This window comes from Pseudomonadota bacterium, from assembly GCA_039193195.1.
Classification (GTDB): Bacteria; Pseudomonadota; Gammaproteobacteria; order Steroidobacterales; family JBCBZW01; genus JBCBZW01.
The window spans coordinates 1-176,703 of the sequence record JBCCWS010000008.1 but is presented as its reverse complement, the minus strand read 5'-3'; the positions used below and the strand labels follow the sequence as shown (position 1 = coordinate 176,703).

154 protein-coding genes are annotated in these 176,703 nt (G+C 64.6%); 94 read left to right on the top strand and 60 right to left on the bottom strand.

Annotation, left to right across the window (positions count from 1 at the left end; all coding sequences use genetic code 11):
• Nucleotides 1–337: 337 nt before the first annotated feature.
• Nucleotides 338–1,492, top strand: a complete 1,155-nt coding sequence (locus AAGA68_10135) for an alpha-hydroxy acid oxidase (GenBank protein MEM9385408.1) — start codon at nt 338–340, stop codon at nt 1,490–1,492.
• Between the two features lie 62 nt (nt 1,493–1,554).
• Nucleotides 1,555–2,016, top strand: a complete 462-nt coding sequence (locus tag AAGA68_10130) for a cytochrome c (protein MEM9385407.1) — start codon at nt 1,555–1,557, stop codon at nt 2,014–2,016.
• Between the two features lie 33 nt (nt 2,017–2,049).
• On the opposite strand, the gene AAGA68_10125 is transcribed toward AAGA68_10130, so the two are convergent.
• From AAGA68_10125 to cysK, 4 genes are all read right to left on the bottom strand, one after another.
• Complete coding sequence (locus AAGA68_10125; GenBank protein ID MEM9385406.1) at nt 2,050–2,772, bottom strand: cytochrome b/b6 domain-containing protein; 723 nt, start codon at nt 2,770–2,772, stop codon at nt 2,050–2,052.
• 12 nt (nt 2,773–2,784) lie between these two features.
• Nucleotides 2,785–3,903 carry an alanine dehydrogenase gene (ald, locus tag AAGA68_10120; protein MEM9385405.1) on the bottom strand — a complete coding sequence of 373 codons (1,119 nt, stop codon included), beginning with the start codon at nt 3,901–3,903 and terminating at the stop codon, nt 2,785–2,787.
• A gap of 20 nt (nt 3,904–3,923) precedes the next feature.
• Nucleotides 3,924–4,334: a heme-binding protein gene (locus AAGA68_10115; protein MEM9385404.1), complete on the bottom strand. Its 411-nt coding sequence runs from the start codon at nt 4,332–4,334 to the stop codon at nt 3,924–3,926.
• Between the two features lie 114 nt (nt 4,335–4,448).
• A complete protein-coding gene (cysK, locus tag AAGA68_10110; GenBank protein ID MEM9385403.1) occupies nt 4,449–5,411 on the bottom strand; it encodes a cysteine synthase A in 963 nt (320 codons plus the stop codon).
• Nucleotides 5,412–5,709: 298 nt separating this feature from the next.
• Here cysK and AAGA68_10105 point away from each other — a divergent pair, with 298 nt between their 5' ends.
• Complete coding sequence (locus AAGA68_10105; protein ID MEM9385402.1) at nt 5,710–7,197, top strand: wax ester/triacylglycerol synthase family O-acyltransferase; 1,488 nt, start codon at nt 5,710–5,712, stop codon at nt 7,195–7,197.
• Nucleotides 7,197–8,000: an alpha/beta hydrolase gene (locus tag AAGA68_10100; GenBank protein MEM9385401.1), complete on the top strand. Its 804-nt coding sequence runs from the start codon at nt 7,197–7,199 to the stop codon at nt 7,998–8,000. The genes AAGA68_10105 and AAGA68_10100 overlap by 1 nt, the downstream gene beginning before the upstream one ends.
• Here the strand turns inward: AAGA68_10100 and AAGA68_10095 are convergent.
• The 5 genes from AAGA68_10095 to AAGA68_10075 form a co-directional block, all read right to left on the bottom strand.
• Nucleotides 7,997–9,850, bottom strand: a complete 1,854-nt coding sequence (locus AAGA68_10095; protein ID MEM9385400.1) for a methyl-accepting chemotaxis protein — start codon at nt 9,848–9,850, stop codon at nt 7,997–7,999. The genes AAGA68_10100 and AAGA68_10095 overlap by 4 nt on opposite strands.
• 106 nt (nt 9,851–9,956) lie before the next feature.
• The gene (locus AAGA68_10090; GenBank protein ID MEM9385399.1) at nt 9,957–10,307 is read right to left on the bottom strand and encodes a hypothetical protein; all 351 of its coding nucleotides are present in this window, start codon (nt 10,305–10,307) and stop codon (nt 9,957–9,959) included.
• Nucleotides 10,308–10,355: 48 nt separating this feature from the next.
• Nucleotides 10,356–11,006, bottom strand: coding sequence for a peptide-methionine (S)-S-oxide reductase MsrA (gene msrA / locus AAGA68_10085; GenBank protein MEM9385398.1), 651 nt, complete (start codon nt 11,004–11,006; stop codon nt 10,356–10,358).
• A 118-nt stretch (nt 11,007–11,124) separates the two neighbouring features.
• Nucleotides 11,125–11,736: an inorganic pyrophosphatase gene (locus AAGA68_10080; protein MEM9385397.1), complete on the bottom strand. Its 612-nt coding sequence runs from the start codon at nt 11,734–11,736 to the stop codon at nt 11,125–11,127.
• 144 nt (nt 11,737–11,880) lie between these two features.
• Nucleotides 11,881–13,521, bottom strand: coding sequence for a long-chain-fatty-acid--CoA ligase (locus tag AAGA68_10075; protein ID MEM9385396.1), 1,641 nt, complete (start codon nt 13,519–13,521; stop codon nt 11,881–11,883).
• 150 nt (nt 13,522–13,671) lie between these two features.
• Between AAGA68_10075 and AAGA68_10070 the strand changes: the two genes are divergently transcribed.
• The 6 genes from AAGA68_10070 (at nt 13,672) to AAGA68_10045 (ending at nt 18,953) form a co-directional block, all read left to right on the top strand.
• Nucleotides 13,672–14,361 carry a haloacid dehalogenase type II gene (locus AAGA68_10070; GenBank protein ID MEM9385395.1) on the top strand — a complete coding sequence of 230 codons (690 nt, stop codon included), beginning with the start codon at nt 13,672–13,674 and terminating at the stop codon, nt 14,359–14,361.
• Between the two features lie 175 nt (nt 14,362–14,536).
• Nucleotides 14,537–14,989, top strand: a complete 453-nt coding sequence (locus AAGA68_10065) for a PAS domain S-box protein (GenBank protein ID MEM9385394.1) — start codon at nt 14,537–14,539, stop codon at nt 14,987–14,989.
• A 254-nt stretch (nt 14,990–15,243) separates the two neighbouring features.
• Nucleotides 15,244–16,104 (top strand): response regulator, encoded by an 861-nt coding sequence (locus tag AAGA68_10060; protein MEM9385393.1) that lies wholly within the window; start codon nt 15,244–15,246, stop codon nt 16,102–16,104.
• Complete coding sequence (locus AAGA68_10055) at nt 16,101–16,406, top strand: circadian clock KaiB family protein (GenBank protein MEM9385392.1); 306 nt, start codon at nt 16,101–16,103, stop codon at nt 16,404–16,406. The genes AAGA68_10060 and AAGA68_10055 overlap by 4 nt, the downstream gene beginning before the upstream one ends.
• Nucleotides 16,399–17,913, top strand: coding sequence for a circadian clock protein KaiC (kaiC, locus tag AAGA68_10050; protein ID MEM9385391.1), 1,515 nt, complete (start codon nt 16,399–16,401; stop codon nt 17,911–17,913). The genes AAGA68_10055 and kaiC overlap by 8 nt, the downstream gene beginning before the upstream one ends.
• Nucleotides 17,914–17,921: 8 nt before the next feature.
• Nucleotides 17,922–18,953 (top strand): ATP-binding protein, encoded by a 1,032-nt coding sequence (locus tag AAGA68_10045; GenBank protein MEM9385390.1) that lies wholly within the window; start codon nt 17,922–17,924, stop codon nt 18,951–18,953.
• 20 nt (nt 18,954–18,973) lie between these two features.
• Here the strand turns inward: AAGA68_10045 and glnK are convergent, their stop codons facing one another.
• On the bottom strand, nt 18,974–19,312 hold the full coding sequence (gene glnK / locus AAGA68_10040) for a P-II family nitrogen regulator (protein MEM9385389.1): 339 nt from the start codon (nt 19,310–19,312) through the stop codon (nt 18,974–18,976).
• 308 nt (nt 19,313–19,620) lie between these two features.
• Between glnK and AAGA68_10035 the strand changes: the two genes are divergently transcribed.
• A complete protein-coding gene (locus AAGA68_10035) occupies nt 19,621–20,310 on the top strand; it encodes a peroxiredoxin-like family protein (protein MEM9385388.1) in 690 nt (229 codons plus the stop codon).
• A gap of 19 nt (nt 20,311–20,329) precedes the next feature.
• Here the strand turns inward: AAGA68_10035 and AAGA68_10030 are convergent, their stop codons facing one another.
• Entirely contained in the window at nt 20,330–21,484 is a 1,155-nt protein-coding gene (locus AAGA68_10030) for an alpha/beta hydrolase-fold protein (protein ID MEM9385387.1), read from the bottom strand.
• A 416-nt stretch (nt 21,485–21,900) separates the two neighbouring features.
• Between AAGA68_10030 and AAGA68_10025 the strand changes: the two genes are divergently transcribed.
• The 7 genes from AAGA68_10025 (at nt 21,901) to AAGA68_09995 (ending at nt 29,235) form a co-directional block, all read left to right on the top strand.
• Entirely contained in the window at nt 21,901–22,467 is a 567-nt protein-coding gene (locus tag AAGA68_10025) for a zf-TFIIB domain-containing protein (GenBank protein MEM9385386.1), read from the top strand.
• Between the two features lie 144 nt (nt 22,468–22,611).
• Nucleotides 22,612–23,124, top strand: coding sequence for a hypothetical protein (locus AAGA68_10020; protein MEM9385385.1), 513 nt, complete (start codon nt 22,612–22,614; stop codon nt 23,122–23,124).
• Complete coding sequence (locus AAGA68_10015) at nt 23,124–24,788, top strand: DUF885 family protein (protein MEM9385384.1); 1,665 nt, start codon at nt 23,124–23,126, stop codon at nt 24,786–24,788. Before AAGA68_10020 ends, AAGA68_10015 begins: the two co-directional genes overlap by 1 nt.
• Before the next feature lie 7 nt (nt 24,789–24,795).
• Nucleotides 24,796–25,758, top strand: a complete 963-nt coding sequence (gene speB / locus AAGA68_10010; protein MEM9385383.1) for an agmatinase — start codon at nt 24,796–24,798, stop codon at nt 25,756–25,758.
• A gap of 29 nt (nt 25,759–25,787) precedes the next feature.
• Nucleotides 25,788–27,704, top strand: coding sequence for a sulfotransferase (locus tag AAGA68_10005; protein ID MEM9385382.1), 1,917 nt, complete (start codon nt 25,788–25,790; stop codon nt 27,702–27,704).
• Nucleotides 27,705–27,889: 185 nt separating this feature from the next.
• On the top strand, nt 27,890–28,348 hold the full coding sequence (locus AAGA68_10000; protein MEM9385381.1) for a hypothetical protein: 459 nt from the start codon (nt 27,890–27,892) through the stop codon (nt 28,346–28,348).
• A complete protein-coding gene (locus tag AAGA68_09995) occupies nt 28,345–29,235 on the top strand; it encodes a hypothetical protein (GenBank protein ID MEM9385380.1) in 891 nt (296 codons plus the stop codon). Before AAGA68_10000 ends, AAGA68_09995 begins: the two co-directional genes overlap by 4 nt.
• A gap of 108 nt (nt 29,236–29,343) precedes the next feature.
• Here the strand turns inward: AAGA68_09995 and AAGA68_09990 are convergent, their stop codons facing one another.
• On the bottom strand, nt 29,344–29,877 hold the full coding sequence (locus AAGA68_09990) for a hypothetical protein (protein MEM9385379.1): 534 nt from the start codon (nt 29,875–29,877) through the stop codon (nt 29,344–29,346).
• A gap of 19 nt (nt 29,878–29,896) precedes the next feature.
• Nucleotides 29,897–31,642, bottom strand: a complete 1,746-nt coding sequence (locus AAGA68_09985) for an oligopeptide transporter, OPT family (protein MEM9385378.1) — start codon at nt 31,640–31,642, stop codon at nt 29,897–29,899.
• A gap of 131 nt (nt 31,643–31,773) precedes the next feature.
• On the opposite strand from AAGA68_09985, the gene AAGA68_09980 reads away from it, so the two are divergent.
• Nucleotides 31,774–32,163, top strand: coding sequence for a DUF2007 domain-containing protein (locus AAGA68_09980; protein ID MEM9385377.1), 390 nt, complete (start codon nt 31,774–31,776; stop codon nt 32,161–32,163).
• 225 nt (nt 32,164–32,388) lie between these two features.
• On the opposite strand, the gene AAGA68_09975 is transcribed toward AAGA68_09980, so the two are convergent.
• The 7 genes from AAGA68_09975 to AAGA68_09945 form a co-directional block, all read right to left on the bottom strand.
• Nucleotides 32,389–34,518: a molybdopterin oxidoreductase family protein gene (locus AAGA68_09975; GenBank protein MEM9385376.1), complete on the bottom strand. Its 2,130-nt coding sequence runs from the start codon at nt 34,516–34,518 to the stop codon at nt 32,389–32,391.
• A gap of 175 nt (nt 34,519–34,693) precedes the next feature.
• Nucleotides 34,694–35,548 carry a universal stress protein gene (locus tag AAGA68_09970; protein MEM9385375.1) on the bottom strand — a complete coding sequence of 285 codons (855 nt, stop codon included), beginning with the start codon at nt 35,546–35,548 and terminating at the stop codon, nt 34,694–34,696.
• Nucleotides 35,549–35,561: 13 nt separating this feature from the next.
• Nucleotides 35,562–37,046: a SulP family inorganic anion transporter gene (locus tag AAGA68_09965; GenBank protein ID MEM9385374.1), complete on the bottom strand. Its 1,485-nt coding sequence runs from the start codon at nt 37,044–37,046 to the stop codon at nt 35,562–35,564.
• A gap of 212 nt (nt 37,047–37,258) precedes the next feature.
• Nucleotides 37,259–38,254, bottom strand: coding sequence for an alpha/beta fold hydrolase (locus tag AAGA68_09960; GenBank protein ID MEM9385373.1), 996 nt, complete (start codon nt 38,252–38,254; stop codon nt 37,259–37,261).
• Nucleotides 38,251–38,577 (bottom strand): DUF1330 domain-containing protein, encoded by a 327-nt coding sequence (locus AAGA68_09955; GenBank protein MEM9385372.1) that lies wholly within the window; start codon nt 38,575–38,577, stop codon nt 38,251–38,253. Before AAGA68_09955 ends, AAGA68_09960 begins: the two co-directional genes overlap by 4 nt.
• A 47-nt stretch (nt 38,578–38,624) precedes the next feature.
• Nucleotides 38,625–39,206 carry a TetR/AcrR family transcriptional regulator gene (locus tag AAGA68_09950; protein MEM9385371.1) on the bottom strand — a complete coding sequence of 194 codons (582 nt, stop codon included), beginning with the start codon at nt 39,204–39,206 and terminating at the stop codon, nt 38,625–38,627.
• Nucleotides 39,207–39,423: 217 nt separating this feature from the next.
• Complete coding sequence (locus tag AAGA68_09945) at nt 39,424–39,900, bottom strand: MarR family transcriptional regulator (GenBank protein ID MEM9385370.1); 477 nt, start codon at nt 39,898–39,900, stop codon at nt 39,424–39,426.
• A gap of 165 nt (nt 39,901–40,065) precedes the next feature.
• On the opposite strand from AAGA68_09945, the gene AAGA68_09940 reads away from it, so the two are divergent.
• Together AAGA68_09940 and AAGA68_09935 are read left to right on the top strand one after the other, a co-directional pair.
• Entirely contained in the window at nt 40,066–40,554 is a 489-nt protein-coding gene (locus AAGA68_09940) for a MipA/OmpV family protein (GenBank protein ID MEM9385369.1), read from the top strand.
• Nucleotides 40,536–40,886 carry a MipA/OmpV family protein gene (locus AAGA68_09935; GenBank protein ID MEM9385368.1) on the top strand — a complete coding sequence of 117 codons (351 nt, stop codon included), beginning with the start codon at nt 40,536–40,538 and terminating at the stop codon, nt 40,884–40,886. The genes AAGA68_09940 and AAGA68_09935 overlap by 19 nt, the downstream gene beginning before the upstream one ends.
• A gap of 56 nt (nt 40,887–40,942) precedes the next feature.
• Here the strand turns inward: AAGA68_09935 and AAGA68_09930 are convergent, their stop codons facing one another.
• The 4 genes from AAGA68_09930 to AAGA68_09915 form a co-directional block, all read right to left on the bottom strand.
• The gene (locus tag AAGA68_09930; GenBank protein ID MEM9385367.1) at nt 40,943–42,118 is read right to left on the bottom strand and encodes a diguanylate cyclase; all 1,176 of its coding nucleotides are present in this window, start codon (nt 42,116–42,118) and stop codon (nt 40,943–40,945) included.
• A gap of 207 nt (nt 42,119–42,325) precedes the next feature.
• Nucleotides 42,326–42,748, bottom strand: a complete 423-nt coding sequence (locus tag AAGA68_09925; GenBank protein MEM9385366.1) for a DUF6524 family protein — start codon at nt 42,746–42,748, stop codon at nt 42,326–42,328.
• 132 nt (nt 42,749–42,880) lie between these two features.
• Entirely contained in the window at nt 42,881–44,272 is a 1,392-nt protein-coding gene (locus AAGA68_09920; GenBank protein ID MEM9385365.1) for a wax ester/triacylglycerol synthase family O-acyltransferase, read from the bottom strand.
• A 186-nt stretch (nt 44,273–44,458) separates the two neighbouring features.
• On the bottom strand, nt 44,459–46,591 hold the full coding sequence (locus AAGA68_09915; GenBank protein MEM9385364.1) for a hypothetical protein: 2,133 nt from the start codon (nt 46,589–46,591) through the stop codon (nt 44,459–44,461).
• Between the two features lie 358 nt (nt 46,592–46,949).
• Here AAGA68_09915 and AAGA68_09910 point away from each other — a divergent pair, with 358 nt between their 5' ends.
• The 11 genes from AAGA68_09910 (at nt 46,950) to AAGA68_09860 (ending at nt 60,889) form a co-directional block, all read left to right on the top strand.
• Complete coding sequence (locus AAGA68_09910; GenBank protein MEM9385363.1) at nt 46,950–48,809, top strand: DUF1302 domain-containing protein; 1,860 nt, start codon at nt 46,950–46,952, stop codon at nt 48,807–48,809.
• A gap of 38 nt (nt 48,810–48,847) precedes the next feature.
• Nucleotides 48,848–50,209: a DUF1329 domain-containing protein gene (locus AAGA68_09905; protein MEM9385362.1), complete on the top strand. Its 1,362-nt coding sequence runs from the start codon at nt 48,848–48,850 to the stop codon at nt 50,207–50,209.
• 36 nt (nt 50,210–50,245) lie between these two features.
• Nucleotides 50,246–51,403, top strand: coding sequence for a YCF48-related protein (locus AAGA68_09900; protein MEM9385361.1), 1,158 nt, complete (start codon nt 50,246–50,248; stop codon nt 51,401–51,403).
• A 70-nt stretch (nt 51,404–51,473) separates the two neighbouring features.
• Nucleotides 51,474–53,840, top strand: a complete 2,367-nt coding sequence (locus AAGA68_09895; GenBank protein MEM9385360.1) for an MMPL family transporter — start codon at nt 51,474–51,476, stop codon at nt 53,838–53,840.
• Between the two features lie 16 nt (nt 53,841–53,856).
• Nucleotides 53,857–54,717, top strand: coding sequence for a hypothetical protein (locus AAGA68_09890; GenBank protein ID MEM9385359.1), 861 nt, complete (start codon nt 53,857–53,859; stop codon nt 54,715–54,717).
• Between the two features lie 89 nt (nt 54,718–54,806).
• Nucleotides 54,807–55,250 (top strand): nuclear transport factor 2 family protein, encoded by a 444-nt coding sequence (locus AAGA68_09885; GenBank protein MEM9385358.1) that lies wholly within the window; start codon nt 54,807–54,809, stop codon nt 55,248–55,250.
• 516 nt (nt 55,251–55,766) lie between these two features.
• Nucleotides 55,767–56,252: a hypothetical protein gene (locus AAGA68_09880; protein MEM9385357.1), complete on the top strand. Its 486-nt coding sequence runs from the start codon at nt 55,767–55,769 to the stop codon at nt 56,250–56,252.
• Between the two features lie 281 nt (nt 56,253–56,533).
• A complete protein-coding gene (locus AAGA68_09875; protein MEM9385356.1) occupies nt 56,534–57,238 on the top strand; it encodes a HupE/UreJ family protein in 705 nt (234 codons plus the stop codon).
• A 14-nt stretch (nt 57,239–57,252) separates the two neighbouring features.
• Nucleotides 57,253–57,789 (top strand): hypothetical protein, encoded by a 537-nt coding sequence (locus AAGA68_09870; protein ID MEM9385355.1) that lies wholly within the window; start codon nt 57,253–57,255, stop codon nt 57,787–57,789.
• 59 nt (nt 57,790–57,848) lie between these two features.
• Nucleotides 57,849–58,805, top strand: a complete 957-nt coding sequence (locus AAGA68_09865; protein MEM9385354.1) for a sulfotransferase — start codon at nt 57,849–57,851, stop codon at nt 58,803–58,805.
• Between the two features lie 227 nt (nt 58,806–59,032).
• A complete protein-coding gene (locus AAGA68_09860; GenBank protein ID MEM9385353.1) occupies nt 59,033–60,889 on the top strand; it encodes a vanadium-dependent haloperoxidase in 1,857 nt (618 codons plus the stop codon).
• A gap of 67 nt (nt 60,890–60,956) precedes the next feature.
• Here the strand turns inward: AAGA68_09860 and AAGA68_09855 are convergent, their stop codons facing one another.
• Nucleotides 60,957–61,775, bottom strand: coding sequence for a DUF4198 domain-containing protein (locus AAGA68_09855; protein MEM9385352.1), 819 nt, complete (start codon nt 61,773–61,775; stop codon nt 60,957–60,959).
• A gap of 115 nt (nt 61,776–61,890) precedes the next feature.
• Nucleotides 61,891–63,198: an MFS transporter gene (locus AAGA68_09850; protein MEM9385351.1), complete on the bottom strand. Its 1,308-nt coding sequence runs from the start codon at nt 63,196–63,198 to the stop codon at nt 61,891–61,893.
• A gap of 163 nt (nt 63,199–63,361) precedes the next feature.
• Here AAGA68_09850 and AAGA68_09845 point away from each other — a divergent pair, with 163 nt between their 5' ends.
• Entirely contained in the window at nt 63,362–64,555 is a 1,194-nt protein-coding gene (locus AAGA68_09845) for a glycerophosphodiester phosphodiesterase family protein (GenBank protein MEM9385350.1), read from the top strand.
• 25 nt (nt 64,556–64,580) lie between these two features.
• Here the strand turns inward: AAGA68_09845 and AAGA68_09840 are convergent, their stop codons facing one another.
• Entirely contained in the window at nt 64,581–65,813 is a 1,233-nt protein-coding gene (locus AAGA68_09840; protein ID MEM9385349.1) for a hypothetical protein, read from the bottom strand.
• Between the two features lie 183 nt (nt 65,814–65,996).
• Between AAGA68_09840 and AAGA68_09835 the strand changes: the two genes are divergently transcribed.
• The 6 genes from AAGA68_09835 to AAGA68_09810 all read left to right on the top strand — a co-directional run bounded on the left by AAGA68_09835 (nt 65,997) and on the right by AAGA68_09810 (nt 72,166).
• A complete protein-coding gene (locus AAGA68_09835; protein ID MEM9385348.1) occupies nt 65,997–67,229 on the top strand; it encodes an AAA family ATPase in 1,233 nt (410 codons plus the stop codon).
• A 217-nt stretch (nt 67,230–67,446) separates the two neighbouring features.
• On the top strand, nt 67,447–68,055 hold the full coding sequence (locus AAGA68_09830) for a hypothetical protein (protein ID MEM9385347.1): 609 nt from the start codon (nt 67,447–67,449) through the stop codon (nt 68,053–68,055).
• Complete coding sequence (locus AAGA68_09825; GenBank protein ID MEM9385346.1) at nt 68,048–68,452, top strand: transcriptional regulator; 405 nt, start codon at nt 68,048–68,050, stop codon at nt 68,450–68,452. Before AAGA68_09830 ends, AAGA68_09825 begins: the two co-directional genes overlap by 8 nt.
• A 38-nt stretch (nt 68,453–68,490) precedes the next feature.
• Nucleotides 68,491–69,261, top strand: coding sequence for a polyprenyl diphosphate synthase (gene uppS / locus AAGA68_09820; GenBank protein ID MEM9385345.1), 771 nt, complete (start codon nt 68,491–68,493; stop codon nt 69,259–69,261).
• On the top strand, nt 69,251–70,753 hold the full coding sequence (locus tag AAGA68_09815) for a radical SAM protein (GenBank protein MEM9385344.1): 1,503 nt from the start codon (nt 69,251–69,253) through the stop codon (nt 70,751–70,753). Before uppS ends, AAGA68_09815 begins: the two co-directional genes overlap by 11 nt.
• Nucleotides 70,754–71,137: 384 nt before the next feature.
• Nucleotides 71,138–72,166, top strand: coding sequence for an SH3 domain-containing protein (locus tag AAGA68_09810; GenBank protein ID MEM9385343.1), 1,029 nt, complete (start codon nt 71,138–71,140; stop codon nt 72,164–72,166).
• A gap of 102 nt (nt 72,167–72,268) precedes the next feature.
• On the opposite strand, the gene AAGA68_09805 is transcribed toward AAGA68_09810, so the two are convergent.
• Nucleotides 72,269–75,349, bottom strand: coding sequence for a S8 family serine peptidase (locus AAGA68_09805; protein MEM9385342.1), 3,081 nt, complete (start codon nt 75,347–75,349; stop codon nt 72,269–72,271).
• 288 nt (nt 75,350–75,637) lie between these two features.
• Between AAGA68_09805 and AAGA68_09800 the strand changes: the two genes are divergently transcribed.
• Entirely contained in the window at nt 75,638–77,602 is a 1,965-nt protein-coding gene (locus tag AAGA68_09800) for a S9 family peptidase (protein MEM9385341.1), read from the top strand.
• 174 nt (nt 77,603–77,776) lie between these two features.
• On the opposite strand, the gene AAGA68_09795 is transcribed toward AAGA68_09800, so the two are convergent.
• The 4 genes from AAGA68_09795 to AAGA68_09780 all read right to left on the bottom strand — a co-directional run bounded on the left by AAGA68_09795 (nt 77,777) and on the right by AAGA68_09780 (nt 83,782).
• Entirely contained in the window at nt 77,777–80,521 is a 2,745-nt protein-coding gene (locus AAGA68_09795; protein MEM9385340.1) for a pitrilysin family protein, read from the bottom strand.
• A 398-nt stretch (nt 80,522–80,919) separates the two neighbouring features.
• On the bottom strand, nt 80,920–82,143 hold the full coding sequence (locus AAGA68_09790; protein MEM9385339.1) for a molybdopterin molybdotransferase MoeA: 1,224 nt from the start codon (nt 82,141–82,143) through the stop codon (nt 80,920–80,922).
• Between the two features lie 397 nt (nt 82,144–82,540).
• Nucleotides 82,541–83,035 (bottom strand): EF-hand domain-containing protein, encoded by a 495-nt coding sequence (locus tag AAGA68_09785; protein MEM9385338.1) that lies wholly within the window; start codon nt 83,033–83,035, stop codon nt 82,541–82,543.
• 249 nt (nt 83,036–83,284) lie between these two features.
• On the bottom strand, nt 83,285–83,782 hold the full coding sequence (locus AAGA68_09780; protein MEM9385337.1) for a plastocyanin/azurin family copper-binding protein: 498 nt from the start codon (nt 83,780–83,782) through the stop codon (nt 83,285–83,287).
• A gap of 404 nt (nt 83,783–84,186) precedes the next feature.
• On the opposite strand from AAGA68_09780, the gene AAGA68_09775 reads away from it, so the two are divergent.
• Together AAGA68_09775 and AAGA68_09770 are read left to right on the top strand one after the other, a co-directional pair.
• Nucleotides 84,187–84,939, top strand: a complete 753-nt coding sequence (locus tag AAGA68_09775; protein ID MEM9385336.1) for a response regulator — start codon at nt 84,187–84,189, stop codon at nt 84,937–84,939.
• Nucleotides 84,940–84,977: 38 nt separating this feature from the next.
• Complete coding sequence (locus tag AAGA68_09770) at nt 84,978–86,414, top strand: ATP-binding protein (protein MEM9385335.1); 1,437 nt, start codon at nt 84,978–84,980, stop codon at nt 86,412–86,414.
• 7 nt (nt 86,415–86,421) lie between these two features.
• On the opposite strand, the gene AAGA68_09765 is transcribed toward AAGA68_09770, so the two are convergent.
• On the bottom strand, nt 86,422–87,075 hold the full coding sequence (locus AAGA68_09765; protein MEM9385334.1) for a nucleotidyltransferase family protein: 654 nt from the start codon (nt 87,073–87,075) through the stop codon (nt 86,422–86,424).
• Between AAGA68_09765 and AAGA68_09760 the strand changes: the two genes are divergently transcribed.
• Nucleotides 87,074–88,222: a VWA domain-containing protein gene (locus AAGA68_09760; protein MEM9385333.1), complete on the top strand. Its 1,149-nt coding sequence runs from the start codon at nt 87,074–87,076 to the stop codon at nt 88,220–88,222. The genes AAGA68_09765 and AAGA68_09760 overlap by 2 nt on opposite strands.
• 6 nt (nt 88,223–88,228) lie before the next feature.
• Here the strand turns inward: AAGA68_09760 and AAGA68_09755 are convergent, their stop codons facing one another.
• Nucleotides 88,229–89,371 (bottom strand): XdhC family protein, encoded by a 1,143-nt coding sequence (locus AAGA68_09755; protein MEM9385332.1) that lies wholly within the window; start codon nt 89,369–89,371, stop codon nt 88,229–88,231.
• Nucleotides 89,372–89,577: 206 nt separating this feature from the next.
• Here AAGA68_09755 and AAGA68_09750 point away from each other — a divergent pair, with 206 nt between their 5' ends.
• The 7 genes from AAGA68_09750 to AAGA68_09720 all read left to right on the top strand — a co-directional run bounded on the left by AAGA68_09750 (nt 89,578) and on the right by AAGA68_09720 (nt 96,367).
• Complete coding sequence (locus AAGA68_09750; GenBank protein MEM9385331.1) at nt 89,578–90,144, top strand: carbon monoxide dehydrogenase subunit G; 567 nt, start codon at nt 89,578–89,580, stop codon at nt 90,142–90,144.
• A gap of 90 nt (nt 90,145–90,234) precedes the next feature.
• Complete coding sequence (locus AAGA68_09745; protein ID MEM9385330.1) at nt 90,235–90,696, top strand: (2Fe-2S)-binding protein; 462 nt, start codon at nt 90,235–90,237, stop codon at nt 90,694–90,696.
• 15 nt (nt 90,697–90,711) lie between these two features.
• On the top strand, nt 90,712–91,512 hold the full coding sequence (locus tag AAGA68_09740) for a xanthine dehydrogenase family protein subunit M (GenBank protein ID MEM9385329.1): 801 nt from the start codon (nt 90,712–90,714) through the stop codon (nt 91,510–91,512).
• Complete coding sequence (locus tag AAGA68_09735) at nt 91,505–92,434, top strand: MoxR family ATPase (GenBank protein ID MEM9385328.1); 930 nt, start codon at nt 91,505–91,507, stop codon at nt 92,432–92,434. Before AAGA68_09740 ends, AAGA68_09735 begins: the two co-directional genes overlap by 8 nt.
• A 14-nt stretch (nt 92,435–92,448) precedes the next feature.
• On the top strand, nt 92,449–93,576 hold the full coding sequence (moaA, locus tag AAGA68_09730; GenBank protein MEM9385327.1) for a GTP 3',8-cyclase MoaA: 1,128 nt from the start codon (nt 92,449–92,451) through the stop codon (nt 93,574–93,576).
• A gap of 64 nt (nt 93,577–93,640) precedes the next feature.
• Nucleotides 93,641–95,182 carry a DUF1800 domain-containing protein gene (locus AAGA68_09725; protein MEM9385326.1) on the top strand — a complete coding sequence of 514 codons (1,542 nt, stop codon included), beginning with the start codon at nt 93,641–93,643 and terminating at the stop codon, nt 95,180–95,182.
• A 3-nt stretch (nt 95,183–95,185) separates the two neighbouring features.
• Nucleotides 95,186–96,367 (top strand): DUF1501 domain-containing protein, encoded by a 1,182-nt coding sequence (locus AAGA68_09720; protein MEM9385325.1) that lies wholly within the window; start codon nt 95,186–95,188, stop codon nt 96,365–96,367.
• Between the two features lie 14 nt (nt 96,368–96,381).
• On the opposite strand, the gene AAGA68_09715 is transcribed toward AAGA68_09720, so the two are convergent.
• The 3 genes from AAGA68_09715 to AAGA68_09705 are packed head-to-tail and all read right to left on the bottom strand — an operon-like array spanning nt 96,382 to nt 98,882.
• On the bottom strand, nt 96,382–96,927 hold the full coding sequence (locus tag AAGA68_09715) for a hypothetical protein (GenBank protein ID MEM9385324.1): 546 nt from the start codon (nt 96,925–96,927) through the stop codon (nt 96,382–96,384).
• Nucleotides 96,924–97,436, bottom strand: coding sequence for a hypothetical protein (locus AAGA68_09710; protein ID MEM9385323.1), 513 nt, complete (start codon nt 97,434–97,436; stop codon nt 96,924–96,926). The genes AAGA68_09715 and AAGA68_09710 overlap by 4 nt, the downstream gene beginning before the upstream one ends.
• A 30-nt stretch (nt 97,437–97,466) precedes the next feature.
• Nucleotides 97,467–98,882 carry a methyl-accepting chemotaxis protein gene (locus AAGA68_09705; GenBank protein MEM9385322.1) on the bottom strand — a complete coding sequence of 472 codons (1,416 nt, stop codon included), beginning with the start codon at nt 98,880–98,882 and terminating at the stop codon, nt 97,467–97,469.
• Between the two features lie 135 nt (nt 98,883–99,017).
• Here AAGA68_09705 and AAGA68_09700 point away from each other — a divergent pair, with 135 nt between their 5' ends.
• Nucleotides 99,018–99,974: a hypothetical protein gene (locus tag AAGA68_09700; GenBank protein MEM9385321.1), complete on the top strand. Its 957-nt coding sequence runs from the start codon at nt 99,018–99,020 to the stop codon at nt 99,972–99,974.
• Between the two features lie 6 nt (nt 99,975–99,980).
• Here AAGA68_09700 and AAGA68_09695 read toward each other — a convergent pair whose 3' ends face one another.
• A complete protein-coding gene (locus tag AAGA68_09695; GenBank protein ID MEM9385320.1) occupies nt 99,981–100,481 on the bottom strand; it encodes a DUF6702 family protein in 501 nt (166 codons plus the stop codon).
• 2 nt (nt 100,482–100,483) lie between these two features.
• Nucleotides 100,484–102,982: a M1 family metallopeptidase gene (locus AAGA68_09690; GenBank protein ID MEM9385319.1), complete on the bottom strand. Its 2,499-nt coding sequence runs from the start codon at nt 102,980–102,982 to the stop codon at nt 100,484–100,486.
• Between the two features lie 267 nt (nt 102,983–103,249).
• On the opposite strand from AAGA68_09690, the gene AAGA68_09685 reads away from it, so the two are divergent.
• The gene (locus AAGA68_09685) at nt 103,250–104,497 is read left to right on the top strand and encodes an SPOR domain-containing protein (GenBank protein ID MEM9385318.1); all 1,248 of its coding nucleotides are present in this window, start codon (nt 103,250–103,252) and stop codon (nt 104,495–104,497) included.
• Nucleotides 104,498–104,668: 171 nt separating this feature from the next.
• Nucleotides 104,669–106,288, top strand: coding sequence for an amidase (locus tag AAGA68_09680; protein ID MEM9385317.1), 1,620 nt, complete (start codon nt 104,669–104,671; stop codon nt 106,286–106,288).
• Nucleotides 106,289–106,310: 22 nt separating this feature from the next.
• On the opposite strand, the gene glcF is transcribed toward AAGA68_09680, so the two are convergent.
• Genes glcF through AAGA68_09665 form a run of 3 tightly spaced genes read right to left on the bottom strand, consistent with a single transcriptional unit; the run spans nt 106,311 to nt 110,205 of the window.
• Nucleotides 106,311–107,564, bottom strand: a complete 1,254-nt coding sequence (gene glcF, locus AAGA68_09675) for a glycolate oxidase subunit GlcF (GenBank protein ID MEM9385316.1) — start codon at nt 107,562–107,564, stop codon at nt 106,311–106,313.
• Between the two features lie 5 nt (nt 107,565–107,569).
• Complete coding sequence (gene glcE / locus AAGA68_09670; GenBank protein MEM9385315.1) at nt 107,570–108,691, bottom strand: glycolate oxidase subunit GlcE; 1,122 nt, start codon at nt 108,689–108,691, stop codon at nt 107,570–107,572.
• A gap of 2 nt (nt 108,692–108,693) precedes the next feature.
• Nucleotides 108,694–110,205 (bottom strand): FAD-linked oxidase C-terminal domain-containing protein, encoded by a 1,512-nt coding sequence (locus AAGA68_09665; protein MEM9385314.1) that lies wholly within the window; start codon nt 110,203–110,205, stop codon nt 108,694–108,696.
• 145 nt (nt 110,206–110,350) lie between these two features.
• Here AAGA68_09665 and moaC point away from each other — a divergent pair, with 145 nt between their 5' ends.
• Genes moaC through AAGA68_09640 form a run of 5 tightly spaced genes read left to right on the top strand, consistent with a single transcriptional unit; the run spans nt 110,351 to nt 112,857 of the window.
• Nucleotides 110,351–110,857 carry a cyclic pyranopterin monophosphate synthase MoaC gene (gene moaC / locus AAGA68_09660; protein ID MEM9385313.1) on the top strand — a complete coding sequence of 169 codons (507 nt, stop codon included), beginning with the start codon at nt 110,351–110,353 and terminating at the stop codon, nt 110,855–110,857.
• Nucleotides 110,854–111,495, top strand: a complete 642-nt coding sequence (locus tag AAGA68_09655) for an NTP transferase domain-containing protein (GenBank protein ID MEM9385312.1) — start codon at nt 110,854–110,856, stop codon at nt 111,493–111,495. Before moaC ends, AAGA68_09655 begins: the two co-directional genes overlap by 4 nt.
• The gene (locus AAGA68_09650) at nt 111,492–111,734 is read left to right on the top strand and encodes a MoaD/ThiS family protein (protein MEM9385311.1); all 243 of its coding nucleotides are present in this window, start codon (nt 111,492–111,494) and stop codon (nt 111,732–111,734) included. The genes AAGA68_09655 and AAGA68_09650 overlap by 4 nt, the downstream gene beginning before the upstream one ends.
• Nucleotides 111,735–111,738: 4 nt before the next feature.
• Nucleotides 111,739–112,212 (top strand): molybdenum cofactor biosynthesis protein MoaE, encoded by a 474-nt coding sequence (locus AAGA68_09645; protein ID MEM9385310.1) that lies wholly within the window; start codon nt 111,739–111,741, stop codon nt 112,210–112,212.
• 15 nt (nt 112,213–112,227) lie between these two features.
• Nucleotides 112,228–112,857 (top strand): phosphatase PAP2 family protein, encoded by a 630-nt coding sequence (locus AAGA68_09640; GenBank protein MEM9385309.1) that lies wholly within the window; start codon nt 112,228–112,230, stop codon nt 112,855–112,857.
• 50 nt (nt 112,858–112,907) lie between these two features.
• On the opposite strand, the gene AAGA68_09635 is transcribed toward AAGA68_09640, so the two are convergent.
• The 6 genes from AAGA68_09635 to AAGA68_09610 form a co-directional block, all read right to left on the bottom strand.
• A complete protein-coding gene (locus AAGA68_09635; protein ID MEM9385308.1) occupies nt 112,908–113,951 on the bottom strand; it encodes a hypothetical protein in 1,044 nt (347 codons plus the stop codon).
• Nucleotides 113,935–114,417 (bottom strand): hypothetical protein, encoded by a 483-nt coding sequence (locus tag AAGA68_09630; protein ID MEM9385307.1) that lies wholly within the window; start codon nt 114,415–114,417, stop codon nt 113,935–113,937. Before AAGA68_09630 ends, AAGA68_09635 begins: the two co-directional genes overlap by 17 nt.
• A gap of 32 nt (nt 114,418–114,449) precedes the next feature.
• A complete protein-coding gene (locus AAGA68_09625; GenBank protein MEM9385306.1) occupies nt 114,450–116,162 on the bottom strand; it encodes an OFA family MFS transporter in 1,713 nt (570 codons plus the stop codon).
• 117 nt (nt 116,163–116,279) lie between these two features.
• Entirely contained in the window at nt 116,280–117,173 is an 894-nt protein-coding gene (locus AAGA68_09620; protein ID MEM9385305.1) for a quinoprotein dehydrogenase-associated putative ABC transporter substrate-binding protein, read from the bottom strand.
• A 358-nt stretch (nt 117,174–117,531) separates the two neighbouring features.
• Entirely contained in the window at nt 117,532–119,334 is a 1,803-nt protein-coding gene (locus AAGA68_09615; GenBank protein ID MEM9385304.1) for a methanol/ethanol family PQQ-dependent dehydrogenase, read from the bottom strand.
• A gap of 216 nt (nt 119,335–119,550) precedes the next feature.
• Nucleotides 119,551–119,928 (bottom strand): hypothetical protein, encoded by a 378-nt coding sequence (locus AAGA68_09610; GenBank protein MEM9385303.1) that lies wholly within the window; start codon nt 119,926–119,928, stop codon nt 119,551–119,553.
• A 195-nt stretch (nt 119,929–120,123) separates the two neighbouring features.
• On the opposite strand from AAGA68_09610, the gene AAGA68_09605 reads away from it, so the two are divergent.
• The 7 genes from AAGA68_09605 to AAGA68_09575 all read left to right on the top strand — a co-directional run bounded on the left by AAGA68_09605 (nt 120,124) and on the right by AAGA68_09575 (nt 126,248).
• On the top strand, nt 120,124–121,146 hold the full coding sequence (locus AAGA68_09605; protein MEM9385302.1) for a MoxR family ATPase: 1,023 nt from the start codon (nt 120,124–120,126) through the stop codon (nt 121,144–121,146).
• A gap of 35 nt (nt 121,147–121,181) precedes the next feature.
• Entirely contained in the window at nt 121,182–122,048 is an 867-nt protein-coding gene (locus AAGA68_09600; GenBank protein MEM9385301.1) for a hypothetical protein, read from the top strand.
• Entirely contained in the window at nt 122,041–123,024 is a 984-nt protein-coding gene (locus tag AAGA68_09595) for a hypothetical protein (protein ID MEM9385300.1), read from the top strand. Before AAGA68_09600 ends, AAGA68_09595 begins: the two co-directional genes overlap by 8 nt.
• Nucleotides 123,021–124,037 (top strand): vWA domain-containing protein, encoded by a 1,017-nt coding sequence (locus AAGA68_09590; protein ID MEM9385299.1) that lies wholly within the window; start codon nt 123,021–123,023, stop codon nt 124,035–124,037. Before AAGA68_09595 ends, AAGA68_09590 begins: the two co-directional genes overlap by 4 nt.
• A complete protein-coding gene (locus AAGA68_09585) occupies nt 124,022–124,573 on the top strand; it encodes an MxaK protein (GenBank protein ID MEM9385298.1) in 552 nt (183 codons plus the stop codon). Before AAGA68_09590 ends, AAGA68_09585 begins: the two co-directional genes overlap by 16 nt.
• Entirely contained in the window at nt 124,570–125,568 is a 999-nt protein-coding gene (locus tag AAGA68_09580) for a hypothetical protein (protein ID MEM9385297.1), read from the top strand. Before AAGA68_09585 ends, AAGA68_09580 begins: the two co-directional genes overlap by 4 nt.
• Before the next feature lie 221 nt (nt 125,569–125,789).
• Nucleotides 125,790–126,248 carry a hypothetical protein gene (locus AAGA68_09575; GenBank protein MEM9385296.1) on the top strand — a complete coding sequence of 153 codons (459 nt, stop codon included), beginning with the start codon at nt 125,790–125,792 and terminating at the stop codon, nt 126,246–126,248.
• 8 nt (nt 126,249–126,256) lie between these two features.
• Here AAGA68_09575 and AAGA68_09570 read toward each other — a convergent pair whose 3' ends face one another.
• Together AAGA68_09570 and AAGA68_09565 are read right to left on the bottom strand one after the other, a co-directional pair.
• The gene (locus AAGA68_09570; GenBank protein MEM9385295.1) at nt 126,257–127,234 is read right to left on the bottom strand and encodes an alpha/beta hydrolase; all 978 of its coding nucleotides are present in this window, start codon (nt 127,232–127,234) and stop codon (nt 126,257–126,259) included.
• A gap of 285 nt (nt 127,235–127,519) precedes the next feature.
• The gene (locus tag AAGA68_09565) at nt 127,520–128,908 is read right to left on the bottom strand and encodes a right-handed parallel beta-helix repeat-containing protein (protein MEM9385294.1); all 1,389 of its coding nucleotides are present in this window, start codon (nt 128,906–128,908) and stop codon (nt 127,520–127,522) included.
• A gap of 108 nt (nt 128,909–129,016) precedes the next feature.
• Here AAGA68_09565 and AAGA68_09560 point away from each other — a divergent pair, with 108 nt between their 5' ends.
• Entirely contained in the window at nt 129,017–132,130 is a 3,114-nt protein-coding gene (locus AAGA68_09560; GenBank protein ID MEM9385293.1) for a glycoside hydrolase, read from the top strand.
• On the top strand, nt 132,127–132,786 hold the full coding sequence (gene maiA / locus AAGA68_09555) for a maleylacetoacetate isomerase (protein MEM9385292.1): 660 nt from the start codon (nt 132,127–132,129) through the stop codon (nt 132,784–132,786). Before AAGA68_09560 ends, maiA begins: the two co-directional genes overlap by 4 nt.
• 50 nt (nt 132,787–132,836) lie before the next feature.
• Here maiA and AAGA68_09550 read toward each other — a convergent pair whose 3' ends face one another.
• Genes AAGA68_09550 through AAGA68_09540 form a run of 3 tightly spaced genes read right to left on the bottom strand, consistent with a single transcriptional unit; the run spans nt 132,837 to nt 135,123 of the window.
• Complete coding sequence (locus tag AAGA68_09550; GenBank protein ID MEM9385291.1) at nt 132,837–133,670, bottom strand: quinoprotein dehydrogenase-associated SoxYZ-like carrier; 834 nt, start codon at nt 133,668–133,670, stop codon at nt 132,837–132,839.
• Nucleotides 133,671–133,693: 23 nt separating this feature from the next.
• Nucleotides 133,694–134,623, bottom strand: coding sequence for a quinoprotein relay system zinc metallohydrolase 2 (locus AAGA68_09545; protein ID MEM9385290.1), 930 nt, complete (start codon nt 134,621–134,623; stop codon nt 133,694–133,696).
• On the bottom strand, nt 134,620–135,123 hold the full coding sequence (locus AAGA68_09540; GenBank protein ID MEM9385289.1) for a cytochrome b: 504 nt from the start codon (nt 135,121–135,123) through the stop codon (nt 134,620–134,622). The genes AAGA68_09545 and AAGA68_09540 overlap by 4 nt, the downstream gene beginning before the upstream one ends.
• 197 nt (nt 135,124–135,320) lie before the next feature.
• Here AAGA68_09540 and fdhD point away from each other — a divergent pair, with 197 nt between their 5' ends.
• From fdhD to fdhF, 4 genes are all read left to right on the top strand, one after another.
• Entirely contained in the window at nt 135,321–136,304 is a 984-nt protein-coding gene (gene fdhD / locus AAGA68_09535; GenBank protein MEM9385288.1) for a formate dehydrogenase accessory sulfurtransferase FdhD, read from the top strand.
• The gene (locus tag AAGA68_09530) at nt 136,301–136,681 is read left to right on the top strand and encodes a hypothetical protein (GenBank protein ID MEM9385287.1); all 381 of its coding nucleotides are present in this window, start codon (nt 136,301–136,303) and stop codon (nt 136,679–136,681) included. The genes fdhD and AAGA68_09530 overlap by 4 nt, the downstream gene beginning before the upstream one ends.
• An 83-nt stretch (nt 136,682–136,764) precedes the next feature.
• On the top strand, nt 136,765–138,552 hold the full coding sequence (locus AAGA68_09525; protein ID MEM9385286.1) for an NADH-ubiquinone oxidoreductase-F iron-sulfur binding region domain-containing protein: 1,788 nt from the start codon (nt 136,765–136,767) through the stop codon (nt 138,550–138,552).
• 104 nt (nt 138,553–138,656) lie between these two features.
• Complete coding sequence (gene fdhF / locus AAGA68_09520) at nt 138,657–141,548, top strand: formate dehydrogenase subunit alpha (GenBank protein ID MEM9385285.1); 2,892 nt, start codon at nt 138,657–138,659, stop codon at nt 141,546–141,548.
• A 21-nt stretch (nt 141,549–141,569) separates the two neighbouring features.
• On the opposite strand, the gene gph is transcribed toward fdhF, so the two are convergent.
• A complete protein-coding gene (gph, locus tag AAGA68_09515) occupies nt 141,570–142,271 on the bottom strand; it encodes a phosphoglycolate phosphatase (protein ID MEM9385284.1) in 702 nt (233 codons plus the stop codon).
• 113 nt (nt 142,272–142,384) lie between these two features.
• Here gph and AAGA68_09510 point away from each other — a divergent pair, with 113 nt between their 5' ends.
• The 10 genes from AAGA68_09510 to AAGA68_09465 all read left to right on the top strand — a co-directional run bounded on the left by AAGA68_09510 (nt 142,385) and on the right by AAGA68_09465 (nt 152,485).
• Entirely contained in the window at nt 142,385–142,942 is a 558-nt protein-coding gene (locus tag AAGA68_09510; GenBank protein MEM9385283.1) for a hypothetical protein, read from the top strand.
• A 200-nt stretch (nt 142,943–143,142) separates the two neighbouring features.
• Nucleotides 143,143–143,376, top strand: a complete 234-nt coding sequence (locus AAGA68_09505; GenBank protein MEM9385282.1) for a hypothetical protein — start codon at nt 143,143–143,145, stop codon at nt 143,374–143,376.
• A gap of 11 nt (nt 143,377–143,387) precedes the next feature.
• Entirely contained in the window at nt 143,388–144,773 is a 1,386-nt protein-coding gene (locus AAGA68_09500; GenBank protein ID MEM9385281.1) for an HlyD family efflux transporter periplasmic adaptor subunit, read from the top strand.
• A 94-nt stretch (nt 144,774–144,867) separates the two neighbouring features.
• Entirely contained in the window at nt 144,868–145,566 is a 699-nt protein-coding gene (locus AAGA68_09495; GenBank protein ID MEM9385280.1) for an ABC transporter ATP-binding protein, read from the top strand.
• A gap of 10 nt (nt 145,567–145,576) precedes the next feature.
• A complete protein-coding gene (locus tag AAGA68_09490; GenBank protein ID MEM9385279.1) occupies nt 145,577–146,890 on the top strand; it encodes an ABC transporter permease in 1,314 nt (437 codons plus the stop codon).
• Between the two features lie 22 nt (nt 146,891–146,912).
• A complete protein-coding gene (locus AAGA68_09485) occupies nt 146,913–148,130 on the top strand; it encodes an FtsX-like permease family protein (GenBank protein MEM9385278.1) in 1,218 nt (405 codons plus the stop codon).
• An 82-nt stretch (nt 148,131–148,212) separates the two neighbouring features.
• Complete coding sequence (locus AAGA68_09480) at nt 148,213–149,571, top strand: sigma-54 dependent transcriptional regulator (protein ID MEM9385277.1); 1,359 nt, start codon at nt 148,213–148,215, stop codon at nt 149,569–149,571.
• Nucleotides 149,572–149,624: 53 nt separating this feature from the next.
• On the top strand, nt 149,625–150,962 hold the full coding sequence (locus AAGA68_09475; GenBank protein MEM9385276.1) for an ATP-binding protein: 1,338 nt from the start codon (nt 149,625–149,627) through the stop codon (nt 150,960–150,962).
• Between the two features lie 177 nt (nt 150,963–151,139).
• On the top strand, nt 151,140–151,490 hold the full coding sequence (locus AAGA68_09470) for a winged helix-turn-helix domain-containing protein (GenBank protein ID MEM9385275.1): 351 nt from the start codon (nt 151,140–151,142) through the stop codon (nt 151,488–151,490).
• 173 nt (nt 151,491–151,663) lie between these two features.
• Nucleotides 151,664–152,485 (top strand): enoyl-CoA hydratase/isomerase family protein, encoded by an 822-nt coding sequence (locus AAGA68_09465; protein ID MEM9385274.1) that lies wholly within the window; start codon nt 151,664–151,666, stop codon nt 152,483–152,485.
• A gap of 68 nt (nt 152,486–152,553) precedes the next feature.
• Here AAGA68_09465 and AAGA68_09460 read toward each other — a convergent pair whose 3' ends face one another.
• Nucleotides 152,554–153,597: a glycosyltransferase family 1 protein gene (locus tag AAGA68_09460; GenBank protein ID MEM9385273.1), complete on the bottom strand. Its 1,044-nt coding sequence runs from the start codon at nt 153,595–153,597 to the stop codon at nt 152,554–152,556.
• A 182-nt stretch (nt 153,598–153,779) separates the two neighbouring features.
• Nucleotides 153,780–155,330 (bottom strand): ATP-dependent DNA ligase, encoded by a 1,551-nt coding sequence (locus tag AAGA68_09455; GenBank protein MEM9385272.1) that lies wholly within the window; start codon nt 155,328–155,330, stop codon nt 153,780–153,782.
• A gap of 41 nt (nt 155,331–155,371) precedes the next feature.
• Between AAGA68_09455 and AAGA68_09450 the strand changes: the two genes are divergently transcribed.
• Complete coding sequence (locus tag AAGA68_09450; protein ID MEM9385271.1) at nt 155,372–156,259, top strand: DNA-formamidopyrimidine glycosylase family protein; 888 nt, start codon at nt 155,372–155,374, stop codon at nt 156,257–156,259.
• Nucleotides 156,260–156,266: 7 nt separating this feature from the next.
• Here the strand turns inward: AAGA68_09450 and AAGA68_09445 are convergent, their stop codons facing one another.
• Entirely contained in the window at nt 156,267–157,199 is a 933-nt protein-coding gene (locus tag AAGA68_09445) for a rhomboid family intramembrane serine protease (GenBank protein MEM9385270.1), read from the bottom strand.
• Nucleotides 157,200–157,320: 121 nt separating this feature from the next.
• Here AAGA68_09445 and AAGA68_09440 point away from each other — a divergent pair, with 121 nt between their 5' ends.
• Both AAGA68_09440 and AAGA68_09435 read left to right on the top strand, forming a co-directional pair.
• Nucleotides 157,321–158,769 carry a M48 family metalloprotease gene (locus AAGA68_09440; GenBank protein ID MEM9385269.1) on the top strand — a complete coding sequence of 483 codons (1,449 nt, stop codon included), beginning with the start codon at nt 157,321–157,323 and terminating at the stop codon, nt 158,767–158,769.
• Between the two features lie 64 nt (nt 158,770–158,833).
• Complete coding sequence (locus AAGA68_09435) at nt 158,834–160,207, top strand: TonB family protein (protein MEM9385268.1); 1,374 nt, start codon at nt 158,834–158,836, stop codon at nt 160,205–160,207.
• A gap of 1 nt (nt 160,208) precedes the next feature.
• Here AAGA68_09435 and AAGA68_09430 read toward each other — a convergent pair whose 3' ends face one another.
• From AAGA68_09430 to AAGA68_09420, 3 genes are all read right to left on the bottom strand, one after another.
• A complete protein-coding gene (locus AAGA68_09430; GenBank protein MEM9385267.1) occupies nt 160,209–160,904 on the bottom strand; it encodes a hypothetical protein in 696 nt (231 codons plus the stop codon).
• Entirely contained in the window at nt 160,901–161,512 is a 612-nt protein-coding gene (locus AAGA68_09425; GenBank protein MEM9385266.1) for a hypothetical protein, read from the bottom strand. The genes AAGA68_09430 and AAGA68_09425 overlap by 4 nt, the downstream gene beginning before the upstream one ends.
• Nucleotides 161,513–161,859: 347 nt before the next feature.
• Nucleotides 161,860–162,120, bottom strand: a complete 261-nt coding sequence (locus AAGA68_09420; protein MEM9385265.1) for a hypothetical protein — start codon at nt 162,118–162,120, stop codon at nt 161,860–161,862.
• Here AAGA68_09420 and AAGA68_09415 point away from each other — a divergent pair.
• The 10 genes from AAGA68_09415 to AAGA68_09370 all read left to right on the top strand — a co-directional run bounded on the left by AAGA68_09415 (nt 162,113) and on the right by AAGA68_09370 (nt 176,556).
• The gene (locus tag AAGA68_09415; protein MEM9385264.1) at nt 162,113–164,239 is read left to right on the top strand and encodes a hypothetical protein; all 2,127 of its coding nucleotides are present in this window, start codon (nt 162,113–162,115) and stop codon (nt 164,237–164,239) included. The two genes, AAGA68_09420 and AAGA68_09415, sit on opposite strands and share 8 nt — an antisense overlap.
• 81 nt (nt 164,240–164,320) lie before the next feature.
• Nucleotides 164,321–165,613, top strand: a complete 1,293-nt coding sequence (locus tag AAGA68_09410) for a hypothetical protein (protein ID MEM9385263.1) — start codon at nt 164,321–164,323, stop codon at nt 165,611–165,613.
• 46 nt (nt 165,614–165,659) lie between these two features.
• A complete protein-coding gene (locus tag AAGA68_09405; protein MEM9385262.1) occupies nt 165,660–168,032 on the top strand; it encodes a protein kinase in 2,373 nt (790 codons plus the stop codon).
• Between the two features lie 3 nt (nt 168,033–168,035).
• Nucleotides 168,036–170,558, top strand: a complete 2,523-nt coding sequence (locus tag AAGA68_09400) for a PEGA domain-containing protein (GenBank protein ID MEM9385261.1) — start codon at nt 168,036–168,038, stop codon at nt 170,556–170,558.
• A gap of 14 nt (nt 170,559–170,572) precedes the next feature.
• Nucleotides 170,573–170,968: a hypothetical protein gene (locus AAGA68_09395; GenBank protein MEM9385260.1), complete on the top strand. Its 396-nt coding sequence runs from the start codon at nt 170,573–170,575 to the stop codon at nt 170,966–170,968.
• A gap of 17 nt (nt 170,969–170,985) precedes the next feature.
• Nucleotides 170,986–171,798 carry a MotA/TolQ/ExbB proton channel family protein gene (locus tag AAGA68_09390; protein MEM9385259.1) on the top strand — a complete coding sequence of 271 codons (813 nt, stop codon included), beginning with the start codon at nt 170,986–170,988 and terminating at the stop codon, nt 171,796–171,798.
• On the top strand, nt 171,795–173,189 hold the full coding sequence (locus AAGA68_09385; GenBank protein ID MEM9385258.1) for an FHA domain-containing protein: 1,395 nt from the start codon (nt 171,795–171,797) through the stop codon (nt 173,187–173,189). The genes AAGA68_09390 and AAGA68_09385 overlap by 4 nt, the downstream gene beginning before the upstream one ends.
• Before the next feature lie 5 nt (nt 173,190–173,194).
• Nucleotides 173,195–174,286: a VWA domain-containing protein gene (locus tag AAGA68_09380; GenBank protein MEM9385257.1), complete on the top strand. Its 1,092-nt coding sequence runs from the start codon at nt 173,195–173,197 to the stop codon at nt 174,284–174,286.
• Complete coding sequence (locus AAGA68_09375; GenBank protein ID MEM9385256.1) at nt 174,283–175,302, top strand: VWA domain-containing protein; 1,020 nt, start codon at nt 174,283–174,285, stop codon at nt 175,300–175,302. Before AAGA68_09380 ends, AAGA68_09375 begins: the two co-directional genes overlap by 4 nt.
• 396 nt (nt 175,303–175,698) lie before the next feature.
• The gene (locus tag AAGA68_09370) at nt 175,699–176,556 is read left to right on the top strand and encodes an OmpA family protein (protein MEM9385255.1); all 858 of its coding nucleotides are present in this window, start codon (nt 175,699–175,701) and stop codon (nt 176,554–176,556) included.
• Nucleotides 176,557–176,703: the final 147 nt, after the last annotated feature.

The following is a 176,703-nucleotide window of genomic DNA, read 5'->3' as shown; positions in this document are numbered from 1 at the left end:
TGGTGGCGCTAGTGGGCCGCTTGGTAAATGAGGTAACGCTCAGTCTGCGTAGGGGCAGCGTCAGCAAGGCGCGTCGCGCGGCCAATGGCATCGCCATTGGCTGCATTCGACCGCCTTGCCCTGGCGCCCGTGCTACTCGCTGAGCGTCACCTTAGTTACCAAGCGGCCCACTAGGCCAGGCGGTTTGCGCCGGGCGCTTCAATTCCCGCCGAGGGGGGCATTCTGCCGGGCGCATCCGCCGCATTCAAATAGGCGCCATGGCGGCAGGCTCGCCATCGGAAAGTTCCGCCCGGGCTAGAGGAGCGCGCTGCCGGCGCCGGTCCGCTACGATGGACCGATGTCGATCAAACGCTGCCACAACATCGCTGACCTGCGCCGAGTCGCTCAGCGTCGGATTCCCGCGCCCATGTTTCATTACATCGACGGGGGCGCCGACGACGAGGGCACCATGAGGCGCAACACCGCCGCCTTCGACGACTTCACCCTGGTGCCGCGCTACCTGGTGGACGTATCTGAGATCGACACTCGCTGTCGTGTACTCGGTGCCGACCTAGCTCTGCCTCTCGTGCTTGCCCCGACCGGCATGTCATGCCTGTTCCATCACGAGGGAGAGCTCGCCGTGGCCCGCGCGGCTGAGCGCGCGGGGATCTACTACTCGCTATCTACCGTGGCGACCAAGTCGATCGAAGCGGTAGCGCAAGTCAATGACGGGCCAAAAATGTACCAGCTCTACATCCTACGCGATCGGGGTCTTAACCGAGAGTTCATGGCACGGGCACGCGAAGCGGGCTACACCGCCCTATGCCTGACGGTCGATGTGCCAGTGGCAGGCAATCGTGAGCGCGACCTACGCACGGGGATGGCCCTGCCGCCTAGCCTTGGCGTGAGGGGCATCATCGATATTCTCACCTCGCCCTCATGGCTGTGGGGCTACCTTCGCTCGCCGGGCTTCGAGCTTGCCAACGTGGCCCATCGCGAAGAGTTCAAGGAGCAAGAGGGCTCTTCGGTGGCCCAATACATCAATGATCAGTTCGATGCCACAGTCACCTGGGAGGATGCCGAACAGATGATCGCCGAGTGGGGTGGCCCCTTCGCCATCAAGGGCATCCTTAGCGCCGATGACGCCAAGCGCGCCGTGCAGATCGGCGCTAGCGCCGTCATTGTCTCCAACCACGGCGGGCGCCAACTGGACGGTGCGCCGGGGGCCTTGGATGCCTTGCGCGAGGTGGTCGACGCCGTCGGCGATCGGGCTGAGGTGATTCTCGATGGTGGTGTTCGACGCGGCACCCACATACTCAAAGCCTTGGCCTGTGGTGCCACCGCATGCATGGCTGGGCGGGCCTACCTTTACGGGCTTGCCGCCGGCGGCGAGGCGGGCGTGAATCGCGCGTTGGATCTGATGGCGGCGGAACTTCAGCGTGACATGGCGTTGCTTGGGGCCTGTACGCTGCGAGACGTGGATGCGAGCTGCCTGCGCCGATCCGTGTGCTAGCCTGACCCTCGCGCTCATGTCGGGCGCACATCTACAACGACTCAATCGAAAGGGGGTTCCTCGTGCGAATCGTTAAGGGCTCGTTTGTGTTCGCCGTGCTCGCCTGCGTGGGGGTGCTGTCCACCGCGGCAAGTGCAAAGGAGGCAGATGAGAAGGCGGTGGAGTACCGCCAGGCGGTGTTGCGGGTGATCGGCGTGAACTTACGCCCGATGGTGTTCATGGCGCGCGGCATGTCTGACTACGATGCTGAAGAGGTGGCCTTGCGCGCGACCCGCATCAATCAGTTGTCGCAGATGGTGGAGGAGGCGTTCACGCGCGACACCTCCGGTGTCGACGGCTTGAGCACCGAAGCACTCGATAAGATCTGGAGTAACTGGGACGACTTCGGTACCAAGGTCTCGGCTCTGCAGGAGGCCAGTTTGGCGCTCTCCGACGCGCCTGCGGATCTGGCCGGATTCAAGGCTGCCTTCAGTAAGCTTGGCCAGGCTTGCAAGGGTTGCCACGACAACTACAAGGCGGAGTAGGCGCTACGGGAGCTCGCCTTCTGGAGGGGTTCCCTAAAACAGGCCGTCCGGCATGGGCGGGGGCGGTGCCAGGGCCACGACGGCCCACACGCCCCCGGCCACCAGCGCTGCGATGACTAGGGCCAGGAAGGTGCGATCGCTACGGATCGCATCTGCCTGCGAGATGCGATCGCCTCCTTTGCGCCCGGTGATCATCGGGCCGATTAGGTTCTGTCCCTTGAGGGCGGCGTACCAGCTGATGGCGAGCAGGTGCAGGACGATCACCCATGGGATCAGTTGACCGTTGATCTTGTGAATGGTGTTGACGGTCTCGGCCCACTCGGTCGAGATTGCGCCGTTCCATGGGCCGAAGTAGGCCAGCTCGTCGCTCGCGAACAACCCGGTCGTGGCTTGCACGGTCAACATCGTGAGCATCAGCAGGACGGCCACTGCGCCCAGGGGGTTATGACCGGCGCTCGGCACGCTGTCGCGCTGTGCGAGGGTCTTGGCGTAGCGCATGGTCTGCGCCGGCCCCTTCAGGAAGCTCGTGAAGCGCGCGTGGCGCGATCCGACGAGCCCCCACAGCACCCGGAAGACCACCAGGCCAAGGGTGATGTAGCCGAGGGCCATGTGTGCGGCCAGCAGATCGAAGGCATTGGCGGTGATCCAGGAGCTTGGCACCAGCAGGGCGATCGACCAGTGCACCACTCGCGTCGGCCAGTCCCAGACCCTTACTGGGCCTGGCCGAGGCGGTGAGAACGGCGTTGTGTCAGACAAGAAGCGCTCGTCTTAAGCGGTGAGCGCCGCCGCCGGGGCCACGTAGGGGTGACCTAGCGACTCGGCCACGGGTTGGCAGGTCACCTTGCCCGCATGGACGTTGAGGCCGTTGCGCAGATCCGCGTCGGTGGTGATCGCCTTGGCGAGCCCCATGTTGGCGAGCTTCACCACGTAGGGAAGGGTGGCGTTGTTGAGGGCGAAGGTGGAAGTGCGGGGCACGGCGCCCGGCATGTTGGCCACGCAGTAGTGCACCACCTCATCGATCACGTAGGTGGGATCTTCATGGGTGGTTGCCCTAGAGGTTTCAAAGCAGCCACCCTGGTCAATTGCCACATCCACCACCACCGAGCCCGGCTTCATGCGGGAGATGATGTCGCGCGTGAGGAGCTTCGGCGCCGCCGCCCCGGGCAGCAGGACCGCGCCGACCACCAGATCAGCCTCTAGCGCGTAGTGTTCGATGGCTTCGCGTGTGGAGTACACGCAGGAGATTCGTCCAGAGTAGTCGATGTCGAGCTGGCGCAGGCGAGCGATGGAGCGATCGAGGATGGTGACCTCCGCGCCCATGCCCTTGGCGATGTAGGCGGCGTTGTCGCCCACGATGCCGCCGCCGATGATCAACACCTTCGCCGGCGCCACGCCGGGCACGCCGCCGAGCAAGGTGCCGCTGCCGCCCTGAGCGCGCTCCAGCGCGTGGGCACCGGCCTGAATCGATAGGCGACCTGCGACTTCGCTCATCGGCGCCAAGAGCGGGAGGGATCCGCCGGGGCCGGTGATGGTCTCGTAGGCGACCGAGCTGCTGCCGCTGCGGATCAGCGCTTCGGTGATCTCGGCCGCTGCCGCTAGATGCAGGTAGGTGAACAGCAGCTGGCCCTCGCGCAGCATGGCGCACTCGGGCAGCTGCGGCTCCTTTACCTTCACGACCATATCGGCTTGAGCAAACACCTCGGCGGCCGTTTCCGCCACGGTGGCGCCCGCGTGACGATAGTCCTCGTCGGTCAGGCGAATGCCCGCGCCAAGCTGTGTCTCTACCACCACCTGATGGCCGTGCATGACGATCTCACGCACGCTGGCGGGCGTGAGGCCGGCACGAAACTCTCGGTTCTTGATTTCCTTAGGCACCCCGATGAGCATATTCTGTATTCCCCCTGGTGTTATTGCTTGCTGGCGAGGACGGCAGCCCCAGCTCTGGCGATTTGACCGTCCTGCTGGGAGCGCACGCCGCTGATGCCGATGGCGCCTACCACGGTGCCGTCCACCTCGAGGGGTACGCCCCCTTCCACCGCCACAACGCCGGGCATGGCGAGGTAGCCTTGGCGGCCGGAGCCGACTAACTCCTCGAAGGCGGCTGTTGGGCGCTTGAACAGCACCGCGCTGCGTGCCTTGGCGATGGCCACATCGACGCTGCCGAGCTGCACGCGATCGTCGCGCTGCAGGTAGATGATGTGTCCACCATCGTCCAACACAGCGATGACCACCGGCCAGTCGTTGGCGACGGCTTCCTCTTCGGCGGCTTCGGCCACGCGGCGGGCCGCCGCCAGGCCGATAGAGGTCTTACTTGTCATGCTGGTCTGCCCCTGGTGGCCACGGGAAAGCCGGGCCTGCCTGGCGGCGGGCCCGGGATCGGGGGACAAGTCTAGCGGAGTCGCGGCGGCGGCAGGTGGCGAAGTGGGCCGGACTTAGATCGTGGGCTGGTCCGCGAGCCACTCGTCGTCCGAGTCCTCACTGATGTCGCCGAATAGCGGCGTGGTGTAGTAGCGCTCGGCGGTGTCCGGCAGCATGGCCAGGATAACGCTGCCCGGGCTAGCCTTGGCCGCCACCTTCAGGGCTGCCGCCAGCGTGCCACCGCCGGAGACGCCAGTGAAGATGCCCTCCTTGGCTGCAAGCGCCCGGGAGGTCTCCATGGACTCTACGTCGGAGACGGGCACGTTCTCGTCGAAGACTTCGCGGTTGAGCACGTCCGGCACGAAGTCTGGCGTCCAGCCCTGAATCTTGTGCGGCTGCCACTCCTGGCCGGCGAGCAGGCGCGCGTTGTCCGGCTCGGTGGTGACGATGGTCACCTCCGGGCGCGCCAGCTTGATCATCTCGCCCGCGCCCGACATCGTGCCGCCCGTGCCCCAGCCCGTGACCCAGTAGTCGAGGCGTCGGCCAGCGAAGTCGCTCAGGATCTCCGGCCCTGTAGTGCTGCGGTGGAAGGCAGGGTTGGCGCCGTTGGTGAACTGACTGGCCCAGAACCATCCGTGCCTTTCGGACAGCTCCTGGGCCTTTTTCACCATGCCCGTGCCGCGCTCCGCCGCGGGCGTCAGGATCACCTTGGCACCGAGTAGCTTCATTAGCTTACGGCGCTCCTTGGAGAAGCTGTCTGCCATGACGGCGACGAAGGGATAGCCGCGGGCCGCGCACACCATGGCCAGGGCCACGCCCGTGTTGCCCGAGGTGGCTTCGACGACGGTCTGTCCGGGGGAGAGGGCGCCGCTACGTTCGGCGTCCTGCACGATGCCCCAGGCCAAGCGGTCCTTTACCGAGGCGCCCGGGTTGAAGGCCTCTACCTTCACGTAGAGATCGACGTGTTCCGGGGCGATGTGGTTGAGCCTCACCACCGGCGTGGAGCCGATCGTGTCGATGATGCTGTCGTAGATCATGCGCGCGTTCCCTTTCCTTCGGGCGAGCCGTTGTTGGACGATGGTCGCGTTTTCGGCGCGATATGCCGGCGTTCGTTGCCGTCGGGGTCGTCCGATTCGTCATTTGTGCCGCAATGCGGCAAAATAGACCCACATCAAACGAGGCCTCGCAGCTAGCCTGGAAGAATAAACGGCGAAGGAGGGCGAGCAGAACGACTTTATGTCGTCGGCCTTATAGCGCAATCGAATATGCTGGACGCCGCGGCCGTCTCGACGCTGCGAGACGCCCGGCAGCGGGGCTCAGCCCCGAGGACATCGAATGGATCAACTGAGCGGTATCGACGCCACTTTCCTCTACCTGGAAACCCCCAAGGCCCCCATGCACATCGGCGGTGTGCTGTTCTGCGCCCCCGCCAATCCTGGCGACCGCGGTCTCGACTTTCAAAGCTTCCGCGCTCTGGTGGAATCGCGCTTGCACGTGAGCCCAGTGTTCCGCCGGCGCGTGGTGCACGTGCCGCTGGACTTGGACAACCCCTTCTGGGTGGAAGATCCGCACTTCAACCTGGACGCACACGTGAGCTACATGGCCCTGCCGGGTAAGCGCAGCTGGACCGAGATGCGCCACCTCCTCGAGCACCTGTTCTCCGTGCCATTGGACACGCGCCGCCCCCTGTGGTCATTGACCTTCGTAGAGGGTCTCGACGGCATCCAGGGGCTGCCGCCGGGTTCCTTTGCGGTGGTCCACAAGATCCACCACGCTGCCGCCGACGGCATGAGCGGTCGCGACCTGCTGACGTGCCTGCTCGATCCCACCCCTGAGGTGCGTGAGTTCCCGGGGCATGCGCGCTGGATGCCGGACATGCAGCCCTCACTGGCGCAGCTGCTCACGAGCACAGGGCTGGGCTTGCTAAAGCGCCCCTTCGGGGTCGCGCGCACCGTAGGCTCGGTGCTCGGCGGCGTGCTCAACCTGGGCCGAGACCTGCTGCTGGAGGGCAGCAAGGAACGGGACGTCAACCTCACGGGGCCACGCACGCGCCTCAACGTGCCCGTAGAGCCGCAGCGCGTCTTCGGCGCCGTGCGCTTGCAGCTCGCGTCTCTGCGCGCCGCGCGGGGGCTCGTGTCCGGGGCGAGCCTCAACGACGTCGTGCTCACCGTTTGCGCAGGTGCCCTGCGTCGCTACTTGCAGGCCAATGCGGAATTGCCTGCCCAGTCCCTAACGGCCCTCGTGCCGATCTCCGTGCGTCGCTCCGTGCTGGAGGCCAACAACAATCGCTTGAGTGCGATGATCGTCTCCCTGGCCACCTTGGAGGCAGACCCCGTGGCGCGACTCGAGGCTGTCCACGGCAGCGTGCGACTCAACAAGGACTACGCCGAGGCTATTGGCGCTCGCACGCTGTCCGACGTCGCGCAGGTGGTGCCCTTCACCCTCGGCATCGCTGCCTCCCGGTTCTACTCGCGGATGCAGATGGCCCTGTACCATCCGCCGCTCTTCAACCTGGTGATCACCAACGTGCCGGGTCCGCGCCGCCCGCTCTACTTCAACGGCGCGCGTGTGCTGAGCACTCTCGGCACGGCGCCGATCATCGATGGCTTGGGCATGATCATCGTGGTCACGAGCTACCTCGAAGAGCTTTCGATCAGCGTTACGGCCTGTCCCTCCGTGCTGCCGGACGTGGAGTTCTTCGAACAGTGCCTGCGCGAATCGATGGAGGAGATCGACGCCGCGGTAGAGGAGCGGGCATCCGCTGCGCGGCCGGCGGCGCCAACTCCCTTGCGTGCGGTGCCGGGCGGGAGCCAGGGCGCGTAATGGAGATGGCGGATGAGAAGATCTCAAGCCCGTCGCTGCTGAACCAGGCCCTCGAGGCTCGGGTGGGCATGGAGATCGCCGCGACGCTCGGCACCTACCCCCTGCTGCGCCAGGCGCCGCGAGGGGATGGCCACCCTGTCCTGGTATTGCCTGGATTCCTGACCAACAGCCTGTCTACCAGCTTGCTGCGCAATTTCCTCAAGGACCTAGGTTACCGCGCCCATCGCTGGAAGCTGGGGTGGAACACAGGACCGATCGGGGAGATCGAGCACTCGATTCTGGTGCGCATTCAGGAGCTGCGGCGGCGTTACCGGCGCAAGGTGAGTCTGGTTGGGTGGAGCCTCGGCGGCGTGTACGCCCGTGAGCTGGCCTGGATGGCGCCTGACGACATCCGCCAAGTGATCACCTTAGGCAGTCCCGTGCGTGAACACGCGAAGAGTTCCGTGGCCTGGCTCTACTCCTTGGTGGCCAGCCAGCATCCGGAGTCCATCGATGCGGCGGATCTGGAGCGCGCCAGCCTGCCGCCACCGGTACCCACCACCTGCATCTACAGCCGCACGGACGGCATCGTGCCGTGGCAGTGCTCGATCGAGCAGACCTCGCCCTTCAGCGAGAACATCCGGGTGGAGAGCAGCCACTTCGGCCTCGGCAGCCACCCCCTGTCCTTCTGGGCGGTGGCCGATCGCCTCGCGCAAGCAGAAGGGGAGTGGGCGCCCTTCGAGCGCGAGGGCTTGAAACGCTGGTTCTTCGGGCGCTCGGACGAGCGGCCTAGTAACGGAGATGCGCTCGGTCCTAGGGCCTAGAACTCGGTCCAGTCCCCATCGTCCGCAGCGCCGCCGCCAGCGGCAACCTTGAGCGGTGCGCTCGCCGCCGGGGCTGCGGCGGGCGCCGGAGCTGCCTTCGGCGCGGCGCTCGCTTTCGACCACGGTCGATTGGGACCGCGCCGTTCGGGAATCGCCGCCGCCGAGGCGTGGCCGCTACTCGTGCTGAAACGGGCGATGATCGCCTCGAGCGACTTACTTTGCTCTACGATCGACTCGCTCGCCGCCGCCGCCTCTTCCACCAGGGCGGCATTCTGCTGCGTCACGTCGTCCATCTGACTAACTGCACCGTTGACCTGCTCGATGCCGGCGCTCTGCTCGGCGCTGGCATTGGCGATTTGCTCGACGATTTCCGTGACCTTGTTGACTGCATCCACGATCTCCTGCAGCGTCGTACCGGACTGATCGACCAGTGACGACCCTTCCTTGACCCGCTGCACGCTATCTTGGATGAGACTCTTGATCTCCTTCGCTGCGGTGGCGCTTCGGCTGGCGAGGTTGCGCACCTCTGAGGCGACAACGGCAAAGCCACGTCCCTGCTCACCCGCGCGAGCGGCTTCGACCGCTGCGTTCAGGGCGAGGAGGTTGGTCTGGAAGGCAATTTCGTCGATCACGCCGATGATGTCCGCGATACGCGCCGAGGCATCGTTGATGCCGTTCATGGCAGTTACCGCCTTGCCCACGATATCCCCGCCGCGGCTGGCTTCTTCGCGCGCCTCGATAGCGAGTTCGCTCGCCTGCGAGGCGTTGTCCGCTGTTTGCTTTACGGTGGCGGTCATCTGCTCCATGCTGGACGCGGTCGACGCCAGGCTCGATGCCTGCTCCTCCGTCCGCTGGGCCAGGTTGACGTTGCCCTTGGAGATCTCCTCCGCCGAGGATGACACCTCGTGGGCAGCGGAGCTGATCTGCTCGATGACGTCCGAGTAGGTGTCGAGCAGGGAGTTCACCCCGTCGCCGAGGGTCTTGAAGAAGCCCGATTTCCCCGCGATGTCGATGCGCTGCGAGAGATCCCCGCTAGCAGCTGCATTAACGATCTTGCTTACGCCCGATTCCATCGCGAGCTCGCTGGTGCGGTCGAGCCACTCGACCACGGTGCCAAGGCGATTGCCCTTCTCATCGATGATCGGGTTGGCAGTGAAGCCGAAGGTGCGCGAACCCACGCTCAACTGACTTTGCACCGCCTCGGTCATGCCCGCCAGCATGCCGCCTTGGTGTGCCGGATCGCGGTGAAAGTCATCGATATTCTGACCGATGAGGCGGTTCGCATCGAAGTTGGGCAAGCTCTGTCGGATATCGTCGGCGGCGTCGCGGAACAAGTCGCAGGCACGGTCGTTCATGTAGGTAATCTTGTGCGATTCGTCGGCCACCATCACGTTGGTGCTGGTCGTCTGCAGCGCCTGCAGCAGCCTTTCGTTGCGGTTGCGCTCGGTCAGGATGCTGTCGGTCACGTAGGTGGCGATCTCAATGACTCGGGCGACTTTGCCCGTTGCGTCACAGACCGGCAGGTAGGTGGCGTGGATCCACACCTCTTCACCCGTCTTCGATAGCCGCATGTAGCGACCCGAATCCTGTTCGCCAGCGCCGAGCTTCGCCCAGAATTGGCGGTACTCATCGGAGGCGCTGTAGCTCGGCTCGACGAACATACGGTGATGTTGCCCTTGGACCTCGTGCAGTGCGTAGCCGACCGCGTTCAGGAAGTTCTGGTTAGCACCGATGATGGTGCCGTCGGGTTCGAACTCGATCACGGCCTGGCTCGTGTCTAACGCGCGCAGTACGTCGACTCCCGTCTCGGGGCTGTTGCACCAGGCACGCTCGTCAGTCGGATTGGACACCGTCACGGAACTCCCTCGTTGCTCACACGATCTCACCGCCTGTATCGGGAGCTGCTGAGACGACCTTGAGGTCTCGACCTATTGGTGCCGAGAACTGAGAACTGGTCTACGAGCTGGCGGGTGTGTCGTCGCCCGGTGCTGGCGTTGCGTCTGCACGCGTGTCCTGGAGGAGAGGGTCGGTCTTGCGAATTGGCGCTTGGAGCCAGCCGGGAATCTTGGGCTCCGTGCGGCGCAGGGTAGCGTCGAAGCGCGGGTAGCGTCGGCGCACCTTAGTCATCAGCTCAGCACTGGCGTCGCTCGAGGAGATGAGCAACGCCAGGCCGATGACCATCAGAGGCAAGCCAAGGGGGATGGGGAAAGGAAATAGGATGAGTCCCGCCACCAGCAGCACGATCGCGACGATGGTGATGGACCAGGCCTTGACCGCACCGCGCAGCCGTGCGAAGAGCTCCCTCACAACGCCGCTTCAACGTCGCGCTTGGAGCCTTCGGGCGGGAGGGTCGCCTCAGGCGCTAGCGGTGGGGAGCGGACAGCTGACACCGGTTCCTGCAAGCCCGCAGTAACCGTTCGGGTTCTTCGCCAGGTATTGCTGGTGGTACTGCTCGGCGTAGTAAAACGTGGGCGCGGGCCCCAATTCCGAGGTGATGGCCGGAAAGCCCTTGGCGGCAAGCTGCGCTGCGTAGGTCTCGCGTGATGCGCGCGCGATGGCAGCCTGCTCCTCGCTCGTCGTGTAGACGGCGGAGCGGTACTGTGTGCCCACGTCGTTACCCTGGCGCATGCCCTGCGTAGGGTCGTGGGCTTCCCAGAAGGTCTGCAGGAGCTGCTCGTAACGAATCACCTGCGGGTCGTAGATCACGAGCACAACTTCCGTATGGCCCGTGCGACCGCTGCACACCTCTTCGTAGGTGGGGTTGGGCGTGAGGCCGCCCGCGTAGCCGACGGCTGTGGAGTGCACGCCGTCGAGCTGCCAGAACAGGCGCTCGGCGCCCCAAAAGCAGCCGAGTCCGAATACGGCCGTCTCCAGACCCTCCGGAAAGGGCCCGCGCAGCGCGTTGCCGTTGATGAAATGGCGATTGTCCAGGGGAATCGACTGCTCGCGACCGGGCAGTGCGTCCTGGGCCGTTGGGAGTGTGGTCTTCTTGCCCATTCCGAACATCGTGCGCTCCTGCGTTTCTCCGGATGCCCTGAGATCGGGCTGACGAGCTGGAATTTCAACATCCCCATCCGCGCTGATCTACCCGCCGCGCGGGTCGGGCAACGCGTTGCGCTAAGGGTCAGTCGGCTTCGACGATCTCCGTCTGGTAGTCGGCGAGCGCCGCCTCGATCACGCGGTAGGCCTGCTCTCGGCCGTAGGGCTCGCGGATCTCTACCTTCTTCTCACCGCCCGGGATCCACTTGTAGGTCTCGAAGTAGTGCACGAGACGCTCGACGAGCACTCCCGGGAGCTCGGAGAGGGTCTGCACGCTGCCGTACATGTTGTCCTTAACGAAGACCCCCACGATCTTATCGTCCACCTCACCGCCGTCGATCATCGTTAGGCCGCCGATCACCTTCACGTCGAGGATGATGTTGGCGCGCTCGATCGGGCGCTCAGAGATGATGCAGATATCAAGGGGATCGTTGTCGCCGGGGAGGTTCAGGCCCGTCACCTTCGACACTTGGTTCGCGCACAGGGTGCGCGGAATGAAGCCGTAGAGGGCCGGCGGGATCGATGCGCTGCGCTGGGGGCGGTCGACGCGGATGTAGCCGTACTTCTTGTCAATCTCGTACTTCACCAAGTCGTAAGGCGTCATTTCCACATACGCCGTGACCACTTCCGGGCAGTTGTCGCCGGGCTCGATGCCGTGCCAGGGGTGCGGACGCCAGGCCAGATAGTCTTTGCTCATCTTCTCGTTCCTCGCCTGGGGGCAGCCCGACGCACGGGGCCGGGTGCCGCCGATGGCACTTGCGGCGGACCAAAGGGAGACTTGGGGTCGGGAAGTATCAAGACCTTAGGTGCGCTGCGTCAACCGACTGACCGGCACTTTTACTCAGCCACCGTCCGCCGGGAGCTTGTAGTCAGCGAACCGCTCGCGAAGCTGGCGTTTGGAGATCTTGCCCGTGCTCGTGTGGGGGATGTCCTGCACGAAGGCCACGGCGTCGGGAATCCACCAGCTCGCTACCTGCCCCTTGTAGCTCGCGAGCAAGGCATCAGGGTCGATCTCGGCGCCCTCCTCGGGCCGCACGATCAGGAGCGGGCGTTCGAACCACTTCGGATGGGCGACGCCGATCACCGCCGCTTCGGCGACGCCGTCGAAGCCCACGGCGAGGTTCTCGAGCTCGATCGAGCTGATCCACTCGCCGCCGGACTTGATCACGTCTTTGGTGCGATCGGTGATCTGCATGTAGCCGTACTCGTCGACGGTGGCCACATCGCCCGTGTCGAACCAGCCGTCGGCGGTGTGCGATTGCTGACCCTCGGACTGTCGGTAGTAGGCCGAGCACACCCAGGGGCCGCGCACCTGCAGCGGGCCGAAGGCTTCGCCGTCCCAGGGCAGCTGCTCACCCTTGTCATCCACGATGCGCATCTCGATGCCGAAGGTGCCGCGGCCCTGCTTAAGGGCCAGGGCGTAGCGCGTGTCCTCTGCCAGCTCGGCGACGCGACGGCTCTCCGTGTTGATCGTGCCCATGGGGCTGGTCTCGGTCATGCCCCAGGCGTGGCCCACGCGCACGTCGTGCACGTCGCGGAACTCGTCCATGATCGCCTTCGGGCAAGCGGAGCCGCCCACCACCGTTCGGTCGAGGCTGGCCAACTTGCCGCCTGCCTTGCGCGCGTACTCGAGGAGCGCTAGCCACACGGTCGGCACGCCGAGGGCGCAGGTGACTTGGTGTCCTTCGATCAGCTCGAAGAGCGCCTGCCCGTCGCCCATCTTCGGACCCGGCAGTACCAGATCCGCGCCCGCCATTGGCGCCGCGTAGGGCACTCCCCAGGCGTTCACATGGAACATCGGGACGACTGGCAGCAGGCGGTCCTTGCTGCTTACGCCCATCGCATCGGTCATGCAGCAGCCCATGGCGTGCAGCACCGTGGAGCGATGGCTGTAGAGCACGCCCTTCGGGTTTCCGGTGGTGCCTGAGGTGTAGCACATGGAGCTCGCGGTATCTTCGTCGAGATTAGGCCAGTCGAACGCGGTGGGGTGGCCGGCGATGAAGGACTCGTAGCTCTGCGCGCCCGGTAGCGGCGTTTGCGGCATGTGGGCATCGTCGGTGAGCACCACGTAGCGCTGCACCGTGGGCAGCTTGTCGGCGAGCTTCTCAAGCAGCGGCAGGAACAACGGATCGATGAAGAGTATGCGATCCTCCGCGTGGTTGATCACGTACACCACCTGCTCGGGGAACAGGCGCGGGTTCATCATGTGCAGCACGTAACCGCTGCAGGAGACGCCGTAGTACAGTTCGAAGTGGCGGTGGTCGTTCCACGCCAGGGTGGCGACCCGGTCCGTGGCGTTGAGGCCGCAGCCGGCGAGGGCGTGGGCCAGCTGCGCCGTGCGTTCGAAGGCCTCGCGGTAGGTGTAGCGATGGGTAGGGTTGTCCATCGTGATGTCCGCGATCGTGGCATGCGGATGGTTGATCTGCGCGTGCCGCATGATGGAAGTGATCGTGAGCGGCGTGCGCATCATCAGTCCGTGCATGGCGCTAGCTCCTTCGGCGGTGGCGTAGGCGATGACCTACCCGGGGCCACCACCGTTGATGAAACATCCGCGAACTCAACACCAACGGCGTCGTGGCCGCAAGCGTTCCTTCGCTTGTGGCGCAGTGCCGCAAAGTAGAACGGAGTCCTCGTGAGAAAACCGGAAGACACGCGCGTCTGCGTTTTCGATGCTTACGGCACGCTGTTTGATCTTACGAGCGCGACCCGCGAACACCTCGCGCTCCTGGGTGAACATGCGAATCAGGTGGCGTCTGTCTGGAGGGCCAAGCAGCTCGAGTACAGCTGGTTACGAAGTTTGATGGGTGCGTGGGCGCCCTTCGCGCAGGTGGTCGAGGAGGCTCTCGACTATGCGCTGGACAGCGCCGGGCTTGCCGCCCGTCGCGCGGAAATCGCGCCGCCCCTGCTATCGTCCTTCGCGAGCCTCGATACTTTTCCCGAAGTGCCTGAGGTGCTGCGCAGGTTGCGCGCTGTGGGCGTACAGACCGCGGTGCTCTCGAACGGGTCGCGCGATATGCTCGACCAAGCCGTGCAGGCGGCGGGCATCACCGAGCTCTTGGACGCCGTCATCAGTGTGGATGAGGTGCGGGTGTTCAAGCCTGACCCACGGGTCTACCAGTTGGCCTTGGACCGGTTCTCTGTCGAAGCCTGTCGGGTTAGCTTTCAGTCGTCGAACAGTTGGGACGTAGCGGGCGCCGCGCACTTTGGCATGTTCGTTGTTTGGTGCAACCGTTCGGCCGCGCCGACGGAGCGCTTGCCCTCCGGTGCGCACGCGGAGGTGAGTGCGCTGGATACGCTGCCGGACGTACTCGGCATGAGGTAAGCACGCTCGAGTCTCGTCCGCCTCAAGAGCTCATTGTGTTGCCAATGAACGCTTGGCGCACCAGTTTCAGACAAATATCTGACTGGCGGGAGATGCGTTTCGGATCCAAAGCGCTGACACTTGAGGCTTGAGGAACTCGCGCGTCGGAAGCTGCGTCCGCAGCAAGGATCTTGGGATGGGCAAGCCAGTCACCCTAGCGGAGCGCTACGCGGATCTGTTTGCGCTGGCGTCGGTGCCCCTGGTGCTCGTCTCTGCGGACGGCATCATTCGCATGACCAACGCGCAGTTCGATCACATCTTCGAGTACGCGCAGGACGAGCTGGTCGGCCAATCGGTAGAGCGCTTACTGCCAATCGATGATCGTGATCAGCATCCCAGGTTGCGTGCCGCCTATCATCGCGTGCCCATCAAGCGTGCCATGGGACAGGGGCGTGAGCTGCGCGGTTTGAGCCGATCCGGTCGTACGATCCCCCTGGAGCTCGCGTTGAATCCGGTCGAATGGGACGGCGAGCGTTGGGCGCTGGTTACCGCGATCGAGATCAGCGCTCGTAGGGCTAACGAGTCCTTGGCGCAAACCGCCCTCGAGGCGGCGGCGACAGCCACGCTAGTGGTGCGCCCGGACGGATGAAGGCAGCTTGCCGGCCACGCTCGTGGTGATGATGTTTACGTCTTTTGGATGATTCCGCCGTCGCTGAGATTCTTCGGCTCTACGGAATCCATTGACCGAGCGAAACGACCAGGCGTACCTCGCCAGCGCCGGCGGATTTTTGGCAATCGCAATTGGTGCCGCCAATTCCGGCGCTTTCCGCAAGATTTGTCCACAATGATGCTGGAGATTTCATTGACGCGCGGCACGCTTCGAATCCGCCCGGGGAGGCAGTCTTGGCCAAGATCGCCGTGCTCGCCATCGACGACGATGACGTTCAACACATGTTGTTGTCGCGTCTGCTGCGTGATGGCTCTGATGGGTACGCCTACGAGCTGGAGTGTTGCCATACGCTAGAGTCAGCCTTCTATCGCCTCGATTCGGGCAGATCGATCAGTGTGGTGCTGCTCGACCTGGGCCTGTCGGGCAGCCAGGGCGTTGAGACCGTCACGCGCTTCGGGAGTCGGGTGAAGGACTACCCCCTCATCATTCTGACCGGTAACTCTGATCAAGATGTCGCGCGCCGTGCCTTGCACATGGGGGCAGAGGACTACCTCGATAAGACCGACCTCACGGATGCAATCCTGCAGCGCGCCATTCGCTATTCGTTAGAGCGCTTCAACCTCAAACGAGATCTCGAAACTGCTCGCTACGAGCGGGAGATCGCGTTCACCGAGGAGATCGGTTCCGATACCGACAGCCCGGTGGCCTCGCACCTGTGCGGGCAGCGGAATCTGCGACTAGCGGCACCTAGTACCTTCACCCAACTAGTCGGTGCCTACGCCGAGGCCGTCGGCGATGCGATAGAGCAGCGCGCCTTCCACGTCGATCATCGGCTGAGTGATCGACTGCAAAGCATGGCCGATACGCTGGGGCGGCTCATGGCAAAGCCTCGAGATGTTGTTGATATTCACACCGAGGCGTTGCGCATGCACGGCGACGGTGGCGGTGGCGCCCCCGCGAAGATGCGGGCGCGCGTCGAAGAATCCCGCTACCTGCTGCTAGAGCTGGTGGGGAACCTGTGCTCGTACTACCGCCGACAGTCTGTAGGTTTTGGGTCGAGTGAATCCAACGACAAGAGGTCCGAGAGCCGATGAGTGAGTTCCGCCTAAAGCTCTTCATTACCGGACATACCTACCGTGGCGAAACGGCGGCACGGAACGTCCGCCGGTTGTTTGGGGAGACCCTCGGTCAGCCCTATCACCTGACCGTCGTGGATGTGCTGGAGACGCCGGAGGTCGCAGAGGAGTCTCGGGTGATGGCTACGCCCACGCTTATCAAGGAATCGCCAGGTCCGGTCCGTCGGGTGATCGGTGACTTATCCGATCACACGGCCGTACTGAGAGCCATCGGCGTCGAGCCGAGAACGAATGAAGAGGGAGGGCTCTTAGGTGAGTAATGCTACTGCAGTCGCTGTAACCAAGTTGAAGACGGGGATCGACAGCTTTGACTCGATTTCCAATGGCGGTTTGCCAGTGGGACGCACCACCTTGGTATCTGGTACGGCGGGCAGCTCGAAGACCGTATTCGCCGTTCAGTTCCTCGCCCGAGGCTTGCTGGACTACGCGGAAGCAGGAGTCTTCGTCACCTTCGAAGAGACCCCGGCGGACATCCGCAAGAACATGCTTAGCTTCGGTTGGAATCTTCAGGCGTGGGAGCGGGAAGGCAAGCTCGCCATCGTCGATGCCTCCCCGGTGGTCGATGAGGAGTCGGTGATCACCGGCGATTTCGACTTTGGTGCGCTGATGGCGCGCTTGGAGAGTGCCGTGCGCCGAGTCGGCGCGAAGCGCGTGTCCCTGGACTCCCTCGGCGCGGTGTTCACCAAGTTCGACAACCATATCATCGTGCGCTCGGAGCTACTGAAGATCGCTGCCTCCCTTCGGCGCATCGGGGTGACGGCCGTGATGACGGCGGAGCGGACAGAGGAGTACGGTGAGATCGCGCGCCACGGCGTGGAAGAGTTCGTTGCTGACAACGTGGTGGTGTTGCGCAATGTGCTCGAGAATGAGAAGCGACGCCGCACGATGGAGATCCTGAAGTTTCGCGGCACCGATCACCAAAAGGGAGAATACCCGTTCTCGGTGATCGCGGACGAGGGTATCGTGGGAGTGCCCCTGTCGGCGGAGATGCTCAATCAGAAGACCTCCAACATCCGCACCACGTCGGGCAACGACGAGCTCAACAGCATGTGCGGCGGGGGCTTCTTCCGAGACTCGATCGTGCTGGTATCCGGCGCCACCGGGACGGGCAAAACGCTCATGGCATCGCAGTTCCTGGCCGGCGCAGGTGCCGATGATCGCTGCCTACTGTTTGCCTACGAGGAAAGCCGCGATCAGCTGATTCGCAACGCCGAGGGCTGGGGCTTCGATTTCGCGACCATGGAGCGCGAAGGTCGCCTAAAGGTGGTGTGCGATTACCCCGAGGTCATGGGGCTCGAGGAACACCTGGTCCGGATGCGTGCGCTCATCGAGGAGTTCAAGCCGACGCGTATCGCAGTGGACAGCTTGTCCGCCTTAGAGCGCGGCGCTTCTCCAAAGAGCTTCCGGGAGTTCGTTCTCGGACTCACCGCAGCGATCAAGCGCGAGCAGATCGTTGGCCTATTCACCTCCGTAACCCCGTCCCTGATGGGCGGGGCCTCGATCACGGAGGCGCATATCTCGACAATTACCGACTCTATTGTTCTGCTGCGCTACGTAGAGGTGTTCGGCGAGGTCAGCCGCAGCATCGCCGTGCTCAAGATGCGTGGCTCCCGCCACGACCGAGACATTCGGGAGTTCGCGATCGACAACATGGGGATGCAGATTGGCAAGACCTTCCGCACCGTTACGGGCATCATGTCAGGCAATCCCACCCATGTGGCAGTCAGCGAGCAGGAACGCATCGCGGATCTGTTCAGAGACCCGTAGCACCTCCGATGGACCCTGACAGCAGTCCAAGGTTGGGCGCAGCGCCAGCGCATGTACTCGTCGCGCAGATGGCGGACGGCGTGGTGGTCATCGATCCGGCCGGTGTGGTCTGCTTTGCCAACGGGGCTGCCCATCGCCTGTTCGGTCACGCCCACGACGAGGGAATGGTCGGTAGCCTCTTCGGTGTGCCCGTGGTCGCCTCGGGGGTGGCGGAAATCGAGCTGGTGAGCGGTACGTCCGTACGGCTAGCGGAACTCAATGTCACCCAGATCAGCTGGGGCAACACACCGGCGTGGTTGGTGGTGCTGCGCGATGTCACTGCTCGCCGCGAACGCGAGCGCGGTGTGTTCCGCAAGGCGCAGGAGTTCGAGGAGTTTGCGTACACGGTGTCGCACGACCTCCAGGAGCCCTTACGCACGATCGAGCAGCTCGCCCTCGCTTACGTGGAGGATTTCGCCAAGGCGGAACCCGACGAAGCGGACAGGCTGGTGAATATGATGCGAGACATCGCCACTCGGGGTCGCGCAATGGTCAGCTCGTTGATCGAGTACGCGGCGCTGGGCGCCGATGCGGATACGCACGTGCCCTGCGACTTGGGCCGAGTGCTCAAAGACGTATATGCCAATCTAGGCGCAGAGATGGAGGCCTCCGGCGCGGTGGTGGTGGTTGAGACGCCCCTACCTACGGTGGTGGCAAACCCTACGCACATGCTGCAGCTGATGCAGAACCTCGTAGCGAACTCGCTGAAGTTTCGGTCTTCCGCTGCTCCGGAGGTGACCATCAATGCGACCGAGCGCCAAGTCGATTGGCGCATCGACGTCTGCGACAACGGCGTTGGGGTCCCCGAGGAGCAGCGCGACTACGTGTTCGGTGTGTTCGCGCAGCTAGCGAGATCTGAGGCTGCCCTCGGCAGCAAGGGCTTGGGGCTCTCGGTGTGTAAGAAGATTGTGGATTGCCACGGTGGATCGATCTGGATCGACCCCGCTTACCGGGATGGGTGCAAGGTGTCGTTCACTATCCCGCGCCTAGGATGCGAGTAGGCCAGACCCCTGGCTTGGCTTCACAGTGCGGTCGCGCCGGTCTCGCCCGTGCGGATGCGGATGACCTGCTCCAGCGTGGAGACGAAGATCTTGCCGTCGCCGATCTTGCCGGTCTTGGCTGCCCCCTGTATTACCTCCAAGGCCTGTTCGACGAGGCCGTCATCCACGGCGATCTCCAGCTTGACCTTGGGCAGGAAGTCGACCACGTACTCGGCGCCGCGGTAGAGCTCTGCGTGGCCCTTTTGCCGGCCGAAGCCCTTCACCTCGGTCACGGTCATCCCCTGGATGCCGACATCGGACAGGGCGTTGCGTACGTCGTCGAGCTTGAAGGGCTTGATGATGGCAGTGATGAGCTTCATGGATCCTCCGGACTGTGCTCCGCCGCCGGCGTCGGCCAGTGCCGAGGCCGCTGGCTACCAGTGTGCAGTTTCCATGCCACGGAACGCTAGGCGCAAGGGTGCAGCGTAGGGAGCTGCGCACGCAGCTCCGCACGAATTCGGTGCACCCTGTGCACCACTATGGGGCGTTGTCGATGCCTCGCTGCCCTAGAAGAGCGCGTAACCGAATGGTGGTTCACGCAACGTGCTCTCGTTGGTGCCATCCATCGCAGCGCTACTCTGCCTAATGCCGCGCATCCCCTACCCCTGACCACGATCGGAGTTCAGCCATGAATATCGTCTCCCTCGCCCGGCCACTGCTCGCCGTGCTGATCCTCGCCCTTTGCACCTCGGCCCATGCGGTGGTGGCCGACCGGGCCGAGGGCGTGTCGCCGGTGTTGGTCGGTAGCCAGGCGCCAGCGTTCTCCCTGCGAACGGCGGAAGGCGAATCGTACGAATTCAACCCCGAGGCGCTCGAACGCCCCGTGCTCCTTGCCTTCTACAGAGGCGGCTGGTGCCCCTATTGCAACGCTCAACTGATGGGGATGCGCGCGATCGAGGACGACCTGCAGGCGCTTGGCTATGATCTGCTCTTCGCCAGCGCCGATAGTGTCAAGACCTTGGCAGCTGCCGTCGCCGAGATGGCGATCGAGGGTGAAGACGATGCGCCAGCGCCTGCCTACGCCCTACTATCTGATGCAAGCATGAAGGTTGCTGAAGATTTCGGTGTAGCTTTCCGCATGGCAGACGAGACGGTGGAGAAGTACAAGGGCTACGGCATCGACTTAGAGGCCGCTTCCGGCTACGACCACCACACCCTGCCTGTGCCCGCCGTGTTCCTGATCGACGCCGAAGGTGTCATTCGCTTCAGCTACGTGAACCCAAATTTCCGCTATCGGGTCGATCCGCGTTTGCTCCTCACGGCGGCGGAAGTGGTGCTTACGCAGAAGCCACTCGCGCCACTGCGAAACAGTCGCTAAATGAAACATTAGGCTTGGCCTAGGGGGCTAGCGCCTTGTAGAGATAGGGCAGGCTGCGATCGAGGCGGTAGTCGATGCCCGAGTGAGTGCCGTCGAACTCCTCGTAGGCGTGTTCGATCGTGGCGTCGCTCAGCTTTGCTGAGAGTTGGCGGGCGCCGAAGTGAATGTGGTACTGATCGCGCCAACCGCAGTCTATCCATAGGCCATGAAGGCTCTGCAGACCCTTTCGATAGCGGCCCACCATGTTCACCGGATCGTGCGTGAGCCACTGGCGCCAGCGGGCCTTGAGCAGCTCGCCGGTGTCTAGGTGGAAGGGCAGGCGAAAGCCATTCGGGGCGGACGGGTCCGGATCGTAGGTGGCCGCCATGCAGAGGTTCATGAGCGTGTGAATCTCGTGACCCTGTAGGCGCGGCTGCTGCCAGGCGTACTCCAAGAACCGCGCGACGCGACCGTCGTCGAAGCCCTCCGCGAGGGCCTTGCTTCGTGCGCTCGCGCGCTTGGCGCTTTCCGTCGGCTCTTTTTTGCCGCGCGCGGGGCTCTTCAGCTCCAAGGTTGCCGCTGGTGCCTGTTCTCGGTAGCGTGCCAGCAGCGTGAGCGTTTCCGGCCATCCGCTGCGGTACACGAAGTCGAAGTAGGCGTCGCCCGCGTGGCTGGCGACGGCGCCCCAGGTGCGCCAGTACTTCATGCCTTGCACGAGTGCTCCGTAGCCGCCGGAGGACTTGCCGAAGCAGCCACGATGCTTGCGATCGTCAAGCGTGCGCAGCTCCCCGTCGACAAAGGGCACGATCTCCCGATTCAAATAGTCGGCGTAGGGGCCGATCGCGCTCGAGTTGACGTACTGGTTGCCGCCGAGGCCTGTGAAACAGTCGGGGAACACCAAGATGCAGGGGCCGATCTTCTTCTCGTAGAGCAAGCGCGCCACCCGCTCGGGGATGGTCTCCTCGAAGCCGCGCCAGCTGACGTGAGCCGGGCCGGCCGAGGTGTAGGCAGCGAGGTCGTAGAGCACGGGCAGGGGGCGGGGGCGGGCGCGTCCGGTGTCACGGTCGTACTGGGGCGGGAGCCACACGTGCACCTTTCGGGTGGTGGGGTCGCCTAGGGGGTTGTCAGCGAGTAGCGTCGAGGTGTGCTCGAGCGTTAGCAGGCGGCCCTCGAGCCAGTTGGGGCGTTTCAGCAAGTGGCGCTCTCCTTCTTCGGATCGTCTTGGCGTGACCGTGTGCACAGTCGCCCGCCCGGGGTGGCGTGCTAGATTTCTTGGTGTCGCCAGTGCTTTTAGCGTTCTTCGTTCAGCCTTTCATGATAATTCAGTGTCCGGCCTGCAGCCTGCGTTACGACGTCAGCAATCGTGCTCCCGGAACGCGCGCGCGCTGCCGATGCGGGTGCACCTTCGAGATTCCCGCCGCAAACGAGCAGTCCTCCCAGGGCGTGCGTTGCGCAGGCTGTGGCGCGCAAAACAGCTCATCTGCGCGCCAGTGCGCCTACTGCGGCGCAGCACTATCGACGGTCAGCTGTCCTGCGTGCCTTACGCTCAACCCTGCCCACTACAAGCACTGCTCCGCGTGCGGGACGGACCTGCAGGCGCCTGCCCGCGCCATGGAGGATGAGCGCGAGAAGCCGCTGGAGTGTCCGCGTTGCGAGATGCCCTTAGAAGCCCGTCTGCTCGCCGATACGTTAGTCGACCAGTGCACCGACTGCGGGGGCGTGTTCTTGGATCACGACGTGCTGGGTGCGCTGCTGAACGATCGCAAGCGTCAAGCCCCTCTGCGCGAGCGCTTGCTCAAGCTGCCCAAGGCAGGCCCGGCACCGAATCCGCGCGAGGTGGTCTACCTGCGCTGCCCAGAATGCTCGACGCTGATGACTCGCCGTAACCCCGCTCACCGTTCTGGCATCATCGTGGACGTGTGCACCGCGCATGGGGTGTGGTTTGACGATCGAGAGCTGGCCATTTTGATGCAGCTGGCCAGCGCCGGAGCCGAGCTCAATGTGCTCCCAAAGCCGAACCCCCTCGCCGGAGTGTCGTCCAAGGACGCGGCGGCGAAGCGCAGCTCGCTGCCGCGTATGCCCGACAAGGCCATGGGAGCGCCGCAAGGGCCGATCGACATCGACGTCAATATCGGCGATCTCGGCGACTTGCTGCGCGTAATCGATCGACTGTTCTGAACTCACGCAGGGCGGTGGCGCGCGGTTTCGCCGGTGCCCCAATCCGCGTTATCGTCAGGCTTTAGGCCGTGAGCCCTCGCGCCTGGCGAGGTGAGACACGCAGCGCTCCGCGGCCGGCCCATCACCATTCGGAGGGTGATACGCATGATTGGCAATTCACGTGCAGCGGCGCTGGTCAGTGCCCTGGTCATAGGGCTCGCTGCCACACCCTTGTCCGCGCAGCTGGCGGATAGCGAGGAGGCGCCTGCCGCCGACCTTTCCCTGCCGTCGAGCAGCGAGCTCGCCGGTGCCCCCGCCCCTCCGACGCGACCGCAGGTGCCCTTCGCCGCGGCTGTGGAGGACGAGGTGGTGGTGTACGGGCGTCGCGATCCCCTGGGCCTTCCGGACAGCGTTCGTACGGATATCTGGCGTTCCCAGCGCCGCGAGATGCAGGCAATGATGCTGGAGCGCGAACGCATGTCGAACAAGGTCGCCCTCGAGGGCTTCGATGCGCTGCTGGGTACGAGCCTGCGCATTCTGCCTACCTACGATCCAGCGAACGAGCGACGCATTGAGTACGGCGTAAATGACAGCGCACCGGTTGGCCTAATTAATATATTCGGCGGTGGCTTCGGCAAGAAGAACAACAAGGCATCGGATAGTCAGCGAGACTACTGATGCCCCATGCCGCGCGACTGACTGGCGCGCCCGCACTGCTGCTTATACTCACGCTTGGCGTATGGCCTGCTCTGCCACATGCGGCGGCGCTACCGGATTCTACGGATGACGCCTACGCCGAGCTGATCGCGGTGCACTCGGCCACACGTGCTCTCATGAAGCCGGTGCAGGACGCTGCGGGTGTCGCCGATTGGTCGGCGGTGACGATCGCCTCCACGCTGGCTTCCCTGCGCGCGCTGCGCCAGCGCCACGCAGCGCTGGCGCAGGTGCACTGGGATCGCAGCCAGCGGGTCGACTGGCTGCTGGTGCGCAGCCTCCTCGATGGGCTCGAGTACCGCCTTCGGGTCTCGCGCCCATGGGCGCGAGACCCTGGCCACTACGTCGATCAGCTCCAACGCATCCCCTTCGTGCAGATCCCTGCGAGCGGCGAGGATCTGGAGCGACTGCGCGAAGGCCTCGAGCGCGTGCCCGCGCTGCTCTCAAGTGCGCGATCGCAGCTGGATGATCCTGCTGCGGACTACGTAACCTTGGCCCTGCACAACCTCACCAACCACGATGGCGTTGGTCACGGACAGGCCTATCGAGCGCAGCCACCGGCAGGGGTCATCGGCTGGTATGAGGACCTGCTTGCACGCGTGCGGAGCGATCAGCCGGAGCTCGTGGAGCAGGTCAGCGAGGCCCTCGACGCGGTGGTCACCTTTCGCGGTTGGCTCGAGACGAATCGACCCGATTGGCGGGCCGCGGCTGGCGTCGGGCGAGCGCAGTTTGATTGGTACGTGCGCCAGGTGAAGCTAATACCCCTGAGCACTGACGCGCTCCTAACGCTGGGCGAGCGCGAGTACGAACGCCTGGTGGCTTACCTCACCCTGGAGCGTCACCGCAATCGCCACCTGCCCGCCCTGCAGCCCGCGCAGAGCGCGGAAGAATACGAGGCACGGATCCGCGCTGCGGACGAGCAGATTCGTGCCTTTCTCGTGGAGCGTAACATCATCACGATCCCTCCCTTCGTGGGAGATCTGGCCACCAACGTGCCCTGGATGGTTCGCGCCGGGGGGCGCAACTTTTGGGAGGAAGTTCAGTTTCGCGACCCTCGACCCGACCACGTGCACGCCGTAATCCCCGGCCACCGCTTCGATTGGCTGGTGGCCGCCAATCAGCACCACCCCATTCGCACGCCGTACTGGGAGGGTGCCCGGGTGGAGGGGTGGGCCGTGTACCTGGAGGAGATGATGCTAAACGCTGGCCTGCTCGATGAGTTGCCGCGTACGCGTGAGCTGTTTCACATCTTCGGGATCAAGCGCGCCGTCCGCGTACGCGCTGACATCGAAATGCAGCAGAACCGCATGAGCGTGTCGGGGGCCACTAGCTACATGGTCGATCGCGTGCCCTTCCTTGACGAGAACGTGGCGAGGGTCGATGCGGAGATCTATCTGCGCCGTCCGCCGGGCTATGGTATGGGCTATCTCATCGGTATGACGCAGATGGAAGCGCTGCTCGCCGATCGTGCTCGCCAGCTGGGCGAGGACTTCGAGCTACAAGCCTTTCACGATGAGTTTCTGGCTGCCGGGCGCATACCCATCGCGCTCACTCGCTACGAGATGACGGGGAACGATGACGAGCTTCGCCAGCTGTTGCCGTACGAGCCGCTGCTGGCCGTTCACTGAGTCGACGATGACCAAACGGGAGATCGATCACGCCATCAGCGGCGGTCCGCTGCGCGGCGAGCGGGTAGAGCCAACCTACTCGGGGGTGCAGAGCTTCCTGCGCCGCAAGTACACGCGCGACCTCACGGGCGCCGAGCTCGCCGTGGTGGGTGTGCCCTTCGACCTTGCCACCACCAATCGCTCTGGCGCCCGCGGTGGCCCAGCGGCGGTACGTGCCGCCTCCGCGGTGATGGCCTGGGAGCGCCCCTACGGCATGGCATTCGATCCTAGAACCGAATTGGCCGTCATCGACTACGGCGACGTCTTGTTCGACTTCGGGCACCCAGAGCAGATCGAAGCGCGCATCACGGAGCAGTTCGCGCACATCATCGATGCCGACGTCGCAACCCTCGCCTTGGGTGGTGATCATTACGTCACCTACCCTATCCTTAAGGCTATGCACGCTAGGCACGGCTCCCTCGCTTTGTTGCATTTCGACGCTCATAGCGATACCTGGGAGGACGAGCCTGGTCGCGTGCACGATCACGGTACGATGTTCCGCCACGCTGCCAACGAGGGCTTGGTAGACCCAGCTCACTCGGTGCAGATCGGAATTCGCACCCATAACCCGGACACCATGGGCTTTACGATCCTCGATGCTCCTTTCGTGCACCGCGAGGGCGTCGCCGCCACGGTCGAGCGGGCCCGCGAGCGTCTTCACGGGCAGAAGGTTTACCTGAGCTTTGACATCGACTGCCTCGATCCCGCCTATGCCCCCGGTACGGGCACGCCGGTGAGCGGTGGCCTCAGCAGCGCTCAAGCGCTGGCGATCTTGAGGGCCATGATGGGTCTCGACTTCATTGGCGCCGACGTGGTCGAGGTGGCACCCGCCTACGATCATGCGCAAATGACGGCGTTGGCCGCAGCGCATATCGCCTATGAGTTCATGGGGTTGTATTCGGCCCGCCCCGGTGGCCCGGCGGCGCAATGACTCGGTTAGTCTCGTGCGGGTAGCTCGCGGTGGAGAGTGAGCACGATACGGCGACGCTGCTTGCCCAAGCGCAGGCGGCGCACCGATCGGGGCAGTTAGCGGCCGCCGAGCGGGCCTATGTGCAGCTGAGCGAGCTGCCGTCGGCCACGCCAACCCAACGCGCCGACGCTCACTACGGACTCGGCACCGTTCGCTTTCAGCGAGGTCAGCTAGGCGGTGCATTGGCTGCTCTGGACGCCGCCCTCGCCATCGATTCGCAGGTGGCTGAGTACCACTTCAACCGCGCGCTGGTGCTCGAACGTCTCGTGCGGCGTGGAGAGGCGATCGAGGCTTTCGTACACGCCGCCCGCGTGGCCGGCGGCGACGCCGCCGTGGTGCGCCCGGCAGCCGAGCGGTTGCTGCGCTTGAAGGCCTTTCGCGAGGCGTCCGCTTTGCTCGCATCGGCGCCACAGGACAGCACCCTAGACGGGCTGCGTGCGCAGGCTTTGGCCGGCGCTGGCGACTGGGTTGGGGGCTGTGCACTGGCGCGTCGTATGACCGACGCGCAGCCGCAAGACCCGGATCGCTGGCGCTGGCGCAGCCAAGCCGCCGCCGCGCTGCGTGACTACGATGATGCAGTGAGCGCCCACGAGCGCTATCTCGCCCTGCTCGCGCCGGCGCGCGGCGAAGACCACCTCGCGCACGCTGACCTGCTGCTGTCGGCGCGCCGACCGCATGACGCACGACAGGCGCTCGAGGCGGCGAAGCAACGGGGCGCTGCTGGCATCGAGTGCGACTTGCTGGAAGCGCGCATCTCACGCTTGGAGGATTCGCTGCCTGCGGCCGTAGAGAGCCTGAGAAGGGTACTGGCATCGCGCCCGGACGACGGTCGTGCCTGGCAGCTACTAGCAGAGCTGGCGCCGGCAGGCGAGGTGGCCGCCGCGGTTGCCGACCTGAGCACAATCCTCGATGGCGAGCCGTCCTTGCGCCCTGGCCACGAGGTGCTGCTGCGCTTTGCCTGTGCACGCCTGCACGAGCGCCGGGGAGCATTGGCGCTCGCCTGGCAAACCCTAGTGGCAGCGAATGATGCGCAACACGCACAGTTGCGCGCGCGTGGCGCCGCCTACGACGCCCTGGAGGAGGTGCGAATCAACGAGCACCGACTTGAGCGCTACGGTGCGCTTGGTGCCAGCGCTATATCGCAAGCGCCGGCCTCAGGGCCCACCGTGGCCTTCATTCTCGGAATGCCGCGCAGCGGCACCACCTTGATGGAGCGAATCATCGGGGGCTTGAAGGGCGTGCATACGGGCGGCGAGAACGAAGCCATGGCTTTTATCGCGGCAGGGTATGAGCACGCCTTGGCCCGTGGCGTGCTCCCGGCACCGCAGGCGATGAGCGCGGCCCACTGGGCGGCCTTGGCCGCTGACTACGATGTGCGCAGCGTGCCTCGCGATCGCTCCCAGACCCCAGTCGCACTCACGGACAAGATGCCCCACAACCTCCAGCAAGTGGGTCTCATCGCTGCCATCTTCGGCTCCCGTGCACGCGTGATCTGGATGCGTCGCCATCCAGTCGACGTGTGCCTGTCGATCTACTCCCGACGGTTTCCTGACGGTCACCGCTACGCCTGCCGGTTGGAGGATCTTGCGCACTTCTACGCGCAGAGCGAACGTCTCATGCGTGGCTGGCAAGAGGCCTATCCTGCCCTAGTACATGAGGTTCGCTACGAGACCCTGGCGGCGGATCCCGCGCCTCACGCACAGGCAGCGATCGAGCATGTCGGCCTGCCGTGGGATCCCGCCTGCCTAAACATATCTGCCCGGCGCGAAGCAGCCTTCACCTTCAGTGAGCTACAGGTGCGCGAGGCGATCAGCGCGCGCCACGTCCATCGCCATCGCGCTTGGGGGGCGCTGGTCGAGCCCTTGCGCGTCGCGCTACGCGAGGCCGGCGTCGAGTGCGAGGATTGAGCAGGGCATCGCAGGCGAGGCGGCGATCCGCGTGGGTGGCTCTCGGGGCTAGCCTCTTACCAATGTTTTCATTAGGTTCATCCGCTTCCTGTACGTGCGAATGGGAGCAGGCGCTGACTGCGCTGCGTGATGCGCGCGTGATCGTCGAGGGGAAGATCCACTCGGCGCAGCGTCGGGAGGGAGGGGTGATCGCATTCACACTGGTCGTAGAGCGAGTCCTGCGCGGGGAGGTCACAGAGTCCTTGCCGTTGACCACCTGGGCGCCCGAGGACTGCGGCCTGAGCGTGCGCTTAGCGTACGGCGATGTCTACTTCTTCAGCGATGCGGCGACACCGCTGCACGCATGCCAGTCCCTGAGGCCTATCCAAGCGCGCGAGGAGGCGCGGGCGTATGCGCTGGCGCAGGTGCTGCAGCTGGTCGCCTCACCGTCGCCGGCTGGCGATGAGGCGCTGAAGGGGCGTTTGACGCGTACGTTGCGTGGCTTGGATGCAGCGCAGCTCCACGGTTTCTTCCAGACCGTTGCCCGCATCGATCCGATCCACCAGCTTCAGTCGGATCGTAGCGATGCGTTGATCTACCGTGACTTGCGTGTGCGCCTAGCCCCCGACGGCACCTACCTTGCTCTCGAGCCAGCCGCACCGTGAGTGCGACGCCGCCTCCGATGCACTTGCTGCTGCCCCTGCTGCTGTGGGCGTGCAGCGCGCCGGCATGGAGCTGTTCGTGTGCCCCGACATCACTCGCGCGGCTCTACGCGCAAACGGACAATGTGTTTCGCGCGCGCATCACCGGGGGGGAGGTGCTGCCGCGGACTGAGCTCGGCGGCGATGCCGTGCGGATGCGCTTCGAGCTATTGGACCATTTCAAAGGCAAGCTGCCCTTCGACGCCTTGAATAGCACCGGGTTGGGGGGTGCCTGCGGCGTATCCCTGCAGGTCGGTATGGAGTACTTGGTCTTCGTCGCCAACGATGGTCGCGTGAGCACGTGCTCCGGAACGCAAGCTATCGGCGGCGAAGGCGGGCGCTTCGGACGGGCGAGCTTGGCGCTGCTGGAGCGTCACCGGCGCGGGGAACTCACCCAGCTCGTAGACCCGTGGGTGTTCTCAACCTACGCCGATCGCTGCCTATTGCGAACGCAGGTGGATTTTGCCTACCGTTCCTCACCAGCAACCTTAGAAGTGGGCTTTCAGGGTCCGGAGTCGATGTCGCGGGCACGCCTAACGCTCTCCCTTCCAGGTCAGCGACTGGATCCGGCGGCGGCCCCACTCACGCTGCAAGTGGGAAGCGCTCGATGGCAGGTGCCCTGGTCCGGGTCCGTTTCGAGGGGCGCGGGCAGCTTCGCCCTCGAGGGCGAGCGCGTGCTGTCGTTCATGTCGTCCCTGCTTGAGACAACAACAGTCCGTCTGCACTTTGCAGATCCGGAACGTGGTGTGGTTGCTCGCGAGCTGTGGACGGGGCATGCGCGCGAGCCACTGGAGAGGTTCCGCGCCTGCGTACTCGCCGCACGTCGAGGTGGAGCGCGGGCGGGCGATTGACTATCCGCGGACGTGCGCGGCGGGGCGGATTGCGTCAACGGGGCTTAGCCTGAATGCAGTGTCCACGATGGAGCGCTTGCGCGGTGCCGCGTCCGCGTGATGGCAACCCTAGTGCGCCTGCACCGCTTCCAGCCGGCGCAGGGCGTGCTCGAACTGCACCTGTGCCTTGTCGAGGTAGGTCGACACCTCATCCAAATAGCCGTCCGCAGAGGCTGACCACACGCGGTTGATGTAGCGCTCGCCTGCGGCGAACTCGCTCACGATGTCGGCGTAGGCCTGCAGGCCGTAGAGCTGCGCAAGCGTGTCACGAGCGTCCGCAAAGCGCATGAGATCGCCGCGAAATAGACGATCTATCTCGAAGCGCATCTCGAACGGCGGTACCGTATCGCCAGCGCCGCGCAGCTCCGTGAGATTTTTCACGATGTTCGAGAGCGCTTGTTCGAGGTCCTCGCGGTCGGTCGTAAGTCGCGTCGAGTTGCGCGCCGCGCTCGCCTGCGCCTGCTTGATCTGCTGTACACCGATGGCAGCGATGACCACCGCCGGTACAAACCAGCGCCAGTTGGTGCTGTCGGGATCGAGCGCTGCCACGAAAGTGCCGGCGAGGAATCCGATGATCAGCAGTGCGTATCCGCGTCCACTCATGGCTCACACCCTCGCTTGGTTAGCTGCCGAGCACGGCTTGCACGGCGAAGCCAACGCCCACCAGAGCCTCGCCCACGATGAGTCCCGCGGCGATCGGAATGCCGACCGATTCGCTCCATTCGGCGCCCATCTGGCGATCGGCCACGATGCGCGTCAGCGTGCCCAGGGAGTAGGTGAGCACGATGTTGAAGGGCAGGTAGAAGCCCAGGCCAACGGTGACGCCGAGCCCGCCCTGCACCGCCGAGAGCAGGGCGCCGAGAAAGGCGCCGGCGACATACTTCGCCACCGGCACGTCACCGCCGAGGATGCCCTCGATGGTGGCCGCCAAGGCTTGGCCCTGCGGCGCCGGCAGTTCTGGGCTGCCCAGGCCGTAGGCCTCGTGCAACACGAACACCAACATGATCACGACCAGCGGGCCGAGCCAAGCGCCCAAGAACTGTCCGAGCTGTTGTTTGCGCGGCGTCGCGCCCACGAGGTAGCCAGTCTTGAGGTCCAGCATCAGGTCCGTGGCCTGAGACATGGCCACGCAGGTGGCCGCGCCCACCACCACGGCAGCGACGATGCGATCCACTGACGACTCGAGGCCGGAGGTGACCAGGATGAGCAGGGTGATGCCGATCAGCGTCATGCCCGAGAGCGGCGACCAGTTAGTGCGTCCGATCGCCTCGGAGAGGATGATGCCGGACATCCAGATCCAGAGGGTGCCGAGGACGGCCATAGCAAGGCCGCGCAGGAGCCCCACCGACTCCACCGACAGGACGGCGATCACGCACAGCACCACGGCCGCGCCCGCAATGGCGAAGTACAGCAGCTTGATCGGCATCTCGTCGCGAGAGATTGCCGCTTCGAGCTTGGCCGCGCTCTGCATCGAGCGAATGGCGCTGATGATCAGGGGTAGGGCGAGGACGACGCCGGTCATGGCGCCGCCGATCAACATGCCGATGCCGATCGGGCGGAACAGCAGACCCCGGAGCTGCTCCGGATCGCGGATGATCTCGCCCGCCTCCGTGGTCGGCAACATGCCGGTGGCGGCGAGCAAGGGCGCGATCAGGAAGTACACGACGAAGCCGCCGATGATGAAGGCCACGCCGCCGCGGCCGGCAATAAAGGCGACACCTACGGTGAGCAGCGAGAGGTACCAGGTGATGTTGGTGTACTCGGGCAGGCCGAGCATGGCGCCCATGCCCCAGTTACTCACGCCGTTGGCCTGGCTGAAGTAGTGCACCAGGCCGCTCACGAGCGCGGCCCCGATCAGCAGCTGCGCCTTGCGAACCCCCGCGCCCGGTGACTTCAGGATCGTGGCTACGGCGACACCGCCAGGGTAGGTGAGGCGTTCGAAATCGATCATCTGCTTGCGCAGAGGGATGATGAAGGCGATGCCGAGGAAGGCGCCGGCGATGCAGCCGAAGGTGAGCAGCACCGGGTTGAACTCGTTTCCGTAACCTAAGATGAAGATCGCAGGCACGGAGAACATCATCCCGGAGGAAGCGCCGTTCACGGCGGACGCGACGGTTTGCGCCACGTTGTTCTCGACGATCGAGCGGCGCCGCAGCATGCCGCGCAGGATGCCGAAGCCGAGGATGGCGGCGAGCTCCGAGCCCTCGATGGAGAAGCCGAGCTTGAGCGAGGCGTAGCCGATGGAGACGGCGATGATGGCGCCTAAGAACCAGCCGACGATAACGGCATGCCAGGAAAGCTCCGGGTAGGGCCCACTACGCAGGCGATCGTCCATGAGGGGACTCGCCGCTGACACAGTCTCGGCCACGCGCTGCTCTCCTTCGCTTTGCAGTCGTCCTGAACAGTTCGCCTGCGGGCGTGGCGGCAGGCGTAGATGGTGGCTGATGGAACCACAACCGCTCGGGTCTGTCATCCATCGACGGCGGCTAGCCCTACGCGGTGGCGCCGTCGGCGCGGGCTTATGGCAGACTAGGGTACGTGGCGCGCAAACTTCATACCGCAGACAACCTGATGACCATCGTCCACCTCAAGAACATCCTCGAGGGCGAAGGCATCCGCTGCACCATCCGCAACCAGTTCCTGTCCGGCGCCCTGGGCGAAATTCCGGCTTTCGAGTGCTGGCCTCAGCTGTGGGTCACCCAGCCCTCAGACTGGTTGCGCGCGAGGGGCTTGCTGAGCGAGTTCCTCGCCCAGCCGGACGGTGAAGAGGCGTCGTGGCAGTGCGCCCAGTGCGGTGAGCATATCGACGGCCAGTTCGCTGAGTGCTGGCAGTGCGGCGCGGCTTGTCCCAGCGAGCCCTTGGAAACGGCTTTGCGCCCCGCCCGCTGAGTTCGCTGGCAGACGATCCTCAAGGGTTCAATGCGGCATATGTCCGGCCAGCCGTAGCCGGCGGTCCCGTGCGCTGAGCGCATTTGCTGACGGGAAGCTCGCGCTGGCGACGCGCGTGGCCGGGTCACGGCACGCTTAGGTATTGCCTACGGGGGGTAAATTAGGCGCGGATCGCGCGGGTGATCCGCGCCTCATGGTATCGAAGCTACTCGCCGGAGGTGCTGACTAGCCTGCGGCCACCTCCACCAAGTTATCGGAGAAGGTAGGTGCGTGGCCCATGTTGACAAACTCGGCCGAGCTAATCGAGTTTACGGTCCCTGGCCGGTTGAGCTGGCGCCAGTAGCCGAGTGTGGCGACCACCACCCCCGCGTTCACATCGTCGCTGACCTTCGCCACGCCCTCGAACGCGCCGCGATCGTTGAACACTCGCACCGTGGCGCCATCCGCGATGCCACGTTGGGTGGCGTCGGTGGGGTTGATGATCACGAACTGCTCGCCCTGGCCCTTGATCTTCCACTCGAGGTTGGCGTAGCACGAGTTCAGGAACCCGTGGCTCTTCGGCGAGACGATGTTCAAAGGGTACTTGGCCGCCAGTTCGGGATTGGTGGCCGGGCTCTCGCGCGGCGGCACGTAGTCGGGCAGGGGATCGATCTCGGTGCCCGGCTGCTTGTGGTCGTACATCTGGCGGAAGGGGCCAGCGACGAAGTCACCGCCAGCCGCGCCTGAGGCCTTGAGCTCCGCCTTGCCCGAGGGCGTGGGGAAGTTGCCCTGCGCGTGGGGGGCGCGATCGTCGCGGCCGCCGATGCTCAGGTGGGCGAAGCCCTGCTCGCGTAGCAGATCGAGCGTGATGCCCTCGCAGGCCGGCGAGTCCCAATCGATGTAGTGCTCCAGGCATTCGCTGTCGGACCACTTGAAGTTCTCTTCCTCGTAGCCCATGCGCGCCGCCAGGCGTCTGAAGATCTCCTGGTTGGGAATGGCCTCCCCCGGCGGCTCGGTGCACTTCGCGTTGTAGGTGAGGTAGTTGTGGCCCCAGGAGAGGATGATGTCCTCCATCTCGGCGCCCATCGCGGCGGGCAAGAGGATGTCCGCGTAGGCCGCCGTGTCCGAGATGAAGTGCTCGGCGGACACCACGAACATGTCATCGCGCTTCAATCCCTCGATGATCTTGTTCGTCTCCGGCGCCTGGGTGACCGGGTTGGCGTTCCAGCACATAAAGGATTTGATCGGTGGGTTCAGGGGCATCTCGCCCACCAGGGCGCGGCCTAGCTGCAGGGCGTTGACCACGCGGGTGCCCTCGGGGATCAGATCCGGTCGGCAGATCACGTCGAAGGCGTAGGGATGCTCCCAGACGGGCATCTGGTAGATGCCGCCGCCCACCTTGCGCCAGGCGCCGGTGATCGCCGCCAGGCAGCAAACGGCGCGGATGGTCTGGCCGCCGCCGGCGTGACGCTCCAGGGCGACGCCGATGCGAATGGCGGAAGGTTGAGTCTTCGCATACTCGCGGGCGAGTTGGCGGATCGTGTCGGCGTCGATACCGGTGATCTCCGCTGCCCACTCCGGCGTGCGAGTGCGGGCGCGTTCGGCCAGCTCGTCGAAGCCTTCGGTGTAGTTGGCCACGTAGTCCTCATCGATCAGATCTTCTTCGATGATGACGTTGAGCATGGCCATGGCCAGGGCGCCGTCCGTGCCCGGCTTCGGCGCGATGTGCCAATCGGCTTCCTTCGCTGTGCGCGAGCGATAGGCGTCGATCACCACCACCTTGGAGCCGGCCTTCTGCGCATCTTTCACCACGTGCCAGTGATGCAGGTTGGTGCTGACGGAGTTGCAGGCCCAGATCACGATGAATTTCGAGTGGATGAAGCTCTCCGGGTCCATGCCCCCGCTTGGGCCGTGGGTGAGGAGCCAGGCAGTGGCGGAGCCCTCGCCGCAGAAGGTGCGCTCGCACACGGTGGCGCCCATGCGGTTGAAGAAGGCGTCGGCGCCGTTCAGGCCGTGCACGAGGCCCTGATGGCCGAGATAGCTGTAGGGCAGGATCGCCTCGGGACCGTGTTCCACGATGATCGCCTTCCAGCGCTCGGTGATCTCATCGAGGGCGGCATCCCAGGTGATGCGCTCGAACTGGCCCTCGCCCTTGGCACCCACGCGGCGCATCGGATAGAGCACGCGATCGGGATGGTAGTGGCGCTTCTCGTAATCCTTGAGCTTCACGCAGAGCCCGCCGCGCGTGAGCGGATGCTCTGGGTTACCGCGTACGCCCGTGAGCTTGCCGTCTTCCACCTCGAACAGCATGGAACAGGTGTCCGGGCAATCGTGCGGACAACCCCCGAAATGCGTCTCTTTCTTAACTGCTAACACGTTCGACCCCCATCGATTGTGTTGACGATGCAACTCACCGTACAGGAGTTTCAGGAAGGGGGGAACGCGCCTAGCTGCTGTGCCGCGTTGGTCGGCTGATCGTGCCCGATACTGCCTGAGCCACGCCCAGGGTGAACGGTCGGGGACAGACACTCAGCAGCGTTAGGGGGAATTCCTAGCGGAACAGCAGCACCGGTACGCGACACAGGCGCATCATCGTGGTGGTGGTCGAGCCGATGATCAGCGTGCGAATGTGGGAGTGGCCGTAAGCCCCCATCACCAGCAGGTTGGCCCCGCCCTCCTCGACGGCGCTCGCGATCGCCTGCTCAGGCTGACCGCTGCGGATGGCCGTGGTGACTTCGCGCCCCGCCGCCTGCAGGCGGCTCACGGTGGACTGCAGGCGCTCGCGCATCGCCTCGTTGGGTTCGCCCACGTGTAGCAGCTCGCACGCCACGCCCTCGAAGATCGGGCTGTGCTCGATGTAGGCGATCGCCTTCATTACGCTCTCGCCGCCGTCGAACGCCACCACCGCGCGGTCCATCGGCGTGAACGCCCGCGCCGCGACCATCACCGGCTTGTGGCATGAACGCACGATACGCTCGAGATTGGAGCCGAGGTGGGTGGACGCGAAGTCCGCATCCTCGCCGCGCTTGCCGATGAGCACCATGTCGGCTGTGGTCTCGTCGTCGCTGACCGTCTCCACGATGTCCCCGAAGCGCAGGCGCGTGGTGATCTCGTCGACGCCAGCGTCGCTCAGGATCTGACGTGCGTCGTCGAGGATGGCGCGGCCGCGCTTCTGTTGCAGCTTGGCCATCTCGCCGTCGAGTTCGATAAGCTCGTTCAGCAGGCTGGACTTGGCGCCGAGGCTGATGTTGCCGCTCAGGTTTCCTCGGCTACCCTCGCTGCGCCGTCGCGCTAGCACGTGCAATAGGTCGACGGCGTAGCCTGTGCGCTGGGCGATCCAGACCGCGTGTTCGCAGACGCTGCGCGAGTAGATCGAGCCGTCCACCAGGGCGAGTAGCTTTGACATGGGTGAGGCTCTCCTAGGTATCCATCAGCGCGTCTATGCCGCCCGGCTTGTCGTGCAGTGCGAGCTTGTCCACGATCGTCTCCGAGGCCGCGTTCAGCCCCACCAGCTCCACCTCGGCGCCTTCGCGACGAAACTTCATCACGATCAGATCGAGGGCGGCGACGCTCGACACGTCCCAGATATGCGCGCGGCTCACATCGATCACCACCTTCTCCAACGCCTCGCGCAGATCGAACGCTCGCGTAAAAGCCTCGGAGGACGCGAAGAATAGCTGGCCCTCCACCTGGTATACGCGCTTTGTGCCGTCTGCCGAGAGCGTCGAAGTGACGCGGAAAATCTGCGCGATCTTGCCGGCGAAAAAGATCCCGGAGAGCAGCACACCCAGAAGCACGCCGATGGCAAGGTTGTGGGTGAGCACCACCCCCGCCACCGTGGCGACCATCACCGTGGACGCGCTGCGCGGATGGCTGCGCAAGTTTCGCAGGGATGACCAGCTAAAGGTGCCGACGGACACCATGATCATGATCGCCACCAACGCGGCCATGGGAATGCGTGCCACCCATTCACCCAGTACCACGATCATGAACAGCAGGAACACACCTGCGCAGAAGGTCGAGAGGCGCCCCCTACCGCCAGACTTCACGTTGATCACCGACTGGCCGATCATCGCGCACCCCGCCATGCCGCCGATAAAGCCCGTAGCCGTGTTCGCGAGGCCTTGGCCTATGCACTCCTGGTTGCGATCGCTGCGCGTGTCCGTGAGGTCGTCGACGATGGTGGCGGTCATTAAGGATTCGAGCAGGCCGACGGCGGCGACCGATGCAGAGTAGGGCAGGATGATCTGGAGCGTCTCGAGCGTGAACGGGATATCGGGGATCAGAAACACCGGTAGGGTGGAGGGCAGTTCCCCCATGTCGCCTACAGTGCGTAGATCGAGTCCCAGGCCGATGGTGATGGCCGTCAGCACCAGGATGCACACGAGCGGGGACGGCACTGCGCGCGTGAGCCGCGGGAATAGGTAGATGATCGCGAGACCCACGGCCACCATGAGGTAGGTGAGCGGCGGCACACCGATCAGTTCCGGTAGCTGCGCCATGAAGATGAGGATGGCGAGGGCGTTGACGAAGCCCGTGATCACCGAGCGCGAGACGAAGCGCATGAGCGTGCCCACCTTGAGCAGTCCGGCGCCGATCTGGATAAGGCCTGCGAGGACCGTCGCGGCGAGCAGGTACTGCAGGCCGTGCGCCTTCACCAAGGTCACCATCAGCACAGCCGTCGCCGCGGTGGCTGCTGAGATCATCCCCGGGCGCCCGCCGGTGATGGCGACGATGACGGCGATGGAGAAGCTGGCGTAGAGGCCGATCTTCGGGTCGACGCCCGCGATGATGGAAAAGGCGATGGCCTCAGGGATCAGGGCGAGGGCGACGACGAGGCCTGCGAGCACATCGGCGCGCACGTTGCCGAACCACTGATCGCGATAGCGGTAAGGGGAGATCATTGGTGTGCCAGGTGGGGAGGGCGGCGTAGTGTGCCACAGGTCACGCGGCGCCAAGTGTCGACCAGGGCGTGGGTGCCATGCCCGTGCCCCTGCTGAGGCCCTTGCAAGGTAGCGCAGGAGGCGGACCCTTGGCTCCAGCGTGTGTGTGGAAAGCTCCGGTGCGGGCTGGGACGTGCCCCGGCCCGCAACGAGCGGCAGGTGCGGCAGCGAGACTACCTTGCGAGAAATGGCAGGAGCTTCGGAATGACGATTTCGTGAGCGTCCTCTTGAATGTAGTGACCGGCATCTTTGACGCGATGCACTTGCGCGTCAGGGAAGTCGCGCAGCCAATAGTCATCCAGCATGTCCGGCGTAAAGGCCACATCCTTCATCGGCCAGGCGATGAACACCGGCTTATGCCTGAACGCGCGCACCAATTGCCCGTGGATGTCGTCGAGATAGTCGCTCACCCGCCCCTTGGGGCCGCTCGGTATCTCCCGCGGAAAGACGAGCATCGATGTGCGCGAGGACCAGTCCGGATGGGGCGCTAGGTAGGCTGCCTTGTCCTGTGGGCTCAGGCGCTGTGGCTGCGCCAAGCCTGCGTTGAAGAGAAACACTTTCACGAAAGCGTTCATGCCCTTGACCATGAACTCGCCCACCCCAGGCGTGCGGAACAGGGTGAGCGGCAGGGGGAGCGAAGCGCGCATGCGCGGGCGGTGGCAGAAGGTGTTGAGGATGGCGAGGCTGCGCACGCGTTCAGGATGACGCGCGGCCCAGGTCAGACCGATCGGACCCCCCCAATCCTGCACCACGACCGTAGCATCGCGCAGATCCAGTTCCTCGATCAGCGCCTCGGCACGCGTGCCGTGTTCCGGGATCTCGTACAGCGACGGGTGATCGGGCTTGTCCGAACGCCCGAAGCCGAGGTGGTCGAAGGCGATGGCGCGGTAGCCCTGCGCGACCAGCGCCTCGATGAAGCGCCGATACAGGTAGCTCCAGGTGGGGTTGCCGTGCACCAAGACGACGGGGCGACCATCGCGCGGACCTTCATCGATGTAATGCATGCGCCCATCACCGCTCTCGAACCATTTTGGCGCGTATGGCCAGCTGCCGCCGAAGGTCCAGTCTTGCTGTTGCGATTGCCGGGCGTCATCGCGCGTGCGCAGATGAGATGGAGTCGCCGGCGAGGTCGGTGTCCGCATGTTCTTGACCACCACCAGGCGATTCACGAGGATGCTCCGGGTACGGTGGGCACGACGATCAATGAGGAGTTAGCGGAATTCGTAAGTTCCTGACGCCGATTGATCAGTGGCTGGTAAGCAGGGTCTTCGTACCACGCTTTCTGAGCGGCAGCGGAGGGGAACTTGAGCACCACCGTGAGGTTTCCCTGGTACTCGCCCTCGAGCACTTGCACCTGCGCTGAGGCGGCCACCACGCTCACCCCGTGCTTCTCATTCAACGGTTGCAGGGGTGCCGCGTAGTCCCGCATCAGGGCGTCGCGATCCGTCACCTCGAGTTGGGCGATCAAATACACTTCGTCGTCGTTCGTCATATCACTCTCCAATTTTCACCGTTCAGTGAAGAATAGACCAAAAAAAATCAGCCGAGTTTGGCGAGCGCTTCGACGGTGATGTCGCGAAGGACCGCCTTGGATGCGCCGGCGCGGCCCAGTACGCACACGCTCACGTGAATGCCCAGAAAAAACCTCGCCAGTGTGCGCTTGTTGGTTTGTTCGGACAGTTCCCGCCGTTCGATCGCGCGGCCGATTGCCTGGCGGTAAGCGCCATCGACGCGGCGGAAGAACGTGTCGATCTGCTCGCCCACCTGCGGGTCGCCCGCGATGGGTTCGCGCGAGGTGTTGCACATCAGGCAGCCCAAGCGCCCTTGGGGGGTATCTGCGCCGTTGACCATTCCCAGGAGCGTCTCCCGAATCACCTCGACCCCCCGCTCGGATTGCTCGAGGGGCTGGAGGATGGGGCCGACCACCTCGGTCTTGAAGTCCTGGATGGCTTGCAGGAGCTGGCTTCGCTTGTCACCGAAGTCGTTGTAGAGCTGGCGCCGGTTGAGGCCTGACCCCGCCTCCAGGTCAGCCAGCGATGCCTCGGCATAGCCCTTGGCGAGGAACGTAGCCAAAAGGCCTGCGCGCGCTCTTGCCTCATCGTACTGTTTGGGTCGTGCCATGGTGGCTACACGATATTCACTGATCAGTGAATATGCAACCGCCCCCACGAGGCCTGCCAGTGTCCTGTCCCGTAAGTTCGTCGAAGAAGTCGCACGGGGCTTTTTGTCCCTAGGCGCGGCGGGAGGACGAGCGTGGCAGGCCCCACGGGAGGAGAAGCAACGTGCCTAGGGGCAAAAAGTAGCCGCGAATTCTTCAACGAACTTGCGGGACAGGACACTAGTACCCGGGGGCCTCTCGCTCGCTCGGGTCCATCGATTGGTGCAAGACACGGAGCAAGCGCAGCAGCTCTTCGAGCGCATCATTGCCAAGACTGCTGGCGTAGTGCTCTAGGGCAGGCGCGACTCTGGCGATGGCCCCATCGCGAGCCTTGCGTCCCTCGGCCGTGAGGAACACCAACTTGCTGCGTTTGTCGCTCGGGTTGTCCAGCACATTAATGAGCCCCTTCTCGGTCAGTCGGGCGAGGCTGTTGGTCATCGTCGCCCGCGACACACGCATCTTGTCGGCAAGTTGCTGGGGCGTCTGCGCATCGCCGTATCGATGGAGCCGGTTGAGCACGGCGAAGTGCGCCATGTGCAGCGTGTGATCTTGCTCCTTGTTGAACTCGCTGGTACTGAGGTGATGGAGCATGTGCACCTCCGTGAGCACGGCAAACACCAGCTCTGGGTCGGTCGAGTTCGCCTTCGAGGTACTCATTGATTCGATATCTTACGGAAATTCTTCGTGAAATTGTTGGTTCAAACGAAATGCCACCAATAACTAGTTCGAAATAAAACTACTTGTAGTTTGATATCGAACTTTAGTGGATCGATCAACTGGACGACGACCGAACCCACTCTTCGCTCAGAGGTATTTCCGACCATGTCTGCATCCCGACCCGCCCTTCCTCTCGCCACCGCCGCCATCGCCTTGCTCGGCCCGCTTGCAGTGACCGCCCAGGTCCCTGAGGAGCAAGGGCCCCGGTACGATGACTTCCTTGCCCTTGGCGCCGTCAGCGTGCCCGACTACGAGGGGGCCGCCGACCAACAGCTCGTGCCGTTGCTCTTCGGCCAGATTCGATTCGCCGGCAATCGCCATCTCGCCGTGCAGGGCACGGGCTTGCGCCTGAACGTGCTGGACAGCCGCCAGTGGGCTGCCGGTCCCGCCTTGAACTTCGGCTTCGGTCGTGACGACGGCGTGGCCAACGAGGCGATCGCGCGCTTGCGGGAGGTGGATACCGCGATCGAGGCGGGGGCGTTTATCGACCGGACTTGGAGCCAAGTAGGCCACCCAACGGCCACCTTGAGCGTGGGTGTCGCCTTCGGGCAGGATCTCGCCAATGCCCACGAGGGGTGGCACAAGCGCAGCTAGGGGCGGGTTACGGACGTAACATCGGCGAACGCTTGCGCCTGAACACCAACGTAGGCCTTACCGTGGTTGACGATCAGTTCGCTGATACCTATTTCAGCGTCTCGCAGGATGATGCGTTCGCGAGCGGCCTGGCGCGGTTCGCCGCCGACGGCGGCATCAAGGACTACGGCGCGAACCTCACGGCGACCTACCGACTGAGTGAACGTTGGTCTGCAGTGGGCTTCGCTTCCTATCGCCGTCTCGTGGGCGATGCGGTGGAAAGCCCCATCGTCGACCGAGAAGGTGATCCGAATCAGGTGATCTTCGCCCTTGGGGTCGGGTACGCGTTCTAGCGTCCTACCGATCGACTGCGAAGGATGTGGCGGTGGCTGTAGGCCACTGCCAGTCGTTATGCGGATTGTGTTCGTGCCGCTGGAGAAGCACTGGACGACAGGCTTTCTGCCGACATCACGACCCGATCTCGGCCGGCAGCTTTCGCCGCGTAGAGCGCCCTATCGGCGGCGCCCATCAGTCCGTCCGGGTCGTTCACGGGGCTTGGTCGCGCCGCGGCGACTCCGATGCTGACGGTTACGTACTGCTGGGTCTGCGAGCAAGGGTGAGGGAGTTGCAAGGTGGCGACGGCGTGGCGCACGCGCTCGGCGTATGCCTTGGCATCGTCCGCAGAGGCGTCGCGTAGCAGGAAGAGAAACTCCTCTCCGCCGAGCCGGCACGCGAGCGCGTCGCTGCCGTGCGTGAGTCCTTCGAAGAGCTCGGCTAGGCGGCGTAGGCACTCATCCCCCGCCTGATGGCCGAGGGCATCGTTGTACTGCTTGAAGAAGTCGATGTCGCAGAGGAGCACGGCGGCCTGGTGGTTGCCACGGCTCGTCCACACCTCTTCGAAGGCCTCTGCCAGGGCTCGCCGGTTGGCGAGCCCGGTGAGGGGGTCACGATCCACGAGCTTCCCCAACTCGCCGACGAGACGGGAGTCTTCCAGCTGTGATCGCTCGGCGGCCACCAGCGCCGCGTGCACCCCGCGGCTGCTCTTCAGTAGCGTTGCGAAATAGGCATACCAGAGCATTAGGTAGCACCATTCATCGAAGCTGGACGGCCTGATGGCGAAGGGTATCGACAGCATGAATGGTAGCGCGAAGGAGAGAAATCCCAGGCGCGACCCCGCGAGCGAGGCGACGGCAGCCCCGACCAGGCCCGCCACGGAGAGGTTGGCGAAGTGGTTTCCAGCCAGTCCCAACTGCGTGGTGGTGGCGATCGTCAGGAAGCACCAGCCGATGGCGGCGACGAAGGTGCAGGTGGCGTAGAGCCGCTCCCAGGCTTGGGTGGAGAGGCGATGGCGAGCGCGGCGGCGGGCGAGGAAGAGCGAGTATCGAAAGCCCAGCCCCGCGCCGATCAGGGCTAGCCAGATGGCGAGCGTGGTGGCGGGTAAGCGTGACTCGTAATAGGCAAGGTCGATCGCTGCCAGCACCACTGAGCCGACGATCGCGGGCACGCTTTGCGAATACAGGACGGCGACCAGTCGCTCGTGAAGCTGGCCATCAATGGGGGCGGCATCTTTTGTGTAGTCGGGCATGGCTGGTCTTTCGCCGTAACCCGAGCAGTGTCTATGCGGTGGCGCCTTCGTTCCGGAACACTGGCACAGTTTTGGGTACGGGCGACCGTGCCCGAGCTGGGGTCGCGGGGCGATGCGAGACGGGGATCGCGTGCTGGAGAGAACGAGACCTCAGCCCGACCGAGCAGAAAGCAGGCGTGTTGCCGAGCCTTGCGGACGAGCGAAAACTCAGTTGTCCGCGTCGTCCGTATCCACCTGGCCGGTGATACGGCGCCGCACGTGAGACCAAGACAACCCCGTGGCAAGCAGCGCCGCCAGCGACAGCTCGGCGGTCCAGATCATCTGACCGCGCCCCGACGGCATCACGAAACCGCGATCGACCAACAGCCAGACGAAGGTGCCGAAGAAGCCGGCCGTGAGCAGCACGCCCAGGGGGCCCAAGGAACGCCAAGTGGCGCGGAAGAAGATCACCCAACCGATCAGCAGCACCACCAGAACGAACCAGTGCTCAGGGCCTGTCGTGCCGGCTGAGAGGTTCGCGCGCAGCCACTCGATGTAGTTGTAGGGCGTGGGGTTGTAGGTCGCGACCACGAGGCCGAAGGCGGCGACGAACCGGAGCAGAACGCCTTGCAGCGTGAATGAGTTTGCCATGGAGAGCTCTTCCGTTGAGTGGGCTGGCCGGGTCAGGCGGTCGCCGACGCTGGCGCGATGATGGCGGGCCCCGGCACGGGGGGTCAAGCACTCTCGGTGCCCACGCCCCGCGTGCGTTGCAGCAGGTGTGGCTTAGCCGGCTAGGCGGCCTCGCAGGCGAGTGAATTCCTCGGCAAAGCGCGTCGTGATCGTCTGCGGGTCGGGCACGAGGCCCGCGTCGGTGATCACGCCCAGGCGCACCTCGCCCGCATAGCTCATGATCGATACGCCCATCCCGAGGCGACCAGACTGCGGCACCCAGAAGGTCATGTCCTTCACTGCTCGCCCGGCGAAGTGCAAAGGCTCCGGTGGGCCCTTCACGTTGGTCATCACCAGCGTGGCTTTGCTGCCGAACAGGTTGACGATCTGCGTCTCCATCACGTCCGGTGCCATACCGAACACATTCAATAAGCTGAAGAAAACGTATGGTTCCGGCGATGCCTTGAGCTTGTCCATCCCGTGCTTGATGGCGTAGAGGCGCTGCAGCGGATTATCGATGCCGATGGGAAGCTCGAGGAACACGACGCCGAACTCGTTACCCAGCTTGGTGCTCGGCTGGCGCCGCAGGTCGACGGGCACCACTGCACGAATGCTCACTTGCGCCACATCGACGCCCCTTTCCTCGGCCAGGTAATGACCGAGGGCGCCCGCCATGGCGCTCAGGAGTACATCGTTGACCTTGGTGCCCGTCGCCGCGCCGATGTCCTTGACGGCTTGCAGCGCGACGGGAGCGGACATCGCGACGTGCTTGCGCTTGCCGAGTTGTCCCTTGAAGGGCGTGTCGTGATCCGGCGCCATCGCCAGGGCATTGCCTAGCACAGCGGCGCCCTGGCCCAGGGTTTGCCCGAGCTCGAAGGCTCTGGTGGGCCTTCGCAGGCTCTCGCGAAGTTCTCGCGAGAGAATGTTCGATACCTGGCCGCCCATCTTCAATGCCTGTCGGGCGGGCTCTAACAATCGGTGCCCTGGGAAGGCGGAGTGCTTGCGTTGCGCGAGGTCGGGCCGATCATTCGAGGGTGACGCGTCGGACGACGGATCCATCAGGTCGTACATCACCCGCACCATCGCCGAGCCGTCGGCGATGGCGTGATGAAAGCGCATCACCGCGAGGCTGTCGCCGCGGAAGTCCTCGATGAGATGCACCTCCCAGAGCGGACGATCGAAGTCGAGGCCGGTGCTTGCCAGCTCGCCGATGAGGCGCATCAGCTCGTCGTGGTCTTGGCGGTCATCGAGAGCGATCGCATGCACGTGAGCGTCTACGGCAAGGCTCGGATCGGTGCGCCAGTGGGGCCGTTGAAGTGGGGTGGGGCCGTGTACCACGCGTTGGCGGAAGCGCTCGTAGCGCAGCAGGCGTTCGCTGAAGGTGCGCTTGAAGGTGGGGAGGTCGATCTTGCCGGTGAAGGTGAGCACGCCCGTCACCATCATCAGGTTGCTCGGATCCTCCATGTGCAACCAGGCCGTGTCGATCGGTGTCAGCGTCTCACGCATCTTGCCTGTCCTAGCGAGAGGATGGAGGCGGATCAGCCGTAGCTTGGGCCAGAGGGGCGGTAGCCGGCCTCGCAGGTCGTGAGGGTGGTCGGGGACTGCTGACGTCCGGCTAGGCGCCAGGGCTGGCCCGCCTCGCCTAGCGGATGCCCGCCGCGCGGCGGGCCGCAAAGGGGGATCGGCAGTCGCCTACTGTACGCAGTCGCAGCCCGTGCCAGTGTCCGGATCCACCGGCAGCGTCGTGCCGTTGGTCACTGCGAAGGTCACCGCCTGGGTCTGCAGCTCGACCGTGACCAGAGGATTCGGCCCTTGAATCACCTCGCCCGTATCGAGGTCGGTGATGAGGCTGTTCGGGTCGAGGTAGGACACGTGGCCGCCGTCGGTCATCCGCACGATGCCGCGCACGCCTGCCGCATCCACAGCCGTCATCGACACATCCAGTAATCCAGCCACCTCAGCGAAGCGATCGGTGGAGTTATCCGGCACCGTGTTGTCGTTGAGGATCTCGATCACGTGCAGGGGATGGAGCTCGGCGGCGGCGATGGCGCCGTTCAGGGCATCGACCACGTCGAGGCCGTGCTGCCAGTCGCGCACGTAGTAGTCGAAGCTCACGGTGCCTTCGATGATGCCGGAGGCGGCGAGGCCCGCCACCAGGCCGCGGCCGAAGAAGCTGTCATCGTCGGTCAGGAACAGGGTGAAGTTACCGCCGGGGCTGCTCAGCGTGGAGGTGGTGATCTCGTCGTTGACGGCAAGCAGAGTGGCGCTCTCGATCGCCCCGAGGGAGACGGACGTGTGATGAATCCTCGAGGTGTCCAGATCGGGCTGCTCGTCCCCATCCAGGTCGATCGTCGGCAGCGTGCGGATCAGGGTGGTGAAGTCGGCGGTGGTCTGTCGCACGTAGTCGCGGGCCGTGAGCGGATCCGTCAAGCTGATCGTGAACACCTGCCCACCCGTGTCCGTGATGCCGTCGGGGCCGGGGACGAAGGTGGTGTTGCTGAACAGGTCGAGGAAGAAGTGGCGCTCATTATCGCCGAACGGGTTGAGCGGGTTCCCGGGACCCTGGAACAGGGGGTTGGCCGGATCGATGATGCCCTGCAAGGGCAGATCGATGCCGATCACGAAGTAGCCGGCTGCGGCGAAGGAGTCGGACAGCGCCAGCATGGATGAGCGATCGCTGTTCACACCCGATAGATACACCAGCACGGGCCAGCCCGTGTCCGGCTTGGTCTGACCACTGAAGGCATTAGGCGCGGTGGCGAGCACGGGAATGGTCAAGGTGGTGCGGGGCACCGGCACGGGGTTGAAGCGATTGAGGTCCGTGCCGCCGGCCCCTTGCCAGGTGGAGCCGTAAGGGTCCGCCGGATCGAGGTAGTAGGGCACCTCCAGCGTGCCCACGAAGATGTCAGCCACGCCGGGTACGCCAGGGATCACATCGGCGGTGGTAAAGCCGGAAGGTGCGAGCACTGCCGTGCTGGGACCCTGCGTCTCGTCGATCACTTCCAGCGTGTTGCGCAGGGACATGGTCGACATGCTGAAGGCCACGGCGATCGCCTCGCCGGGGATGCCGAGCAGCGCGGACTGGTCCAGCAGCGGCCCGATGGCGGCGGCGCGCAGGCCTTCAAGGATCGCGTTCTCCACCGCCTCACCGGCGAAGTGAGCGTCGCGGATGGTGGCGAACTCCACATCTGCTGAGAGTGCGGAGCCGTTGACGTCCGTAATGCTCGAGAGCAGGTAGATGGCGTAGGTGGTGTCCGGCAGGAACGGCTTCAGGGGCACGATCTCGAGGATGTTGCTCGGTTGGCCTGAGGCGTCCACGGACGGCGACACGCGCACGGTGTAGTCGGCGATCGCATCGGTGATGCCCGGCACCAGCGGGATGGCTGCAGAGCCACCGGGGAAGTCGGCGTTGGCGAAGGTGATGAACAGATTCGGGTTAGGAATGCTCGGCAAGCCCGTGTTGGGATCCGGCAGGAACGGCACGATGCTGGTGAGGTCCGTCTGCGTCGTCATCGGGATGCTGAGGTTGGCGGTGAGCGGATAGCCGTCGAGGCGGTTGACCTGCGGGATCAGCGCGCCCTGCGTGGTCAGCGGGGAGAGCGGCAGGTTTAAGGTGCCGTCCTCGCTGCCGGCGAAGTAGATGTCGTTTGGGTACGGGGCCTGCAGGCGGTCAGCGTCGGTGAGCGCCTCCGTCGCCACGTATTTGGCAGCGAAGACTGGCCGTGTGACCTGCACCGGCTCGATGCCGATGTCCCCGTCCGTCTCACAACCCCCGAGCGCGGCGACGGCTGCTAGGCCCAAGACTGCACGGCAACGACTTCCCATACGAACGTTCCTTAACCACTGGTTGGATTGAGGGCAGCTGTCCACCCTCGGGATAGAATACCGCGGAGCGTACGCTGCTTGTTCAAAGCATGGCAAGGCGATCGCCGAGCCGGGACGGCGCGCGCGACCCCAAGTCACCTAATGTTGCATCGCCGGAAGAGCGATCGATGCTTTTAGCGTGTTCTGGGCGTTCTCACGCTATGGGTCAAGTGCTAGCATTCGCATGGGTTTTAGTCGTTCGGTCGATAGCTGGGGAAGCGTCGTCAGGATGTTGGGAGATGGATGCTGTGTCCACGACCGCGTTCGCGATGGCGTCCGGGCTGCGCCCGCCACCGTCCTTCGGGGATTCCATATGCTCATGAACCAGCGCCTGCGCCATCCGCTTTCGGCGTGCCTTCTTTCCACGCCGCTACTGCTAGCTCTGCCCGCGACCGCCGGGGAGTTTCGCATCGGGGAGATCGAGGGCACGTTCACCTCGAATATCTCCATCGGCTCGAGCTGGCGGACGGAGGGGGTCGATCCCGCGCTGGTCTTCTCCGGCAACTTCGAGGGCGGCCGCGCGTCCACCTCAGTGACGGACGATGGCAACCTCAACTTCGAGAGCGGTGAGCAGACGTCTTTCATCGTGAAGGGCCTGCACCAGCTGGAACTGCGCACCGACAACATCGGCGTGTTCACCCGCTTCAAGTACTGGTATGACATCGAGCTGACCGAGGGCGATAGGCCCTTCGGCAACTCCCTTAACGGCTACACGCCGAACCAGCCCTTGGAGGACGGAGGCTTCAACGACTTTGCGCGGACTCGGGGCGCGCAGCTGCTCGATGCCTACGTCTACGGCGACTTCAATCTGGGCTCGATGCCCGGCAGCCTGCGCATTGGTGAGCAGGTGGTGAGTTGGGGTGAGAGCACCTTCATCCAGAACGGCATCAACATCATCAACCCGGTGGACGTGACGGCCTTCCGCCGGCCCGGTGTAGAGATTAAGGAAGGTTTGCTGCCCGTCGGCATGGTGTACACCTCCTTAGGTCTATCCGAGACCCTCAACGTCGAGGCGTTCTACCAGTGGGAGTGGCAGAAGAGCCCGATCGATGGTTGTGGCACCTTCTTCTCCACCGTGGACGTGGCGGCCGACGGTTGTAACTTCGTGACCGTGCAGCCGGTGGATGTGTCCGACCAGGCGGCCCTGGCGAACGGCTTGTTCATCACCCGTACGGACGACCGCGAACCAGACAACCAGGGCCAGTTCGGTATCTCCCTGAAGTACTTCGCCGAGGAACTGAACTTCACCGAGTTCGGCCTGTACTTCGTGAACTACCACAGCCGCCTACCGCTGCTCGGCGGCACCACGTCGAGCAACGTGCTGCTCGGCGGCGAGGCCGGCACGGGCGGCTTCTTCATCCCCGGCGATCCGTTTGGCGGCAACCCGCAGTACTTCGCCGAGTTCCCGGATGACATCAAGCTCTACGGCTTTAGCTTCAACACCAACCTCGGCGGCTTCGCCCTGTCCGGTGAGGCGAGCTACCGACAGGATCTGCCGGCGCAGATCAACACGACCGAGTTGCTCCAAGCCGGTGTCGCCGGCGCCCCCTGGAGCACCCTGACGCCGACCGTCCTCACGACCGCGCCAGGCCAGGACTTTGCTGGCTTCGAGCGCTTCGACATGCTTCAGCTGCAGGCCACCGTTGTGAAGTTTTTTGAACGCGTCATGGGCGCGGATCGCCTCAGCGTGGTGGCTGAAGTGGGCTTTGCGTCCGTGCAGGACGTGCCGGATCAGTCCGAACTGCGCTTCGGCCGCTCGGCGACCTTCGGCATTGGCGACTTTGGCGATCTGGAACTCGCGCCGGGCGTCTCGGTCAATTGTGAAGGCAATGAGGCGCTCGGGTTGATCCCGAACCCATCGCCGGAAAACTGCACCCGCGATGGTTTCCTCACCGATACCTCTTGGGGCTATCGCCTGCGTTTGGAGTGGCAGTACCTGAATGCCTTCCGGGGCATCAACCTGCGCCCGAGCATCGCCTGGTCTCACGACGTGGACGGCTACTATCCAGAGCCTGCGCCTATCTTCGTCGAGGGTCGCCAGGTGCTGGGGCTGCGCCTCGCCGGTGACTACAACAACCGTTACTTCGGCGACATTGCCTACACCCGCTTCTCGGGCGGAGACTACAACGTCTCGCGCGACCGAGATTTCTTCTCGCTCAGCTTCGGCGTGAGCTTCTGAGCTAACTACGCCGATCACTTCGAGGGGGTTCCCTAACAATGCTGAACGTTAAACTCACCACCACCGCGGCCGCTGCCGTGCTGAGCGTGCTCGCGCAACCGCTGGCCGCCGCCGTCTCGGCTGACGAAGCTGCCCGCCTTGGCAGCGACCAGCTCACGCCAATCGGCGCGGAACGCGCCGGCAACGCCGATGGTTCGATCCCCGCCTGGGAGCCTCTCGCGAGCCCTCCGGCGGGCTTTGTTGCGGGCAAACCTCTGGTCGATCCCTACGCCGATGAGGAGCCGCTGTTCACCATCACTGCGGCCAACCACGAGCAGTACAAGGATAAGCTCTCGGCGGGCCAGATCGGTATGCTAAAGCGCTATCCGGACACCTATCGCTTGCCCGTATACCCGAGCCATCGCATCGCCGAGTACCCGCCTGAGGTCTACGAGAAGATCAAGGCAAACGCCACCGTGGTGGAGACCGTGGAGGGCGGCAACGGCATCACCAATAACGAGTCCGATTGCCCCTTCCCAATACCGGCCAACGGCACCGAGGTGATCTGGAATCACATCCTGCGCTTCCGCGGCGGCAGCGTGAAGCGCACCTACACGCAGATACCGGTGCAGAAGAATGCCAGCTTCAGCCCGATCGTCTTCGAGGACCAGGTCAGCTGGGCCAATCAGCTCGATGGCGACATCGACGCCAACCGCCTGTTCTTCTACAAGCAGCGCATCGACGCGCCGGCGCGCCTCGAGGGCAACGTGCTGCTGGTGCATGAGAACCTCAACCAGGTGGCTGAACCCCGCGCCGCATGGCTCTACAACGCCGGTCAACGCCGGGTTCGTCGCGCACCGGATGTGGCCTACGATGGTCCAGGTACCGCCGCCGATGGGCTGCGTACCTCCGATGATCTCGATCTGTTCAACGGTGCCCTCGATCGCTACGACTGGGAGCTGATCGGCAAGCGCGAGATGTACATCGGCGGCAACAATTACAAGCTGCTCAATAAGGACGTGCGCTACAAGGACATGCTCGGCAAGGGCCACATCAACCCCGATTACCTGCGCTACGAGCTACGCCGCGTCTGGGTGGTCGATGCCAAGCTCAAGGACGGCAAGCGCCACGTGTACTCCCGCCGTACCTTCTACATCGACGAGGACACCTGGCAGATCGTCGCCGTCGATCAGTACGATGGGCGCGGCCAGCTGTGGCGAGTGAAGGAAGCCCACAGCATGACCCACTATCACGTGAAGGTGCCCTGGTACGCGGTCGAGGTGCAGTACGACCTGGTGAACGGTCGCTACCTGCCGATCGGCCTTGAGAACGAGCTCTCCGGTTACACCTACGAGTGGAACTACAAGACCAACGCTTCAGAGTACACGCCGTCGGCCCTGCGCCGCGCTGGGCGTGGCTAAGCACTCCGCTCGGTAAGGGAGCGAGTTTTGTACTGCATGTCTCTAGAAGCGGGCGCTCAACGCCCGCTTCGCCTTTCACCCTCTGCGGCCTTGCTGGCCGCCCTGGTCGCCATCATGCCTGCGAAGGCGCAGGAGGCGGTCGACTTCACCCACCTACCCGCGCTTGAGAATCCAGCGGTAACTGAGGCATTGATGCTAGCGGTGACGCGGGCCGGCAAGCGCTTGGTGGCAGTCGGCGAGCGGGGCTTGATCGCGTACTCGGACGACGGTGGCGGGTCCTGGCAGCAGGCCGCGGTGCCCCTCTCGGTCAATCTCGCGAGCGTCGCGTTTATCGACGCCCAGCGTGGCGCCGCTGGGGGGCACGAGGGCATGGTGCTCACCACTGTCGATGGCGGTGTCACCTGGGCCCAGAGCTTCGACGGGGTGAGCGCTACCGATCAGGAGATCGCCTTCGCCGAAGAGAAGATCGCCAGCGCTCAGGCGACGCTCGAGGCCCTCGAGGAGGGTGCGGACGACATGGACGCAACGCTCGCCGTGGAAGATGCTCAGTGGGCGCTCGAAGACCTGCAGACTGCGCTGCAGGAGGGGCCATCCAATCCGTTCCTAACCCTGTGGTTCGACGGCGATGGCAAGGGCGTAGCGGCGGGCGCTTACGGCACGTTGTTCGCCACGGGCAACGGTGGCGAGGCGTGGACGCTCGCCGCTCGCACCATCGAAAACCCAGACAAGTACCATTACTACGGTATCGATCAGGCGCGGGACGGCACCTTGTACCTGGTCGGCGAGGCCGGCTTGCTCTATCGCTCCGACGATGGCGGCGCCAACTGGATCACCCTGGACAGCCCTTACGAGGGGTCTTACTTCAGCGTCCTCACCGGTGTTGACGGCGATGAAGCCTACGTTCTCGCCTTTGGTCTGCGCGGCAATATCTATCGCTCTACGGATCGCGGCGAGCAATGGCAGCGCATCGACGCAGACAATCAGGCATCGCTCACCGCCGGCACGCACCTGGCAGACGGCCGTCTGGTCCTGGTCGGCAACTCGGGCGCCATCCTCACCAGCGGTGATCACGGGCGCACCTTCAGCGTGCGCTATCGACAAGATCGCCTGTCCTTGAGCGGCGTGGCAGCGGCGGACGCGTCGCACGTGGTGGTGGTCGGCGCAGCCGGCATTCACCGAGTGGAAATTCCCTAAGGAAGGAAGGCTGTTGGCTACGCAAGACGACCAGGCCACTGAATTGCCTGAGCAGCCCACGGGCGCCCTCGTGAGCTTCTTCGAGAGGCTCTTCTTCGGCAACCGCCCCCTGTGGCTGATCGCCTTCGTCATCGCCACCCTGACACTTGGCTATCAAGCCTCTCAGCTGCGTGCGGATGCCAGTTTCCTGAAGATGATCCCCACGGGGCATCCCTTCATCGAAAACTACATCGAGAACCGCGCCGCCCTCGCGGCCCTTGGCAACACGATTCGCATCGTCGTCGCCGCGCAGGAGGGCGACATCTTCAGTGCCGAGTATCAGGAGGCGCTGAAGCAGATCACCGACGAGGTGTTCTTGAATGTGGAGGGTGTCGATAAGGGAGGCCTCGAGTCCCTGTGGACGCCGAACGTGCGCTGGAGCGAGGTCACGGAGGAAGGCTTCGTCGGCGGCACGGTGGTGCCCGATTCCTACGACGGCTCACCGGAGAGCCTGGAGGAGCTGCGCGCGAACGTGCTGCGCTCAGGTACCGTCGGCCGGCTCGTCGCCAACGACTTCAAGTCCTCGATCATCCTGGCGCCAATCGTCGATGAGAACCCGACCACGGGCGAGCGCCTCGACTATCGCCAACTCTCGCGGGAGCTGGAGACTCGGGTTCGCGACGTGTACCAAACCGACAGCATCCGTATCCACATGGTGGGCTTCGCCAAGGTGGTCGGCGATCTCATCGAGGGCTCGAGTCAGGTGGCGACCTTCTTCGGCATCGCCTTCTTGATCACCATGGTGCTGCTCTACGCCTACTCGCGCTGCCACTACGCCACGGGTATCACACTGCTCTGTTCCACGGTCGCGGTGGTCTGGCAACTGGGCCTGCTGCGTGCGCTTGGGTTCGGCCTGGATCCGTACTCGATGCTTGTGCCGTTTCTGGTGTTTGCGATCGGCATCAGTCACGGCGTGCAGATGGTCAATACCATCGCGATCCAATCCACCTTTGGCGCGCCCTGCGAGAAGGCCTGTCGCGAGACGTTCCGCCGTCTGTGCACGCCCGGCATCATCGCGCTGGTGAGCGACGGCATCGGTTTCTTCACCCTGCGGGTGATTGACATTCCCGTGATCAAAGAGCTCGCGGTGACGGCTAGCCTCGGTATCGCCGTGCTGATCCTGACCAACCTCGTGCTTCTGCCCCTGCTGATGTCCTTCTCCGGTGTCTCCAAGGGCTGCATCGACTTCTACGCTTCGCGCAGCGGCAAGCCACAGCCCTTGTGGCGCTTCGTCTCCAATTTCTCCCATCCGACCACGGCGCGGATTACCGTAGGCGTCGCGGCCCTGCTGTTCGTGGTGGGCCTGGTCGGCGGCCGCGGGCTGCAGATCGGCGACCTCGATCCCGGCGCGCCAGAGCTGCGCCCGGACTCGCGCTACAACCAGGACAACGCTTATCTCACGGCGCACTACTCCACCAGCACGGATGTGTTCGTGGTGATGGTGCAGACTGAGAGTCAGCAGTGCGGCAGCTACGAGGCCGTGACCGCCATGGACCGCCTGCAGTCCGAGCTGGCGACGGTGGCGGGCGTACAGTCTGCGCTCTCGCTGGTGAACGTGGCCAAGTTGGTCAACGCAGGCATGAACGAGGGCAATCTCAAGTGGGCCGTGCTCAGCCGCAATCGGCTGGTCCTGAACAACAGCACCAGCCGCGCGCCCAGCACGCTCATGAATACGGACTGCAGCATGGCGCCCGTGCTCGTGTTCCTCGATGATCACAAGGCCGCTACGCTGGAGCGGGTGGTGGCCGCCACCTCGGACTTTGCCGAACGCTACGACAGCGAGTCCGTGCGGTTTGAGCTTGCGGCGGGCAATGCCGGGGTGGAGGCGGCCACCAACATGGTGATCGCGCGCGCCCAGTACGAGATGCTCGCCTGGGTGTACGCAGTGGTGGCGGTGCTGTGCCTGATCACCTTCCGCTCCGTCCGCGTCGTCCTTTGCATCATCCTCCCACTGGCGCTAACGTCCGTTTTGGCTCAGGCGCTGATGGCGTGGCTTGGTATCGGCGTGAAGGTGGCAACGCTGCCGGTGATTGCCCTCGGCGTCGGCATCGGCGTGGACTACGGGATCTACATCTACAGTCGCTTGGAACGCTACCTCGAGCGGGGTATCCGCCTGCGCGAGGCCTACTACAAGACCCTGAAGACGACGGGGACGGCGGTGGCCTTTACGGGCTTTACGCTCGCCGTGGGCGTGGGCACCTGGATCTTCTCGCCGATCAAGTTCCAAGCGGATATGGGCGTGATGCTCACCTTCATGTTCCTGTGGAACATGCTCGGCGCGCTGGTGTTGTTGCCGGCGCTGGCACGTATGCTGATCAAGCTCGATAAGTACTACGACAGGGGTGAGCGAGACAGCAGCGCGCCGGCAGATGCTCTACCGTCGGGATCGATCGCATAGGAGAGGTTTACGGCCCATGATCATCTCGACGGGGTTGGTCGTGCTGGCGGCGGCCGCGGCTTCGGCTGCGTCGGCCGCGATGCCAGCGCCTACGCTCGTCGAGCCGGTGTGGATTGCCGAGGGCCAATTCTGTGAACCCGAGACCGTGCTGCCAATGCCTGACGGTCACCTGCTGGTCTCCAACGTTTGCGACTACCGCACCGATGGCACGGGTTACCTGACGGAGCTATCGGCTTTAGGCGAGGTGTTGACACCCAAGCGCATCGAGGGCCTTGATGCACCGCTCGGAATGGCCCGGCGTGGCCAGCGACTGTACGTCGTCGATCGCAACTCCGTGCGAGTGTACGTTGGGGTCGATCTGTCAGCCGAACGTGTAATCCCCTTGCCCTCGCGCGTGGCCAACGACATCGCCGTGGGCGCGGATGGCTCGCTATTCGTCACCGACACGGCTGCCGGTCACGTCTACCTGGTGCGCCCTTCAGAGGAGGTCTCGACGCTGACGCCGCAACCTGTCTTCCCTGGCGCAAACGGCATCGCCATTGATGGCGATGTGCTGTGGGTAGGGGGCGAACGCTTGTGGCGTATCGAGTTGGCGTCTTTGGAGATCTCGGTGGTGGGTCCGAGTTGGCTCGAGGACATCGACGGCATCGAGGTAGTCGATGGGCAGGTGTTGCAGGTAACTCCTGTCGGTGGCCCGTTGGTGCAGTTGGTCAACGGGGCGGTCTCATCCGTCACCGCTGTCGAGGGTGTTGGCAGTGCAAATCACGGCTATCAGCCGAGTACGGGACTCGTGTTGATCCCGACGGGATACGACAACCAGGTCGTCGCCTTCCGCAGCCCTGATCTCGCAAAGCATCCGGTAAAAGGCTCTCGGTAAGCTCATGCGGAACTTGAGTACCTGCGGAGGGTCTTCACCAATGCATACGACCCGTGTGCAATGAGACAAGAAAGCGAGGTACAACACGAATGCATGCCAAACTGCTCACGGTACTCATCTTCTTCGGCCTTGTACCCGTTAGCGCTGCGACTGTTGACCACGCCGCGGAACACAAGGCCGCGATCGAGGCTGCAGTATTCGATTACTTTCACGGCCAGGGCGAAGCCAGCGCGGAACGCTTGAATCGCGCGTTCGCCGCAGAGTTCGCCACCATGGTTGGAGTCACGCGCGACGCTCAAGGTAACGAGAGTATCCGCGCATGGAAAGACATGACCGAGGTGCTCGCCAACTGGTCGGCAAACGAGAACCCGCCGGGCACTGAACGTGACGGCGAGATCCTATCCATGGACATTGTCGACGATCGCATCGCCGTGGTGCTGTTCCGCTCGGCGGATCGCTTCTACGATGCGCTGACGCTCGTCCACATCGAGGATGAGTGGAGGATTGTCCAGAAGGCATTCGTGCTGCAGTAACGCTCTGTCGGGCGAGCGGTGGCTCGGTCAACATGCTTGTAACAGCTGAATCCACACTCGGTATTGGGTTGCCATCGACCTCACCGATCTTGCATGCGTCGCTGTCCACGGCTTTGAAATCCCTCTAGTCAAGCACACGATCGGCACATGTAACGCCGACCTCGCACGATTGCTCACGACTGGAGACTGAGATGGATATCAGCTGTGACCTAAGACGACGACTCCGCGCTCAGCGTCTGCAGAGCGCAAAACGGTTTCGAACCCTTCGCGGCGCCGACGACGACGCTGTGCAAACCGCCGCAAAGGACACTGCTGATCAGTACGAGGCGCTACTTGCCGCCCTCCGAGGAGAACTCGAGGCTGACCAGGGTAGTGTCATCGCCCAACACGATCGAGAGGTATTTGCGAACAAGCGGCACGGAACGCCAGCTATTCATAAGGGCCTTCCGCGCAGCGCCAAGACCGCCGCAGTGCTATTGCTGGGCGACCCTCGAGGAGACCGAGGCCCTCATCAGCGTGCACACAGACAACGATGGTGACGTCGTCGAGAATGCTGCCAACATCAGCGTAGACGCCAATACGGCGCGGCCGCGACTGGAGGTCAACGGGCCTGGTCCCGGCGCTCAGAACGTCGCCAAGATGTCGATCTCCTTCGCCTTTGGCTTCGATCCTGGCCTCGAGGGTGAGTACTGCATCGTCCCCGTCTGCCAGCTGAGCGGTTACCGGCTCGCGTGGACGTGGGGGAACTGCGAGGTGTCGGCGGACGAGTTGGCTGTCGAGCTGTGCGTGGAGAAGCGTATTGAGGTGAAGCAGCCGTTTGACGACATTGGCGTGGCCTTGGCCCTCTCTCTGCCGGCGGTCAGGCGCTGCACGAGGCGACCGAGACTATCGTCGACCACGTCGAATCGGGCGGCTCTGCCGCCCAGGCGGGATTCAGCTTCAGTGACTTTCCCGCGTTCCGGGGCAGTTTGCGTGGCAACGATCCCGCCACGGTTCGTCTGACAGCGACCCTGTGCGCTCCGTGCGCGGGCTACGGAAAAGCGTTGATCGACATGAACACCTCTCCGGACTTCCACCTGCGAGCACCGGAGATGCGCTGGGGAGCGGTGAGTTGCTTCGGCTGACGACCTTTGGCGACCGCTGCCCCCTTCGCAGCGGTCGCCGGGACCGGCCGTGCCGACTGACACCGCGGGTGCGATCATCGCGCTCAGGTGCGTCTCATCTGCCAGCCCCAGTCAGATGCTCTACACTCGGACGCCGCACGTTTTCGATTCGCCGGACCTATGTCATCGATCCAACCTCGCGGGGCGCGCCTGTGCGCTCTGATGATATTGCTGATAGCGCTCGGTGCGGCCGCACCCACCCTGGGGCACGGCGTGGACGACGGTACGCGCGACTTCCTGAGTCAAGCCAGCGGCCTGCTCATCGGGCCGTTCCTGTACATTGGTGCCAAGCACATGGTGACCGGCTACGACCATCTGCTGTTCCTATTCGGCGTGATGTTCCTCCTGGTCCGCGGGCGAGACGTGTTGACCTACGTTACCCTGTTTACCCTCGGGCACAGCGCGACCCTGCTCCTTGGCGTACTCACCGGGCTGTCGCTAAACGCCTACCTTGTCGACGCCGTCATCGGCCTCTCCGTGCTCTACAAGGGCTTCGACAACCTAGGGGGCTTCCCTGCGCTCGGCCTCCCGCGACCGGAACCGAAGCTCATGGTGGCCTTGTTCGGACTCGTGCACGGCTTCGGTCTCGCCACCAAGCTGCAGGACTTCGAGCTGCCGCGAGAGCACCTATTCGGTAACCTGGTGGCCTTCAATGTTGGCGTCGAGATTGGCCAGCTGCTGGCCCTCGGCCTGATCCTCGCCATTCTCAACCTATGGCGCCGTCACCGCTCCTTCACGGGCGCCGCGCTGCTCACGAACACCCTGTTGATGAGCGCGGGTGTCGTATTGATCGGCTTGCAGCTTGGTGGCTACTTCTTCTCCTAGGGGGGACTCGCTTCATGGCATCACCTGAATACGGCCCTCGCAGCGTCTTGGGCGCGCTCGCCGCGGCGCTTGCGCTCGGACTCACAATCATCGTCGCGGCGGTGTTGCCTGCGGAGTACGGGGTTGATCCTACGGGCATCGGTCAGCGTCTGGGCCTGCTACAGCTGGCGCCGCAGAGCCCTGACCCGGCCGAGCAGGCGCCATCGCTGCCGGCACCGGCCGCTAGTGTGCCGGGCCATCACCTCGTCACCCTCGAGGCCGGCGACGGTGTCGAGTACAAGCTGGTGATGACCTTGGGGCAGCGCCTCGAGTACCGCTGGATCGCCAGCGACACCGTTCATGTGGATCTCCACGGAGAGCCCCAAGGTGACACCACTGGCTACTACGAGAGCTACGCGGTGAGCAACGCCCGGGAGATGCAGGGGAAGTTCACAGCGCTCTTCGACGGTACCCACGGCTGGTACTGGCGCAACGACGGTGATGAGGACGTAACGATCGACCTCACCTTCGCTGGTCAATACGTGCGGGTCAAAGACATGAGCGACGAATGAGGAGCGCTCCGGCAGTCGCTCCTTTCTGCTTGCGAGTCTGCTAGGCAAGTGGCAGTCGAATGCCCTCCTTGCGGCTGACCGCCAAGGCGCTGGTCAAGGAGGCGGTCGGTGCGCTCACGCGCCACCGGCCCGCAGATCTGCCCAACATTTGTCTCTACGCCACCCGTCGCGGCGGTAGCACCTGGCTGATGGAGCTTATCGCCGCCAACCCTGGCATCACCTATAGTGATCAGCCGTTTTCGATCTACTCGGCCTCCGCGCGGCAGCGGAACCGCATTCCCACCGGTCCGTCGGGGAAGTTGATCACGGTGGACGATGAGGCTTGGGCGCGTGTCAGCGCCTACCTCGAGGACTTGTTCAGCGGACGCTTGCGGGTGAACGGCCCCTGGCGCGTTTGGGATCCACAGTTCGATTGGGTCAGTTCGCGCGTGGTGCTGAAGATCGTCGACGCGAAGGCGTTAATCGATCGCATCGACCAGCACTTTGCTGTGAAGACCGTGTATTCCACGCGCCACCCCATCCCGACCGCACTCTCGATCATCCGCAACGGCTGGGGCTTGACCACGCAGGCCTTCCTGGAGAATCCGGATTTCGTGCATGATCACTTGAGCGACCGTCAGCAGGCGTACGTCCACGACGTCATGGAAGGCGACTCGCTGCTGCTCAAGCACGTGGTGAACTGGATCCTCGAGAACCTCGTGCCCCTGCGTCTGCTGCCCGAACGGCCACACTGGTTGCACGTGCGCTATGAGGACTTGGTGATCGAGCCGGAGTCGACCGTGCGGTCGCTAGCGACCCACCTGGGCCTGCCCTGCGCCGAGCCGATGCTGGCGCGTCTGACACTGCCTTCCAGATCCACCAAGCAGTCGAGCACGGCGCGCACGAGAGCGCGGATCGCCGCGGGCGATTCCGCCTGGGTGCACTCGCGTTGGCGTGAGCGGATCTCGCAAGCGGACCACCTCGCCGTGCGGGATGCGTTGGCTAGGTTCGATATCAACCTTTATGCGGATGATTGAATTGCGAAGCGGCCCACTAGGCTCGCCCCTTTGCCAACGTGCACGAACTCAACACTGAGCGTTGTCGACAAGCTCTCGCATAGCTTCGCCAGCTATCGGTTATCTCGCGCGTGGCAGTGCTCGCCCGACACCTCCTGTCTGACCTTGTGAGAGAAACCGAGCGAGGAGGGCACTACTGCGGTAGGACCGGCATACCTACCCGAGTGCACAGCAAGAGAGATTGAAAAATGGACAGAAGGCAAACGGCCAAATCCGTGAGGCTCGCTGCGGCGGAGCTCGCCAGCGCGCGCCCTCACCCCACCCATGAGGCGAATGGAGATGAGCAGCGTTTCGCGTCTGATCGCTACTTCATGTCGTTCACCAAGGGCTTACCCCACCACCCGCAGACCGGCCTCCTGGCGCAGGAAGCGGACTACCGCCGGTTCCGCCAGGCGATCGACCGGGGGGGCATCGATCCCTTCACGGACGGCGCCCGCCATGGTGCCGCGTTCAGCGTAAAGGCCGATGGCACTGTGACTGCCGCGAGCGAGATCCCCCAGGACTTTCGCCAGTGGGAGGCGCCCACTGCGGGGCTCGTCTTCGATCTGCAAGGCCCCGACGCGCAGGCCGTCACCATGCCCCCCGCGCCGCCGTTGCTGCTCACTAGCGGTGAGGTGAATCCGGAACTCGTCTTCGAAATGGCGGAGGTGTACGAGCTCGCGATCCTACGCGACCAGCCCTTTACTGAATTCGAGGGTGCGGGCGGCGCTGAGGTTAACGCCTCGGTTGATCGCCTCAAACGGTTGTCGTACGCGGTCGGAGCGAACCCATTCTCAGGCCGTCCGCGTAAGGTCGACGCCAGCACCGGACTGCTCACGGCGCAAAGCGTGTTCCGAGGGTTCTCACCGGGCGCCGATGTGGGGCCTCACCTGTCACAGTTGCTGCTAGCCGGCAGTACTGATCTGGCGATGGGTGGCAGCCCCGCGGATGGTCAGGTGAGTTACGGCGCGCTTCGTCTCAACCTGCGTGTTGCGCAGGCCAAAGCGGTGAACTTCATGGTCACCATGGACGACTACGTCGACGCGCAGAACGGCTTGCGCCCTTCGCCTGAGCCCTACCAGACGGGTACGGGCGGGCGGGTCGAGCAACGCTTCATCACCACGCCCCGGGATCTCGCCACCTACGTGCACTACGACGCGCTGTACGAGGCCTACCTCAACGCCTGCCTAACGCTGCTGGCGACGGAGGTTCCCTTCGACCCCGGCTTCGACGCCCTGTCCGGCGCTTCAACGAAGGTGGTAGATGGCGGTAGGGAGGTCCGGCGCAACGCCTCGGGCTTTGCCCTGTTCGGCGGCCCGCACATCCTGACTCTGGTCACGGAGGTGGCGACGCGCGCGTTGAAGGCCGTGCGCTATCAGAAGTTCAACAATCACATGCGCCTTCGCCCGGAAGCGTTGGCGGCGCGCCTGGAGCTCGCGCGAACGCTTCCGACGCTCGCAAAGGCGGCGAAGGACACGGTACCGCCCGGGTTGGCCGACACGCTCAAGCCCTTCGTCGAGGCGTTGGGCAAAAATGGATCCACTGGCTTCGCCGACAGTACGCTCGGATTGATCCAGGCCGGTGCCCACCTAGGTAACGGCACCTACTTCTTGCCGATGGCCTTCCCTGAGGGCTCTCCCATGCATCCTGCCTACGGCGCGGGTCACGCCACCGTCGCCGGTGCGTGCGTCACGGTGCTGAAGGCATTCTTCGACACGGATGCGGTGCTCGCAAAGCGTAAAGGGGATGTGCGCTTTCGTCGTCGGGCGGCAGGTGATCAAGCGATCGCTTACGTACCGCCCAGCAGCGGCAACCTCCTCGACAGCGTCGCCCCGGGCCAGTTCCTCACCTTGGAAGGAGAGCTCAACAAGCTCGCAGCCAACATCTCGATTGGTCGTAATATGGCCGGCGTGCACTACTTCACCGACTACTTCGACAGCGTGCGCATGGGCGAGCAGATCGCCATCGGCATGCTGGAAGAGCAAGCGCTCGGCTACGTCCAAGATCCCTTCGTAATGTCGATCCCGACGTTCGATGGCGATGTGGTGACTATCGGTCGCCGATAGGTCAAGGGCGGCTGGAAGGTCGACCCGTGGCCGCCCCCGTATGGGCGGCTGCGGGCGATCGCCTCCCTTAGGGCACGAGCAGGGTGAGCGTGGCGAAGTCTGATTGAAAGCGTTTGTCGCTTGCTGTCGGTGGGCGGAGATTCACGGCCGACAGCATGGCGGGCCCTGCCACTTCCAGCCGCACGGACACTTCGCCGCTCGAGTTCGTGCGCAGCGCGGCGTGTTCGCCGTCGGCGGTCCACACGTTGAGAGGATGGTCGATAGCCGGTTGCCCGTTGGCCAGCAAACGGAATCGTCGTCCATCCTCGTTCGGGGAGCCGAGCGGGAGAAACTCCAACGGATGTCCAAGGGCCACCGGTGCGCGTTTGCCATCGTCTGGGGCGCAAGGGGTTGCGCAGAGCAGCACCTTGGCGTGTTTTGCGTAGGTCTCGCGCAGTACGGGATGCTCTTGGGCGGCCCACGCCTCACGAACGCCGGCGCTTGGGCGGATCTCTTCGAAATAGTGTTCCACGCTATCCGGCTGCAGATCGATATCGCGCGGCGCGAGCGACAATCCGGCGGTCACCTCGCCCGCGCCTGCTGCCGATAGTCGTGGCTGCAGCGCGCTGGACGAATGCCCGCTGACACGCAGGGAGACGGGGGCTCGCCCGTCGCTTGTGAGTACCTGCCCGCCGAGGGCCACGATGCGGTCAGGTGTGGGTCCGGAGTCCAGCGCGGGGAAGGATGAGCCGCTGGTGAGTTGCAGGGCGAGTGGTGTCCCCGGAGGCGTGGTCCACGTGGCGGGTAACAGGAAAGTATCGTGTGCGGCCGCGCCTTGGGCGAGCAGCATGAGACTAGTAGTGGTGATGGCCGCGGCGTATGAGGAACGCCGCTGGATTCGGGTCATGAAGTGGTGACTCCTTGTCTTGCGTTGGCTGGCAGGTCCGCAAGGTTGACTGGGTTGAGGCGGCGGATCAACCGCGCGGGAGCAGCAAAGCTCCCTGTCAGCTTGCTGCTTGAGCTCAGCGGCGCCCGCCGGCCATGGCTGTCGCCTGCGGCAGCGCACGTAGGCGGAGCATCGCCGCCGCGCCGACCGCCGGGCCGATCGCGAGCACAGCCATTGCCACAGGCCAGCTGGCGCGTTCGGCCACCACGGGCAGGAGCTGGACGGTCACCATCGTCAGCAGGAAGCCGAGGGCAGTTTGCAGGGTCAGTGCCGTGCCGATGCGGTGGGGCGGGGTGAGTTCCGTGACCGCTGCGCTGAACTGAGCGCTGTCAGCGATCACGGCGGCGCCCCAAAGCAGACAGATGGCCGACAGCAGGACCGGATGGGCGAAGCTCGCGGCGGCGGCGAGGGCGGAGACTCCTGACACTCCCATCGCAATGGCGGTGACGGCGGTGCGGCCCAGGCGATCTGCGAACCAGCCGGCCAAGACGCAGGCGGGTGCTCCGGCTGCGATCGTGGCGAACGCCACCCAGCGCGCTGCGCCTTCAGGCAGTCCACCGGAAGCGAAGGACAAGGACAGGTAAAGGGGCACCCAGGTCCACATGGCGTAGAGCTCCCACATATGACCGAGGTAGCCAAGATTCGCCAAGCGCACGTCGCGGGCACCTATCAGCGCAGGGACTTCACGCCACCTAAAGGACCGGCTACCAGGGGGGGCAGCAAAGGGGCCCGGGCGCAAGGGCAGGGCGAGGGCGCTGCCCACTAGCGCCAGTCCGCTAGCACCCAGCACGATCACTCGCCAGGCCGCAGGCGCGCTGTCGCCAGCACCGGCGAAGGCTGCGTTGAGCAGGTGGGGCATGGAGGAGCCCACCGTAAGGGCGCCGATCAACATGCCGACGTAGAGACCACGCCGCCGTCGTGTCCAGCTGGCAACGAGCTTCATGCCGGGCGGATAGACACCTGCTAGCAGCATTCCGGTGAGCCCGCGTAGGATCAGGGTTCCCTCGAAGCCCGTGGCGGGCAGGGCGATGGCCGCGTTGGCCAGGGCCGCGAGTGCGGCGCTGACGGCGATGAGCCAATGTATGGGAATGCGATCGGCAAGGCCCGTAAAAGCGCTCGCGAGGGCCCCCACGACGAACCCTAGCTGAACGCTGGCGGTCAGCCAGCCCAGCTGGTTGGCTGCCAGTGACCACTCGCTGGCAAGCTGTGGCACCACTGCCGACGCTGAGAACCATAGGCCCATAGCGAGCAGCACGCTTGCGCCGAGCAAGGCGTACTGACCTGCGGGCTCGGGGCGCTGCGTGCTGAGCGGCGCGTCGCTTCGATCGGTCAGGCGAGTTTCTCCGCTTGGTCGCGTAGAGCTGATCGCATGGGATCGTAGCATTGCTTAAGGGCGTCATCGCACGCGCTATCATTCGGTGGGGAAGACCGAGGCTGGCGACACATGCCACTGCGTCGTGTGCGCGCCAGGCTTACCGTGCGCGCGCCGCGCTTGGTCGCCGCCATGTCATTGCGATGGCACCCACAAAGAGGAGTTGCCCAACGTCATGTCGAGCACCCTGTCGCCGCCACCGCAGGTCCCAGAGCCGATCATCATCGCCCACCGCGGGGCGAGCGCTCGGGCGCCCGAGCACACGCTTTCGTCCTATCGCGAGGCGATTCTAGCCGGCGCCGACTTTATCGAACCCGATTTGGTACTTACGCGCGACGGTGTGCTGGTGGCGCGTCATGAGAATACGCTAGAGGACACCACCGACGTCGCCGAGCGTGGGCAGTTCGCCAATCGCCGAACGACTAAACGGGTGGACGGCGCAGAGAGAACAGACTGGTTCGCAGAGGACTTCACCCTCGCCGAACTGCGCACGCTGCGCGCCCGGGAACGCCTACCCGACCTCCGTCCCCACAACGACCAGCGCTTTCCCGCCGAGCGCATTCCCACCCTGGGGGAGATCATCGGGCTCGTGCGGGAGTTCGAGCGCAAGGGCCGGTTGGTCGGGCTCTATACGGAGACCAAGCACCCCACCTACTTCGCCCACGAGGGGCGCCGCATCGACGGGACGCCAATCCACCGGTCCATCAGCCAGGTGCTTATCGACACGCTGAGGGAGGCGCATTTTATCGACCCGTCGCGCGTGTTCATCCAGTCCTTCGAAATCGAAAACTTGCTGCTGCTCGGCCAACGCATCATGCCGGCGGCGGGGGTCGAGTTGCCCCTGGTGCAGCTGCTTGGGGATCTCGGCAATGCGCCCCAAGCCCCCGACTTCGCCTTCGCTCATCCTTGGGACACGGTGTACCACGCTAAGGCCGGTCATCACCCCGAGGAGTGTTACGGCGCGTTGGCCGCCTGCCTCGGGATGGCGCGGGGCGAAGCGCTCACCTACGAGTCGCTCACCACCGGTGACGCCCTGTCCGCGATCGCGAGGGCCTACGCCGCGGCGCTCGGACCGTGGATTACGGCCGTGTTGCCACGCAAGCTGCGCGGGCGCACGGGTGATTCGGCAAGGCTGCCTCAACTGACTGGGGAGGTCCACCCGCTGCTCGCCAACGCCAAAGCAGCGGGCCTTGCCGTGCACGCCTACACCCTGCGTCCAGAGACGGTCTTCCGCGTGCTAGGAGAAGACGGTGACACGCTGAGTGCAGAGCAGGAGCTAGTGAAGCTGTGGGTGGCGGGGGTGGGAGGCGTATTCGCGGACGACCCAGGGCCAGCGGTCGAGGCGCGTCGGGTGTTTACGCAGGCCTAGGGGGCATCGGCTACCGAGCGCAGCGCTACCACCGCATGGCCACCTTTACATCCATGCGTTGCTCGTGGGCACGTGGACGATCTGGCGCGCCAGAGACTGATCCGTGCCATTGCATCACCAGCGATGGCGCAGCCCGCGGTAGCAGCTCGCCAAGCCAGCGCGACAGATCTAAGCCGAGATGAAGTCGATCGGTTCGCCCTAGGGGCTGGGGCGTGAAGAGGGATCCCGCCATGCTCGCGCTGCTCCATCGAGCAAACGCCTTGCCGCCTATCACCTCCCGCGCAATGGAGGCGTTCGCCGCCCATTGCAAAGTGGAATCGGCCGGACCGATCGGTGGTGGAGCGAAGAGCGTAGGCAGCCAATCTTGGTGGCGCAACGATGCCTGCGCGGAGGTTTGCCAAGCTCCTCGCCTGCGTTGATGTTGCCATTGGAAACGATAGCTGCGCGTCGCACGCAAGGCCCCGTAGGTCCGAGCCGCGAGCTGTTCGAAGCGAATCGTGTCGCTGCCGTGAGGATCTTCGCGACGATAGCTGAGCTCGAGCGAAGACGCCGCGCCGGCGCTGGCGTCGCCGCCGGGCAGTGACGGAGGTAGCTCGCATCCCTTTGCGAGCAGGCGCACGGATCCAGCGGCTGACGTCGCTCTAGGCTTCAGAGCCATCGAGGCTGAGCTGTCGCAGCGCAGGCCAGTCGCAGCGTCAATCTGCGGCGCGCTCGGTGAGAGTAGGCGCAGCTCGATCTCTACCCGAGGCGATTGCCAACGCAGCTCCGTGCGCTCTTCGCGGTGCTGATGCAGTCCATCGACGGTCCAGCGCTGTTGCGTGGTGAGCCGATGCTCGAGCACGGCGGGATGGCCGCCCAGGGTGGCGAGGCGCAGGCCCCAGCGCTGCTCACGGCGCTCGGCCGCAAGGGTGTGTAGGCGTGCCTGGGCGTGCTCATGGGCAGCGAGGATGTCGCCACTGTCGAAGCTGTATCGCAGCTCGTAGCGCAGGCGCCCGTCGAGCCCTGCTAGGTGCAAGTGGGAACTTAGCAGAGGCGCTTGCGGTCCCGCACCACCAACGGCGGCTTGACCGGCGACCGTAAGATCGAGGTCGCCGAGCACGCTATGGTGGGATTCAGCGAGGCGTAGGCAATGGGGTATCGGTTGCCGCCATGTGCATGCCTGCCCCGACGCCAACGGCGGGTGAAGTAGCGCGATTGCGGTCGCGGCGAACCCCGCGACGCGGCGCGCGGTGAGAAAGTGCCGCGTGTGCGAGATCATCCGTAACCGTACTCCGAGGCGGACGTTCAATGCCCCGAGTTAACACCCGTGTGTAGGCTGTGGGCGTGACCGCCGTCACATCGTGCGGCGGTGGGGAGCGAATGGCCTTAGCTTGCGGCAGCGCCAATTGCCAGGCGCTACCATGCAGGCGGGCTCGGGTGCAGGCGGGAGCGAAATCGGGCGATGGCAGAGAAACAGGGCGTAGGCGAGAACGGCTTGAGCACCCTCGCCGTGGCCAACTATCGCTCCCTGCGCGAACTCATCGCGCCGTTGGGCGGGCTGAACGTGGTCTGCGGTGCGAATGGCAGCGGCAAATCGAACCTCTACCGAGCCCTGCGCCTGCTGGCCGCGGCGGCGGCCGATGGCCCCGTGGGGCCGCTGGCGCGCGAGGGCGGCTTGTCCTCTGTGCTGTGGGCAGGGCCGGAGACCGTCGGCGCTCGCATGCGCCGCGGGGAGGTGCCGGTGCAGGGACAACCCCGCCAGCACGTGGTGCGCCTGCGTTTGGGTTTCGGTGCCGATGACTTCGGCTATGCCATCGGCCTAGGGCTTCCCGACTCCAATCCGCAGGTGGTGCTCGCCGACGGCAGCCGACGTAGCTCGCACTTTGGTCGTGATCCTCAGATTAAGCACGAGTGCATCTGGGCCGGGCCCGCGTGGCGCCCTGCCTCCACCCTATTGGAGCGGCGTGGACCGATGGTGCGCGTGCGGCGAGGGCGCGAGTGGCACGTCGTGACCCAACACATGAGCGCCTTCGACAGCGTGCTCACCCACCTCGCCGACCCCGAGCAGGCGCCGGAGGTGCTCACGCTGCGAGAGCGCATGCGCGCGTGGCGCTTCTACGATCACCTGCGGACCGATGCCGAGGCGCCCGCGCGGCAGCCTCAGGTGGGCACGCGCACCACCGCGCTCGACGATGAAGGTCGCCACCTAGCGGCCGCGTTGGAGACTATCCGTGAGATCGGCGACGTCGCTGCCCTCGACGAGGCCATCGACTACGCGTTCCCGGGCACATCAGTGGACGTTCAGGCGAGCGAGGCCGGGTGGCTCTCCGTGCGCTTGCATCAGGCTGGGCTGCTCCGGCCCTTGGATGCGAGTGAGCTTTCCGATGGGACTCTGCGCTACCTGCTCCTAGTGGCGGCCCTACTCACCCCGCGCCCGCCGCCGCTGATGGTGCTCAACGAGCCGGAGACTAGCCTCCATCCAGATCTATTGCCTGCATTGGCAAGGTTGATCGTTACGGCTTCGTCGCGCACGCAGGTGTGGGTGGTCTCTCACGCGTCGCGCTTGATCGCCGCCCTCGAGGAGGCCGAGCATTGCCAGACGCTGCAGCTAGAGCGTGAGATGGGGGAGACGGCCGTGGGCGGGCAATCGATGCTCGATCAGCCGCCCTGGCAGTGGCCCGAGGGACGAAAGTAGAGACGCGCGCCTCACGCGGCTCGAGGCACAGGGAGCCTCGGCGGACCACGCTTAGGTGGCCCAGCGGATAGAGGAGCTGGAGAGCCTTCACCAGCGCGGAGTTGCGCTACTACCAATGGGCGTGCGCGATCGATCCGCCAGTTCCGCCGTCCAGCTCTTTTCTGCAAAGTACTCTTCAGATTTGACCCTGGTTGGGCGATTCGCTAGGGTCTCGCCAATGGCTGCCCCCCAACCCCAACCCCAGATTCCGGCGGCGCTGCACAGCGCGGCGGAGGGGAATCTGCGTTTTATCCGCGCCACGATGGCGTCGGGCGGGGCTTTCACGTCCGTATCCGGGCCGGCGACGGTTTTCGCAGGAGTGATCGCGTGTGTCGCGGGCGTCTTGTCGCTGAGCGTGTCCTCGCTAGCTAGCCGATGGCCAGCGCTTTGGCTGGCCGTTGCCGCTGTCGCTGGGCCCGTAGGCATCCTCATGATGATGCGCAAGGCGGCGCGCAATGGCTCGAGCATGACGCACGGGGTGGGTCGGCGCTTCCTGTTCGCACTGGTGCCGGGCTTTCTCGCCTGCGCGCTGTTATCCCTGGCCATGCTTGTGAGCGGACAGCTGACACTGGTGCCGGCGACGTGGCTGCTGGGCTACGGGGCTAGCGTGTGCGCTGCCGGCGCCCTGTCCGTACGCGCCGTTCGTGCCCTAGGGATGCTGTGCATGGCGTGCGGTGCAGCGTGCGTCGCACTCGATCCTGCGCAACAGCAATGGTGTCTCATCGCGGGCTTTGGCGCAGCGCATATCCTCGTCGGCGCGTACATCTGGAGGCGGCACGGTGGCTGAATCGCGAAAGCGCGGCGCGGCGCGCAAGTCGCCTGCATCGTCTCGTGCGCCGCGCAAGCTCGCGGCCCTGGAGGCGGTGAGCAGCAGCATTGGGCAGGGGCCAGACAGCGATCACGATAAGCTCATCTATGAACGCATCCGCCTCGGCATCGTCAGCGCCCTGGCGGTGAATGACATGCTCACGTTCACTGAGTTGAAGCAGCTGTTCGGTCTTACAGATGGCAACCTCGCCGGCCATGCACGCAAGCTGGAACAGGCCGGATACGTGTCTTGCCGCAAGGTCTTCGAGGGCCGCACTCCGCGCAGCGAGTATCGCTTGCTGAGCAGGGGCCGCCGTGCCCTCGAGCGTTATCTCGAGCACATGGAGTCGCTGATCGCTGCGACCCGAGATCGGTGAATATTTTTTTGCACCCTAGCTTTATAGTGAAAAGTACTATGCAAAGCATACCTCAGCATGTCGCCATCATCATGGATGGCAACGGACGTTGGGCGAGCCGCCGCGGCTTACCGCGAACCGCTGGGCATCGTCGCGGCGCGAAGGCCGTACGCCGCATCGTGGAGTTCGCCGCCCAACATCAGGTGCGAGAACTTACCCTGTTTGCGTTCTCCAGCGACAACTGGCAGCGCCCCCTAGGCGAGACGACAGTGCTCATGGCTCTGCTCCAGCAATACCTCTGTCAAGAGATACGTACATGCCTTGAGCAGGGGATAGCTCTCGAAGTGATCGGCCGACGCGATCGCTTGGGGCGGTCCTTGGGTGAGGCCATCGACAGGTGCGAGGGGGCAACCGCCGCCGGCGAGCGCATGCGGCTACGGATCGCTGTAGACTATTCCAGTCGCCAGAGTATCGCGCATCTGATGATGCAGTGTGCTGCCTCGCCTTCGGCGAGGCAGGTGCTGCCATCCTCACCACCGCACAGGCGCCACCGCCTAAGCGATCAGCTCGCTAGTGTCGTGCACGCGAAGCGCCCGATCGGTGATGTCGACCTACTGATCCGCAGTGGGGGCGAGCGTCGGTTGAGCGATTTTCTGTTGCTCGAATGCGCCTATGCGGAGCTCTATTTCACCGACGTCCTGTGGCCGGACTTCACGGCGCAGAACTTCGCCACCGCCCTTGATGCCTTTGGCTTGCGGAACCGACGCTTCGGCGGTCTTTCCGAGGCGTCCGTGACAGGCCAAGACCCGCAGGTACGTCATGCCCGTTGATCGCATGCGCATGGCCGCTGAGCTGCCTGCGCCAAGCGGGAGCCAGCAGGTAACGCCCTACCGTGCACTACTCATCAACCCCTTCTACCGCAAGGACCCGCACGCCAGCTTCGGCAAACACGTGCTCACCCCAACCTTGGCGTTGACCAGCATCGCCGGCGCCACTCCGAGTACTTGGCACGTGGATTACTTCGATGAGAACCTGCTGCAAGGGCCGCCACCGAGCGTACCCTTGCCCCAGGTGGTGGGGATTACCGTGCATTTGACCTTTGCGCAGCGCGCCTACGCACTCGCCGCTTGGTATCGCGCGCAGGGCGTTCTCGTCGTGCTTGGCGGTCTGCACGTGACTTCCTGTCCGGAGGAAGCAGCGCCCCATGGCGATGCGCTGGTGATCGGTGAGGGGGTCGCGTGCTGGCCTCGGGTGCTGGAAGATGTGAGCCGCGGCGAGCTACGGCCCGTGTATCAGGGTGATTATCGACGCCCCTACCGGGATGACCCGCCGCCCGCTCGCCACCTCCTGCCTCGCGGGCAGTTCCTCACCACCAGCAGCGTGATCGCCACCCGCGGTTGTCACAACCGCTGTGGCTTCTGCTACCTCGCCACCGATGGTCTACACATGCCCTATCGTATGCGTGAGGTGCAACAGGTGGTCGATGAGATTCGTGAGGACGGCCAGCCCTACGCGGTGTTCACGGACAACAATCTCGGCTCGCGACCGGAGTACCTTTGGGCGCTGTGCCAGGCACTGGCACTGCTGGACATCATTTGGAGCGCCGCGGTGACCGTCGATGTCGCTGACGATCCGCTCCTGGTGCGTGAGATGGCCTTGGCTGGGTGCACGGGCGTCTTTATCGGCTTCGAGTCGCTCAACGACGCCAACATCGCTGCGGCCCGCAAACGTTCACCCTCAGCGGAGGACTACGCGCGCCGGATCGCCCTGTTTCATGACTGCGGTATCCAGGTAAATGGTAGCTTCGTCTTCGGCTTCGATCACGACGATGAGGAGGTTTTCGCCCGCACGGTGGAGTGGATCGAGGCACAGCGCCTGCAGTGTGCCACCTTCCATATCCTGACGCCCTATCCGAAGACACCGCTGTTTCGACAGCTCGAGGCGCAGGGTCGCCTGCTGCATCGCGATTGGTCACGCTACGACACGGCCCACGTCGTGTTCGAGCCGAAGCTGATGAGTGTAGAGCGCCTCGCCGAGGGCTACGCCTGGAGCTACCGACGCTTGTTCTCCCACCGGTCGATCTGGCGACGGCGGCCTAGCGACTGGCGCGCTGTAGCGCCCTACCTGGCGATGAGCTACCTGTACAAACGCAGCAACTGGCTATGGCAATGGCTGATTCAACACCGCCTCACGGGCGTGGCGTGGGCACCGCTTATCGAGGTGTCTCGGCGCCGGCACCTGAGGTTTCGCAGAAGCTTGCGTCAATGCTCGCCGGGCGAAGGGCGTGGTGCCGTTGGGAGCGTTGTCTCTCCGGGCGTTTGACCCGAAGGGAGGACCGATCCGCAGCAGGCCGCTGCTTCCTGGCGACACTGACCGGGTGATGTCAACCTATCGCTTCTGCTTACTTAGTGGCTTGCAGCAGCACAGCTCCGGCACGCGGCAGCAAGCTGCTGGCGGTGGGTCATTGGCACGTGTGGATTCCCACGGCTCTTCCGTGGCTTTGCCTCTTAAGCGGGCGCACGCTCGCGGCCTGGTGGGCCCGGAGTACTGCCCACGCGACGAGCATGGTGCGGTGCGAACTCGAGACGCCTTTACGCACAGTGGAGTAGGATCCTCGTCGTGACTGGCGCGGGCCCGCGAGACAGTCGATAGGCTGGCCAACCCCCCGGACCGCCCCACCGCCCAAGTGATAGGAGAGAGCTCAAGATGAAAGCCGACAAGTTGATCGCCCTGATGACTACCGCCGCACTCGCCCTAGGGGCAGCCACCATGGCCGAGGCGGGGCCGTTCAAGACCAAAAAAGGCAAGGGTGGCAGTGAGGTACAGGGTGCTGCTGGCACCGAGACCAGCACCGGTAACGATGATCTCGCGCGCTGCGACAAGCCGATGGGTGCGCTCGCCGTGGTAGAGCCACAGGATTATGTGATGCAGGCCCTGTCCCGCTATCAGCTGGGATCGCCCTCGGGCTTGATCCGGATGATGGTTCAGCAGTCCAACTGCTTCATCGTGGTGGAGCGCGGCATGGCGATGAACAACATGATGCAAGAGCGTTCCCTGGCGGACTCAGGGCAGCTGCGGGAGAGCTCGAACATCGGCGGTGGGCAGATGGTCGCCGCGGACTTCGTACTGACGCCGGCGGTCGTATTCTCCGACGACAATGCGGGTGGCGTGGGCGGTGCCATCGGAGGGTTCATCGGCCGACGCAGCCGCATCCTCGGTGGAGCGGCCGCCGGCGTGCAGTTCAAGGAGGCACAGACCAGCATGCTCGTTACGGATGCGCGTTCTGGCGTGCAGGTGGCGGCCGCGGAAGGGAGTGCGAAGAAAGCTGACTTTAACTTCGGAGCCTTGCTAGGTGGAGGTGGGATCGGCGGTGCCGGTGGTGGCTACGGTAGCACCGACCAGGGCAAGATCCTCGCTGCCAGCTACGCAGACAACTTCAATCAGATCGTTCAGGTGGTGCGCAACGATCCGAACCTACAGCGAAACGTAGGTACGCTAGCGGAAGAGGCCGGTACGGTCACGATCGCCGGTGCGGTGTTCAATGAGGGCGATGTAATTCAGCCGAAGATAGGCAACGTGAAGTTGATGGCGAATCCTTCGGACGGTGCCTCTGTGGTGGCGACCTTGCCGCGCGGTTCGGAGATGGTTTACATGGGAGCCGCTGAGGGCAACTACCTGCAGGTGGAGACGGCCGAGGGCGGTGGTTGGGTCAAGAAGGCGCTCGTCAAGCACTGATGGTTGGCGCCTAGTCCAAATAAAAGGGGCGGATCGAAAGCGAACCGCCCCTTTTTCGCAACCGGCGTCGGAGTGCCTCCAACGCCAGCCTGTCGACAGCGCTTACTCAGCCGCTTCCAGTAGCACGGCCGCCGTGCGACGCGAGGCCGCCCCCGGCAGTGCCCGCACCCCGTCGGTCATCAGCATGATGCCGATTTCCTGAGAGTTCTCCGGCAGCTTGCCGAAGTCGCTGATCTCCACCAGCCCTTGCGTGCGGCCGGGGATATCCTCGGCGGCGCCGACGTACTGCTCACCGGCCGGCGTGATGGTGATGCCATCGATGGTGTCGGTGACGCCCGTGCCAAAGTAGAAGTCGATCGCTTCGAAGCGCGCGTTCACCGGCGTCACACCGATATCCTCCGCCGTAAGACCCACCTGCTCACCGCAGATGAGCAGCTGCACGTTGCCGCTGTTCATCGAGTGCACGGTGAAGAAGAACGCGGATTGTTCGCCCGTGGCGAGGTCTTCCACGAAGGTGGCCTGGTTGCTGTTGGAGACCGCAGGGTCGAGGTCTTGGTTGAAGATCGCGAAGTCGTCGGTGCCGTCACGATCCGTATCCAGCACCACCTGGTAGCGCACCGGGAAGAGGTGCGTGGAGGTCTCCCAGGCGTTCACCCCGAAGGCCCACGTGAAGCCCGCCGCGCAGGTGGACTCGAAGGTGGCCACGCCCGCGGCACGCAGGTCAGGTACCGGGCTTTGCGCACCGGCATCACCTTCCGGCAGGTCGTCGCTCGTGCCCAGGAGGGAGAACGAGTCGATCTGCGCGGTGCCGAAGGCGAAGTTGGTCAGGCCCACGGTAGCGCCGTCGTTGCCGGTGGTGAACTCGAAGCTGTCGGGTATGGTGTGCGATACCTTCAGCGGCAGCACGTGCCAGGGCACGGTCAGCTCGTGGTCCTCGGCCGTGAGCACGAGGTAGCCGTCGATCTCCTGTGTGGTCAGCGGGCCGGGGTTGTTGCCCGCGATGCCGGAGTCCATGGCGTTGTCCGGCAGGTTGGCCGGGGTGATGCTCAGGGTCACCGGCACCGTTGCCGTGCTGCCAGGGGCCACGGTGATCGTCTCGGCCACCTCGACGGCGGCGGCGCCTGAGGCGGCGTCCTCCTCGTAGCGGAAGGTGGGCGTGATCGTGTAGCTCAGGGGCTCGTCGGAGACGTTCTTCACCGCCAGATTGCGCACGCGCGTGGCCGTGGTGCGGCCGGCGCGCACGACACCGAAGCTGAGACCACCGCCGGCCTCGTCGTCAGCATTGTAGGCGATCGCGGGCAGGGCGAAGGAGCTGTCGACACGGACCTCACCGCCGCCGATGCGCGAGATCGGTGCGAGCAGGGAGAAGGTGTCGTCATTTTGGATGTCGGTTTCCGCACCGTTGATCAGCGCTTGCTTCAGCTCGAGCGGGCTAGCATCGGGGTTAGCTTGCTTTAGCAGGGCGGCGGAGCCCGCCACCATCGGCGCGGCGCCGGAGGTGCCGCCGAATACGCGACGATCGATGCCCGTGCCTGCGGCAACGGACACGTTGGCACCCGGTGCGCCGATTTCCGGCTTGATGCGGTTGTCGAAGCCCGAGGGCCCGCGGGAGGACGAGGCCACCACGCTACCGACCAGGGAACGGGTGTTGGCTGGATCGAAGGTGACCTCCGTGTCGCTACCGCGCAGAGGATCGCCCGAGGTCTGGCCGATCATGAAGCCGGGGATTTCTGGCTCTGGCGTGTTGCCACCGAAGCCGCCCGGGAAGGGCGCGTCCGGCACGTTCTGGGCGATGATGCCGAGGATGCCACCGGCCTGCTCGATGTTGAAGATCTTCTCGGAGAAGAAGCAGACACCGCGGTCGACCATCACGATCTGGCCGTCGAGGGAACCCGGCGGGAAGGGGTTGGACTCGGTGGGGTTGTCCGGGTCGAGGCTGCAGCCGTCGAGGGCACCGCCCTCGCCGTCGCCATATTGGACGACGCCGGAGATCACTTCCGTGAGCTCCGCGGACCAGGTCTGGAAGGCCGCGTCGACGTTGCCGAAGTCGGCGATCTCCGCCAGCTGGAAACCTGCAGACGGAACCTGCGTCTGGGCTACGGACAGGGCCGTGGCCGCGGCGGCGGGCGTGCCCGTGATGTAGGGGTTGTCGGCGCTGTTGCCGGCGGAGGCGACGGTCAGGATGCCCATGGCCGTGGCGTTGTCGACGGCGGCGGAGAGATCGTCGTCGAAGGGCTGGCCGTAGTTGGCGCCGAGGGACATGTTGATGATGTCCACGCGGTCATCCATGCTGCCGTCGCCGTTGGGATCGAGGGCGTACTCCATGCCTTGGATCAGCGCGGTGCCGCTGCAGGACGAGGATACGGCGGAGCAGACCTTCACTGCGTAGATATCGACTGCCGGTGCCACGCCGAGGTTGCCGCCTATGATGTCGGCGACGTTACTGCCGTGACCTTCGAAGTCGATGGGATCGTCGTCGGGGATCAGGTCGCCATTGGGCCACACTTCGCCCACGAAATCGAAACCTTCGATCACCCGATCGGTGGGGAACAGACCGTCGCGGGAGGTGTTACGCGGATCGGCCGTATCGGTGCCGTAAGCCGCCTCATAGGCTTCCAAGGTACCCTCGCCACCGAGGTCGGCGTGGGTGTAGTCGACGCCGCTATCGAACACGGCCACCGTCACGCCCTCACCGTCGAAGCCGAGCTCTTGCACGGCCGAGGCGCCGATGTAGGGCACCGTGTCTTCGAGCTGGTTGGTGTAGATGCCTGTGCGACGCACGCTGAGGACTCGCCGGTCATCACGCAGCGTCTTCGCTTCGGCTTCGGTCATGCTGACCAGGAAGCCGTTGGTGGCTAAGTACAGCTCGCTGATCACCCGACCGCGCAGCTTGGCCAGGCGATCGCGGCGGAAGCTCGCGTGCTGCGCGTCGATGTTCGCGCGCACGCCCCCGCGGGCGACTGGCGCGGCACGCAGGCGTACGAGGTAGTCGGCACGCGCGGTCGGCGCGGCAGGTGCGGCCCGCAGCACGGGCGTGGCGAGGCGTGCACCCTCCAGGCCCTTGTGGCTGGGACGAGTGGTGATGTCGCCGGCGTTGGCCGACGCGGCGAGGGCGGTAACGCTCGCCGTGAGGCCGATGCGCGCAAGCGCTCTCAGCCCAGTCCCCTGACTCTTCTTCGGCATGGTGTCCATCCTGTGAGGTTATGTCCGTAATGCGTGCGATCCGGGGCGCGCAGGCGGCGCGGACCCCGGCCGTGCGACCCAGAAAAATACAGCATGCGGGCGGAGCGACAAGGGAATCTTATGTCGTAACCTTGGAGCGATATGTCTGCCGTCGAATGTGGCCCACAAATCGGGCGCTGGCTCCCGGGTCGCGGCATGGTTTCAGGTCGCCACGCGGTATCTGCAGTGCATCATGGCGCGGACTCTTCTATCGTCAGCTGACCGTAGACCCGTTCAGGGAGGATTCGGATGACGATCGATGGCGCGACGATAAAGGGGGAAGGGGCCGCCACTCTCCTCGCAGTGATGGTGCTGCTGGGCGTGGTCCAGCCCACCCGTGTGCAGGCCCAAAGCGATTGGCCGTGGCCTGAGGACGTGCCCAGCGCCTCCAGTGAGACTCCCGCCCTCGCTGGCGGCCGCCCGGACATCGTGCGCTACCTGATGGCCCGCGGTGCGCGCGGCGCCTTGTCACCGGATGGGCGTCAGCTGGCCTACGTGACCGGCGTCACCGGCGAGCCCCAGCTGTGGACGATACCGGTGGATGGGGGCTTTCCGGTGCAGCTCACCTTCGGTCGCGGCGTGCGCAGCTTCCGCTGGGTGCCCGACGGGTCCGCCATCGTCTACGGCGCCGACCGCGACGGTAACGAGCGCCAGGGTTACACGCGTATCAGTGCGGACGGTTTGCGCGAGACGCAGGTGCTGCCCGCCTCGGAGGCCTTCGTCGTGTTCGGCAGCTTCGCAAGCGACGACGAGCACTTCACCTACGCCACCACTGCGCGCAACGGGGTCGACTTCGATATCCACGTGGCCAGCCTCTTGAGCGATGAAGATCGCCAGGTGTACGAAGGCAACTTCGGCTTCTTCGCGAACGCCTGGCAGCCGAATGGGGAGGCGGTCATCGTCACGGAGACGCGCGGCGAGGACGCCGTGGACGTGTACCTCTTAAATGCGCAAAGCGGCGAGATCGCGCCCCTGTTCAAGCCGCAGATCGCTGCCGAGTACAGCGCGTTCGTCTGGGATGGGGACGGGAGCGGTTTCTACCTGCTGACCAATCAGGATCGCGAGTATTCGGCGCTCGCCTACTTCGCCATGGCGACAGAGCAGCTACGCGTGCTGGAAGCGCCGGATGCGGACGTCGAGAAGTTGGCTGTGTTCGCCGACGGGCGCTACGTCGCGTGGTGCGTCAACGACGGGGGTTACAGCCGCCTTCAGGTGCGCGATCTGCGCACGGGGCGCACCCTGTCCGCCCCGCAAGTGCTGCCACGCGGTGTTTACGACCTGAGCGGCGCCGATCACGCGCCGCGCTTGATGGTGCAGGTGACTGGCCCGCGCACGCCGGGCGATCTCTGGGTATGGGACCTAGCTGCCAACGAGACTTACGCGGTCGTACCCGCCACGACCGCAGGCCTCGATCGATCGGTGATGGTGGAGCCCCAATCGCTTTACTTCGAGGCGCGCGACGGTGTGCGCCTGAACGGTCTACTCTACCTGCCTAACGATATTTCTGACGAAGGTCCGAAGCCGCCGGTGGTGATGATGGTGCACGGCGGCCCAACCGGGCAGGCGCGTCCGAGCTTTCGTGCGGTCACCCAGTACCTTGTCGCCCGCGGCGTGGCCGTGTTCGATTTGAATTTCCGCGGCTCAACCGGATTCGGCAAGCGCTTCGCCCGCCTGGACAATCAGCGCCAGCGGCCGAATGCCGTGCGCGACATGGCCGACGCGGTCGGGTTCCTGCGCGAAGACGGTCGTGTGAATGCGGACCGCGTCGCCCTGATGGGCGGCTCCTACGGCGGGTACCTCACCAACGCCGGCCTCGGCGAATACCCCGATCTCTTCGCGGCGGGTGTGTCCTTCGTTGGCGTGTCCGATTGGGTGCGGGCGTTGGAGCAGGCATCGCCCGCCCTGAAGGCGAGTGATCGCATCGAGTACGGCGATATCAACGATCCCGATGATCGCGAGTTCTTCCGCAGTATCTCGCCTATCAATAACGTCGATCGCCTCAAGGCGCCGGTGCTCGTGATTCATGGGGCGAACGATCCACGGGACCCGGTGAGCGAGTCCGACCGCTTCGTGCAGGCTATCCGCGACAACCTGGGGCAGGCGCAATACCTACGTTTCGCGGACGAGGGTCACAGCATATCGCGCCTGGGCAACCGGGTGACCGCTTACACGCGAGTGGCGCAGTTCCTGGAGCAGCATCTGGGGATCGATTAGGGGAAGTTAGGCAGTTGCCTCTGGTGGGGTCGCGATCGCACTCCAGGCGGTCTCGACCCGGGCGCTCAGCGACCACCGGACCCCTTGGCTTCTCGTGTCCGGAAGCCAGGACGATGAACTCCTAGGACGGTGGCTGCAAAGGTGCAGCCACCGTCCCAGCCGCGAGCCACGGGGCTAGAGGTCGGCAACCTCCAGCACTTCGATGGGCCCAAGTTCCAGTGCTTCGACTTGCTCGCGAATGGCGCTTAGGTCGCCCACGATCACCCATGTGATGGGCTTGTCCGCAAGCACTCGCTGGGCCTGCTCATTCACGGCCTCGGTCTCCAGCGCCTTGTAGCGGGGCACCAGCGTGCGCACGTACTCGTCCGGGCGGCCGTAGCGGGCGTTGGAGAGCATGGCGCCGAGCACGGCCCCTGCGGTCTCGAACTGTCCGGGCAGAGACCGAACGGCGTTGTTCACCACGCGGGCCACCTCGTCGTCGGTGGCGGGGCGTTCGCCGGTGTACTGCGCCACCTCGCGCTGCATCTCGGCGATGGCATCGCCCGTGCGATCACTCTGCACGGGCGCATAGAGCAACCAGGGGCGCTGGCCGCGGGCGTCGTAGAGAATGCTGTAAGCGCCGTAGGCCCAGCCCTTGTCCTCGCGTAGGTTCATGTTAATTCGCGCGGTAAACTGACCACCTAGGGCGTCGTTCATGGTCTCGATCGCCATGTTTGCGGGGTCACCCTTAGGCGGCGCGAGATGGCCTGCCAGGATCAGCGTCTGAGGGGCCGCCGGGCGATTGATCAGGAACACGCGCGAGCCTTCCTGGTCGGGCACCTCGGCCACCACCTTCTCCGGCGGGCTGTCGATCGTGTCCTTCCACTTGCCGAAGTGCTTCTCCAGCATCGGCACGATGCTGTCCAGATCCGTATCGCCCGCCACGTAGATCGTCGCGTTCGAGGGACGAATCCACCGGCGGTGAAACTCCTGCAAGTCCTCGCGCGTGAGCGAGGTGATGGAGGCTTCCGTTCCAGAGCCAGTGAAGGGAATGGCGTAGGCATGGCCCTCGCCGTAGAGCAGGGGCGGTAGGGCGCGCAGGGCGAGGCCCACGGGCTGTACCTTCTCCTGGCCGATCGTGGCCAGCCAGCGCCGCCGCAGGCGCTCGATTTCTGCCTCGGCGAAGAGCGGCTCGCGCACGACGTCCGCGAACAGCTCCAGCGACGGGTCCAGCTTCTCAACGAGCGCGGACAGGCTGGCGGTGGAGACATCGAGGTTGGAGCCCGCGCTGATGCTGGCGCCGAGGCGCTCCGCCGTGGCGCTGATCTCGAGCGCCGTGCGGTCTGCCGTGCCCTCATCGAGCATGGCGAGAGCGAAGCTCGAGGTGCCGAGCTTTTGGCCGACGTCGGCGGCGTAGCCAGCATCGAACTGAATCGCAACGTTCACCACGGGCACGGTGGATCGCTTGGCGAGGGCCACTTCGATGCCGTTCGATAGTGTGGCGCGCTCTATGGTCGGGAAGCTCAAGTTGGCCTCACCCGTCAGCTCAGGCAGGCTGGAGCGATCGACGCCGGCGCTAGCGGCGCTGGGCTCACCATAGGGGCTCACGACCAGCTGGTAGTACCCACGGGTCAGCCAGTCGTTTGCGATCGCCTTCACTTCCTTAGGCGTAGCCTGGTTCAGGCGCGCCAGGCGAACGGCGTAGTCGGCCGGGTTGCCCGCGTAGAGCTCGCCACGGGCTAGCGTGGTCGCCTTGCCGCCAAAACCCCCGACCTGCTCTAAGCCGCGTACCACACCCGCTTCGATCGACGTGCGTGCACGCTCGATCTCATCGTTGGTGGGGCCGGATTCTAGAAACGCGGCAATCGTGGTATCGAGGATGTCGATGGCTTGGTCGAGATCAGCGTCCGGGTTGAGGGTGACCTCAATATCGAAGTTACCAGCGATCTCCAGCTCGCTCATGCTCGCGGACACGCTCGTGGCTAGCTGCTTGTCGTAGACCAGGGCCTTGTACAGACGCGAGTTCTTACCGCTGCCGAGCGCTGCCGCGGCGAGATCCAGACGCTGCACCTGAGGGTTGTTGGTGGCAGGGGCCGGCCAGGAGCGGTAGATGCGCGTCTGCGGCACACGGTCTTGCATGGTCTCGTACACGTTGGCGTCGAGGCGTGGCACCCACTCGCGCCGGCGATGCAGGGGTGGCCCGGGCGGGATATCCCCGAAGTACTTGTCGACCAAGGCCTTCGCAGTGGCCGCGTCTACATCGCCCGCGAGTACGAGCACGGCGTTGTTTGGGCCGTAGCGGGTGGAGAACCACTCCTTTACGTCGTCCACAGAGGCGTTGTTGAGGTCCTCCATAGAGCCGATTGGCGACCAGCGGTAGGGATGGCCTTCCGGGAAGATTCCCTCCAGCATCTTGTAGTTAACTAGTCCGTAAGGTTGGTTGTCGCCCTGGCGTTTCTCGTTTTTCACCACATCGCGCTGCTCGTCGAGCTTATCCTGGGAGATCGCGCCGAGCAGGTGGCCCATGCGGTCCGATTCGAGGAACAGGGCGAGCTCCAGGGCCGGCGTAGGTACCGTCTCGAAGTAGTTCGTGCGGTCGAAGTAGGTGGTGCCGTTTAGTTGCGTTGCGCCGACGTCCTCGAGGGGGCGGAAGAACTCGTCGTCGTAGTTCTCCGAGCCGTTGAACATGAGGTGTTCGAACAGATGGGCGAAGCCGCTCTTGCCCTCGGGTTCATCCTTGCTACCCACGTGGTACCAGATGCTCACGGCCACAATCGGGGCCTTCCGATCCTCGTGCACGATGACCCGCAGGCCGTTGTCGAGCACAAACTTCTCGTAGGGGATGTCGATGTCGGCGGCGCTGACGTTGCTGGTGACGGTCAGGGCGAGCGCAAGGGCTGCGAGGCGGGCCAGCCAACGGGACCGGGGGGCGTTGCTCATCCGGGGTTCTCCACGACGCATAACGGGACGGACTGCGAACCCTACTAGATGCGGCAACCCACTGCAGCGTCGCGGGTTTCCGCTGACCGAAACGTCACGAATCTCCGCGGCGTCTGGCCATGAGCAACGCCGCCGTTGTGAGTGGCGCACCGCCGATAGGCTGAGTGCAAAATCGGAATATTCGCCGCATGGCGCGAACCGCGCGCGTTCCGCAGACCGAGCCTATGACCTGGGCAATCGAGTCAGCCTATTGCGCGCTCCGTGGCGACGGACTCTCGTGGAGCGCCCGAGTCTGGGGCGCAGCCGACGCTCGTCGCCTGCGCATATGCCCAGAGTCCCCAGCATGGCGTCAGTACGGATCCAGTCGCCACTGCCCTTGTCGGCGCTTCCCGTGCGATCTACCAGCGCCAGAGGCGGGCCACATAGCCCGCGGGAAAGGAACTCTCGTCTGCGGGTAGCTGCACGAAGCCCGGGCTGCCGGCAAGGGCCGCGAAATCACCTGACGTATTCGTTGGGTTCGGTAGGGCCAGGGCGACGCCATCCTCCTCGCGGTGTGCGAGGCGTACGGGCAGATGGTAGTACAAGGCAGGCTTGAAGGTTACGGTCTCCGCCATCTGCACCCACTGTGGCGCGGGGGTGGGTAGCCCCATGGCGTGGTCCAGTGCGGGGAGCACGTAACGGGCGAGACAGACGAGGCTCGACACGGGGTTGCCTGGCAGGGCGAACACGCACACGCTGCGCGCTGGGTGCACGCCGAACCACATGGGGCGGCCCGGGCGCTGCTGGATGCGATGGAAGACGCGCTCCACGCCGAGCTTGTTCAGGATCGTCGGCAGATGGTCGAACTTACCCATGGACACGCCACCGGTGAGCACCAGTGCATCCTGTCGTTCCAGGTGTCGCGCGATGGCGCGCTCGAGAAGCACCGGGTCGTCCATGAGTGCCTCTACCGCCAGGTGCTGGTGGCCGCGTGCGCGCAGGGCGGCGCTGATCGCGAAGTCGTTCGATCGCCGAATCTGATGGTCCTCGATCGGTGCGCCGGGAGTGATCAGTTCACTACCCGTGGGTAACACGGCGATGCGCGGTCTGCGCGACACCTGCACGGTGGCTCTTCCGCTGGACGCGAGCACGGCGAGCTCCGGTGGGCCCAGGTAGGTGCCGGGGGTGAGCAGCGTGCTGGCGCGCAAGTAGTCCGAGCCCTGCGGGTGAATGAACGTGTGCTGCACCGGGTCGGCATCATCAGCGAGCTGCAAGTGGACCGAGCCGTCTGCCGACTCTTCCCGAGCAAGTCGCTCTATGGGCACCACACAGTCGGCGCCGTAGGGAAGCGGCGTGCCGGTCATCACCTCCACGCAAGTGCCTGGGTCGATCACCTGCATCGGGGTGGCGCCCGCCGCCTGGGTGCCCAGGGAGCGAAAGCGCGTGATGCCGCTGGCGTAGGACGCGTAGCACAGCGCGATGCCGTCCATGGTCACCCTGTCGAAGGGGGGCTGGTCGCGCTCGGCGACGATCGGCTCGCGCAGTACCTCCCCCCCGGCGCGCTCGAGCGGCACCGCTTCAGCGGTAAGCTGCGGACAGGTCTCGAGGATGCGCTGGAGGGCGTCGTGGGGTCGCAGAAGCATGGGCATCATGTCAGCGATACGGAACTGCAGGTCAAGCCTAGCAGAAGCGGATTTCCTGGCTTGGAAGTGGCGGCGACCGCGCTAGCAGGTATCGCGCGCGCTAATCGCCACAGCGTCGCCGCTCTGCCCGTACCACTGGGCAACCTCGCGCTGCTTGCGCCGGCTTACGGGGACGCGTAGATCGGTGGACAGCTGGCACCCCACGCCGAGCCTCGTCGCAGGACAGGGCGCACATGGGCGTCGGCGACCCAATGGGAGCCATGGACGAGCAGGCCACCGTTCGAGGCGACACCTTGGGGCGACTCGTGGCCTAGGAGAGGGTCACGCACCCGTAGGTCGATGCGCCGCCCGCGCGATCTATCGGCCCGCTACGGCGGGCCGATAGGTGAGTGGAAGGTCAGAACTGGTTGTCCTGCGATCCGCGCTTGTGGCGTGCACCCGGGTGGCCGCTGGGGTGTAGCTGGTGCACCTCGGTGGCATCGATCTGCCCGTCGCCGTTGCCATCTGCCCGGTCGAAGTGCGGCGTGGGGCCGCTCTCGAATTCCAGCTGACTTACGAGGCGGTCGCCGTCCTGATCGAACTGCGCCAGCATCCGCTCGTGTCTGTGCTGAGCCTGGTCGCGCCCTCGTAGGCGCTCGGGTATGTCGAGTTCGCTGAAGTAGCCGTCGCCGTCGCGATCAAGCATGGCGAAGTGGTCGGTTCGGGCGGCCACGAACTCCTCGCGGCTGATCAGCCCGTCATCGTTGGTATCGACTTCAGCCAAGCGCTCGGACATGTCTGGGCGTTGACCTCGCCCGGCGCCGGGATCGGCCAGGGTGACAGCGCTAGCACACACCAGCGTGACACCGAGCAGCAGTGGCGTGGAGAGGGTTTTCGGAAGGTGTATCATCATATTGCTCCTGATAAGTTCCTTGAACCATCAGCGAGGGCTGCGACTCAGCCCTGCCTTGAGCATCACAATGCCCCACGCACCTTGCACGGGAATAAGCCGATTGTGAGCGTACGCGGCTGCCGAGTGGTGGTCGCGTTACAAATGGCTCACAGAGGTTCGGTAGCGGCGGCTCCACCCACGACTGAGCGCGTGGGTGTCGAGCCGGGGGCGCGGGTGATAGGACATCACCCGCGCAAAGCGCAAGGGCGCCTAGAGCAGGCCCTTGGACTCCATGTCCACGCGCAGCTTCTTCAGCAGACCCTTGGCGGGCTTGGAGCTGGGATCGGACTCGATCGCCGCCGTGTAGGCGTCGATGATGGCGCTGGGGTCGTCGGGCTTACCAACCACGATGATGCCACCCATACGTGCGCCCCAGTGCGGCGTGCACTTGTAGACGACGATCCCAGTCTGGTCGAAGGTGATCGCCGGCAGCTGGCCCATCTCCGTCAGGACCTTCTCCTGGCCTTCGGGGACCATGATGTCGATGGTCTCCACGTTGTGACCGATCATATTGGACCAGGTCACCGTGTCGCCGGGCTCCACGTACAGGAACATCGGGTTGAACTTCACGCCCTGGGCATCGACCGTGTGGGTGGTACCGCCGGTGCTGCTCTCGTGATGGTCTGCGCTGGCGGTCGAGAAGATGCCGAATGCGCCCATGCACAGGGCCGCGAACAGGGAAGCCGTTATGGTTGTTTTCGTCTTCACAAACAAACTCCGAAACGATGGATGGAATGCGGTGTCGGGCGCCTCACTAGAGGTGGGCGGCACAGCCAGGGAAGGCGGTCGGTCGCGAGCACTCAGCGTGCGACGACGGAACGCTCCCCGGGTGCCCAACGGGCAATGGTGAGGCAGGGTACCTACGATAATTCTCTCGTTTCAACACCCTGGCCCTTGGAAACGCGTGAAATTAGATGCAAGGCGGTGCTTTCCACGTCCGCACGTTGCCGCCCAACTGATCAACTCTTGGGACCTCGCGCGTCCCGCTCAGTTCGTGCCCGCCACGTTGTTTTACGTATTCGCCTAGCAGCCGGTGGGCCACTATTCACTGTAATGAAGGCGTTACAATCGACCGATTCGCCGCTTACATGGGTCTGCTGAACTATCTCCCCATGAGTGACAGCCCGTCGATCGAGCCCCACATCGCCCTGGTGGAGGACGACCAGGAGATCCGCGAACTGCTGCAGGCCTATTTGGCCCAGCAGGGTCTGCGTGTTTCCACCTGTCGCCACGGCGCAGATCTCGAGGCCTTGCTGGCCGAGACGCCTATCGACTTGGTGGTGCTCGACATCATGATGCCCGGCGAGGATGGTCTGTCGATCTGTCGGCGCCTGAGCGCAGAGGGCAAGGTACCTGTGATCCTCCTGTCAGGTCGCGGCGATGACGTGGATCGCATCGTGGGCTTGGAGGTCGGTGCTGACGACTACCTGCCAAAGCCTTGCAATCCACGCGAGCTGATGGCTCGCATCCGCGCCGTGCTTCGGCGCCATGCGCGCCCAGTGCCGCTTGTCGCTACCCCGTCAGATGCGACGTCGTCGACACGCCAAACTCGCTACCGCTTTGCGGACTGGTCCATCGATCTCGACGAGCGTACGCTCATCGACCCCCAGGGCGCGGTGGTGGTGCTGTCCCAAGGAGAGTTCGATTTACTTAGTGCATTCGTTCGCCATCCTCGCCGCGTGCTCTCCCGTGATCAGCTTCTCGATTGGACAAGGGCTGATCATGCGGCGCCGGTCGATCGGGCGATCGACGTGCAACTCTCCCGCCTACGACGAAAGCTGGGAGACAAGCCCCGCGATCCTCAGTTGATAAAGACCGTGCGGGGCGGCGGCTACTTGCTCGCCGTCGACGTGCACCGCGCGTAGATCGCCAGGCGCTGATGGTTGTATCGGATGGTCTTGGGATGCGCGTGCTGATACTGGCGCTTGCGCTGCTCACGGCGCTACAGATCGCTCTGGTCGGGGGCAGTGCCTGGTTGCGCGTGCGGGACTTTGGCATGCCCCTTCGCCCTACGCTGGTTGCGCAAACGGTGGCTACCGTCGAGCTGCTTGAGGCAACGCCCGTCGCCGACCATGCGCGCGTACTGCGGGCCGTGAATTCTCCCCTCGTGCGCTATCGCCTGCTGTCGGTCTTTCCGGCGCAGGACCCCCATCCCGACTCGGACTTGGCGAGCGCTCATTTGGCGCAAGTGTACGAGCGGGCCCTCGCCCCGCGGGCCTTCTACGCCTACGAACGCGAGCCGCCGCCGGGCGCGGTGCGTCGACCCCGGCCGCCGCCCCGAGCCGGTGCGGATGGTCATCCTGCGCCGCGCAAGAGCGGTCCTGCGCATCGCCGTGATGGTCATGGTGTGTTTCGTTCAGGTGGCTTTGCGTTGATCGTAGAGCTCGACGGCGGCGGCGGATTGGTGATGGAGGCAAGCCCCCTGCACCGACGGCAGCTTGCGCTGTCATTGATGCTCGTGGTCAGCTCCGCGGTCGGGCTGGCTCTATTGGCGGGCCTGATATGGGCGTCCCTGGCCACCTCGCGACCCCTGGCACGCATGGCGCAAGGGATCATCGCCTTTGCTGACGACCTCCATGGGGAACCGCTGGAGGAGCGGGGCCCCGGGCCGGTGCGCCGCGTCGCCGCCGCTTTCAACCGACTCCAGGGTGATCTTCGCCGGCTAGTGGAGCAGCGGACGATGACCCTGGCGGCGATAGCGCACGACTACCGCACCTACCTCATGCGCTTGCGCTTACGCGCGGAGTACATCGCAGATGAGGCGCAGCGCGAGAAGGCGATCGCCGATCTCGATGAGATGAGTGCCTTGCTGGACGATACGCTGGCGTACGCACGTTCTGCCTCGGCCACCGCTGTCGAGGCAAAGCATGAGCCGCGTACTCTCGACCTCGTCCCCTTGCTGCGCGACCTGCTCGAGCCTCACGAGTCGGCCGGTGCATCCGTCTCCCTGCGTGTCGACAACCCGCCGGGCGAGGGCGTTCGGATCGCCCTGGCCAGCGCGCCCTTGCGCCGCGCCCTCGGCAACCTTGTGGAGAACGCGGTGCGCTACGGTCGCGGTGCCCACATCGTCGTTGCGTCGGAGGAGGTCGAGGCGCAGCGTGTGTTGACGGTGACCGTGCGCGATGAAGGCCAAGGTGTGCCGGCGCAGGCATTGGCGAAGTTGACCGAGCCCTTTTACCGCGTCGAGGACTCTCGCTCGCGCGAAACCGGCGGCGCGGGCCTTGGTCTGGCGATCACCGAGGCTCTTATCGAGTCACTGGGCGGGAGCATTAGCCTTAGAAACGCGCCCGGTGCAGGGTTGGTCGCCCGTGTGTTGCTTCCCAACGTGTGCGATCGGTAGGTCGGTCCTACTGGGGTGGTTCCTGGCGCTTCCGCAAGGTCGCGAGGTCTTCCGGGCGGTCGATGTCCAGGGCGGCGTTAGGCATATCCACGGCGATGTACTCAGCGCTGCGTAACACAGCGCGAGCGCCTACATCACCGCGCAAGGCGGCCAACTCAGTGAACATGGTCTTGGGCAAGATCGCGGGCACGCCGGCGATCACCCCATCGTAGGTGCTGGCGACGGCTTGCATCCGTTGATCGGCCCAGGCGGCGAGTAACCGTCGTAGGCTCCGTGCATCGACCAGCGGTTGATCGCTCAAGAGCAGCATCAATGCGTTTGCGCGCGCCGATCGAGCCGCCGCCACGGCCAGCCTAAGGGAGCTCGCCATGCCTTCGCGCTCCGCGATGGGGTTGTCGATGAGTAGGATCGGGCGACCGCCCAAGGCCTGCGCTATGGCGGGGCGCAGCCTCGAGGTGACGACGACGCTAACTGGGGCCAAGTCCCGTTGGGCTTCCAGCACTGCATCCACGGCGTGGGCGATCAGCGCCTTCTCGCCCCAGCGTAGGAGCTGCTTGGGTCTTCCGAGCCTGCGCGACACGCCGGCCGCCAGCACCACGGGTTTGATCACACCTGCCAGCGGCGGTAACACTGGTCCCACCCCAGCGGTGTAATCGTTCATGGCTTCGCCTCCCTATCTCGAATTGGCTCAGCGCTTGCCGGAGCACATCATCGCCTTCGCGCGCGCCTTGCGCACGTGCGGCGTGCCCGTAGGGCCCGCCCAGGTGCTGCAGGCGCTACGCTGCGTGCAAGCGGTGGGGGTGCGTGAGCGCGTGGATGTGTACTGGTCGCTGCGCGCCGCGCTCGTGAGCAGGCCGGAGGAGGGCCTGCCCTTCGATCGAGTCTTCGATATGTATTTCCGGGATATGCGCGCGCTCGAGGTGGGGGTGAGCTCCCAAGCGAGCGCCCCCGCGAGCCAGCGAGCGCAGGAAGCAGAAGACGCGCCGCGACGTGGCCTCGACGGTGAGGAACCCGCAGCCTCAGTGCCTGCCATGAGCATCGGGCGGGGTGCTTGCGATCGGGAGGTGCTGAGCGAGCGCGACTTTGCGCGCATGAGTGACGCTGAGCTCGTTCAGGCGCGGGCGGCGATAGCCTCCCTGCTGCCCGCTCTGCCAAGACGCCCCTCGCGTCGACAGGCGCGTTCGTTTCGGGGCTCGCGCGTCGACCTTAGGGCGACCCTACGCCGAGCACGGCGCTACGGCGGCGAGCCGGTCGAGCTCGTGCCAGCGCGGACGGCGTACCGCGACCTGCCGATCGTCCTACTGTGCGACGTCTCCGGCTCCATGGCTGCCTACTCACGTATGTTTCTCCACTTCGCCCATGCGCTCACCTCGCGGCGCCACCAGGTGTCCAGCTTCGTGTTCTCGACGCGACTTAGCAACGTGACGCGGGAACTTAGAGAACACGATCCCGATAGGGCCATCGAGCGGGTGAGTGGCGATGTGCGCGATTGGTCTGGCGGCACGCGCATCGCCGGGTGCTTAGGCGAGTTCAATCAGCAATGGGCCCGTCGCGTGCTGGCCGATCGTGCGCTGCTAGTGCTGCTGAGCGATGGTCTTGAGCGCGAGACAAGCGCCCAACTTGGCCTCGAGGCGGCCCGTCTCGGGCGTAAGGCCCATCGCTGGATCTGGCTCAACCCGTTGCTGCGTTACGGGTGCTTCGAGCCGAGGGCCGCTGGCATTTGTGCGCTGCTACCCCACGTCGATGAGCTGCGCCCGGCGCATAACCTGCATTTCCTCGAGTCGTTGGCGACCTTGCTTTTCGCGTAAGGGGACTCAGCCGTTGCGGGCGTGGAACTGTTGTACTTGAGCCGCGATGGACAGCGCGATGCCGGCCGGATCACGGGCGCCAAGGTCGAGGCCCACGGGGCCGTGGGTGCGCGCCGTGAGCGCGCGTGCATCGCGAAGGCCGGTTGCGCGATCGCCCGCGTTCGCCAGGCGCTCCGTGACATCGGCAAGCAGACGGCGTCGGCGCGCAGCGGGGCCCAGCAGACCGATGAAGGGCACCTCTGAAAGGGCGAGCTCCAGCAGATACGCTCGATCGCTCACGAGGTGGTGACTCATGATCACGACCGCATCGAAGCTGTCGAGGGCCAGGTGCTCGCGAAGCTGCCCCGGGATCACTTGAACGGAGTGGTCTAGGGGTGCGCTCTCAGCCGCCGCCGCTAGGCTCCCCGGCCGGTGATCTGCTTGCGTCACGTACCAACCCAGCTCCCTCGCCATGTGCAGCAGTGGTACCGTGTCTGGGCCAGCGCCTACGATTAGTAGGCGAATAGGAACATTGACTTGCGTGATCAGCACGTTGACGGGCGCGCCCCGGTGTTTTCCAAGCTCGATCCGCTCCACGCCGCCCGCGAGAGCGACGTCGCGGCAACGTTCGGTGACCTCGCTGAGGGCTGCATCGCCGAGGGCACCGCGGGCGAGGCTGATCTGCGAGCTGCTGTTCGGGTCCATCACGACCACGCTGCTGGCTAGCAAGGGATGCGGTGTGGCGGTAGCGTTGGGCGTGGGTCCAATCACCAGTGCCCAAGCTGCCTGTCGCCCCGATTGGGCGGCATCGGCGATTGCGGCGAAGGGCTGCCAGGCATCTTCGGCGCTCAGCGGTTGTAAGAGTATGTCGAGGGCGCCATCGCACCCGAGGCCTAGACCCCAGATTTCATCCTCTTCGCGGTTGCGCATGTCGTAGCGCACCACCTGCGGATGCCCCGCGGCGAGGCAACGCTCGGCGTGCAGCGTCAGGTCGCCTTCGAGGCAGCCGCCGCTCAGCAAGCCTCGATAGCCGTGTCCCGGCGCGATAAGCATCTGCGCCCCGGCTTTGCTGTAAGTGGAGCCGGCTGTGTCGATGACCGTGGCGAGCACCATCGCTTGGGACGCCTCACGCCAGCGTTGGAACTGCTCGCATAGTGCGCGCATCGTCATGATCGCGTGCTCTTTGTAGTTGCGTTGGTGAAAGACGTGTTTTGCCCTTGATTGTGCATATTAAGCCCAGGCTCACCCACGCCCCACGCACAGAAGGCAGAAAATCGCATGCTAAGCTAAGGAATGCGTGCTCTTCGAGCACGACTCGGCAGTCGTCACTGCCTCGAAACGGGCGATGCGCCCGGGCGCCGATCGCAAGGAGACCGATGGACATCGCCGGTGAGTATCGCTTGGCGGCCCCACGCCAGCGCGTGTGGGATGCCTTGCACGAGGCGGATACCCTGCAAGCATGCCTCCCGGGTTGCGAGTCCTTGGAGAAGGTGTCCGATGAGCAGGTCAACGCGGTCCTCACGGCCGCCGTCGGGCCCGTAAAGTCGCGATTCAAGACCACGATAACCCTAAGCGAACTCGAGCCCCCAGCCAGCTACACCATGCACGGGGAGGGCAAGGGTGGCGCGGCGGGCTTCGGGCGCGGAAGCGCCACGGTTGCGCTGGCGGAGGATGGACCGGAAACGGTGTTGACCTACGAGGCAACGCTGAAGGTAGGGGGGAAGCTGGCACAGGTGGGCTCACGGCTCGTGGTCGGCGTGGCGCGCAAAATCTCGGACCAGTTCTTCGCCGCGTTCGCTGAGCGCATAGGCGCCGATTCGCAGAGCTCCCAGATGCCTACGGAAGAGGACGCAGCTACACGCAAGCGCTCAAGCGCGTGGCGTGTCACGGTCGGCGCGCTAGCGTTCATCATCGTGCTATGGGTACTGTTCGGTGCGAACTGAAGCAAGACGGGCAATTCTCGCGCGCCTGCAGATGCTGCGCACGGCACAGATGGCGGATGATGTGGGCAGATGTCGTCGATGAAGGTGGCAATGAGCGTTAACGGTCAGCAGGTGAATGCCGACGTGGAGCCGCGCTTACTGCTCGTCGATTTTCTGCGCAACGGGCTCGATCTCACCGGCACCCACGTTGGCTGTGACACGAGCCAGTGCGGCGCGTGCGTCATTCACCTCGATGGCGTATCCGCTAAGAGCTGCACGCTCCTCGCGGTGCAGGCCGACGGTGCCGCGGTGACCACGATCGAGGGTCTCGCTGGCGCCGGTCACCTGCATCCTGTTCAGGAAGCCTTTCGCGAGCATCACGGGTTGCAGTGCGGCTTCTGCACGCCGGGTATGATCATGAGCGCGGTCGACCTTCTGCGGCGGAATACGGCGCCGACGGAGGCGCAAGTGCGCGAGTGGTTGGAAGGGAACATCTGTCGTTGCACCGGCTACCAGGGCATCGTGGATGCCGTGCTGGCCGCGGCTGAGCGACTGCGCGCTGTGGCGCGCTGAGCGAGGGCATCAGGCATGTATGCATTCTCCTATCGAGCGGTGACTTCGATCGAGGAGGCCGTGGCCGCGCTGAAGGCCGATGAGGAGGCTAAGTTCCTCGCCGGGGGTATGACCATATTGCCTACGATGAAGATACGCCTGGCTAGCCCAACGCAGCTCATCGCTTTGGACAAGCTGCCTCAGCTGGTGGGCGTCTCCCGCGAGGACAACGCGCTCGTCATCGGTGCGATGACTCGACACGCGCAGGTGGCAGGCGACGTACGCGTGAGGGAGACAATTCCCGCCCTGGCGTGTCTCGCCTCTCAGATAGGTGATCCGCAGGTGCGCAATCGAGGCACCTTGGGCGGGTCCGTGGCCAACAACGACCCCGCCGCCGACTACCCTGCCGCGCTCCTAGGCCTAGGCGCCACCGTGTACACGGATCGTCGAGCGATAGGGGCGGACGACTTCTTTACGGGCATGTTCGAGACGGCGCTCGCGCCCGACGAGCTCGTGGTCCGTGTGAGCTTTCCGATTCCAACGCGCGCGGCATACGCGAAGTTCCCCAACCCTGCTTCCGGCTACGCCGTAGTAGGGGTGATGGTGGCGCAGACCAGCTCGGGTACGCGCGTGGCGGTCACCGGCGCCGGCCAGCACGTGTTTCGCGTACCGCAGATGGAGCGAGCCTTGGGGCAGCGCTTCTCCGAGGAAGTGCTGACGGGGATTGGCGTGCCCGCCGAGGTGGCACTCAACGAGGACCTGCACGCCTCAGCTGCCTATCGCTCTCATTTGGTGGGTGTAATGGCTAGGCGAGCTGTGGCTGCCGCCGGTGGCTGAATCACGCGCCGCGGCGGCAGCCGCGCAGGCGCCTCCTGACGATGTTGACGACACCGTGGCGCTTCTCGCGAGTGCCGGTTACGTCGCCTCGCGCGGCCTCGCCGCGGCGGCCTTCCTCGCCCTACGCCTGAACCGGCCGCTGTTCCTCGAAGGCGAGGCGGGCGTCGGCAAGACGGAGCTGGCTAAGGTTCTGGCGAGCGCGCTGCGCCGCGACCTGATTCGTCTCCAGTGCTACGAGGGACTCGACCTTGCAAGCGCAGCCTACGAGTGGGACTACCCTCGCCAGTTGCTGCATATTCGAGCGGCGGAGCGTCAGGCGCCCAATACGCAGTCGTTGGAGCAAGATCTCTACCGCGAACGCTACCTGATCGAACGACCGCTCTTGAGGGCCCTGCGGCCCCGGGCCAACGGGGCGCCAGTGTTGCTAATCGACGAACTGGATCGCGCAGATCCACCCTTCGAGGCCTTTCTGCTGGAACTCCTGGAGGATTTTCAGCTCTCGATACCGGAGTTGGGAACGGTGCGCGCCCCCATGCCACCTATCGTCGTGCTCACCTCCAATCGAACACGCGACGTGCATGACGCCCTTAAGCGCCGTTGCTTGTATCACTGGGTAGACTACCCAGATACGACAATGGAACAGCAGATCGTCGCCAACCGTGCTCCGCAGGTGAGTGAGGCCTTGCGCGGGCAGATCGTGGCGTTTATCCACGGTCTGCGTGAGCAGGCTCTGCTCAAGGCGCCGGGTGTGGCTGAGACCCTCGACTGGGCCAACGCCCTCACGCAATTGGGGGCCTCGTCGCTCACCGACGAGCTGGTGGACGACACGCTGGGCACGCTGCTGAAGTATCAGGACGACATGGCTCGCATCCGTGGTCCGCAGGCGGCGCGCCTGCTGGCACAGGTGCAGGGCGAGCGGTAGAGACGGACAGGACCTTGAGCGATAAGACTCTCTTCACCCATGACGATCGAACGCCGCGCAGCGAGAGGCGGGCCTTGCCGGCGACGGTAGCCGAGACGCCGGTTACCTTCGGCGCAGGTCTCGACGCGCCGCCCGCCGGCCCGCGCGACACGCTCGGTCGCCCCCTGCGTGATCTTCGCATCAGCGTCATGGATCGCTGCAACTTCCGTTGCCCCTACTGTATGCCGGAGGACAAGTTCCACCGTCACTTCCGTTTCCTCGATCCTGGGGATCGGCTGAGCTTCGCGGAGATCGTCCGCGTCGCGCGCGCGGCGACGCACCTAGGGGTGAGCAAGCTGCGTATCACAGGCGGCGAGCCCCTGCTTCGACCAAACCTAGCGGACCTCATCGCCGAGCTATCCCAGCTGGAAGGCATCAAAGACATCGCGCTGACGACAAACGGGGTATTGCTCGGTCAATACGCCGCCATGCTTAAGGCCGCCGGCCTCGATCGAATCACCGTCAGCCTCGATTCCCTCGATCCGGACGTCTTCGCTTTCATGAGTGGCGGTCGCGGCGGCGTGCCGCGCGTGCTGGATGGGATCGAGACCGCACTGGAGGCGGATCTGCGGCCAATCAAGATCAACACGGTGGTGCAGCGTGGGGTGAATGATCACACGGTGCTGGATCTGCTCGAACGCTTTCGCGGTACGGATGTCGTGGTGCGGATGATCGAGTATATGGACGTAGGCAACATCAATCACTGGCAGCACGATGACATGGTGCCCGCACGCGAGCTGGTCGACATGATCGATGCGCGCTGGCCCCTGGAAGCTGTGAAACGGCGTCATGCGAGTGATGTGGCGAGCCGCTACCGTTATGCGGACGGGCGAGGTGAGATCGGCTTCATCACATCGGTGACCGAACCGTTTTGCGGCGCCTGCTCGCGGGCTCGCCTGTCCTCTGAGGGCAAGCTCTACTCGTGCCTGTTCGCCACTGAGGGCTTCGATCTGCGCGCGCCCCTGCGCGAGGGCCTGGGCGATGCGGGGCTCGAGGAATTGGTCGGCGCCGTGTGGCGCGGGCGCACCGATCGCTACAGCGAGCAACGCGCCGAGGGCGCTCCGCGGCGCGAGAAGATCGAGATGTACTACATCGGGGGCTAGTCCGCACGCTCGTCAACGGTGCCCGCGCGCGGCCGTTATCTGAGAGAGACCTTCGGATACGGTTATGTCGCTACAGAACGCTACCATCGCTGCCAACCGCTTCGGCTTCGGTGCCCGACCGGGTGATCTGTCGGCGATCGCCAAGGACCCGCGCGACTGGCTCTTGGCCCAGCTCTCTCCGGTCCAACGCCTTCCCGCGCCTCTGCGCGATTTGCCACCGTCGCACGAAGATCTCCTTTACGAGCCCCTCGCCAGCGCGCAGCGAGAGGTCTATCGCCGCTTCGATCAGCAGGGACGGAAGAATACCGGCGCGATGCTCGATGCCCAGGCGCTGAGCAAGGCCCAACGACGGGAGGAGGCAAGGCGCGCGCAGGCGGCGAGCGAGGCTCGCCTCGCGGTTGCGGTCGGTACCGACTCCCCTTTTCGCGAGCGCTTGGTGCACTTTTGGTCCAACCACTTCAGCGTGTCGGGCACCAGTCGAGCGATGCGCTTGCTGCCCCCAGCCTTCGAGCGCGACGTGGTGCGGCCGCGTGTCACTGGCAGCTTCGCAGATCTGTTACGAGCGGCCACCCAGCACCCGGCGATGCAGCGCTACCTGGACAACCACCACAGTGTTGGACCTAGCTCCTACTACGCGGAGCACCCGCAGGCCTACGCCCATGCGCGCAGCGGACCGCGGCGCAAGACCTTGGGCCTGAACGAAAACCATGCCCGTGAGATCCTCGAGCTACACACGGTTGGTGTTGGCGGGGGCTACGATCAGGACGATGTGGAGCAGTTTGCCCGCGCGCTCACCGGATGGGGCGTACGTGAGGTGCTGGGCACGCGCGATGAAAGGCGCGCGCGCCTTCGGGCCATCGCCAGTGATGCAAATCCGCTAGATGCCCTGGCGAAGGACCTCGCTTCGTTGCGCGATAACTACCGGAAGGCGGACTGGACGACCCTTTTCTACTTCGATGCGCGGGCCCATGAGCCTGGCGCCGTCGACGTGCTGGGCAAGCGGTATGCGCACGGGGGCGTGGCGCAAGCGCAGGCGATCTTGGACGACCTGGCGACCCATCCGAGCACGGCCGACTTCATCGCCACCAAGCTGTGTACGCACTTCATCGCCGACGCGCCCCCCGGCCCAGCGGTCGCGCGGGTGGCACGGGCCTTTCGCAAGAGCGACGGAGACCTCACTGCCACCTATCGCGCCCTACTCTTGGAATGTCCGCAGGCCTGGGACGGGGCGCCGCGCAAGTTCAAGCGGCCCGAAGAGTATCTGGTGTCTGTGCTACGCGCGCTTGAGGTGCCGCCTACCGAGCTGCGCCCCTTCGTGCGCGCCATTCGCGTGATGGGGCAGGGGCTCTACCTCGCGCCGGGGCCCGATGGCTGGTCAGACCTTGAAGCGCACTGGGCCTCACCCGATGGTGTTTGGAAGCGCATGGAGTGGGCCTCGCGTTTGGCTGAACGCACCGCATCGGCCACGCGAGAGGTTGGCCAGCTCGGTGCACAGGTGCTCGGTAGTGCGTACTCCAAGACCCTTGCGCGATCCGTCGCCAGCGCTTCGTCGCCCGCACAGGCCCTCTCGCTTTTGCTCCTGTGCCCCGAGTTCATGCGGAGGTAAGCGATGCCCTTGGGCCGCCGTGAGCTAATAAAATTTATGGGTATGATGGTGGCGGCTGCGTCATGCCGCGTGTTGGCCGCTGCCCCTGGGCGGCAGGAGGACGATCCTAGACTGGTGTTACTCGTGCTGCGCGGGGGTATGGATGGCCTATCGGCCGTGCCCGCCTTCGGTGATCCACAGTTCGAGAGCGCTCGCCGGGGGCTCGCATTGGCCTCACCCGGCTCCGCGCGGGACGGTGCCCTCGATCTCGACGGTTTCTTCGGCCTCCACCCGACCCTGCCCAAGTTGCACGCGCGCTGGGCAGCCGGGGAGCTCGCCGTGCTTCACGCCCACTGCATCCCCTATCAAGGCCGCTCTCACTTCGATGCGCAGAACGTGCTCGAGCACGGCGGCCTAGCGCCGTTCAGCTTGTCCTCCGGCTGGCTGAATCGGGCGATCGCAAGCCGTGGGGCGCAGCCGAAGGCGATCGCGATCGCGCCAGCGATGCCCCTAGTGCTGCGAGGGAAGGCGCCGGTGACCTCCTGGTCGCCCTCGGCACTGCCGGCGCCGGAGGAAGAGCTCCTCGAGCGCCTACAGCGACTGTACTCCGAGGATCAGACCTTGGCGCAGGCGTTCGCCCAGGCGCTCGAGATCAACGATCTCGCGCCGCGGCAACAGGGTGCCTTGGGAGGTCGTCGCGATTTCGCGGCCCTCGCGCAAGCGGCTGGAGAGTTCCTCTCCGCGCCCGAGGGGCCACGCGTCGCGATGCTCGAGTCGGTCGGGTGGGACACCCATGCGCGGCAGGAGCGCGGCGGCGCCCTGCACGGCCAGTTCCGCCGCTTGGATGCAGGCCTCGATGCCCTGCGCCTCTCCTTGGGCGAGGCCTGGCGACACACAGTGGTGATGGTATTGACAGAGTTTGGTCGCACCGTGGCGATGAATGGTACGGAGGGCACGGACCACGGCACGGGGGGAGCGGGGTTTCTCATGGGCGGTGCCGTGCGCGGTCGCCAGGTGGTGGCCGACTGGCCGGGCCTATCATCGAAGTCGCTACGCGAGGGGCGGGATCTGCGCCCCACGCTGGACACCCGCGCGCTTATAAAGGGCGTGCTCGCTGATCATCTCGGGCTGAGCATGCGGGCGCTCGCTGAAGAGGTGTTTCCCGATACCCAGCGTCTCGCGCCAGTGCGCGACCTCATTGCCTGAGCGTTGCGGACGACCTAAGTATTTTCTAAAGCGCTCGTCACCGCGTTCAAGGAGCGGTCGATACGCCCTAGCCCCCAATCGACGAGCAGCCAGCGATGGACGATCTCCCGCAGATCGTCGAACTGCGCCTCGGCGAGATGCGTCGGATCGGTCCACACAAAGAGCGAGGCATCCACCTCGCCGTTCGAGGGCGGCAGGACGTAGACGCAACCAATTACATGCGCCCCTTGCAACACGTGGTAGGTGAAGGACTCTCGCGCGTCGAAGCGCAGCACGTCGTCCGCCAGGGTCTGCCGGCTGGCAGCGATGGTGAAGTCCTCTTCAGGCCACTCGCTGCCTAGCTGCCTGCGGATGTAGTGCCTAGCGCGCATCAACGCTCGATAGTCCTGTTCGCTAAAGCGCGGGTCTACTTTCGTTAGGGTGTACGGTCCCAGGGTGACGTTGGTGGGCACCGTGAACGAGGTCGGTACGAACGGTGCAGCTTGCGCCGTGGCGATGCTTGTCGCTTGGCACAGTAGGAGCAGCGCAAGGGCGAGGGCTCCTGCGCCGGCAGTGCTCATGGCTCCACCATCACGTAGAGCGCCTCCTCGCGCACGCCAGCGCTGAAGCGCAGCACCTTGCGCGCATCTGGGGCTTGCTGTCTGCCCCACAGGCGAACCCACTCGCCAGCGGTGGCGCCCACGGTGCTGCTGAAGACTCGCACCTGACCGTTGCGCCAGCGGGAGGTTTGAATGCGCAGGACGTAGCCGTCCTCACCGTCTCTGGGTTGCGGCGTGATGTGCACCACATCGCCATCTGTTGGCATCTGATCGAGGCGGGTGCCTGCCAGGCCACCGAGTCCGGCCAAGGTGAAGTCTCGGCCACTGGTAATCGTGAGCATGACGGTCTCGCCGAGCATCGTCACCACGGAGGTGGCGGGTTCGCCTCCGGCGCGCGCGAGGCTGCGATCCGGCAGCACGGGGCTGATCGTGATGGTCACATTGTCACTGGCGCTGGCGACACCCGCCCAGGCACCTAGGAACACGCCTAATGAGAATAGTGCGCGGAAGAGGTCAAGGTGACTTGGCATACTGCTTGCTCCGGCGGCCTATGGACTCGCTTACACCTTGATGCCCATGCGAAAGCCACCCCAGTGTCGGTTGCGCACGACAATCGGGGCGGAGATGTCCTTCATCATCACGAATTGACCCCCGCCCATGTCTCGGCGGTAGGTCTGCACGAGCTGCGGTGCGCGGTTGCGACCGGCAGCAAGTCCGACGCGGTCATCGAAGATTCGACGATTTCTTGAGTTGGCCGTGTTCCAATCGACGTCTGATCCCTGCGGTTTGGAGAACTTATGGTTGTGGGTCGGTAGGTAGCCATTGGTGTCCACCGCTGCGCAGAAGGCGATCTGGGTGTTCTCCAGCAGTGGTTCCTGAATCGCTGGCAGGTGTCGATCGGTGAAGTCCACGTACTTGGTCATGACCTGCTCGGGGTTGGTCGTTGGGATCGGCTGGTAGTCCCGGTCGAAGAGGGTTTCCGCCGTGAGCTGACCCTCGTCCAGTGCGCGTTCGAACAGTGCGCTGATCGTGGCTGCCGTCTCCTGAGCGAGGCGCACGAACAGCGTGTCCGGGGTGTTGATGCCGCTCGTCGCCGTGAGGCCGACCATCGTTTCACCGACCTCGATCAAGCGGTTGACCCGCTGCGAGGTGTCCGCCAAGGCGACGCTGGTATCGTCGACTTGCCCTCCCAGGCTGTGAAAGGCGTCTTGCATCTGCGTAACGTGCTGGCCGATCCGCTCGGCAGCGCCGTCGATGCTATCGGCTTGCTCGCGCAACTCGCCCATTGCCGTATCTACCGTGACGACCAGTTCACTGATGGCGGTGGTGCCCTCGCGAACCTCTTCTGCAGCGTTGGTGCTCTTGCTACCTTCGGCGATCAGGGTTTCGAACTGCGCCCCAAGTCCCCGCAGCGTCTTGTCGATATCCGCAGTGGCCTCTGAGGTCTGTGTGGCCAGGGCCTTCACCTCTCCGGCCACCACCGCGAAGCCCCGGCCGGCTTCGCCGGCACGGGCGGCTTCCACGGCGGCGTTGATCGCCAAGAGGTTGGTTTGGCGGGCGATACGATCAATCTCGGCAGCTACGCTGTTGACGCCTGCCAGGGCCTTCTTGATCCCTTCGAGCTGATCGCCGACCCGGCTTACGCCTTCCACGAGCTCGTGGATCGTCTGCACCGCCGTATCTACCTGAACTCGAGACTCCGCCACCTGGGCCGAGGTTCGCGTGGAGACGCCGTGGGCGGCTTCCGCCGCGGCGGTGATCTGCTTGTTCACCTGAGCCATCTCGTCCGCGTCCTGACCCAGGCGGGAAAACAGTGTCGCCTGCTCGCCGACCTGACCGCTGACGGCAGTGACGTTGGCTGAGATGTCTACGATTTCTGTGCTCAGCAGCGTGGCCTGCTTAGCCACCTGCTGCAGGACGGTGCCAAGCTGGGTCGCGTGCTGGGTGTCATCGAGGGCGGGTACGTGGGCGGCCATTGGCGGCTGATCTCTCGTCGGCTGAACAGCAGAGCACCAGTCTGGGTTATGTACGTGCTGCGAACTGTCGATCAGTACGCACTGCGGTGAGTGGACGGCATCACCGCAGCCCCAATCGGACGCTAAACTAGCCCCATGTACGATTTGAAGTGGCTGCGCTCGGTGGCGCGCGATGGCCTGGCGGATATGGTGCCCTCCGTGCGTGGCGTGGTGTTCGGCGAGCGGCACGAGCAGGGACGACTGCATCTCGTGTTCGGCCACACACCGCGGCGAAACTTGCTGGCGCTAGCGGTCTTCGGGGTGTTGGCTGGTGAGCTGCTGGCAATGCTGGTGCCGTCGATAGACCTCAACGGCGCCGTAAACCCGGCTGCAGTGATGATCGGTGCCGCCCAAGCTGCACTCATTCGGCGCTATCTGTTTCGTACGAAAGAGGCGGGTTCGGGGGATTTTCCCTGGCTAGCCGCGTCCATTGGGCCGGCGATTGCGGTCTTGGTCCTGGCTCAAGCATGGCGGGGCGCGGTGAGCATGCCTGCTCTTTTGGGGGGGGCGCCTGACCCATTGGAGATCGCCGACGCCGTCGCGCGAGTGTTGGCTGACATGCTCTCGGTAGCTGCAGGTTATGCGGTAGCAATCGCCACCCTTTGCTACCGGCGCAACTGGTGGCGAGCCCTGCGGGATCTGGCCGTCCGTCTGTTCGTCTTCTCGATCACCATGTGGGTCATGGTGCTGGTGCTGGTCGAGATTGGTATCGTCGGTCCCATCGCGAGCGCCATGATCGGTGCGGCGACCGGCTGGTACCCACCGGACTGGTTAGGTGACCTTGCTGATGTGCTCACCTACGCGCTGCTGATGGGCGTCGTCCTGCTGGCGATCATCGGTGCGACCTGGACCGTGTGCCGGGAGAACTTCGAGACTTTGCTCGCGGAGGGGGAAGTCGATGTGCTGGAGAGCCTAAAGACACTGTCCGTGTCGCCCGAGGCGCGAGCGCGGCAGCAGGCGCGGGCGGAAAAGGAGACGGAGAAGCGCCAGGGTCGCGCTGCTCGAAAAGAGGCGAGGCGCAAGGGACGCGGGCGCGCCGGCGAGTCCCCATAGGCAAGTTCAGCGTTCGAGCAGCCCCAGCCAGCCGTCGTCACCCGCGAAGCGCAGCGTGCGAACGCCGTCGCCAAGGTGGATGTTGACTTCATTGATTTGGCCGCTGAAGGCATCACGCAGAATGCCGTTGGCCACGCGGACTTCCTCGCTCATGCGCCGCTCTGTCTCCTGGTACACGAGCAGGTAGTCATCGCTTAGCTCTGCGCCTAAGGTGCGCAGGGCCACCGGCTTGCCGGCGAGCTCCACGGCGAAGCGTGCTTCCACATACAGGGCAGCCCGGGCCCGATCTGCTAGACGGCTGAGCTCTAGACGCTCTAGCCCTTCCACCTGCGCTACCCCGAGGGCCGCATCGTGCACGTGCAGGCGGTGGGTGATCTCCGTCAGGCCGCTGCGCGGGTTCCAGGTGATCCGACTGACGCTGCCCGGACTGCGGTGGGCGTCGGCTGCGCTGATGCTCGCCACAGCAAGCAGCGCAACGAGCGCTTGCTTCGCGCATACGGCCAGCATCCTCACGGCGTATCGGTCAACGGCACCGTGCGAATCACGCCGTCCTCACCAGCCTTGCGTTCGCGCAGCTTGTCCAAGGTCTCACGCATGAGGTTGCGGGTCTCGTCTTCCTCCTTGTACAGCTCGATGCGCGAGCGCTCGATCCGCCGGGGGAAGTGGTTGTTGGAGAAGTCTGCATCGGCGGTCTGGTGCTGGGGGTCTAGGGAGATGGCGCTGATCGGCTGATCTCGAACCAGCAGCTTGGTGATGCGAGCGATGTCGCGGCGCCAGATCTCTGCGGGGAGCATGAGCGATTCCTGCGATCCGTCCGCGTTGGTGATCTCCAGGGGCAGGGGCGTAGGCAGGCCGCCGAGATTGTCGAACTCGACAAAGTATATGTACTGCTGTTCCGCCACCGCGCGGCGCAAGGCCTCGTACTCCCAGTCATCCAAGCCCTCGAGGAGTTCGCCGTGGTCGTTGCGCGCCCTATTGGTTGTGGTGAACTCGTCATTCAGATTGTAGAAGTCGGCGAGCTCCGGATGGCGTTGGAGGTAGGTGGCACGGCGCTCCTCTCGGTTGCGACGCTGACCGATCGCTTCCGGCACCTCTCGCGCGCGCTCCGCGCGGGCCAGGGGGCTCTCCACCTCGGGGTCGGTGCTGGAGACCTGGTACTCGCGCACGTCGCTGATGGCCACATCCACGTGATCCGTGGAGTAGAACCAACCGCGCCAGAACCAATCTAGATCGACGCCCGAGGCGTCTTCCATGGTGCGGAAGAAGTCCGCTGGCGTGGGGCGCTTGAAGCGCCACCGTCGCGAGTACTCCTTGAAGGCGAAGTCGAACAGCTCACGACCCATTACGGTTTCGCGTAAGACGACCAGGGCCGCAGTCGGCTTGGTGTAGGCGTTGGGACCAAGGTGAAGCACCGAATCGGAGTTGGTCATGATCGGCACCTGATCTTCACTGGTCATGTAATCGGTGACGTAGTCCAGCACGTTGACATGGTTCGGCCGATAGGCGGGGTAGTTCTCCTCCCACTCCCATGCGGATAGGTAGTCCAAAAAGCTGTTGATGCCCTCGTCCATCCAGGTCCACTGGCGCTCGTCCGAGTTCACCGTCATGGGGAAATAGATGTGGCCGATCTCATGGATGATCACACCGATCAGGCCGTACTTAGTTTTGCGTGAGTAGGTGCTCTTCCGCGCGTCCTCGACCAGGTCCTCCGCATCCGCCTCCACTTCTTCTTCCCGATAGCCGTTGAAGGTGATCATCGGGTACTCCATGCCGCCGCTCTTCCAGGTGTTGACGGACTGGGCGGTGGGGTAGGGGTAGTCGAAGGAGAAGCGTGAGTAGACCTCCATGGTGTGCTTGACCGCATGGGTGGAGTACTTAGCCCAGATCTCGCCTGCCTCATTCGGGTAGAAGGACATGGCGAGTACGTTGTCGTGGGTGGCGCCAGGTTGGCGGTGGGACATTGCATCCCAAACGTATTTGTTCGAGCTCGACCAGGCGAAATCGCGCACGCTCTCGGCGTGAAACACCCAGGTCTTCATCTCCCCGCTGTTGGTTTTCTCGTTCGCCAATGCTTCCTCGGGCGTGACGATGAAGACCGGTTGGGCTTCGCTCGTGCGTGCCTCGGCCAGCCGCTTCAGCTGAGTGGAGCTCAGCACCTCACGCGGGTTCTGCAGCTCGCCGGTAGAGGCCACGATGTGGTTCGATGGCACCGTGATGGCCACTTCGAAGTCCCCAAACTCGAGGGTGAACTCGCCGCGCCCTAGAAACTGCTTGTGCTGCCAGCCTGCGTAGTCAGTGTATGCAGCGACCCGGGGATACCATTGGGCGAGGAAGAACAGGGCCGTGTCGGTGTCGGGGAAGTACTCGTAGCCACCGCGCGAATCGTTGAGAATCTCGAGTAGTACGTTGAAGGCGAACTCGATGCGCAGCACCGTGCGCTCACCACTCGCCAAGGCCTCGGGGAGATCCACGCGCATCATCGTGTCGACCACCGTATGTGCGAGGGCGCTGCCTGTATTGTCAGTAACAGCGCCCAACTCAAAGCCATATTCGACGTCTTGGCGGTTCTGATGCTTGGCGATCGCCTTGTAGCTGAGAACGTCCTTTCCCTTGCCCTTTGCTTCGCGCCAGGTGCTGCGCCCGGCGGCATCGGCTGCTGTGTTCGAGCGCGCTTCTAGCGAACCCGGGGCGAAGCGGTTTTGGTCCAGTTGTAGCCACAGATAGCGAAGGCTGTCTGGCGAATTGTTGTGATAGGTGATTTCCACCGTACCCAAGATGCGGCGGGCGCTCTCGTTCAGCGTGACATCGATTCGGTAATCGGCGCGCTGCTGCCAGTAGGCCGCCCCAGGGGCGCCCGAGGCCGTGCGGTAGACGTTGGCCGTCGGCAGGTCCACGCCGAGCTGGCGGAAGGCGTCGTAGAAGTCGCCCTTCGTTTGGCGGATAGCATCGCTGTGGGCAACGCTCAGGGGGAGCAGCAACGTCAGTGCGAGGAGGAAACGATGAGTCATAGGTGTGGTGCGGGCTGTCAGAAGTAATGAGCAAAGCGGCCAAGCCTAGCAGTTCGATAGGGGCTTTGCGGGCGGATCGAGGATGACTCCAATGAAGCGTCGCCAGCTGCCTGGGACGTGATGTAGGTGAGACGGGAATCGGCTACACGGGCGTCCGGCCTCCTCGGAGCGTTACACTACGGTCCGTTCGTCGGCCGATGGTGCGTGATGGCCCACCGTCCGAGGCATCGACATCGCATGACCCACTGACCTACTGATAACTAAAATATGACGCGATTTTCTGCTACCTCTCATTCGACCGTTCCCTTTCTCGCCCTGCTCGCCATGCTGCTGCTGTCGACTGGCGGGGCCCATGCCGATCCCCTGGATGACGCGCGCGCGGCCTGGCGGCGAGGAGACTACGAGCTTGCGCTCGACCTGCTCCGTCCCTTGTCCGATGCTGGTGACGCGGGCGCCCAGGCCACCTTGGCCTTGATGTACGAGTTCGGGCAAGGTGTCGAGCGCTCTCCCGCAAAGGCAGCCGAACTCTACGAGGAGGCGGCGCCGGGGATGGACTTGGAGTTTCGCCATAACTTGGCCACCAAGTTCTACAGCGGGGATGGTCTCATCCTAGATTACGCCAAGGCGGCGCGCTGGTGGCGCGAGGCGGCCGACGGTGGCGTGCCGGAGTCCCAGTACGATCTCGGCTTGCTCTACCACACGGGCAAGGGCGTGCCGCGAGACTACGCTAAGGCCCTCGAACTCTACGAAGCTGCAGCGCGTCGCGGTCTCGCGCGCGCCGAGCACGGCTTGGGCGTGCTCTACGCCACCGGTAACGGCGTGCCTAAGGATTACGCGGAGGCGGCGCGCTGGTTCGCCCGAGCCGCTGAGCAGAATTATCCAAAGGCTCAGTACAATTTGGCGTCGCTCCTGATCTCGGGGATGGGCGTCGCTGTCGATGAAGCACGAGCGGAGGACTTGCTGCGCCGAGCGGCAGCGGCCGGTGAAGAAGGTGCAGTGGTCAAGCTAGCGGAACTGCGACGGGAGCGGCGTACGCGCAGCGGCTCTAGCGTCTCTTCGGCGGAGGGCGTCGTGCGCACTGCGCCGCCTGCGAAGGTTGTCGCGCCGCCCTTGGAGCCGCGAGAGCCGCTCGCCGAGCCCGGGCCGGTGGCACGGGAGGTGAGGTCGACGCCGGCCCCGGCGCCGGCGGCGCCGCCCCCTGCCACGAGTGCGCCCGCGGTTCGCTCCGTTTCGAGCTTTGCAGATGCCGCGCCCCAGGCGTGGGTGCTTCAGCTGGCGAGCATGTCCACCGAACAGACGGCGCGAGGCTTCGCCGACGAGCTCCGCGCGCAGCTGGACGATACGCTTTACGTAGTGGCCTATCGCGCCGCGGGGTCGGTGCGCTACGCCGTAGTGCTCGGCCTTTACGACGGTCGGACCGCGGCCGGTGAGGCAGCCACCGCCGTGCGACCACTGCTGACGACCGGCGACCCGTGGATGCGACGTGTGGGGGCACTGCAAGCCTTGCAGCCCTGAGGCTCAACGTTAGTTAGCTAAATTCCTAGCTGGAGCGAGTGGGCTTCTGGTTCCCGTATCGGGTTGCCGGCACTCCTTGAGTCTCTCTCCGCGCGTCGCGGCTCGCCCCGGACTACCATCGGGTCAAAGGAGCCGAGTCCGTCGGCTAACGACCGCTCGAGGAGAATCGACGTGGACAGACGGGACTTCATTCGCCTGGCGATCGCTAGCACTGTGGCGCCGGCCAGTTCGCGAGCGTTCGGTGCGGCGGCCTACGGGGGCAAGCTCACGCCTCCGCCGGTGCAGATCCTGGCGGATGCAGGTCTGCGGCAGCTGCGCGAGTGGATGGACAGCGGACGTTATTCCTGCGCATCTATCGTGGAAGGGTACCTTGCTCGCATCGATAACCTCGATAGCGCCGGCCCAACCTTGCGTTCGGTGCTCGAGACGAACCGCAAGGCACGTTTGCTTGGCGCTTCTCGCGACAGTGAACGCCGCAGCGGACTGGCCGACAGCCCTTTGCACGGCATTCCGCTCATGCTCAAGGACAACGTGGATACGGCCGGCGCCCTCAGCGCCGGCATGCTGACCACGGCGGGTTCTCTGGCCCTGATGAACAGCATGCCATCGCGCCCCTCCACAGTGGCCCAGCGCCTGGAGGCGGTCGGCGCCCTAATCCTCGGCAAGACGAACTTGAGCGAGTGGGCAAACTTTCGCTCCGAGCGCTCATCAAGCGGCTGGAGCGGCCGTGGGGGGCAGACGCGAAATCCCCACGTGCTGAACCGCAACCCGTGCGGGTCGAGTTCCGGCTCCGCTGCGGCCGTCGCAGCCGGACTGTGCGCCGGGGCGATCGGTACGGAGACTAACGGCTCGATCGTGTGTCCCGCGGGGACCTGTGGAATCGTCGGCCTGAAGCCAACCGTGGGGCTGGTGAGTCGCGCGGGGATCGTACCGATCTCCGCCTCGCAGGATACGGCAGGTCCGATGACCATCGACGTGACCGGCGCCGCCGTGATGCTGGGCGGCATCGCCGGTGTCGATCCACGCGATCCTGCCACCAGCGTCGCGACCGAGCACTTGCACGCGGACTACACGCAGTTTCTTGATCGCGATGGCCTGCGTGGCGCGCGCATCGGTGTGATGCGACGTTGGAGCGGACGCCACGAGGGCGTGGACGCGGTCTACGAGCGCGCGCTCGACTCCCTGCGCGCCGCCGGTGCTGAGCTCATCGATCCGGTCGATATCGATAACTGGAGTGATTACGGCGAGGCCTCGTATCAGGTGTTAAAAAGTGAGTTCAAGGATGGGCTCAATCGCTACCTGGCAACGCGCATCGGTGAGGGGCCGAAGAGCCTCGCCGAGGTCATCGCGTTCAATGACGCCCATGCCGACACGGAACTCGAGTGGTTTGGTCAGGACATCATGATTGCCGCCGAGGCCACGGCGGGTTTGCAAGATCCCGCTTACCTCGAGGCCCTGGCGACCGTGCGGCGCATGAGCCGCGATGAGGGTATCGACGCTGCCCTAGGCGAACACCACCTGGACGCGATCGTGGCGCCCACCAACGGTCCGGCGTGGACCACGGATCGGGTGAACGGGGACAACTGGGTGGGGATCAGCAGTTCGAGCGCCGCGGCCCGGGCCGGATATCCGAACATCACCGTGCCTGCTGGCCACGTGCACGGCTTGCCGATTGGCATCTCCCTGTTCGCTGGAGCCTGGTCCGAGCCCCTGCTTCTGCGTCTCGCCTACGCCTTCGAACAGCAGCACGGTGGACGGGTGTTGCCTACCTACCGCGCAACGCTCCCCTAAGCCACGGTTCGGCGCGCTCCGCTCAGCGCGTGCGCGCCTCTACCTCTTCGATCCAGTGCCGCACGGGGGTGCCCGTGTGGCGGGAAAGGTGCTGCTGGCAGCCGACGTTGGCCGTGAGGATCACGTCGGGGTCGTCGGCGTCGAGCTGTTGTGCGCGGCGCTCGCCAAGCGAGTGAGCCATCTGCGGTTCGAGGACGGACCAAGCGCCCGCCGAGCCGCAGCAGGCGCCTGGGTGCGGATCGGCCCTAGCCTCCAGGCCGACTGCCTGCAGCAGCTCTCGCACGGTTCCGCTCAGGTGCAATCCGTGTTCCAGCGTGCATGGGCAATGCAACTGCTGCGAGGTGCCGTCCGTGGCCCCCGGGCTGGTGCGCCGCGCGAGCTCCTGCGGGTCGAGCACCTCGGCGATGTCGCGCAGGGCGCCGGCGACGCGTTGGGCGTCGACGGGGACCTCACCGGTGTGTGGGTCTGCGAGAAGCGCTGGGTAGTCTCGCATGAAGGCGCCACAGCCGCTGGCCGTCGTTATGATCCTCGTCACACCTTTTTCGTCCATTAGGCGAATTAGCTGGTCCACGTTGCGCTCGACGCGTCGCCTCGCCCCTCGCGTATCGCCGAAGTGATGATGGAGTGCGCCACAACAGCCGACCCTGTCCCCCGAAACCACCTTCGTGCCGAGGCGCACGAGCACGCGCGCTGCTGCCTCATGGGTTGCAGGGGCCAACACCGGGTGCACACAGCCGGGCAACAATACGCTCGTGGTCGAGTCGGTGGGAGCTGACGAGGTGGGCGCCTGCGGCAGCGGAGCCAGGCGCTTACCTGGCGTGGGCAGGGTGGTGCGCAGGGCCGCCGGCAGGGCCGTGCGCAGTCGGCGCCCCAGCCATAGCGCCGTGCGGAACAGCCAGGTGCGCGATGCAATGCCGCGGATGAGCTTGCGGCTCATGCCCCTTCGCATTGGGCGTGATACTTGTGCGTCGACCTGCTCGCGGCCGATACCAAGTAGCGTGTGGTACGGCACTCCCGACGGGCAGGTGCTTTCACAAGCGGTGCAGGTGAGGCAGCGGTCCAGGTGGCGTTGGGTGAGCTCCGTCGGTGTCGTGCCCTCCAGCACCTCTTTGATCAGGTAGATGCGTCCACGCGGGCCGTCGAGTTCATTCCCGGTGAGCTGATAGGTGGGGCAGGTCGCGTTGCAGAAACCGCAATGAACGCACTTGCGTAGTGCCGTCTCGGCCTCCCCACGCGTATGGGGTGGCAACAGGTGCTCATCGATGCCGGTCTGCATGGAGTTCAAATTCCAGGATATAGGCGGCCGGCGTTGAGCACGCCGTGCGGATCGAAGGCGGCCTTGAGGCGACGATGAAGTGCATAGAGGGCGGGCGGTAGGGGATGAAAGGCATCCTCGACGGTCTCGGGCGACGGCGCTTGCTCCTGCGCCACCATCGGCGCGTGGTATCGCGTGACGTGCCCCCCCAAGGTCGCCGCTTCGTTGCGTATCATGCCGATCGGCGCGCTGCTGACCAACCACCGCTGAGCGCCCGCCCAATCGATCACGCACGTACCCGGGAGGTCTACGGGCGGTGAGGCAGGTGCAACGGATAGGCGGTAGAGGCCTTCCTCCGGGGTGCGTCTGAAGGCCCTAGCAGTGAGATCGCGAAGGGCGGGCCAGCGATCGTTCGTACTAGCATCCGAGAGAGCCGGAATACTCTTACTTAGCGATGCTCTAGCGTCTTCGACCGCCTGCTCGCTGCCGGCTAGGCGCACGGAAAGTTCACCGTCGTGCCACATCGCACCGGTGATCGGTAGTGCTTGCGCGCGTAGGTCGATCAGGCAGTCGATAGCTTGGCGAGCGCGCATGTAGGCGCAGAGGGTACTCGTGTGTCGTGGCGCGGGAAGTACCTTGACCGAAACATCCAGCAAGACTCCCAGCGTACCAAAAGCTCCCGTTAGTAGACGTGACAGATCGTAGCCCGCCACATTCTTCATGACCTCGCCGCCGAAGCGCAGCACTTGGCCGCGACCGTTGATGATGCGCACGCCGAGCACGAAGTCACGGGCGGGCCCGACGAAGGGTCGAGCGGGCCCTGATAGGCCGCTTGCGATAGCGCCGCCAAAGGTGGTGTCAGGTCCGAACTGGGGAGGATCGAAGGGCAGGTGTTGGCCGTGGGAATCGAGTTGGGCGTTGATCGCCGTGAGAGGCGTGCCGGCCCGAGCAGTGAGCACGAGCTCCTCCGGTTGGTAGTTCACCACGCCACAGTGCTCGCGCGTGCTGAGTTCCTGAGCATAGGGCGTGCGACGGCCGAGGAAGCGTTTGCTATCGCCGCCGACGATGCGCACGGGTTCTCGCCGCCGAGCGGCCAGGCGCACGGCGTCGACCAGCGCATCGCTATCGTCGTGCTCGCGGGCGGGCACCGTCAGAAGCGTTCCAATTCCGGGTGAGGCAGTTGCCCGCCGTGGACGTGCATGGCGCCGAACTCGGCACAGCGGGCTAGCGTGGGCACCGCCTTGCCGGGGTTCAGCAGCCCCTCCGGATCGAGGGCCCGCTTGACCGCGTGGAATTGGTTCAGCTCGGCCTCCGTGAACTGAAGGCACATCTCGTTGATCTTCTCCCGGCCGACCCCATGCTCGCCGGTGATGGTGCCGCCAACCTCGACGCACGCGGTGAGGATGTCACTGCCGAATGCTTCCGCCCGCGCAAGTTCGTCCGCTTCATTGGCATCGAAGAGAATCAGGGGGTGGAGGTTGCCGTCGCCTGCGTGAAAAACGTTGGCAACGCGAAGCTCGTGACGTTTGGCGAGCTGCTCGATATGCGTTAGTACATCGGCCAGGGCGCGACGTGGAATCGTGCCGTCCATGCAGTAGTAGTCGTTGGCGATGCGGCCCACGGCGGGGAAGGCTGCCTTGCGGCCAGACCAGAATCGCTCCTGTTCCTCCTCGTCGCGGGCACGCCTCACGTCCCTCGCTCCTGCTTCACGTAAGCTCGCGCTGACCGCCTGCGCATCGTGCTCGACCTGCGCAGCGCTGCCGTCGAGTTCGCACAGCAATATGGCGGCCGCGTCGCGAGGGTATCCCGCGTGCACGAAGTCCTCTGCAGCACAGGTGGCAGCTTGATCCATCATCTCCAGGCCCGCCGGCAAGATGCCGGCGGCGATGACCTGAGCCACCGCCCGCGCCGCCGTTGCTACGTCATCGAAGCTGGCTAATAGTACTGTTCGCTTCGGCGGCGTCGGCAGCAGGCGCACGGTGACCTCCGTGATCACCCCCAGCATGCCCTCGGAGCCATGGGTGAGCGCGAGCAGATCGTAACCTGGACCGTCCAGAGCGCGATTGCCCAGGCTGATCGCCTCGCCGTCCGCCGTGAGCATGTGGGCGGCGAGCACGTTGTGTACGGTCAACCCGTACTTCAGGCAGTGCACGCCGCCTGAGTTCTCCGCCACGTTGCCGCCGATGGTGCAGGCGATCTGGGATGAGGGATCCGGCGCGTAGTACAAGCCCAGCGGCGCTACGGCCTCGGTGATGGCACGGTTGGTCACCCCGGGCTGGACACGGGCCGTCAGATTCTTCTCGTCGATGCTGAGGATGCGGTTCATGCGCGACATGACCAGCAGTACCGCGTGGCGCATCGGCAGGGCGCCGCCAGAGAGGCCGGTGCCGGCGCCGCGGGTCACCACGGGGACCGCGTGTCGGTGGCACAGGCGCAAGACGGCCGCGGCCATGTCAGCGCTCGTCGCAAGCACGGCGCAGAGGGGAGGCTCGCGGTACATGGTGAGGCCGTCGCACTCGAAGGGGCGCAGGGCTTCTTCACCTGTGATGATGTCCTCCCCGCTGGGGAAGTGCTGGCGCAAGGCCCGCAAAAGCCCCTCGGGGTCAGCGGTTCGTGCGCCGTCTACCGCGTCTAGGGCAGGGTCGTAAGCGGTGGTGGTCATCGAGGTAAGCGTCCTGCGTCGTTGCCGCTGGGCGGCGGTTTAACGTAAGTAGGAGTCTAGCAGCCGTGAATCGTGCGCAGGCCTACTAGTGACTGTCACATAGGCCCGGGTACACTGAAGCATTCTCCACTGCGGTGCACGATCGGTGTCCGATTCAGCGCAATCCCTGACCCACGTCGATGCGGCGGGTCGGCCTACCATGGTCGACGTGGGCGACAAGCAGGTCACCCGCCGCTCGGCGACGGCCCTAGCGCGCGTTGCTCTGCCGAGCGAGGTGCTCGCGGCGCTGCAGGCCGGCGCCGGAAGGACCAAGAAGGGCCCGGTCTTCGACACGGCGATCATCGCGGGCGTGATGGCCGCAAAGCGGACGCACGAGCTGATCCCCTTCTGTCATCCCTTGGCCCTCGAGAACTGCAAACTCCACGTCGACCTCGACGAGGCCGCAGGCGAGGTCCGCATCGAGTGTCACGTCGCCGTAAGCGGTCGGACCGGAGTGGAGATGGAGGCCCTGACCGGCGCCAGCGTGGCGGCGCTGACCGTGTACGACATGTGCAAGGCGCTCTCCCACGACATCGTGCTCCACGAGGTTAAGCTGATGGCCAAGGCCGGCGGCAAGCGCGACTTCGCCCGCGCCGAGGGGCAAGGACAATGACCCGTAGTAGTGCGCCTCTGCACGGCCTGCTGCTCGTGGGGGGGCGCAGTCGACGCATGCGCGAGGACAAGGCGTTGCTGCGCTATCGCGAACAACGTACACAGCTTTCGGTGGCGCACGAGATGCTCGCCGCCGTGGTGGAGGGTAGTGTGAAGCTCTCGGTCCGCGAGGATCAGCGAGAAGAACCTGAGCGTGCTCGTCACGCGCAGATCGTCGATATCCCTGAGGTACAAGGGCCCGCCAGCGGCATTCGCGCAGCGCAGCTCGCCGACCCCCAGGCGGCCTGGTTGGTGCTCGCCTGTGACCTGCCGCGTTTGGGCCTGGATGCCCTGCGTGCGCTCGTCGTGTGTCGCGATCCGCAGGCCGATGCGACCGCGTTTGTAAGTGCTCACGACGGACTGCCGGAACCGCTGTGCGCCATCTGGGAGCCGTCCAGTGCGCCGATCCTCGCCGCTACGCTGTCCGAGGCAGGGAACGGTCCGCGCCAGGCCTTGCTGCGCATGAACACGACCTTGATCGAGCAGGCCGATCCCGCCAGCCTCGACAACGCCAACACGCCCGATGAGCGCCTTCGCATCGCGCGCGCCCTCCAGGCGCTTGCGCCGAGGGTCCTGGCGCGCGCGGAGGGGAATGCATGATCCAGGTGAAGGTGGAGTACTTCGCCGTGCTGCGTGAGCAACGCGGCACGCAGGCCGAGCTGGTCGAGACGGCCGCGCGCACGCCCGCGGACCTTTACCTCGAGCTCGCCCAGCGTCACGACCTGCGGGTCTCGCGGGACGCCCTGCGCGTGGCCGTCAACGAAGAGTTTTGCGCCTGGGATGCAGGTCTTGGGAATGGCGATGTGGTCGTCTTTATCCCGCCCGTCGCTGGAGGTTGAGGCGATGAGTCAGTTCTTCGAGTTTGAGGATACGGCGCTCGATGTGTCCGTTCTTCGAGGTCGGACCCAGGACGATCACTGCGGTGGCTACGTCGCTTTCGAGGGCTGGGTGCGCGACCACAACGAGGGTCGTGGCGTCCTGCGTTTGGAGTACGAGGCCTACGCGGGCTTGGCGGTGAAGGAGGGTGCGCGCATCCTAGCAGAGGCTGCCGAGCGCTGGCCGATCACCAAGGCGGGGTGTGTCCATCGCGTGGGGCGACTAGAGATTGGTGATCTGGCCGTATGGGTGGGCGTGAGTGCCGCCCACCGAGACGAGGCGTTTCAGGCCGCCCGGTACATCATCGATGAGGTAAAGCTGCGCGTGCCCATCTGGAAGAAGGAGCACTTCACAGCCGGTGACTCCGGCTGGGTCAACTGTGAGCGCGCTGCTTCCCACGGCCGCGAGCACGACGATCATTCACACGGTCGTGAAAACTAAGGGTTTAGATAGCTCATGAGCAGGCTTTTCGGCACCTCTAGCAGTCGCGCTGACAAGCTATCTGGCGATGGACCGGCGCCAACGCCGGTGACCTCGCCGGCCATACGGCGCCTGATCGAAGCTGAGGTGTCGCTATGCCGAGGTCTCAACGGCCTTAGCAACATCGCGATAGCGCGCAGCGTGTTCTGGTTGGCGAGCCGCCTTGGCGATGGGGTGTTCTGGTACGTGCTCATGCTCGTGCTGCCGGTAGCCTACGGCCGGGCGGGTTTGATCACGACCGTACAGATGGCGCTTACGGGCATGGTCGGCGTGCTGCTCTACCGCTGGATGAAGGGGCGCTTCGTGCGCGAACGGCCCCACGTTTCCCACGAGTCGATTCGCGCTGTGGCACGGCAGCTCGATCAGTACAGTTTTCCCTCCGGCCACACGCTGCACGCGGTGTGCTTTACCGTACTCTGCCTGGCGTCGTTCCCCGAGCTCGCCTCGCTGCTGATTCCCTTCGCCATACTAGTCGGGCTCTCGCGCCCGGTACTCGGGTTACATTACCCCTCGGATGTGTTAGCTGGTTCGGTTGTCGGCTGGACGCTCGCGGCTGCGAGTAGTGCCCTTCGCGAGGCGATCATGCCGTACCTGCAGCTGCTCTGAGCGGTAGCCGGCGGCCCCGGAGGCCGTTCTCGAGCCATCCGCAGCGGGCGTTAGAACGTGTCCTCATCGGTCACCACTTCGATCTCTATCTCGTCGTAGCGCACGATCACAATGCCGTCGACTCGCGGTGATGTACTGGAGGCGTTGGTGCCCACGTTGACCTCTTCCTCGCTGATGAACAGCTGAGCCAGATCGAGGCTCGCGCCAAAGCTGCGCTCCGCGGCGTCCTCGTCGATCGGAATGTAGTCTGTCAACGTGATCACCCCGTCCAAAAAACGGCTCAGCTGGCTGTCAAAGCAGCTCTCAACCCGCAGCTCGAAGCTGTCGCCAGCACCTACTTCACCTTCGCCGGTGCCCGAGGCGTCCTGAGTCCAGATGATCACCCGCTCGCCACCGCTGTTACTGCAGGTGAGGGTCAGGGATTCGTTGAGGTTCATGCCTTCGAGCGTTTCCGCGTTGAACTCGATGTCGTCGGCGAACTCCTCTGCGATGCGCGCGATCTGCAGGGCGAGAGGCACGAAAGCGTAGGCGGCGGCTGACAGGCGTACCTCGTCGGGCTCGTCCTCATCTTCATCCTCTATGGCGGCTCGGAAGTCATCGAAGTCGCGGCTGATGGTGTCGCTGCCAGTGGTTTCGATGGTGAAGCCGTCGTTCTCCACCGTGAGCAGGGTGGTGGTGCCGTCGATGATCACCGAGAACTGGCCTTGGTCCGGGTCCTGGTCGATATCGAGCAGCACCTCGAAGGCGGTGCCGAAGTCGATCTCATCGCTGCCGAGGTTATCCTCGCCGTCAACCGCGTTCACCGACAGATCGAAGGTGGTGGAGACGTCGATGGTGAGGTTGTTGCGCTCTATGGTAATGGGGTCGCCGAGATCGTCCTCGTAGTCGCCGGCTACGCGCAGGTTCATGGCCACGGACTCGACGGTACCGTCTTCCAAGGTCAAGGGTGCGAGGCTGGTGCTGACGGCGAAGCTCACCCTAGCGCGTGTGTCTGGGTCGCTGTCCTCGAAGGTGCTGCTGGCGAGCAAGGTCCACAGGCCTGCCACCAGCACGGCGATGGTGAGCGCGGGTCGATGATCACGAAGATGCGGCATAAGTCTCTCTCGATAAGGTGAGCCCGCGCGTGGTGGGAGCTCGCACAGGGCGAAGTAGGGCGGCCGCCAGGGTCACGCCCAGGGCGCTGGCGAGCACGTCGTACATGTCGAAGGTACCCGCGCCATGGGCGCGCAGCAGTGAGGCCAGGTACGGCCAGCCGCTCTCCAGGTATTGGATCGAAGCGCCCACCCAAGCGCGCGCGGCTGGCAGTTGCATGCATTCAAAGCCAACCAGCAACACTAACCATCCGCCGAGGAGCAAGCGACGCTGCCGTGGGCGGCGCGGTTGGGCAGTCACCAACAGCAGTGCAGAGAACGCGAAGGCGTGCGTGAGGGCAGGCGTGCTGCCGAGCAACAGCGCGGGCCCTGCTGCCGCGGGTCGCAGCAAGAGGTAGACGCTAAGACCTAGGGACAGCGCCAGGCCGGCAGCGAGTAGGGCGTGAACTCTTTGGGCCACAGGAGCCATGGCGATCTCTGTAGCGAACGGCCTTGCGACGGTCAGTCCGTCGCCTGACGCATGGCTTCGTCGCTCATATGGTGTCGCTCGTCCACTGGCGACATGAGCGCGTTGCTCACCAAGGCCACCGCTAGTAGTGCAGCCATTAGGTACATGGTCAGGTTGTAGAGGCTGGGCGTGGGGTCGACCGTGCCTGCGGGCGCGATCTCCATCAGCTTCGCGACGGTGACCGTCTTTTGGCTGATCAGCGCATCGAGCTGGTCCAAGCCGGCGCCAAAGGTCGCGCGGAAGCGCTCTGGGTCCACCTGCGTCGCCAGCGACGAGAGGGCGTTGCGCAGCGAGTACTCCCGCAGGGCGGTGATGGCGAGAGGGCCAAGCACACCCGCCATGCTCCAGGCCGTGAGTAGACGGCCGTGGATACCGCCGACATAACGCGTACCGAACACATCCGCCAGGTAAGCGGGGATCGTCGCGAAGCCACCGCCGTACATGGTGAAGATGATCATGGTGGCGGCGTAGAAGTACACGAGCCAGATCACCGACGGGCTGGCGCTCACCTGCTGCGCGGCGAAGGGGATGGAGGCGTAGAGTACGATGCCGAGTGCGAAGAAAACCCAGTAGGTGTTCTTGCGTCCGAGGAAATCCGAGGTGCTGGCCCAGAAGAAGCGGCCGATCATGTTGAACAGGCTGATCATGACCACATAGGTGGCGGCGAACGTGCCGTCCACCACGCCGGGCAGGGTAGTGCCGAAGATCTCGTTGATCATGGTCTTCGCCACGCTGAGCACGCCGATACCCGCGGTCACGTTGAGGCAGAGCACGATCCAAAGCTGGTAGAACTGGCGGGTCTTAAGTGCCTGATCGATATCCACGTGGCGCGTGGTGATCATCTTGGCGCTGCGAGCGGCGTCCGTGGGCGGGGTCCAGCCCGCCGGGCTCCAGTCAGGCGCGGGGATGCGATAGGCGAATGCGGCCATCATCATTACCACGAAGTAGAGGACGCCGAGCGTGAAGAAAGTGGGGGCAAGACCGACGCTTCCCGTGCCGACGACGTAAACACCTTCAGGTCCCGTAACCAGCATATTAGAGATATCGTTAGCACCGACGACGACCACTTCGAGCAGCTCCCCGCCGACCTCCGCGAAGCGCTTGCCCGTTTCCGTAACCAAATTGACATCGCTCATGGGGCCGAGGTACTGCGGTGCCTTGTAGAATGTGGAGATGAGGAACTCCTTGAGCGGAGCACCAATCATCGCGCCACCGCCGAAGCCCATGATGGCCATGCCGGTGGCCATGCCGCGGCGGTCCGGAAACCAGCGGATTAAGGTGCTCACCGGCGAGACGTAACCTAGGCCAAGGCCACAGCCGCCTAACACTCCGTAGCCGAGGTACAGCAGCCAGAGCTGGTGGGTGAGGATTCCGAGGCCCCCCACGATGAAGCCACCGCCCCAGCAGCAAGCAGCGGTAACGCCGACCATGCGCGGCCCGACTCGCTCCAGCCACTTCCCGGCGAAGGCAGCGGCGATCCCCAGGAACACGATAGCGACCGTGAAGGTGGTGGCGACGCTACTGAGCGTCCAGTCATCGGCGGCGCTGGTGACCACCCCCAATGACTTGGTCAATGCTGGGTTGAAGATGCTCCAGGCGTACACGGAGCCGATGCACAGGTGGATGGCGATGGAGGCGGGGGGCACTAGCCAGCGGTTGAACCCTGGGCCGGCAATGATGCGCTCCTTCGACAATAGGCCTGCCATCCCTCGCTCCTTCCGATTCGTGTTCTTCATTGCGACTCGCCTGGCCCGGCAGCATACACAAAAAAAGGCGGCGACCGGCCGCCGCCTCACGGGTCGAAGAACGAGGCTTAGGGGCGCCTAGTCGTCATCGTCGTCGTCTTCCTCGCGCTCCTCGCCAATGGGCAGGAGCGGGAAGCCGTACTCGGTGAGCAGGGCTGTGACCTCCGATTGTGTCTCGCGCAGCAAGTTGGAGATCTGTTCACGCCGTTTCCCGTCGCCGTAGCGCACGCCTGAGGCGATGGTGAAGTCGAAGGTCAGCCCATTGCCAGACTCCATCGGGATCACCACCACCTTTGGAGCATCACTGGCCGTATTGACGCGGTTGGCGAAGTACCCCGCCACGGGGCCCCACAAGATGACCAGGTCCACTTCGCCGGCGCGCAGATCGTTCTCGATCAGCTGACCAGGGTAGCGGTTGGGGTCCGCATCCAGCGCCTGGTAGGGACGCAGCTTGTAGTCCAAGCCGTGACGTGAGAGCCACACTGAGGCGGGAGTACCGATGAAGGTGGCGGCCGAGACCGTCTCCTTCAGCTCCGCGGGCAGGTTAATGATGTCCTGAGGTGTTTGTGCGCCATCCAGCTTGCCGCCTTCAAGGTAGGCGAGGGCCCAGGTGGAGCGGTAGTAGGACTGGGTAGTGATACCGAGTTCCCAGCCCTTGGCAACGCCGACTACCACATCGCACTTGTAGCCCGAGCGATTGGCGGGATTTTGAGAGCGTAGGGTCATACGCTCAAAGCCGCGACGCTGCGGAAACCACTCGTACTCTAGCGGTTGACCGAGGCGCTCGGCCCAGAGGCTGGCGATTCGGTTCTCAACGCCCTCTCCCGCCTGGTTGGAGAAGGGCAGGTTATTGGGATCCGCGCAGACGCGAAAGGCATTGTCGTCGACGTGATGGTCGGCGCGGGCCATACCACTCAGGCCGAGGATGGCTAGCGCCACAGGCGCTAGCGTGCGAACAAGGGGCGTGTTCATAAGTTTCAACGTTTCCGTGTTGGACGTTCGGCGCCGAGGATACCGCCTGAGCGCGCTTTGAGGTAGGCGTAGGGTCGGCGAATGCCGCGTCAACGCTCGGATCTGCGCCCAGCCGGCATCACCCCGAGCGTGCGTGTGTGGTCGTCGGCCGCGCTGTCGTCGAGGCGGGCCCCGCTCACGAGGCAGTCCCCTCTACGCCGTGCTCGATGTCGCGGTCATCGAGTGCCGTGTGGGCCGCGATTCCAAGTGAAGAGGCAATGGATGCCCTAAGACGAAAAAATCCCCGGTCACCTTGCGATGACCGGGGATAGTTCTTAGACGCTTATTGCTTTTGTTTTCTGATCAGCGTCGCCCGGACTTAGTTGCCCAGGGAGAAGACCGTCAGCACACCACCTAGCTGGGTGTAGTCGCTCAGCTTCTTGTACGCACCCACAGCGCCCAGGCCGTCGGTGTCGTTCTCGAGGCCAGCAGCCATGCCGATGCCGGCCCAGCCGCCGATGCCCGACAGGACACCCACGTACTGCTTGCCGTTGTGCATCCAGGTGTTGACGTTTCCGATGATGCCGGACGGGGTCTTGAACTTGTACAGCTCCTTACCCGTGTCAGCAGACACTGCCTTCAGGTAGCCCTCGAGGGTGCCGTAGAAGACGATGTCACCAGCGGTGGCCAGAGCACCACTCCACACGGAGAAACGCTCGGGGATGGACCACAGGATCTTGCCTTCGCCAGCGTCCCAGGCGATGAAGTTGCCGAGGTTATTGGTGCCATCACCCAGCACGCGACCCGCGGGGTACATGCTCAGTGTAGCGCCGACGTACGGCTGACCCGCAACGTACTCGACTTCGAACGGCTCGTAGTCCATGCAGACATGGTTGGTCGGCACGTAGAACACCTTGGTCTTCGGAGAGAAGGCAGCAGGCTGCTGGTCCTTCGAACCCAGAGCTGCAGGGCAAATCTCGGTGGTGTTGAAGTCCTCGCCGTTCTTGTCCGTGCTGTAACGGTCCACAACCTGCGGGCGGCCCGACTTCATGTCGACGTGGGTTGCCCAGTTGGTCGCGGGGTCGTACTTCTCGGCGACGAGCAGTTCACCGGTCACGCGGTCGAGCGTGTAGGCGAAGCCGTTGCGGTCGAAGTGCACCATCACCTTGCGCATCTTGCCGTCGACGTCGATGTCGGCAAGGATGCTCTCATTGATGCCGTCGTAGTCCCACTCATCGTGCGGGGTCATCTGGTAGAACCACCGAGCTTCACCGGTGTCAGCGTCGCGAGCCATGAGGGTCATGGTCCACTTGTTGTCACCAGGGCGGACAACCGGGTTCCACGTGGACGGGTTACCCGTGCCGTAGTAGATCAGGTTTTCCTTGGGATCGTAGGTGTACCAGCCCCAGGTGGTACCGCCGCCAATCTTCCACTGGTCGCCCTTCCAGCTCTTCAGGGAAGAGTTCTTGCCGATCTTCTTGCCCATGACCGTGGTCTTGCGCGGGTTGACCAGCATTTCATCGTCAGGGCCGGTGCTGTAGGCCTTCCAAGCCAGCGAGCCATCGCTGGTGTTGTAGGCGGCTACGAAGCCACGTACACCGAACTCACCACCGGAAATACCGGTGTACACCTTGTCCTTGATGACGATGGGTGCGTTGGTGTTGGTGGAACCCTTGGACGGATCACCGTTCTTGATGGACCACATGACTTCACCCGTCTTGGCGTTCAGCGCCTTCAGGGTGGTGTCAGCCTGCTGCAGGAAGATCTTGCCGTCAGCGTAGGCCAGACCGCGGTTCACGGTGTCGCAGCACATGACCGGAATGGTGTCCGGGTTCTGTACGGGGACGTGCGACCAGATCAGGGTCTGGTCTTCAAGGTCGATAGCGAAGACCTTGTTCGGGAAGGCGGTGTGGATGTACAGCGTGTCACCGACGACCAGGGGGCCGCCTTCGTGACCGCGCAGCACGCCCGTGGAGAAGCTCCACGCCACCTGCAGATCGCGAGCGTTTCCAGTGTTGATCTGGTCGAGCTTAGAGAAACGCTGACCAGCGTAGTTGCCACCCCAGATCGCCCAGTTGTTGGGGTCCTTGGTGAGGCGCATGACGTCTTGGTTGGCCATGGCCAGCCCGGACGTCAGTGCCACAGCCGAAGCTGCAGCGAGGCTTACAAAGCGCTTGGACATTAACTTTCCCCCCTCAGAGAAAGATGCCGACACAACCGTCGGCTTTTGGAAAGGCTGGACTCCCCTCGGGATACTCCAGCACCTTTTTTCCACTCCGGCCGGTAAAACCGATGTGGAGAAACTGTGGCTAGGCCTGAGTCAAGACTGAGTATAGTCACGCAGATAGCCAAAGCAATGCCACTTCTAGTGTGGGAATTTCGTAACGCGAGCCAGCGGTTACGATTCCCCGCGGGCCTTGCTCATCAGACACGCGTTCGCGGCGTCTTCACGCACCTGCTCAAGGGTTTTCCCCAGGCGGCGACCGCGCGCGTTGTCGCGGAATACGCCACTGCGCTCACCAGGGACGGTGCGCATGTTGCCGAATGTGGTGCCTTCGTCGTAATCAGCGAAGCTCATCTGCTCCGCGATCTTATCGATCATGCATACGCAACCGTACAAATTCTTGTAGGTTTCGCCGCCATTGTCTTTGACGCACTGCAAAACGTATTCGACCCGTGCCTGGGTCGGAAAATCGTTAGCCCCTGCGGATGCAGATGCAACGGTGAGGAGAGCGGCGCCGGCGAGGGCGGCCGTGGCAGTGATCGAGTTGTGCATTCCGTCCTTTGGTGTGCCGGTGTGACATCCCAAAACAGGGTTGCCTATGATACCAGCCTCACTTGGCTTCGGTTCAACCCCCGCTGCCAGATGTCGTATGAAGCAGCAGGAGGCGCGCGCAGTGGGTAGGCATGATCAGGGAGGCGGTAGCGTAGGGCAGCCGTTCGATCCTTGCTGTGATGGGGATCAACGCTCGTGACGGCGAACGCTCAACTGCTAAGTGATTCGCGCCACCAAGCACTGGCCTTGGAGAACGCGGTTAACGGGGCTCTGCTGGGGCAATCACGGGCGGTCAGATTGATCCTCGTCTCCGTCTTCGCGCGCGGACACGTGCTTCTAGAAGGTGACGTTGGCGTTGGCAAAACAACGATGTTGCGTTGCATTGCGAGAGCCATCGGTGGGGCCTATTCGCGGATCGAAGGCACCGTTGATCTAATGCCGAGCGATCTCGTCTACTACACGTACATCACCGAGGATGGGCAGCCGCGCGTGGCACCTGGGCCTCTGTTGCGCCACGGCGAAGCGCTGTCCGTGTTCTTTTTCAACGAGGTCAATCGCGCTCGCCCGCAGCTACATTCGTTGCTGTTGCGCGTGATGGCCGAGCGCAGCGTGGCGGCGTTCAATCGTGATCACCCCCTCCCGTTCCTGCAGGTGTTTGCTGATCGCAACCGGGTCGAGAAGGAGGAGACCTTCGAGTTGCCCGCGGCCGCGCGCGACAGGTTTGCCATGGAGATCCTGATCGAACGACCGCAGGAGCGCGACCTTCAACGACAGCTGATGTTCGACACGCGCTTCCACGACGCGGATGCGCTGGTGGACACCGTGCCGGCCGGGGTGGTGCCGCACGAGCGCCTGGGTGCGATCGCGGGCGCGATTCAACACCATGTGAGTGGCACCGAGCGTCTTCAGGAGTATGCGCTGGACCTGTGCATGGCCACTGCGGACCCGCACGCCTACGGCGTGCGCCTGAGCGACGTGGACGTGGCGGAACTCATCGAGGCGGGGGTGAGCCCGCGCGGTTCCAGCATGCTCCTGCGGGCTGCGCGCGTGCATGCATGGCTCGAGGGACGCGACCAGATGTTGCCCGAGGATCTGCGTTTCGTCTTCTACGAGTCAATCGCCCATCGCGTGTTCTTCAAGCCCGTCTACGAGCTTCAGCGCGCGGCGCTGATTCAGCCTTTCGTCGCGTCTCTCCTCGATCGGGTGGCAGCGCCTTGACGACGGCGGCTGCGCGTGGACCATCCACCCGGGCAATGGTTGACAGCACACCGACAGGAGCCTCGACGCCCGTAGGCGAGTTCCATTACCGCATCGGCTGGCGCTCGGGTGGGCCGCTGCCGGGCGCCCACGCGAGTCGTCGCCTCGGTCCCGGCGTCGACTTCTACGGGCACGTCTCGCTGCTCGAGACCACAGATCCACGACGCTTTGACGTGCTCGCGACCCAGCGCGATCCCCAGCGATCCCTACGCCTTCGAGCCTACCGTCAGCTGGGCAGTATCCCGGTCACCGCCCTGCTCGACGTCTCCGCCTCGATGCCAGCCGCCGCCGGGGGCACCCTCGATCTCATGGCGGATTTCGTGGCAGCACTTGGCTTCTCCGCAGTACGTACGGGCGATAGCTTCGGTGTGATCAGCGCGGACACGAAGGTGCGTCGGGAACTCTGCTTGCCGACCACTCGGCGCCGTGGCGCTGGCCTCGCCTACGCCGAGCGCCTTCGCGCCTACCAACCTGAAGGCGACGGTGCGCGGGGATTGCTTGAGGCCACTCACTACCTACTTCGCCAGCGAGGGTTGCTGTTCCTGCTCTCAGATTTCCACTTTCCCCTCTCCGACCTCGAGCGGTTGATGGCAGCGCTCGGCGGGCACGATGTCGTTCCTGTGCCCATCTGGAGCGAGGCCGAGCGCCAGCTGCCGAGCTTTGGCCTGGTCCGTTTGCGCGACGCAGAATCCGGGCTCGAGCGGCTGCTGTTTATGCGCCCATCCTTGCGCAAGCGCATAGAAATCGAGGTCGATCAACATCGACAGGATGTCCTCAGCACGCTGTCACGGCACGGCCGTCGACCGCTGCTGCTCGGCGCGCGCTTCGATGCGGAAACGGTGAGTCGCTACTTCTATGGATAGGATCAATCGCGCCTTGGCCAGGAGTCTTAGCCGCGCTTGCGTGTCCCTAGGCCTGTTCGCAGCGCTTACGTGCTGGGTACCTATTAGCGCGGCCAACGTGGAAGACCTCGCGATAGACGACCCACGTGCCTACGCCTGGTTCGTCGGCGATGAGTTCACTCGAACCCTACGACTGAAGATCGAGCCCGGTTGGCAGCTCGATCGCGACGCACTGCCCCAGGTTGGGCGCGTGAACTTCTGGCTGGAGCTGGTGGCATTGGAGGTGCGTTCGCGTGGTTTGATCACCGACCTGGCGCTCACCTACCGCCTGACGAATGCGATAGGGGAGGGAAAGCAATCGGCACAACGGGTGCTTCCCTCTTGGGAGCTGTATACGACCCGCCCCGGGCGTCGCGTGCCGATCAATGTGCCCGAGTGGTCTCTCACGCAGCTGGCGGTAGTCCCCCTCACGGACGCGGAGTTTCTCACTGCCGCCGACGTGCGCGCCGACCTGCCGCCGCTGCCTGCCCCCTGGTCTGCGCACTTCGTTCGCTTGAGCCTCGTGGGGCTGGCCGTGTTGGTGCTTGGCTTGTACCTGTTCTACTGCCACTTCGGCGCGGTTTGGCTGGCGCGTTGGCGTCGTCCCTTCACCGCCGCGCTGCGGGATCTGCGCAACTTGGCGAAGCATGCCGCGGAGGACGCGGATGCGTTCGCCGAGGGGCCAGTAGCTGCCGGTCTGCGGCGCTTTCACGCCGCGGTCAATGAAGCGGCGGGGCGCGTCGTCATGCGTGATGACCTGGATGAATTTTTCAGCGCCCAGCCGCTCTACGCTACCGAGCGGGGGGCGATAGCAGATGTGTTCGAGCACTCCCATCGATTCTTCTTTACGTCTGAGGGTGATACCTCGAACGCCCCCGATAGGGCGCCACCTATAGGCACCCAGCGACTAGTAGATGTATGTCGTCGCCTGTCCGTGCTGGAGCTGAGCGCTCCGTGAACCTAGCCTTCGCCCAACCGGCTGTTTTGCTGCTCTTGCCCCTGGCGTTGCTGCCTCTGTTTCTGCGGCGTGAAATACCGGTGCCATACTCGTCTCTGGCGTTGCTGCCGCCGGACCCATTGTCCCAGGCGGTAGCCCTGGTACTGCGGATCGCACCCGCCTTGCTACTCGTGCTGCTCCTGCTCGGCTTGGCGGGGTTGCATCGCCCTCCTGTGGCGGAGCTGCGCACGGGATCCGGCGCGCAGATCGTGATGCTCTTGGACCGAAGCCGCAGCATGGATCAACCGTTCGCGGCGGGCCGACGGCGATCCAATTTCCGCAACACGGGGGCCGCGCTCGCCGTCGGCGAGTCGAAGGGGGCCACCGCCCGGCGCCTGCTGCAGGAGTTCGTCGCGCGACGTCAGGACGATATGTACGCGATGACGATCTTCAGCTCCTCGCCGATTCCCGTGCTGGCCCTGACTGAAAGCCAGGAGATGATTCAGGCCGCCATCGCTGCGGGTAACGTGGGGCGAGGCCTTGCGTCGACGGATATCGGCGCCGGCTTACTGCGTGCCTTAGGTTTCTTCGAGGGGCGTGAGTACACCGGCTCACGCCTGATCATGCTGATTTCCGACGGCGGTGCGAAGCTTGACGTGGCCACCCGCTTGGAGCTGCAGAACTTGTTTCGCAAGCACCAAGTAACCCTGTATTGGCTCTACGTGCGCTCCGGATTCAGCGAGGGTATCTTCGGCGACGACGTGGAGTTTGATGAAGCGACCGCGCCGGCGCGTGCGCTGCACCGGTTCTTCGAGCAACTCGACACGCCCTACCGCGCTTACGATGCTGAGGACAGCGAGGCGCTGGAGCAGGCGATCGACGACGTGAATCGGTTGCAGAGTCTGCCAATCGTTTACGAGGAGCTGCATCCACGCGTGGAGTTGGCGCCCTACTGCTTTGCCCTGGCTGCGCCTTTGTTGCTGATCATGTTGCTGGCCCATGCCGCGCAGGTGAGATCGTGGTCGACAGTTTGAGTTTGGTGCGAGGCGCCTGGGCCGTGATGGTGGTTCTCATGGCGCTGTTTCTCCTCGAGGTGGATGCCTGGCGTCGGGACCTTGGCTACAACCACGCGCTGGCGGCGCGTGACTACCAGCGAGCAGCGCGAGAGGGATTGCCGCGTCAGTCTCTAGCCGCGCGTGCCTATGCCCTCGAAGACGAAGCCTTCGATGAGAAGGTGCTGGCCTGGTCGCGGCTGATGCTCGGGGGCGAGGCTGGCGACGCTACTGCCCGCAACGCACGCTTCAACCTGGCGAATCTCTATCTGCGGCGCGCAATCAACTTAGATGTAGAGTCGGATCGCGATTTGTTGGTGCCGTTGGTCGAGCAAGCCAAGCAGCACTATCGCAACCTTCTCATCGAAGACCCGAGCGATTTCGATGCGAAGTACAACCTGGAGCTCACGCTGTTGCTCTTGCCCGAGGTGGCGGATCTTCCCGCGGATGAGGAACGCAACCCCGAGCGCAGCGAGCGAGCGATCAGCACGATGCGGGTGGAGGAGCAGCTGCCTTGAGTGGATCGCTGGCGACGGAGCGTCGGGCGTGGTGGGCGCAGCCGCGGTTTTGGCTGCTGCCCCTGATGCTGGTGCTGTTGCTGACTGCCGCAGTTAACCCCACGGTGCGGATCGAGCAGCCCCGCTTTGACTACCTGTTCGTGCTCGACGTGACGCAGAGCATGAACGTGGCGGATGTAGAGCTCGATGGGGAGACGGTTCCGCGTCTCGAGTTCGCCCGCGCGGCGATCCGCCAGTCTCTGCGGCGCTTGCCGTGTGGCTCCAAGGCTGGCCTTGCCATGTTCACAGAGCACCGTAGCCTGATGTTGTTCTCGCCCGTGGAGGTGTGTGGCAACGTCGGCGCCTTCGAGACAACGCTGGCTACCCTGGATTGGCGCCTGGCTTGGGTGTCCCGCAGTGAAGTGGCAAAGGGGCTCTATTCGGCGATGCGGTCGGTGACCGAGATGGAAGGGGACATCCGTCTAGTGTTCATCACTGACGGGCACGAAGCCCCGCCGGTACCGCCGACCTTCCACGTCCCCTTCGAGCAGTACGCAGAGCAGGTGGATGGCCTGTTGATCGGCGTGGGCGGCGATGAGCTGATGCCCATCCCCGTCATGTCCGAGGAGGGCGAGGTGCTCGGCTACTGGCGGGCCGAGGATGTGCAGCAGCTCGACAACTACCAGCTCGGTCGCAGCGGCGATGTCGAGGGTGAGGGGATTGAGAACGCGGCCGAAGTGCGGCGCTTGATTGCCGCCGGCACCGAGCACATGTCGTCCCTGCGCGAGCAATATCTGCAGGGCGTAGCTGATCAAGCGAGGCTTGACTATGTGCGCGTACGAAGCCCGCCTGAGCTCACTCGAGCGCTGCGTCAGTCGCGTTTTGCCGAGCAAATCACGGTGGACGCGCAGACCGCGCCACTGCTTGGAGCGGCCACTCTGGCGCTTGCGCTGCTCTACCTACTGCTGCCGGCGCTCCGCGCGCAGCTCCAGCGACGGACTCGCTTAGGGAGCTAGAGAAGTCCCCCTAACTGCTGCTCTCCCAGCCGACCTATCGCCGTGGCAAGCGGTGTTTGGAGATTGCAGATTGGTTCACACTAGCCACGTCCGAGCTGTGACCTAGGCGCCCGTAACTGGCGATCATCTGTGATCAAACTGGGGACGTAAGTTACGTCAATCAATGCACCTGCGTGAGCGCGGCTGCATTCCACCGCTCTACTTGGGCGAGGAGTGTTTGCATGGATCTTCAGGTCATGATGCCTGTGCTGATGGGGTGGGCGGTTCACTTGAGCGGCTACCCAGCGCCCGAGCAGCCTCCTAAGCTCGAGTACCGTCTGCATGATTTCTTCGTACGTGAGGTGTGCGGCGATCGCGAGTGCAAAGTTGTCGGATGGTACAACGATGAGGGTGTGATCTACGTGGACGAGCGCCTACGCTATTCCTCCTCATCGTTTGCCAAGAGCCTTATCGTGCACGAGCTAGTGCATTACCTGCAGCACCGGAGTGGTCGCTTCGACAGCTTCTCCTGCGAGCACAGCATCGTGCGGGAACGGGAGGCTTACAGCGTGCAGAGCGACTACATGCTGCAGCTTGGTAATGCCGTGAATCCGATGCGGTTGCATCCGACCGCGTGCCGCTACGCGGGCGACTCCACTGCGAAGGCCGACGAAATCGCGAGCGTCGACTACGCCAACTAGCGAGTCTCCTAGCAGGTGAACGGTTCCGGAGCCGCTACCTGGCAGGCTACATCGATGCCGCGAGCTTGCCCGAGCACATCGACGATCGCTTCGGTTACCGTTGCGGGATCAGCGAACTGCACGTAGTGATCAGAGGACTGCGAGACGATGAGTCTGGAGTGCGAGGTCTGCTTGGCAAGGTCGGTCTGCAGGCGCTTCCACAACAACGCCATGGTGGCACTGCGGGGCGAGGCTAGGTAGGGAGATGGGTCGTGAATCACCACGGCCATAGGGATATCCGGCAGGGGCGCGTCCGCCGCGAGCTGCTGGGCGCTGCGACGCATGTTCGCGAGCTCGCTGTGGATCGAGACCACCGTGTCGGACGCGTAGGCGAACTTCTGCGCTAGAGGTCTGACGGCAGACGGCATGTTGCTGGGAACGTTGTTGTAGTTGCGAAGCATGAAGCTGTTGCCGCGCGGCGCCACGGACGGTAGTCCAGCCTCGTCGAAGGCCTCGAACTGGCGCTCGTGGGAGGAGTCGACGAGCACCAGGCCCGCCACTCGCTCGGGGTTACGCTTCGCGAACAGCTGAACGTTGAGCCCGCCGAAGGAGTGACCTACCAGCACGTAAGGACCGCCTATGCTGCTGTAGCCGAGGAGTTGCTCGAGCTCAGCGACGATACGACGGGAGTGCCGTGGCGACGGCCCGCGGTCCGACCAGCCGTAGCCAGCCCGATCGTAGGTACAGGCGCGGGTGTGCTCGGCCACCTTAGGCTGGATCAGGGACCAGTCCAGGGATGTGCCGCCGAGGCCCGAATCGAAGATGACAGTGGGCGAGCCCTGGCCCATACAGTGAACGTGCAAGCGGTGGTCGCCGACCCACACGAAGGTGCCGGGCGCCGGCGGTGCCGACTGTCCGTGGGTTAGGGCCGCATCGGCAGCACCCGCGAGCAGAGTGAACGCGATCGTGCAGGCAAGTCCCAAACGTTGGCTGATGGTGGCGGTCATGGTACCTCCGCGGCTAGGCTGTCCTGTATCTTCAATCGCGTCTGCTAGGGCTCTACGCAAGAGCAAAGCCGGCACGCGTGACCCACGTGGCCACAGCGCTGCGCCCAATTCAATAGCAGAGTTGGCTGGCCTTTGAAAATACCCCGGTGGCATTCGCTAATGCGGCGCTCCGCTTCACGAAAGCTGTTGCGTATCGCACGGATACGGCAGTGCCGAGGCCACCCCTTCCTCAGCACTTCGTGTCTCGCGTTGGCTTGGAGGCGGTCACTAGTTGCCGGTGCGGCGCTACTTGTCTGGCGAGGGCAGCTGTGGAACGGGCAGAGGCGGTAGCGATGGTGCGGGTGCTACACATCGTTTGAAGGTGATGGCCGAGGTCCGCCCGATGTTACGGGCTTCGAGTCGGCCGTAGGCGCCTACGTCCGAGGGAACGCGGCGTGCCCGGCAATTAAAGTCGCTGGGGATCGATAGCACGACATCCGCGTTGCCAAGCACGGATGCGCCCTCGCGCGGGTACGCGTTAGCCGCGCTGAAGGGGGCCACGAGTTCGTCTTGCCACGCACCGGCTGCAAAGGTGCCGACCCTAAGGCTAGTGGTGCCCTCGATGGCGTTGCTCACGATCAAGCCCAGCTGGGTGTTATCGCCAACGTAGAGCGCTTCGCCTTCAGGGCAGTAAACGGCGTTGTTGGCTACGATGATGCGGGGCGCTTCACCTCGCCAGCCTCGAAAGCTCATGCAGCGGCCGGCTCCGGCGCGACGCACGATAGTGTTGTGCAGCACGACCAAGTTGTTGGGCGTCCCCTGCTGGCTGGGGCTGCCGACAAAGCCCGCCTCCCCCTCGATGCCTTCGAGGATCACCACGTTGTTTCGCACCAGTACGTCGCCAGTGACTTGGATACCGCTACCGCCATGTTGGTTGAAGACTAGGTTGCCTTCGAGCACGTTCGGTCGCTTGCCGCCGTTGGCGTACGTGAGGATGGCAAGACCGTAGGTGTTGGTAAATACGTTGTTGCGCACGAGCACCGCCTCGCTGCCGCCCTCGAGGACCAATCCGCTTGCGTGGTCGCGTCCCTCGCGAGAGCGTGTGTCGTGACAGGAGTTGCCCACGATCTGTGAATCGTAAAAGGTGCAGGCACCGTGATTGCAGCCGAGATGGAGGCACTCGCCGGAGCCGCTCGTATCGTAGAACTCCGAGCGGCGCACAACGATGTCGGTGTAGGTCTCGTCCCGCGTACTGGCCATGAAAGCAGCATTGCCCGTGCTGTGCACGACGATACGCTCGAAGCGGGCATGGGAGCTGCTGCGCTCTAGTCGGACTCCGCGTGAGCCACCGCTGAAGGTGAGGTCACGGACCACGAGGTGCTTGGCGCTAAGGTCGATAATGCTCTGCTCGCGGTTCGGGCGGTGCAGGTGCGACACGGCGTTGCCCTCGCCGCTGATGATCACCGGATCCTCCGCCGTCCCTATCAAGGTAACCCCTAGGCGCGTCGTCGTGAGGTGTTTGCCGGCGAGGAAGTGTACCGAGCACTGCTCTGCCATGGCCCGGTCAAAGGCATCGCGTACGTCCTCACCTGGACTTACGGAGATCTGGCATCGAGCCTGGGTGGGCGCCGCGACCACCGCGCTGACGAGCAGCCCGAGGGTGGCTCGGGAGATGCCGGAGAGGATCATACGCATGAGAGTAGTGAGCCCTCGATGATGGGAACTGCCGCTAGTCTACCGCTCGATTGCGCACCCATGCCGTGGAGCCTCGCGGGCGACGCTATGATCTGCAGTTGATCCACCTTGAGCGAGGGACCCGCTGTGCGCTGCGAGCTTCGTCTGCCTTTTCTCGGCGCCTTCTGTGCGCAATTGCTGGCCGTACCTGTAATCGGGGCCGATGCCCCAGCAGCGGTCGAGGTGTTGCCGTCGGATGTGCAATCTCTGCGCTACCGCCTCGTCGGGCCCTTCCGTGGTGGGCGCACCGTCGGTGCCGTCGGCGTGCCGACACAACCTGGGGTCTTCTACGTGGGGGTCAACAACGGCGGGGTATGGAAGACCGACGACTACGGTCGCACTTGGCATCCCATCTTCGACGATGCGCCCACAGGCTCGGTGGGCGATCTCGCGGTAGCGCCGTCGGACCCCGATGTCATCTACGTGGGAACGGGCGAGGGTCTTCACCGACCAGACCTCGCGGTGGGCGACGGCATTTTCCGCTCGGGCGACGGCGGCGCCCACTGGCAACACGTTGGCCTTGCGGACGTTCAGCAGGTGGCACGTTTGATCGTTCATCCTACGGACCCGCAGACGGTGTTTGTCGCAGGGCTCGGTCACCCCTACGGCCCCAATGAGCAGCGCGGCGTGTTCCGCACCCGCGATGGCGGCGCCCAGTGGGAGCGTGTGCTCTACGTGGATGCGGACACGGGAGCCATCCAGGTTGAGTTCGATCCAAGCGATCCGAGCATCGTCTACGCCAGTCTCTGGCAACATCGGGACGGCCCTTGGGAGAACGCGGATTTCTCAGGGCCTAACAGCGGTCTTTATCGATCTGATGACGGTGGCGATAGCTGGCGTTCGCTCGACAAGGGGCTACCCGGTGCGAAGCAAGGTGTTGGGCGGATTGGCGTGGGTATTGCGCCCTCGCGGCCCACGCGGGTTTACGCGACGGTCGGCGCGCGCGAAGGTAGTGGCGTCTACCGGTCGGATGATCGCGGTGAGAGCTGGCGGCGTGTGAGTGAGGATGAGCGTGTATGGGGACGTCCGGGTGACTTCGGCGAGATTCGCGTTCACCCGCAGAACCCCGATGTAGTGTTCGCGGGCAACATCGCCGCCTATCGTTCTGAGGACGGAGGTGAAAGCTGGACCTCCATCAAGGGCGCACCGGGCGGAGATGACTATCACCGCATTTGGATTCACCCGAGCGAGCCGGACACGATGCTCTTCGCTGCCGATCAGGGGGCCACGATCACCGTCAATGGTGGTCGCACGTGGAGCAGTTGGTACAACCAGCCCACCTCACAGCTTTACCACGTGACGACGGACAACCAGTTCCCCTACTGGATCTACGGTGGTCAACAGGAGAGCGGCGCCATCGCCATCGCAAGTCGTGGCAACGGCGGGCAGATTACCTTCCGTGAGTTTCTCGGCGTGGGGGCCGACGAGTACGCCTACGTGGCGCCTGATCCGCGCAACCCCGATATCGTCTACGGCGGTCGCGTCGTGCGCTTTGATCGGCGGACAGGTCAGACTCGCAACGTCGCCCCCGAAGCGCTGCGATCTGGCGAGGTGCGCGTGCTGCGCACGCAGCCGCTGATGTTCCATCCAGCTGACCCCACCATGCTTCTCTACGCTACCAACCTGCTCTGGAGGACTCATGATGGCGGTCAGCATTGGGAGACCCTGAGTCCGGATCTCTCGCGCCCGCATCCTGCCGTGCCGCCTAGCGTAGGTGTTTATCGCAAGGAGGAAATGGACTCGATGGCACGTCGCGGGGTGATCTACGCGCTGGCGCCGTCGCCCCGTGATCGCCAGGTGCTGTGGGCCGGCACGGACGATGGACTGATCCATCGCACGGAGGATCTCGGGCGCTCCTGGCAGAACGTCACGCCGCCCACCCTAAGGTCTTGGGATAAGGTCTCGCAGCTGGACGCGGGGCACTTCGACAGAGCGACAGCCTACGCGGCGATCAACGCGATTCGCCGCGATGATCAGCGACCTTACGTCTATCGAACGCACGATCGAGGTGAGACCTGGCAGCTGATCGTGTTCGGTCTGCCCGCGTCGGGACCGGTCAATGTCGTGCGCGAGGACCCCAAGCAACCTGGACTGCTGTTTGCGGGCACGGAACGTGGCGTTTACGTGTCCATCGATGATGGGGACCATTGGCAGCCCCTTCGTTTGAATATGCCCGCATCGTCAGTGCGCGACCTGGTCGTGCACGAGAACGATCTGGTGGTGGGGACGCACGGACGCTCGATATGGGTGCTCGACGACATCGCTCCGCTGCGATCTCTCTCCGCGGCGAAGGCCGCCCAAGGCCCCTACCTCTTTCCACCGTCACTGGCCGTGCGCGTCCGCTGGAACATGTTCTCCGATACACCGCTGCCGCCGGAGGAGCCAACCGGCCAAAATCCTCCCGACGGCGCCATCGTCGACTACTACCTGGATAGGGCGGCAGAACGGGTCACGCTGGAGATCCTCGACGGCCGGGGCGCCTTGGTGAGGCGCTACGACAGTGCGCTCCTGCCGTTGCCGGTCGATCCGGCGTCCCTGCCCCATCCAACCTATTGGATTCGTAAGTCGAAGCCGCTCGCTGTCGCAGCTGGTCACCAGCGCTTTGTCTGGGATCTACGCTTTTCCGAGCCGCCGGGCGTGACTCGGCGCTTCGATATTGCGGCGGTCTACCAGCAAACGCCCGTAGGCCCGGTGGGCCCATGGGTGGCGCCGGGTACCTACACGGTGCGGCTCACGGTCGACGGTCAGGTGCGCGAGCAGCCGCTCACGGTCACCCTCGATCCCCGGGTGCGCGTCAATGAGGATGAGGTGGCGGCGCAGACCGAGTCCTCCCTGCGAGCATTCCATGCTTACCATCGGGCTCAAGATCTGCGTAGGCGCATCGACGCTGGTCTGCCAGATGCATCTGCTGCACGTGGGCACGCCCTACGCCTGTTACGTGGTGAGGGGCAGGCCAAGGTGACCGACATCACCTACGGCAGTGTCTACGCGGTGGCCAAGGAAGAGGAGACAGTGGTGAGCCTTCAGGGCAAGCTGCTGTACCTGCTTCAGCTATTCCAGGCGGCTGACGCGCGGCCCACGGCGGCGGCGGTGCGGGCCCTCAAGGCAATGGAACGACGCACGCTCGAACTGGAGGAACGCTTTGAAACACTTGAATCACCGGCGGATGGTGCGGATCGATGACAAGCGCCTCAGCGCTCACGCTGCATCACTTCAGCGAGTCAAGCGCAAGCTACCGCGTACGCATCGCCCTGGGTCTGAAGGGCCTTAGCTTTGACTCCGTGTTGGTTGACATCCGCGAGCGCGAGCAACACGCCGAACGTTATCGGGCTTTGAATCCTCAGGGGTTGGTCCCGTGTTTAGAAGTGGGCGAACACTGTGCCATCGGCCAATCCAGTGCGATGCTGGAGTACCTGGAGGAGGTCGGGATGGGACACTCTCTGTTGCCTAGGACGGCAGCAGAGCGCGCCGAGGCGCGGTCGCTTTCGCAGCTGATCATCAGCGATGTAGCGCCCTTTCAAAAGACCACACTGCAACGCTATTTGACCGATGCCTTCGACTTCGATGAGGGAGCGATTGGTCAGTGGCTGAGCTTCTGGATGGGGCGTGGTTTGCGGCCGATCGAAGCGATGGTCCGCAACCGGGTGAGTCAGGGGGGCTTCGTCTTCGGGGGGCAACCTGGCTGGGTGGAGTGTTGTCTGGTGCCGCAGCTATACAATCTGCGCAAGTTTGCCGTGGACCTCGGACCGTTTCCCCAGCTGCAGGCGCTGGAGGCCCGCTGCGTCGAGCTCCCTGCTTTCGAAGCGGCCCACCCTTGCCATTGGCGAGGACTGAGCTGAGTGTCGCTACAGCGCGACGGTGGGCCAGACGGCCCACCACCTGAGTGCGCTTACTGGCCGGTGCCGCCGTTGGCTACTTCGAAGGTCTGCGAGAACTTCATGTCCTTGGTGTCCGTGACTTCGGCCGTGAGTTTGCCGGCTACCTCCGGGCGCATGTAGAAACGGAAGCTCGGGTTCTCGCTGATCGAGAAGCCAGTCTGTGCCGAAAAGATCTGCTCACCGTCCAGCGACACCTTCACATCCCGCACGAAGTGAGCCGGTAGGTAGAGCTGGGTCAGCTGGTCCATCTGCATGCCGTTGATGTTCGGATGGCTCACGTTGAGCTGGAACTGGCGCGCCTGCGCTTCGTTGTTCGGGTCCAGCTCACGGAACTTCATCTTGCCCAAGCGAGCCATCGCCGCGTCGAGGTCGGCACCGGCTGGCGCTGAGCAGCCGCCGCTGGCCTTCACGAAGGTGCGTGTCATGTGCAGGCGACCATCGTTAGTTCGCGCCACCACACGTATGGGGGAATACTGATCGATGCGCAGTCGCAGGGCGAGATCGGCACGGCCGGCCTTCGCGCTGAAGTCGAAGCGGCCTGCGAGGGGCCCCGGGTTCTTGTCGACGATCAACCAAATCGTCTCGATGTAGCGATCTTCGCTCTGGGGGAAGGCCGCCGTGATGTTGACGGGAACGATCGCTGCGTTTTGCGCGCGATAGGGTGCTTCAAGGCTAACGACGCCGTCGCCGTCCCAGATGTCTTCGTTCGGGAAGAAGTGATCGCGCAGGCCGTTTTGCCAGATTACATCTTCGACCGGACTCGATTGCTGCGCCGCGGCGATGGGAGCGCTCACGAGAAGCGCTAGGGCCAAGGGCAGGGCGAGCAAGAGGCGTTGCATAATCATGAGCTCCTGTAGCGGAATGGGACCTACTCCCATTCGAGTTCGACGTACGCGGCGGCCACGTTGCGTTGGTGATAGTGATCGGCGAGTTCCCATCCCGCGCCGGCCTCCACGCCGGCCTCCTCCTGGGCCTGCTCGATGCTATCGCCGCGGGCCACTGCGGCGCGTACGTCTTTTCTGACCGCACTAAGATACGCCAGGTTCGGTCGGAATGCTTCATTTACGCTCTCACTCACCGGACCGTGGCCAGGCACGATGAGGGTGGGTGCTGCGTTGCGTAGCCAAGACTCCAGGACTTCGATCCAACCGTTGATGCTGCCATCGATCACAGGCAAGTGATGGCGGAACAGCAGGTCGCCGGTGAACAGGGTGTTGGTCGGCGTATCCAGCACGCTCACATCGTTGTCCGTGTGTGCCGCGGGGTGGGCCGTCACCACGAGTTCCCGTTCGCCGAGATCGATGCGCAGCTCGTCTCCCGTGGTCGCCGTCGGTGGCACGATCACCTGCTCGGGCTGCCATGGCGTGGCGCGCACGGCATTGGCGTTCTGCACGTAGCTGGCGCCGCGCAAGGCCGTAGCCCGCGGCAGATTGGTATGGCCGATGATGGAGATAGTGGGATTGGCTTCGACAAACGGTCGGTTCCCGAACACATGATCTGGATGCACGTGAGTGTTGATCAGGTGGGTGATCGGCAGCTTGGTGACTTGGCGGATCGCGCAAAGCAGGGCCTCGCCTTCCGCTGGGCTTCCGCCGCTGTCGATGACGGCGACGGCTTCTGAGCCGATCACGAAACCGACATTGGCCACATCGTCGGCTTCGAAGACCACCCCCACCTTGCCGAGGCGCACGTAGACGCCGGAGGCGATCTCTTCGATGTCAGCCTCTGGGCACGGTGCGTCGCCGGCGCACCCGGCCAGTAGCAGCGCGCAAAGGGCTGCGAACGCTGCAAGTCTCAAGGAAGCATCCTGCTCAGCACGCCGTCACGGCGCACGATTCCGTGCATTGCTGCGCCGCCCACATGAAGCAACAGAGCCAGCACGAGCAGCTTTGCGCCCAGGTGATGCGCGTCGCTGAAGAGCTGATTCAACTCCGGTGATTTTTCTGCCCATTTGGGCAGGGCGAGGCCGAACCAGCGCGTCGAGTAGCCGCTGTAGGAGGTGGAAAGATAACCCAGTAGTGGTTGCAGGAACATCAGCAGGTACAGAAACACGGCGTTGGCGCGAGCGGCGGTGCGTTGCCAGCCAGGCAGCTTCTTAGGGAGGGCAGGTGGTCGATGGGTCAGGCGCCAGATCAGCCGCAGTATGACCAGTACGACCGCTGTGAGTCCGATCGACTTATGCCATGAGATCACTAAGCCTCGGCTCTCATGGCCGTCCGGCAAGGTGTTGAAGTAGTAACCCACCACCAGCAACGCGAGGATGAAGGCGGCCACGATCCAGTGCAGGGCGATCGCCACATGGCTGTATTTCTCGTGACCCGCAGCCGCTGGCGCTGGTGAACTCGTCATGACACCTCTTTCGCTACTTTGAAATCGCACTCACGCGCTACTGTGAGCGGTGGCAATCCGCGTCACGTGTGTCTAGTATTCTTAAAAAATGACGGCTGCGTGTAGGCCCCTTGGGTGCGCTGCGCCGGCCAGCCGCGGCTTACTATATGACCAACGACGCTACGGACGACACACCCCCGAGCCAACGCGGGCTGCAGCTCGAGGGGCGAGCCATCGCCGAGCCCGGTGCCCGCCCCACCCGGATCACTCGGTGGGAAGCTGAATCTGGTGCCTCGTCACCGATCGACGCGGTAGCTGTCGAAGAGCCACTAGAAATCCGTCTGTCCTGGCTGGACGGCGAGGGCGAAGCGCGCGAGCAGAGCATCTCCATCACAATGCGCACGCCGGGCAACGACCTGGAGCTTGCCGTAGGATTCTTGCACGGCGAGGGGATCCTTACCGATCCGAAGCAGCTGGCTCAAGTCGATCACTGCGGACCTGCCGTCGGTCCTCACCAGCTGCGCAACGTCGTGAAGGTGACTCTCGCCGACGCGAGTCAACTCGACCTGGGTCGCCTCGAGCGCCACTTCTACACCACGTCGAGCTGCGGGGTTTGCGGCAAGACCTCCCTCGAAGCCCTGCGCGTGCAAACGCGCTATCGGTGTTCGGTGTCCGCCTTGACTATGACGGCGGCCACGCTCGGTGCCCTTCCTAATGAGCTACGTAAGCATCAGGAAGTATTCGGACGCACGGGAGGAATCCATGCGTCCGCCCTGTTCGATGCACAAGGGCAGCTAGGGGCAATCCGCGAGGACGTCGGACGCCACAATGCCCTCGATAAGCTGCTCGGTGCCGAGTTCATGGCAGGGCGCTTGCCCTTGAGTGACTTCGGGGTGCTGGTCAGCGGCCGAGCCAGCTTCGAGCTCATGCAGAAGGCTGTGATGGCCGGGGCGAGCATGTTGGCGGCCGTCGGAGCGCCGTCTAGTCTGGCGGTAGAGCTAGCGCGAGAATTCGACGTCATCCTCGTAGGCTTCCTGCGCGATGACCGATTCAACGTTTACTCAGGTGCCGAGCGCCTCCTTGCCGTCGGGGCCCGCTCAGGGCAGACCTCGCCGCGCCCGTCCGCCAGCGGCCGAGGGAGGAGCCCATGAAGCTTCGTATCCGAGGTAACTCCATCCGCCTACGGGTTACCCGCGGTGAGCTCGCGAGCATCGCCAGCGATGGCCTAGTGGAGGAGATCGTCGACTTCGGTTCCAACGCGTTGCGCTATCGCCTCGTACGCGATCCTGAGGCCACCGCAGCGCAGGCACGCTTCGCTGACCAGATCATCGAGGTGAGGCTGCCCGCTGTCGCCGTGGATGCCTGGGCGCACGATGAGGCCGAGGTGTCCATCGACGCGGAGCAGAGGCTTGATGCGGGCGCTCTACGGATCCTGGTGGAGAAGGATTTCGCATGCCTGCAGCCCCGAGCGGAAGAGGACGAGAGCGATATGTTCGCCCATCCCAATACAGACGATCTTAAGTGTTAGGTGAGCGCAATCCCACGGTCACGAGCGCCCGCGAGGGGCGAGTCCGCGCCAGGGCAGAATAACCGTCAAAAGAGGCGTCAGCTATGAGTCGAAACCTGATCGCGCTACAGAACAAATTCCTCGGTCAAGGTCAGACCATCTACGACGTCCTCGCCCGCCATCACGATGAGCACGGTGCTATCAGCGATGCGGATATCGACCGTCTCGCCAAGGAGCACAAGCTACCGCCGCAGCACGTGCGCTCGACCGCGAAGTTCTACGAAGAGCTGTGCCATTCGAGCCCCGCTCGGTGCACGCTCAAGGTGTGTAATGGTGAGGCATGCCGTACCTCCGGCTGTGCCAGCTTGGAGTCCGAGCTGTGCGAACGCTTGCACGTGCAGGCACCTGGCGGGGTGAGCGCGGCGGGGGTTCGCGTGGAGCATGTGACCTGCTTGGGATACTGCGGCGTCGGTCCCGCGGCGATGGTGGACGGAACACCGGTGAGCCTCGCCGAGCAGCGATCCCGCGATCGTGTCGTCGCCTATGCCTTAGCCGGCGAGCCCCACGGCCTCGAAGAGCCACGTAACCCCGTGTATCTCCCCGCGGACGACAAACCCTGCGTGCTGCTGCGGCATTTCGACCGAGACGTGGTGGGTTTGGAGGCCGCCCGCGAGGTGGGTGTCTACGACGCGTTGAGCAAGGCGGTCAACGACATGACGCCGGCGCAGGTGATCAGTGAAGTAAAGGCGAGCCAGCTTCGCGGGCGCGGTGGTGCTGGCTTCCCCACGGCGATCAAGCTGCAGACCGTGCACGATGCGCCGAGCGAGGACGGGCGCAAGTTCATCGTCGTCAATTGCGACGAGGGGGACGCCGGCTCCTACATCGACAAGGAACTTATCGAGCGCGATCCCCATACGCAGCTCGAAGGGGCGCTACTCGCGGCCTACGCGACAGGCGCTACGGAGGTCATTCTCTACATTCGCTTCGAGTACCCGCGCTGCATTGAGCACATGGAGCAGGCGATTGCGCAGGCGCGTGCCGCGGGCCTCGTGGGTGAGCGCATCGCCGGCAGTGACTTCTCCTGCGAGGCCCGCGTCGTGCGGGGGCAGGGCGCCTACATATGCGGCGAGGAGACCTCGTTGCTGCGCTCGATCGAGGGCGTGCCGGCCATCGTGAGCTACAAGCCGCCATTCCCAGCCGTGAAAGGTCTGTGGGGGTGTCCGACCGCGGTCAACAACGTCGAGACTCTGCACAACCTGTCCTGGATCGTGGCCAACGGTGGAGAGGCCTATGCCGCCTTCGGTCATGGCACATCCCGCGGGACCAAGCTGGTGAGTCTGAACACGCGTGTGAAGCGACCTGGTCTGTACGAGATCGAACTCGGCACCACCCTGCGTGAGCTATTGTTTGGCTTAGCGGGTGGCATGCAGGACGGGCAACGTTTCAAGGCGGTTCAGATCGGCGGGCCCCTCGGCGGTATCCTGCCCAAAGCGCTCCTCGATACGCCCCTCGCCATCGATGAGCTCGCCGCCGTGCAGGGCATGCTCGGCCACGCGAGCGTGGTGGTCTACTCGCAGGAGGACGACCTCATCCAGATCGGTCGTGCTCTGATGCACTTCACCGCCGTGGAGAGCTGTGGCAAGTGCTTCCCATGCCGCATCGGCTCCGTACGAGCGACCGAGCTGTTCGACCAGATGATCGAGGGTGGCGTGACGGATGCGCGAATGACGCTGCTGCGCGAGCTTTGCGAAACCATGGAGGTGGGCAGCCTATGCGCCCTGGGCGGCATGGCGCCCGTGCCCATCTACAACCTGCTGCAGTATTTCCCGGATGAGTTCGAGCGCCTGCGCCGCTCGCCGCTCGCACCGCCCGCCATGGCGGACGAGGCCTGAGCGCCGCTTACGCGCAGGTGGGTGAGCGCCAGCACGCAAAGGCCAGTCCGTCTCCTCGTGATGCCTAGGATTACCAATATGGATGCGCTACCGGAGTCAACATCATGATCAAGCAAGTCCCTGAGCGGGTTCGCCGCCATGTGGCGGAGATCCTCGGTCAGCCCGATGGCGCTGAAGCCGAAGTCACCGTCACTATCGACGGGGAGAGCGTCGATGTTGCGACCGGCACCACCATCCTCAAGGCCATGCGCAAGCTCGGCAAAGACGTGCCGACCCTGTGCTACTCCGATCGCATGCAACCCTACGGGGCCTGTCGTACCTGCCTGGTGGAGCAGGTGGGCGGTAAGACCGTAGCCTCCTGCCACACGCCGGTGCGCGAGGGCGGCGAGTACATCACCCGCAGCAAAAAGCTCTCGCGCCTTCGCTACAACATCGCCGAGCTGATCGTGTCCGACCACCCGCTCGAGTGCCTCGACTGCACGGCGAACAACCGCTGTGAGCTGCAGGCGTTCGCCGCCGAGGTTGGCCTGCGTGCGTCGCGCTTCGAGGCGCCTCGCACCCACAATCCGCCGATGGACAACTCCCATCCCTTCATCAAGTTGGAGATGGACAAGTGCATCGGTTGCGCTAAGTGCGTTCGCGCTTGCGATGAGGTGCAGGGGTCTTTCGTCTTAGGGATGGAAGGGCGTGGCTTCGACGTCCGGGTGATCGCGGGCAATGGGACGGGCTTCGAGGACGCTGATTGCGTGAGCTGTGGCCAGTGCGTCTTCGAGTGTCCGGTGGCAGCCTTGGAGGAAGCGCAGACGCGCACCCACGGGTTGCCGGATAAGACCACCACCACTACCTGCTCCTACTGCGGCGTCGGTTGCTCCCTAAATGTGAACAGTAAGGACGATGAGATCATCAACATCGAGCCCAACCCGGAGGGCTCGGCCAACCTCGGCCACACCTGTGTCAAAGGGCGCTTCGCTCACCAGTTCACCTACGCGGACGATCGCCTCACCTCGCCTCTCGTGAACGACGGTCGGGGCAACTTCCGCGAAGTGAGTTGGGACGAGGCGAATCGGTACATCGCCGAGAACCTGACGCGCATTCGTGATCAGCATGGCCCAGCGGCCTTCGCCAGCATCTCCTCCTCACGGTGTACGAATGAGGAGAACTACCTTATGAACAAGTTCACGCGGGTGGTGATGCAGACCAATAATATCGATAACTGCTCGCGTATCTGCCATTCGCCCTCCGCCTTCGCCCTCAACAAGGCGCTCGGCACGGGGGCGGGCACCAATAGCTTCCAGGATGTGGAGAAATCCAGGCTCGTCGTGCTGATCGGCACGAATACCACCGAGGCCCATCCGGTGTTCGGCGCCCGGATCAAGCAGGCGGTGCTCAAGGGCTGCAGGCTCATCGTGCTCGATCCGCGCAACATCGAGCTGTCCAGGTACGCCGACATGCATCTGAAACTGCGACCGGGGACCAACGTGTCCGTACTGAACGCCATGCAGCACGTGGTGCTATCCGAGGGGTTAGTCGATGAAGCTTTCGTCGCCCGCCATGCCGAGGGTTACGAGGCTCTGCGTACGGAGATGAAAGCCTACACGCCCGAGTGGGCGCACGGCATTAGTGGGGTGCCCGCAGATCTCATTCGTGAGGCCGCGCGCGCCTACGCTACGAGTGGAGCCAGCCAGCTGCTGTGGGGTCTCGGCGTTACCGAGGGTTCCCACGGCACCGAGTCCACCTTCGCCCTGATCAACCTAGCCGTGATGACCGGCAACATCGGCCGCGCCGGCACGGGAGCTGCGCCGATTCGAGGCCAAAACAACGTGCAGGGCGCCTCGGACGTGGGTGCTCTCCCGGACGTTTTCAGCGACTATCGCAGCGTCTTCGACGAGCAGGCGCGGGCTGATCATAGACGCGTTTGGGGCGTAGAGACGCCACTGAACAAGGGCCTGCGCATCCCGGATATGTTCGACGCTGCCCACGCTGGCACGCTGAAGGCGATGTACGTGCTCGGCGAGGACATCGCCCAGTCCGACCCGGACACCGCTCATGTGGTCGGGGCACTCGAGGCCCTCGAGTTCCTCGTGGTGCAGGACCTGTTCCTGTGCGAGACCGCCCGCTATGCCGACGTGGTCTTACCCGGCTCCTCCTTCCTCGAGACCGACGGCACCTTCACCAATTCCGATCGCCGCATTCAGCGCGTTCGCCAAGCGGTGAAGCCGCCTGAGGGCTGCCACACCGATGGTGATGTGATCAACGGTATCGCGCGGGCCATGGGGGTCGACTTCGGCTTCGACGAGGGCGAGGGGACGCCAGTGGACACTTCACGCATCATGGACGAGATCGCTGAACTCACTCCGGCCTGGGGCGGCGTGAGCTACGAACGTCTCGATGAGCTAGGTGTCATCCAATGGCCCTGTCCCTCACCGGACCATGCCGGCACGGAGACCGTGCACGCCGATGGCGACTTCCTTAAGGGCAAGGCGTCGCTGCGCGTAACGCCCTGGCAAGACCCCGGTGAGATCCCTGACGAGGAGTATCCCTTCTACCTGACCACCACGCGCATGCTGTTCCACTACAACGTGGGCACGATGACGCGTCGCACGGACATTACGGCGCTCGACAAGGCGAAGGAGGAGCGCGTTCGCCTGCATCCGTCGGATGCCCGACGCATGGACGTGTGCAATGGCGAGATGGTGGATGTGGTGTCGCGGCGCGGTCGCGTGCGCGTGCGCGCGGAGGTCACCCGCGCCACCAACCCCGGCACTTTGTTCATGACCTTCCACTATCCGGAGACCCGCACCAATATCCTGGTTGGTGAACATCGCGATGAGTACACGGGTTGCCCGGAGTACAAGGTGAACGCGGTGCGTCTGGAGAAGCTAGTGCCGGGGGTTGAGGAGACCTTTGAGGCCCCTCCGGCGACCATCGGTGGTAGGCGGGTTGCGTTCGATGGTCGGTGCCAGGCGCAGGAATCCGAGCACGAGCAGATCGATTAGCTGAGTTTCGCGCAGCGCAGTTCACCGCGGACCGGTTGCCCGAAGCCAGTGGCCAATGGTCTCGAGGGTGGCGCCTTCCCAGTCAGCCACTACTTCGCGATCATCGGGCCCGTAGCCGTCGGACAGTCGGATCGCGACGACTCCGGCGGCCTGAGCGGCACGCACATCGTAGGTGGAGTCACCAATCATCACGGCGTGCGACGGATCCACCTCGAGCGTCGTGAGGGCCTCGAGGACTGGGTCAGGCGCGGGTTTCTTGCGCGCCGTGTCGTCGCCGCAGACGATCGCTCCGAAGTGCTGCATCCAATCGAGCGCGTCCAGCAACTGCAGGGTGAAGCGTCGCGCCTTGTTGGTCACCAAACCCATGGGAGTGCCCCGCGCGTCGAGCTCGGCCAGCAGCCCGTGAGCGCCGGGGAGCGCCTCTGTGGTGCTGCCGTTTGCGGCTTCGTAGTGGCGCGCAAACACGGCCATCGCATGGGCTCGAGCCTCTTTCGAACTCGCTGCGATGCCCGCCCAGGTGAGGGCTTCACCCACTAACGCATCGATGCCGCGACCCACCCATTGGCGGACACGTTCTCCGCCCGCGGGTGCATGTCCGAGGGCTTCGAGTGTGCCGTCGGTGGCCAGCGCGAGGTCGCCAAGGCTATCGACTAGGGTACCGTCGAGGTCGAAGAGGACGGCTTGGGGCGCAGGAAGGAGATGTGTGGCCGACGGTGGTGACATACAGAGTACCGGTGAACGCAGTCGATGGTGACACCTCGGTCGGCTATCCGCCGAGGAGAGAATCGCATGCTAGACTCGCAGCCCGTTTTCAGCGGTTCAAGGCATTAGACATCATGAACACAGCCCTTTCGCGAATCATAAGAGCACTTCTCACCGCTGGTATTGCCCTCGCCGCCGCCACGGCCAGCGCGGAAGACCTGCTGCGAGGTGAATTCACCAACCGCGACGGTGAACGCCAACCGTTCCTAGTCACGGGTGATTCCCCGGAGGAGATCGTCGGTGGGCACATTCATATGGGCGACGATCAGTACGTGATCGCCAAGCAGAGTCGTCTCGGTCTCATCGGCGCGGCCCGCTTCCAGCAGGGGGGCGATCGCGAATATGGCGAGTACGCCGTGCTCTCTTCCTCCTTCAGCGAGATGACGGCGACGGGACAGCCCTGGGTGAAGGCTCAGAACTACGTGGGCTGCGACAAGGACTACAACACCTTCGTCGCGCTCTACCGCGTCTACGGCGTCGATCGCGTCAATGCTCTGGGCTCCTCGCCCTACGGTAGCTTCACGGACGACCCTGAGGCCGCCGACGAGTCGATTGTGTACTGCTTGTACTCGCGTCCGGCGAGCGGCAAGCCGGGCAGTGGTGCGGTCGAAGACGCCCCGGCTAGCACCTAAGCGAGCCTTCTTGCGGTGGGCGGACACTGCGCTGTCCGCTCGCTGTCCGCTGTCCGCTATCGGACGCCTGTCCGGCCTTCGCCAGTTTCCCCATCGATCTGCTAACCAGCTGTTTCCTGGCGTTTTTCACTTCCATCCAAGCCATTGGCACGAGCGCTGCATCTAAGTCCGTAACACTCACTATCGGACGGGATGCGGACGTGAAGACCTCACTACTCGACAAGTCGGTTGCCATCGGTGTCGTAGTCGCAACTTACGTTGCCCTCATCGCGCTGTGGGCGCCCCGACTCGAGGGATCGCCCGCGCTCGCCCCCGATCTGCTGCAGGGGCCGTTCAGCTTCGAAGCCGACGCCGGTTGCGCCGTCGAGATGCCGCCCGCTCATCCTCTGCCTGCGCACCCGCCCAAGCCGTCGCGTCGCGGCTTTTGGCTGTGAGCGTCTCGCGCATGAGCAGCAACCCGGATATCTCTCCTAGCCGCTCTGCTAACTTGGAGCGACTCACGGCGCGGTCCGACCAAGGGAGCGGCAACCCCGAGTCCGCCGGTAGCACCCCTATCCGCGATACTTCCGCCCAGGACCTGCGCGTGGAGGGGGCGGCGGGCCGTCGCCGACTTCGCTGGGGCATTCGAGGCCTCGGCGCGCTGGCCGCCCTACTCATCTTCGCTTGGCTAGTAGGTCCGAGCGTACGCGCATACCTCGAAGCCCCGACCAGCATCAGTGAGAGTCGCCTGCGCTTGGCCCAGGTGGAGCGGGGGCGCTTCGTGCGTGACGTTGCCGCCGAGGGGGTGGTCGTCGCCGCCGTGAGTCCCACCCTGTTTGCCCCTGAGGACGGCACGGTCACCTTCGATGTCCAGGAGGGCGATGTCGTCTCCGAAGGGCAGGCGCTAGCCGTCGTCGACAGCCCCCTACTGCGCAGCCAGCTCGAGCAGGAAAACGCCACCTTTCGCAGCCTCGAGACTGGCATGGCCAGGCGTGAGCTCGAAAACCGTGCCCAGGATCTAGAGAACCAGCAGCAGGTGGATCTCGCCCGCGTCACGGTCACCGCCGCCGAGCGTGAGCTGCGCCGCGCGGAGAGTTCCCGTGCCTCCCAGGTCATCAGCCAGCAGGACTATGAGAAGGCAATAGACGATCTCGAGCGTGCCCGCCTCGAGTACGCTCACGCCCAACAGAATGCAAAGCTCGAGAGCGAACGTAGCGCATTCGATCTGCAGACCCTCGGCATCGAACGAGATCGCCAAGCCTTGGTGGTTGCAGATCTCGAACGCCGCGTCGCCGACCTAACCGTTCCCTCACCGGTGGACGGTATGGTGGGCACGCTCGCGGTAACCCAGAAGGCAGCCGTCGCGCGCAACGCACCCGTGCTGAGCGTCGTCGACCTCTCCGCCCTGGAGGTGGAAATCCGGGTGCCACAGAGCTACGGAGATGATTTGCTCATAGGGCTTCCCGCAGAGGTGACCTTCTCCGGCAATCGCTACCCAGCCACGCTCACGGCCGTATCCCCGCAGGTGCAAGAGAACCAGGTGGTCGGTCGCATTCGCTTCGACGGTGAGCTGCCGCCGCGGATGCGCCAGAACCAGCGCGTCGCGGCACGCGTCCTGCTGGAGTCCACGGACGATGCGCTGAAGGTCAGGCGCGGCCCATTCCTGGATACGGGCGGCGGCCGCGTCGCTTACGTGGTGGAGGACCGCGTGGTTCGCCGGCGGTTGATCCAGACCGGGTCGAGCAACCTGCGCGAAGTGGAGGTCCTCGAGGGCCTGGCGCCCGGCGATACGGTGGTGATCTCCGATATCTCCGTCTTCGACGGTGCCGAGTCTGTGATGCTCGCCCGCTAGCCCTCGCCGCCATCGCTAAACCAGATCAAGTAATAATTTAATTAGGCGTTCCGATTCTTTCGCTCGAGCCGCCTAGGACCCCAAGGAGCCACTCATGTTCAAGATGGAACACATCGCCAAGGTCTACCGTACGGAGCTTGTGGAAACGCACGCCCTACGCGACTTTAGCCTCACCGTGGAGTCGGGCGAGTTCGTAGCCGTCACAGGGCCCAGTGGCTCAGGCAAGACCACCTTCCTCAACATTGCCGGTCTGCTGGAATCGCCAAGCAGCGGACGCTACGTGCTCGATGACCTGGATGTGAGTGAACTCGACGACAACGCTCGCTCACGCATCCGTAACCAGAAAATCGGGTTCATCTTCCAGAGCTTCAACTTGATTCCCGACCTCGATGTGGCCGACAACGTGGAGGTGCCCCTGCGCTATCGCGGCATGAAGGGCGGCGAGCGTCGCGAGCGGACCGAAGCGGCGCTCGACTTGGTCGGCCTAGGCTCGCGCAAGCGCCATCTGCCTGCTCAGCTTTCTGGTGGCCAGCAGCAGCGGGTCGCCATCGCTCGTGCCCTTGCCGGTAACCCCAGCTGCCTGCTGGCGGACGAGCCCACGGGGAACCTCGACTCGCTCATGGCGCGCCAGGTGATGGAGTTGCTCGAGGAGATCAACGATCGCGGCACCACCATCATCATGGTGACCCACGATCCGGAGCTGGCGCGTCGGGCTCAGCGGAATGTGCACGTGTTGGACGGCTGCGTCTCTGACCTAGAGGGCGAGCTAGTCGGCTCCGCCGCAATCGCCTGAGGGGCCTGTGATGTTCTCCTATCATCTTCGTTTGGCTTGGAAGAGTCTGTGGGGTAACCGGGCTCTCAGCCTACTGATGGTCGCGGCCATCGCCGTGGGCATCGGCGTGTGCATGACCACGCTCACGATATACTACCTGATGTCCTCCAACCCCATCGCCCACCGCAACGACGTGCTGTTCGCGGTGCAGCTCGATGGCTGGGATCCGGAAGAGGGCTACAACCAGGAGCCCGATGGGGTGCCCTGGGAGTTGACCTGGCGCGACGCGATTGCTCTGCGCAAGAGTGACATCCCCAAGCGGCAAGCGGCGATGTACAAGGCAACCTTCGTGGTGCAGCCGGAGCGCGAGGACGTCAATCCCTTCCTCTCGATCGCTCGCGTCACGGACAGTGACTTCTTCGGTCTGTTCGATGTGCCGTTTCTGTACGGCAACGCCTGGGACAAGGCGGCGGACGAAGCCGGCGAGCAGGTCGTGGTGCTCAGCCGCAGCATCAACGAGAGAGTCTTCGGAGGTGAGAACAGCGTGGGTCGGACCGTGCGCATGGGCGATCGGTCCTTTCGCGTGGCCGGTGTGCTGAAAGACTGGAATCCGACGCCGAAGTTCTTCGATCCGAACAACGGTGCTTACGATGATGCTGAAGACATCTATGTGCCCTTCACGCTCACCCGAGCGCTGGAGCTGGATTCAGCGGGCAACACCAACTGCTGGAAGCCCGAGCCGCGCAACTCCTACGATGACTTCATGAACTCCGAGTGCGTTTGGATCCAGTACTGGGTGGAGTTGAGCTCCGCCCAGCAGCAACGCGAGTACCAACGCCACATCGACGCCTACGCGAAAACCCAGAAGGCCCTCGGTCGTTTCGAGCGCCCCCTCGACAATCGCTTGACCAAAGTATCGGACTGGCTGGATGTGCGCCGGGTGGTAGCGGACGACAGCAAGGTGTTGGTGGGGCTTGCCTTCATGTTCCTTGCCGTGTGCCTGTTCAATACCGTTGGGCTGCTCCTGTCGAAATTCGTAGGGAAGGCGTCGCAGATCAGTATTCGTCGTGCCCTGGGGGCAACGCGCGGGGAGCTGTTCCGACAGCATCTGGTGGAGGTATCTGTGATCGGGTTACTCGGTGGGGCCTTTGGTTTGGGCCTGTCCTACCTCGGCTTATGGGGCGTGCGAGCACTGAACGCAGGCGCGGAACGCACGACTTATCTCGATCTGAACATGGTCCTACTGGGGGTGGTATTGGCGCTCATCTCCGCCGTCGCCGCCGGGCTCTATCCCACCTGGCGCGCCGCCAACGTGGACCCGGCGCCGTTCCTGCGCGCGCAGTAAAGCGAACAAGGAGTTAAAGACGATGCTCGAAATGAGACCCATCCTGAGTGCCCTGATGCGCAACAAGACGGGCGCCATCTTGATCGCTCTGCAAATCGCCTTCACCCTTGCGGTACTCATGAACGCGGCCTTCATCGTGTCCCAGCGGGTGGCGCAAATCACCCGCGATAGCGGTATGGACGTGGACAATGTGGTGACCGCCCAGTCCTGGGCCGTTTCCGATGATGCCGATATCAAAGGCATGGTGGATCTAGATATCGCCGCCCTGCGCGAGATCCCCGGTGTGATTGCCGTCACCGCCAGCAACCAGGTGCCGCTCTCCGGCGGGGGCTGGGGCGACACGGTCCACAATGTGGTGCGCGGAGAGGAAGGACGCATCGATTCGAACGCGGCGCGCTACATGGTCAACGAGCAAGGCTTAGACGCACTTGGGCTAACGCTCTATGAGGGGCGTGCCTTCACCCGCGAGGACATCAATTGGCGCGAGCCGAACAGCTCAGTGCCTATCGCGAGCGTGATCATTACCCTGGCGATGGCCAAGGAGTTGTTCCCGGACCTGAGCACCTATGTGGGCCAGACCTTGTACGATGGCCTGGACCGGCCGATGACGGTGGTCGGCGTGCTGGAGCAGATGCACGGCGCGTGGGTGGGCTGGGATCGCTTAGACATGGTGATGCTCGCCCCGGAGAAGCCGACTGGCTCTCTGGTGCGCTACCTGGTGCGCGTAGAGCCGGGCACCGCTGAGGCGATGACCAAGCAGGTGGAAACCGTCTTGACTGAGCGCGATCGCGGCCGTGTGGTTCGTCGCGTCGTGCCGATGAGCGAGTATCGCGATGGAAGCTACTCTCGCGATCGTGCTATGGCCATCCTCATGGTGGTGGTAGTGGTCATGCTCACGCTGATTACTTCCTTGGGGATTGTCGGCCTAGCCAGCTTCTCCGTTGCCCAGCGCACGCGGCAGATCGGCACGCGCCGAGCCGTCGGTGCACGCCGCATGCACATCGTGCGCTACTTCTTGGTCGAGAACTGGATGATCACCACCGCAGGCGTGGTGCTCGGCACGGCCTTGGGTATCGCCTGCAACATCTGGCTGGCACAAGCTTACGAAATCGATCGCTTGAATCCCCTCTACGTCCCGGTGGCCATCCTCGCCATCTGGGCCCTAGGGCTGCTATCCGTGCTCGGGCCCGCGCGGCGGGCAGCCACTATTCAGCCCGCCATCGCCACGCGTACGGTGTGAGCGGCTTCGCGCCACGGTACGATCGTGCGCAGCGGGTGTGCAAACCCCGCTGCGCTGTCACGGAAAGAGGGATGCGCCAAGGATGAGTGTGGTGCTCGTCATCGATGACAACGACGCGGTGCGCACGGCGCTAAGTGTTCTGTTCTCCCTGCATGGCCTCGACACGGTCACCGCGGACAGCCCTCAAGCGGGGCTGGCCGCGCTCGAGAGTCACTCGGTTGATCTCGTCGTACAGGACATGAACTTCACCCGCGACACCACCTCTGGCGAGGAAGGGATCGCTCTCTTCCAAGCCCTGCGCGAGCGCGATCCGGACCTGCCGGTGATACTGCTCACCGCGTGGACCCATCTGGAGACGGCGGTGAGTCTCGTACGCGCAGGCGCGGCGGACTACCTTGGCAAGCCTTGGGAAGATGAGAAACTCATCACCACGGTCACCAACCTGCTGGAGTTGCGCGCCGTCTCCTCCGAGCATAGGGAACTGCTGGCGGCTCGTCGGGCCGCGCGCGAGCGCCTCGCTGAGCGCCAGCAGCTGTGCGGTCTGGTGTACGAGAGCGACGTCATGCACGAGCTCATCACGGTGGCGACGCGCATCGCTCCGGCCGACGTGCCGGTGTTGATCACAGGTGCCAACGGTGCCGGAAAGGAGAAGGTCGCCGAGATCGTGCAGGCAAATTCGAGCGTGCGCGCTGGCCCCTTCGTCAAAGTGAACGTTGGCGCACTGCCGGCGGAGCTGATCGAAAGCGAGCTGTTCGGGGCGGAGGAAGGGGCCTACACAGGCTCTAGCCAAACGCGTGCCGGGCGCTTCGAAGCCGCCGATGGCGGCACCCTGTTCTTGGATGAGATCGGCAACCTATCTCTGCCCGGCCAGGCGAAGCTGCTACGTGTGCTGCAAACGGGTGAGTTCGAACGGCTCGGCAGCACCCAGACGCGCCGCGTGAACGTGCGGGTCATCTCCGCGACCAACGCAGACCTGCCCCAGGGCATCGCGGACGGTGAATTCCGCGAGGATCTCTTTTACCGCTTGAACGTGATCGAGCTGCAGGTGCCACCGCTCGCCGAGCGCATGGACGATGTGATGCCACTCGCCGAGCACATTTTGGAAGGCCGCGCGCGGGTCACGGCGACGGCGCGCGAGGCGATGCTGCGCTACCACTGGCCCGGCAACGTGCGCGAGCTGCGAAACCGCCTGCAGCGGGCCCAGCTCCTGTGCCAAGAGGGACACATCTCGCCCACGGATCTCGGTCTCGCCGCGCAGACCGATGGCCGCACTAGCACGGCGATCAGCGCTGGGCTCGGCACCACGCTCACGGCCGACACGGTGACCGAGGCGCTGGCCCGTCACGATGGTAACGTCACCCACGCCGCACGCGATCTCGGCATGTCTCGCCAGGCCCTGTACCGACGCATGGAGAAGTTCGGCATTCCGCGCACCCGTTAGCGCGAGCCGTTTGGGCGTAGGATCAGGGGCTCTGGAGTCGAGGTAGGAGCGCGATGGCGGTCAGGATTTCCTTCGAGGGACGAGCAGCTGCCCTCGTGGGGGTCGCGGTGGCGGCCGCCGTGGCCGTGACGGCCTACGTGGGTTTGCGCCTGCAAGCGCCTTTGCTAGGTGTGCTTGCGGGCCTAGCGGTTGGCGTGCTCGGAGCGGTGCTCAGCACCCACCTACTTTGGCGCCCCCAACGCCGCGCGCTCGCCGCGCTCGGCGACGGGCTGGAGCGGTTGGCTGACCGGGACTTCTCGGCAGGCGTGGGGGCACCGCCGGGGCTCGATGCTCTGGATGGCATCGCCGACGCCTTTAACACGCTTACTCGGGTGATGCGCGATGAGCGACTGACGCTGTTCCAGCGCGAACTCCTGCTGGATACGGTGCTTCAGGCAAGCCCTCTCGCGTTGCTCCTCACCTCGTCGGGCGGGCGCGTGATCTATAGCAACGCCTCAGCGCGCCAGCTGTTCAACGGCGGCGCCAAGGTGGAGGGGCTCGCCTTCGACGCGCTGCGCAGCCAGGCGCCGGATGACCTACGCGAGGCCCTTGAGCGCGATCGCGATGGTCTGTGCACGGTAGAAATCGACGGTCAGCACGAGGTTTACCACGTAAGCCGCCGCGCGTTCACGCTCAACGCGCGACAGCACCAGCTGTATCAGATCAAGCAATTGACCGCCGAGATCAGTCGCCAAGAGGTCAGCACCTGGAAACGCGTGATCCGCGTGATCTCTCATGAACTGAATAACTCCCTGGCACCCATGCGCTCGCTCGCCAATTCCGGACGCACGCTGCTAAAGGCTCATCAGGGCACCCCCGATGGGCTAGAGCTGGTGTTCGATACGATCGTCGAGCGTGCCGAGCACCTCAGCGGCTTCATTCAGAGCTACGCGCGCTTTGCCAAGTTGCCTTCGCCGCGTCCCGAAGCCATCGACGGGGAGGAGTTCCTGCGCCGACTGGCGGGGGTGGTTAGCTTTCGACCTTGCGGCGCGCCGCCGCAGCGGCCCGTGACGGCCGATCCAGCCCAACTCGAGCAAGTGATGATCAACCTGCTCAAAAACGCCCATGAGTCGGGCTCGAGCGCCGACCAGGTCGAGCTGGAGCTCCTGGAGGATCCGCACCGGGTGCGCTTGCTCGTGCGGGATCGCGGGCAGGGCATGTCGGAGGAGACTCTACGCAGCGCACTGTTGCCGTTCTACTCCACCAAGCGCACGGGCACGGGCCTCGGGCTGCCCCTTTGCCGGGAGATCGTTGAGGCGCACGGCGGACGTTTGCGAATTCACAACCGAATCGAAGGCGGCGTCGAAGTCATGGTTGAGTTGCCGTATACGGCAGCAGCTGCGAAGCCCTAAATGCAACTAAATCCCGGATTACGAAGGAGAAATGACGTAATCGGGAGGTGGTGGCGGAGTTTTAGATCGGTTTTGTCTAGGTTTTGTCGATTAGTTTATTCGTCATTCCATTGACAAAGCCAATTGTGGTGACTAGGGTTTCGTGTGTTCCCCGAACTCAATCACGGAGTAACTGACATGCAGGAATCCTCAATCCGGAAGTCAAACTGGGCCTATCTGAGCAACCACGGCCACGTGCTGGTGTGCCTGGCGCGTGATCCTAACGCTCGCCTGCGCGACGTAGCGGCCGCCGTTGGTATCACCGAGCGCGCTGTGCAGCGGATCGTCGCCGAGCTCGAAGCGGGCGGTGTGCTGATTCGCGAGCGCGAGGGGCGTCGCAACCACTACACGCTCAATCGCGACTGCTCGCTCCGTCACTCAGTGGAAGGCGGCGCCACGGTTGGTGATCTGCTCGAAGCGGTCCTCGGCCCGCGCCAGGTGACGCAGCCGGCAGCAGCATCGGTCACCGAATTCGCGCGCGTCGGCTGACCGGGCCATCGGGGGCCCCTGCTGCCTACCTTCCGGCCGGCGCATCGGCGGTCCGCTTCATGTGAGGCGGAGAAACCATCGGTGCGGCCGGCCGGCCGACTCGGTCAGCAAGGGGTTCGCTCGGGCGGCTCGCGGTAAACTTGCGTGCCTCACTAGCGCGTGCGAGCCGGCCGATGGACCTAGATCAATACGCTAGCGATTTCCCGTCGCTAGATTTCTCTACACCCCATCCCGGGGTGCTACAAATTGAGCTGCCTCCGGCTCCCGGCCTGGAGATCGCCGTGGCCGATGGCGAAATGCACGGTGATCTCGCGGACGTCTGGACCGCCATCGACGGCGATGCGAACGTGCGCTCAGCCTTGATTTGTGGCGCCGGGCGCGACGGCTTCTGCGCCGGCGGCGCCTACGATCTCATCGACGAGATGATCGCTGACGACCGTGCCCTCCAGCGGGTTTGGCGTGAAGCGCGCGACCTAGTTTATAATATTATTAACTGCTCTAAGCCCGTCGTGTCGGCAATCCACGGTCCCGCGGTGGGGGCCGGCCTAGCCGTAGCGCTGCTGGCCGATGTGTCGATTGCTGCTCGCGATGCGCGCCTACTCGATGGCCACGTCACCCTGGGGGTGGCGGCTGGAGACCACGCGGTCATGGTCTGGCCGCTCCTGTGCGGGCTAGCCAAAGCCCGCTACCACCTTCTCACCAACACCCCCGTGTCCGGCGAACAAGCCGAACGCATGGGACTGGTGTCTCTTTGCGTCGAACGGGAGGAGCTGATGGACCGCGCGGTCGACGTAGCGGCGAATCTCGCTGATGGCAGCCCGTCCGCGATTCGCTGGACCAAATACGCGCTGAACAACTGGCTACGCCAGGCGGGGCCCGCCTTCGATGCTTCTCTGGCGATGGAGTTTATGGGCTTCCGTCAGGGCGACGTGCAGGAAGGGCTCGCGGCGCGTCGCGAGAAGCGGCCGCCGAACTTCGACGATGATGCGTGGTGAGTACCAGCCTTAGGTGGCCGTAGACTCGATCGACCCGATCGTAGACCAGCCATCGACGAGGCGAGCCATTAGGTAGCCCCTTGCTCGTTTCGCGTCTCGATCCGACCGCTCGGGGGGGAGGCGTCCACCAAGTTTGCGAAAAATCGTCGGCTCGCCGCCTGCCACGATCGCTGCAGGGCGGCCTCTCGGCAGTCCGCTGGACTGAGCGCAAGGGCGCCCTCGATCGCCTTCGTCAGATCTTCATTGAGGACACCCGTGACGCCGCGGTCGACCACGTCGATAGGGCCCATCACTGGGTAGGCTGCCACCGGCACCCCGCACGCCATTGATTCGAGCAGCACTAACCCCAGCGTGTCGGTTCGGCTTGGGAATACGAAGACGTCCGCGGCCGCAAGGTAGCGCGTAAGCTCCTTGCCAAAGCGGTAGCCGGTGTACACCGCCTGCGGAAAATCCCGCTGTAGCTGCTTCAGTGCGGGGCCATCTCCCACGATGTACTTCGTGCCGGGAATGTCCAGCTTCAGGAAGTCCTCTAGGGTCTTCTCAACAGCGACCCGCCCCACGTACATCGAGACGGGGCGCTCATCCTTCAGGAAGTCCTTGTCAGCTGGGTGGAAGGCCCGCGTGTCCACACCGCGAGGCCACAGGACCACGTTCTTGAATTCGTTAGCAACAAGGTCATCGCGCTGGGTCTCTGTGCCCACCATCGTGTGCGCGGCTGCGCTGTGGAACCAGCGCATGTAGCCGTAGGACCAGCTTAAGGGGATGGGGAAGCGTGCCCTGACGTACTGGGGGAATCGCGTGTGGTAAGAGGTTGTAAACAGTAACTTGCGCTTCAAGCAGTAGCTGCGAGCAGCCAGGCCGAGAGGGCCTTCGGTAGCGATGTGGATGCTATCGGGCTGCAACTTATCGAGCATGCGCGCCACCTTACGTCCCGGGAATAGGCTCAGGCGGATCTCCGGGTAGGTGGGGCAGGGCGTGCGGAGAAAATCGAGCGGCGTCACGTAGTGCACGTCGTGGCCATCGTCGGTGAGGCATTCGCCGGTGTTGACCAGCGTTGTAATGACTCCGTTAACCTGTGGCTTCCATGCATCGGTGACGATAGCGATCTTCATTTGGTGGTCACGGCCCCGTGGTAGTTGGCGAGAGGGTGGGCTCGGAAAGCGCGCAGGGCGCTGGTGATGGGCGCGGCCTGCCTCGGGTGGGTTGTGTGCGGCGGCGTACCCGGTCGCCAGAGCGACACCGCGCGCACGATAAACGATCGTCCTGCGATTTGGTAGCACCCGCGAACCGAGCGCTAGGTACTCCCCTGGGGCGAGGGCAGGAGCGCGCGAAGCTCGGCCAGCGGCGTGGCGTCTTGCGGTGCCTTGTCGTCGCGGCGGCGGCGATAGCGAGCGAAGCGTAGGGCCAGCCCACCGGGGTATTGGGGGCTCGCCTGAACGCCGTCGAAGGCGATTTCATAAACGATGCGTGGTGGTAGATCGATGCCGAGGGCATCGTGGCCCTGGGCCAAGGGTGGGAGATGCTCAGTTTGCCAGCGAAGCACTTCATCCGTGAGTCCTTTGAAGGTCTTCCCCACCATGACGAATCCACCGCAACCATCGCTCGCGGCGAGACGCAGGTTGCTCATCATGCCCTCGCGCCGCCCGCTCCCCCATTCGCATCCGATCAATACCAGGTCTGCAGTGTGCGTCGGCTTTAGCTTCAGCCAGGCGCCACCGCGTCGGCCGGCGGCGTAGGGTGCCTCGAGATCTTTTGCCATCACGCCTTCGTGCCCGTCAGCCAGTACGCGATCGACGAACGCGCCGACGGCCTCGCGATCACCGCTCTCCAGTCTGGCGACCTGATCGCCGGGCTGCGCCAAGGCGCTCAAGGCTAGGAGGCGTTCGCGCAGGGGCTCGTCGATGAGGTCATCGCCGTCGAGATGCAGGCAGTCAAACAAGCGCAGGCTGAGTGGGATGCTCTCGCGCATGGCAGCGACGTCGAGGCGGCGCCCGAAGCGCTTCATAGTGTGTTGGAACGGCAGCGGTCGACCGTCTTGTGGGCGCAGGGCGATCGCCTCGCCCTCAACGATGAACGTCGGCGTTGGGCGCGCCCTGGCCCACTCAACCAGCTCCGGCACCGCACCGGTCACATCGTGTAGCTGCCGCGTGAACACCTTGGTGTGCTCGCCCTGGCGATGGATCTGCACGCGGGCGCCGTCTAGCTTGCTTTCGAACACAGGGTGCGCACAGCGATCGAGCGCATCATCGATGTCCTTCGCCGACTGGGCCAGCATGGGCTGCACCGGTTGGAGCAGGCGCAGACGAGCGGCCGCCAAGGCGCCGTGATCGCCACGGCTGGCGAGGCGAGCCACCGATGGTAAATCGCCCCCGAGCATCGCGGCGCGTCGCACGAGGGTGAGTTCTAGCTGATACGCTTGGGCGATCGCATCTGCTAGCACTCCCTCCAGGGCGCCGTGGCGCACCTCTCCTACGAACAGGCGAGCCAGGTAGTCACGTTCTGCCGAGGACAGCTGCGCACCGAGGGCGCTCAGGGCCTCGCCACGGGCGGCTTGTGAGCCCGCGCCGCGCAGGTTGGCCAAGGCGTCCAAGGTTTGGTCCAGTTGGGCCAAGGTTAGGGTAGAGGCGGTTGGAGGGCCGTCGACGCTGGTCAGGTGGGCTTGTACCGTGCGGTAGCCGATGCCGATGCGTCCCTGGGGCAAGGTGCCCGTGAGATAGCAAGCGGCAAGGAACGCGTCGCACTCGTCCACGGGGGCGAGCAGCTCAGCGACCAGGGCCGTTTTGCGTTTGCGGCTGCGGGTATCGCTAAGTGCTGCGGAGACCGCGACGAGTTCGGCGAAGGACAGCGCTGTGGGCAAGCAAATACCTCGGCGGGAGGAGCGAAGAAGTGCCGGAGTTTCCGGATGTGGAAGTGTACATCGAGGCGCTCGAGGCGAGGATCGTCGGCGCCATCCTGGAACGCGTGGAGATCACCAATCCCTTCCTGCTGCGCACGGTCACGCCCGCCGTGGGCGAGTTCGCGGGCCGCCGCGTGCTTGCCTGTTCGCGTCTAGGAAAGCGCGTCGTGCTGCACCTGGAAGAGAACCTCTACGCGGTGATCCACCTGATGATCGCAGGCCGCCTCCACTGGTCGACGGGAGCGCCCAAGCGCAAAGGACTGCTACGGGTCCATTTCGATCGCGGGTGCTTGCTCCTTACGGAGGCGGGCACCAAGCGCCGCGCCTCCCTCCACCTCGTGCGCGGCGAACAAGCACTCGAGGCCCTCGATCCAGGCGGTCTGGAAGTGGCGAGCCTCAGCTTCGAGCGGTTTCGCCAGTTGGTTGCAGCTCACAACCATACCTTGAAGCGCTTGCTGACCGATCCGCGCCTGTTGAGCGGGATAGGGAATGCCTACTCCGACGAGATTCTGCACCAGGCCCGACTCTCGCCCGTACGCCTGACTTCGCGCTTAAATGGGGAACAGTGCGAACGGTTGTTCGTAGCGATGCGCACCGTATTGACCGAGTGGCGTGATCGCCTCCGAGCCCACTACGGTGATCGATTCCCAGAGAAGGTCACCGCCTTCCGCGAAGGAATGGCGGTTCACGGGCGCTACGGCGAACCCTGTCCACGCTGTGAGACGTCGGTGCAGCGAATTCGCTACGCGGAGAACGAGACCAACTACTGCCCCCGTTGCCAGACCGACGGCAAGCTGCTCGCCGACCGTTCCCTCTCGCGACTGCTGAAGAAGGACTGGCCGCGCACGATCGATGAGCTGGAGCGCCAGCGAACCTAAGGGATGATCAGCTCGCAAAGGCGATCCACCAGGCCAGGGCGAGCAGCGTCGGCGCAGCACCCCCCATCATCCACTGGACGCGCATGCTAGGCGCACCTCGTCGGCGCAGCACATCACCCCATAACCAGCCCCCGCCCAAGCCGCACAGAAACCCTGTCAGATGCGCCCCCACGTCCGTTCGCTCATCACCGACCCCGAGGAAGGCGAGCAGCGCGATGCCGGCGACCAAGGGACCGAGGCGGCGCAACCAGCGTTCCCCCGCCTGCACCATCTGTACGCGCCATTGGAAGGCAGCGATGAGGCCCAGGGCGGCGAAAACGGCGGTGGAGGCGCCGACCGCCGAGTGGGTAAGTGGCTGAAGCCAGGCGTTGAGTAGGTTGCCGGCCGCCCCGCACAGCAGGATCGTCAGCCACGCGGCCCCACTGCCCAGGGAGAGGCTGGCGATAAACCCGAACACGACACCGAATACGAGGTTGCCCAGCAGGTGGGCCATGTCCAGGTGCAGGGTCAAAGCCGTAAACACGCGCCACCACTCGCCGTCGCGGACTAACCCGGCCTGGAGGCGTCCGGCATCCAACCAGTCGCGGCTGCCTAGGTAGGTGGTTTGGGCGAAGGCGAAGAACACCAGAACCAAGACCAATCCCATCGCGCCGAAGCGCGCCCCGACGGCAGCCTGGCGAGGACGGGCGAGCGCATCCTCGCTGTGGCGCCAGCGATCCTGGCCAACTTGGTGCTCGCTCTCGTAGCGCACGATCTGCTCGAGGGCGTGCGCCGCGACCGGTGCGGGGACCAGCAGCATTAGGGCGCCGGCCTCGTCGCGAGCCCACTCGCACGGCAAGTCCAGAGCTGTGAGGACAAATGCACGATCTGCTAGTCGTCGGTAGTCATGCCCGCGCAGGACCACGTGCCAGCCAGGCCAATGCTCTCTTTCCTCGTTCAATGATCGTTCCTGCTGTCGCAACCACCGCCTTCCTTGCCTGCCGTCGGGACGGCCGTTACTGTCGTCAGTCCCGCCGCCTGAAGTGGAAAACTAAATCCACCGGATCCGGTCAGAGGTGAGCATGAACACTCGTAACGCCTGGTCATTTCCTGCCGCTCTTGCCCTGCTCGCTGCGTTGTTCGCGCCGCTCCACACATCGGCGATGACCGAAGAGGAGGAGATCCTCATCGGCCGTCAGGCCCACGCCCAGATCCTTCGCCAGTATCGCGTCTACAAGGACGAAAAACTGCACGATTACGTCCGCGCCGTCGGCTCGCGCCTGGCCGCTGTCGGCGAACGCCCCGAGCTCAAGTACACCTTTACTGTGCTCGATTCTCCGGAAGTCAATGCCTTTGCAGCGCCCGGGGGCTACATATATGTGACTCGCGGCCTGATGAGCTACCTCAACAGCGAGGCGGAGCTCGCTGCCGTGCTGGGCCATGAGATCGGCCATGTGGCTCTGCGTCATGCGGCGCGGGGCGAACGTAACTCCCAGCTCACCAACGTGCTCGGCACGCTACTGGCGGTGGCTACCGGCGTGCCCGGCGCGATCTTCGCCGGTGATCTGGCCGGCTCGGTGCTGACCGCCGGCTACGGCCGCGGGCTAGAACTTGAGGCGGACGAGGCTGGTGCGCGCTACCTGGCTGCCACCGGTTACGCGCCCGAGGCGATGATAGACGTTATCCGCGTGCTCAAGGATCAGGAGATCTTCGAGATCAAGCGAGCTGAGATCGAAGGGCGTGAACCCAACGTCTACCACGGCGTGTTCGCCTCGCACCCCTCGGCCGATACGCGCTTGCAGGAAGTGGTGAAGAAGGCGGGCAAGGCCAAGGAGAGCGCCGAGGGCGAGGTGCTCAACGAGTTCACCTTCCTCAACTTCAGCGACGGCATGATGTTTGGCATGTCGCCAGCCGAGCCTCGTCGCGCCCGCGGTGAGCAGCACAACCCGGACATGGGCGTGGGCTTGCGAGTGCCCCTCGGTTGGATCGTCAAGATGGGCAAGAACCAAATCCTGGCCGAGTCGACCGACTCTGACGCCGTACTGCAGGTAAAGGCCTACAAGAATTCCCGCGTGAGGGATCCGAAGGACGTACTGGTGCGCCGGGTGGGTCGCGACACCACACTGCTCGACGCGTACCCTGTGGACGTCAACGGGTTCCCCGGGTTCACGGCAATCGCCGAGCGTGCCACCTCACCCTTCGGTCCGCGCAACGTGCGCTACGGTGTGGTTCTGGTCGGCGATCAGGCCTACATCTTCGCGGGGGCGGTGCAGAGCACCACCGATCAGCTGGCCTACGACGCGGAATTCAAGCGTGCCATCACCAGCTTGCGCCTGTTGACCTCGAAGGAGCGGGATCTGGCTCGACCCCGCATCATCCGCCTGGAGCGCGTCCAGCCCGGCATGACCTTCGCTTACCTGGCGGCAACCTCGCGGCTGCCGCACTTCGCCGAGGAACAGCTGCGCCTGATCAATGGCATGTTCCCGGAAGGTGAGCCCGAGCCCGGGAGTTACGTAAAGGTTCTGGAGTGATCGCGTGGGAGTGAGCGTGGGACGGTACGGGGAAAGGGCGGCGCCAGGCAGTTGGCCCGCTACGATGCGTGGGGCGCTGTTAGCGCTGCTAGGGGGGGCATTCGCGCTTCTCGATGCCAACACGGTGTTAGGTCAGGAGGCGCAAGCCCCGGAGCAAGCTGCACCGGAACCCGCTGCGACGAGCATCTCGTCCACGGACGCCGCTGAGGCGGCGGCCCTCACCGATGGCATCGGCGACATCAGCAGTGAGACGATTGATGAGTTGATCCGCGCGCACGCCGCCTACGTTGAGGCGGGTAACCCCGGCGCGGCGCTGCAAGCGGCCGCGCTGTTACGTGAGGTGCATGAGGAGCGCTATGGTGCCGACAGCTTCGAGGCGCTGCCTTACGTCAAGCTGCACGCCTTCTCCTACAAGCGCCTAAATGACGACAACAACGCTCGCCGTGTTTTCGAGCGCGCCATCGCTCTGACCGAGCGCTACGAAGGCCTCTACAGCTTCAGTCTGGTCTACTTGCTCAGCAATCTGGCCGAGCATCTGGAAGCCTTGGATCAGGACGAAGCCGCGGAGAGCGCTTTGCTGCGCGCGAAGTTCATCACCCACCGGCGCCTTGGCATCAACAATCTGGAGCAGGTGGAGGTGCTTCGCCTCCTATCGGATTTCTACGCCCGCGGTCTCAGCTTCGAGAAGTCCGAGCGCGAGCAGGGTTTCATGCTGCGCATTCACGAGCGCAAGTTCGGTGAAATGTCGCCGGAGCTCGTGCCAGCGCTCTACGAGTACGCCAACTACTACATCGATATCGGCGATTTTCAAAGTGCCCTTCCAGTCTTCCGCCGGGCGTTAGAAATTTTGGAGGAGTCCTACGGCGAGGATGATTTGCGCTTGGTGGAACCGCTGCGCGGGATTGCGCTGACCTACACCAAGCGAAACTACTTTCGCGGTGAGGGCAGGCGTTCGCTGGACCGCGCGATCTCCCTGTTCGAGGGCGACGAGTACGCTGACGTCACCGACTTTGCGGAGTTTCTGCTCATTCGTGGGGATTGGCATTTGCAGAGCAACAGCCCGGGAGAGGCCGTCGCAAACTACCGGCAGGCGTGGCAGGTGATCGCGCAGGCCGATGGTGATGGCGCGCGCGCGAAGGCGCTGCTGGGGCAACCCCAACAAGTCGAGTACGTGAAGCCCTTCAACGTGTACCCAGACTACCGGTCGCGCGCGTTCCTATCGCCTGACAACTACCTAGAGGTGAGTTTCACCGTAAACGCTGAAGGCAAAGTGACGCGCGCACGGGTGACCGACAGCACGGCCACTAGGAGAACGGAGAACGAGACCCTCTCCGCTATCCGCGCGGCGCACTTCCGACCGGCGTTCGTCGATGGCGAGCCGGTGGCCACGGAGATGACGATGCGGCAATACTTCCGCCCGCGGAACGCGAAGAAGTAGCTCAACCTTCGAGGGCGAGAAACTCCACCAGTCGATCGGCCAGGCCCTTACATGCCGTCACGCGCGTGCGGGCGATGATGGGAATCGGCACAACGATCGCCGGCAGGTAAGACGTTCCGCGAGCAGAGCTGGTCATGACACCGGCGTCCGTCGAAGTCTCGAGGTCCCAGATCGAGGCCTCGTAGTTGCTGTCGTTCTCCCACCACTGAAAGCCCAAACAGCCCACTCCAGCACCGATCTCGCAGGTGATGCTGCCGCCGCCGTCGACCGTTTCGGTCTCACCGTCCAACCATACGATGTAGCGGACGCCCGTGTCTTCGAGGCGCTCGGTCACGCCCGGCTGTGCCAACAGCTCTGGGAGGTCTTCAACAGTGGTAGGCGCGTAGCGCGGTTCGAACCAGGGAAACAGGCCGTCCAGGAACTCTTGCTCCGTGCGCAGTTCCATGCCTGGGTTGCCGGTCAGCAGGGCGTTTGCCACGCAGTTGGTGAAGCCCTGTTCGGCTTCGCGTTGATTGTTGAAGCGGCGCGTGAGCAGAACTACCGCATCGCCGGAACTCATGCCGCCGCTACTTAGGGACTGGCGCGCCTCCTCGACCCGAGCCGTGACGCAGCCGCTCTGAGAGAGAGTGACGGCGAGCATGGGCAGCAGCGCCAGGGCGCTACGCAGGAAAGCGCTTTGGGGGTGTTTACGCATCATGAACCCTCGCCGCTAAGGCTGACGACCGACGGCCGATTCTGCAGATCTAAGGCCAGGACCGCAGCGGCATCCCGCAACGCCTCTTCGTTCGCTTGGGACAGCGAGTTGGTGCCAACGAGTCCCGTCGCCCGTGTGCGTCCGTAGCTGTCCACTTTCCAGCTGTCGATTACGTCACCTGATGGCGACAGTAGGTCCACCTTGTAGCGGATGGACACGGAGTAGAAATCGACCCCGGACTGGTCCGGCGTCAAAAATGCGTACTCATCTACCGACGGGGCGATGATCGCATCAACGCCCTCGCCGCGCGGCTCGTCGAGGGGCACGTGGGCGCTGAAGACGGAATCGACCATGCGATCGAACATATTGACGTTCGCCTCCCCGAGCTCCACGTTGATCTCAGGTCCGTAGAGCAGTTTCTCGATGTAGAGGTAGTTGCTGAACTCCTCATCGTAGTAGACGCCGATGGTGACGGGCAGAGCAGCCATCAGGGGCGTGGGGACGCTCGCGGGCACCTCGATGTTGCGGGCACAGCTCGCTGCCAGCATGCTCAGTGTGCCGCAGGCGAGTGCGGCGGCGACCCTTCGAACGCGCCAGATCTTGCGAATCATTGACGAGCCTTACGTTGCTCCTTTCGGGGGATTCCCATCCTGCCCCGAGCCTTGCCCCGGTGGCAATGTCATCGACGTTTCGGGATATGCGTTGTATCGTTTCCGTGTCGAGCCGATCGGCGCTTCGAAGGCATCTCCCGGGCACCGGGCTGTCACCCACCTGCGTGGGGCCGAACCATCTGCTTTTTCTCCACTCTAAGCCTGCGGGAACGCGACTCCGGCAAACCGCTCCCGCCGGCCCGTCGAATCGAGTGGAGCGATAGGGGACACGCCATGCGTACCGCCAAACAGCTCATCCTCGCCGCTGCTGCCTCCGGGGCGCTGCTCACGGGCGCCGCCTGCAACGATCAGCAGCAGCAGACATCGTCCCCACCCCCGACGAGTTCACCGTCCTCCTCGGGCGGTGCGCCGTCGACGCCGCCGGCCGGCCAGCAGAGCCAATCGCGCTCGAGCAGCCGCCAGCAACAGCAACGCCAGCAGCAGCGGACGGCCTCCAGCTCCTCCTCCAGCAGCAGCTCTTCCTCCTCGTCCTCGTCGTCTAGCTCCAGTTCGCCCTCCAGTTCGCCGAGCGCCTCGCCCTCTATTCCTGGGCAAACGCCCGTGAGCACGGCGAGCCTGCCACAGGGCGGGTTGCCCAACCCCAATTCGGGCCCGGCTGCGCAGCCCACGCCTGGCTTGCCCAGCAAGCCCAGCTCGGGTGGCGGTGAGACGGCCTCATCGTCGTCAGCGTCGTCCTCCGAGTCGCAGGGGCAAAGCGGGGAAGCGAGCGCGAGTGCTGATGCGTCTTCCAATCCTGCGGGCGAGAGCCTCGGCGGCGGCGAAGAGTCGGCCCTGCCGCCGGATCCCAACGCGGAGGCGGGTCCCCAGGGCAACGACGATCCGGATCTGTTCGCTGATCCGACCGAGTCGAGCAACGCTGCCGAAGCTGCCGTGGCCGCGGCGGATGCGGCCGCCGAGGCCGTAGAAGAGGCGCAGGAGTCCCTGGACGAGGCGCTTGCGGAGGCGAGCGAGGCGACCGATTCAGCCAGCGAGTCCGAACCGACCGACCCGAGCGAAACGGAGCTGGAGGATCTGTTCGCCGAGGAGCAGGCCGCCAGCGAATCGCAGGCCAACAACGCCAGCTCGCCGAGCAGCAGCAGCGCGAGTTCGGCTTCTGCCAGCGCGAGCGCCTCCTCCAGCCAGTCGCGCGCGTCGGACAGCTCCTCAGGGGCCACCGCGTCCACCTCATCCTCCAGCGCCGCATCGGCGTCCTCCGCGTCCTCCTCATCAAGCGCCGCGCAAGCCGCCGCCGCTGCCCAGGCAGACGCGGCGCAGCAAGCTGCCCAGCAGGCGGTGGACGCCGCCCGCGAAGCGGTTGCATCGGCCTCCGATGCGGCTAGCGACGCGGCGACACGACAGAATCAGAGTGCCGGTGGTGGCGAGCAGGCTTCGTCTTCGTCCTCACCCAGCGCGGCGGGTGGCGACGCATCCGCACAGCGGCAACAGTCCGCGTCCGCCGATGTCGCCCAAACGAATGACGCCGAGCGCCTGTACCAGGCGTCGATCGAGCTCCAGCGCGCCGCGGAACAGATGCGCGCTGCTGGCGAAGCCTTGGCGGAGGCCAATCGTGAGGCGCAGGCCGCTGCGGATGAAGCGGCGTCCAGCAGCGCCGCAGCCGCGGCTGGCGCTAGTAGCACCGCGCCCGCCGGCTCAGAGCAGCAGGGCGAGCCAGCGGCGCAGACTGCGGGCGGGGGCGAGCCCGGCCAAAGCGAGGCCGGCGAGCCGGCCGGTGGCGGCGCGCCGGAGGCAGGCGATCCCGAGGACTTTGAGCGGGCGGCTGAAGCCCTAGAGCGCGCGGGCGCACAGATGGCGGAGGCAGCTCGAGAGGCAGCCGGCGCGCGCGTCGCGGGCGAGGCTGGTGAGCCGGGCGGGCGCAGCGACGACGTGGGTTACCAGCGACCGCCGCCGCGCGTAGTGGTAGCGGTGCCGATTCCCTCGCGCACCGGCGGCGCGTCGCTGCCGCTTCCCCTCCCGCGACGAAATCCAGGCGGCCAGCCGGGTGGGGCCCCCACTGGGCAGCCGCCGTCCGGGCAGTCCGGTGGCGGTGGACAGCCTGGCGCGCAGACCAGCGGTGGCCAACCGGGAAGCCAAGGGCAGAGTTCGCCGAGCGGCGCCGGTGGCGCCACCGCAGGCGGCGCGATCCCCGATGTGGGCGAGGGCAGCACCGCTGGCGCAGGTGGCCAGGGGGCTGACTGGGCGCAAGATGATTTAGGTATCGGCGGCGGTCAGACCGTCGAGGAGCGCGTCGCTGAGCTGGAGGAAGAGCTCCAGGGGAGCCTTGCCAACTACGACGGCGAGCTGGCAGACGCACGCGAAGCGGCGTCAGCGGCGGGGCGGGTGGCCTACGCCGACGTGATAGGTAGTGCCGGCGGTGGTGGCGGTGAAGGTGATTCGGGTGGTCCCCAGAGCGGCGCTGCCGGCGGTGGCGCTGGTGCCACCGCGTCGACTCAGCAGGGCCCCTCTTCGGTGCCCGCGGTAATCAACGGCGGCGGCACTGGTCAGGGTGGCGTAAGAGCGCCGAGCGCCAACACGCGCGTTAACGTGCCTGAGGATATTCCCGATCCCCAGGGCGACGATGTGGTGGCAAGACAGATTCGTGAAGCGGCTATGCGAGAGTCGGATCCGGAGCTGCGCGAGCGCCTGTGGGATGAGTACCGCCGCTACAAGGAAAGCATTTCCGGCGGATAAGGCTGCCGCCCCAGGCAGATTGGTACGGCGGGTGCGCGCGGATAGGCGCGGCCCTACGTGCGCGAACAGACGAGGAGACGAATGGTGCGCTGGAGCGATTCACAGGTCCCGACGCTCGCCCTGGTGGCGATGGTCGCCACGGCCTTTGGCGGCGCCGGCTGCGTGAGCACGACGGTGATTCAGACCGGCGCGGTGGCTGCCCAGCAGGCCGAGGTTGAGTTGCCCGAGGAGCAGCTGCTCGATGTGGGCGTTACGGTCTTCGATCCCGGCTTGCCAACGCCCGAGGAAAAGGCGAAGCAGAAGAAAAACGCGGTCTCGATATCTGAAAGTGTGCGCAACGCGGAGGCGCGCTACATCCCCTACGTGCTGAGCGAGACCCTGCAGCAGACCAACCACTGGGGTGCCGTGCGGGTGATCCCGCGGGCTTCGAACAGCGTTGACCTGACCGTCTCCGGCGCCATTGTCCACTCGGACGGCGAGCGCCTCAGCCTGAGCATCGAAGCGCGCGACGCGACGGGCCGACTGTGGTTCGAAAAAGACTACGATCACCTAACGGGGCAATTGTCCTATCGCGACTCATTGCCCCTGAATCAATCCCGCTTGGATCCCTTCCAGGACCTCTACAACATCATCGCCAACGACCTGGCGCAGGCGATGGAGCAGATCACGCCGGAGCAGCGCGTGGCGATTCGCCAGGTGGCCGAACTGCGCTTCGCCGGCGATCTCTCCCCCGAGGCCTTCGGTGACTTTCTCGCCGAGACCGACGGCCTGTACAAAGCCCGACGGTTGCCCGCGTACTCGGACCCGATGGTGGCGCGCATGCGGCGTATCCGCGAGCGCGAGTACCTCTTCTTCGACACGCTCGACCAGCACTTCCAGACCTTTGCCCAGGAGATGGACGTGCCCTACGACGAATGGCGCAAATACACCTACGATGAGGTGATCACCCTACGCGAGATCCAGCGTCAGGCCCTCGCGCACAAGCTCATTGGCGGCGCAGCCATCGCGGGCGGCCTGTTCGCCAATACGGACAGCACGGCAGGCAGCATTGCCGAATGGACGGCGATCACCGGCGGCATCGCCGCGCTCAAGGTGGGTATCGACAAGAAGCGCCAGTCGCGCCTGCACGCGGCTGCGTTGGAGGAGCTAAACGGTTCCTTCGAGGCCGAGGTTGAGCCCATGGTGGTTGAGATCGAAGGGCAGACCGTCACCCTGCAGGGCTCGTTGGATAGCCAGTTCGATGAGTGGCGCACGATCTTGCGCGACATCTACTCGCTGGAGACCGGCGAGACCTTCAGCACCGCGGGCAGCGGCGGGGATGGGGCAGGTTCTGCGGCTTCCGGTGAGGGCACCGGAGAAAGCGCACCGCGTTGAACCCGCGTAGCGAGGGCTGTTGCGCGGTCCAGAGCGAGGCGCGGCGGTGGCTGGCGTGTTGAACGAGGGGCAGCGCCTCGGCAATCGGTTCATTCTGCGCCAACGCCTCGGCGGCGGGCATCACGGCTCCGCCGTATGGCTGGCGGAAGACCTGCAGGCCGCTCGTCCCGTCGCCCTCAAGCTCCTCGGGCACCCGGCGGACCCTGCTCAGCGCAGGGCTTTGCTCGAGCACGAGCGCTCGGCGATGGCCCGAGTGCAGCACAACGCGGTGGCTTGCGCCCTCGAGGTGATCGAGGCGCAGGGCGAGTCGTTCCTCGTGATGGATGCCGTGCTGGGACAAGGGGGGGGCGGTTCTGGCGCCCTTGCCGGAGCGCGCCCCCGCGAGCTCTCGAGCCTGCGCGGAGCGCCGGGTGAGGACTGGATTCGCCCAGTGCTGCAGCTTGCCTCCGCCCTGACGGCCGTGCACGCCGCCGGGGTAGTTCATCGTGACGTCAAGGCCTCCAACGTTCTAATCGATGCCCAGGGCAACGCTCTTTTGATCGACTTCGGCGTGGCAGCGATCGTGCGCGACGCGCCCCCTGAGCAGGCGCTGCGCAGCGGCGGTTCTCCCCTGGCGATGAGTCCGCAACAACGGGCTGGCGAAGCGCCGAGCGTTGCAGACGATATCTACGCGTTCGGTGTACTGCTGCACGAGCTGGCCTTCGGACGCGCGCCGGTGGAGGGCAACACGGTCGACGCAGTCGGATCCAGTGCTGGACTCTCCGATCTGATTCGGCGATGCCTGCAGGAAGCCCCGTCTAAGCGCCCCGCGGACATGAAGCTGGTGGCCAACATCCTGGCTCAGGTAGCGAGCGCAGACTTCAACGCAACTCGCGCGCCACTGGCTCTGAGTGCGGTGAAGGCTGCCGAGTTCATCGACCCCACCCCCGTGCGCAGCGTCGCGCGCGTGGGGGCGACGGCCGCCGCTGCGGGTAAATCCGCCAAGGCCGGCGGCGGCGTGCCCTGGCGATTGCTAGGCGCCGTGTCCGCGGTCTGGCTGCTCGTGCTGTCCGGAGTAGTCCTGAGCCTTCTTTCCCCCCGAGTCGACGTGCCCGCCACCGCCTCACGCAGCCCGGCGCCGTCCGTGGCCGAGAGGGGTGAGCCGTCGCGCGCTGAATCGAGTATCGCCGCGCCGATGGAGTTTGCGCGCCTACGCCGCGAACGGGACGCCATGCTCGATGACGTCAACGAGGTGCTAGATCTGCGGTCTGCGCTTGAAGCGCGTGCCGTCGTCGAGTGGGGCGAGGAGCGTTACGCGCAGGCCATTGCCCTGGGTGTGCGTGGCGATGAGCTCTTCCGTGCTAACGATTTTGTTGCCTCGGCAGAGGCCTACGGGCAAGCTCGGGAGCTCTTTGAGGCCCTCCAAGACAAGGCGCCGGAAGTGGCGGCAAGTCGGGTGCAGGATGGATGGGCTGCCTATGAAGCCGGCAAGGCGGCCGAGTCGATCGTCGCCTTCGAGCAGGCCCTCGCCATCGATGATTCTCTGCGCGATGCGCGCAACGGACTAGCTCGGGCGCGGCAACTCGACGAGGTGCTAGCGCTGAGCACTGAGGCTCAGGAGCTAGAGCGCAGCGGCGCCCTGCGCGATGCCGCCGGTGCCTACGAGCAGGTGCTGGCCCTCGACAGCGACCGGGAAGACGCGCGCGCGGCGCTTGCAAACCTGCGCTTACGCCTCGATCGGTCGAGCTTTGACCAGCGCATGTCCGAGGGTTTCGCCGCCCTCTCGGCCGGGGACTTCAGCGCCGCCAGGCGCGCGTTCGAGGCTGCGGGCCGCTTGGATCCCGACGCAAGCGTCGTGCGCGATGCCCTAGCCCAGGTGGATGTGGACTCGCGAGGTCGGCAGCTCTCCTCCCTGGGCGCTAAGGCCGAGCAGCTGGTGGCCCAGGAACGTTGGCGCGAGGCTCTGGCCGTCTACGACGAGGCGTTGGCGATCGACCCCAGCCTACGCTTTGCCCGCGAGGGTCGCGAGGTGGCCGCTCGTCTGAGTGAGCTGTACGAGCAACTCACCTTCTATGCCGACGACCCGCAGCGCCTCGCGGACAACTCGATTCTCAAGCGCGCGACGCGGGTGCTCGAGAGCGCGCGGCAGACAACGCCGCGCGGCCCGCAGCTCGAAGAGCGCCAGGCGCGACTGGCGCAGGCCATCGACGAGGTCCGCCAGCCCGTGCTCATGCGCATCGCGTCAGACAACAGGACCAACGTACGTATCCTGCGCGTAGCGGATCTCGGGCGCTTTCAGCAAACGGAGTTGCAGCTGCGACCCGGTCGCTACACGGTGATCGGTACCCGCGACGGCTACCGCGATGTGCGTGAGGAATTCACCGTGACCGTGGGCGGGCAGAGCCAGGTCATCGATGTGCGCTGCGTGGAGAAGATCTGAGCGATGGGTGAGGGGAGTGCTAGCAGGTTGTTGATCGGGCGAGGCGGCGAGGAAGCCGCCTACGCGCTGCCGGTGACCTTAGGTGGCGCGGCGCCGGGCGCCGTGACGATCGGCGGTAGCCAAGGACCGGTGGCCGACTTGTCCGAGGTTGACGGCGGGCAGTTCCTGTTACGCCCGACAGCCGGCAGCGCGGTGTTGCTGAACGGCAGACCCGTCGATGCACGCGGCGCAGCCTTGCGCGCCGGCGATCAGCTGCAACTAAGCGAGGAGACTTACCTCGTTGGGTGTCCTGTTTCGGGCGTGTGTTCCCTCACCCTGGCGAGTGATGAGCCCTCGGCTGGAACCTTGCCTCCAGAGGAGAGCGAGGTCACTGCGTTGGCGGCGTCGCAGGCCATCGCATCGTCAACTGCGCCTGGCGCCGCGCCCTCGGCGAGGACTTTGCAGCCGGACAACACCCGGAGCGCCAGCACTGGCGCAATCGCGCCTGCTGAGTTCTCTCGCTCGGCGCCGGTGATCGAGCGTTCGCGCGGTGTGCCTTGGCAGGTGCCGGCGGGGCTTGTGGGAGCAGTGTTCCTGGCGGGCCTATGGTTCGTGTTTACTGCCCGTTCGGTCACGATCGATATCACGCCCGCTCCGGAGCGGGTCGCCGTGGCCGGCGGCCTATGGAAGATCTCCTTGGCGGACCGACGCCTGATGCGATCGGGTGAGTATCGGGTAACCGCGCAGCGTGAGGGCTACCACCCGCTGGAGGAGGCCTTCACGGTAGGGGCGGCGCCGGCTCAGACGTTTACCTACGAGATGGCTAAGCTCCCCGGGCGAATCACGATCGAGACCGATCCAGCGCAAGGCGTGTCGCTGAGCGTGGACGGGGATGCGCGCGGAGCCACGCCCCTGCAGGTGCTCTCCGTGGAGCCAGGCGAGCGGGTGTTCTCCGCCACTGCTCCGCGCTATCAGCCGGCCGAGGTCACCCTGGACATCGAGGGTCTGGATCGCGAGCAGACCGTGCGCTTGAGCCTCGATCCCGACTGGGCTGACGTGGCCGTGAGCAGCTCGCCACCGGGTGCAGAGATTCGCGTGGACGACGAAGTGCTCGGCACCACTCCGGCCACCGTCGAGGTGCTCAGCGGCACGCGTCAGCTGGAGCTGAAGCTGCCGGGCCACAAGCGCCATCGCCAGTTTTTGCAAGTGCGTGCCGGCGAGCCCCAGACCCTGACCGAGGTGTCCCTGGCCGCCGCCGACGGTTTGGTGAACCTCCGCTCGATGCCGAGCGGCGCCCTCGTGACCGTGGATGGGCGCTTTGCCGGCCAGACGCCCGTCGAGTTGGAGTTGCAGCCCGATCGCAGCCACCGGGTTCAGCTCAGCAAGGCCGGCTACCAGCCCCTGACGCAACGGGTCAGCGTGCCCAGCGGGGAGGAGCGCAGCCTGCAGTTGTCCCTGCAGGCGATCACCGGCACGGTGGTCATCGAGGTGGAGCCAGCGGATGCGGAGCTATTCGTCAACGGCCGGTCGGTGGGCACTGGGGCGCAACGCGTGAGCCTGCCAGCAGTGGAGCAGGTGATCGAGGCACGTCGAGCGGGTTACGCTGCTGCCACCGCTCGGGTCACTCCCCAGGCAGGCTTTGAGCAGCAGGTCAGTCTGGCCCTGCTCACCGAGGACGATGCAGCTTACGCCGCAATCCCGAAGCAACCCGTGGTGGGACCCGGTGTCGCGCTGCAGTTCATCGATCCCGAGACCACTCCCAGCCAGCGCGACGGTGCGCTGCGCTTCACCATGGGTTCCTCGCGGCGCGATCCAGATCGCTTGGCGAATGAAGTGCAGTACGAGGTCGAACTCACGCGCCCGTTTTACGTCTCAACAAGAGAGATCAGTAACGCCCAGTTTGGAGCGTTCCGTCGCGGCCATCGCTCCGGCGCCCTGGCCCAGAATGGGCTGGGCGACCCCCAGCAGCCGGTAGTACAGGTGAGCTGGCAGGATGCCGCGGCGTTCTGCAACTGGCTGAGCCGTCAGGAAGGACTATCGCCCGCGTACGTCGACCAGGGCGGGCAGCTGGTGGCCGCATCACCCATGACTACGGGTTATCGTCTGCCCACGGAGGCTGAGTGGGCGTGGCTAGCGCGTTTCGCTGGCGGCGACGCCCTGAAGTTTCCCTGGGGCGACCGGCTGCCGCCAGCGGAAAACTCGGGCAACTACGCGGGGGCGGAAGCGCGTTCGATCGTCGGCGCGCAGCTTCGTACCTACGAAGATGCCTATGTGGTGAGTGCGCCCGTAGGCTCGTTCCCTCCCGGCCGCCTCGGCTTCTACGATCTGGGCGGTAACGTGGCGGAGTGGGTTCACGATTGGTTCGGGATCAACGTAGAGCCAGGTCCCTTGCGCGATCCTCTGGGGCCGAACTTGGGTCGCCAGCGCGTGGTGCGGGGGGCGAGCTTTCTCACCAGCGGCGCGACGGAACTGCGCCTGACCTATCGAGACTTCGATGACCAGGCGCGTGAAGATCTCGGGTTCCGCGTGGCCCGTTACTATCGCTAGGCGAGGAGGGACTGATGAACCGATCTGAGGGACGCGACGAGACGCCGCCGACTGGGTCCATCCGTCGAGCCACGCTCGGGCTTGCCATGGTCGCTGTGCTCGGGGGGGCAGCCGTCGTGCTCGCGCAGGGCGCTCAGGATGAGCCTGACGCGGAGGACGAGGACTTCGGCGCTGGGGATTTCAGCGCGAAGACCGCGCAGGAGGAGGAGTCTCCCCAGCGCATCGACCTGGGCAATAGCGGTGGCGGTGGCGCCATCACGCCCGAGCAGGCGGCGGAGGCGGCGAGTCCGCGTACCGACGGAGGCGATGCGGCAGGCGAAGACGGCGCCGCCGAGGGCGACAACAGCGTCTTTGTGCCCACCGAAGAGATCCGCGTGGATACGGACATCGCATTTCCGGTTGATATCTAGAACAAGAGTTAACGCGCATGACAGGCAGCAGCCGACGCTACGGGTTCGAGTTTTTCTTCCAGTTGACCGCGCTGGTGATCGTGGTCATCGCGGTGCACGCGGTGTACGTGACCACCGTGCGCCCGCTGGCCGATGCCATCATGGAGCAGCAAGCGCAGAGCATCGAAGCGGATCCGAACTACGTGCCCGAGCGATCCGTGTACATCGTGATCCGCGACTTCGAGCAGGAGACCTGCTTCATTTTGCTGCTGTGGGCTTTGGCTATCATCGGCCTGAAGGGTTGGGAGGCGCTCGGCGAGCGGCGCATGCTCGATGGCGAGCTCATCCCCCTCGCCGAGGGGCTCAGCATCCTGCCCTCCGATACGCGCGAGTACGCGCGCCCGGTGCAAGCCTTACCCGACGGGAATCGACAGATGCTGTTGCCGCGTGCGTTGCTAACCGCGCTCCATCGATTTTCCTCGACGCGTAACGTGCAAGACACCTCGACGGCGGTGCGTTCCGTATGCGATGCGGAGTCCGATCGCCTCGACTCGGAGCTTGCCCTAGTTCGCTACATCGCGTGGGCGATCCCCTCCGTTGGCTTCATCGGGACCGTGCGCGGTATCGGCGCGGCGCTCGGCGAAGCGCACAAAGCGGTGGAGGGCGATATCACCGGTGTCACGGCGAACCTGGGCGTTGCCTTCAACTCCACCTTCGTCGCCCTGTTGCTCAGCATCGTGCTAATGTTCGTGCTCTACCAGCTGCAGCAATTTCAGGAGCGCCTGGTGCTCGATACGCAGAGCTACTGCGATGAGCACCTGATCGCCCGCCTGCAGGTGCGGGGCACATGAGCACGCTAATACTGGAGCTTGCCGACTCAGGCGTCTGCGCCTGGGACGGACAGGCGGCTTCGTTGATTTCGAGCCCCGGTTACGCACTGCTCGAGGCAGGCGCGGTGCAGTCCGTGGGCGAGGACGCCTACGCTCAGGCACGCCTACAGCCGCGAGCGATTCACGATCGCTTCTGGGACGAGCTGAGCCTCGAACCCCTAGCGAGTGCGGCGGGTAGCGGTCAGACCGCCGCCGATCTGGCCTGCGAGCACCTGACGCGGGTCTGGGAGTCCTTGCGCACGCATCAGCCGAAGGAGGTGTTCCTAGCTGTCCCGGGTACTTACGACCGCGAACAGCTCGCGCTGGTGCTCGGGATCGCTCGGGAGGCGGGGCTGCCGGTCACGGGCTTGATAGACGCTGCCCTCGCCGCCGTACAGGCCACTGACCCTGGGCGCACGCTCATGCACCTGGACGTGCATCTGCACCGCGCCCTGATCACGCGGTTTACGCAGGGCGAACAGCTCTCGCGTGCGGGCGTAGAAAGCACTCGCGGCAGCGGCCTGCGCGCGCTCCGTGAGCGCTGGATGGGGGCGATCGCCAACGCCTTCGTCGAACGTACCCGCTTCGATCCGCTGCACCTTGCTGAACACGAACAGCAGCTGTATCAGCAACTCAGAAACCTATCGGAAAGTATAGGCGATGAGGGGCAGCTGTCCCTTGAGATCAGCACGTCATCAGCCACACACAATGCGCAGGTGGATGGACAGACCCTGCGCGAAGCGGCTGATCAGGAGTATCAGCGCTTGCTCGAACTGGTGAGTGCCACGAGCACGCCAGGAGAGGCGCTGCTGCTGCAGCTATCCCACCGTGCGGGATCACTGCCCGGCTTGGCAGATCTGCTCGGCGAACTCCCGGGTGTGCAGGTTCAGGTGTTGGGGCCTGATGCCGTGGCCCACGGCACCCTAGCCCTAGGCGACGCGCTGCGTCAGCACGACGCGGCGCAGGGTGTGCCCTACCTCACGCAGGTTGCCTGGCAGCAGGCAGGAACGGCTGGTGCGTCGACGCCGTCGGCGCCGCCCAGGTTGACGCCCACGGCGGATCAGGTGCCGACTCACGTCGTCTACGAGGGACTGGCTCAACCGCTGTCGAGTACGCCCTTGATGGTCGGCGTGCAGGTGGGTGTAGACGGCGCACCTGCAATTCAGTTGGGCGCACCGCTGCGTGGGGTTTCACGCCAGCACTGCGCCCTGGCGCTCGGTGCAGATGGCGTCGCCACGATCACCGATCACAGCACCCACGGCACCTGGCTCAACGGCCATCGTATCGACGGCCAGGCCACCCTGCGCATGGGTGATCGCCTGCGCGTCGGCACCCCGGGCCACGAGCTGCACCTCGTGCGCGTCACGAGCTAGTCCCCATGGCACGGCGCAGCCGCCTAAACGCGTTCAGCCTGTCGTTCCTCGACATCATGTCGTGCGGGTTCGGTGCGGTGGTCCTGTTTTTCATGATCATCAACAACGAGTCTCGCGTACGCGCGGACGATGCAGAGGCCGAACGACTGAGCGAAGTGACACGCCTCGAGCTCGCCCTCGATACGCAGCAGGAGCGGTTGGCGGAGGCCCGCAACACGCTAGCTCGCGTGGTCGATGAGCTCGATGCCACCCAGGGCCGCAGCGCCCAGCTCATCTCTCGCTTGGAGTTGACACGTGAGGAGCTGGCGGATCTCGAGCAGAAGACACGTGCCAGCCGCGAGAACGTCAATCAGCTCACTTCGGACCTGCAGTCCGTGGACGATGAGGCAGAGCGGTTGAGGGTGGAGACCGAAGGTGCGGACTTCGGTAACGCTCGGCGGGCCTTCGAAGGCGAGGGTCAGCGCCAGTACCTCACGGGCTTGCGTCTCGATGGTGAGCGCGTGCTCGTGCTGCTGGACACCTCCGCCAGTATGCTCGATGAGACCATCGTCAACGTGATTCGCCGCCGCAACATGAAGGACGAGGATCGAAAGGCCTCTCCGAAGTGGCAACGGGCCGTGCGCACGGTGGAGTGGTTGATCGCGCAGCTCCCCCAGGGTGCTTCCTTCCAGCTCTACGCGTTCAACACGACCGCGCAACCTACGCTCCAAGGCACAGGCGGTACCTGGCTGGGGCTCGATCAGTCCACCCGTTTGGAAGAGGTGGTAGATGGATTGAAGTCTCTGCTCCCTAACGGGGGTACCAGTCTCTACAACGCCTTCATCGTCGCCCAGCAGTTCGAAGAGCCACCCGATAACATAGTGCTCATCACGGACGGCCTACCGACTCAGGGGCGCAACCCGCCGCGACGGGCCACGGTGAGTGCCCGCCAGCGTTTGCGCCACTTCGAAGATGCGATCGATCAGTTGCCTAACGAGGTGCCCGTGAACATCATCCTGTTCCCGATGGAGGGCGATCCTCGCGCCTCCAGCGCCTTCTGGCAGCTAGCCCAGTTCAGTGCTGGCTCGATCATGAGCCCTGCGAGGGACTGGCCGTGAGCGATACGCCCTCAGCGCGGCGCCGCTCGCGGCGCGAAGTGGAGCAGGTCAGCCTATCCTTCCTCGACGTGATCAGCTGCGGCTTCGGTGCCGTGATCCTGTTGCTAGTGATCTCCAAGTTCTTCGAGCCGGTCAATCTGGAGCGTCGCGGTGAGGAGCTGGACGGGGTGATTCAGGCGCTCGAGGCACAGCTACAGGAGATTCGCGGACAGGCCACGATACTCAATCGCGAGCTCTCCGGGCGCGAACTCCAGCTCTCCGAGCAGCGCGAACTCCTCGCCCGCCTGCAAGGGGATTTCTCCGAGGTGCAGGGGGAGTTCGAGTCGACACGGCGCGAATCGGAGGTCACCGCCATTATCGAGGAGCGCTTGGCCGTGGCACGGCAGGATCTCAGCGAGGAGATGGAGCGACTGATCGGTCTGAACTACCGACGTAACCTAGAGGATACGATAGGTGGAATACCTGTTGACTCCGAGTACATAGTATTTATCGTCGATACGTCCGGCAGTATGCAGAACTTCGCCTGGGATCAGGTGATGCGCACGCTGGAGGAGACCCTCGATGTCTACCCCACGGTGAAGGGCATGCAGGTGATGAACGACATGGGCGACTACATGTTCCCGCGCTACGCAGGCGAGTGGATCCCGGATACGCCGGGGCGGCGCAAAGCTGTGATCGACCGTATGCGTACCTGGGCACCCTTTAGCAACTCGAGCCCAGTGGAAGGGATTCAAAAGGCGATCTCCACCTTCTACGCCCGCGACAAGCGCATCAGCCTCTACGTGCTCGGTGACGAGTTTGCGAGCGGCGGCTCCATGGAGAACGTGCTGGATACGGTCGATCGCCTCAACCGCCTCGATTCCGAGGGTTCGCGACGCGTGCGCATTCACGCCGTGGGCTTTCCCACCCAGTTCTTGGTGAACTCCACCCGTCGCGTCACGGGCGTGCGCGTCGCGACGCTCATGCGAGCGATGTGCGAGCGCAACGGCGGCACTTTTGTCGGGCTGATCAACTAGTGTCCTGAGTTAGAAGTTCGTTGATGACTTCGCGGCACCTTTTCGCCCCTGAACACGTTGCTCCTCCTCCCGTGGGACCTGCCACGCTCGTCGTGGCGCCGCGCTTAGGGACAAAAACTCGCGTGCGAATTCATCAACGAACTTCTAACTCAGGACACTAGCCCTCGGCTCGCGCCGCGCCCAACAGCGCTCGCCTTGTGCGACCTCAGCGGCAACGAGTGCCCTTACCGCCCGCCCGAATTCGTCATTTTCTATCGCTCCCTCGCCAGCTGACGCCCCAGGGCCGCGCGTGCCTGCGGCCTCTAATGGCTCCCAAGCGAGCAAGGCCAATGCCTTCACGCCGGCCTGCCGCGCGACACGAACCGAAGCGATTGACGAACATGGGAGACCATAGCGATGCAGAAGACAAACAGGATTGCCGTCGGCTTAGCCCTCAGTGCGATGGTGCTGGCAGCTAATCCGGGCGTGGCCGACACGATTCCCCACCCTGCGGAGCCGCCCGAGAAGGGCAAGCGTATAGCCGAAGGCGCAGGCGTGGGCGGTGGCATGCTGGTAGGGGGCCTGGTGGGCGGGCCCATCGGCATGATGGTTGGGGCTGGCTTGGGGACTTGGCTTGGGTCGCGCGTAGTAGAGGCGAGCCGAGCAGAAGAGGCGCAGGAGCAGCTCGCCTCCACCGAACGAACCCTGGAGGAGACCCGTCAGAGTCTCGATCGAGCGTATGCGCAGAACCGAGACCTCGAATTGGATCTCGCCGATCGCACCGATAGCCTGGCCCAACTACAGGCGCTGAACGCCAGCGCCCAACAAGCCAATCAGGAGCTTCGCTCAGCCCTGGCATCAGGCTTGGAGATGCAGGTGATGTTCCGCACGGGCGCGAGTGATCTGACAAGCGCTTCGGCAGAGCAGGTCACGAGCCTTGCGGGTGTGCTTGCCGACGTCGACGGGTTGATCGTACAGCTGGACGGCTACGCTGATCCGCGTGGTGATGAGCGGTACAACGAGACCCTCACCGCCGCTCGGGTCGCCAGCGTCGAGAAGGCGCTGCGAGCCGGTGGCCTGCGCGAGAGCCAGCTCGAAGGGTTCGCCCACGGCGAGCGTGCCTACGCCTTCGAGGAAGGCGATTACGATGCTTACGCGCTTGAGCGCAGGGTTGATATCACCCTGCTGGCCGTAGAAGAGAGTGCCACTGCCGGCAGTGTAGAGGCGGGCGGAGAAGAAGCTTCGGTGGACCTGGTGCTCCTAGGCGAACGATAGGCAGAGCGTAGGGCCGCGGCGCGTCCCGCGCCCCGGCCCCAACCCCCACAGGTTGAACGTTTACACACTGCCAAATTACAAAAACCGGGCCCGGGCGCCGCGGGTTTATTGGCCCGGTTTGGAGAGTTAGGCCAAATACATTTAGTT

What these genes read in the sequence shown, in the direction of transcription:
- AAGA68_09380 (MEM9385257.1), top strand. Translation starts at nt 173,195, where the DNA reads ATGGCACGGCGCAGCCGCCTAAACGCGTTCAGCCTGTCGTTCCTCGAC.
- AAGA68_09965 (MEM9385374.1), bottom strand. Translation starts at nt 37,046, where the DNA reads ATGATCTCCCCTTACCGCTATCGCGATCAGTGGTTCGGCAACGTGCGC.
- glnK (MEM9385389.1), bottom strand. Translation starts at nt 19,312, where the DNA reads ATGAAGCTCATCACTGCCATCATCAAGCCCTTCAAGCTCGACGACGTA.
- AAGA68_09950 (MEM9385371.1), bottom strand. Translation starts at nt 39,206, where the DNA reads ATGGCACGACCCAAACAGTACGATGAGGCAAGAGCGCGCGCAGGCCTT.
- AAGA68_09775 (MEM9385336.1), top strand. Translation starts at nt 84,187, where the DNA reads ATGAGTGACAGCCCGTCGATCGAGCCCCACATCGCCCTGGTGGAGGAC.
- AAGA68_09830 (MEM9385347.1), top strand. Translation starts at nt 67,447, where the DNA reads ATGGCTGCCCCCCAACCCCAACCCCAGATTCCGGCGGCGCTGCACAGC.
- speB (MEM9385383.1), top strand. Translation starts at nt 24,796, where the DNA reads ATGACCAAACGGGAGATCGATCACGCCATCAGCGGCGGTCCGCTGCGC.
- AAGA68_09635 (MEM9385308.1), bottom strand. Translation starts at nt 113,951, where the DNA reads ATGCCGCATCTTCGTGATCATCGACCCGCGCTCACCATCGCCGTGCTG.
- AAGA68_09685 (MEM9385318.1), top strand. Translation starts at nt 103,250, where the DNA reads ATGACGCGATTTTCTGCTACCTCTCATTCGACCGTTCCCTTTCTCGCC.
- AAGA68_09900 (MEM9385361.1), top strand. Translation starts at nt 50,246, where the DNA reads ATGTCTCTAGAAGCGGGCGCTCAACGCCCGCTTCGCCTTTCACCCTCT.
- AAGA68_09720 (MEM9385325.1), top strand. Translation starts at nt 95,186, where the DNA reads ATGCCCTTGGGCCGCCGTGAGCTAATAAAATTTATGGGTATGATGGTG.
- fdhF (MEM9385285.1), top strand. Translation starts at nt 138,657, where the DNA reads ATGATCAAGCAAGTCCCTGAGCGGGTTCGCCGCCATGTGGCGGAGATC.
- AAGA68_09650 (MEM9385311.1), top strand. Translation starts at nt 111,492, where the DNA reads ATGATCCAGGTGAAGGTGGAGTACTTCGCCGTGCTGCGTGAGCAACGC.
- AAGA68_10100 (MEM9385401.1), top strand. Translation starts at nt 7,197, where the DNA reads ATGGAGATGGCGGATGAGAAGATCTCAAGCCCGTCGCTGCTGAACCAG.
- AAGA68_10020 (MEM9385385.1), top strand. Translation starts at nt 22,612, where the DNA reads ATGATTGGCAATTCACGTGCAGCGGCGCTGGTCAGTGCCCTGGTCATA.
- AAGA68_09525 (MEM9385286.1), top strand. Translation starts at nt 136,765, where the DNA reads ATGAGTCGAAACCTGATCGCGCTACAGAACAAATTCCTCGGTCAAGGT.
- AAGA68_09630 (MEM9385307.1), bottom strand. Translation starts at nt 114,417, where the DNA reads ATGGCTCCTGTGGCCCAAAGAGTTCACGCCCTACTCGCTGCCGGCCTG.
- AAGA68_09490 (MEM9385279.1), top strand. Translation starts at nt 145,577, where the DNA reads ATGTTCTCCTATCATCTTCGTTTGGCTTGGAAGAGTCTGTGGGGTAAC.
- AAGA68_10015 (MEM9385384.1), top strand. Translation starts at nt 23,124, where the DNA reads ATGCCCCATGCCGCGCGACTGACTGGCGCGCCCGCACTGCTGCTTATA.
- AAGA68_09440 (MEM9385269.1), top strand. Translation starts at nt 157,321, where the DNA reads ATGAACACTCGTAACGCCTGGTCATTTCCTGCCGCTCTTGCCCTGCTC.
- AAGA68_09755 (MEM9385332.1), bottom strand. Translation starts at nt 89,371, where the DNA reads ATGACGATGCGCGCACTATGCGAGCAGTTCCAACGCTGGCGTGAGGCG.
- AAGA68_09600 (MEM9385301.1), top strand. Translation starts at nt 121,182, where the DNA reads ATGGTTGACAGCACACCGACAGGAGCCTCGACGCCCGTAGGCGAGTTC.
- gph (MEM9385284.1), bottom strand. Translation starts at nt 142,271, where the DNA reads ATGTCACCACCGTCGGCCACACATCTCCTTCCTGCGCCCCAAGCCGTC.
- AAGA68_09690 (MEM9385319.1), bottom strand. Translation starts at nt 102,982, where the DNA reads ATGACTCATCGTTTCCTCCTCGCACTGACGTTGCTGCTCCCCCTGAGC.
- AAGA68_09465 (MEM9385274.1), top strand. Translation starts at nt 151,664, where the DNA reads ATGGACCTAGATCAATACGCTAGCGATTTCCCGTCGCTAGATTTCTCT.
- AAGA68_09955 (MEM9385372.1), bottom strand. Translation starts at nt 38,577, where the DNA reads ATGACGAACGACGACGAAGTGTATTTGATCGCCCAACTCGAGGTGACG.
- AAGA68_09410 (MEM9385263.1), top strand. Translation starts at nt 164,321, where the DNA reads ATGGTGCGCTGGAGCGATTCACAGGTCCCGACGCTCGCCCTGGTGGCG.
- AAGA68_10105 (MEM9385402.1), top strand. Translation starts at nt 5,710, where the DNA reads ATGGATCAACTGAGCGGTATCGACGCCACTTTCCTCTACCTGGAAACC.
- AAGA68_09695 (MEM9385320.1), bottom strand. Translation starts at nt 100,481, where the DNA reads ATGCTGGCCGTATGCGCGAAGCAAGCGCTCGTTGCGCTGCTTGCTGTG.
- AAGA68_10080 (MEM9385397.1), bottom strand. Translation starts at nt 11,736, where the DNA reads ATGAGCAAAGACTATCTGGCCTGGCGTCCGCACCCCTGGCACGGCATC.
- AAGA68_09765 (MEM9385334.1), bottom strand. Translation starts at nt 87,075, where the DNA reads ATGAACGATTACACCGCTGGGGTGGGACCAGTGTTACCGCCGCTGGCA.
- AAGA68_10065 (MEM9385394.1), top strand. Translation starts at nt 14,537, where the DNA reads ATGGGCAAGCCAGTCACCCTAGCGGAGCGCTACGCGGATCTGTTTGCG.
- AAGA68_09655 (MEM9385312.1), top strand. Translation starts at nt 110,854, where the DNA reads ATGACCCGTAGTAGTGCGCCTCTGCACGGCCTGCTGCTCGTGGGGGGG.
- AAGA68_09435 (MEM9385268.1), top strand. Translation starts at nt 158,834, where the DNA reads ATGCGTGGGGCGCTGTTAGCGCTGCTAGGGGGGGCATTCGCGCTTCTC.
- AAGA68_09970 (MEM9385375.1), bottom strand. Translation starts at nt 35,548, where the DNA reads ATGTCAAAGCTACTCGCCCTGGTGGACGGCTCGATCTACTCGCGCAGC.
- AAGA68_09395 (MEM9385260.1), top strand. Translation starts at nt 170,573, where the DNA reads ATGAACCGATCTGAGGGACGCGACGAGACGCCGCCGACTGGGTCCATC.
- AAGA68_10055 (MEM9385392.1), top strand. Translation starts at nt 16,101, where the DNA reads ATGAGTGAGTTCCGCCTAAAGCTCTTCATTACCGGACATACCTACCGT.
- AAGA68_09385 (MEM9385258.1), top strand. Translation starts at nt 171,795, where the DNA reads ATGAGCACGCTAATACTGGAGCTTGCCGACTCAGGCGTCTGCGCCTGG.
- AAGA68_09595 (MEM9385300.1), top strand. Translation starts at nt 122,041, where the DNA reads ATGGATAGGATCAATCGCGCCTTGGCCAGGAGTCTTAGCCGCGCTTGC.
- AAGA68_10135 (MEM9385408.1), top strand. Translation starts at nt 338, where the DNA reads ATGTCGATCAAACGCTGCCACAACATCGCTGACCTGCGCCGAGTCGCT.
- AAGA68_09500 (MEM9385281.1), top strand. Translation starts at nt 143,388, where the DNA reads ATGAGCAGCAACCCGGATATCTCTCCTAGCCGCTCTGCTAACTTGGAG.
- AAGA68_09570 (MEM9385295.1), bottom strand. Translation starts at nt 127,234, where the DNA reads ATGACCGCCACCATCAGCCAACGTTTGGGACTTGCCTGCACGATCGCG.
- AAGA68_09665 (MEM9385314.1), bottom strand. Translation starts at nt 110,205, where the DNA reads ATGACCACCACCGCTTACGACCCTGCCCTAGACGCGGTAGACGGCGCA.
- AAGA68_09920 (MEM9385365.1), bottom strand. Translation starts at nt 44,272, where the DNA reads ATGCGTGAGACGCTGACACCGATCGACACGGCCTGGTTGCACATGGAG.
- AAGA68_09645 (MEM9385310.1), top strand. Translation starts at nt 111,739, where the DNA reads ATGAGTCAGTTCTTCGAGTTTGAGGATACGGCGCTCGATGTGTCCGTT.
- cysK (MEM9385403.1), bottom strand. Translation starts at nt 5,411, where the DNA reads ATGATCTACGACAGCATCATCGACACGATCGGCTCCACGCCGGTGGTG.
- AAGA68_09715 (MEM9385324.1), bottom strand. Translation starts at nt 96,927, where the DNA reads ATGAGCACTGCCGGCGCAGGAGCCCTCGCCCTTGCGCTGCTCCTACTG.
- AAGA68_09485 (MEM9385278.1), top strand. Translation starts at nt 146,913, where the DNA reads ATGCTCGAAATGAGACCCATCCTGAGTGCCCTGATGCGCAACAAGACG.
- AAGA68_09910 (MEM9385363.1), top strand. Translation starts at nt 46,950, where the DNA reads ATGAACCAGCGCCTGCGCCATCCGCTTTCGGCGTGCCTTCTTTCCACG.
- AAGA68_09760 (MEM9385333.1), top strand. Translation starts at nt 87,074, where the DNA reads ATGGCTTCGCCTCCCTATCTCGAATTGGCTCAGCGCTTGCCGGAGCAC.
- AAGA68_09550 (MEM9385291.1), bottom strand. Translation starts at nt 133,670, where the DNA reads ATGATTATGCAACGCCTCTTGCTCGCCCTGCCCTTGGCCCTAGCGCTT.
- AAGA68_09945 (MEM9385370.1), bottom strand. Translation starts at nt 39,900, where the DNA reads ATGAGTACCTCGAAGGCGAACTCGACCGACCCAGAGCTGGTGTTTGCC.
- ald (MEM9385405.1), bottom strand. Translation starts at nt 3,903, where the DNA reads ATGCTCATCGGGGTGCCTAAGGAAATCAAGAACCGAGAGTTTCGTGCC.
- AAGA68_09925 (MEM9385366.1), bottom strand. Translation starts at nt 42,748, where the DNA reads ATGGCAAACTCATTCACGCTGCAAGGCGTTCTGCTCCGGTTCGTCGCC.
- AAGA68_10045 (MEM9385390.1), top strand. Translation starts at nt 17,922, where the DNA reads ATGGACCCTGACAGCAGTCCAAGGTTGGGCGCAGCGCCAGCGCATGTA.
- AAGA68_09865 (MEM9385354.1), top strand. Translation starts at nt 57,849, where the DNA reads ATGCCCTCCTTGCGGCTGACCGCCAAGGCGCTGGTCAAGGAGGCGGTC.
- AAGA68_09845 (MEM9385350.1), top strand. Translation starts at nt 63,362, where the DNA reads ATGTCGAGCACCCTGTCGCCGCCACCGCAGGTCCCAGAGCCGATCATC.
- AAGA68_09430 (MEM9385267.1), bottom strand. Translation starts at nt 160,904, where the DNA reads ATGATGCGTAAACACCCCCAAAGCGCTTTCCTGCGTAGCGCCCTGGCG.
- AAGA68_09805 (MEM9385342.1), bottom strand. Translation starts at nt 75,349, where the DNA reads ATGCCGAAGAAGAGTCAGGGGACTGGGCTGAGAGCGCTTGCGCGCATC.
- AAGA68_09990 (MEM9385379.1), bottom strand. Translation starts at nt 29,877, where the DNA reads ATGAGTGGACGCGGATACGCACTGCTGATCATCGGATTCCTCGCCGGC.
- AAGA68_09725 (MEM9385326.1), top strand. Translation starts at nt 93,641, where the DNA reads ATGTCGCTACAGAACGCTACCATCGCTGCCAACCGCTTCGGCTTCGGT.
- AAGA68_09740 (MEM9385329.1), top strand. Translation starts at nt 90,712, where the DNA reads ATGTATGCATTCTCCTATCGAGCGGTGACTTCGATCGAGGAGGCCGTG.
- AAGA68_09850 (MEM9385351.1), bottom strand. Translation starts at nt 63,198, where the DNA reads ATGCTACGATCCCATGCGATCAGCTCTACGCGACCAAGCGGAGAAACT.
- AAGA68_09495 (MEM9385280.1), top strand. Translation starts at nt 144,868, where the DNA reads ATGTTCAAGATGGAACACATCGCCAAGGTCTACCGTACGGAGCTTGTG.
- AAGA68_09770 (MEM9385335.1), top strand. Translation starts at nt 84,978, where the DNA reads ATGCGCGTGCTGATACTGGCGCTTGCGCTGCTCACGGCGCTACAGATC.
- AAGA68_09750 (MEM9385331.1), top strand. Translation starts at nt 89,578, where the DNA reads ATGGACATCGCCGGTGAGTATCGCTTGGCGGCCCCACGCCAGCGCGTG.
- AAGA68_09470 (MEM9385275.1), top strand. Translation starts at nt 151,140, where the DNA reads ATGCAGGAATCCTCAATCCGGAAGTCAAACTGGGCCTATCTGAGCAAC.
- glcF (MEM9385316.1), bottom strand. Translation starts at nt 107,564, where the DNA reads ATGCAGACCGGCATCGATGAGCACCTGTTGCCACCCCATACGCGTGGG.
- AAGA68_09615 (MEM9385304.1), bottom strand. Translation starts at nt 119,334, where the DNA reads ATGTCCAAGCGCTTTGTAAGCCTCGCTGCAGCTTCGGCTGTGGCACTG.
- AAGA68_09700 (MEM9385321.1), top strand. Translation starts at nt 99,018, where the DNA reads ATGTACGATTTGAAGTGGCTGCGCTCGGTGGCGCGCGATGGCCTGGCG.
- AAGA68_09785 (MEM9385338.1), bottom strand. Translation starts at nt 83,035, where the DNA reads ATGATGATACACCTTCCGAAAACCCTCTCCACGCCACTGCTGCTCGGT.
- AAGA68_09705 (MEM9385322.1), bottom strand. Translation starts at nt 98,882, where the DNA reads ATGGCCGCCCACGTACCCGCCCTCGATGACACCCAGCACGCGACCCAG.
- AAGA68_09810 (MEM9385343.1), top strand. Translation starts at nt 71,138, where the DNA reads ATGAAAGCCGACAAGTTGATCGCCCTGATGACTACCGCCGCACTCGCC.
- AAGA68_09905 (MEM9385362.1), top strand. Translation starts at nt 48,848, where the DNA reads ATGCTGAACGTTAAACTCACCACCACCGCGGCCGCTGCCGTGCTGAGC.
- AAGA68_09840 (MEM9385349.1), bottom strand. Translation starts at nt 65,813, where the DNA reads ATGATCTCGCACACGCGGCACTTTCTCACCGCGCGCCGCGTCGCGGGG.
- AAGA68_09815 (MEM9385344.1), top strand. Translation starts at nt 69,251, where the DNA reads ATGCCCGTTGATCGCATGCGCATGGCCGCTGAGCTGCCTGCGCCAAGC.
- AAGA68_09460 (MEM9385273.1), bottom strand. Translation starts at nt 153,597, where the DNA reads ATGAAGATCGCTATCGTCACCGATGCATGGAAGCCACAGGTTAACGGA.
- AAGA68_09835 (MEM9385348.1), top strand. Translation starts at nt 65,997, where the DNA reads ATGGCAGAGAAACAGGGCGTAGGCGAGAACGGCTTGAGCACCCTCGCC.
- AAGA68_09390 (MEM9385259.1), top strand. Translation starts at nt 170,986, where the DNA reads ATGACAGGCAGCAGCCGACGCTACGGGTTCGAGTTTTTCTTCCAGTTG.
- AAGA68_10115 (MEM9385404.1), bottom strand. Translation starts at nt 4,334, where the DNA reads ATGACAAGTAAGACCTCTATCGGCCTGGCGGCGGCCCGCCGCGTGGCC.
- AAGA68_09475 (MEM9385276.1), top strand. Translation starts at nt 149,625, where the DNA reads ATGGCGGTCAGGATTTCCTTCGAGGGACGAGCAGCTGCCCTCGTGGGG.
- AAGA68_09425 (MEM9385266.1), bottom strand. Translation starts at nt 161,512, where the DNA reads ATGATTCGCAAGATCTGGCGCGTTCGAAGGGTCGCCGCCGCACTCGCC.
- AAGA68_09890 (MEM9385359.1), top strand. Translation starts at nt 53,857, where the DNA reads ATGATCATCTCGACGGGGTTGGTCGTGCTGGCGGCGGCCGCGGCTTCG.
- AAGA68_10075 (MEM9385396.1), bottom strand. Translation starts at nt 13,521, where the DNA reads ATGCACGGACTGATGATGCGCACGCCGCTCACGATCACTTCCATCATG.
- uppS (MEM9385345.1), top strand. Translation starts at nt 68,491, where the DNA reads ATGCAAAGCATACCTCAGCATGTCGCCATCATCATGGATGGCAACGGA.
- AAGA68_09860 (MEM9385353.1), top strand. Translation starts at nt 59,033, where the DNA reads ATGGACAGAAGGCAAACGGCCAAATCCGTGAGGCTCGCTGCGGCGGAG.
- AAGA68_09800 (MEM9385341.1), top strand. Translation starts at nt 75,638, where the DNA reads ATGACGATCGATGGCGCGACGATAAAGGGGGAAGGGGCCGCCACTCTC.
- AAGA68_09930 (MEM9385367.1), bottom strand. Translation starts at nt 42,118, where the DNA reads ATGCCCGACTACACAAAAGATGCCGCCCCCATTGATGGCCAGCTTCAC.
- AAGA68_09915 (MEM9385364.1), bottom strand. Translation starts at nt 46,591, where the DNA reads ATGGGAAGTCGTTGCCGTGCAGTCTTGGGCCTAGCAGCCGTCGCCGCG.
- AAGA68_09620 (MEM9385305.1), bottom strand. Translation starts at nt 117,173, where the DNA reads ATGAACACGCCCCTTGTTCGCACGCTAGCGCCTGTGGCGCTAGCCATC.
- AAGA68_09710 (MEM9385323.1), bottom strand. Translation starts at nt 97,436, where the DNA reads ATGCCAAGTCACCTTGACCTCTTCCGCGCACTATTCTCATTAGGCGTG.
- msrA (MEM9385398.1), bottom strand. Translation starts at nt 11,006, where the DNA reads ATGTTCGGAATGGGCAAGAAGACCACACTCCCAACGGCCCAGGACGCA.
- AAGA68_10025 (MEM9385386.1), top strand. Translation starts at nt 21,901, where the DNA reads ATGGAGGATGAGCGCGAGAAGCCGCTGGAGTGTCCGCGTTGCGAGATG.
- AAGA68_09745 (MEM9385330.1), top strand. Translation starts at nt 90,235, where the DNA reads ATGAGCGTTAACGGTCAGCAGGTGAATGCCGACGTGGAGCCGCGCTTA.
- AAGA68_10035 (MEM9385388.1), top strand. Translation starts at nt 19,621, where the DNA reads ATGAATATCGTCTCCCTCGCCCGGCCACTGCTCGCCGTGCTGATCCTC.
- AAGA68_09885 (MEM9385358.1), top strand. Translation starts at nt 54,807, where the DNA reads ATGCATGCCAAACTGCTCACGGTACTCATCTTCTTCGGCCTTGTACCC.
- AAGA68_09370 (MEM9385255.1), top strand. Translation starts at nt 175,699, where the DNA reads ATGCAGAAGACAAACAGGATTGCCGTCGGCTTAGCCCTCAGTGCGATG.
- fdhD (MEM9385288.1), top strand. Translation starts at nt 135,321, where the DNA reads ATGACCAACGACGCTACGGACGACACACCCCCGAGCCAACGCGGGCTG.
- AAGA68_09575 (MEM9385296.1), top strand. Translation starts at nt 125,790, where the DNA reads ATGGATCTTCAGGTCATGATGCCTGTGCTGATGGGGTGGGCGGTTCAC.
- AAGA68_09875 (MEM9385356.1), top strand. Translation starts at nt 56,534, where the DNA reads ATGTCATCGATCCAACCTCGCGGGGCGCGCCTGTGCGCTCTGATGATA.
- AAGA68_09565 (MEM9385294.1), bottom strand. Translation starts at nt 128,908, where the DNA reads ATGCGTATGATCCTCTCCGGCATCTCCCGAGCCACCCTCGGGCTGCTC.
- AAGA68_09855 (MEM9385352.1), bottom strand. Translation starts at nt 61,775, where the DNA reads ATGACCCGAATCCAGCGGCGTTCCTCATACGCCGCGGCCATCACCACT.
- AAGA68_09940 (MEM9385369.1), top strand. Translation starts at nt 40,066, where the DNA reads ATGTCTGCATCCCGACCCGCCCTTCCTCTCGCCACCGCCGCCATCGCC.
- AAGA68_09610 (MEM9385303.1), bottom strand. Translation starts at nt 119,928, where the DNA reads ATGCACAACTCGATCACTGCCACGGCCGCCCTCGCCGGCGCCGCTCTC.
- maiA (MEM9385292.1), top strand. Translation starts at nt 132,127, where the DNA reads ATGACAAGCGCCTCAGCGCTCACGCTGCATCACTTCAGCGAGTCAAGC.
- AAGA68_09640 (MEM9385309.1), top strand. Translation starts at nt 112,228, where the DNA reads ATGAGCAGGCTTTTCGGCACCTCTAGCAGTCGCGCTGACAAGCTATCT.
- AAGA68_09530 (MEM9385287.1), top strand. Translation starts at nt 136,301, where the DNA reads ATGAAGCTTCGTATCCGAGGTAACTCCATCCGCCTACGGGTTACCCGC.
- AAGA68_09870 (MEM9385355.1), top strand. Translation starts at nt 57,253, where the DNA reads ATGGCATCACCTGAATACGGCCCTCGCAGCGTCTTGGGCGCGCTCGCC.
- AAGA68_09480 (MEM9385277.1), top strand. Translation starts at nt 148,213, where the DNA reads ATGAGTGTGGTGCTCGTCATCGATGACAACGACGCGGTGCGCACGGCG.
- AAGA68_09625 (MEM9385306.1), bottom strand. Translation starts at nt 116,162, where the DNA reads ATGGCAGGCCTATTGTCGAAGGAGCGCATCATTGCCGGCCCAGGGTTC.
- AAGA68_09400 (MEM9385261.1), top strand. Translation starts at nt 168,036, where the DNA reads ATGGGTGAGGGGAGTGCTAGCAGGTTGTTGATCGGGCGAGGCGGCGAG.
- AAGA68_09510 (MEM9385283.1), top strand. Translation starts at nt 142,385, where the DNA reads ATGAACACAGCCCTTTCGCGAATCATAAGAGCACTTCTCACCGCTGGT.
- AAGA68_09795 (MEM9385340.1), bottom strand. Translation starts at nt 80,521, where the DNA reads ATGAGCAACGCCCCCCGGTCCCGTTGGCTGGCCCGCCTCGCAGCCCTT.
- AAGA68_09790 (MEM9385339.1), bottom strand. Translation starts at nt 82,143, where the DNA reads ATGCTTCTGCGACCCCACGACGCCCTCCAGCGCATCCTCGAGACCTGT.